We start from the raw sequence: 230,686 nt of genomic DNA on the forward strand, positions 1-230,686 counted from the left end.
GTCGATCCTACGCGGCGGCGCATTTTGGAACTGCTGCGCGAGGGCAATTGCACGGCGGGGGAGCTTGCCAAGCATTTCGATATCAGTAAGCCGTCGCTGAGCCATCACTTGGCGACGCTTAAAAACGCCGGGTTGGTGACCGACGAGCGCCATGGCCAAAACATCGTATACAGCTTAAACACCACCGTCATGCAGGATTTAATTGGCTGGTTTATGGGTTTTACAAACAATGAAGGTGATAAGGATGAATAACGAAAACAAGGGCATTCACCCCACAGGGGTATCGTCGCGCGTGTGGATTGCGCTGGTCGCTCTGTGCGTCGCCAATGTCGTAGCGCACCTCATGGTGATGCCGAGCTTGCCTGCGCAGATTCCCACGCACTGGGGCGCGAACGGCGCTGTCGACGGTTGGGGTCCTAGCTGGATGGCCTCCGCGCTCGGCGTGCTGCCTCTGGCGCTTCTCGCAATGTTCTGCGTGGTGCCGCGCGTCGATCCCAAAGGTGAGGCATATCGAACCTCGGGTAAGTTCTATCAGGGCTTCGTAATTGCCTTCACCTTGTTCATGTGCGCCATAAGCTGGCTGGGAGAGCTTACGGTCTGGGGCGTGGTGCCGGCGGTCGGTTCGGTCAACGTGCTGATTTCCGGTGCTGTCGGTTTGCTGTTCATCGGCGTAGGCAACTACTTGCCGCGTGTGAAGCAGAACTATACGCTCGGTATCAAGACGCCCTGGGCGCTTGCCGATCCCGAGAACTGGCGCCGTACGCAGCGCTTTGGCGGTGCCTGCTTTATGGTGCTGGGTGTTGGCCTGATTGTGATGGGCGTGGCGGGCAGCGTGCTTTCGAGTGAAGTCGTCGCCGCGGTGATTGCGGTGCTGACGTTTGGTTCAGCTGGCGCTGCCTACGTCTATTCGTATCTGCTGTGGCGCAAATCGCAGCGAGCCGTTCGCTAAGGTTGCGGAAAACTAGCGTACGCAGTTCATAGTGTGTTCCGGGGGACTTTTCCCAGGTAGTATTAGGGGTGTGGGCAACCATGCCCCTTTTTCGTTAAGTTTCAGAGCTGATTTCCTCATTTCGTTTCCACTAAAGCGAATCAAGAATAGGGAAACAGCAGGTAGAAAGGATAAAACAGGCAAATGGCGGAGTTTATCTACCAGATGTATCAGGCTCGTAAGGCCCATGGCGACAAGGTGATTCTTGACGACGTGACCCTGAGCTTCTACCCCGGTGCCAAGATCGGCGTTGTGGGTCCTAACGGCATGGGTAAGTCGACCCTGCTCAAGATCATGGCCGGCATCGAGGAGGTCTCCAACGGCGATGCCAGGCTCACTCCCGGCTACACCGTGGGCATCCTGCAGCAGGAGCCGCCGCTCGACGATGACAAGACCGTCATCGAGAACGTGCGCATGGCGTTTGGCGATATGATCGCCAAGGTCGATCGCTTCAATAAGATCGGCGAGGAGATGTGCGACCCGGATTGCGACATGGACGCCCTCATGGCCGAGATGGGAAAGCTCCAGGACGAGATTGACGCCGCCGACGGCTGGGATATCGATTCCAAGCTCGGCCAGGCCATGGACGCCCTGCAGCTGCCCGATTCTGACATGCCGGTTAACGTACTCTCTGGCGGCGAGCGACGCCGCGTGGCCCTGTGCAAGCTGCTGCTCGAGGCTCCCGACCTGCTGCTGCTCGACGAGCCTACCAACCACCTGGACGCCGAGTCGATCCTGTGGCTCGAGCACTTCCTGCACAATTACCAGGGCGCGGTGCTTGCCGTCACGCACGATCGCTACTTCCTGGATAACGTTGCCGAGTGGATCTGCGAGGTCGACCGCGGCCACCTCTATCCCTACAAGGGCAACTACTCCACGTATCTGGAGACCAAGGCCGCCCGTATCGAGGCTCAGGGTAACCGCGACGCCAAGCTCGCCAAGCGCATGGAGGCCGAGCTCGAGTGGGTGCGCAGCTCGCCCAAGGCCCGTCAGGCCAAGAACAAGGCCCGTCTGGCTCGCTACGAGGAGATGGAGGCCGAGGCCCGCGCAAGCCAGAAGCTCGACTGGACCGATATCCGCATCCCTGTGGGCCCGCGTTTGGGCAACAAGGTACTCGAGGCCCATCACCTGCACAAGGAGTTCGATGGCCGCGTGCTCATCGATGACCTTTCGTTCACCCTGCCGCGCAACGGCATCGTGGGCGTCATCGGCCCCAACGGCGTGGGCAAGACCACGCTCTTCAAGACCATCGTGGGCCTGGAGCCGCTGACTTCGGGCGAGCTCGAGGTGGGCGAGACCGTCAAGATTTCTTACGTCGACCAGAACCGTTCCGGCATCGACCCCGATAAGAACCTATGGGAGGTCGTCTCGGACGGCCTGGACCACATGATGGTCGGCGAGACCGAGGTTCCGAGCCGCGCGTACGTGGCGAGCTTTGGCTTTAAGGGCCAGGACCAGCAGAAGCGCGCCGGCGTACTCTCCGGTGGCGAGCGCAACCGTCTGAACTTGGCGCTCACGCTCAAGCAGGGCGGCAACCTGCTGCTCCTCGACGAGCCCACGAACGACCTCGACGTCGAGACGCTGTCCTCGCTCGAAGCGGCGCTACTCGAGTTCCCGGGCTGCTCGGTGGTCATTAGCCATGACCGTATGTTCCTAGACCGCGTCGCCACGCACATTCTGGCGTGGGAGGGCACCGACGAGAACCCGGGCAACTGGTATTGGTTCGAGGGCAACTTCGAGGCCTATCAGGCCAACCGCATCGAGCGCCTGGGCGAGGACGCAGCCCAGCCGCATCGTATTCACCGCAAGCTCACGCGTGACTAGTAGCAAGTAGAAAGGCCGCCAGCAAGGGCGGCCTTTCTTGTAGCAATTGCACTGCGGCTATGCCCTGACTGCCGGTTTGATTCATAATCAAAGTCATCTCTTTGGGATTAAAGCCCGTTTTTGCTATGAGTGATTTTCTAATTCCGTTTAAAACGTAAAGATGTATTGGGTTACAAGGACATAAGCAAATCGAATTGAAATATAACCAGTGCTGTAACGTTACAAAAAAGGTTATAGAATGGGAGTATCTTATAAGTCGCTCCTCTAGAAAGAAGAACATATGCTTTCGCGTCGTCGTTTTCTGCAACTTGTCGCGTCTTCAATTGTCGCCTTAGCCGCACGTCCGAAAGAGGTTTTTGCTTCGACGGGCAATATTGATGGTGAGCAGATACAATTTACTTCAGAAATTGCGCAAGAGCTTGCCGATAAATATATAAAGGGACTCCTCGGCTCTTCGTATACGCCTTCTGACCCTATTCCTTTTGTAGACGTTGATGGGTCCCCGCTTGGCTACATTGTTCCGGTTGTGACATTCAATAGAGCCGCGGGCTATTTGGTTTTAGATGCTTCAGATGATGAAATACTTACGGGATATCGTTTTGGAGACGGCTTAGTCAGCCCTATGGATCGGGGAGGAGATCTTGGTGTTGAGTCTTATTCTTTCAATAACCCAGTCGTAATGATCAATCCATTCGAATTCGGTGTGCAATCTTTGGACGGTTCAATAACAACAAATTGCGGAAGAACAATCCCGGCTGTTTCCATAGAAGGACGGCCTGTCGTTTTATCGAATAAACCTTCAAGCTGGAACGATGTCGTAATTTACGCAACTCAAATGCAGGATTACACAGTATCTGGATTTCGTTCCATTTCTCAGTTTATGTCATATGATGAAAGCGAGATTAAGAGGCTTACTGCCCACTATGCTTGTATGGTGACAGCTTTTTCGAACGTTGCGGAACTGTATGGCATTGCCAATTTATATAGCGACCCTTCGCAATATATGCAGATATGGAATTACACCAATACCCATGCTCTTTCCGATGAAGAACAGACTGTTCCCGGCGTTGTTTTGGGCGGAACGCCGATATCAACCTGTGCAACGGGGTTTACAAATTACTGCGCAAGCAGAGGAAGTACTCTTATCGCCCGCACTGTCTCCTCTCCGGCTATCGTGAGCATTCAAAATGAGATTAACTCTAATAGACCGAATGTTTTACATGCGAGTTTGTACAACGGATCAGCCCATTCTGTAACAGCGGAGGCTTACGCCACACTTACTGGTAAGAAAACTGGAGAGACAAGGCAGATGATTGGCATAGCGGACGGCTGGAATTCATCTTTATCCTTCCTGAAGTATGATCAGAGCTATTATGCGTGGACTTATGGAACGACTTTTTCGAAGTAGGGCGATTCGTCTAGCTCTGTCTTTGGTGCTGATGGCTTCATTGGTGGGCTGTTCAACAAAGGAAGAGATATCGCGCGGAGGTTCCGGAGAAGTGACTGCGACAGACTCAGGTTCATTAGAAATAGCTGGCGGGCATGCCGATGTGATGTTACAAGGAAAAGGCGTGCTTAGGTCGATTGATGCTGAAGACGCTGTCTGCTCAATAGAGGATTTGAAGACAGGTGAAACTGCATCGTACCGAGTTTCAGATAATGCTGCGAATATGATTGAGTCGATACCGACTGGAGCGCAGGTTTCTTTTAGATACTTTGCTCCGCAACTTGAGGATGAGCTTGCTTCTCTGGTGTCTATATGCGCCGATGACAACTAAAAGGCCTGAATTCAAACGGCCTCGGATGGTCAATTGGCTATCCGAGGCCGTTTTTTACTCGACCGGGGCTTCGACCTTGTCGATGGCCCAGGTGGCTCCGAGGCCGCCGGTGGTGTTGCGGCGAATGCGTACGGTGACTTCGTGGCGCTCGCCGGCCTGCGTGTAGCGCAGGGGGAAGCTTGCGCGGTTTCGCGCGGCCTCGATGGCGCCGCGTTCGCGGGCGATCCAGTAGTACTCGCCGACGATGCCGAGCGTGTCGGCGCCGTAGGGGAGATAGGTCGACAACTGGTGCAGAAGCGGGCCGGGGCAGAAGACCTCGGTTGCGAAATCGACGGGGAAGTCCTCGGGGATGGCGGGCGTTGCGGGTGCGGGGGCCGGTGCTGCAGCGGGGACCGGAGCCGGTGCGGGAATCTGGTCATAGACAGGTTCGGATGCGGACTCGATGACGGGTGCAGACTCAGGCACCGGTTCCGGCTTAACTGCGGAATCTGTCGGTTCCACGGAGACGGATGTGTCTTCAGTCTCGGTTTTGGCATCGGCTTGCGGGGCGTCCTCTGCCTCGACAGGCAGCTTTGCTTCGACCGGCGTGGATGCCATGGTGGTGATGCCGGCATTGGCGTTCTCGGGGTCATAGACAACCGTGAGCGAGATGGCGGGCTGCGGCGTCTCGGGCTCCGGCGCCGACTCGGTAGCGCCTTGATCGGCGGGCTCGTCGGACTGATCGTCCTCGGCCTCGTTGCCAAAGACATCGCCGTTTTGGAACGCAGACGTCTCGGGTTGGTTAGCGGCTTCTTCGGTTGTCGACTTGGGGGCCTCGTTGAGCTCCACAGCGGCTTCCTGCTCTGACATGACTTCGGGATCGGTCATGGCGGCGATTTCGGTTTCGGCTTCTGCTGCTACCTCAATAGCGACTTCGATCTCTGTCTCGGGCTCGGGCTCCGGAGCGACTTCGGCCACGGGCTCGGGACGCTTAACGTGCTTGGGGCGTACAGCCTTGAGGTCTTTCTCGCCGCGCTTTTTCTTTTTGTAGGACTGCTTGGTGCCCTTGGCTGCCTTGGGCTTGTCCTCGCCTTTGGCAAGGGCGGTATCCCAGGCCTCGTTGGCGATGACGGTGGCATACAGGCGGCCGCCCTTAAAGACGGTCAGTTTAATGCAGTCGTCGAGTTCCTCGAGCAACTCGCGCGTGGACTCGAAGCCCAGGTCATAAGCGGCCATGTCGCCGGTGGCGAGCGCCTCCTCGACCTGCGTCATAAACGTTTGCTTGCCGCATCCAATCGCATCGCGCAGCAGGCGATACAGATAGATGTGGTTGCCCAGCGATAGCGTGGGCTTAACTATTGTCTTGCTCATGGCAAATCTCCTCTTTACACACCAAAGCATCTTACCATCGCACGGGGCGTGCTACCTCGGCGCCCAAGGCAAACGGGCGCGACCGTTGCCGGTTCGCGCCCGTTATACAGATCGGTTCTCTATGAGAAGCAAACGTGCTTAGTTGCCCGATGTCGTGCCTTGGCTTGAACTGTCAGATGTCGTGCCCGATGTGGTGCCACTCGAATTGCTGTTGCTGCTGTTTGCTGTGCCCGTTCCCGACGTGGTGTCGCTCGTCTGGTCGCCCGTGCTCGGTTGAGAGCCGTCAGTCGTTTGGCTTGAGTCGGTCGTGCCGGATTGCGTACCGCTGTTGGCCGTAGAGGAATCGGTGCCCTGCGATTGGTTTTGGGTGTTCGAGGACGAATTGGCAGAGGCAGAACTGTCTTGCGTGTCGTCCGTCTGTGCCTGCTGATCCTGCGACTGGGTGTTGCCATTTGCATCGCTCTCGGTCGTGCGCGACGACAGGATTGGCTCGGGACGCTCGCCCAGACCCTCACCGGCGGTGGTGATGAGGATGGCGCCGGCGCAGGCGATAACTGCGACGATGGCGATGGCGATCGAGAAGATAATGACCTTCTTTTGCGTCTGGCTGCGCTCTGCTGCCGCCTTGGCGCGCAGACTGTTGGGGGCGACGCGCGCCGTGGTCGCGCGTCCCGCGACCTGGCGCATTTCCTGTGTAGTCGCGGCGCCGCCTAGGTGCTCCTCGGCATTAAGCTCAACGGGCTCATAGGCGCCGGCGGGGTAGTCGACGGCGGCGTGCGTACCTTTGAGGGCTTCGGCGCTGGCAGAGATAAAGTGGCGGTAGACCTGCGAGGACACAACGGTGATGACCGAGCTCACGGCGGCACCAATTACTGAACCAGCGATACCAATCTTGGAGGCAAGCGCGACGCTCGTGGCGGCAGCTGCGGCGCCGGCGATGATCTGGGGAATAGAGATGTCGTCGAACAGGCCCTTTTTGGGCGCGATGGCCATGGTTTGTCCGATGGAATGGTTCTCGTGCGCGCCGTTGTTGAGCGATGCCGGTGTCATGACGCGCGTGCGCGGCGCGTCGGTGTATTCAGTCGTCATACGGGGTCCTCCCGGTGTAAATCTGCTTCGTTTTGTGTAGCCATCAGGGTACCCACCAGATGTGAATCGTACGTGACATTTAACAGATACCATCAACTCATCAAGGGGGCTCGCTGTCTTTGGTGTAATAGCTTGATGCTAAACTGGATTTATGATTGCGAGGTGGTTTACGTGATGTACCCGTATATGACATTCGAAGATGGTACCGAGGTCATTCACTCTGACTTGATTATCGATGGCGATACCGAAAAGGTTATCGTGCATTTTGAACGACCGACGGCAGAGGGCTTCGACTCCGCTCGTTGTGAGTTGCCTTCCTGTTCGTGGACTGACTGGGAAGGGCATTTTACTCAGAGTGAAAAACGAGCTTTCGAAGAGTGTCTGAGCAAATAAATTAGTTCGAGTTTAGTTCGAATAAAGAAGCTGAATGCGATGACCTAAAGCGTATGCATTTTTAGTATTAGATGCGTATGAAATGGAGGATGTGAATGGATGAGCTAATAGACTTTAAAAAACGATTTCTCAAGAATGGCGAGCTGGTTTCAATTCCAAAAAAGGAAAGCTATAAAAGAATCATGCTGCTATGGGCCGTCTCTTTCTTTGAATTAAATACAAGTTATACGGAGCTTCAGGTTAATCGTGTGCTGTCACAGCTCTATCCTGATTATGCCGTGTTGAGGCGGTACTTGGTTGATTATGGATTCCTATTAAGGGATGAACGAGGCCTGAAATACGAGGTTAATCGTGATGTTCACGGTATTGAGAGCTAGCCGTCCGGTTCGGGTCCTATATATTGCTAGAGGGATAAGCGAAATAGGCAATTGGTGTGCGAATATTGCTTTGCCAATGCTGATTTACGAGGTAACTCACGATGTTTCTGCAACTGCTTTGATGGTCTGCTGCAGATTTGCCCCCTCTCTGTTTTCAGTTGCGCTCGCGCAGCTGCCTCAGAAGATGGGTATCGGGACACTGCAGGCCATGAGATTGGCAGACTTAATTCGCGCGGGATTATTCGTTTGCTATATTTTTGTTGATAGTAAATGGAGTATGTTTGCTATTACGTGCGCGGTATCGCTTTGCCGAACGGTAGAAATGCCCTGCTTTTACTCGTTGTTAAGAGCCAATACGAATAGTATCAATCGCGACGTAATTAATAATTCGTTTGGGTTCCTGCAGAATTTGATGATGGTTCTGGGGCCAGTTGCCGGCGGTTTTGTTGTCGCTCAATTTGGGGCGGAGGCTGTTCTTGCATTAGACGCGCTTTCTTTTGCCGCGTCGTTCTGGTTGCTGCGAGATGTTCCGTCGGTTATCGAGGTTAATGATAAAGAGGGAATAAGCAAAAATGAAAAAAACAGGACTGCATTTAGTGATCTTAGCGCGAAGCACTTGGCAATTGGTTTCCTATTAATCGATATTTCTAGTGGCGTGGCATTCGGCTCTCTGAATTCTCTTTTGCCAGCTATAGCGCAATTGCAATTTGACTCGTCATCGATACAATACGGATTCCTTCAGAGTAGTCTTACAATCGGACTGTTGTTCGGAAATACAATATATGGTCGTTTAATCAGTGGTTCCGATTGCGTTAAATCATATTGTTTTGTGACGTATCTTGCGCTCGGTGCATATCTGGCGTTTGGCTATCGCTATGCGTCTGGGATATCGTTTATTTTCCTTTTTATCGTCGGTGCCGGAAACGCCATTCAAGATGTGCTTCTCATAACATCGCTGCAGGATTTGGCGAGAGACGGATCTGAATCGATAAGCCTGTTTTCAATTAGGGAGTCTTTGCAATCGGTTGCTGTTGTTATTTCAACACTTCTTGTTTCGCTGTTCACGAGCATCGCGATGTTCTCAATTCTCGTTACAGGACTTGGTGTATTTTCAATTATGATGGTAGTTGTGTTTCAATTGAATTATTTGCGAAAGATGTGACGTTGATATGCCTAAAACGCTTTTAGTATTTCCCCCAGGATGGAGTCCAGTGGGGCCGTATCTTGCCTTGCCTGTTTTGAAGTCATATCTTCAAGAGGTTGAACAATACAAAGTTGACATTGTTGACTTAAACGTGGAATTTTACGATGACCTCCTATCTTTTAGACATGTCGAAGAGTGCTGTAAAAGGTATCGGGAATCAAAGGATTCGTTTAGTTCGAATGTTCAATTAACAATCGAGTTGATACAAAAGTCGGCACTTAATGTTGACGAGGCAAAAGATATTTTCAGATCGAAGAGATACTTTAATCTAAAAGAAAGACAATATGCTGAAAACATTTTTAGAAATGCACTCTATATCATAAATCACGTCTCATATGGAGTTAAATACACGTTCAACTCCATAGATCTGCCCTATGATTATTATTCGACACCAGAAATAATGAAATCGCTTGCGGATACCTTGCATAATCCGTTTATTTCCTTCTATGAAACTGCCTTTCTTAAGCGTATTCAGAGGGAAAAAATCGAGTTTATTGGGATTTCGGTGAGCGGCTGTTTCCAATTGATTTCTGCAGTTACGTTAGCGAAACTGATTAAAGAAGAATGTCCATCTGTTAAACACGTCTCATTGGGCGGCAATTACATTACTCGTTTAGCAGATGACTGCATGAAAGAATGGCATCCCTTTTTTGAATACATTGATTCGATAATGATGTATGACGGCGAAGAGCCGCTTGCACGTCTTCTTGAGGCTCTTGACTCTGGTGATGACAATCTCGACTGTGTTCCAAACCTTTGCCATGCTAAAGGTGGAAAGATATATAAAAACCATCGGATTGAGCAAACATTTATCAACGATACAGTTCCCGATTTCGATGGCTTCGCCCTTTCTAAATACTTCATGCCTGAGTTAATATTGCCGGTTTATTCCTCTAGGCAGTGTTTTAATCATTGCGCCTTCTGCACCATTCCCGGTGCTACCGGTGGTTGTTACCGAAAGATGCCTATATCGAGAGTATTTGAAATAATGTGTCGGTTAAATGAAAAATACGGCACGAGAGTTTTCTCTTTTGTGGATGAAACATTCGAAGGCAAAAGAATGGAGCAACTCGCGGATGAAATAAACGCATCGGGAAAAACGTTTTTCTGGCATGGAGAAACGAGGTTCTCTCCAACCCTAAGTACAGACGTTTTTAACAAGATATACCAAAGTGGATGTAGGCAGATTCAGTTTGGCCTCGAGTCATATAACCAAAGAGTTCTTGATCTAATGAAGAAGAACACGAGAGTTGATTGGATTGATCGCAATATCCATGATTGTCTCAATGCGGGTATTCCTGTTCATCTATTTTTTATGATTGGCTTTCCGACCGAAACTAAAGAAGAGGCTCTGAACACCTTAGCTTATACAGAGAATGTTTTGAATTATTCAAAACAGGTATGTGGTGTTCCATATTCCACGAGAGGATTTACGAATTTTGGTCTCGTTATGGGGTCGGATGTTTGGAATCATCCCGATAAGTATGGTGTCTCTGTAATGCCGAAGTCCCAATATGAGGATTTGCGCCTCGAAGTGGATTATGTTTCAGGCACTGGTTTAACTTTAAATGAAGCAAAATCCTTATCTGATGAGCATCATATTGATTTTTATATGCAAGAGGTCATAAACGGTAGCGACACAATTGACTTGCCCCAGCGGCTTCATATTTCAGAGGTGACCTGGATCCTAGATTCTATTCACGCTGTCAGGTATAAGGGACATTTGACCAAAGTAAAGCGACGGCTAACTAGTCTAAATCCAGCTGATCGAATCTGGCTGGATTCCAAGACCTCTGTCGTGCTCGTTGAGCCATTTGCCTACTTCTATAATTCTGAATACCATCATGTCTATGCTGTTTCCCAGTTGGTATATCTTAAGTTGGCCCGTTTATTGGAGGCCGATTGTAGCATTTCTCTTATTCTTGATCAGGGCGACCTCGAGCTGACAAGGGCGATAGAAGAACTGTTGCATTATGGATTGCTGAATACAAATATCGATGCCGATTATGTAATGCACGATAATGGTTTTCAATTGGTTAAAAGTTCGTTTGTTAAAGAAGTCGGACGCTCAAAAGAGGGGTTAAGAGTACTACTGAGTTGTGCCACCCATAGAATGTGTGCGGTTAATGATTTTTCGTTCGCTTTGCTTTCGTTGTTTGAAAAGCCGATTACTAAGAACGAGGTGCGCGACATTTTGAAAAAAGAGGGACTATCGGCAAACGAGGAGCAATTAAACAAGTTGGTTGATAATTGCATGAAAGCAGATATACTACAATTGATTAGATAGAGGAGGTTTCTGCATGGACGTTATTAACAAAGATCTCTTGGAGCAACTGAAAGAGTCTCAGGAAGAGGGCGTCGTGGTAGAAGTGTTCGACTTTGAGGACTACATGGATAAATTCTGCCATTAGTTTTGGAATTTACTTGCCTCGCTTAAAGGAGAAGTCGATTATCGATTTCTCCTTTTTTAATTAAAGATATTTTTGGAATACATGCTCTTAGCACAGGTTGGCGTCTCAGTAAACTGGGAGGTTGCTTTGGCTAGATAGAGATATGTGAACGTCCGTTAGACTGAATCTCAGGGTAGAAGGGGCCTCCAGTGTCCAGATCAACAAGGCAATGCTGCGTTTCGGTTAATAAGAACGATGGCTTTTTGCGTGTGGCGGCGGCGTCGCCGCAGATTCGCGTTGCCGATGTCGAGGGCAATGCCGAGGTTGTGCTGGCGGCTGTTCGCGATGCTGCCGAGTGTGGCGTTCGTGCGTTGGTGTTGCCCGAGCTTAATCTGACTGGCTATACCGCAGCCGATCTGTTCCATAACCGCACATTACTGCATGCCTGCGAGACCGCACTGGCACATATTCTCGATGAAACTCGCGAGCTGCCGATTGTCTTTACCATCGGCCTTCCCGTTGCAGTTGCCGAGAATATCTACAACTGTGCCGCCGTGTGCTGCGCGGGCGAGCTTTTGGGCCTCACGGCCAAGAAGTATCTGCCCAACTATGGCGAGTTCTATGAGCGCCGTTGGTTTGCTCCGGCGCCTGCGGATTCCGTGTGGGTTGAATTTGCCGGTCAGGGTCCGGTCCCGCTGGGTTCGGGGCTTGTCTACCGTTGCTGTGATGAGGGCGCCGAGGACCTGGTGCTGGGCGTTGAGGTCTGTGAGGACCTGTGGGTGCCGGCGCCCCCTTCGACCGAGATGGCGCTTGCCGGTGCGACGGTGATTCTCAACCCGTCGGCCTCGGACGAGATTATCGGTAAGGCAGATTACCGCCGCAGCCTTATCTCTAATCAAAGCGCGCGCCTGTACTGCGCCTATGCCTATGCAGATGCGAGCGAGGGCGAGTCCACGACCGACATGGTCTTTGCGGGCGAGAACCTCGTCTACGAAAACGGCTCCAAGCTCGCCGCGACTAAACTGCTTACCTGCGATATGGCCGTCGCCGATGTTGACCTTGACCGCCTGGTTGCCGAGCGCCGTCGCTCGACGACGTGGACCCGCGCAGACGATGCGCCGGAGGCCACGACCGTTGAGTTTTCGTTTGAGGGCGTGTTGGCCGAAGAGCCTGTCCTGCGCGATGCCTGCGATATCGACCGCGTCTTCCCTCGCGCGCCTTTTGTGCCGGCCGACCACGGTGATCTGGCCGAGCGTTGCGAGACTATTCTCAATCTGCAGACTGCGGGCCTCAAGACCCGCCTTGCCCATACGGGTACCAAGGCTGCAGTCATCGGTCTTTCGGGCGGCCTGGACTCCACGCTGGCACTGCTTGTAACCGTGCGTGCCTTCGATGCGCTAGGGCTGCCGCGCACGGGTATCACGGCGGTCTCCATGCCCGGCTTTGGCACGACGCATCGCACCAAGTCGAATGCCGAGTCGCTTGCCCGCGACCTGGGTGTGAGCTTCCGCGAGGTTTCGATCCACGCGGCCGTGGAGCAGCACTTCAAGGACATTGAGCACGATCCGGCCGTGCAGGACGTGACCTACGAGAACAGCCAGGCCCGCGAGCGTACGCAGATTCTGATGGATCTGGCCAATCAGGCCGGCGGTTTTGTCATCGGCACGGGCGACCTGTCGGAGCTGGCGCTCGGCTGGGCTACCTACAACGGCGACCACATGAGCATGTACGCCGTCAACGCGAGCGTGCCCAAGACGCTTGTGCGCCATCTGGTGCGCTATGCCGCTGATGTTTTTGGCGGGCGTATTGCCGAGGTCTTGCTCGATATCCTCGATACGCCGGTGTCCCCCGAGCTTCTGCCGCCCACGGGCGACGGGGAGATTGCGCAGAAGACTGAGGATTTGGTGGGCCCGTACGAGCTGCACGACTACTTCCTCTACTACCTGCTGCGTTTTGGCTTTGAGCCGGGCAAGATCTACCGCATGGCGCTCAAGAGCTTCGAGGGCGCCTACGACGTCAAGACCGTTCACACGTGGCTGCGTACGTTCTACCGTCGCTTCTTTGCCCAGCAGTTTAAGCGCAGCTGCCTGCCCGATGGCCCCAAGGTGGGTTCGGTCACGCTCAGCCCGCGCGGCGATTGGCGCATGCCGAGTGACGCCAGCTCGCGCCTGTGGCTTGCCCAGATTGACGCGCTCAATCCGATGGACTAAGGTTGCCAAATTGAACCAAAACAGCGGGTGCAAGCGTTACACTTTTGCAATCTGATGGCCCGTATCGCGCGGCGCTCTTGTCGGAGCGCCGCGTTTTTCATATCGAAAGGTGGCACCATGCAGGCATCGCAGCGTCTCGACCGCTTTGGCGCGGAGGTCTTCGCCTCTCTCAACAACAAACTGCTTGCGCTGAAGGCTCAGGGCAAGACCATTTACAACATGAGCGTGGGCACGCCCGACTTTAAGCCGTACGACCACGTGGTCGAGGCGCTCACGCAAGCGGCCCAGGACCCCGAGATGTGGAAGTATGCCCTGCGCGACCTGCCCGAACTCAAGCAAGCCGTGTGCGATTACTACGAGCGTCGCTTTGGCGTTTCGGGCATTACGCCGTCTATGGTGCAGTCGTGCAACGGCACGCAGGAGGGCGTTGGCCATTTAGGCCTTGCCCTGCTCGATCCGGGTGACACCATTCTGGTTCCCGATCCGTGCTACCCGGTCTTTGAGGCAGGTGCCAAGATCGCCGATGCCAAGCTCGAGTACTATCCGCTGGTGGCGGAGCACAATTACCTGCCCTATGTGGCGGGCATCGATCCCGAGGTGGCCGATCGTGCCAAGTACATGATTGTGTCGCTGCCCGCCAACCCGGTGGGCTCGGTGGGCACGCCCGAGGTCTACGAGGAGATCATCGCTTTCGCCCGCGAGCACGACCTGCTCATCGTTCACGACAACGCATACTCCGACATCGTGTTCGACGGCGAGCCGGGCGGCAGCTTCTTGCAGTATCCCGGCGCGCTCGAGGTGGGCGTTGAGTTCTTCTCGCTCTCCAAGTCGTTTAACGTCACCGGTGCGCGTATCGGCTTTTTGGTCGGTCGCAAGGATGTGGTCTCGGCCTTTGCCAAGCTGCGCGGCCAGATCGACTTTGGTATGTTCTTCCCGATCCAGAAGGCTGCTATCGCCTGCCTGAACGGTCCGCGCGATGAGGTCGAGGCGCAGCGTCTGAAGTACCAGGAGCGCCGCGATGCCCTGTGCGACGGTCTTGAGGGCCTGGGCTGGGAGCGTCCCAACGCGCATGGCTCTATGTTTGTGTGGGCCAAGCTTCCCGGTGGTCGCACCGATTCCATGGCGTTTTGCGAGGAGCTCATGGAGAAGTCCGGCGTTGTGGTGACGCCGGGCGCGAGCTTTGGTCCTTCGGGCGAGGGGCACGTGCGCATGGCGCTGGTCCTGCCGCCCGATCAGATTGCTTTGGCTGTCGAGGCCATCCGCGAGGCGGGTCTGTATTAGAAACCTGTTTCGACTCGTCAATAGCTCGAAACCGATTTCGTGCAGTTATTTTACGAATCCTGCAAACAATTTCGGTAAACGGTCGATTTTTGGCTGCGAATAGGAGCATAATCAAAGTCCCGATTGGATGTATTGGGATTACGACAAGCCGCTCGGGTCGTTCCCGGGTGGCTTGTTTGTGGAGAGAGATGGGAGTTTCTAATGGTTAACGAGAAGAAGGTCGCTATTGTCGGCTGCGGTTTCGTCGGTTCGTCTTCGGCGTTCGCGCTGATGCAGAGCGGTCTGTTCTCCGAGATGGTCCTCATCGACGTGGACAAGAACCGCGCCGAGGGTGAGGCCCTGGATATCGCGCACGGCATGACGTTTGCCGAGCCGATGAAGATCTACGCCGGCGATTATTCCGATGTCGCCGACGCCGCCATGATCGTCGTCACCGCTGGCGCTGCCCAGAAGCCCGGTGAGACCCGTCTGGACCTGGTCAACAAGAACGTCAACATCTTTAAGTCCATCATTCCCGAAATTAAGAAGTCTGGCTTCGACGGCATTCTGCTCATTGTCTCCAACCCGGTCGATGTTCTGACCTATGCCGCCATCAAGATGTCCGGCCTGCCCGAGGGCCATGTCATCGGCTCCGGCACCGTGCTCGACACTGGCCGTCTGCAGCAGATGCTTGGTGCCCACGTCGAGGTTGACCCGCGCGATGTCCAGGCCTATGTCATGGGTGAGCACGGCGACTCTGAGTTTGTCGCTTGGTCCAGCGCCCAGGTTGCCGGCGTGCCGCTGAACACTTTCTGCGAGCTTCACGGCCACCTGGAGCATGAGGCTGCCGAGAAGCGCATCGCCGAGGACGTCAAGAACTCCGCCTACACCATCATCGAGAAGAAGCACGCCACCTACTATGGCGTCGCCATGGCCGTCAAGCGCATCTGCACCGCCGTCATGCGCGATGAGCAGACCGTTCTGCCCGTCTCCTCGCTCATGGTGGGCGAGTATGGCCTGTCCGATCTTGCCATCTCCATGCCGACGGTCGTTGGCCGCGACGGCGTCGTCTGTCGCGTCCCCGTGCCGCTGAACGATGACGAGCAGCATGAGCTCACCGCCTCCGCCAAGGCCCTCAAGGACATCATCGACAGCGTCGACTTCTCCTGCTAAATCAAGCTCGCTAGAGCGAAAAGCTACAATGAAGGCGTCCGGGTCCACACGGCCCGGGCGCCTTTTTGGTGCAAAGTAACCTGACCCCAATGCACCATAGTTGATGGGAGCGTCATGTCGGATTCGCCTAATTTTTTGACATATGCCCAGACGGTGTTTGATCCGTTTGAGGAGCGGTCGTTCTGCGCGGTGGATAGCCTGGTCTTTGCGTGGTTGTCCTATTTGCGTTTGCCGGGTGATATGGCGGAGCTGACGAACTGGCAGGGCCTAGACGTACGCGAACTGCTGCGTGCCGAGTGCTACCGGGACATGATTGACGACTTGTGGGATCCAGAGGGGAGCAGGGCCTTGTTGGAGGCCGTGGCAGCAAACCCTCGTTACCGTGGCGTGCACGTTTGCGGCTATCGTGCCGTGAGCGATGTGGTAGCGACAGAGCAGTTTGCAGCCATGGCGTTCCGGTTTCCGGCGGGGTTTAGTTATCTTTCCTTCCGGGGGACCGACAGCACGATTGTGGGCTGGAAAGAGGACTTTAACATGGCGTTTCGGTGTCCTGTGCCGGCCCAGGAATCCGCGGTACGTTATGTGGACGAGGCGGCGGATGCGATTGACGGGCCGCTTTTGTGCGGAGGTCATTCCAAGGGTGGAAACCTTGCGGTGTACGGTGCGGCGATGTGCTCCGATGTCGCCCGCGAGCGAATCGAACGGGTGTATTCCCATGATGGTCCGGGCTTCGTCGAGGAGTTTCTGAACGGCAACGCCTTTGCCGATCTTTGCGGTCGAATCGACAAGACGCTACCTCGGTCGTCGATCTTTGGCATGATGTTCGAGACACAGGAGGACTATGCCATCGTTGAGAGCACCGAGTTCAGCCTGCTGCAGCACAATCCCTTTAGCTGGGTGGTTGATGGTCGCGACTTCGTGTACTGTGAGCGCCTGTCCGCCGGTGCTCGATACGTTGATGGCTCCATTCGCGAGATGCTGCTTGCAGTGTCGCCTAGCGAGCGCGAGCGTTTTGTAGATGCGTTGTTCTCCGTGTTTGAGGCTACGGGTGCTGAGCGGTTTGCGGATATCGCCGGGAATCTGCGCGAGAGCCTGCCCGTGATGCTCCAGGCTGCGCAAGGCTTTGACGAGGATACGCGACGCTTTGTCTCGCAGACTATCGTGGCAATCCTTAAATGCGCACTGCTGCCCAAACGACCCCAGATCGACATGCCCGCTGCCGGCAAGAGTTTGGCAGAACAGCTCGAGGCTTGGCAATCCGAGCTCCTGCGCTAACCATTGGTGCAAAGCAACCTGTCCCCGATGCACCAAGCTTCGATGCGCCTGGGGCGGGCTCGACCGCTATACTGGTTCGTGCCGAAATCGATCTAGAACGGAATGCCGTATATGAAAATCAATCACGCGATTCTGCATATCCTGGACTTTGACTCTGCCGTCAACGTTATGAGCCAGCGCGAGCTCGATATCGAGAGCCGTACCGTGCGCAACTTCGTGACCACGCATCTGCGCCGCGCACGTACCTCGGCCGACAATAAACGCGCCACGTTTGCCGAGAACTCTGCGTTTGGCGGCGAGCTCAAGGGCTATTTCTTTGGCGAGCGCGAGTTCGTGGACCTGTCGCAGCAGATTGCGGAGTTTATCTCCTCCGAGCTCACCAAAGCCGAGAAAGCCGAGTCAACCGACGTGCTCGTGGCCGATTTTGACGACGATGAGGATGCCCGCTGGTTTGCCGTGATGCTGCTGGGCTCCAAGCAGGCTTTTATGCACGAAGTGGGCCGCGAGGAGGGGGAGGTGCGCAACGACATCGCGCGCCACTACGCCATTCTGCCGAACCCCTCGCAAAAGGTGCCGAGCTATGCCATCGTGCGTGCGAGCACCATGGAGATCGGTTACGTGGACAAGAAGCGCAAGATTGCCGGTGAGGACCGTATGCTTATCCCCGATGGCCTGCTGCAGTGCGACACGGGCGTATCAGGCAAGGAGGTCATCGACACCGTGACGCGTGTGGTCGAGGAAGTCGCCGAGGAGCACGGTGCCAATACGGCCGTGGCGCTCGCCAAGGTTAAGGCTGCCGTCGCCGAGAAAGTCGAGGATGACGAGGAGCTGCCGCCCTGGGATATCGTCGATGAGGTCTTTGAGGACGAACCGGTCATCAAGGAGAGCGTACGTGCGGCGCTGACCGAAGAGAAGGTGCCCGAGCGTGTGCCCGTGGAGCGCAAGCAGGTCGAGCGTGCGGCCGTGCGCAACCACAAGATTCGTACCGACACGGGTATTGAGATCAGCTTCCCGGCCGAGATGGGCTCGAACTCCGAGTACATCGAGTTCGTCAACGAACCCAACGGCCTCATCTCCATCGAGCTCAAAAACATCGGCAGCATCGAGAATCGATAAACTGCGCCTGGACGCTGCAAAAAACAAAGGCCGAAGCTCCGATGGTGCTTCGGCCTTTTTGCATGGGATTGAATTGCGCCGCAGGCTGAGCATACGTCAGCGAAAACGCCCCTAGGCGAGCAAGGTGACGTGAAAGAGGAGGGCATTGACCTTCTGGTCATGCCCGACGATTGAACGTCAGATTGCCGCTCTGGGGCGTTTGCAGCGTCGAGCTGTTGCGCGGGTTGGTAAACCCGCGCAACCCTACAGCTGGCGCAGGCCTTCCTCGAGGCCGGTCTTGCTGTCGGTCTTCTCGTCGCGCATCTTGATGACGCGGGCGGGGACACCGGCCACGACGGCACCAGCGGGGACGTCCTCGACGCACACGGCGCCGGCGGCAACGACAGCGCCCTTGCCTACGTGCACGCCTTCCAGGACCACGGCGTTGGCGCCGATCATGACATCGTCCTCGATGATGACGGGCGTGGCGCTTGCGGGTTCAACGACGCCTGCCAACACGGTTCCAGCGCCGATGTGGCAGTTCTTGCCCACTGTGGCGCGGCCGCCCAGCACGGCGCCCATGTCGATCATGGAGCCCTCACCGATAACGGAGCCGATGTTGATGATGGCGCCCATCATGATGACGGCACGGTCGCCAATCTCGACGCGGTCGCGGATGATCGCGCCCGGCTCGATGCGGGCGTTGATACCCTTGAGGTCGAGCATGGGGACGGCGGAGTTGCGGCAGTCATTCTCGACGTCGTAATAGTCGATGGAGTCGGCATTGGCATCGAGGATGGCCTTGAGCTCTTCCCAGTCGCCAAAGACGGTTTTGCCACGACGGCCGCCGTAGACGTGCGCATCGCCCCAGGCAACCTTCATGCCCGGCTTTTCGCGCACGTACAGTTTGGCAGGCGTTTTCTTGGGCGCGGTGGCGATGTAGTTGATAATCTCCTGCGCATCCATCTCAGCTGCGTTACTCATATGCTGTTTCTCCTTTGCGTGGATACGGTTGATACCTGGTTAGGCAAACATGACCTTGTCGAAGGTGTAGAAGCCGGGGTCGCGGGTGACGAGCTTCTGGGCGGCTGCCAGGGCGCCGTTGACAAAGATCTGACGGCTCGTGGCGCGATGCGTGAGCGTGACTTCCTCGTCTTGGCCAAAGAAGCTCACCTCGTGCACGCCGGCGACGGTGCCACCGCGCAGCGAGTGCATGCCGATCTCCTTGGGGTCGCGCGCTCCGCACATGCCCTCGCGGCCATAGACGGGGTGGTAGCCTGCCTCGGGCTCGGCCTCAACGACGGCGTCGAGCAGCAGCTTCGCGGTGCCGCTGGGGGCGTCGACCTTTTGGTTGTGGTGCGTCTCGACAATCTCGCAGTCAAAGCCGGGTAGCTCGCGCGTGGCCTGGGCCACCAGATGACGCAGGGCCGCGATGCCGATGGAGTAATTGCCGGAGTGCATGACGCGGGTGTTCTGGCCCAGCTCGCGCAGGCGGTCCATCTGCTCGGGGGTGTAGCCTGTGGTGCCCGAGACCAACGCCGCGCCCGTGCGCTCGACATAGGAGACGACGGCGTCGAAGGTCACGACGTTCGAGAAGTCGATGATGACGTCGGCTGCCGGGGCACTCTCGAGCTCGGACAAGTCGAAGCCGATCTGGGCGACGATGTCAAAAACGGCCTCTCCAGCGGCGTTGACAATGCCCTCGGCGGTAGTGCGGATGAGCGAGCCCATGCGGCCCGTTCCCATAATGACGGTCTTAATCAAGCAGACCAGCTCCCTTCAAAGCATCGGTAAGTGCAGCGCGCGTGTCGTTGGCCATGGGGCACAGCGGCATACGGTAGTTTGCCTCGATCATACCCATCTGAGCGAGCGCCTCTTTGACGGGGATGGGGTTGACCTCACTAAAGAGGGCGTTGATGAGCGGCTGACCGGCAATCTGGATATCGCGGGCGCGCTCCACGTCGCCGTCCAGATAGGCACGGCACATGTCGTGCACGAGCTGCGGCTGAACGTCTGCCCACACGCTGATGGTACCCGAAGCGCCTAGGCTCATGAGCGGCACGGTGAGGGCATCCTCGCCCGAGTACATGCGGAAGTCGTCTGACAGCAGGTGGGCGATCTTGGCCGCGTAGGCGACGTTGCCCGAGGCCTCCTTGATGCCCATGATGTTGGGGTGCGCGGCCAAGCGCTCTACGTTGCGCTCGCTGATGCCGCAGCCACAGCGGCCGGGGATGTTGTACAGAATGCAGGGGATGTCCACGGCATCGGCCACGGTCTTAAAGTGCTGGTAGATGCCCTCTTCGTTAGACTTGTTGTAGTAGGGGGTAATGAGCAGCAGACCATCGGCGCCCAGGCCCTGGTAAGTGAGCGACTTAGTGAGCATGGTCTGCGTGGAGTTAGAGCCCGAGCCGGCAATAACGGGGACTCGGCCCGCAACCTGCTTGACCACTGCGGCGACAACGGAGTTGTCCTCGTCGTCGGTCATCGTGGCACTCTCTCCGGTGGTGCCCAGGGTGAGGATGGCGTCGGTGCCATTTTGCAGGTGGAAATCGATAAGGCGCTCGAGCGCGTCAAAGTCGACGCTGCCGTCCTTTTTAAACGGCGTAACAAGGGCGACGATTGAGCCCTCGAGGTTGCGGATATCCATGTTCTTCTCCTTCGCTTCCGCGATCTGGATGCGTTTGTTCCATTGAGCGGCGACGGCCAGGCGTTCGTCCTGGGCGCGGCGACGGGCGCTCTCGGCGCGCGACTTGGCCAGCAGCTCGCGGCCGCACGGCAGCACGTCGAGTGTGGCAAAGTAGTCGCCCGGGCGCTCGGCGCGACGAATGAGATCTGCCGATCCGTCGGGGCGCAGCAATACCTCGGCGGAGCGCAGGCGTCCGTTGTAGTTGTAGCCCATGGAGTAGCCGTGCGCGCCGGTATCGTGGACCACGAGCACGTCACCCATGTCGATCTGCGGTAGCTCGCGGTCGATGGCGAACTTATCGTTGTTCTCGCACAAGTTGCCCGTGATGTCATACGTGTTCGTGACCGGTGCTGCGGTCTTGTCGGCGCCACCCGGCTGTCCCATCACCGTAATGTGGTGGTAGGCACCATACATAGCGGGACGAATGAGGTCGACGGCGCTTGCGTCCACGCCGATATAGTCCTTGTAGATCTGCTTTTCGTGGATGGCCTTGGTCACCAGGCAGCCGTAGGGGCCCATCATAAAGCGACCCATCTCGGTGCAAATCGCCACATCGCCCATGCCGGCGGGAACCAGGATCTCGTCGTATGCCGCGTGCACCCCCTCGCCGATGGCGTGAATGTCGTTGGCCTGCTGCTCGGGCAGATAGGGGATGCCGATGCCGCCGGACAGATTGATGAAGGCGACGTGTGCGCCGGTCTCGCGCTCCAGGCGCACGGCAAGCTCAAAGAGGATGCGCGCAAGCTTGGGGTAGTAGTCGTTGGTGACGGTGTTGCTGGCAAGGAATGCGTGGATACCAAAGTCCTCGGCACCCTTGGCCTTGAGCGTGCGGAAGGCCTCGAAGAGCTGCTCGGTGGTCATGCCGTACTTGGAGTCGCCGGGGTTATCCATGATGCCATTGGAGAGCTGGAACAGGCCACCCGGATTAAAGCGGCAGCTGACCGTCTTGGGGATGGGCCCCGCAACGCGCTCAAAGAACTCAATGTGGCTGATGTCATCAAAGTTGACGATGGCGCCCAGCTTGTCGGCGAGCTCAAAGTCGGCCGCCGGCGTGTCGTTGGACGAGAACATGATGTCGTGTCCCGTGATGCCCAGCGAGCGGGCGATCATGAGCTCGGTATAGCTCGAGCAATCGCAGCCGCAGCCGTATTCGTTGAGAATGGAGATGAGCGCCGGGTTGGGGTTGGCCTTGACGGCAAAGTATTCCTTAAAGCCCGGGTTCCATGCAAAGGCGTCGCGCACTTCTTGCATGTTGCGGCGGATGCCCGCCTCGTCGTATAGATGAAACGGCGTGGGGAACTGCTCGACGATATGCTCGAGCGTCTCCTTGTCCACAAACGGCTGCTTGGCCGCATATGCCTCGTTGGGAGTCAATGACATGTCCCGTAAACCTCGCTATCCAGACGGCGCTACCTGCGCATCGAATCCGCATAGCGCGGACCCAATGTCCGGATAGCGCTCCCGCATTGCTGCAGACAGTCCTGCGGGTGTTTCCCGCAGGCCCACCAGGCTGTTCGTGCCCGAAAAACCCAGTTCGGCGGGTTTCGCCTCCCCGCGGGGTCAAAGCCTGCCGGCTCGCCCGCGGCTCTTCGTGCCCGCGCCTCTATCAAGTGGTAACGACCCTACCACGTTGCACTTTACCAAACAAGAGTATTCGTATATAACGTTTAAAAAATGCAGGGATATGCTGGAAACATGTGTGCCACAATCCTGTATCACAATAAGTTGCAACAGGTGTGCCTCACGAAGGGATTCTCTATGACCGAGCCCCAAGAACTCCGTCGCTATCGCCGCGATCTCCATCGCATTCCGGAGCTCGATTTCGATCTTCCGCAGACTATCGCCTATATCGAGGGCGTGTTGGCGCCGCTCGCTTGCGAGGTGACCCATCCGTGCCCCAGCTGCATCTGCGCTTTCTTCGACGCTGGCGTTGGTGCCGTGCATGCCACGGCGATTCGCGCCGATATGGATGCGCTGCCCATTGCCGAGGCAACGGGGGCAGCGTTCGCTTCGACCCATCCCGGCAAGATGCATGCTTGCGGCCACGATGGACACATGGCCATGGCGCTTGCGGCGGCAACCTTTGTCGACCGTACGATCTGTGAGCGGCCGGGCGCCATTAAGCGCAACGTGCTCTTTGTGTTTCAGCCGGCCGAGGAAACGATCGGTGGCGCCAAGACAGTTTGTGAGAGTGGGGTGTTTGAGCGCTACGGGGCGGACCGCATCTTCGGGTTCCACGTATGGCCCGACCTGCCTGCGAACACGTTGGCGAGCTGCTCCGGTCCGTTGCTGGCGCGTTCGAGTGAGACGCACATTCATATTCACGGAACGAGCATCCATATCGCTAAGACTTATGGCGTTCCGGTCGAGGAGTCGCACGATGCGGCGTTGGCGGCTGCCAAGTTCTTGGTTGCCGAGCGCGAGCTCATGGACGAGTTGGGTGCCGACGAGCCCTGCATTGGTAAGTTCGGCCTGCTGCAGGCTGGCACCGTCTGCAATGCGGTGGCGGGGGAGGCTCATGTTGCCGGCAGCCTGCGTGTGTTTACGGACTCCATGTTCGACCGTGCGCGCGAGGGCGTACGCCGTGTGCTCGATGAGGCGTGCACCGCAACGGGCTGCACGTACGATCTCAATTTTGCCGAGGGCTATCCACCGGTCGATAACGACCCCGAGCTGTTCGCCCACATTGCGCCTGCCTTGTCCGAGCTGCAACTTGCGGACGAGCCGCTGCTAATCGCCGAGGATTTCGCGTTCTATCAGCGCCATCTGCCGGGCGTGTTTTTCTTGCTGGGCACGGGCGTGCCAGAGGGACAAGAAAACCCGATCGACGCTGATGGCTGCCCAGCCTATGCCACAAGCGCTCTGCATACCGATAGCATGCTCTTCGACGAGGAAATCCTACTCAAAGGCCTCGATGTCTACAAACGATTGCTTTTGCTTGACTAAGGCGTGGAGGAGTATTTGTTCTAGAAAACACGAACAAACGTACGATATAATAGAGATGTAAGTCTATAGAAACGTTTGACGTTACTAACGTAAGGCGATACTATGATTGCATCGTATAAAGATGAGGATACCGAACGCTTTGCCATGGGTATGCGGGTCAGGAGGTTCGTGCCCTTTGAGCGTGTTGCGTTGAGGAAGATTCGCCAACTGCAGGTTTGTGCTTCGCTTGATGATCTTCGCGTTCCACCGGGCAACCGCCTGGAAGCTTTGAAGGGCGATCGTGCCGGGCAATATAGCATCCGTGTTAACGAGCGCTATCGGGTCTGTTTTGAGTGGAGACAGGAGATGGCTTGGAATGTCGAAATCGTCGATTATCACAAGTGATGAGACTTCGGCCGATTTGCTGTCGCCGGTGACTCCTGGTGAGCTTCTCAAAGAGGAGTTTCTTGTTCCCATGGGCATTTCTCAATATCGCCTTGCGAAAGAGACCGGGATTCCTGCTCAGCGTATCGGGCAGATTGTCTTGGGAAAACGTCGCGTGACGGCCGACACCGACCTCCGTCTTTGCCGTTATTTTGGCCTGACGGATGGTTATTGGCTGCGTGCTCAGGTGGCGTTTGACCTTGAGGCCGAGAAAAGGCGGATCGAACCGGAACTCGATAAGATCGTTCCTGTTCAGCGGGCCATCGCACTGTAGTGCTCAAAGATGATGGGGGCGACGATGAGGCGACGCCGACAGTCTGCCGTATATAGCCCGGGTGGATGCGGGTGTGGCTTGCTACTGCTCCCGGTTATTGCTGTGAGCATTGGCGTGATGTTTGCGCTTGCCGGGGTGGCAGCAGCGGCACTCGTGTTGCTGATTGTGGCCATTGGCGTGACGGTCTGGCTGTGCCGTTCTCGCGAGCAACGTCGTGCCGATGGTAAGACCAATGTTGGATGGACTATCTTTTTAGTCGTCGCCTACCTATTGAGCATCAGCTATTTAGTTTTCTTTATCCTGTTGCTTGTGAGCACCTTTACCGGGGAATCCGTCACGGTGGGTTGATGCGCTGCTAGCAGACGGTCACGCAAAGTGCGTTTGCTCGGCGTCTGGATAGCTGCATTGGCCGTTTACCGCAACCTTAGCTCTCAGCTAATGAATTCAAGTTCAATCCTTTCTACGATGTGCTGTGTGCCGGCGCGGTAGCCGGATCGTAGGAAGGATGAATAATGGCAAAAGAGGGAAAGAAGCCGATCGGCAAGATTGTCCTAGGCGTCATCGTGGTGCTGGTTATCGTCGGTGCCGTGGGCTCTATGGGTGGCAATTCAACCGATTCGTCTGCGAGCGATTCGGCAAAACCTGCCGAGGCGACACAGCAGGCTGAGGAGCAAAAAGAACCGCAAGAACCGTATACCATTGCTGACGAGGCTGAAGACACCTCCAGTCAGTTTGCCTATAAGATCACGGGCACGCTGACCAATAACACGGACAAGGAAAAGAGCTACATTCAGATTGAGTATGTTCTGTATGATGCCGATGGCAACCAGGTTGGAACGGCTCTTGCAAACACCAATCATCTGAAGGCGGGCGGCTCCTGGAAGTTCGAGGCGCTGGGTACGGTGTCTCCCGACCAGGTTGCTAGCTGGGAGCGTTCGGACGTAAGCGGTTTCTAGCATGTTGCATGCACTGGGGGAGGTGAAGTCGTATGCCCGATAAAAAGCTGACTGAGGAGTTGCTCAATGAGCTTCTCGATGCACCGAACATCGATGGCTATATCAGGGAGCACGACTTTGCCGCCCCGTCGCTTTCGGACTACCTGAAGCAGCTGATGCAGGAAAAGGGCTTGGAGCGCTCTCGCGTGGTTCGTATGGCCGATCTCAATGAGACCTTTGGCTATCAGATCTTTACTGGTGCGCGTCACCCGAGTCGCAATAAGGTGCTGCAGATTGCCTTTGCGATGGCGCTGACGCTCAAAGAGACCAACCGTGCGCTGACGGCTGCCGGGGTGAGCGTCCTCAACTGCAAGGATCGCCGTGACGCGATTATCATCTTTTGCATCGATCGCGGGTGCAGCCTCCAAAAGGTCAACGAGGAGCTGTATCGCTTTGGCGAGGAGACGGTGAGTTAGCGGCTGATATCTGAGCCGGCGGAGCTGCCGAACAACGATGCAAACGAACGGGGCGCGGATGCCATGGGGTGTCTGCGCCCTGCGCTATGATGGAGGCTATGGATGCTCAGACCCCAACATATCCCGATGACGAGCTGACCGCAGCGCTTGCCGAGCACCTGGCGTCGCTCGATCGCGACGACAGCTATCGCGTGGAGCGTGTACTTAAGCGCTCGTCCGTTGAAACAACTGAGCTCGTGTACTTTGAAGGAACCGGCGGTGGTTCGCTCGGCCCCTTTGTCCGTAAACGCATCGATGCTTCGGCTCAAATCGGCGGGGCATACGAGCGTCTGTTTGCCGCCCAGCGGGCGGGCGGGCGTTTTGAGCACCTGCCCAGAATCGTCGATTGCCGTCGTGTGGGCGACGAGCTTAACGTGGTTATGGAATATATCGAAGGAGAGACGCTCGGGGTGCTGGTGGACCGTCTGGGAGCCACCCCCGATTATGCACGTGAATTGTATCCTGCCCTTTGCGACGCCGTGGGCGAGCTCCACGCCGGTTTTGCAATGGCGGGGGAGACGTCGGCGCCGGTGATCCATCGCGACCTCAAGCCATCGAATATCATCGTGACAGGTGCGAGCCGTACGCTCGATGAGGGCCTGACGTTTTCATCGCTGGTGATTATCGACTTGGGGATCGCGCGCGTATGGCGCGATGGCGCCGATGCCGACACCGTCAAGTTTGGCACGCGACCCTATGCGCCGCCCGAGCAGTATGGGTTTGGGCAGACGAGTGTGCGCAGCGACGTCTACGCACTTGGCGCCCTGTTGTTCTTCTGCTTGACGGGAATCGACCCTAAACCAGGGCTCGACATGCGCGAGCAATGCGAGGCGCGTGGCATTCCCACTCCACTTGCCGATGTCATCTGCATGTCGATGGCGCTCGACCCGGCTAAGCGTTTTGCGAGTGCGGAAGCGTTGGGACGGGCTACGCGCGCGGCATACGATCTGAGTCGCCCCGTGCGGCCTCCTGCGCCTGCGCCCGTCCGTACTCCAGACTCGGAGACGGTGTTGACGCCCCAAGGGCTCCAGAACCCCGCAGGGCTTCCTAGGCCTGCCGCCTCTGTTGCATGCGGTCTGCTCTCTCGCGTTCCGGAGTCTCTGGGGCGCATTTGGAATACGCTTGTCTGCTTCTCGCTACTTGTGTTCTTTGCCGGAAGTCACTTTGCCGTCTTTCACCCCACGGGAGCAAACCAAAGCTACCCGACGTGACTTCTCATAATCGAGTATTTTTTCTTTGTCGATGGCCTTATGGTGCTTATGCATTTTGCGCTGCTCGATAAGCGCCGTCTTCGTCGGCGATTCGTACTGCTCGACAGCTATCGCGGCAAGAAACTCGCGAAACTCTGGCTCAAGGCATTGGGTGTGCTGCTCCTATGCATGATCGTCATAGTCGCGGTTGCCAATGCGACCGGCGTCGTCGATACCTCCGCTACCTAAAAGAAAAGGGCCCCATTGGGGCCCTTTGCAGTTGCGCTTAGATGCGGTTCATCTGAGCGGCGACTTTGTTATACCAGTCCTGCCACGTGGGCGGGCAGTACTTCTTGGCGGCTGCCGGGGTAAGCGTGGAGCCATAGTTGGCGCCCAGGTAGGCAACGTGGGCGGAGACACCCTCGCTCCAGCTGCCAAAGCTACGCCAACCACCGCCGCGGGCACTCCAGCCCCAGGCGTTATAGGAGCCGGCGCAATAGAGGCCCTTGCTGCTCTCGATGCAGGCGATGGCGGGGGACCAACGGGGATCGACGCCGGTATTCCAGGCGGCGACGGCAAAGTTATAGCCCTGGCCCGCCATGGGGGAGCCGGCGAGGTAGTTGTCGATGCGGCTCGTCCACTCGTTAATGAACGAGTCGTAATCGGAATTGCCGCTGTTGGAGTTGTTCACCGTGGTGTCGATGGTGGTGTTGGAGTTGGTGGCCTGACTGTTGGAGTTATTGCCACTCACGCCGGTGCCCGCGAGCTTCTCGGCAGCAGCGGCTTTGTCGGCCTCGAGCTTAGCCAGTTCGGCGGCATTTTCCTGTTCGGCCTTCGCTTGCGCCTCGTTGCGAAGCTGCTGTGCCTGGGCCAGCGCGTCCTCGGCATTCTTTTGCTCGCCCTCGAGCTGAGACTTGGCCTGATCGAGCTCGGTTTTGTTCTGCTCGAGCTCGGTCTGCATCTTGTTAAGCTCTTCGATCTCGTCGACGCTCGAGCTCGTAATCTGGTTGGTGTATTTGCAGGTGGTGATAAAGTCACCCAAGCTCTGCGTGTTCACCAGGAAGCTCACGATGGGGCTGGTGCCCTTCTGGTACTTATACAGATCGCGCATGGCGGAGCCTGCCTTGGCCTGCTGCTCGGGTAGCTCGGCCTCAATCTTATCGATGTTCGCCTCATTGGAGTCGATCTGCTTTTGCAGATCCTCGAGCTTGGTACGGGCGTCGTTGTAGGCGCTCGTAGCGTCCTCGATTTTTTTCTGGGCGGCGGAAAGCTGATCCTGCGTTGCCTGCGAGGCGGCATAGGCCGCGACGGGGGAGAGCATCGGCGTGGCCGTCAGCGCGACGGCGAGCGCGGCGTTCGTGATGATACGAGCCGGCTTAGACGCGATGAGCGCTGCGGTGCGATGGTTCGAATGCTGCATCCAGTCCCTCTGCAATCAATCGTAGGTTATTGGTCGAGGTGTATTCTACTACTGCTTTCGACCTCAACTTGAACCTTAAAGGTTCTAAAGGGTCAAGTTGAACTTGAGGCTTTGGCCTTGACCTGCGGGAATGGTGAATTGTTGAGAAACCATAGAGTTCAACTTTAACGTTACGGCACCCTGTTTGTGAGGGTTTTGGCTGTAAAAGTTGCCCTCACGTGGGGTTTTGCAACTACAAGGTCCCATCGCGGTGAGCTTGGCCTTCATGCTGGATAATTACGCCGATTGCCATAGATACGGTGGAGCTTTGGGTGCCGGCGGCTCGGCACGCTAGAATAAATCAGTTGCACAAAGACCGCCCGTCGTGTGGGCAGTTCATGATAGGAAGTTTCCATGGCATTGCAGTTTACAGAGCGCGAGTTTATTCCCGTGCTGCTCGGCGGCGACATCAACGCGTATTCGGTGGCGCGCGCCTTCTACGAGGAGTATCAGGTCAAGAGCCTGGTCTTTGGCAAGTATCAGACGGGCCCTGCGTATCGCAGCCAGATTATCGACTACACGCCTAACGTGGATATCGACACCATGCCCGTGATGCTTAAGACCGTCAACGGTATCGCTCGGGCGCATGCCGACAAGACGATTGTCCTGATGGGCTGCGGCGATAACTATGTTGCCCTGGTGGCCCAGGCCAAGGATGCCAACGAGCTGGCGGATAACATCGTTGCGCCTTACGCGCCCTATAGCATGCTTGAGCAGTGCCAGAAGAAGGAGATCTTCTACGAGCTGTGCGAGAAGCACGGTGTGCCCTATCCGCATACGTTTACCTTTACTGCGCAGATGCTCAACACGCAAGGAGAGGCACCTGCCGAAGTGCTCGACCAGATTGACTTCCCCTACCCGATGATTCTGAAGCCTTCCGACGGCATCATGTGGTGGCAGCATGAGTTCGAGGGTCAGAAGAAGGCTTATGAGATTGCCGACCGCGCCGAGTTGGAGCAGGTTATCCGCGATTCCTATGCCAGTGGCTACACCGATGACCTGATTTTGCAGGATCGCGTGCCCGGCAACGACGAGTACATGCGCGTGCTCACCAGCTATTCTGATCGCAACGGCAAGGTTCGCATGATGTGCCTGGGTCACGTGCTGCTCGAGGAGCATCAGCCCCATGGCGTCGGTAATCACGCCTGCATCATCACCGAGCCCAATGATGAGCTTATGAGTGGCGTGCGCAAGCTGCTCGAGGACCTTCACTTTGCGGGCTATTCCAACTTTGACGTCAAGTATGACGAGCGCGATGGCTCGTTTAAGTTCTTCGATTTCAACACGCGCCAAGGTCGCAGCAACTACTACGTTACCAACAGCGGCTTTAACGTCGCCAAGTATGTGGTGGACGAGTATGTGTTCAACCGCCCGTTTGAGCCGGAGTTTGTGACGGCGCAGGACGAGGCGCTGTGGATGGTCGTCCCCATGGGCGTCGTCGACAAGTACGTCAAGGATTCCGAGCTGCGCGCTAAAGTGCATCGCCTGGACAAGGAAGGCAAGGGCGCCGACCCTTCGTTTATGAAGGGCGACTTTGTCTTTAACCGCTGGCTGCGCATGTGGCACACCAAGCTGCGCCACTTTAAGCTGTTCAAGACGTATTACAAGTAGATGAGTGCGGCGCCCGTCCGGTTTACATCGGGCGGGTGCGGGTATGATACGCGCAATTGCGCAAGCGTCACCAAGGAGGCGGCGATGGAAAAGCTGGGAGTTATCGGCGGCATGGGCGCCGAGGCCACGTCGTATTACTACGACCAGGTGGTGCGCCATACGGCTGCTGCCTGCGATCAGGAACATATCGACATGGTGGTGCTCTCCAAGTCGACCATGCCCGACCGCACGCTTGCCATTAAGACCGGCGAGCATGCCAAGCTGCTGGCGACCATGAAAGAGTGTGCCCAGGCACTCGAGTCGCTGGGCTGTGTGCACATTGCCATTCCCTGCAACACGTCACACTACTTCTACGACCAGATCCAGTCGTTTACGAAGGTGCCGATTATCCACATGCCGCGTGAGTCGGTGCGCTATGCCCTTGCGGGTGCGGTGATGGGGGAGTGCGAGTTCGACCCCAACCTGAGTATGCCGGCCGAGCCGGTGCGCAAGATTGGCATCATGGGCACCGACGGAACCGTGGGCGCGGGCGTCTACGGCCGCGAATGCGAGGCCGCGGGTGTTGAGGTTGTCTATCCCAGCGAGAAACGTCAGAACGATGTGATGTCGCTTATCTACGATGATGTGAAGGCCGGACGTGAGCCCGATATGGATAAGTTCGACCGCGTGATGTGGGAGTTCGCCCGTAGCGGCTGCGACCGTGTCATTCTGGCCTGCACCGAGCTATCGGTGCTGCAGAAGTATCGAGAGATGCCCGAGATCACCCTCGATGCCATGGATGTCCTGGTGCGCGAATCCATCATCCGCAGCGGCGCCCTCTACCGCCTCTAGCTTCCGACCTGTCAAAAAGGGACAGGTTAATTTTGGTAGGTTTTATCTGGTGAAACAGTAAAGGCCTCGGCTCGTTTGGTGCGAGCCGAGGCCTTTTGCGTTGGGCGGTTGCTGCCGGTGACGAACTAGAACAGGAAGCCGATGGCGATGAGGGCGATGCTGACGATGAGCACGGCGATGTCCAGGACCTTGATGGGGTAGCGCTTGTACGAGCTGGCGCGTGTACGCAGATAGAAGCCGCGCTGTTCTGCCGCCAAGGCTGTGGCATCGGTCTTGCCCACGCTCGAGATGAGCAGTGGCACGCACAGTGGCAGCATGAGCTTAAGCTTCTTGATGGGGTTCTTGGTGTCGTACTCGACGCCGCGTGCGGTCTGCGCTTCCATGATGGCGTTCATCTCCTGACCAAACACCGGCACAAAGCGTAGCGCCGTGGTAAAGGTGAAGGCATAGTGATATGGCACGTGCAGCACCTCGACGCAGGCGTTGGCGAGGTCGTTGAGCTTGGTCACCATAAGCATGAGGATGAGTGGCAGCGCCACGCCCAACAGGCGTAGGCAGGCCTTCGATCCGGTAATGAAGCCCGTGTCGGTGATAAAGCCCCACACTATGTTGCCGTCGCGCATAAAGGCCAGCTGGAGCACCAGCATGATAAGCGCGAGCGGAATCAGCAGCTTGAGTAGCGAGAGCAGACGGTCGACGACACCGGCATAGGCGCCCAGTGCGAGGGTGAGTGCCAAAAAGCCCAACAGCGCCACGTAGGTGTCGGACAGGAAGATGCCGATGATGATGGCGGCGGCAAGGCCCAGTTTGACGACCGGGTTCAAGCGGTGCAGCAGTGTGTCGCCCGGCATATAGTCGATGACGTTAACCACGGTGGACCATCTCCTCGGTAATGCGAACGATATCGGTGACCTCGCTCACCTGTGCAAAGACGGGAGAGACGGAGGATGCCAGACGATGAGAAAGCTCTATGACCTGAGGTGGCTCAACGTAGGCTTGCTGCATGAGCTCGATGTTCGAGAACAGCTCGTGCGTGCGGCCGCGCTCGAGGATGCGGCCGTCGGCCATCACCACGATGCGCTCGGCAAAGTCGGATACGACTTCCATGTCGTGGCAGACCATGATGACGGCGCAGCCGCGCTCGGCCATGGTGCGCACGGTTTCCATGACGGTCATGCACTCGCGGTAATCAAGGCCGCTCGTGGGCTCGTCGAGCACGACGATCTTGGGCTCAACAACTACGACGGAGGCAAGCGCCACCATTTGTCGCTGGCCGCGCGAAAGCGAGAAAGGTGCCTCATCGGCAGGCAGGCCAAAGCGGTCGATAACGAGTCGAGCGCGACGCAGAGCCTCGGCACGGTCGATGCCGGCAAGCTCCAGGCCAAAAGCGACCTCGTCGAGTACGGTATCCTTGCAGATCTGGCGGTCGGGGTTTTGGAAGAGGGTTGCGACTTCGCGGGCGATGCGGCTCGTGGGAACGGCTGCGGTGTCCAGCCCCGTAACGCGCACGCTGCCCGAGGCGGGCTTAAGCAGGCCTGTGAGCAGCTTGGTGAGCGTGGTCTTGCCGGCACCGTTCTGGCCGACGATGCCCACGAGCTCGCCGGGATAGAGGGTCAGGTTGAGGTCGTGTACGGCGGCGCCGCCATTGGGATAGGCAAACTCAACGTGATCGAAGGTGAGCACGGGCTCGGCGTCCTTGGCGTGCGGGCGCAACGACGGTGCATGCGGGGAGCCGGCGGGCGCCTGGGCTTCGCTGGCCGCGTGTGCGGGGTCGACAATGCCCGAAATCAGGCGCTCGGCCTCATCGACATCCAAGCAAGGGGTACCGCTTACCAGGCCATCGGCCTCGAGGCTATTGAAGATACGCGTGACGCGAGGGCAGTCGACGCCGATGGCACGGAGCTCGTCGGTATGCCCGAAAACCTCGTGTGGCTCGCCCTGCAGCGCGATTTCGCCATGGTTGAGCACGAGCACGCGGTTGCAGTACTCCGAGAGCAGGGCGACCTTTTGCTCAACGACGACGATGGTAATTCCAAGTGCGCGGTTTGCCTCACGCAGCGTCTCGAAGACCAACGTGGAGCTGGCGGGGTCGAGTGCCGCGGTGGGCTCGTCGAGAACCAAAACGCGCGGACGCATGGCGAGGATGGCGGCGATGGCTACCTTTTGCTTCTGTCCGCCCGAGAGGGTGGCGATCTCGCGGTCGCGCAGGTCGCTGATGCCGACGGTCTCGAGCGTTTCGCTCACGCGCTGCTCGATCTGGTCGTGGGGAACGCCAAAGTTCTCGAGGCCAAAGAGTATCTCGTCCTCGACGACCGAGGCGACCATCTGCGTGTCGATATCCTGCAGCACGCTGCCGACGATTTGCGACACGTCGGTCAACGAGACCTCGCAGGTGTCGTGGCCGTCAACCATGACGGACCCAAAGAACGTGCCGGTGTAGTGGTGGGGCACGGCGCCCGACAGGCAGGCAGCAAGCGTGGACTTGCCGGCGCCCGAGGGCCCGATGATGCCGATGAAATCTCCCTTGTTCACGCTGAGTGAGATGTGGCTGAGCGCCTGCTCGGTCTGCGTGCCATAGGAGAACGAGACATCGTCGACGTTGATGATCGTTTCCATGGATACCTTTCAGAGTCATTGGGGACGTTCTTACATGACTAGTCGTTTAAGAACGTCCCCAAGAGCTAGTTGTCTGGGACAGTCTTTGTTGGTGGAGTGCGGAGACGGCTTTACGAGGGGCCCCAGGTTGGCGCGAAAGGGGAGCGAAGCGTACTTGGGTACGCGAGCGACGAATGAACGCCAAGATGGGGTGGCTCGTAAAGCCGAGCGGGTTAGTTGAGCCTAAGGGCCTTCTGGATGGGCAGGTAGAGGGCGCCGACCAGGATGGCGTTAAAGACGGCGGTCATGGCGACAACGGGCAGCATGGCTGCGGCGAGCTCGCCCACCACGCCGAGCATGGCCATCTTGATGACCATAAAGATGACGCCCGAGACAAAGGTGGTCACGAACGTTGCGATGATGGCGACGGCAGGCTTAACCTGGCCGCCCTTGGCGGCGGCGTTGACGATGACGGCCATAAGCATGGCGGCGATGCCCTCGGCGGCAAAATCGACAAACGGCGAGGTGGTGGTGATCTGGATCACGGCGGCCGAGATGAGGCCGATGACGAGCGCCTGACCAATGTTGGGGCGAATGACCAGAATGGTGAGGCAGAAGGCCGAGATGATGAACTCGGGGCTAATCATGCCGCCCGAGATGCTGGAGATAGCCTTGCCGACGGTGAAGTTGAGGATGAAGCCGGCGGCAAGCAGGATGGCGAGCAGGACAAGGGCACGGATATCGAGCTTACCGCGGTCGGCGGTCTGGACGGTACGGGGCTGGGCGGCGGTGGTGTTCTGAGACATGGTGAAAGTCCTTTCAAAAAGGGGAGTGCAAGAAAAACGGAGGCGCGTGATGCGAATGCGATCGGGCTCGAGATAGAAAAAGGCCCCCGGTCGAAACCGGAGGCCTTCCAATCACCTAGAGCGCAAAAACAGGCGTGAGGGACTCACCGTCGACCGATCGTATTCGCATCACGCCACCACCAGTTGTTGAGAGACGTCATCGAGTTCTTCATGTTGGTGGCTCCTTTCGTGATGCCGTGGCTCGGTAGCACCTGATTGCTGTTGCGCTGCACTATAGCACAGCGATATATGTGCAGGGAAATCTTTTTTGAAAAGATTTCAGCGGCGTTTCCCGCCGGTCAGATGACGGGCTAGGAGGGCAAGGCCGCTCACGCTGTCTCGCCCTCCTTTAGAACGTGAGGGTCTTAGGCCTTCTTGCGACGATAGATCACGTAGGCGCAGACACCGATGATGACGACGGCGCCAACGGCCATGGCGGCCATGTTGTTGCCCTCGGACTTCTCCTCGGTGACCTCTTCCTCTTCGGCCTCGGGCTCGGCCACGTCCTCATCGGAAAGGGCCTCGTCGGCGTAGGTGATGGACTCGGCCAGGCAGTCGTTGTCAGCATCGTAGTCACTCGGGACGAACTCCTCGGAGAAATCGCCCTCCTGGAGGTAGTCGCGCATCTCCTCGAGCATGGCCTTGCACTTAACATAGGTGTTCTTGGTTGCAGCCTTGCCGGCCTTGTTGGCCAGGGCGGTGCGGGCTTCGGTGCCTTCTTCGGCCTGCATGGCCTCGTCGACGGTCAGGTTCTGCTCGATGAGCTCCTTCTGCAGGGCGTCGAGATAGGCGCGGACGCCGGTGGCGCAGTGGTCGCGGTTCTCATAGGCGAGCGTGTTGATGTCCATGAGGACGTAGTTGATGGAGTTCTTGGGCTCCTCGTTGTTCACGACGTCTTCCTCTTCGCAGTGATCGAAGGAGACATCCTGATCGCTGAAGTAGGGGCTGACCTCGGTGAGCAGTGCGGAATAGAGGGGGATAGCGACGGAGAACTCGGCGTTGGAGAGCATCTCCCACTGGATGGTCGCGATCTCGGGGTCCATGCCGTGACGGATCTGGAAGGTGTGGATTTCGGTGTTGCGGTTGGAGCCGATGGCATACGCGCCGTCGGTGTTGGCGTTGAGGCCGGCGACATTCTCGCCGCGAGCGGCGAAGGAACGAATCATCTCAAAGGTGTTCCAGTCGGACTTGCCGGGCGTAAAGAACAGCGGCTGCATTTCGTGGACCAGGGCGCCGGTCGTCGCGCGAGCGTCTTCGCGCTCGTCCTTGACGATCTCGTAGTCGGTGCCCTCAGCAAGCGGAGCCATGAAGTAATCGCGGCCCTGGATATAGCGCGACCACTGGTGCATGCCGGCCTCGCCAATCTCCTCGCCGTAGGTCTTGGCGACGTCGAACTTGCCGTCGGTGTACTCGGCAAAGCCCTTCTCCTTAGGCATAGACTCGATGCCCTCGGAGTGGAGGCAGTTCTCGGTGTCGTCGAGGTCGACGTCATAGGTGAGGTTGCCGATGTTGGGGTTGAGCGAGGCGATATCGTCAGTGAGCCTCATGGCGATCCACTGATGGCCGGAAAGCGCTGCAAACAACCAGGTCTCGTTGTTGTCGGCAATGATGATCTGGTCGTTGGAGCAGACGCCCTGCTCGTCAATCAGGCTGCCGAGGAGCTCGACACCCTCGCGGGCCGTGGCACTCTCGCCCAGAATGACGCTGGCGTAGTTGTATTCGCCAATGCCAGTCTCCTCGGTGATGGGGTCGGCCTCTTCGGCCTTCTCGTTATAGGAGGTGCTCAACGTGGCAGAGCAGGAGACGCCCTTCTCGTTGATGCCTGCCTCGGAATATGCGTCGTAGCGATCTTCCCACTGCGAGGGGTTGTCGCGAACGAAGGTGTAGCGGTAGGTTGCGCCCTTGGACTTGTACTCAAAACCGGACTCGACCGAGGTGTACTCGTTGCCGTCCTTGTGTGCGGGCTCAATGCCAAAGTGCTTGATGTAGCGCGGACCGAAGTCCTCGGAACGGCCGTAGTACGTGTTGCCGTCTGCCGTCAGCTTGCTGCCCATGTAGATCTGGGTGCAGGCGAGTGCCGAAGTCGGCATGGCCATGATAGCCGCTGCTCCAAACGCAAGGCCGCAGCCGAGCTTCTTGAGCGTGTTGACAGGATGAGTAAACCTCATAATCCCTCCCAACTGTTGAGACCCCGCAAAGCTATGTGGAATCTCAGCTAATAAATACATCTATTAGCCTATAGGAAGTCTAAAGAGTATTCATCTATTTCGATGAAATACTCGATGAGCGTCCTAAAATATGCGATGAACGGATAAGAATACTCATTATGTAGCTTTACTTAAATAAAGGCACCCTGCAATTACTCTACCTGAATAAAGCACCTTGCACGGGGCGCAAAGAAAAATCCCCCGCTGTTTGGCAAATGCATAAACAACGGGGGAGACGATGATTGGATGAATATCATACCAATGTGGAATTACTTCTTCCGGCGGTGGATAACGTTAATCGCATAGCCGATGAGCATGGCCAAAACGATGACGATAAAGCCGAGCAGGGGATTGTCGTTCATGGGGTCCTCCTATTTTCCGAGTGGGGAGAATTCGTCGACGATGAGGTCGAGGCATTGCGGAAGTGCGCGGGCTCCAAAGACGCCCGAGTTGCTGGAGATGATTTCGCCATCGAACTGCATGCCCAGCGACGGGGTGCAGGTGATCTTGGCTTCTTTGGTCTGGATGATCTTAAACTGCGGACGGCCGAGCACCTTGCCGGCGGGGTCGAGCGCGGCGGTGATCACGGTCGGGAGCAGCTGCACGGTTTTTACGGGCTCGATGACCGCGATGTCGACCATGCCGTCGTTCATGCGACAGTCGGGGAACAGGTTGATGTCGTTTTGGATGACCGAGGTGTTGCCGGCCATGCAGCAGATGCCATCGAGCTCCTCGACAATGCCGTCATGTTCAATCGTAAAGTGCGCCACCGTGGGGTTGGGCGTAGCGAGCGCGGATAGGAAGTAGGCGATCTCGCCGATGTCGTTTTTGGTGGGGGCGGCCTTCATCATGATCTCGGCGTCGTAGCCCGATCCGGCGATGATGATGAAGCCGTGGCGCTTTTCGTTGCCGTTCTCGTCGAGCCAAAAGAGCTCGCCCATGTCCGCCTTGACGGTACGGCCGACGCGGCAGGCCTTGGCGAGCGCCGCGGCCTCGGGGGCATTGCCAATGTTGTTAAAGAACAGGCAAGCCGTGCCGGAGGGGAAGACGAGCGTGGGGACGCCGCATCCGCGCATTTGGTCGAGCACGTTGGAGACGGTGCCGTCGCCGCCCGAAATCACCACGCGATCAAACTCGCGCACGTCTGCCACGGCGTCCTCGGGTTCCATGCCATCGCCGATAAAACGCATCACGACCTCGTCGCCGCCCTGCGCGAGGGCGTGCGTGAACGCGTAGATTTCATCTGAGCTGGGGCCCGATGCCGGGTTGTGGATGATAAGGCAGCGCATACTTACGTTCCCGTTCTGTGACTAACCGAGTATAGTTGTAGGGCAATGCCGATATCCTACCCGTGTTTTTCGGGCCTAACCTTATTCGATGGGTTGATATGTACATTTCCACACATCAGGCTCTGCTCGACTTTTGTCAGCGCGCCCTCGAGTTCGACGCGATTGCCGTCGATACCGAGTTTTTGCGCGAGCGCACGTTCCACCCGCGCCTGTGCTTGGTTCAGATTGCCACCCCTGCCGAGAGCGTCGCGGTCGATCCTCTGGTGATCGACGACCTGTCTCCCTTGGCCGAACTCATGGCCGACGAGAGCGTGACCAAGGTATTTCACGCCTGCTCGCAGGATATGGAGGTTATGCTCCATACCGTGGGCGCGCTGCCGCGTCCCATTTTTGACACGCAGGTGGCCGCCGCCTTTTTGGGCGAGCGCCAGCAGATTTCCTACGGCGCGCTCGTGCAGACGTTTTGCGGTGTCTCATTGCCCAAGACCGAGTCGCTGACCGATTGGTCGCGCCGCCCGCTGACCGATAAGCAGATTGAGTACGCGATCGATGACGTCAAGTATTTGATCGTTGCCTATACCGAGATGATGAGTCGCCTGCGCGAGCTGGGCCGGGTGGACTGGGTGCTCGACGAGTTGCGTCCGCTGGCCGACGAGTCGCATTATCGCGCCGATCGTCACGAGGCATTCCGCAAGGTCAAGCGCATCAACTCGTGCAGCCGTCACCAGTTGGGCATCGCGCGCGAGCTCGCCGCCTGGCGCGAGGACCGCGCCGAGCGCCGCAACATCCCGCGCAAGTGGGTCATGTCCGACGATACGCTGCTGGCGCTCGTCAAGCGCAATCCCGTGCGCGTCGAGGAGTTCCGCAGCATCCGCGGCACCGACCAGCTGGGGGAGCGCGATGTGGACGGCGCGCTCATGGCCATCAAACGCGGCGCGAGCTGCCCGCACGACCGCCTGCCGCTCATGGTGCGCGGGCATCGCCAGATTTCGCCGGAGTTGGAGAGCGTGACCGACCTTATGTATGCGCTTATTCGCTTGGTCTCCGAGCGCTCGGGCGTGGCGACCTCGGTCATTGCCTCGCGCGATGACCTGGCCGACTACATTGAGCATCCCGAGCAGAGTCCCCTGCGCGAAGGCTGGCGCTTTGAGCTTGTGGGCTCGCGCCTGGACGATCTGCTTTCCGGCAACATGGGCCTCACCGTGAAGGACGGAAAGATTGAGTTGTTATAGGTATATAGTTACGCGGTTTTACCAAACCGCGTAACAGCTCGACGCTGCAAACGGCCGAGAGCGGCAATCTGACGTTCAATCGTCGCTCGCGTACCAAAGTACGCGTCGCTTCTCTTTCACGTCACCTTGCTCGCTCTCGGCCGTTTTCGCTGACAATGCCTAAACATCGATGCTGACTTGCCTGCTGGGCGAGTGGGTAGAATGCCTCCAACGTGTAACTCGATTCGGAGGAATTCGCATGCCCTATTACTATGGATATGGCTTTGGCATCGACCCGCTGTACCTGCTGGTTGTTCTTGTCTGCACGGTACTTGGCCTTGCCGCACAGAACTATATCAACTCGACGTACAAAACCTGGTCCAAGGTTCGCTCAGACGGTGACACGGGTGCCACGGTCGCTCGCCGCATGCTTGACGCCAGCGGTTGCAATGCCGTGGGTATCAAGGGTGTCGCCGGTGAGCTCACCGACCATTACAACCCGCAGGATAACAACCTGTATCTCTCGGACGCCAACCGTTCGGGCGGTTCGGTCGCAAGCGTTGCCGTCGCTTGTCACGAGGCGGGTCACGCCGCTCAGCGTCAAAGTGGTTATGCCATGATGAAGGTGCGCACCGCTTTGGTCCCCGTCGTCAACTTTACCCAGAACACCTGGACGATCGTGCTGCTCATGGGCCTGTTTATGAACATCGCGGGACTCACGACCCTCGCACTGATCTTCTTCTCGTTTAGCGTGCTGTTCCAGCTGGTTACGCTGCCGGTTGAGATTGATGCCAGTCGGCGCGCCGTGGCGTATATTGAGCAGTCGGGTATGAGCTCCAAGCAGGTCAACGGTGCCAAGAAGGTCCTGACGGCCGCTGCGCTTACCTATGTTGCTGCAGCGCTCACTTCGATCATTCAGCTGCTCTACCTTATGGCTCGTTACAACAGAAACTCCAACCGATAACAAATGGGACCGACGGGCGCCGTGGGGATTTGTGTCCCCGCGGCGCTGTACTATGTGTTGGACTTGAATTTGCGCAGGGCCGAAGCCCTTGTGCACGATGACGAAAGGGGGCTGCGTGGCAGGCTGGAATCTGACCGGCAATACCGTTTCCGCCGAGTTCGACGGATCGGAAGAGCAGGAGCGCAAAGAGCTCAGCGTGAGCCAAGCGGTAGAGATCGCCGCCGGCGCGCTCGATGCCATTCCGCAGCTGAGCGTTTTGGGTGAGGTCACGGGTTTCCGCGGTCCCAATGCCCGAAGCGGCCACTGCTACTTCCAAATCAAGGACGACTCGGCCGCCGTCGACTGCATCATCTGGAAGGGCGCCTACCTTAAGCGTACCTTCGACTTGCGCGACGGCATGCAGGTGAGCTTTAAGGGTAGCTTCAATCTTTACAAGCCTACGGGTCGCATGAGCTTCGTTGCCCGCTCGTTCTCGCTGGCGGGGGAGGGCCTGCTGCGTCAGCAGGTGGCTCAGTTGGCCGAAAAACTGCGTCGCGAGGGCCTGATGGACGAGGCGCGCAAACGTCGCATTCCGGTGTTTTGCTCGCGTGTGGCAGTCGTCACCTCGCTTTCGGGTGCCGTGATCGACGACGTCAAGCGCACACTGCGCCGTCGCAACCCGCTTGTCGAGCTTGTTTGCGTGGGTGCCAAGGTGCAAGGCGAGGGTGCGCCGGCAGAGCTTATTGAAGGCTTGCGCCGCGCCGCTGCCATTACGCCGGCACCCGATTGCATCTTGCTGGTGCGCGGCGGTGGCTCCTTCGAGGACCTCATGACCTTTAACGACGAGGAGCTTGCCCGTGCGGTGGCGGCCTGTCCCGTGCCTGTGGTGACGGGCATTGGGCATGAGCCCGATACCTCGATCTGCGACATGGTGAGCGACCGTCGCGCCTCCACGCCAACGGCAGCGGCAGAATCGGTGGCGCCGGCTATGACGGAGTTGGCCGACGTGCTCGAGACGCGCCATCAGCGTCTGGGCGCCGCGATGGCTTCGATGATCGGGTCGGATCAGGTCGATCTGGAAATGCTCGACCAACGCGGCCGTCGTGCCTGGGACACCTATACGGCTCGTCTGGGCGACGCACTCGATGCAGCCGCGTGCCGCCCGTGCCTCAACGACCCCACATTTATGGTCGAGCGTCGCGAGTCTGAGCTTGCCCTGACGGCCGATCGCCTGTCGGGCGCCATAGCGCGCTCGGTCGGGACATTCCGCTCCAACTTTGAGCACCTACCCGAGCGTCTGGTTGCAAGCACCTCGGGGCTCGATGGCAAGCGCCATGCGCTCGCGCTTGCGAGTTCTCGTCTGGAGCATCAGGGGCGCACGATGCTCAACAAGCCAGCGTCCGACCTGGGCCGTGCGGCAGCCTCGCTCGATGCCCTGTCGCCGCTCAAGGTGCTTGCTCGTGGTTATTCCATCGCGTACAGCGATGATGGGGTGGCCACGAGCGCCAAGACCTTTAAGCCCGGCGACGCCATCCGCGTGCGCATGGCAGACGGCAACGTGGCGGCAACGGTCGATACGGTCGAATAGACCGCGTTTCATAGCGATAAACCTTTAGGAAAGGAAACAGATATGGCAGAGAAGACCCCGGTCGAGCAGCTTACGTACAAGCAGGCCTCGCAGGAGCTGGAGCTCATCATTCGCAGCTTGGAGTCGGGCGATATGGAGCTCGAGGAGTCGCTCGAGAGCTATACCCGCGGCGTCGAGCTCCTCAAGAGCCTGCGCACCCGCCTGTCCGATGCCGAGCAGAAGGTCTCGGTGCTTCTCAAGGACGTCGACGGCAACGACGTGCTCGCCGACGGCGAGGCCGCCAACACCGACGACAACCTCTCGTTCTAACCATCCTGACCAAATATAATTACCTTGGTCTGTGAGAAAGGAACCAACCATGTGTGATTGCATCTTCTGCAAAATCGCCAACCACGAGATCCCCTCGACCGTTGTCTATGAGGACGATCAGGTCATCGCGTTCGACGACCTCAATCCCCAGGCGCCGGTCCACACGCTCGTGATCCCCAAGAAGCACTACAGCGACATCGCTGACAACGTACCGGCCGAGACCATGGGCGCCATGGCTCACGCCATCCAGGAGGTCGCTAAGGCCAAGGGCTTGGAGGACGGTTTCCGCGTCATCTCCAACAAGGGCGTTAACGCCGGTCAGACCGTCATGCACTTCCACATGCACGTCCTCGGCGGCAAGAACCTGGGCGAGAACCTCATCTGAGGGCGCGTAGGCCGTCGACTTGGCTGCCTTTGGAGTAACCTATGCAGCTTTCTCAACTCGAATACCTTCAAGCGGTAGCGAACTACGGCGGCGTGCGCAAAGCGGCTCGAGCCGTTCATGTGAGCCCACAGGCCGTTTCGTCGGCAATCAAAAAGTTGGAATCTGAGTATCAGATTGTTTTGCTCAACCGATCGGCGGGGGAGGCTGTTTTGTCTCCGGCGGGCAGAGAATTTGCGCGTCGTGCACGCGTGATCCTGGCACAAGTCGACGATCTCAAAAAGTACGCTCAATCGGGGAACGGCTGCGTTTCGCCCGACGGCCATTTCCGTCTTTACGCCCCCTGCCTTCATGGACGGGGGCGCCTTTTTGCCGAAAAATGGTATGACTCGTTTGAACGCTCGCACCCTCAGATTCATCTTGATGTGTGGCATCAGCCAACGGCAACATGCTTTGAATCACTTATACTTGGAATTTCGGACGCGGCTATCTCATTCGAGGAACCACGGGACAGCGTCCTTTCTTCAAAATATTTGGGTGAAAAAGAGCTCAAGGTTCTTTCATGCCCAGCGGGTCATCAATCTGTGGGCGCCATGACCATTCGCGAGTTACTGGGCGGCAGGCTCGCTGTTCCCATTAATTTGTCACCCTGTCTCAATGCAATCAATCAATGTCCCGAAGCCCAGCTCGTCAATTTTCGCTTCCGTGATGTTGAATACGGAAACAGGGCTCAGACTGAGTTTCTTCAAGCCGGGGGATTGATATTGAGTTTGTCTGGGTCCTCTCTCGCATCGGATGGGTCAGAAGTGAGTGAGTGCTCCATTGAAGGTTCGCGTGATGTAACCTTGCCTATCTACTTTTGCTATCGGCAAAATTCCTGGACTAATCGACACCAGACGGTTTTTCTGCACCTATTGCGTCATCTTGCTTCGTGAAATTAATTGGCTTCGAGACGTCAAGTGATTATTGACGCCTTGTAACACATAGCTGACAGCTTTGCCCTCATGCTTTTCCAAGATTCCGATTTAGATTGCTGACTCTTGGAGGGCGGAGCATGAAAAACCGTACGGTTTTGTTTTATATGACGTTCGTTTTTCTGCCGAACTTCAGCACCATCTTGTATTTTCTAACTGTCTACCTTGAGTTCGTCGGGCTTTCGATGGTAGCGATTTCTAGCATGATGATTGCATATCAAGTGAGCAAGTTCATCCTCGAAGTTCCCACTGGCTATATTGCTGATAGGTTTGGACGAAAGACTGGCGGTCTCGTTGGCGTTGTGGGAATGCTTGGATACTACGCCGCCCTGCTTCTCGTCCGTTCTCCTCTGCTTTTAATCGGCGCGTTTGCTCTCAAAGGTTTTGCCGTTGCATGTGTGAGCGGATCCATAGAAGCGATTTACATTGACAGCGTCTCTCAGGACCAGCTCGTAAGACTTAATGTCGTTGAGCGATTTGTTTTCTATGCCTCTTATGCCATCTCCGCTTGTGTGGGCGGTTTCATTTCGTCCGTCGGTGCATACCTCATTGGTCTTTCGGCAGATATCATCGCAATGGTGTTGACGTTGGTTGTCGTTGTCTGCATTCCTGAGATGCGAAGAGGGGGCACTGCGGCGACACCTGAGCGTGGGATTGGCCCGAAGATGATCGGTGCCGCTATTGCCTGTAGCGGCGTTCTTCGGTCAGCGTTTATCATGGACTGTTCTCAGGCATTTGCCTTCGTCGCCCTGGAAGACTTTTTCTCACTGTTGCTTGCAGGCCGCGGAATGAATGCCGTCGCTTCGGGCGTGACCATTGCGGTCCAGCTCCTTGCCTCCGCCTCCATAGGGTTTATTGTTCCCAGTGTGATTGCTCGTGTCGACAAGGGCCGTTTTGCGCGTATTTGCGGCATCATTCGCTTAGTATTGACAGCTTTGTTTTTGATTCCCCTTACTCCGGTTAATTTGCTGCCCGTGTTCTATGTGCTGCAGACGGTTGCGTACTCGTTGTTTGCCCCAATCAAATACTCAATTTTTCAAAATGCTGCCGATTCTTCGATGCGCTGTTCACTGATTTCGGTTCAAAGCCAGATGGTGGCGGCGGGTGCCGTTCTTTTCTATCTGCTCAACGCTGTGTTGAGTAGCGTTGCGGGCATTCGAGTCGTATTGCTTGTTGCGCTCGGGATTTCTTCCCTGGTGTATATCCCCGCGCTATTTCGTCTTACAAGTCAAAGGCCGTGAGTATTTGGGCATCGATAACTTATATATCAACGCAATAAACCCGAGCGCGAGGGCGTTTGGGTTTATTATTGAAGCGTATGTAACCTGGCGGCGCCACACCGCCTGTTAGTAGGGAGACACATGAACGTTCTGGTCGTCAACGCAGGATCTTCGACCCTTAAGTATCAGGTCATCGATACCAAGTCCCACAAGGTGTCCGCAAAGGGCTCCTGCGAGCGCGTCTGCTTTACCGGCGGCACCTTCACCCACGCTGCCAACGGCTCCAAGAAGGTGACCGAGAACATCGAGTTCCCCGACCACAAGGTCGCCATCGAGGTCGTCCTGAAGGACCTCGAGGCCAACGGCGTCAAGATCGAGGGCATTGGCCACCGTATCGTTCAGGGCGGCTGGTACTTTGGCGATTCCTCCCTCGTCGACGAGGACGTTCTCGCCAAGATCCGCGAGGTCGCCCCGCTCGCCCCGCTGCACAACAACCCCGAGGCCAACGTTATCGAGTACTGCCTGGAGCAGTATCCCGACCTGCCCAACGTCACGGTCTACGACACCGCTTTCCACTTCAACATGCCCGAGGTCGCCAAGACTTACGCCCTGCCCAAGGACGTCTGCGACAAGCTGCACATCCGTAAGTACGGCGCCCACGGCACCAGCTACCGCTACATCTCCAAGAAGGTCGCCGAGATGACCAACGGCGAGGCCCGCAAGGTCGTCGTGTGCCATATCGGCTCCGGCGCTTCCCTGTGCGCCATCGAGGACGGCAAGTGCATGGACACCACCATGGGCTTGACGCCGCTCGACGGCGTCATGATGGGCACCCGCTGCGGCTCCATCGACCCGGCTACCGTGTGCTACCTGCAGCGCGAGGGCGGCTACACCTTCGACGAGGTCGACGAGATGATGAACAAGAAGTCCGGCCTTTTGGCTGTGACCGGTGGCAAGACCAACGACTGCCGCAACGTCGAGGAGCTCGCCGCCGCTGGCGACCCCGAGGCTCAGCTCGCCTTCGACATGTTCGTCTACAAGATTGCCGCCAAGGCTGCCGAGATGGCCACTTCCATGTGCGGCATGGACACGCTGGTCTTCACCGCCGGCATCGGTGAGCACGCTCCGGCCGTTCGCGCCGGCGTTGCCGACCGTCTGGCCTTTATGGGCGTCAAGATGGACCATGCCCGTAACGCCCTGCGTGGTGACGGCGCTTGGTGCCTGTCCGCAAAGGATTCCAAGGTCAAGATTTTCGTCATCCCCACGGACGAGGAGTTCATGATCGCTTCCGACGTCGAGCGCATCGTCAACGGCAAGTAATTGATGCAAGGGGAGGGGACTGGATGGCCTTGTGCCGTTCAGCCCCCTTTTACGCTCTTTGGGCGAAGAGTTTAATAGATATTTATTGGATTCTGATAACTTCTTATTAAGTGTACGGCCACCTTATAGGTTTGCCGACCGTACTGTAATCACGAAGGAGTCTCATGAACGTACTTGTTGTCAACGCCGGCAGCTCGAGCCTTAAATTTCAGCTTTTGGATACCGATACCCGCGAGGTTTTCGCCAAGGGCAACTGCGAGCGTATCGGCTCGGATATGGGCACCTTTGGCCACTCCGAGAACGGTGGTGCCAAGCTGACCGAGGAGATTCCTTTTCCCGATCATCGCTGCGCCATTGCGCGCGTGCTCGAGGAGCTCGAGAAGACCGACTTTACGATCGATGGCATCGGCCACCGTATCGTTCAGGGTGGCTGGCACTTCGATGATTCCGCGGTCGTCGACGATGAGGTCATGGCTAAGATCCTTGAGGTGGCTCCGCTCGCCCCTCTGCACAATTACGGCGAGGCCGCGGCAATCGAATATTGCCGCGAGAAGTATCCGGAGTTGCCCAACGTGGCTGTCTTCGACACCTCGTTCCACATGACCATGCCCGAGGTCGCCTACACCTACGCCCTGCCCAAGGACGTGTGCGACAAGTACCACGTTCGCAAGTACGGTGCCCACGGCACGAGCCACCGCTATGAGTGGATGATGGCCAAGGAGATCCTGGGCTCGCGCTGCCACCGTCTGCTTTCGTGCCATCTGGGCAACGGTGCTTCGCTCGCCGCCATCGAGGACGGCGTGTGCCGCGACACCACGATGGGCCTCACGCCGCTCGACGGCCTGATGATGGGCACCCGTTGTGGTTCCATTGACCCGGCCACCGTGTGCTACCTGCAGCGCGAGGGCGGCTACAGCTACCAGGAAGTCGATGACATGATGAACAAGCAGTCCGGTCTGCTTGCCATCTCGGGCATCTCCAACGATGCCCGCGACATCCGTACGCGCGCTTCCGAGGGTGACGAGCGCTGCCTGCTCGCCTTCGATATGTTCGCATACAAGGCCATGCAGCAGGCCGGTTCCATGATTGCCTCCATGGCGGGCGTGGACACCATTACCTTTACCGCCGGCATCGGCGAGAATGACTGGTCGATCCGCAAGGCCTTCTGCGACTGCTTTGAGTGGCTGGGCGTGCGTATCGACAACAACAAGAACCGCGAGGCCGTGGGCAACGGCCCACAGGTCATCAGCGCCGCCGGTTCCGCCGTCACGGTCATGGTCATCCCCACCGACGAGGAATACATGATCGCCCACGACGTCGAGCGTCTGACCGCGAATAACTAGTGCGTTCGTTTGCGATTGAACGAAAGGCCTCCTGAGTAGCAGCTCAGGAGGCCTTTTTGCTAGCAGGCGGAAATTCCAGTCCCAAAGTGATCATCACCAGTAACGCCTGCGCTCCCGGCAACGACACCCATCCATTCAGATCCTCAGCCCCAGCTCGTAGCCAAGCCGCCGTCCACTCCAGATGCCCTGAATGCTTCGTAGCAGTAGAAGGCCGTACGGGCTAACCCCTGAAAACATTCCGCAGACCAGAAACGCCCCCGTTCGTAGCTCCGAAGGAGCAGAACGGGGGCGTTTCATTGGTCGAGGACGTTTTCAGGGGTTAGCCCGTACGGCCTTCGGGCGAGTGCGTCCGCTACTCAGCCATCTGAGCCTGGACGGCGGTGATGGCTACGACACCCACGATGTCGTCGGCAGAGCAGCCGCGCGACAGGTCGTTGACCGGCTTGGCGATGCCCTGCAGGATGGGGCCGTAGGCGTCAGCGCCAGCGAAGCGCTGGACCAGCTTGTAGCCGATGTTGCCTGCCTCGAGGTCGGGGAACACGAGCACGTTGGCCTTACCGGCGACGGAGGAGCCGGGAGCCTTGAGCTGGGCGACGGTGGGGACGATAGCGGCATCGAGCTGCAGGTCGCCGTCGATGGCGAGCTCGGGAGCCTTCTCCTTGCAGAACTTCACGGCCTCCTGGACCTTCTTGGCGACCTCGCCACCGGCGGAGCCCATGGTGGAGTAGGAGAGCATGGCCACGTGCGGCTCAACATTGCCCATGAAGGTGGACCAGGAGTGGGCCGAGGCGATGGCGATCTCGGAGAGCTCGTCGGAGGACGGGTTGATATTGAGGCCGCAGTCGGCGAAGATCAGCGTGCCGTCGGTACCGAACTGCGGGGTGTCGGTGCACATCACGAAGAAGGCCGAGACCAGCTTGGTGCCCGGAGCGGTCTTGAGGATCTGCAGCGCGGGGCGCAGGGTGTCGGCGGTGGAGTGGCAGGCGCCGGAGACCAGGCCGTCGGCGTCGCCCATCTTGACCATCATGGTGCCAAAGTAGGTGGCGTCCATCACCTGGGCGCGAGCCTGCTCGATGGTAACGCCCTTCTTGGCGCGGAGCTCGGCAAACTTCTGCGCGTACTCCTCGTGCTTCTCGGCGTTGCGCGGGTCGATGACGGTAGCGCCGGGAACATCGATCTCGTCGGGGTTGCCCAGGATGACGAGCTTTGCCAGGCCCTCCTCGATGATTTTGTTTGCCGCGACGATGGTGCGCGGATCCTCGCCCTCGGGCAGGACGATCGTCTTAAGGTCGGCCTTGGCGGCAGACTTCATACGGTTCAGGAAATCGCTCATGATACTCCTTACAAGCGTTTCGCTAAGCTCCAGGCCCTCGGCTGTACACGAATAAACCCGCTGCTAGCGGGTTTACCTTTCAATAATGTACGCCGCAGTGCTTGAGCTTTCCTAGTGTGGCAAGTTCATTATAGGACGCATTAGCGCTATAATCGCTCTGATAAATATGTCTCGACGTATGTTCGAGAAAAAGCCCAGTTAAAAAGCGTGTGGCTTTTGACAAGGAGTATCGATGCAGATTACCTCAGGCCTGCCTGAAGGCTTTAACGCCGGCGCGTACGACATGATTGTCGTCGGTGCTGGATATGCCGGTGCCGTTTGCGCCCGCCGTCTTGCCGAGACTATCGGCTATCGTGTTGCCGTTTTGGAGCGCCGTAGCCACATTGCGGGCAATGCCTATGACTGCACTGACGAGGCCGGAATCCTGATCCACGAGTACGGTCCGCATATCTATCACACCTTTAACGAGCGCGTGCACAATTTCCTGTCGCGCTTTACCAAGTGGACGGATTATCAGCACAAGGTGCTCGCCAACATCAACGGTACTCTTATGCCCGTGCCCTTCAACCATGCGAGTCTCAAGCTCGCCTTTGGTGACGAGCGCGGCGAGGAGCTGTATCAGAAGCTCGTGGAGACCTTTGGCAAGGATGTCAAGGTGCCCATTATGGAGCTGCGTAAGAAGAACGACCCGGATCTTGCCGAGGTCGCCGATTACGTCTACGAGAACGTCTTTTTGCATTACACCATGAAGCAGTGGGGCCAGACGCCCGATCAGATCGACCCCTCGATCACCGGCCGCGTTCCCGTCTTTGTGGGTGATGATGACCGCTACTTCCCGCAAGCTCCCTTCCAGGGTATGCCGCAGGACGGCTACACGGCGCTGTTCGAGCATATGCTCGACCACGACCTGATCGACGTGTTTTGCGACGTGGACGCCCGCGATCTCTTTGAGATCGACGAGACCACCGTCAAGATCGGTGGCAAGGTCTACGGCGGCGAGATCGTCTATACCGGTCCGCTCGATGAGCTGTTTGGCCTTGATCTGGGCGCTCTTCCGTACCGTACGCTCGATATGAAGTTCGAGACGCTCGATATGGATCAGTTCCAGCCCGTGGGTACCGTCAACTACACCACGAGCGAGGACTACACGCGCATTACCGAGTTCAAGAACATGACTGGTCAGGTCCTGCCCGGCAAGACCACCATCATGAAGGAGTACTCCAAGGCCTATACGCCCGGCTCGGGCGAGACGCCCTATTACGCCATTCTGGAGCCCGAGAACCGCGAGCTCTATGAGCGCTATCTTGAGCGCGTCCAGAACCTGACAAACTTCCACCCGGTGGGTCGTCTGGCCGAGTATCGTTACTACGATATGGATGCCGTGACCAATTCCGCCCTCGATCTTTCGGATGAGATTATCGCCTGCCATGCATAAAGTCATAACATTCGGTATTCCCTCGTATAACGCCGCTAAGGACATGGACCATTGCATCACCTCCATCTTGGAGGGGAGCAATTATGCCACCGATATCGAGATTATCATCGTCGATGACGGTTCCAAGGACGAGACGGCCGCTAAGGCCGACGAGTGGGAGGCGCGTTACCCCGGCATTATCCGCGCGGTGCATCAGGAGAACGGCGGCCACGGTATCGCCGTCCTTTCGGGCTTGCGCGAGGCGCAGGGCACCTACTACAAGGTTGTCGACTCGGACGACTGGCTTGACGGCGCTGCCCTTTCGACCATGCTGTCGATTCTGCGTGGCTTTGAGGAGCGCGACCAGCGCGTTGACCTGTTTATCTCGAACTACGTGTATGAGAAGGTTTACGAGGGCACGCATACCGCTATCGGTTACAAATTTGCCCTGCCGCGCAAAAAGATCTTTTCCTGGGATCAGATCGGTCATTTCCGCCTGGACCAGAACCTACTCATGCACAGCCTGTGCTATCGCACGGATGTGCTGCGCGAGTCCAACCTTCCCATGCCGCCGCACACGTTCTATGTGGACAACATCTACGCCTACGTGCCGCTGCCGCGTTGCAAGACCATGTACTACGCCGACATCGACCTCTACCGCTACTTTATCGGTCGCGAAGGCCAGAGCGTCAACGAGGCAACGATGGTCAAGCGTCTGGACCAGCAGTTCCGAGTTACGCGTATCATGATGGAGTCGTACCACCTGAACAGCGATGTTGAGTCGTCGCGTCTGCGCTCGTACATGATGGGTTATTTCACTATGATGATGGCGATCTGCTCGGTGCTCACCAAGCTTTCCGACGAGGATTGCGCCGACGAGCGCCTGAAGACGCTGTGGGCGGACCTGAAGGCCTATGACGAGCGTATGTATCGTCGTGCACGTTACGGTGTGGTCGGCTTCTTCACTAACCTCCGCGGTCGTGCCGGAGACAAAACCACACTCGGCCTATACCGTCTTGCCTCAAAGATCTTCAAATTCAACTAGTACAGAAACGCTCGGGTAACGGGGACCCCTGGTCCTTAACTTGCTACTTCGGACAGTCCTGCGCAAGACGGAGGCGCCACTGGCGCCTCCTTTGCGTGCGGAACTCGTATCAAGTTAAGGACCAGGGGTCCTCTGCTATGTCTCGCTTTATGTCAGACAGCTGAATTTGAAGATCTTGGACGCGCGGTACACAGGGGCCTGGGCTGAAAAAGATCTGGTTGAGCAGGTTGCCCGGTGGGGCTTGGTTGTGTTTGTCGCGAGTTCCGCATGCAAAGAAGGCCACTTAATGTGGCCTTCGTTTTGCATAGGACTGTAGAGCAGCAAACGTAATGCCCGCCCGCCTCCGACCGACGGACGAGTGAGATTACTTCGCGGCGCCGGGGATGCCGTGGGAGGTTTTGGCGGTTTTGGCTCCGTTTACGATGGCGGTTTGCAAAGCCCTTACGGCGAGCATGCCCAGCAGGTCTAGGGGAACGGCGGCGCTTGCCTGGGCGCCCAGTTTGCCGCTGGCGAGGGTGTAGATGGTGTCGCCGTCGTTGGTGGTGTGCGTGGGACGGATGGCGTGTGCGTAGGCGTCTGCGGCCATCTGGGAGACCTTGGTGGCTTGTGCCTTAGTGAGTTCCACGTTGGTGACGATGCAGCTGATGGTGGTGTTGGTGCGGTCGAGCGGCATCTGCATGGATCCGGCGGCAGCAAAGGCTGCGAGTTCCATGTCGACGATCTGGTCGCTATCGGCTGCGGCGCGCATGCCGGCGACCCACTCGCCGGTGAAGGGGTCGACAACGTTGCCGCAGGCGTTGACCGAGACCACGGCGCCCACCTTGACGGGGCCGAGTGCCACGGCGGCGGCGCCAAGGCCGGCCTTCATGCAGGTGGCGGGGCCCATGAGCTTGCCCACGGTGGCACCGGTGCCGGCACCTACATTGCCCTGCTCGAGCGTGGTGGGGGTGTTGTCGAGTGCCTCGCGCACGGCGGCGATGCCGGCCTCTATGTCGGGGCGAACGGTGGGGTTACCAAAGGCGAGGTCGAAGATACAGCTGGAGCACACGATAGGCACCTGCGTGGGGCCGACGGGAAGGCCGATGCCGCGGCTCTCGAGTTCGCGGGCCACGCCGCTTGCAGCCTCGAGGCCAAAGGCCGATCCGCCCGAAAGGCAGACGGCGTGGACCTTATCGACGGTGTTTTCGGGACGCAACAGGTCGGTCTCACGCGAAGCGGGGGCGCCACCACGTACGTCAACGCCACCGGTGGCACCCTCGGGCGCCACGATTACGGTGCAGCCGGTGCCAGCCTCCTCGTCCGTATAGTTGCCAAAGCAAAAGCCATCGACATTGCAAACATCGATGGCTTCGAGCAGTGTGTCCATGTGTTCTCCTATCGGTTTTCCGCCGGGCCTTATGCCCAGTCGGGATCCGTACGGTACGGCAAAATTGTAGGCGCTGGGGGATACCCAGCGCCAGATGCAATTACGAGAGTTTTTGAATCGCGCGTGCGACGCGAGCGATGGGCAAGCCCACCACGTTGTAGAAGTCACCCGAAATATCGTGCACAAGCATGCGGCCGCCTGTGCCTTGGATGCCGTAGGCCCCGGCCTTGTCCATGGGTTCGCCGGAGGCAACATAGCGCTCGATCTGCTCTTCGGTAAGCTCATAGAACGTCACGTCGGTCACATCGACAAACGACAGGCTCTCGGCGGCATGCGGAGCTGTAGCGTCGCCGGCTTTAACGATGCAGACGCCGGTTGCGACCTGGTGCGTGCGGCCCGAAAGCTCGCGGAGCATGGTGCGCGCCTCGTCCCCGTCTGCCGGCTTGCCCAAAATTTGGCCGTCAAAGGTGACAATAGTATCGGCCGCGACGGTCAGTTCGTTGGGCTCGGCATGCTCGGCGGCAACGGCGGCGGCTTTGGCACGCGCCAAGCGCTCGACGAGTGTAAGCGGAGCTTCGCCATCAAAAGGCGTTTCGTCGATATCTGCGGGAATCACGCGAATGTCATAGCCCGCCTCGCGCATCAACTCGATGCGGCGCGGTGATTGCGAAGCCAAAATCATAGCTGAATGCCCTCGGCGACCTTCTCGACGGCCTTGTCGCCGGCGAGCGTGCGCAGCAGCTCAAGCGCAAAGGGGAGCGACTGGGCCATGCCGCTGGCGGTGATGATGTTGCCGTCTTGCGTAACCTTCTCGCCGGTATAGGCGCCTTCGGGGAAGCTTTTCTCAAAGCCAGGGAAGCACGTGGCGTGGCGCCCCTCGAGCAGGTCGAGCTCACCCAGGATAAACGGGGCGGCGCAGATGGCGGCGACGTGTTTGGCGGCGGCGAACTCGCAGACCACGTCGCAGACGCGCTGGTCGGCACGCAGGTTGGTGGCGCCGGGCAGGCCGCCAGGTAGCACGACGCAGTCGTACTCGTCAAAGTTGATCTCGTCAAAGAGCGCATCGCAGGTCACGGGAATCTGCAGCGAGCTTACGACCTCGCGCGTGGGCATGATCGAGACAAGCGTGGCGCGCACGCCGCCGCGACGCATGACATCGACCATGGTCAGGCATTCAATAGTTTCAAAGCCATCGGCGGCGAGAACGGCAACGCTGGGCATGAGGGTTCCTTTCATAGACGGCATACAATTAGCCGTCTTATACCCCGAAGACCTCCGCTTGCCACGCTCGATTTCCCAATGATTTTTCTGAGCAATGATTAAGTGGCTAGTTGCGCTTGAGGTGGACGACGGTTTCGCAGTGGAAGGTTTGCGGGAACAGGTCAACTGGCGTGATCTTTACGGGGGAGAAGGTGCCTTCTTCGACAAAGCGTTTGAGATCGCGCGCCAGGGTGGCCGGGTCGCAGCTCACGTAGGCGATATCGCGGGCACTCGTGCTGGCGATAAGGTCGATCGCCTCGGGGGCGAGGCCTGCACGCGGCGGGTCGACCACCAGGACATCGGCGTCCTGATCGGGGAACTCGCGCACCGCGTCGCCGCCGATGACGTCGACGTTATCGAGTTTGTTGATCTCTAGGTTACGGCGCAGGTCGCGCACGGCCGGGCCGTAGGCCTCGACGGCGGCAACAAAGTCGCAGCGGCGGGCGAGCGGCAGGGTGAAGGTTCCAGCTCCGCAATACAGGTCCACGGCAAGTTCGTCTTCCTGCGGGTCGAGCGCCTCCATGACAAGCTCGATCAAAATCTCGGCACCCTTTGTGTTGACCTGGAAAAACGACGGGGCCGAAAGGCGCATCTGGCCGTCGGCGATGTTCTCGGTCCAGGAGCCCTCGCCGGCGAGCATCTCAACCTTGGAGACGCGGCGGGCCTTCTTTTCACCCTTGCTCATAACGCGCACTATGCTCGTGGGGTGTGCGGCGTCTGCCAGCACGCGCGAGACTTGCGAGCGCGGAAACGACCCCGTGGGCGTCCAGAGTGCGACCTCGTGTGCCTTGGTGCGGCGCGATGCGCGAATGCCCACGCGTTCGAGCCCCAAGTCATGGCTGCCGCTTAGATAGTTGAGTGCGCCGACGACTGATTTGAGCGCCTTCGGGAAGCGCTTATCGAACAGAGGACACGTATCAACAGTCACGATTTTGCTGGGGTCGACACCGTGCATGCCCAGGCGCACACGACCGTTGACGACGGTCGGTTCGAGCTCAATTTTATTGCGGTAGCCCCAATCGTCCTTGGTGTGGCGGATGGGCTGCACCAGCTCGTCGACTTGCTCAGGGGTGAACTTGCCGATGCGCTCGAGCGTGGAGCGCAGGTTTTGCTCCTTGGCGGCAAGCTGAGCGGTGCGTGAGAGGTTGCCCCACGAGCAGCCACCGCAGATGCCCACGAAGGGGCAGGGAGGCTGAATTCGATCGGGGCTCGGCTCCAGAATCTCGGTGGCGCGGGCGCGCATAAACGATTTGCCGTCCTGCACGATCTCGGCCTCGACGGTGTCGCCTGCCACGGCGCCCTGCACAAAGACGGCCTTGCCGTTGTCGGCGTGCGCCAGCCCGTCGGCGCCGTAGGTCATCGATTCTATATTGAGCTTCATATCCCTGCCTGTCATTCGCGTTGTTATTCGCACCATGGTAGCAGGGAAAAGCGCCCCGCATCCGAGGCTTTCCTCAAATGCGGGGCGCTTCTACAAACTGCTTCTACAAACGACTATTTCGTCTTACCGGTAATGAGCGTCTTAAGACCCAGGCCGATCAGGCCCAAGCCCATGCGCACGCGGCCGGGGCGATGGCGCTCGATGGCCTTGGTCTTGCCGGCGGGTTTCTCGCGGCGGGCGCTTGCATGGGGCGCGGACTTGACGGTCTGCGGCTGAGGCTGGGGCTGGGGCGCAGGCTCGGGTTCGGATTCCAGGTCGGGTTCAATGACGGTTGCCTGGACCGCCTGGACCTTGGGAACGTCCGCCTGGGGCTTGGGCTTGGGGCCCAGAACAGGTGCGGATTCCGGTTTTGCTTTGGCGACGGGCTCCGAAGCCACGGCTGCGGACTCGGCGTTGCGATAAGCGCGCTCCAACAGGAACTCCTGCGAGTTAAAGGGCTTCTCGCCCTCTTTTCGCTCTACGGGAACCCAGGTGCCGTCGCTCGTCAGGCTACGTGCCTTCACGTTGTCGCGCAGCTGCACGCCCATGTACTCGTGCACCAGCGCGCGGCAGGTGGGGTCGAGCACGGGGAAGGCGATCTCTACGCGATGCTCGGTGTTGCGCGTCATCATGTCGGCAGAACTCAGGTAGATCATGTCCGAGTCCACGCCGAAGGCATAGACACGCGCGTGCTCCAAGAAACGTCCGACGATAGAACGTACGTGCACGTTTTCGGTCTTGCCCGCAATGTTGGGCTTCAGGCACGAGATGCCGCGGATGATCATGTCCACGCGCACGCCGGCACACGATGCCTCGGCGATCTTGTCGATGACCTCGCGGTCGGTCAGCGAGTTGAGCTTAAAGAACACGCGGGCGGGCTCGCCGGCGAGCGCACGTTGGATCTCGCGGTCCAGACCGCGCATGATGAGCGGCTTGAGACCGACGGGCGCCACGCCCAAAAAGCGGTAGTCGCCGCGCAGGTTGCCCAGCGACAGGTTGCGGAAGAACAGGTTGGCGTCTTCGCCGATGCCGGGATGGGCGGTCATGAGCATAAAGTCGCTGTAGAGCTTGGCCGTCTTCTCGTTAAAGTTACCGGTGCCCAAAAGCGTGAGTCGAGTGAGCGCCATGCCCTCGCGATAGGTGAGCTGGCAGATCTTTGAGTGGCATTTAAAGCCCTCGGAGCCATAGATGACGGTGCAGCCCGCTTCTTCCAGACGCTCTGCCCACTCGATGTTATTTTGCTCGTCAAAGCGCGCGCGGAGCTCCATGAGCACCGTGACCTCTTTGCCGTTCTCGGCGGCGTCAATCAACGACTCGCACAGACGACTCTGCTTGGCCACGCGGTAGAGCGTGATACGCAGCGAGATGCACTCGGGGTCGTATGCGGCCTCGTGTACCAGGTCCAGGAACGGATTCATGGCCTCGTAGGGGTAAAAGAGCAACTTGTCGCCCTGCAGCACCTGCTCGCGAATGGAGCGGGACATGTCGATGGTGGGGTTGGGCTGAGGCTTAAACGGCGTAAAGAGGAGCTCGTTGCGTAGATGCTCGGGAATCTTGCCCTCAATGCCGAAGACGTAGCCCAGGTCGAGCGGGATATCGCAGGTAAAGACCGAGCGGCGAGAAAGCTCGAGCGCCTTGCGGATGGTCTTGAGCGTCGCCTTCTCGAGCGACCCCGAGACCGCGAGCACTACCGGCTGCAGACGCAGGCGCTTCTTGAGGATGCGCTTCATGTGCTGGCGGTAGTCCTCTTCCTCCTCGACGCCCTCGCCGTCCGGATCGATGTCGGCGTTGCGGGTGACGCGGATGAGCGCGCGGTCGAGCGGCTTATAGGAGCCAAAGCAGCTGTCCAGGCAGGCGAGGATGACGTCCTCGAGCAGAATGTAGGAGTAGGTGCCGGCGGGCGAGGGGATCTCGACCACGCGGTTCATCGAGGCGGGAATCTCGATTAGGCCCAGCAGACTTTCCTCGTCGGTGACGCCGTCCAGGCCGCAGGCCAGGTAGAGTGCGCCGTTGCGCAGGTTGGGGAAGGGGTGGCGCGGGTCAATCACCAGCGGTGAGATGACCGGCGACACGTAGGCCTGGAAGTAGCGGGTTACAAAGGTGCGCTCCTCGGGCGTAAGCGAATCGGCACGCGCGCGGTGAACGCCCAGGGCGTCGAGCTTGCCCTCGATGCTCTTAAAGATGGACTCCCATCGGGTAAGGAGCCCGGGCATTTCGGCCATGACGGCATCGACCTGTTCGGAGGCGGTCATATTGCTCTTGTTGTCGACAGGCTGTTTTTTGAGCTCTGCCAGATCGGACAGGCCGCCCACGCGCACCATGAGAAACTCGTCGAGGTTGGACTCGAAAATCGACACGAACTTTAGACGCTCGAACAGCGGAACGGTCTCGTCGAAGGCTTCGTCAAGCACACGGTTGTCAAAGCGCAGCCAGCTGAGCTCTCGGTTCTGCGTGTACGAGAAGTCGCGCGGCGGTTTGCGCAGCTTTGCGGCGGCTTGCTTTTTTTCGATTTTGCTCGGCATATGCATCTGTCCGTTCAGTCCCCGCAGGGGACGGTTGCCTAACACTATTCACTATTGTCTCAATTTAGTCGACCTATGGCACGGACGTATCGCGTGAACGGTATCTTTACCTACTTCTTACGCTGACAAGCCATAGAGCTGACGCCCGTCACGTTGTGAAAAAACGGTCTATATCCTCACTCAACTGGTGAGTATATGTGAATAAGAATGATAGGTAGCTGAATATCATCGAATACAGACAGAAACACGAACAAGCGTCATTTATATACATAAAACCGTTTTAGATATGCAATTCCTAATCGAAAGATTGGAGTTGTAATTGCGAATGATTTTTGAGAAAAAAGAGCGTTTACCTTAGAAAAGTTACTTTAGAACGCCGAAGTACATCATGGGGGAATCACATGCGATATACCGTTCATCGCACTTTGTTGACCGTTCGGGGGCGAGGTGGAATTGCGGCTGATTTTTGGATATAACTAGAGCTGTCAGCAAGCAGCACCCGTTACGGAAGGGTGCTGAGAGATTCGGCCGAAAGGCCCGAAAGAAAGGTAGGAGGCCATGACGAAAGGTCTGCACGTGCCTTCCGAGATCGGCAAGCTCAGGAAGGTCTGCCTGCACCGTCCCGGCGACGAGCTCCTCAACCTGCCGCCCGACGAGCTCGAGCGACTCCTGTTCGACGACGTCCCGTTCCTGGAGGTCGCGCAGCAGGAGCACGACACCTTCGCCCAGATCCTTAAGGACCAGGGCGTGGAGGTCCTCTACCTCGAGAACCTCGTCGCAGAGGTGTTCGACCAGGTCCCCGGCGCCCGCGCCGAGTTCACCGACCAGTACATCGCCGAGGCAGGCATCCGCGGCCAGCAGATGCCGCAGATCGTCCGCGAGAAGCTGGACTCCATCGAGGACAACCTCGAGTTCGTCAAGAAGACCATGGCCGGCATGACCAAGGCCGAGATCGACATGCCCCTCACGGCGTCCACGACCCTCGACTCCCTGGTCAACTCCGAGTCCGAGTCCGACCTGATCATCGACCCGATGCCCAACCTCTACTTCACCCGCGACCCGTTCGCGGTCGTCGGCGAGGGCGTCAACCTCAACCGCATGTACTCGGTCACCCGCAACCGCGAGACCCTGTACGGCAAGTACGTCTTCAAGTACCACCCCGACTACAAGGACGTCTCCCTGTACTTCCGCCGCGACTGCCAGTTCCACACCGAGGGCGGCGACGTGCTGAACATCAACGAGAAGACCCTCGCCGTCGGCATCTCCCAGCGCACCCAGGCCGCCGCTATCGACGTCATGGCCCAGAACATCTTCTGGAACTCCGACTCCAAGGTCGAGCGCATCCTGGCCTTCGACATCCCGGTCTCGCGCGCCTTCATGCACCTCGACACGGTCTTCACCCAGATCGACGTCGATAAGTTCACGATCCACCCCGCCATCATGGGCACCCTGCGCGTCTACGAGCTGACCGCCGGCAAGAACCCGGGCGACGTGAACATCCGCCTGATCGAGGACACCCTCGAGCACGTCCTGGAGGACGCCACCGGCGTCGACCAGGTCAAGCTGATCCCCTGCGGCGGCGGCGACCCGATCGCGGCCTCCCGCGAGCAGTGGAACGACGGCTCCAACACCCTGTGCGTCGAGCCCGGCAAGATCTGCGTCTACGCGCGCAACACCGTCACCAACGACGTGCTGTACAAGGAGGGCCTGGACCTTCTCGTCGTGCCCTCCGCCGAGCTCTCCCGCGGCCGCGGCGGCCCGCGCTGCATGAGCATGCCCTTCTGGCGCGAGGACCTCTAAGTCTTTCCGTTTCCGGTGCGGTCCCCCTACAACCGCACCGGTTTCGCCCGTCAAACGGGCACCGCTACTATTTACGTAATTCATTTTTTCGAAAGGATTTGAACCATGGGTGTTAACCTCTCCGGCCGTAGCTTCCTCAAGCTCCTCGACCTCACCACCGAGGAGATCGAGTACCTGCTCAAGCTCTCCAAGAACTTCAAGGACATGAAGCGCGCTGGCGTTCCGCACCGTTATCTCGAGGGCAAGAACATCGTTCTGCTCTTCCAGAAGACCTCCACTCGTACCCGCTGCGCCTTCGAGGTCGGCGGCATGGATCTTGGCATGGGCGTCACCTACCTCGATCCCGGTTCGTCCCAGATGGGCAAGAAGGAGTCCATCGAGGACACCGCCCGCGTTCTCGGCCGCATGTATGACGGCATCGAGTTCCGTGGCTTTGCCCAGGACGACGTCGAGGAGCTCGCTGCTAAGTCTGGCGTGCCCGTATGGAATGGCCTGACCACCGAGTGGCACCCCACCCAGATGCTCGCCGACATCCTGACCGTCCAGGAGAACTTCAACTACGACATCAAGGGCAAGACCCTCGTCTTCATGGGCGACTGCAAGAACAACGTCGCTCGCTCCCTCATGGTCGTCTGCTCCAAGCTCGGCATGAACTTCGTGGCCTGCGGCCCCGAGGAGTGCATGCCCGCTGACGACGTCATCGAGGCCTGCAAGCCCATCGCTGAGGCCAACGGCTGCACCATCAAGCTGACCACCGACGTCAAGGACGGCGTCACCGGTGCTGACGTTCTCTACACCGACGTGTGGGTCTCCATGGGCGAGCCCGACGAGGTCTGGGCCGAGCGCATCGCTCAGCTCACCCCGTATCGCGTTACCTCCGAGGTCATGGCTATGGCCAACCCGGGTGCCATCTTCCTGCACTGCCTGCCCAGCTTCCACGACACCAACACCACGATTGGCGCCGAGAAGTGCGAGCAGTTCGGCATCACCGAGCAGGAGGTCACCGACGAGGTCTTCGAGAGCCCCGCTTCCAAGGTCTTCGACGAGGCCGAGAACCGCATGCACACCATCAAGGCTGTCATGTACGCTACGCTCAAGTAAGAGCATCTAGCATCTCGCTCGGGGTGCATTGCTGCGCACCCCGAGCGCTTTTGTCTGGTAAAAATCTCGCACAGAGCGACATGCACGGCACGGAAGAGCCGCTTCGGGCGAGATCAGTAATTGATTTATGAAGGGGGGATGAGAACTATGACTGAGACCGCTAAGAAAAAGCGCGGTATGCCTTCATCGTTCACCATTCTTCTTGCTCTGCTGGCAATCGTCGCGGTTGTTACCGTTATCGTCTCCGGTACGTCCGGTGGCGCGGTTACCGCTGCCCGCTTGAGCGATTTCTGCACCGCCCCGGTCAAGGGCTTCGCTGACGCTCTGCCCGTCTGCCTCTTCGTTATGATCCTCGGCGGCTTCCTCGGCATGATGACCGAGACCGGCGCCCTGGACAACGGCATTGCCGTTCTGGTGCAGAAGCTTAAGGGCAATGAGATCATGCTCATTCCCGTGCTGATGCTCATCTTCTCCCTCGGTGGTACCACCTATGGTATGTGCGAGGAGACCGTTCCCTTCTACGCCCTGCTCGCCGCCACCATGATGGCTGCTGGCTTCGACCCCATGGTCGGCGCTGCTACCGTCCTGCTCGGCGCTGGCTGCGGCTGCCTGGGCTCCACGGTTAACCCGTTTGCCGTCGGTGCTGCCGTTGACGCTCTGACCGGCGTTGGCATCGAGGTCAACCAGTCCATCATCATCGGCCTCGGTGCCGTCCTGTGGATTGTTACCACTGTTATGTCCATCCTCTTCGTTATGAGCTATGCCAAGAAGGTCAAGGCTGACAAGGGTTCCACCATCCTTTCGATGCAGGAGCTCAAGGACGCCGAAGAGGCTCACGGCAAGGCTGCTTCCGAGGTTCACAAGGAGGTCAAGCTCACCGGTCGTCAGAAGGGTGTTCTGATCGCCTTTGCCTTCACCTTCGTCGTCATGATCGTCGGCTTCATCCCGCTGGCCGATCTCAACGAGGGCGTCGCCAACTTCTTCGATGCTGGCGCTGTCTATGACGCCGACGGTAACGCCATCGTTCAGGGCTGGTCTGCCCTGATCACCGGCCTGCCCATTGGCCAGTGGTACTTCGACGAGGCTTCCACCTGGTTCTTCCTCATGGCTGTCCTGATCGGTATCATCGGTGGCCTGTCCGAGAAGCAGATCGTCAACACCTTCATCACCGGCGCTGCCGACATGATGTCCGTTGTCCTCGTCATCGCTCTCGCCCGTGGTATCTCCGTCCTCATGGCTAGCACCGGCCTCGACGTCTACGTCCTCGACGCTGCCGCCAATGCTCTGGCTGGCCTGTCCGGCGTGATCTTCGCTCCCATGAGCTTCCTGGTCTACTTCGGCCTGTCCTTCCTGATCCCCTCGACCTCCGGTATGGCTACCGTGTCCATGCCCATCATGGGACCGCTGGCTGTTAAGCTCGGCTTCTCGCCCGAGGTCATGGTCATGATCTTCTCCGCCGCCATCGGTGTCGTGAACCTGTTCACCCCGACCTCCGGCGCCATCATGGGCGGTCTTGCCCTGGCCAAGATCGAGTGGACGACCTGGCTCAAGTTTGCTCTTAAGCTCATCGTCGCTCTCTCCGTCGTCTGCGCCATCATCCTGACCATCGCTTGCGTGATGATCTAAGTACCCAACGGGTACCCCACGGAAACCTTGACGATCCTGTAAAGGATCATCTGGTCATCGTCTGTCCGGTGGGGTCAACCCACCGGTAGACTCCTACCTTTAGCCCCCTCCCGTTCCGTGCGCGGGAGGGGGCGCTCTTGTGTTCCGGCGTTTTACCAAACGCCGGAACCACTCGACGCTGCAAGCCCGCCAGAGCGGCAATCTGACGTTCAATCGTCGGGCATGGCCAAAAGGCCTATGCCCTCCTCTTTCACGTCACCTTGCTCGCTCTGGTGGGCTTTCGCTGACTTATGCTCAACCTGCGGCGCTGCCATTGTTGGCGCAGGGGGCGGCTTGCTCGCTCTGGTGTCTGTTCGCTGTCCGTTCTCTGCCCGCGACGTTTCTGCTGTTGGTGCAAAGGGGTCAGGTTACTTTGCGCCAAAAGGGGAAGTTGCGGTGGAATAGTTCCCGTTTGGCCGTCTTGAGGGGTTAAACAGGAGCTATTTCACCGCAACTTATCGATGGCGTGTTTGGTTGGTGCCTGTTGATGGCCTGGGCGTCGGGGAGGGCAGGCTCCGTTATAATCGCGTAGGAACTTAATTTACGAAACGGGACGGGAGCCATACATGCGCCAGGGTTTCGACAACGCGAAATATATCGAGCTGCAGGCCGCTCATATTAAAGAGCGCATCTCGCAGTTTGGCGGCAAGCTCTATTTGGAGTTTGGCGGCAAGCTGTTCGATGACTATCATGCGAGTCGTGTACTGCCGGGTTTTGAGCCGGACAGCAAGTTCCGCATGCTCAAGAGCATCGCCGACGATGTCGAGGTTATCATCGCGATCAACGCGAACCACATCGAGAAAAACAAGGCTCGTGGTGACCTTGGCATTACCTATGACGAGGATGTGCTGCGCCTGGTTGACCTGTTCCGCGGCAACGGCTTTGCCGTCGCGGCTGTGGTTATCACCCAGTACGCCGGCCAGCCTGCTGCCGATGTGTTCCGCAACCGCTTGAACGCGCTCGGTATTCCCGCCAAGCTGCACTATCCCATCGAGGGGTATCCGCACGATGTCGATCTGATCGTGTCCGACGATGGCTACGGCAAGAACGAGTTTGTCGAGACCACGCGTCCGCTCGTTGTCGTGACGGCACCCGGCCCCGGCTCGGGCAAGCTCGCCACCTGCCTCTCGCAGCTGTATCACGAGCATAAGCACGGTACCGCCGCCGGCTATGCCAAGTTTGAGACCTTCCCGGTCTGGAATCTTCCTCTGACGCATCCGGTCAATATTGCCTACGAGGCCGCCACGGCCGACCTCGACGATGCCAATATCATCGACTCCTTCCACTTGGAAGCCTACAACAAGACCACGGTCAACTACAACCGTGACGTCGAGGCTTTCCCGGTGGTCCGTGCCCTGATGGAAAAGATTCTGGGGGAGAGCCCCTACCAGAGCCCCACCGACATGGGTGTCAATATGGTCGGCTTTGCCATCACCGATGACGATGCCTGTCGCGATGCCTCCAAGATGGAGATCGTCCGCCGCTACTTTTCTGCGGTCGAGGCCGTGCGCCGCACCGGCGTGGGCGATGAGCAGGTTGATCGTCTCAAGCTCATTATGAAAAAGGCCGGTATCGACAAGAATTACTCGCCAGCACGCTCGGCCGCCCTTACCAGGGAGCAGCTGACGGGTGGCCCCGTAGGCGCCATGGTCATGCCCGACGGCTCCGTGGTGACCGGTAAGACTTCCACGCGCCTGGGCGCCGCGAGCTCGCTCATCATGAACGCCCTCAAGCATGTCTCGGGCGTCGACCTTGAGCTCGAGGTCATTAGCGATGAGGCGATCGAGCCCATCAGTAAGCTCAAGACGCATTTCCTGGGAAGTAAAAACCCGCGCCTCCACACCGACGAGACGCTTATGGCGCTGTCGATCACCTCGGCCACGAGTGAGACGGCCGCTCGCGTCCTTTCGGGCCTGGAGCAGTTGCGCGGTTGCGATGCCTTCTTTAGCGTGATCATCTCGCCGACGGACGAGACGGTACTGCGCAAGTTGGGCATCAACGTGTGCTGCGAGCCCAAGTTTGAGCGCCGCGGTTTCTTCCATCGCTAAGTTTGAAGCACCGCGGTAATTGCATTGCATTTTGGCCGTATCGGGTTAGCGCCCGGTACGGCTTTTTGATCAATAAAGCGTCTATTTCGGCGAAAAATAGCTGTTTACCTGCCTAGAAACAATTTGAGCGGTATACAATAACCGTAACTGTTTCATCCTTAGCGGGATGCCGCATGATGGATATTACCTGCCATCGTGAGGTGTGTCGGTCGCGCACGGCGCGTTAGATGCTCGTGCTCGGTTTGAGGAGGCTGCTATGGCGGGCAAGGGTCGTGCGAGTGTCAACGATATGAAGCGTGTCGAGGTGCTGGTGTTGATGGAGATCGACCAGCAAACCGAAGACAATGGCGGGCCGTATGGTTTCTCGCGCAAAACGCTTGCCGAGCGCGTGGGGGTTTCGCCGTATCGTGCCCGCGCCGCAATCGATCGCTTGGATTCCGAAGGTATGATTGATGTCGTCTCGCGTTATAGCGACGACGGCGGTCAGCTTGCAAATGGCATTTGCCTCACCGAACGTGGTGAGTGGTATCTTGAGGGCGTCCGTACCGGCATGCTCGTTCAAGAAATGCTTGAGGACGAGGTTGCTGATCGATAGCAGCATGTAACCCTTGCCATAGCGACGCCGCCTGGGAAACCGGGCGGCATTTTGTTTCAAGATTGAGAAATGCAATCGCACGCGAGAAAAATTGCGGACGGTCCGCGGCGCGAGTATTACAATGAAGACCCGTAAGATGTGGATAAACAACTTCTACGGGAAGCGCAGGTAACTCAATATGACCAAGCATGTGTTCGTAACCGGTGGCGTGGTTTCGTCCCTGGGCAAGGGTATCACCGCGGCCTCGCTGGGCCGTCTGCTCAAGTCGCGTGGCTACAAAGTAACGATGCAGAAGGCCGACCCGTATCTGAACGTCGACCCCGGTACCATGAGCCCGTTCCAGCATGGTGAGGTCTTTGTGACCGAGGACGGCTACGAGTCCGACCTGGACTTGGGTCATTACGAGCGCTTTATTGATGAGAACCTGACCCGCGATTCCAACTTTACGACCGGTGCCATCTACAAAAGCCTAATCGCCCGTGAGCGTCGCGGCGACTTTTTGGGCGGTACCGTGCAGGTGATTCCCCACGTCACCAATGCCATTAAGGACAAGTTTCGCCGCATCGAGGAGCAGACCGGCTCCGATGTAGTCATCACCGAGCTGGGCGGCACGATCGGCGACATCGAGTCCCAACCGTTTGTCGAGGCCATCCGTCAGTACCGCAAGGAGGCCGGCCCCGAGAACGTCTGCTACATCCACGTGTCGCTCGTTCCCTATATCGCCGCCGCCCACGAGGTCAAGACCAAGCCCACGCAGCATTCCGTCAAGGAGCTCCGCAGCTTTGGCATCCAGCCCGATATTATCGTGCTGCGCTCCGACCACCATATCGATGACGCTATCCGCGGAAAGATCGCAAGCTTCTGCGACGTCGACACCGATTGCGTCTTTACCAACGAGGACTGCGCGAGCATTTACGATGTTCCGCAGCTGCTTGCCGAGCAGGACTTTGACCTGCGCATTTGCGAGCGCCTGGGTCTGGATCCGCGTGAGCGCGACATGAGCGAGTGGAACGAGTTCCTGCGCAAACAGAATCACGCCAACCATCACGCCGACAAGGTGAAGATCGCCGTCGTGGGTAAGTACACGCAGCTGCCCGATGCGTACCTGTCGGTTATCGAGGCCCTGCACCATGCGGGCGTCTTCTACGATCGCCATGTGGACGTCCAGCTAGTCGACGGCGAGAGCCTCGATGAGCAGAATGTCTCCGAGGTTCTAGGCGACGCCTCGGGCATCCTGGTCCCCGGCGGCTTTGGCAAGCGCGCCCTGGAGGGCAAGATCCTCGCGGCCGAGTTTGCCCGTGAGCACAAGATTCCGTATCTGGGCATTTGCCTGGGTATGCAAGTGGCCGTGTGTGAGTTCGCCCGCAATGTCGTCGGCCTTGCCGGCGCCAGCTCCTCTGAGTTCGATCCGGATGGCCCGTATAGCGTCATCGACCTGATGAGCTCGCAGGAGGACGTGACTGAGAAGGGCGGCACCATGCGTCTGGGTGCCTATCCGTGCAAGCTTGCTGCCGATACCCTTGCTCGCGAGGCATATGGCGAGGAACTCGTCTACGAGCGTCACCGTCACCGCTTTGAGTTCAACAACGCCTTCCGCGACCAGCTCGAGGACGCCGGTTTGGTTATCTCGGGTCTGTCGCCTGACGAGCGCCTGGTCGAGATGGTCGAGCTGCCGCGCGACGTGCATCCGTGGTATGTGGCAACTCAGGCTCATCCCGAGTTCAAGAGCCGCCCGACCAACCCGCAGCCGCTGTTCCGCGAGTTCGTGCGTGCTTCGATTGGCCAGCACGAGGGTGTCGACCGTCTGCAGGTGACGCCCATGAACCTCGCTACGGACTAAGGGTGCCGGCGAATAAGGAACATACCGAAGCTACTCCCTCGTCGCTCGCCGTGGCGGCGGGGGAGTATCTCGATTACCTCGCGGTCGAGCGGGGCTTGGCGCGCAACACGATTGTGGCCTATCGTCGTGACCTGACGACGTACTGCGCCTATCTGGAGCGGGCGGGTATTGTGTCTTTTGAAGAGGTGACCCGTCAGGTCGTGGAGGGCTTTGTCGCCGATCGCCGCGGCGGAGGCTATTCCGACGCCTCGGTGGAGCGCGCGCTTGCTGCCGTGAAGGGCCTGCATGCCTTTTTGGTGCGCGATGGGGCCGTGGCCCAAAACCCGACGGCGGCGTTGCGCCTGCCTAAAAAGGCTGAGCGTTTGCCGGAGTATCTATCGGTGGAGGATGTCTCGGCGCTGCTCGATCAAGACTTTCCCGAGGGCGAGATGGGACTGCGCGACCATGCCATCTTGGAAGTGCTCTACGGATGCGGTTTGCGTGTGAGTGAGCTGGTTGGGCTCGATGTGGGCGATATCCATATTGACGATGGCTTTGTACTCGTTCGCGGTAAGGGCTCAAAGGAACGCCTGTCCCCACTGGTGGGAAGCGCGGCGCGAGCTCTGACGCTCTATGTAACTGAGGGACGTTCTCGCTTGGCGGCCCATGCCCGCGGAACCGAGACCTCGGCGGTCTTTTTAAATAAGAACGGACGTCGCCTGTCGCGCCAGGCCGTGCATGCGATATGCGAGCGGTATGGGCGTCAGGTGGGGCTGGTGGGGCTCCATCCCCATACTTTGCGCCACTCCTTTGCCACCCACATGCTCGCGGGCGGTGCCGACCTGCGTGTGCTGCAGGAGATTTTGGGCCATGCCGATATTTCGACCACGCAGGTCTACACGCATGTCGACCGAACGCAACTGACCGAGGTCTATCTGGCGGCGCATCCGCTAGCACATCGCTAGCACCTCGCTGACCTGCATATTTATAAATACTAAAGGGGCCGGGCCCCAGATTGCCGAGACGCACTTTTGCGCGCATGGGCAATCTGGGGCTCGTCCCATTTTTCGCTAGACACCGACGCGGCGGTGGGCCGCATGTGCCTTGGGTGGGGGAGTTTGGGGGCGATGTGAACGGCATGTAAAGGGACGCAAAAATCGCCTCAAGGTCAACTTGAAGGTTGAGGTTGAACGGCGGGGTGCCACAGGTGGCATCCCGCCGTTGCTGTAAACACAACATATTGTGTTTTCGAACATATGATTGGGGGTGTTTTGCAATATATGGTGGGTGGAGTGGTGGGGCGGGGTAGGGGAAGGGGTGGGGAAAGGTGTTGAAAAATGGGGCGGTTCCCCATATTATTAATGACGTCGACAGGCGGGGTGGTTCCCCGCGTACGTGCCATCTGAGTAACCGAGGGGAGGGCGCACATGGGAATGACTGGTGCATACGAGCGCAATCTCGATGCAAAAGGTCGTCTGTCCCTGCCTGCACCCCTTCGCGAGGAGCTTGGAGAGCACGTTCGCGTGTTCAAAGCCCTGGATGTCGATGCTCTGTACGTGTTCTCTGCCGAGGCCTTCGATAAGTGGGTCGAAGGACTCTTCGCGGGTCGTGAGGGCCACGAGGGTTTTAACCCGCGTGACATCAACGACCAGAAGCTCATGAGGGCGATCAACAAGCGCACCACGTCGATGGATGTGGACAGCGCGGGTCGTATCGGTCTTTCTGAGTCTCTCCGCAAGCAGGCGAACCTCGACCGCGAGGTCACGGTTGTGGGCAACTACGACCACCTTGAGGTTTGGGACCGCGCTACGGCCGATGAGGACGATGACGATGAGGCCCTGCTGGACCTCTTCTTCTCGTAAGGGCAAGGCACGGGTAACGGATGGAGCGTGGGATCTTGACACAAGAATATCGGCATGAACCTGTCATGCTCGGCGAAGTGCTTGAGTCGCTGCGGCTAAAGAGCGGCTCCGTTGTCTGCGATTGCACCCTTGGCGGTGCCGGCCATTCGGTAAAGATGGCTGCGCAGGTGGGGGAGACGGGTCTTTTGCTCGGCGTCGATCAGGACGACATGGCCCTCGAGGCCGCTGGCGCCCGTCTGGACCGCGAGGTTCCCGGCGTTCCGCACCAGCTGCTGAAGGGCAACTTCGGCGACTTGGACGAGCTGCTTTGCTCGGCCGAGGTGCCCGGGGTCGATGGCTTCCTGTTCGATTTGGGCGTTTCGTCACCGCAACTCGATATCCCTGGAAGGGGCTTTTCGTATAACGAGGACGCCCCATTGGACATGCGGATGGATCCGGGTAATAACACCTTAAACGCAGCTGAGGTCATCAACACCTATAACGAACACGACCTCGCTCGGATTCTACGCGTCTACGGCGAAGAGAAGTTCGCCTCGCAGATCGCGCGCGAGATCGTGCGCCGCCGCGAGCAAGAACCGATCGAAACCACCGGCCAATTTGTCGAGATCATCAAGGCGGGTATCCCGGCTGCCGCTCGTCGGCATGGCGGACACCCGGCCAAGAAAAGTTTCCAGGCCATTCGCATCGAGGTCAATCACGAGCTCGATGTGCTCGAACGAGGGCTTGATGCCGCCACCAGGTGGCTCAACCCGGGCGGACGTATCTGCGTCATCTCATATCACTCGCTCGAGGACCGTATCGTAAAGAACCACTTTAAGGAGATGAGCCAGGGGTGCACGTGTCCGCCGGAGATTCCGGTGTGCGTGTGCGGCAACGTGCCGATACTCAAGGTCATCACCCGCAAACCCTTGGTTGCACAGCCTGATGAGGTTGAGCGCAACCCTCGGGCGAGATCAGCCAAAATCCGCGTGGCGCAGCGTCTGTAGGCGCGACCGCGTGATATTGGACCTCCCGCTCGCACCATAAACGAAGCTTAAACACACTACCAACGTACTCGGGATGGGAGGCGGCATATCATGGGCTACAACACTTCAAGCGCAGCACTCGCCTATGATATGAACGCCATGCCCGCCTATCGTGAGACGCCGCAGGCCCCCGTTGCTCCCCGTGAGCAGCGCACGCCGCGCTTTGATGTCTACACGGGCGCGGGCCGTCAGGCAAACCAGGCGGTAAGCCCGGTTTTCATGAGCGTTCTTAAAACGTTTTGCATCATTGCGGCTATCTTCATGACGATCGGCGTCGCCCGCGTGGCGCTCGCCGGTGTTACGGCCCAGGTGCTCAACAGCAACGCCGAGCTTACCAATACGCTCGAAAAGGCGACCGATGAGAGCTCCGACCTGGAGGTCATGCATTCGGTCTATGGCGCCGACACGCGCATTCGCGACCTTGCGGGCGCTTATGGCATGGTGGAGCCCAGCGAGAGCGTTACACTTGACTTTTCGCAGGATGCAGCCGCGGGCGCCAACGCGACCGCGACCGCTCAGTAGCAAGACGGTAGCTGAGTATGACAAATGACTATCGCCGCGGTTCCGATGGGGGCCGCGGTTCTGGACGTCCCTCGTCGCGGGGACGTTCTGGTTATCAAGGAACGGGTCGGCAATCTTACAACGCCGGGCAGTCCCGTGGCAACGACCCGGCGTCGCGACTTCGCGGCTCGGGCGGCCCTCAAGTGCATAACACCAGGTCGCGCAAGAGTTCGTCGACCGAATGGCTCACGGGCACGCCTCTGCCTCGCCGCAAAGCCGTCATGGGCTTCATTGGGCTTGGCTTGGGCTTGGGCGTCTTTCGCCTTGGCGACTATCAAATTGTCGAAGCCGATAAACTGCGCGAGCGTGCCGATGCGCGCCGCCTGCTTGCGCAGACCCTCTATGCCAAACGTGGCACCATCTACGACCGCAACGGTAACGTGCTGGCGTCGTCGGCCGAAAGTCGCAACATCGCCGTGAACCCCCAGCTTGTCGAGGATGTTGACAAGACGGTGTCGGCGCTGGTCAAGGCAACTGGAATCGATAAAAAGACCTGCCGCAAGCTCGTTGAGTCCGATGGAACCTGGGTGTATATCAAGCGCCAGGTGGACGAAGACGACGCTGCGGCGCTGGAGAAGAAGAACCTGCCCGGCGTGCTTTTTGAGCAGGCCATGAAGCGCGTATATCCATACGGCAATCTGGCATCGCAGGTGCTGGGTGTAGTGAATGTAGACAACGACGGCTTGACGGGTCTCGAAAAGCAATACAACAAGCTTCTGACCGGCACGAACGGTTCTCTCGTACGCGAGCGCGCGAGGGACGGCAGCTATATCGCGGGCGGTGCCTATAAAAAGGTGGCTGCGGTCGACGGCGTTGATCTCGTGACGACGCTCGACGTCAATATCCAGCGTGCGGCCGAGGATGCCCTGGCAGAGGCTGTCGAGAAGACAAAGGCCAAGAACGGCTCGGCGCTGGTCACCGATCCTACGACAGGCGAGATCTTGGCAGCCTGCTCGTATCCGACCTACGACCAGACCAATTTGGAAAACGCCAAGACCGAGGATATGAACCTGCGCCTGGTCACCGACGCCTACGAGCCCGGCTCGGTCTTTAAGACGCTCGTGGCGGGCGCCGGCTTCGACTTGGGTGTCGTGCGGTCGAGTACGTCGTTTGAGGTGCCGGCGAGCATCAAGGTGGGCGACGATACCGTCACCGATGCCGACAAGCGCGACTACGCCATGACCATGGATGTGCGCGAGATGATGCGCCGTTCGTCCAACGTGGGATTTGTCCTGGTGGGGCGCAAGATCGGTGCCGACGACTTTGCTGCCTATGTGGACAAGTGGGGCATCGGTCACAGCTCTGGTGTCGATTTTCCGGGCGAGAGCCTGGGCATCGTCAAGGAGCGTGACCAGTATGACGGCGCCACGCTGGGTTCGATGAGCTTTGGACAGGCGCTGTCTGTCTCACCGATTGAGATCGCACGTGCCGTGGGCGGCATCGCCAACGGCGGCGTGATGATGACCCCGCACTTCTATAAGTCCAGCAAAGGCGACGAGAAGGACTGGGGCGAAGGCGAGCGCGCGATTTCGGAGGACGCCGCATCCCAGGTGACATCGTGCATGCAGACGGTCGTGTCGGAGGGAACGGGCGTTGGCGGCGCGGTTGACGGCTATGACGTGGCGGGTAAGACCGGTACGGCCGAACGTGCCGACGAGAACGGCGGCTACCTCAAGGAGAACTACATGTCGTCCTTTATGGGCTTTGCACCGGCACAATCGCCCAAGGTGCTGTGCTATATCACGCTCGACGGAACGCCGAGCGGCTCAGATGCCGCTGCGGTGCCGTTCCAGTCCATTATGGCCAACGCGCTCGACGTGCTGGGTATCCCACACACGAAGTAGGGGGTTACAATCTTTGGGGCGTGGTTTGTTGTCCCATATGAGGGGTGTTCACATGCCCTGCACCACGCATGCGCGGCGCTGGGATACAATACGCCGATAGCATTATTTAGGTTTACAGGGGAGCTGCAATGATAGAGATCGCCGTCAACAACCTCGCGGCCGCAACAGGGGCCCGAACCGTGACGGGAGAAGTCGATCGGGTATGCCGCGGGTGCGTTATCGACTCGCGCCAGGTCGAGGAAGGGACGATTTTCGTCGCCTTTCCCGGTGAAAACGTCGACGGCAATGATTTTGCTTCCCGTGCCGTCCAGTCGGGTGCCGGCGCCGTCGTGATGACGCGTGAGCCCGAGGCCGAGCTGGTCTCGCTGGCGCAGGACAAGGGCTGTGCCATCTTGCTGACCGATGATCCCGAGGAGTTTCTGCTGCGTTTGGCGCACGCGTATCGCCTGGAGCTTGGCTGCCTGGTCGTTGGCATTACCGGTTCCATCGGCAAGACGACGACCAAGGACGTTCTCGCCGCTGTGCTCGCCAAGCGCTATCGTGTCTGGGCCACCAAGGGCAATTTCAATAACCTGATCGGCATGCCGCTCACGGTGCTTTCCGCTCCGGCCGATACCGAGGTCCTGGTGCTCGAGATGGGCATGAACCATTTCCACGAGATCGAGCGCCTGTCCCAGTCCGCCAATCCCAACCTTGCCATCGTGAGCAAGATCGGCACCTCTCATATCGGCATTTTGGGCAGTCGCGAGAACATCGCCCGCGCTAAGGCCGAGATTGTCCAGGGCATGTGCGCCGCCGGCGACTATTTGCCGCTGCTGGTTTTGGGCGGCGAGGACGATTTTACGCCGTTCATTCGCGATACGTTCGCCCAGCCTGCTGGTATCGACGTGATGCTGGCCGGTGTCTCTGACGATGATGAGGTCCGCGCCCGCGACGTTCGCGTTGATGACGAGGGCCGTCCGGTCTTTACGCTCGATTTTGGTCAGGGCGAGACAATCGATACCATGCTTGCCATCCCCGGCGTGCAGTCCGTTCCTAATGCCGTTAAGGCCGCCGCGGTTGCCTATCGCCTGGGCGTGACGCCCGAGCAGATCGATGCTGCCTTTAGGGGTCTTACGATCACCGGGCACCGCCAGGAGATCAAGCGCGCCAAGAGCGGTGCACGCATCATCGACGATTCCTATAACGCCAGCGCCGAATCGATGGCAGCCGGCCTCGATCTGCTGTGCTCGCTTTCATGCACGGGGTCTCGCATGGCGATCCTGGGCGAGATGGGCGAGATGGGCGATGAGGCTCCTCGCATGCATGAGCTCGTGGGCGCCTATGCCGCCGCCAAGAAGCTCGACATGCTGGCGTGCGTGGGTGGTGAGCTGGCCCAGCTTATGGCCGATGCCGCGCGCATGATGGGCATGGACGAGGACCGCATCCAGGTGTTCTCCGATTATCAGCAGGTGCTCGACCGCATGGGCGGCGCGCTTGAAAAACATGATGTTGTACTGGTCAAGGGTTCCCGCTTTGTTGAGCTCGACCGCTTTGTGGAAGGTGTGTGCTAGCCCATGTTCGGCAATCCCTCGTATCCAACGTATCAGGCTTTTTTGGGGCTTGGCATCGCCGCAGCCATTGCGCTGCTGCTCATGCCGTGGTGGATTAAGCTGCTCAAGGTCGAGGGTATCGGCCAGCAGGTTCGTGCCGACGGCCCCAAGCGTCATTTGGTTAAGCAGGGAACGCCCACCATGGGTGGCGTTGTCATCCTCGTCGCGATCTCGCTGACCTGCCTGCTGATGGGCAAGCTCACCACCGAGCTCGTACTCGTGCTGCTCGCCACGCTGGCGACCGGCGTGCTGGGCCTGATCGACGACCTGACCTCCGTTACGCATGGGCGCTCGCTCGGTCTGACGCCCCATGCCAAGATGATCGGCCTAACCATTATCTGTGTCACCTTCACGGTACTTGCCGTCAACTGGTGCGGTGTCGCCCCCGAGATTCGTTTTCCCGGTGGGTTGACGATCGACCTTGGCGTGCTTTCGACCACCATCTGCGGCTATTCGTTCCCGTGGCTCTATATTGTCTTTTGCTGGCTGATGATTGCCGGTCTTTCTAATGCCGTGAACCTGACCGATGGCCTTGACGGTCTTGCTGGCGGCACCTCCATGATCGCCATGCTCGCCATGGCTGCCATGGCGTTTTTGCACGGAGACGTGAACCTGTCCATCTTCTGCACCGCGTGTGCCGGTGCCTGCTTGGGCTTTCTGTGGTTCAACTGCTATCCGGCGAGCATCTTTATGGGTGATACCGGCTCGCTTGCTCTGGGCGCCGCGTTTGCCTGTACGTCCATCATGACTAACACCGAGGTCGTCTCCCTCATCATCGGCGGCCTGTTTATCGTTGAGACCCTGTCGGTCATGATTCAGGTTGTCTACTTCCACTTTACGCACAAGCGCGTCTTCCTTATGGCGCCCATCCATCATCATTTCGAAAAGAAGGGTTGGGCCGAGACCAAGGTTGTCATCCGTTTTTGGATTATCGCTGCGGCATTTGGTGCCGTTGGCCTTGCTCTGTTCTTCCAGTTGGGATAGTGGTCTTTCATGCCTCTTGCTGATGTCTTTAGCCTGCTCGTTTTGGGTCAGGGCAAATCCGGCCTCGATGTCGCCCGCTGGGCGCTGGCACATCCAGAGCGCGTAAGCGCCGTTACCGTGTATGGCGGCGGCGCCTCTGAGCCCAATGACGCCACGCGTGCGCTCGAGGCTGCTGGTGCGTCGTTTGTCTATGGGATCGAACAGGTCGAGGGCGCCTATGACGTATGCGTGACGTGCCCGGGCATCTCGGAGTTCTCGGGCTTCTTTAAGGCCGGGCGCGAACATGCCGCTCAGATTATGGGTGAGCCAGAGTTTGCCTATCGCCTGTCGCCCGATAACTGGATTGCCATCACGGGCACCAACGGTAAGACGACCACCACGTCGCTGACTGATTATCTGCTCAAGGCTGCCGGCGAGGCCAGCGTAGCTGTCGGCAACATCGGCGAGCCGCCGGTCAACGAGATTGACGGCCGAGCCCACAACGAGTGGTTTGTGGCTGAGCTCTCGAGCTATCAGATTGCTACGACCACCGAGCTCCACCCTCGTGTGGCGGTGCTGCTCAACATCACTCCCGACCACTTGGGCTGGCATAAGAGCCATAAGAACTATGCGCTTGCCAAGATCAAGCTGTTTGACAATATGGTCGATGACGATCTGGTGGTTGTCGACGTCGAAGACGCCGGCATTCACGAGTTCGATGAGTACATCTATACGCCGGGTCGCCGCATCTGCAAGGTCGCTTTTGACGAGCCCGAGGGTGCAGACGCCGCCTTTGTGCGCGACGGCAAAATGGTCGTGCGCCTGAAGGGCGTCGAGACTCAGCTTGTCGCCACGTCCGAACTCAAGATCTCGGGCCATCACAATGTTATCAATGCCCTGTGCGCTGCCACGGCTGCCCTGGCAGTCGGTGCCGATGTCAATGGTGTCTGCCGCGGTCTGGCCTCGTTCCAGCCGCTCGAGCACCGCGTGGAGCCGTGTGGCGAGATTGACGGCGTGCGCTACGTCAACGATTCCAAGGCGACCAACACCGATGCGGTCGAGAAGGCGCTGACGGCATTTCCCGATGACGACGTGATCTTGCTGCTCGGCGGCCACGATAAGGGCACGCCGCTCACGGACTTCGCGCGCGTTGTTATGGATAACGTACGCTCGGTCGTCTGCTTTGGCGATGCGCGCGAGCGCTTTACCGCCGCTATGGACGAGGCCGATGTCGATGGCGATGTGGATATTGCCCAGGCGGATGACCTGCGCGATGCCGTGGACGTCGCCCGTTCGCTGTCGAGCCGTGGCGACGTGATCTTACTTTCTCCTGCCTGCTCTTCGTTCGATGAGTTCTCGGGCTATGAGGAGCGCGGCCGCGTGTTTAAGGACTATGTGGCGCAGCTTGCCGCTGCGGCGAAATCGCAAATGGAATAGGGGTTGCCGGTGAGAGAGGAGAGCCCCCGACAAGGTATGAGGAGGCCCGACTCGGACCGTGCTTCCTCGCGGCGTAGCACACCGCGTTCCGGTCGCGGCGGGCAGTCGTTTAGCGAACGCTATATTGCCGGCGTTCCCGCCCGCATCATGCGCCCCCGTCTGATATTTATGGCCTGCCTGTTTACTTTGGTGTGCTTTGGTCTGCTGATGGTGTACTCGGCGTCTTCGGTCGAGGCGCTGCACGAGAATGGCTCGGCGACGTTTTTCCTGGGTCGACAGGCCGCGTTTGCCGTGGTTGGTGTTCTGGCGCTGATTGCCATCGTGCGCGTTTTGCCGGACAGCTGGTTTGGGGAGGATGTGCTTAGGATCTTCCTTATCGGCATGATAGGGCTACTGTTTCTGGTGTTCTTGGTGGGCAGCGGCAGCCGTGGCGCCACGCGCTGGCTCAACATCGCCGGTATTCAGTTCCAGCCTTCCGAGTTTTTAAAGCCATTTGCCATTGCGTATTCGGCCATCATGCTTGATCGCTTCTTTTCGCCCGGTGGCAACATAAACGAATTCCTTCGCAAGATGGGCATCTACCTGGGTATTTCGCTCTTTCTGATCTTTATCCAGCCCGATTTCGGTACTGTCCTGATCATCCTGTTGACCCTCATGTGCATGGCGTTGTTTGCGGGTCTCGACCCGAGATTTATCATCGGCGTGCTAATCTTCGGCATTCTCGTGATCGTGATTGCACTTGTCGCAGAGCCGTACCGTATGGTGCGTATTCAGGTTGCCTTGAACCCTTGGGCTGACGAGTATGGTGACGGCTATCAGGCCACGCTTGCCATCATGGCCTTTGCCTCGGGCGGTCTGTTCGGCCGTGGCATCGGCAACTCAACCATGAAGTACTCGTATCTGCCCGAGGCGCACAATGACTACATCCTGGCCATCATTGGCGAGGAAGTCGGCTTTGTCGGAACCGTGCTGTTCTTCTTGGTGTTTGCGATGCTGATCTACTCGGCGTTTCGCATTGCCGAGCAGGCGACCGATCGTCGGGGCGCGCTTATGGCGTCTGGCTCCGCGGTCATTCTCGCGGTGCAGTTTTTGATTAACGCGCTGGGCATCCTCAACGTGTTTCCCATGACGGGCAAACCGTTGCCGTTTATTAGCTACGGCGGTTCGTCGATTATTGTGTCGCTTATGCTTGCCGGGTTGATCCTGCGCGTTTCGTACGAGAGCGCCCGCCGCGATGAGTATGACCGCCGCCGTGAGAGCTTTGCCGTTATGGACGAGAGCACCGCCGGCGTGGCCCATGTGCGCGGTGAACGACCTTCGCGTAGCGGCTTTACCGTTCTGGATGGTTCTGCATCCGAGCCGGCAGCTCGTCCACGCTCGCGAACGGCTCCGCAAGGTCGTCCGCAGCGCCCCAGCCCTCGCAACGCGGGCGGCGGATATAATCGAATCGATTTGAACTCGGACCCGTCGGCGCGTCTGCGCACCGACGACCAGGGACCGCGTGTACGAAGGGACTACCATGACCGATAAAATGACCGTTGCTATTGCAGCCGGCGGCACGGCAGGACACATCAACCCCGCGCTCGCCTTGGCCGAAGAACTGCGTGACCGTGGCCACCACGTTGTGTTCGTGGGCCAGTCGCGCAAGCTCGAGGGTCGTTTGGTCCCCGAGGCTGGGTTTGATTTTGTGCCCATTACGGTCACGGGCTTCGACCGCTCCCGTCCTTGGACGGCGCTGACCTCGCTGTGGCGTGTCAATAAGGCCAAGCGTGCGCTCGCCAATCATTTCTCAAAGGTCGGCAAGCCCGATGCCGCCATCGGTTTTGGTGCCTATGTCGAGGTTCCGCTGTTGGGGTGGTGCAAGGGCGCAGGCGTTCCGTATCTGCTGCATGAGCAGAACTCTGTTCCGGGCCTGGCCAACAAGATGATGAACTCCCACGCCGCCCGCGTGTGCATCTCGGTGCCGGCAGCGCGTTCGGTCTTTGAGCGCGAAGGTGACCCTGACCACGTGCTCATGACCGGCAACCCCGTACGTCGCTCGGTGATCGAGGGCGATCGCGATCGTGGCCGCAAGGCACTTGGCGTTCCCGAGGACGCTACGCTGCTGCTCGTCTTTGGCGGTTCACTTGGCGCCCAGCACCTCAACGAGCGCGTGACTTCGCTCAAAAACGAGCTGCTTTCGCGCAAGAACCTCTATGTGTTGCATTCGACGGGTGCCGACGGCTTTGAGGAGACCGAGCGCGCTTTGGCGCTGACGCCCGAGGAGGCGAAGCGTTACCGCGTCCAGCCTTACATCGACAACATGGGCGATATGCTGGCTGCTGCCGATTTGGTGCTCTCGCGTTCGGGTGCATCGAGCGTGGCCGAGATCGCTGCGCTCGCCGTGCCCTCGGTGCTCGTGCCGTATCCGCATGCGACGGCCGACCACCAAACCACCAATGCTCGTTATCTGGTCGACGCCGGGGCCGGCGTGCTCTGCGCCGATGCCGATATCGACGGTTCTGCCTTTGCCGATGAGCTGCTGCACCTGGTCGATGACGCGGCGGCGCGCGACGCCATGCGTCAGGCGGCGCGTGGTCTTGCTCAGGATAGAGCCGCCGCTCTTCTGGCGGATGCGGTAGAGGGTTTGCGTTAGTTAGACGGGATATCTTCGGTCGCCCTCGCGCTGATGCGGTAGGTGCGGTACAGTTAACGGGTTACAGGCAGTGTTTACGCAAGGAGTACACGAGCACATGGCTGATTCCCAGACTGCAACCTCCGCGCCCGAGTTTAAGAGCGCCCACTTTATCGGTATCGGCGGCGCCGGCATGAGCGGCATCGCCCTCGTTCTGCACGAGCGCGGTTATGCCGTTACCGGCTCCGACCTTAAGACGTCACGTTATATCCGCCAGCTTACCCGCGCTGGTGTGAAGGTGCATGTGGGCCATGAGGCCGCCACGATCGACGAGGTCAAGCCCGACGTGGTTGTTGTCTCCACCGCTATTCCGGAGTCCAACCCTGAACTCGTGCGTGCTCGCGAGCTTGGTATTCCCGTGTGGCCCCGTGCCAAGATGCTCTCTGCTTTGGGCCACGGCTACACCACCGTCGCTGTTGCCGGCACGCATGGCAAGACCACCACGTCTTCGATGTGTGCCACCATGCTCGACCGCATGGGTCTGGATCCGAGCTTCCTGATCGGTGGCATCGTTGAGGGCTATGACACGAACGGCAAGAACGGCTCGGGCGACTACTTTGTCGCCGAGGCCGACGAGTCCGACAGCTCCTTCCTGTTCCTGAACCCCAACGTAGTCATTGTGACCAACGTCGAGGCCGACCACCTCGATCACTACTCGGGTATCGAGGAGATCGAGGCAACTTTCGCCAAATTCATGAGCCTGGTGGGCGAGGACGGCACCGTCATCGTCTGCGGTGAGGACCCGCATCTGGTCGAGCTCGCCAAGTCGACGGGCCGTCACGTGCTTTCCTACGGCTTTGCCGAGAGCAACGACATCGTCTGCATGCACCCGGATGTCAAGGGCATCCAGAGTGACTTTATCGTTCGCTTTGAGGACGGCACTGAGCGCGCTGTGGAGATCAAGAGCAATCCCGGTCGCCACAACATGCTCAACGCCACGGCGGTGCTCACCGTCGCCCATGTCCTGGGCCTTGACATCGACGCCGCCGCCAAGGCGCTCTCGAGCTTTGAGGGCGTCCGCCGTCGCTTTACCCACGTGGGCGATATCGATGGCATCACCGTGGTCGATGATTACGGCCATCACCCCACCGAGATCAAGGCGACGCTTGCTGCCGCTTCGTCGCTGGGTTACAAGCACGTCGACGTCGTGTTCCAGCCGCACCGCTATTCGCGCCTGCAGGCCCTGTGCGACGACTTTGCCGATGCATTTGCCAATGCCGATAAACTGCTGCTGATTGATGTGTTCTCGGCTGGCGAGATGCCCATTCCGGGTGTCACCTCTAAGATGCTCGCCGATACCGTGCGCGCCAAGCATCCTGGCAAGGAGGTCGTGTACTGCTCCAGCCGTCTTGAGCTCAATCAGGAGCTCGAGCAGATGGTGGGCGAGGGCGACCTGCTGCTCACCATGGGTGCCGGCGACGTTACGACCGTCGGTCCCGAGTTCATTGAGTATCTGACTGCCAAGAAAGACGCTTAAGTCTAATGGGTCTGTTTAACGCCGTCATGGCGCTCTCGGGCATGATCGACACGGATGTGATCGAGGACGAGCGCCTTGCGCGTCATACGAGCTATCGTATCGGCGGCAAGGCCGACCTCTTTGTGACGTGCCATAGCTATCATGCCCTCCGCCGCGCCGTGGCGGTGCTCGATCGCGAGCAGGTGCCGTGGGTCATCATCGGCAAGGGCTCCAATCTGCTGGTTGCCGATGGCGGTTATCGCGGTGCCGTCATTTCGCTCGGACGTGAGTTCCAGCGCACGGTTGTTGCCGATGACGGTTGTACGCTGACGGTCGGTGCGGGCGTGATGTTTGCGCGCCTGGTCAACGATGCCCTGTCGCGTAGCCTCTCGGGCCTTGAGTTTGCCGTTGGCATTCCCGGTTCGGTCGGCGGTGCGATATCTATGAATGCCGGCACGCGGACCGAGTGGATTGGCTCGCTGGTTGAGGATGTCGTAACGTTTGACCCGGCATCCGGTATCAAGCATTATGCGGGGTCCGAGATCTCTTGGGGCTACCGCGAATGTAGCCTTCCCCGCAATGAGATCATCCTCGAGTGCGTGCTCAAGCTTAAACCGGCGCCCAAGGCCGACATTCGCGAGCGCATGGAGCGGTACCTTACAAGGCGCAAGCGTACGCAGCCCATGGGTCGCGCATCCTGCGGGTCTGTCTTTCGCAACCCGCCCGATGCGAGTGTGGGCAAGCTTATCGAGGATTGTGGATTAAAGGGTTTTTCGATTGGCGGCGCGGAAGTTTCGCCCGTTCACGCTAATTTTATCGTTAATAACGGAACTGCCTCGGCCGATGACGTTGCCGCGGTTATCAGACATGTGCACGGAAAGGTGAGGGAGGCGTATGGCATCGAGCTCAGACCGGAAGTTAAATTCCTCGGCTTCTAGAGCATCGAAACCCACCTTCCGCCGCGCCGGAGGGCGTTCCGGCGCGCCTGCCAAACCTCAACGCAATACCGTCGCGCACTCTAAGTCTGTCGGGCATGCTCGACAGACCAGTCGTCCGGTCGTCGGCTCGCAGCTCGGTAATCGTCCGGCCGCAAAAAAGTCCTCGCGTCCCTCGGTGACGTCAAAGCCTGTTATGGGCGCCAAGCCTGCCCGTCCCATGGCAGCTCCCAAGCCCTCGACGGGAACTAAAGCGGCGCGTCCAGGTCTCACGCTGGGCGCATTGAAACCGCGCTCGCTGACATCGGTGCCGGCTACCGCCAAGAAGCCTTCGAGTAAAAAAGGTTTCAACCCGTTATCTTCACTTGGAGCGATGGCAAATAAAACATCAGACGCCGCTTCTGTCGTTACAGGCAAAGGCAAAATCGTGGGCGGCGTTCTGGCCGTCTTGGCCGTGCTCGTCGTCGTTGCCATCGTGGTGATCAACTCTGGACTGTTTACTGCCACTGATATTCAGATTCAAGGCAGCGAGCATGTGACGAAGCACGATGCTATCCAGCTGATCGACTTGCCCGAGGGAACGTCGCTTTTTAACGTCGATCCCGACCAGATTACCGAGGATCTCAAGCAGAACCCGTGGGTTTCGGGCGTGGATGTCCAGCGCCAGTTTCCCCATACGCTTATCATCACGCCGACGGAGCGTAAAGTTATCGCCATTGCGTATATCAGCTCCGACGACCTTGCCTGGGCTATCGGAGACGATGACACCTGGATCGCCCCGCTGTCGACGTCGGTCGAAGTGGACGACCAGGGCAACGTCATCACGACAGGGCAGGGCTCAAATACCTTGACCGGAATCGATGCCGCGCTGGCGCTCGCCAAGCATTATGGCGCGGTGTTGTTGACTGATGTCTCGGCGGATGTCGCTCCGGTTTCCGGCCAGGCGGTGAACTCCAAAGCCGTTAAGGCCGGCCTGGATTATGTGCGTGGTTTTTCGAGCGAGTTCTTGGGACAAGTCAAGGATATTTCCACGCCTTCGGTCGAAGCCATCTCGGCAAACCTCAATAACGGCATTGAGGTGTCGCTGGGCGATTCGGACGATATCGCCAAGAAGGAACGCGTAGTCACCAAGTTGCTTTCGCAGGTAGAGGGCGTAACGTATATCAATGTGCGCTCTCCGGGCAACTACACATTTAGGAATGCTCCGACCTCGTAGCGCTGGTTGATGCTTTGTTGAGGGGCCATACCACGCCGTTTATCTGGTTTGTTTGGTTTTCACGGTCAATTATTTGACTGATACGTTCATAATGTGCAAACATAATACGGTTTACCTTTGCATTTACTTTCAACCTGAAGGTTAATGTGCGCAGGGGTCGACCCATGCTATGGCTATAACCTTTGTTCGGAGGACCGACATGCACGAGACAGAGATCAACAACTACCTTGCCGTCATTAAGGTGGTCGGCGTCGGCGGCGGCGGTACCAACGCGGTCAATCGAATGATCGAAGAGGGCATCCGCGGCGTCGAGTTTGTTGCCATCAACACCGATGCTCAGGCACTCGCGATCTCTGATGCCGATATCAAGGTGCACATCGGCACCGACCTTACCCGCGGTCTGGGCGCCGGCGCCAATCCCGAGGTTGGCCGCAAGGCTGCCGATGAGTCCCGCGACGACATCGCCGAGGCGCTCGCTGGCGCCGACATGGTGTTTATCACCTGCGGCGAGGGCGGCGGCACCGGTACCGGCGCTGCTCCCATCGTTGCCGATATCGCGATGAACGAGGTCGGCGCACTGACCGTCGCCGTCGTGACCAAGCCCTTCACCTTCGAGGGCCGCAAGCGTAAGAAGAGCGCCGAGGAGGGCATCAAGACCCTCTCCGATTGCGTCGACACCATGATCGTCATTCCTAACGATAAGCTGCTCGACATCGCCGAGAAGAAGACCACCATGCTCGAGGCCTTCGCGATTGCCGATGGCGTCCTTTCCCAGGGCACCCAGGGCATCACCGACCTCATCACCGTCCCCGGTATCATCAACCTGGACTTCGCCGATGTTAAGACCATCATGAAGCAGGCCGGTACCGCCATGATGGGTATCGGTACCTCTTCTGGGGATACTCGTGCCGTCGACGCTGCCCAGCAGGCCATCTCCAGCCCGCTGCTCGAGAGCTCCATCGATGGTGCCACGCGCGTGCTGCTCTCCATCGCCGGTTCCAAGGACCTGGGCATCCAGGAGATCAGCGACGCCGCCGACGTTGTCGCCAACGCCGTCGACCCCGAGGCCAACATCATCTTCGGTACCGTTGTCGACGAGTCCCTGGGCGATCAGGTGCGTATCACCGTCATCGCTACGGGCTTCTCCGACTCCAACGTCAACCGTCAGGATGAGCTCTTTGCTGCTCAGCAGTCTCAGAGCAAGGCCGCTGCCTCCGCTGAGCCGCAGCGCACCGCTCCGGCTGCCAGCCCGGCTCAGGCCGCTCCGACCCGCAACGTCGGTGGTACCGAGCTGCCCAACTTTGGCAACGACCAGTTCGAGCTTCCCGACTTCCTGAAGCGCGGTAGCTTCTAGTTCGTTTTTCTCAACGACCTGCACGGGGTGTGTCCATTTGGATGCACCCCGTTTTGTTTCTCGTTTGTAAACGAAAGCCTCCAATCTCCTTACGTTCCCTTTACGTTTGGTCCCTACCGCTGCGGGTATCCTTTTAAGGAAGTATGACAGCCGTATAAACGCGGACTGCGCGGCGACGCCGCGGTACTTGTGTTATTAGGAGGCTTTAGTATGGCAGCACGTGCGGACAACGTTTCGCGTGTCGACCATGATGGAGTTACGTTGGTGGAGGGCGCGACATCCGATGTCCGCTTTGCCTTTACCGAGCGCACCGGTGGCGTTTCTGAAGATGCGTACTCCTCGCTCAACCTGGGCTCGCATGTAGGCGATGACCCCTTTGCTGTTCAAGAAAATCGTCGTCGAGCGCTCGAAGCTATGGGCGCCACTGAGTGCGAGCATAATCTGCTCGTGCCCAATCAGGTACATGGTGACCATATCGTTACGGTGACTTCGAACGGCGCCGACGATCTTGAGGCTGTTCGCGAGCAGATTGCCGAGGGCTGCGATGCCATCGTCTGTACGGCCCATGACGTGCCCGTGCTGCTCTGCTTTGCCGACTGCGTTCCCGTGGTGCTGGTGGCCCCTGGCGGATTTGCCGTGGTGCACTCCGGTTGGAAGGGCACGATTGCACGTATTTCTGCCAAGGCGTGCCAGGCGCTTTGCGATGCTGCCGGCTGCGATGCGAGCGACGTTTCCGCCTATATCGGCCCCCATATCTTGGCTGACGAATATGAGGTATCCCAGGAACTCATGGATCGCTTTGCCGTCGAGTTCTCTTGCATCGATGCGAGTGCCTCTCGCATGCTCGATCTTTCCGCTGCCATTTGTGAGGCGCTGGTAGATGCCGGTGTGGACGCGGATAATATCGTGGATACCCAGCTTTCGACTGTGCGTCAGAACGACCGCTTTTATTCCTACCGTAACGAGGACGGCACCTGTGGGCGCCATGCTGCGATCGGCGTGATGCTATGAGAAAGATCGTATCGGTCCTGAGCGCCGCTGTGCTTACGCTTACGCTGTGCGCCTGTTCTTCGGGATCTTCTACCTCTTCCATTACCGTGGCCGGCTCCACGACCTGCCTTCCTATCGCCGAAATTGCGGCAGAGGGCTTTAAGGAGGAGACCGGCATCGACGTGCTCGTTTCCGGTTTGGGCTCTTCCGCTGGCATCGAAGCCGTCAGCGCTGGCACGGCCGATATCGCCAGCTCCTCCCGTGGACTCAATGCCGACGAGCAGGATCTGGGCCTGACTCCCATCGTCATTGCCCACGACGGTATCGCGGTCATCGTGAACGAAGACAACCCCGTCGATAACCTCTCGACCGAGCAGCTCCGCGATATCTATGCCGGCAAGATCACCAACTGGAAAGAAGTCGGTGGCGAGGACCTGAGGATTCAGGTTATCAACCGAGATGAGGCGTCTGGCACGCGTGAAGCCTTCCGCACCATCGTGATGGACGGCACCCCGTTCGATCGCCGCTCCGCCGTTCTTTCGGGCACGGGCCAGGTGCGCGACGTGGTATCTCGTTCGCGCGGGGCTATCGGCTACATTTCGCTGGGCTTCGTCGATAGCCTCAACGCCAAGACCTCGGTCAAGGCCGTCTCGGTCAATCATGTTGAGGCGTCCGAGAAGACGGTTGCGAGTGGCGGCTATCCCATCTCGCGCGACCTTTACTTCTTTGTGAAGGGTGCGCCTTCGCAGCAGGCGCAGGATTACATCGACTACGTGACGTCCGAAAAGATGGACAAGCAGATTCGCGAGGCGGGCTTTATCCCCGTCACCAACGACGAGAAGGGGAGTGAGTAGCATGGAAGCACAGGAAAACTCCCAGACTGAGCGGAATGTTCAGACGCCCAAGAAGCGCGAGCTGGCGCTCGTATCGCGCAGTACCTATATCAAGGAGAAGGCGCTGCAGTGGATTTTCTTTGCCTGCGCGTTCTTGGCGGTCGTTACCGTCATCCTGATTTTTGTCTTTACCACGTACTCGGCGCTGCCCGTCTTTACCGACATCGGTCTGGCGGACTTCTTTAGCTTTACGTGGGCGCCCTCTGAGGGTCACTACGGCATCGTGTCGCTGCTTGCCGGCTCGGGTCTGGTGACCGTCGGTGCACTCGCCATGGGTGTGCCCCTAGGCGTGGGCACGGCCGTGTATCTGGTCGAGATCGCCAGCAAGCGCGTGCGCAAGCTCATCAGCCCTGCCGTTGACCTGTTGGCCGGCATCCCTTCTATCATCTATGGCTTCTTTGGCATGATCATCATCCGCCCGTTTATCGCACAACTGACCGGCGGTCTTGGTTTTGGCGCGCTGACGGCGTGGTTCGTGCTCGCCATTATGATCGTGCCCACCATCACGACGCTTACCATCGATGCTCTCAATTCCATTCCCATGGGCATTCGCGAGGCATCGTATGCCATGGGCGCCACCAAGTGGCAGACTATCTATAAGGTCGTGTTACCTGCCGCCAAGCTGGGTATCGTGGATGCCATCGTGCTGGGTATGGGCCGTGCCATCGGCGAGACCATGGCCGTGCTCATGGTCGTGGGTAACGCCCCGGTTATTCCCGACAGCATTGCGAGCCCCATCTCGACGCTCACGAGCCAGATTGCGCTCGACATGAGCTATTCCTCGGGTCTGCATCGCTCGGCGCTGTTCGGCATGGGCGTGGTCCTGTTTATCATTTCCGCCACGCTGGTGGGCATCGTCCGCCTGGTTTCCAAGAAGAAGAGGGGGTAGGCTATGTCCGATTCCGTTGACACGACGGTCGATACGACCTCGTCGCGCGAGCGCATCAAGCGTGCCCTTTCCCACGGCAAGAAGGGCCGCATCAACAAGGACCTGTCCAACAAGATCATGCTTGGCGTGTTCCGTGCCGCGGCATACATCACCACGCTGGTGCTGGTCGCTATCATCGCCTACGTGGTCATCAACGGCCTGCCACACATCTCGCTCGACTTTATCTTCGGTTGGCCCCAGGGCGTCAACGCCGAGGGCGGTATTTGGCCCACGATCGTCTCGACCGTCTATGTGACGGCGCTCGCCATGCTTATCTGCACGCCGATCGCTGTGCTGGCAGCCGTCTATCTGGCCGAGTACGCCAAGCAGGGCAAGGTCGTCGAGCTCATTCGCTACGCTGCTGACGCTTTGGCCTCGGTGCCCTCCATCGTTATGGGCCTGTTTGGCTACGCCTTGTTTGTCGAGGCCATGGGCCTGGGCCTTTCGATGGTCTCGGCCGCTCTGGCGCTCGCGCTCTTGATGCTTCCCATCGTCATGCGCACCACCGAAGAGGCCATTCGCGCCGTCCCGCGCTATATCCGTTGGGGCGCGTACGGCCTGGGCGCCACCAAGTGGCAGGTTGTCTCCAAGATTGTGCTTCCTTCTGCCTTTGGCCGTATTGCCACGGGCATCGTCCTCGCCATCGGCCGCGCCATTGGCGAGACCGCGGTGGTGCTCTACACCATGGGCCAGGCCATCAATCTACCTATTTCGCCGCTCGATTCCGGCCGCCCCATGACGGTTCACCTGTACCTGCTTGCCAACGACGGCATCAACATGAACGCAGCCTACGGCACCGCGCTCTTGCTGATGGTGATCATTCTGGCCTTCAACCTGTTTGCGCGCTTCCTGTCGCGCAAGCGTCGCTAGTTAAGGAGTCCCATGTCCGTTTATCAGTCCGCTCCCACGCTGGAGCAAGCGGCCATTACGGCCAAGGATTTCAACTTTTGGTACGGTGACTTTCATGCGCTGACGGGGCTTGACCTCAACATCGCCAAAAACGCCATCACCGCCTTCATTGGCCCTTCGGGCTGCGGCAAGTCGACGTTTTTGCGCTGCATCAACCGCATGAATGATCTGATCGAGGGTACGCGCGTCGAGGGCACTATGACGCTCGACGGCAATGATATCTATGCCGAGGGCGTCGACCCGGTCGACCTCCGTCGTCGCGTGGGCATGATCTTTCAGCAGCCCAACCCGTTTCCCAAATCCATCTACGAGAATGTCGCCTTTGGCCCTCGTCTACAGGGCGTGACTAGCAAAAGCGACCTCGATGACATCGTGGAAGAATCGCTCAAGCGCGCCAACCTCTGGAAAGAGGTATCCAATCAGCTCAACAAGGATGGTTTGGCGCTCTCGGGCGGTCAGCAGCAGCGTCTGTGCATCGCGCGCGTGCTTGCGGTGCAACCCGATGTTCTCCTGATGGACGAGCCCTGCTCCGCCATCGACCCCACGTCCGTCTCTAAGGTCGAGGATCTGATGGCCGAGCTGGCGCCCGAGATGACGATCATCATCGTCACGCATTCAATGCAGCAGGCAGCTCGTATCAGCGACTACACCGCATTCTTCTTGCAGGAAGTTGCCGGCGAGCCCGCCACGCTCATCGAGTATGGTCAAACCGACGCGATCTTCACCAGCCCGGTGGACTCGCGGACGGAAGACTATATCACCGGCCGCTTTGGCTGATCGGTGCGACTAGTCCCAAGCCGATCGGACCTAGTCCGGTGCGTATTCACTGTGCGGGCGGCATGACCGCACCCAACTGATTGGAGTGAACCATGCGCAAACTGTTTTCCCGTCAGCTCGTCGAGGCCCGTCACGAGATGCTGAGCATCTATGAGGCCGTCGATCTGGCCCTCCACGATGCCGTGAAGGCCTATGTGACCGACGACCGCAAGCTCGCCACCAAGACCAAGAAGCGCACGCTTTCGATTGACGCGCGCTGCGCCAACCTGGAGGCCGTCTGCTACAACCTGATCGCCACGCAGTCACCGGTCGCCTCCGACTTCCGCCTGCTTCAGACGATCATCTACGTCGACTTTAACCTGCAGCGCATGACCGATAAGGTCCGTCAGATCTGCCGTGCCACGCGTCATATGATCAAGGCCGACATCTCGCTGCCCAAGGAGCTTGTCGGCACGGTTGAGGCCGAGGCTGAGGCCGTCTACCAGGTGCTAGGCTCGTCGCTTTCTGCGCTCGTCACCAACGACATGTCCATCATTTGCAACCTGGCCGTCGAGGACGAGCCGGTGCACGCCGCCTACGAGAAGTTCTTCCGCACCTTTAACCGTATGGATACGGGCGACTATATGGACGACGACAGCAACTATGACGACCTGCGCCGCGCCATCATGGTTTCGCGCTACCTCGATCGCATCGCTTCCATTTCCATCGATGCCGCTTGCCGTCTGACCTTCCTGTTGACTGGTCAGCGTATGAACGCCGGCGATATCGCCCGTGTGGACGAGGATGAGCTCGAGAGCATGCGCGTGCCTTCGGGCGAGGGTGTTATCATGAGGCCCGCCGTCGACGCGCGTTACGTTGCCAAGGTGCCCGCCAACGAGGTCAGCGAGGGTCTTCGCTACCTGCTCGATCATCTTGAGGACGAGGACGATGGCGAGGACGACGAGGAGTAAGTAGCCCCGTTCGTCGAAAGATTGTAAATACCTAAGTGAGCGCGGCCTTGCACATGCGGGGCCGCGCTCTTGCGTTAGCATGGGACTACTTGTTTGGCTGTCAGCGGAGGCGATTGGCAATGGATAACTATTTGGATTTGATGCGCGCTCGCCGCGAGCAGATTCTGGAACGTTTTTATGCGGCGCTCGATCGCGCGGGCCGCCCCCACGACGCCGCGCGCCTCATTGCCGTGTCCAAGACCGTTGGTGTCGATGAGACTGTTGCTGCCATCCAGGCGGGGTATCGCCATTTTGCCGAGAACCGCCCGCAGGAGCTGGTTCGCAAGCTCACGGGTCTGGCGGAGCATCAGGAGCTGCCCGAGGTGCGCTTCGATATGATCGGCAACCTGCAGACCAATAAGATCAATGCGGTGCTGGGCTCAGCCGAGCTGATTCACTCGGTGGGTTCGCTGCATCTGGCACAGGCGATCTCGAGCCGTGCTGTCCGCAAGATTGAGGCAGGCGAGCTCGCCGGCCCCCAGCGTGTGCTCATCGAGGTCAATGTGAGTGGTGAGGAGTCGAAGGGAGGCTTTTCGCCCGATGAGATTCGCGCCGCCGCGGGTGAGCTTGCGGAACTTGAGGGAATTTGCGTACAGGGGCTTATGACTATGGCGCCCCGGGGGAATAAGGATGTGGCACGCCGCACCTTTGCGGGGCTTCGTGAGCTGAGGGATGAGCTGGAGGCGGCGCATCCCGATTTGAACCTGCCTGAGCTTTCCTGCGGCATGAGCGAGGACTTTGAGCCTGCCCTTGAGGAGGGCTCTACGCTCGTTCGCCTGGGCAGGGTAGTATTTAGCCCGGAGTTTGCAGTAAAATAAGGCTCTGAAGTGCGCACTGATTATCGGGGCGCCTGCACTAAACCGCGAGAGGACACAACCATGGGCTTCCTTGACGAGATTAAAAATAAGATGCACCTGGGCGGCCAGCAGGGTTACGACCAGGGTTATGGCCAGGACGACGACTACGGCTACGATGACGGCTATGACGATAGTTATCAGGGCAACGGCTACAGCGGTGCTTCGGGCGAGGGCTTCTACACCCAAGACGAGCCGAGCAACGGCCTGCTTGGTCAGACGCGCCGCGGTGAAGCTGAGTCGGTTGCCGTGTATACGCGCTCCGGTCAGCTGGTCGGCGATGACTCCCGCCATGCCACGACGTATAACCCGCCTTCGCGCTCGCAGGACAGCGTTGCGAGCGGTTATCGTCCTGGTGCCTATGACACGCCGTCGAGCTACGCCGAGAACACCCGCGCCCGTGCCGCCGCTGCACCCGCGCCTGCACCGAGCGATGCCTCGGCCTATGCGAGCAATATCATCAACGCCACGCCGCAGCTGCCGGCCTATGTCCTGCGCCCCGAGAGCTATGACGACGTGGAGACCGTGGTGCGCCGCGTTCGCACCAAGCAGCCTGTCGCACTGATTTTTGTTGGCGTTCGCACCGAGGTCGCCAAGCGCGTCCTGGACTTTAGCTATGGCTTTGCCTGTGGCCTGGGCGCCACGGTCAAAGAAGTGGGCGATCGCGTATTCATGGTGCTGCCCGCCGGCTGCGAGGTTAAGGATTCGGACCTCAAGAAGCTTCGTGCCGACGGCTACCTTAAGTAAACCCAAGACGAGGAGATTCTCATCAACATCTACACCATTGTCCAGCTGGTCAACACGCTGTTCAACTTCTACTCCACGCTCATCGTGGTCTATTGCTTTATGACGTGGATTCCCATGAAGCAGGGCGGCCTGCTGCAGGATATCGCTGCAGTGCTCGATAGCGTCTGCGGCCCGTGGCTCAACCTCTTTCGTCGGTTTATCCCGCCGATGGGCGGCGTTGATTTTTCGCCGGTCGTTGCGATTATTGCGTTGCAGTTGGTGCAGAGGCTGATTCTGCAGCTTCTTATAGGTATACTCGTATAGAACTGACTTAGTAACTTACGTCGGGCGTGTAGCGCCGAGGCGATGAAAAAGGAGACTTGTTATGGCTATTACCCCTGCAGACATCCAGGCTCAGACTTTCTCTGAGGCCAAGCGTGGCTACGATCCCGCCGAGGTCGACGTCTTCTTGGAGACGCTGTCATCCGAGGTTGACGCTATGCTCGCTAAGATCGTCGACCTTAAGGGTCGCCTGACTGCTACCGAGCAGCAGCTTGCCGATGCGCAGGCTCAGCTTGCCCAGGCTCAGGATGCCACCGCCCAAGCCGTTCCTGCCGCCCCCGTGGCTGCTCCCGCCCCTGACTTCTCCGCTCAGGAGCGCCAGATTTCCGCTGCCCTGATTGCTGCCCAGCAGACCGCTGAGACCATCGTCAACGATGCCAACGAGAACGCTGAGCGTATCCGCAACGAGGCTGACGCTAAGGCACGCGAGGTTATCCGCCAGGCTCTGACCGAGAAGCAGGCCGAGCTCGAGGAAATCGATCGTCTCAAGGCTTCCCGCGAGGAGTTCAAGGCCGAGTACCTCAAGCTCATCCAGCACTTCATGGACGATGCCCAGAACTCCTTCCCGGCCGACCTCATGGCCTCCACGCCGGTCGGTTCTGCCGCTTCTCCTGCGGTGACTGTTCCCGCCGAGCCGCTGCCCGTCGCTGACCCGGTTGTCCCCGTGGCCGATCCCTTCGCCCCGATCGACAACTTTGCCGCCGACGACCTGGACTAACATTCGGCCTACAATTTAGTGCCTAGAAAGGACCCGCAGCTTGCGGGTCCTTTTTTATGACTGTGCCGGGGCGCGCATCATAAAAAACCGAGCCCTGAACATAGTGGCGCAGAGCTCGGCGAACGGGTGAGCGGTCAAGGGTAGGTTTTAAGGCATGTCCTAAAAATCTACTTGAGGAGGAAGTCGGGGAGGGGAATGGTGCGGGCCTCGCGATGCTCGGGATCGGCGATGTGGTCGGCAGGATAGCCACAGACGAGCATGTGATAGGGATAGACGCCCTCGGGCAGGTTGAACTGCTCCTGTGCCACCTCAGGCTTAAAATGGCATACCCAGCACGTTCCCAGGCCCTGCTCGGTGGCCTCCATCATCATCTGATCGCACACTATGGACGTATCGATTTCACTGGAATTCATCTGGTCATACGGGCGCACCCAAGCGTCTTCGGTAACGCTACAAATAAGGAAGACAAGCGGAGCGCCAAAGATAGATCCATCACGAGCAAACCGAGGCTGACAAGCAGCAGCCTTCTCCAGAAGCTCAGGCGTATCCAGCACCATCACACGAGAAGGATGATTATTACAAGCAGAAGGAGCAATCCGCCCAGCCTCAACAATGGCATCCACCACAGCCTGCTCCACAGCCCGATCTTCAAACTCACGACAAGAATACCGACCCCGAGCCAGATCCAAATAAGACATACAAGCCCTCCTATAATTAAAAATCAAACAAACCAAAAGTAACCCAAAGAGTACCCAAAGCAGCAATCAGCCAAACGCTCATCAAGGGCCAAAGTGTCCGAACGGATACCAAAGGTCCCTTCAGCCAAACCCCCATCGCGCTAAATCTATCAGCCAAAGTTCCCAATGGTGGTGCATAAGGGAGCGGGCCCGGCCACTAATAACCTTTTGAACGACTCTGCTTGCAGCCGGAGTGAAAAAGGTTATTAGTGGCCGGGCCCGCGACCGGTGGGACATGTACCCCCAATTAACTGTTCTTCATGACGATCGAATCCACAACATCGGCCACATTCTCGCAGCAGTCGGCGCAGTACTCCAGGAAGGCGTAGACGTCACGCCAAGCGATGACCTCGAGCGGATCCTTGCCGTTAACGTGCAGGTTGCGCATGGCGTTGATGTAGAGCTCGTCGGCCTCGGACTCGATGGTGTTGATCTGGATGACGAGCTCGCGCAGCGTTTTGGACTTGCGGTAGTTGGGAAGCTCGACCATCAGGTCTTTCATGGCGCGGCAGGCGTCAGTCACCTTGTGGGCGATGACGATGGCGTCGGGATGGATGCTCTGAATGTTGGTGAAGTAGACGCGCTGCACGACGCCCTCAATACGGTCGAGCACGGTGTCGAGCGCGCAGCTCATCAGATCCAGATCCTCGCGCTCGAGCGGGGTGATAAAGGCGGTGAGCAGGGCGTCTTCGAGCTCGTGGTGCTTCTTGTCTGCCGCATGCTCAATCGCATGCATCTCCTCGAGCATGTCGTGGATCTGCGCGGGATCAAAGTTCTCAAAAATCTTGATGAGCAACTCTGCGGCCTGGACAGCAAGGTCGGCGCAGGCGACGTAGTTGTCAAAGTAGAACGAATCGGGTTTCTTTGCCATGGGTGGGTCCTTTCGAGGTGAAGACGGGTGGGCGAAGTGTTGCGGTCCAGATGGACGTTCGGTTTGACTAGAGGAACATCATGAACAGCTTGGCCATGACAAAGCTGATGAGTCCGCAGGCGGGGAAGGTGAAGAACCAGGTGAACATCATGTCCTTGACGACGCCGAAGTTGATGGCCGAGAGGCGCTTGACGGCACCGACGCCCATGATGGCGCAGGTCTTGATGTGTGTGGAGGACACGGGGATGCCGGTAAGGGTGGCAAGCAGCAGGTTCGCGGCGCCCGCCAGGTCGGCGGAGAAGCCCTGGTACTTTTCGAGCTTGACCATGCTCTGGCCAACGGACTTGATGATGCGCTCGCCGCCCACGCTGGTGCCGATGCCCATGGTGGCCGAGCATAGCAGCATAATCCAGATGGGGATGCCGGCATCGCCGACGCTCGTCTGGCCGCTGGCAAAGGCCACGCCTAAAAAGAGCACGCCGATGAACTTCTGTCCATCCTGCGCGCCGTGCATAAAGCTCATGGCCGCAGCGCTCGCGATCTGAGCGTATTTAAAGAAGACATTGGCACGTCGCCTGTTGGCGGCGGCGAAAAGAATCGAGACGAGCTTGCACAGGACCCAGCCCATGACAAAGCCCAGACCGATGGAGAGCGCCAGGCCGTAGATGACCTTCATCCACTCGTGGACGTTGACGCTGCTCGCACCGCCGAGGGCGATGGCGGCACCGGTCAGGCCGGCGATAAGGCTGTGGCTTTGCGAGGTGGGGATGCCAAAACGCGACGCTGTGGCGCCGTAGACGACGATGGAGAACAGCGCCGCGCACAGACAGGCGAGCGCCATGGTGCTGTTTCCTCCAAAGTCGACAATATGGGAGATGGTGTTGGCGACGCTCGCGTTAAAGTGCGTCATGATGAGCACGCCAAGGAAGTTGAATGCGGCACTCATGAGAATAGCGGCGCGGGCGGGCATGCAACGCGTAGTGACGCAGGTCGCGATGGCGTTGGGTGCGTCGGTCCATCCATTGACGAAGATGGCGCCGAGCGCGAGGATCACGGTGACGGCAAGGACTGGGTTCGACACAAGTTGGCCGAGGAAGGTTGAGAACGTTACGTCCATATATGGGCTTTCTCGAAGTTTGCAGGCACGTTACAGAAACATGATAAATCGTATCACCTCCTGCGGGTTTCTTTACCGAGTTCTGATGGGAGCAGTGAATTTTTTGGCACTAAAAATGAATATTAGCCCTGTTGACCGTGGGTGTTCTTTTTGCTAACACACCATGAGGACACGTGCGCGCGCCCCAACACCCCAAAACCACAGCCTGTTCGCTTTACAACATGCAAACATGCGTTCGATAATAGGAGGCATGGAATATCGACAGACAGATGGCAAAACTCGGCGCGTGCACAAGCAGTATGTGGACGTCGTGGCTCGCATCCTCGCGGGCGGACAGGTCGTGCCGGTCACCGTCTGCTGGGTCGACGGTCGTTGCTTTACGATTGACGAGATTGTCTCGACCACTGGGTTTGGCCTGACGGTTCACGGCATTCGTACGGCAACCTATAAGGTGCGTTTTGGCGGGCACGCGACCGAGTTGTATCTGGAGGACCAGACGCGCGAGCGGGCGGACGGCTCGCAGGCACACGTGATGCGTTGGTGGGTGTGGGCGTTCGACCGAACACTCGAGAGCGGGCGCCGCAGGTAAGAACGCGTGGCGTTCGGGTACAATGGCAGGAAACTTGTCAGCTACGGCGCCGTCGCGGTGCTTTTTGAAAGGACGAAATTATGAACGATATCCAGGGCTATCAGAATGGCCCCATCGAGACCGGCGCAAGCCGTGCCAAGGAGATGTCGCCGCGCGCGTGCAACCTTGTCATGTCTGCTCTGATCTTTTTGGGCTTTTGCGCCATGGGCGCCGGTGTTTACTTTACGAGCACCATGTCGTTTGCGCGCATGATGATGAGCGGCGCCGCTTTGCCGCTGGTCTTTGGCTCATTTATTTTGACCATCGTCGGCATGGTCATGATGTCGGCTGCTGCCAGCAAACAGTCCGTGGGCCTGTCACTCGTGGGCTACGTGGTCTTTGCGAGCACCTTTGGCCTGACGGCGTCGTTTGGTCTTGCCAACTACGACCTGCCTACCATTAACACCGCCTTTATCGCCACGGCCGCCATCACCTTTGTCTTTGGTGCGCTGGGCGTGACCTTCCCCAAGTTCTTCCAGCGTGTGTATGGCATTGGTTTTGGCATCCTGCTTGCCACGATTCTGGTCGAGATCGTGCTGATGTTCATGGGCGTTTCGCAGTCCATCACCGACCTGATCGTGATCGTGGTGTTCGCCGGCTTCATCGGCTACGACACCTATGTGGCAACGACGGTGCCGCCCACGCTGCCCAACGCCGTGCTCATGGCATCCAACCTGTTCGTGGACATTATCAACGTGTTCCTGCGCATTCTGAACATCCTCGGCCGTCGCGATTAAAGCGCGGCATTGCGATGCTTCCTGCCGGACACGGTAAAACGATGCGAAAGGCGGTCCTTCGGGGCCGTCTTTTTTGTGCGCGGCGGGGTATCATGGATGGGAAAAGCCGATAGCGGCAGCGACAGGAAAGGTGGCCACGTATGGCAGACGTCGACAACAGGAACCGTAACCGCAGGTCCAACCGAGCGGGTCAGCCCAATCCCAAGCGCGAGGCCCGTGCCAAGGCCGCCGAGCGTCACGTGGCAACTGTGTCCGAAGCGTGCGCCAAGGATATCGAGCGTTCGCTTGCCGGTGTTCGCGAGTTTGACGGTATGCCTGCCGGCTTTGTCGCGGCGATGAAGGCCAAGGTTCAGAGTGCTGTGGCCCCCGAAGAGCAGGTCGCCGAGGACGTCGAGAACGCGGAGACTGCCGAGGTCGAGGCAGCGCCCGAGACCGAGGCGGCGCCCGAGCCCGTCGAGGAGCCTGCCGAGGAAATCGCCGAAGCTGAGTCCGCGCCTGCTGAGGAGCCCGCTCCGGTCCTGCCCGAGGTCACTGTGCTTGATGCCTCCGCCACGCAGGCAATCCTCGATAACGGTCGCGGCTATGCGCAGTTCTGCGACATGGCCGTGCTCGCCTTTGCTTCGTTTACCAATCCGGGCGGTGGATATATTCAGGGTTATCTGGGCCAGGAGGCCACGCTGTGCGCCGATTCGTATCTGTACAACGTTCTCGATAGGCAGCGTAAGTGGTACGGCGAGAACCGTCGCCGCAACATCAACTGCGAGCTCTATCGTAACCGTGCCCTAGTGGTGCCTGCGGTGCGCTTCGACCGCAACCACGTGCATGCATACGCCGACGTGATCGTGGCCGCCGCGCCCAACGTTAAGCGCGCCCGCCAGGAGTATCGCGTGAGCGACGATGCTCTGCTGGATGCCCTGCGCGACCGCATTCGCTTTGTGCTCGCCATCTGCGACGAGTTGGGTCGCGAGAAGCTCGTGCTGGGCGCATGGGGCTGCGACAACAACGGCTTTGATGCCGAGGCCGTGGCCGAGCTCTTCCGCAAGGAGCTCGCATCGGGCGACTTCAAGGTCAAGCAGGTCTTCTTTGCCGTGCCCTCTACGCGCTGGGACGAGGACTTCGCCAAATTCGAGCACGTGCTGGCAAACTTCCCCGAGCGAAACGAGGAGTCCTATGCCCAGGTTGCCGCCCGCGCCGCAGCCGCCCGTGCCGCCGAGCAGGCTCAGGCCGCTGCCGAGGATGACGAGGATGACGACGACTGGCGCAAGTACCTGTAAACGGTGCTCGTGATGCGATATACCGAGCCGACGGGAGAGGCTGCTCCTGTCGGCTTTTTATTGAGTGGGGAGCTTACGATGAAAAACGTTCTGTGCTTTGGTGACAGCAACACCTATGGTTACGATCCGGCGGGCATGCGCGACGGTACCGCGGTGCGCTATGCGCAGGATGTGCGCTGGTGTGGCGTGGTCCAACGTGACTTAGGCGAGGGCTGGCATGTAATTGAAGAAGGCCTCAACGGCCGCACGACGGTACGCGACGACATGTGCCATCTGGACACTAACCTCAACGGCATTCGCGCGCTTCCGATGCTGCTCGAGGCCCATAAGCCGCTGGACGCCATTGTGATCATGCTGGGCACCAACGACTGTAAGACGGTCTTTAACGTGACAGCTTCCGATATCGCCCGTGGCGCCATGGCGCTGATTCGCGCCGTCCGCGCGTTTCCGTGGACCGACGCTGCGCCTTGCCCGCGCATCCTGTTGATGGCTCCTATCAAGATCAAGCCGCAGATCGCCGATGTATATATGACCGATTTTGACGAGCGTTCCGTCGAGGCATCTGAACATTTTGGCGAGTACTATGCGCACGTGGCCGAGCAGTTTGGCTGCGACTTTTTGAATGCCGCCGAGTTTGCCGAGCCGGGCGATATCGACTATCTGCATATGATGCCCGAAAGCCACGAGAGCTTGGGACATGCCGTGGCAGCCAAGCTCCAAGAGATGCTCGGTGAGTAGCACGGCCCCAAACCACCACAGAGTTCCCCTTGCGGGGGCTTGTTTCGTTTGTTTGTCTTGATCTGTAACAGTTCCAAGGCCGAAAACGGGCTAGATGTTACAGATTAAGATTATTTAGGTCGATATCGATTGTTTGTCTTGATCTGTAACATCTAGGGTCGATTTTGCCGAGTTACTGTTACAGATCGAGATGTTTGTGGGAGCCACCGCAAAGGTGCCTGTCCCCTTTGCGGCGGTTTTGGGCTGCGAATCTTAATATTGCCACATGTGGTTGACGGGGCCGGAGCCTTTGCCCATGTTCAGGCCGGCGGCCAGAGCGCCTGTCAGGTATGCCTTGCCGGCGTTGACGGCATCGGCAAGATCCATGCCCTGGGCCAGCGCGCAGGCGATGGCGGACGAAAGCGTGCAGCCGGTGCCGTGTGTGTTGTCGGTCTCGATGCGCTTGTGGCGGAACCACGTGGTGAGCGGATCGCCCAGATGGTTGCCCTCGTCATCGAGTGGCGCGGGTTCGGCCAATACATCGTTGGCCTCGTTGACAAGATGCCCACCCTTAACGAGGGATGCGCAACCAAAGCGGCGGGTGAGGAGCATGGCAGCATTTTGCTGTGTGCGCTCGGAGTCGACCTCGTAGTCAAGCAGGGCCATGGCCTCGGGAATATTGGGCGTGATGACGGTTGCTAGTGGGAACAGGCGGCGGGTGAGCGCCTCGGCGGTATCATCGGCAATCAGCCGTGCGCCCGAGGTGGCTACCATGACGGGGTCGACGACCACGTTTGTCGCGTTCCAGGCGCTCAGGCGGTCGGCGATAACCTCGATAATCTCGGCAGAGGAAACCATGCCGATCTTGACGGCGCTGGGGCGGATATCGTCAAATACGGCGTCGATCTGCGCAGCGACGATATCAGGGGAGATATTCTGCACGGCGGTGACACCGAGCGTGTTTTGTGCGGTGATGGCGGTGATGGCCGTCTCGGCATACAGGCGGTGTGCCGTGATGGTCTTGATGTCGGCCTGAATGCCGGCGCCGCCGCTGGAATCGGATCCTGCGATGGATAGAACGGCAGGTACCTTACTGCGATCCATGTTCGCTCCCTTGTTCGGTCGGAATCAAATGGGTCTTTAAGCCAGCATTATAAAGATGCCCGGGCCGGCTCTATGACGAACCCGGGCGAGCGATGCAATCTTTACGCAAATGTAAGCAAATGTTCACACGTCAACAATTGACGAACACCATGTTACCGATTGTGGCTCCGGTGACGAGTTAGTCCTCCATGCCGAGGTCGATCGTCGTGCCTTCGAACACCTTGTTAACGGTGCGGACGGCGCACATCTTGCCGCACATGGTGCAGGTGCCCTCGGTGGCGGCGGGGGATTCTTCGTAGCGTTTCTTGCCGGTGACCGGGTCGAGAGCACACTTCCACATGGCATCCCAGTCGAGCTTGCGGCGTGCCTGGCCCATCTTGTCGTCCATGTCGCGGGCGTGCGGCACCTTCTTGGCGATATCGGCGGCGTGCGCGGCGATCTTGGTGGCCATGAGGCCGTCGAGCACGTCCTTGGCGTCGGGCAGGCACAGGTGCTCGGCGGGCGTCACGTAGCACAGGAAGTCGGCACCGGAGCTGGCGGAGATGGCGCCGCCGATGGCGGCGGTGATGTGGTCGTAACCCACGCCGATATCGGTCACCAGCGGCCCGAGCACATAGAACGGGGCATTGTGGCACAGGCGCTTCTGCAGTTTCATGTTGGCGGCGATCTCGTCGAGCGCCATGTGACCCGGGCCCTCGACCATGACCTGGACGCCGGCGGCCCAAGCGCGCTTGCACAGCTTGCCCAGCTCGATCATCTCGGCGGTCTCGGTGGCATCGTTGGAGTCGTAGAGGCAGCCCGGGCGGCAGGAGTCGCCGAGCGAAATCGTCACGTCGTACTCGTGGCAAATCTCGAGCAGCTCGTCAAAGTACTCGTAGAAGGGGTTTTCGTTGCCGGTGACCTCCATCCAGCCAAACAGCAGCGAGCCGCCGCGGCTCACGATGTTCATCAAGCGGCCGGTCTCCTTAAAGGTCTTGGTGACCGACTTGTTGATGCCGCAGTGGATGGTCATAAAGTCCACGCCGTCCTCGGCGTGCGCGCGCACGACCTCGAACAGGTCATCCTTGGTCAGCTTGACCAGCGGCTTTTCCATATAGCCGATGGCGTCGTACATGGGGACGGTGCCCACCATGAGCGGTGTCTCGTCGATGAGCTGCTGGCGGAACTGGCGCGTCTTGCCCGAGTTGGAAAGGTCCATGATGGCGTCGGCGCCAAAGTCCTCGGCGATCTTGACCTTCTTCCATTCCTCGGCGGCATCGGCTTTATCGCCCGAGATGCCCAGGTTGACGTTGACCTTAGTAGACAGGCCCTCGCCGACACCAAAGGCGCGCATGCCTTTTTTGATGTGCACGATGTTGGCGGGAATGGCGATGCGGCCGTCGGCCACGCGCTCGCGGATGTACTCGGGGTCGCGATGCTCGCGCTCGGCGACTTCCTTCATCTGCGGCGTGATCTGCCCGGCGCGGGCGAAGTCGATTTGCGTGACGAGCTTGGGCTCGGTCTGTGTGCTCATTGGCACAGCTCCCTTCGTTGGCATTACCCATATCAGGTTTGCGGGTCAGGGCGGGCGCGCCCAGTCTCAGCCTGCCGTCTTGTCCTGCAAGCTCCCCGTTTATGTAATGGGCTCAAGTATAGCTCGAATGGGTACGATTGGCCTAACGAGCGTGCCTGTGGGGAGGCGAACATGGAAGACAAGCATCTATATCGAGAGACGCAATGGGATGTATCGGCCGAGGAAAGCCGTGCGCACCATGGCCTTGTCGCGATTGGTTTTGCGGTGCTTGCCGTGCTGGTGATTGCCTTTTGTATCTGGACGTTTGGCGGTCACGGCGGCGCTGCATGGGAGTTCGAGGCCGACGATGCCCTGCCGATCATGACAGTGAAGGTTACGGGCGGCAATACCGTTGCCGCGCCGGGCGACTATTGGTATCCGCGCGACGAGTTTGTGCAGCTGCAGTTGAGCGGCGGGTCTATTCCGGGCGAAGAAATCGAACGCGTGACGTATGATGCGGCGCTCAAAACGCTGGCGGTGAAGCTCAAGAATCAGGGCGACGTGCCTACGACTATGGATATCGCGCTGACGGAATGGCGCTTGGAGCCCCCATCGGGTGTTGCGGTGTCCGAGGTAGAGCACGTTAAGATTACCTACCAAAATGGCTCGACAAACGAAGTTGCCAAAGCCGACGGCTTGGCGGAGTAACGGGGGGGGGTTGGAAACGGCGGGCCTATTGTGCCTGCGCGTTCATGAAAACCAGAGTGTTTTCGTCTGAAAGCTCGGGGATGTGACGATAGCCGATGTTGAATGCGGTAAGCCCGCTTGCATCCTCGAGCTTGCTTTCAGCCATCCACCGCACCATGGAGCCGCGCGCCTTTTTGCTGGCGGTCGACCGTTGGATGGGCTTCCCGTTGCGGATACCCTCGCCAAAGAGGCATGTGACGGCCGTAGCGTCGCCCGCGAGATGGGGCAGAGCGGCTTTGGCATACTCTACGCTGGCGAGGTTGACGATCGTAGTGTTTGAGCCCGCCGGGGCGATAGCCCGCGCGAGCTTGTCGCTCCAAAACGCGTAGAGATCTCGGGCATCGTCAACGGCGAGCTTCGCGCCCATCTCCAGCCGATACGGTTCAACGGCATGAAAGGGGCGTACGCATCCGTAAAGGCCCGAGAGAATCCACAGATGGTCTTGCAGCCATGCGAGCTGCGCGGAATCCATCACCTCTGGTGCCATGCTCTGGTACTGAATGCCGTGATAGGACATGATGGCAGGGGAGATGCGGTACGCGATACCGGAATCGGCAAGATCGTCGTTTCCCAAGATGGGCTCGAACTCATGCAAAATGTCGAGACAAGGGGCCAGCAGCTTGTCGCTGACGTTCCATAGAGCTTGTAGGCCGCTGTCGCCTTCGGTTCGTTCGATGTCCAAGAGCGCATGGTGCAGCTGGGCGGTCTCGCGCGCAAAGGGCGGAATCCCCTGAACTTCAAAAGCATCTTGTGCCGCGCGCATTTGCTTGGCGGGTGAAACGATGACCTGGAGCATGAACTCTCCTCTGCCAAAAAAGAAGTTGCGGTGGAATACAGTCTGTTTTGGCCGTTTATGGGCCAGTTTAGTCCGTATTTCACCGCAACTGATGAAGGGTTGGTTAGGCGCGCTCGAGGAAGGCCTTGTAGCCGCGGTAGGCCTCGTAGATGTCGGCCTTGTTGGCGACCTCCCACAGGGCGTGCATGGATAGGACGGCAACACCGGAGTCTATGACGTTCATGCCGTACTTGGCCATGATGTAGGCGATGGTGCCGCCGCCGCCCGCGTTGACGCGGCCGAGCTCGCAGGTCTGGAAGTCCACGCCGGCCTCGTCCATGATGTCGCGGACGAGGGCCACGTACTCGGCGTCGGCGTCGTTGGAGCCGCCCTTGCCGCGGCTGCCCGTGTACTTGTTAAAGCACAGGCCGCGACCCATGAAGGCTGCGTTCTTGGTCTCGAACTTGCCGGCGTAGCCCGGGTCGAAGCCGGCGGACACGTCGGAGGAGAGCATGCGGCTGCGGGCGAGTGCGCGGCGCAGGGCCAGCGGGCTGTCCTCGCCGGCGAGCGTCATGATCTCGGCGACGGTGTTCTCGAAGAAGCGGCTCGTCATGCCGGTGGCGCCCACGGAGCCGATCTCCTCCTTGTCGACGATGAGCGTGATGCTCGTGCGCTCCACGTTGGCGACGTTGATCTGGGCGAGCATGGAGGGGTAGGCGCAGACGCGGTCGTCGTGGCCGTAGCCCAAGATCATGGAGCGGTCGAGGCCCATGTCACGGGCGGGGCCGGCGGGCACGACCTCGATCTCGGCGGAGAGGAAGTCCTCCTCCTCGACGTCGTACTGCTCCTTGAGGATATCCAGGAACATCTGCTTGACGGGCTCCTTGGGAGCGTCCTTGTCGTCCTCGTCAAACTTGACGGGGCGGCCGCCCACAATCACGTCGAGGATCTCGGCGTCGACGGCGTCCTTGGCGGGCTTGGCCATCTGCTCGCTCGAGAGGTGGATCAGCAAGTCGGAGATGGTAAAGACCGGGTCGTCAGCCTTGTCACCGATGTTGATGTCGACGGTGGTGCCGTCCTTTTTGCAGATGACGCCTACGAGTGCGAGCGGGGAAGCGACCCAGTGGTAGCTCTTGACGCCGCCATAGTAGTGCGTGTCGAGGTAGGCCATGTCGCCGGCCTCGAAGGCGGGGTTCTGCTTGAGGTCCAGGCGCGGCGAGTCCACGTGAGCACCCAGGATGTTAAAGCCCTGCTCGAACGGGGCGGTGCCCAGGTTGACGAGCATAAGGTCCTTGCCGTGATTGGCGGCGTACACCTTGTCGCCGGCCTTGAGCGCGCGGCCCTCGGAGATCACGGTCTCCAGATTGACGTAGCCCGCCTCCTCGGCCATCTTGATACCGGTCTTGACGCACAGGCGCTCGGTCTTGTTCTCACTCAAAAACTGCTTGTAGCCGCGGCAAAGCTCCTCGAGCTCCTCGATCTGCTGTGGCGTGTACTTTTTCCATGCGCAGGGACGCTCCATGACGCAGGCTCCTTTCGGATCGATCGTGCTGGTTGATGTACCGTGAGCCATCGTATCACGCGCGGGCCCGCGGCGGCAGGGAAGCCTGATGTGCGGTGGCCGTGGGGCGGGGAGCGTGTAAACTGGTGTGAGCAAACCGTGCCCAGCCCAAAGCGAGGTATTCAATATGTCTGACAAGCGCCGTACCTTTGCCGTTATCGACGGCAACTCGCTCATGCACCGCGCCTTTCACGCCGTGCCGCCCACCATGAACGCGCCGGACGGTCGCCCCACCAACGCGATCTTTGGCTTTTTGAATATGTTTCTCAAGATGATCGACGCCTTTAACCCCGATGGAGTCGTTGTGGCGTTTGACAAGGGCAAGCCGCGCGTGCGTATGGAGATGCTGCCGCAGTACAAGGCGCAGCGCCCACCCATGGACCCCGATCTGCACGCGCAGTTTCCGATGATCAAGGAGCTGCTCGGTGCGCTCAATGTGCCGATTCTGCAGTCCGAGGGCTGGGAAGGCGACGATATCCTGGGAACCATGGCGCGCTTGGGTGAGGAGGCCGGCTGCGACATGCTGCTGGTGACCGGTGATCGCGATATGTATCAGCTCGTGACCGAGCACGTCAACGTAGTCTCGACCCGCAAGGGCCTGTCCGACGTGGCGATCATGACGCCCGAGAGCGTGGACGATCTGTATCACGGCATCACGCCGGCGCTCGTGCCCGACTTTTACGGCCTGAAGGGCGATACGTCGGATAACATTCCCGGCGTGCCGGGCATCGGCCCCAAAAAGGCGAGCGCGCTCATTGCGCAGTACGGTAGCCTGGACGAGGTCATCGCACACGCCGATGAGGTCAAGGGCAAGATGGGCGAAAACCTGCGCGCACACATCGACGACGCGCTGCTGAGCCGTAAGGTGGCGACCATCCGCACCGATGCGCCCGTTGAGCTCGATTTTGAGGCGACGACTTTCCCGGCGTTTTCTGCCGACGAGGTGTCTGCGGCGCTGGGTACGCTTGGTATCACCGCCATGCAGAACCGTTTCTTGGCGCTGATCGGCGGCGAGGGTGGCGCTGCTGCCACTGCCAGCACGTTTGAGATGCCCGCCGTTTTGCGCGCAGCCGCCGGCGATACTGACGCGCTTGGTGCCGTTGCAGATGAGGTCTCCCGCGCGATTGATGCCGGCGAGTGGGTCGCCGCCGTGGTGGACGACGACAAGGAAGAGGGCGCGCTCTTTGGCCTGACGCGCACGCTGTGGTTGGCGACGTCCAAGGGCCTGTTCTCGCTCGAGGAGGGCGACGGCGGTGCGGCGGCTGAGGTTGAGGGCTTCAACCTCGTCCACGGCGTTATTGCCGGCGTGCTCGCACATCTGTTTATGGAGGGCCGCGTGGCGAGCCCGGATATGAAGGCACTCCTGCATGAGCTTTCGCCCATCGATTCTTCTGAGCTCGAGCTCATGGATCCGCTCGCTGTCGATTCCACGCGTATCTTCGATACCGTGGTCGCTGCCTATCTGCTGGATTCCGACCGCTCCGAGTTTGACGAGGTGTATCTGGCCGATACGTATCTGCAGATGGCGCTGCCTGCGGCGCGCGGCGCAGAGGGTGCTGGCGAGGACGCTCCTGCGCCCGCCGCTCGCACGGCGGCCTTGACGCTGGCGCTGGTTGCACCGCTGCGTGACCGCATGGCCCGCGAGAACGCCGCCAACGTGTTCGATGGGATCGAGATGCCGCTCGTGCCGGTGCTTGCCAAGATGGAGCGCGCGGGCATGCTCGTGGACCCCGACCGCCTGCACAGTCTGTCCGAGGGCCTGGCGACCCAGATTGCCGATGTCGAGCGCAGCATTCGCGACCTGGCCGGCGACGAGACCTTTAACATCGGCAGCCCCATGCAACTCTCGCACGTGCTGTTTGATGTTATGGGACTTCCGACCAAGGGCCTCAAAAAGACCAAGCGCGGCTACTATTCGACCAACGCCAAGGTGCTGAGCGACCTTGCCCGCGACCACGAGATCGTGCGCCTGATTTTGGACTGGCGTGAGAAGTCCAAGATTAAGTCGACCTATCTGGACACGCTGGGCCCGCTGCGCCGTGGTGACGGGCGTGTGCACACCACGTACAACCAGACCATCACCGCGACGGGGCGTTTGTCTTCGAGCGACCCCAATCTGCAAAACATTCCGACGCGCTCGGAGCTGGGGCGTACCGTCAAGACGGCGTTCTCGGCGGGCGAGGGCAGCGTCTTTTTGGCGGTGGACTACTCGCAGATCGAGCTGCGCCTGCTCGCGCATCTTTCGGGTGACGAGCACCTGGTGCGCGCCTTCAACGAGGGCGAGGACTTCCATGCCGAGACGGCCGCGCGCGTATTTGGCGTGCCGGTGTCCGAGGTGACACCCGACCTGCGTAGCCGCGCCAAGGCCGTGAACTTTGGCATCGTGTACGGTCAGCAGGCCTATGGTCTGTCGCAGTCGCTGCACATCTCGATGGCCGAGGCGCGCGATATGATCGATCGCTACTACGAGGCCTACCCGGGCGTGCGCACGTTCCTCGACAATGTGGTGGCGCGAGCCAAGCAGACGGGCTATGCCGAGACCATGTATGGCCGCAGACGCCATATTCCCGAGCTCAAGGCCAAAAACCCACAGCTCCGCGGCTTTGGTGAGCGCACGGCCATGAACCACCCCATGCAGGGCACCGCCGCCGACATCATCAAGATCGCCATGGCCCGCGTAAGCCGCCGCCTGGAAGAAGAGGGTTTTGCCGCCCACATGATCTTGCAGGTACACGACGAACTGGACTTTGAGTGCCCCGTCAACGAAGTCGAGCGCCTCACCGCCATGGTCCGCGACGTCATGGAGCACGTCGTAGACCTACGCGTACCCCTCATCGCCGAAGCCAGTACCGGCATAACCTGGGCCGACGCGAAATAGGGAAGCACTCCGTAAGGCAAGCTCGTCCAAGACGCAAGCCCCCACATACTTAAGATTTGGGACAAACACTACTGATTAATTTGTCCCACAGTAACCAAAGCAGAGGGGAGCCCCTCCCAACAAGGAGCTCCCCTCTGCTCAAATCATTTCAGCTAAGTATCTAGACACTCAAGACGCCATCTTGGCGGCAGGAAAGTAAACCTAGGGCCTGGCCGGGCGGCACGGGTTAACTTTTCGTAGATTCCGCACGCAAAGAAAGCCACTTAATGTGGCTTTCGTCTTGCGCAGGACCTGACCGAGCGAAAAGTTATCCCGTGCCGCCCGGTCAGGCCCGATGGGACGGCTACCGAGCCGCCAGGATGGCGTCGATGAGCGTCAGTACGCCCCCGTCGTTGTTGCTCGGAATGCGCCATTTGGCATGCGCGTTCATGTGCTCCTCGGCATTGTCCACGATAAAGCTATGCCCGACGCGCTCCAGCATGGGGATGTCGTTGTACGTATCGCCCACGGCAGCGGCGTCGGCGATATCGATGCCCAGGCGCTCGCAGAGATGTGCTACGCCCGACCCCTTGTCGACGCCCAGGTTCATAAAGTCGATCCACTCGCGGCCAGCATTGGTGACATAGAGTCGGTCCGAGAATGCCGGGCTGTAGTCCTCGCGAAACGCTGGCTCGGCATCGTAGGCGGGGAAGAAGATCGAAATCTTGTTAGACTCGATGTCAATGCCCTCAAAGCTATCGACGTAGTTGATCGTGTTGTAGTAGACGCTGATCTCGTCGTGGTATTGATGATCGCGGGCAAGTACATAGAACTCGTCGAAGCAGCACAGGACGGGGACAGCGCGCGAATCCTCCGAGGCGCGGCTCAAGACCTGCTGATACAGCGCCACGTCGATAGTGCTCTTATAGATATAGTTGCCGCGGTAGATAACGCACGCGCCGTTATCGGGGCAAAAAGCGATGCGGCTCTTGATGTCCTCAAACATCTCCTCGAGTTTGGGGGCGGGGCGTCCGCTGGCGGGGCAGAACACGATGCCAGCCTCGGCGAGCTTGTCCAGGCGCTCGTCGAGGCCCTGAGGCAGCACGCGCTCGTCGGTCAGTAACGTCTTGTCCATATCGACAGCGAGAATCTTAATGTTGCCGATGTTGGCGTCTGATTCGTAAGTCTGCATAAAACGCGCCTTTCGGTTTCCAGAATGTTTCGGGTGATTGACCCTCTACTTGATAGTCGGGCGTATTTTCGCAGGATTGGCGCATATTTGCATCATCATTCACAAAGTAATGAAAAAACTTTTCAGAAATTTGAATTTGTCGCTTGTACAGCAGGCACTTTAGCGTAATATAGCGACCATCGAAAACGGAGACGGCAAAAGCACCGCTTACCGAGGAAAAGGTACCGTTTGCGATATTAGAATTGCGCCCGGCGATAGGTGAAAGGAGAGGCAGATGCAGTTCGTAAAGATCATCACCACTGCAGACAATGCCATCCGACGCCAGCGCGCAATTTCCCGACGACGATAACAATCGTCTCTGTCCGCATGGGGCGAATTGCCTCAACAGAGTCATTTTGAGGTCGTTGGGTTTTAGCACGACATTGCTGCATGTTTCTAGGGCATGTATGTGCTGATTTTTGCTATTTAACCTGATATTGCACGGTATATGACCTTGAAATGACTTGCAACTGACCGATGTTCTAATTAGCTACCAAGGGCGAAAGGAAACAGCCATGAGCAAGGAAAAAGTCGTTCTCGCATATTCCGGTGGTCTTGATACATCCGTATGTGTCAAGTGGCTCCAGGACGAGAAGAATCTCGATGTCGTTTGTGTCTGCGGCAACGTGGGCCAGGAGGAGACCGGCCTGGACGCCAAGAAGCAGAAGGCGCTCGACCTGGGCGTTCTTGATTGCCAGGTGCTCGACCTGCGCGATGAGTTCTCCGATGAGTTCCTGACTAAGGCCATCGCCGCAAACTCCATGTACGAGAATAAGTACCCGCTGCTCTCCGCCCTGTCTCGCCCGCTGCTCGCCAAGAAGCTCGTCGAGGTCGCTCACGAGTTTGGCGCTACCTACGTCGCCCACGGCTGCACCGGCAAGGGTAACGACCAGGTTCGTTTTGAGGCTGCCGTCAAGGCCCTCGACCCCGAGCTTAAGGTTATCGCCCCGGTTCGCGAGTGGGATCTGAAGTGCCGTCCCGACGAGGTCGCCTATGCTCACGCCCACAACGTGCCGGTTCCCGAGGGTGCCAACGACAACCCCTATTCCATCGACGACAACCTGTGGGGTCGTGCCATTGAGTGCGGCCACCTGGAGGATCCCTGGAACGAGCCGCTCGATGACGCCTGGGTTATGACCAAGAATCCCGAGGACACGCCGGACACCCCGACCTACACCGAGATTGAGTTTGAGGCGGGCAAGCCCGTCGCCGTCGATGGCAAGAAGATGAAACTCTCCGAGATCGTCATCGCCCTCAACAAGATTTCGGGTGACAACGGCTTTGGCCGTCTCGACCTGGTCGAGGATCGTCTGGTGGGCCTCAAGAGTCGCGAGTGCTACGAGGTTCCTGGCGCCCTGACGCTCATCACCGCCCACAAGGCGCTCGAGGACATCTGCGTCGAGGGCGACCTGCTCAAGACCAAGATTAAGCTCGAGCAGGATTGGGCCACCGCCGTGTACAACGGCCAGTGGTACAGCCCGCTCAAAAACGCGCTCGATGCCTTTATGGCCGACACCCAGAAGTTCGTGACCGGCACCGTCCGTCTGAAGTTCTTTAAGGGCAACTGCCATGTCGTCGGCCGCAAGAGCCCGTTTAGCCTGTATGACTACGGTCTGGCTACCTACGACCGCGACACTACGTTTGACGAGAAGGCCAGCGCCGGCTTTATCGAGATCGATACGCTGTCGCTCAAGACGTGGGCTAAGGTCCAGGGCCCCAGCTCTGCTGCCGCCCAGGCCTAGCGCCTCCTTCCTTTGGTATCCGCGCGGCCCATCCGCGTGATACATAACGGGCGCATGGGGTCCCTACCTTTCGTTATGCTTGCTGACACTTCTTAACATCGGTGGCCCCTACGTTCCGCCCGCATATATGATGCCGCGTCTGCGGCTGAGTCCGAGCCCCGCCGGGGTTGTCCGGCGGGGCTCCTCCTATCAATTTGACGGCCCTGCGCCTATATATATGGGGAGTATCCATTATGTTCAATGCTATCGCGCATGCTTTACTTGCCCTCGCGCCCGAGTTCGATGCTGCAAAGGTCGAGGACGTTCCTATGAGCCTAAAGGCCTGGATCGATGGTTCGCAGGGCAACATTCGGAGGGAGACGTTGGGCGCCAAGTGCATGGCGCGTCACTTCTTTGCAAATTAGCTATATGGCCTCGCACATGGTGGGGAATATGCAAAACTAGCGGTTGAGAAATCGCTTTAGCGACAGGGCGCATTGCTTTGGGCGCTTGTTTTGGGATTTGATGAAAGGGGACGGTTCCATGGCTCTTTGGGGCGGTCGTTTTGAGGCGGGCGTGGCCGAGGTCACGCAGGAGTTTGGCGCGTCGTTGCCGGTTGACAAACATCTCTATAAGCAGGATATCGCCGGATCTAAGGCACATGCCAAGATGCTGGCGGCCCAGGGCATTATCAGCGCCGAGGACGAGCAGGCGATTGCCGAGGGCCTGACCGGAATCGAACAGGATATCGATGCCGGCAACTTCACCTTTGATATCAACGACGAGGACATTCATATGTCCATCGAAAGCGAGCTGACGCGTCGTATCGGCGAGGCTGGCAAGCGCTTGCATACTGGGCGTTCGCGCAACGACCAGGTGGCGACCGATACGCGCCTGGGCGTCAAGGCGCTGGCCAAGGAGCTCATGGAGGCCAATCTTGAGCTGCGCCATGTGCTGGTGGATGCGGCCAAGAAGTACGACAAGGTGATTCTGCCGGGCTACACGCATATGCAGCACGCTCAGCCCGTGCTGCTCTCGCATCATCTGCTGGCGTATTCCTGGATGTTCGCGCGTGACTTTACGCGCCTGAAGGCCGCCTTTGATGCCGCTGACAACTGCCCGCTGGGTGCTGCCGCGCTTGCCGGTACGAGCTATCCGCTCGATCGCCAGATGACGGCTGCCGAACTTGGCTTTGCGGGCGTGATTCCCAACTCGCTCGATGCGGTTTCCGACCGTGATTTCCTGCTCGATCTGCATTACGCCGGATCCGTCATGGCGATGCACCTGTCGCGTCTTTCCGAGGAGATCGTGCTGTGGTCGAGCTCCGAATTTGGCTTTATCACGCTTTCAGACTCCTACTCCACCGGCTCGTCTATCATGCCGCAGAAGAAGAATCCCGACTTTGCCGAGCTTATCCGCGGTAAGAGCGGTCGCGTGTACGGCAACCTGGTGCAGCTGCTGGTAACCATGAAGGGCCTGCCGCTCGCTTATAACAAGGACTTGCAGGAGGACAAGGAGGGCGCGCTCGATACCGCTCACACGCTCATGCAGTGCCTGTCCGTTATGGCCGGAATGATTTCGACCTGGACCGTCAACGAGGATGCCATGGCGCGCGAGTGCGGCGTGGGGCACCTTGCCGCCACCGATGTTGCCGATTACCTGGCAAAGCGCGGTCTACCGTTCCGCGAGGCACATGCCGTGGTGGGGCACCTGGTCCTGATGTGTGAGAAGCGCGGCTGCAATCTTGAGGACCTGCCGTTTGAGGTGTTCCAGGAGGCAAGCCCGCTCTTTGAGCGCGATATTACCGAGGCGCTCGATATCCCGTCGATTGTCGCCGCGCGCACGACCGAGGGCGGTACCGCCTCTGCCGCCGTTGCCGTGCAGCTGCAGCGTGCCGAGGCGCAGCTCGTGGCCGACGAAGGCGTGTTTGGATCGCTAACCAAGGTTGTCGAGATGGGTCACGGGGCAAAGTAGAGGTTTGGCTGAAGACGTATTGTCCATTTATTGATAAATCGTTTTAGCTTTACGGGCGTCTGCTGATGCGGGCGCCCCTATTTTGCTGCTATGGGGGAGGGGCTTGTCGAGAACTTCTGTAGGACCTTTGGGCAGGTTGTGAAGGGGGTACGTTCGCGGGTGGCAACCGACCGCCCGCTCTGTTCCATGTGGTTGATGAGCGGTCGGATGGTACTCTAATCGGGCTTCGAAACAGAAGTGACACATATGGAGCGCTTTAATAAATTGCAGCGTTTCAATAAACAGCTTTTTGTTTAACTGCAGCTAAAACTCTGTTACGATGCAGTCCAGGCGGGTGCCGGAATGGGACTTGGGCACGCGCGAACCTACTTGAAAGGCTACCTTATGGCTATCGAGAAGACCTTCATCATGATTAAGCCCGACGCGGTGCGCGATCGCAAGATCGGCGAGATCGTTGCTCGTATTGAGCGTAGCGGCCTTGTCATCGAGCGCATGGAGATGACCACGCTCGAGCGCGCTACCGTCGAGGAGCACTACGCCCATCTGGCCGACAAGCCCTTCTTTGGCGGTCTCTGCGACTTTATGACGAGCGGTCCGGTCGTCAAGATGGTCGTTTCCGGTCTCTCCGCTGTTTCCAAGATGCGCACCCTTATGGGCGCTACCAACCCGCTTGATGCTGCGCCCGGCACCATTCGCGGCGACTTCGCTGTCGATGTCAACGCCAACGTGATCCACGGCTCCGACTGCCTGGAGAACGCCGAGATCGAGATCAAGCGCTTCTTTGGCTAAACCAGCTTTGACTCCTTAAAGCTGTTAGCGTGTGGCTTGGGCGCCGCGGAATTCCAACCGCTGCGCCCTTTTATTCCGGTAGATTTTTGGTAAACGCATAGAAAACTACTAAAGAGCCCCCGTCCGGATGTTTCTTCCGGGCGGGGGCTGACGCTAGCGTATGGCTTTGTAAGTCTTTAGGCCTCGTCGACGATCTTAAGGCCGCGCGTGTGGTCGATCTCGTTGAGGAGGTTAACGCGACGCTCGTGACGGCCGCCCTCAAACTCGGCGTCGAGCCACTCGTCGACGATCATCTTGGCGAGCTCGGAGCCAACGACGCGGGCGCCAAAGGCGAGCACGTTGGTGTTGTTGTGCATGCGCGAGAGCTTGGCGCTGAAGGGCTCGGAGCACACGACGGCGCGTACGCCCTCGACCTTGTTGGCGGCCAGGCTGATCCCGACGCCGGTGCCGCAGATCAGGATACCCAGGTCAACGTCGCCGTTGGCAACGGCCTTGCCCACTTTGTAACCGGCGATGGGGTAGTCGAAGCTCTCGGAGGTGTCGGTGCCAAAATTCACGACCTCGCAGCCGCGCTCCTTCAGGTGCTCGGAAATGATGTTCTTGAGCTCGACGGCGGCGTGGTCGTTACCGATACCGATCTTCATGGATGGTTCCTCTCTGGTCTGTGCGGCGCAAATGCTAAAGGTGTTTACCGCGTTCGACTGCATGATAGCGCGACTTTTGCGTAAACGCTCGGACGTTTTTTGGTCAAACGCTTTAGCAGGCAACAAGACTAGCTTTTCATGAATGAATGCCGTCAGATTGCGCTTGAACGCCGTCCGCCGGAACCGTGGTTGCGGTTTTTGATGCATTGTTATCAAATAAAGGAGCCAACTTTTTTGAGAGTCCAGCCCGTTATGCAAGCAGGAGATACCTATGCCTACCGATTCCATCCGTGATGCCGCGTTTTGCGATGTTTTGAACCGCGAGCTTGTCTGTGCACTCGGCTGCACCGAGCCCATTGCCGTTGCCTATGCAGCGGCGCTGGCGAGCCAGACGCTCGGTTGCGAACCCGATCATATGGATGTTGCCTGCTCGGGCAACATTATCAAGAACGTTAAGAGCGTGACCGTGCCCAACTCGGGCGGTATGCACGGTATTGAAGCCGCGGCCGTGCTGGGTGCCGTGGGCGGCGATGCTAAGAGCGCGCTCGAGGTGCTCGAGAGCGCTAACGATGAAGACCGCGCTCGCGTGGCCGAGCTCCTCGCCGACGCTGGCTACTGCGATGTGTCGCTTGTCGAGGGTGTGCCCAACCTCTACATCAAGGTGACTGCGACGGCCGGGGGCCATACCGCGGTCGTCGAGATTACCGATCACCACACTAATGTCACGTGCCATACGCTCGATGGTATTCCGGTATGCGGCAAGTCGGCGGGGGAGTGCGCCGCCTGCGCCGAGCGCGTGGTGGCCGAGCGTGCGGCAGATAACGCCGATACGCCCATGTCCATTGATTCCATCATCGACTTTATCGAGGACGGTGACATTGAGGGCGCCCGCGCTGCCGTTGAGCGTCAGATTGAGCTGAATGGCGCAATCAGTGCCGAGGGCCTTGCGCACGCTTGGGGCGCCGAGGTGGGTCGTACGCTGCTGGGTGCTCGTGCCGATGACGTCGCCTGCCGTGCCCGTGCCCGTGCGGCCGCCGGGTCCGACGCCCGCATGAACGGTTGCGCGCTGCCGGTCGCCATTGTGTGCGGCTCGGGCAATCAGGGCATTACCTGCGCACTGCCCGTCATGGAGTATGCCGAGTACCTGCGCTGCGACCACGAGCGTCTGGTGCGCGCCGTGATGCTGTCCGATCTTATCGCCGTGCATATCAAGAGCTATATTGGTGCGCTTTCGGCGTTTTGCGGTGCTATTTGCGCCGCGTGCGGCGCCGGCGCTGCGATTACCTGGCTGTGCGGTGGCACGCGCGAGCAGATTGGCGCGACGGTCTCGAATACGCTCGGTAACGTGGGCGGCATCGTGTGCGACGGCGCCAAGGCGAGCTGTGCCGCCAAGATCTCGGCTGCCGTCGATGCAGCGATTCTGGGCCATGATATGGCCATGCAGGGTCGCGGCTTCCGCGCCGGCGAGGGCCTGATCCAAGATACCGTTGAGCAGACAATCGCCAGTATGGGCTACGTAGGCCGTGTGGGCATGAAAGATACCGACGTCGAGATCCTCAACATCATGATCGGCAAAACCCAAGTGTGCTAAGACAGTTCGTCGGCTACTTGGTGTTCGTAGAAGGCTTCTACTACGGCGTTAAAGTCGCGGGCGAAGCCTTCCATGGTTCCGCGCCAGGTGACTCGGTTGGGCTTGCCCTGGCCTACATAGGCAGTCTGAATGCCGCAGGCGGGACTAGGGAAGTCGCGTTTGGGATCGTTGCCCACCATAAGGACCTCGTGCGGTTCGAGTCCCATCACCTGAAGCTGCTCTAGATAGTAGGTGGCATCAGGCTTGCAGCGGGTGGCGTTTCCCATGTGCGTGACGAGCTCAAAGGGGGCGTCGGCCAGGTCGCCCCAACCCATGCGGCACTCGATGGCCCCCTGCGGAAAGCTGGGGTTGGTAAAGAGCGCGCAGCGCAGCCCTGCGTCCTGTACGGTCTGAAGCGCGGCGTGTGCGCCCGGCATGGCATGGGCGTTGATGAGTTCGTCATTCTTGTACGGAAGAACTTCGCGGTCGTAGTAGGTAAACGCCTCGTAGATAAGTGGGTCCGAGAGGCAAATGCCGCATCGGCGCTCGACCTCTTCTTGGTAAAACTCAAGATTGGTGCGATTGTCCGTGCTGCTGCGGCGATTGGCGTTGAGGTCGACCAGGATGGTGCCGAGGCGTGCCATCGTGCCACCGCGGCTGCGGCGACCGATATCCGCGAGCATCGAAGAGACATCCTTAAAATATCGAAGGATGAACGCGTTGAGGTTGATGCTAAGAAGCGTTTCGTCCATATCGAAAACGACTGCTTTGAGCACGCGGGCACCTTTCTCGAAAAATCGATCTAGAATCGTTGGCTCCGGATACTTTACCCCAAAGCCGAATGCCTGGCTGGTTATCGTCAAGTTGCGGAGACGTGTGTTCATAAGATTACGAAAAAGTCTCCACACGAGTAAAAAATCGCAGTTCACGCTTGAAATCGAACTCATTTCCCCGTAACCTATACGAACGTGATTGCATAAGCGTCACATTAGTATCTGTCGGCTCCCGAGTGTTCCTAAACGTTGTGTGCTTGTCGCACCCTTCTGTAGGTCCTAGCAATCGGGGCCCCGTAGTTCGAAAGGGGTCCACCTTTGAGTGAGATTCAGAACTCGTCCATTTTCTCTCTTGACGATGTCAACGAGGAGGAGATGAACAACCTCATCGACGGTACGATTACCGACTTTGATGAGGGCGATCTCGTTAACGGCACTGTCGTTAAGATCGAGCATGACGAGGTGCTCGTTGACATCGGATTCAAGTCCGAGGGCGTTATCCCGGTCCGCGAGCTGTCCATCCGCAAGGACGCTAACCCTGCAGACATCGTTGCACTCGGTGATCCCATCGAGGCTCTGGTTCTCCAGAAGGAGGACAAGGACGGTCGTCTGGTCCTGTCCAAGAAGCGTGCCGAGTACGAGCGTGCTTGGAACCGCATCGAGGAGAAGTTCAACTCCGGCGAGAACGTCGAGGGCGAGGTTATCGAGGTTGTCAAGGGCGGCCTGATCCTCGACATCGGCCTGCGTGGCTTCCTGCCCGCTTCCCTCGTCGACCTCCGTCGCGTCAAGGACCTCACCTCTTACATGGGCACCCGCATCGAGGCCCGCGTCATCGAGATGGACCGCAACCGCAACAACGTCGTCCTCTCCCGTCGCGTCGTGCTTGAGGAGTCCCGTAAGGCCGAGCGCTCCGAGATCCTGTCCAAGCTCAAGTCTGGCATGCGTCTCCAGGGCACCGTTTCCTCCATCGTCGACTTCGGCGCCTTCGTCGACCTCGGCGGTATCGACGGCCTCATCCACATCTCCGAGCTCTCTTGGAACCACGTCAACCATCCTTCCGAGGTTGTCAAGGTCGGCCAGGAGGTCGAGGTCGAGGTTCTCGACGTCGACCTCAACCGCGAGCGCATCTCCCTGGGTCTCAAGCAGACCACCGAGGACCCGTGGCGCGCACTGGTCAAGAAGTACCCCGTCGGCGCTATCGTCGAGGGCACTGTGACCAAGCTTGTCCCGTTCGGCGCTTTCGTCGACCTGGGCGAGGGCATCGAGGGCCTGGTGCACATCTCCGAGATGGCCAACAAGCACGTCGATCAGCCTTCTCAGGTCACCCACGTGGGCGACAAGGTTCAGGTCAAGGTCATGGAGATCGATCTCGACCGTCGTCGTATCTCCCTGTCCATGAAGTCTGCTGCTGAGACTCTGGGCGTCGAGATCGAGGTTACCCCGCTGCCTTCCGAGAAGAAGGACGAGGAGACCGACGCCGAGTAATTCGGTTTGACGATCACTTGTTTTAAGGGATCCGTCCGTAATGGACGGGTCCCTTTTTCATTTGGCGCCGAGATGCGCAATGCTGCCGGGCTGTCCACAGGCTATTGGATTGTCGGTGCATGAAAAAAGCCGACATCCCGCCTCGGGGAGGAGGCGGGAACACACCTAGTAGACGGAGGGGTGCGGAGCGCGGTCGCGTCTCGACTGACGACGTTGCCCATCGACAGGACCATTGTAGTGCATGGCGGTTCTTGGTTTATCGTGTCGAGCGTTTGCGTTGTGCCATTGCCTACGGTAACGGTGTGCTACACTCTTGCACTGCTGAGTGGGCCAGACGGTCGCGCGATGTGCTGCTTGCAGTACGCGTGAGGAAAGTCCGGGCTCCAGAGGGCGGGATGCCGGCTAACGGCCGGGCGGAGTGATCCGACGGAAAGCGCCGCAGAAAAGAAGACTCCCACCTGCGCCGCAAGGCGTAAAGGGAAAAGCTGAAACGGTGGTGTAAGAGACCACCAGCGTCGTGGCAACACGGCGGCTTGGCAAGCCCCATCCGGAGCAAGCGCGAATAGGAACGCTATGGGCCGGCCCGGTCCGCGTTCGGGTAGCGTGCGTGGAGCTGCATGGCAACGTGCAGACAAGATAAATGACCGTTCACGACAGAACCCGGCTTACAAGCCCACTCAGCAACTATGTTGACGCTGCGACGGCGTCAGCTGGCCGATTTGGCGCTCATTCGTCGGTCGCCGCCATAAGGCGTGCTCCCTCCTCTTTCGGGCCAAATCGACTCAGCTGACGCCGTCTCGCTGTTTTTGCCTGGTCATCGGCGGCCCCATTTTTGTCGCAAACTTGTCTTTCAAGGCACCTTGCTCGTGCTGACGGGTTCTCGCTGTTGGTGACGGATTCATCGGCGTTGCCATTCTTTTCGCCGGGGTTATCGGTGCGGGCTTTGCCGTATTATTGAGACTGTTTGTTGCTTTGCTTGTTGTTGAGGGGCTTTGTTGGACAGCTATTTTACTCTGCAATCGAATATTGAGGCTACGGGTGAGTTCGTCGATCGTAAGAGTCGGTTTATTGCCCAGCTGGTCCATATTGAGTCCGAAGATGAGGCAAATGCCTTTATCGAGACGGTTAGAAAGCGCCATTACGACGCTCGACACAATGTTCCCGCGTGGATTTTGGTCGATGGACGCGAGCGCCAGAGCGATGACGGTGAGCCGAGCCGTACGAGCGGCATGCCGACGCTCGAGGTGCTGCGCGGCGCAGGACTCAAAAATGTTTGCTGCGTGGTGACGCGCTATTTTGGTGGCACGCTGTTGGGGCCTGGTGGTTTGGTGCGTGCCTATACCGCGGCGACGCAGGCGGCGTTGGCCGCGGCTCAGGAGGCCGGGCAGATCGTCGAGATGACGAGCGTCGTGCCGGTTGATGTGCATGTGGCCTATCCACAGTATGAGCAGGTGCTTCGCTTGGCGCAGGATTCGGGTGCCAAGGTTTCGGATACCGATTACGCGGATGCTGTGACACTTCACTTGGTGTTTAAAGCGGGGGAGCAAGAGCCGTTTTGCGCTAAGATGCGCGAGCTTATGGCGGGGCGCGAGGAGATTGAGGTCAGCACTCCCGAATTTGCCGAGTTCTAACGACGACGGCCGGCGTGCTTTTGGATGAATCCCAAGCGCGCCGGCCGTCGTTTTATGTTGTCGCCGTTTACTCGGCGAGCTGCTTTAGCACATCGCAGGCGATGTCGACGGCGTCGTCGATGCAGCCGGGGCAGCTGCGGAGCGGACCCTTGTCCGATCCGATGCCCTTGAGCGTGCCGCAGACGGTCGTCGTGTTCTTCTCGCCAAAACGCTTGGCGATTTCGCGCGACAGCTTGTAGGTCTGACCCTTGGTCTTGGGGTTCTCCATGCCGTCACTCATTACAAAGCCCATGATGGCCACGGCACCCGAGATGGCGCCGCAGGTTTCGGTCATGCCGCCCATGCCGGCGCCAAAGCCCTCGGTGAGGGTAAAGGCGACCTGGGGGTCGAGCCCGACGGCGGGCGCGAGCGTGCAGGCGACGGCCTGCGCGCAGTTAAAGCCGCGGGCGTGGTACTCGGCAGCCTGAGCCTGACAAGCGGTGGTGTCGAGCTGGGTCGTATCGATGTGCTTCATCGTTGTCTCCTTGGTTGCGGTGTACCCGCCTATGGTACCCTTGCCGACGCATTCGTTCATCGAGAGCTTTGTGCATATCTCGCCGTTATTGTCGTACCAATACCTAAGTGTGGGGCAAATGAGCCCGATGCATCTGTCCAATAACCTACCTTGAGGATGGGTTGAGAGGGGTGCGGGGTAGCGGTATCGTGAACCGAATAAAAATGTAACCCAGGCAAGGGAGCTAAATATGAGCGAGCAGACCATCGGTACCACGTGTGTTCAGGGCGGCTATCGCCCGGGCGATGCGGAGCCGCGCCAGGTGCCCATCTACCAGTCCACCACGTGGAAGTACGACACGTCCGAGCACATGGGCAAGCTGTTTGACTTGGAGGAGTCGGGCTACTTCTACAGCCGCCTGCAGAATCCCACGTGCGACCTGGTTGCCGCCAAGATCTGCGAGATGGAGGGCGGTACCGCGGCGATGCTCACGAGCTCGGGCATGGCTGCGAACTTCCTGGTGATCTTTAATGTGGCCGGTGCCGGCGATCACGTGGTCGCAAGCTCCGCTATCTACGGCGGTACCTACAACCTGCTCGCCCACACCATGGGCCGCATGGGCGTTACCTGCACGTTCGTTGCCCCCGACTGCACCGATGAGGAGCTCGAGGCAGCCTTTGAGCCCAACACCAAGCTCGTCTTTGGTGAGACCATCGCCAACCCCGCTCTTGCCGTGCTCGATATCGAGCGCTTTGCCAAGGCCGCGCATGACCACGGTGTGCCGCTGATGGTCGATAACACCTTCCCGACGCCCGTGATGTGCCGTCCCTTTGAGTGGGGCGCCGACATCGTTACGCACTCCACCACCAAGTACATGGATGGCCACGCGGCCTACCTGGGCGGCGTGATCGTCGACCACGGCCAGTTTGACTGGATGGCCCATGCGGACAAGTTCCCGGGTCTCACCACGCCCGACGAGAGCTATCACGGCGTGACCTATGCCGAGAAGTTTGGCCGCGAGGGCGCCTTCATTACCAAGGCCACCGCACAGCTCATGCGCGATCTTGGCCCCATGCAGAACCCGCAGGCGGCGTTTTTCCTGAACAGCTCGCTCGAGAGCCTGCATGTGCGCATGCCGCGTCATTGCGAGAACGGCCTGGCGGTCGCCAAGTTCCTGCAGAGCCATCCCAAGGTGCGCTTTGTGAGCTATCCGGGCCTGGAGGGCGACAAGTACTATGACATGGCTCAAAAGTACATGCCCAACGGTACGTGCGGCGTCGTGAGCTTTGGCTTTAACGGTGGTCGCGCGGCGGCCGAGACCTTTATGAAGAGCCTCAAGCTCGCCCAGATCGCCACGCATGTCGCAGATGCCCGCACCTGCTGCCTGCATCCTGCTAACGCCACGCACCGCCAGATGAACGACGAAGAGCTCATCGCCTGCGGCATCTCGGCCGACATGGTGCGCTTGTCGTGCGGCCTCGAGGACACGGCCGATCTGATTGCCGACCTTGAGCAGGCGCTCGAGCAGTGCTAGGCTAGCTTTCGCACAAGGCGCCGATACGGGCAGATTGCCTCGGCGACCTTTAGTTCCGATTCCGTAGGCGGGACCCCGATCGCGACTGTTTGTAGGCGATTGGGGCCCCGTTTTTGCGTTATGCCACTCGAAAGGATGGATATGGAGAAAACTGCAGAGCAGCTGCGCCGCGAGCACATTGCCCTTGAGGGCGATACCCATGGCAAGAACAAATGGGCGATTCTGTTTACCGTGCTCATCATGACGTTTATGGTGTGTCTGGATTCGACCGTCGTGACCGTGGCGCTGCCCGTGATGCAAAAAGAGCTGGGTGTGGGCCTCGATCGCATTCAGCTGGTAAGCTCTGTGTATCTGCTTGCGACGTGCGTGGCTATGTTGCCGTTTGGCCGTCTGGGCGACGTGCGCGGCAAGGTGAATGTGTTTCAGCTGGGCGTCATCGTCTTTTCGGTCGGTTCGCTGCTGTGCGGCCTTTCGGCCTCGCTCGAGGTTCTTATCCTGGCACGTATTGTTCAGGGCGTCGGTTGCGCGGCGGCCATGGCTAACAACATGGGTATCATCACCGAGTCGTTTCCGGCGCGCGAACGAGGCCGTGCCATGGGCATTCTCGCGACCTTTGTGGCCCTCGGCATGATGTGTGGCCCCGTGCTCGGCGGCATGCTGGTGGCAAGCTTTCCTTGGGAGAGTATCTTCCTCATCAACCTGCCCATTGGCGTCATCTCGTTTATCGTGGGGCTCTACACGCTGCCGCATGTTAAGCCGGAGGCCGGCGAGCGCTCCATGTCGCTGGCGGAGGCCGCGCGTCGCTGCTTTGCAAATTCGGCCTTCACCATCAATCTTGCCTGCATGCTCATCGTGTTTGTTGGCATTGGCGCATCTGAGTTTATCCTGCCGTTTTATTTTCAGGACGCCCACGGCTTTGGTTCCGACATTTCCGGACTGCTCTTTTTGGCGCTTCCGATGGTGAATGCTTTTATCGGCCCGCTTTCGGGCACGATTTCCGATCGTATTGGTTGCGAGGGCCCCACGGCCGTTGGCCTGGGCGTGTACGTGTGCGGGCTCTTTGCAGTGAGCACGCTCGACGAGCATTCATCGATCCCTGTGATCGTGTGCTGCGTCGCATTTATGTCGTGCGGTACGTCGATTTTCCAGAGCCCCAACAACTCGCTGTACATGGGCTCGGCTCCGCGCGAGGCACTTGGCTTTGCAGGTAGCTTGGGCAGCTTGGCGCGCTATGCGGGCATGGCGCTGGGTATTACGGCAGGTTCGCATATCCTCTATGGGCAGATGAGCGTGGCGATGGGCGAGGCCGTGACCAGTTTTGTTGCAGGCCGTCCGGATGTATTCCTATTCGGCTTTCGCTCGGTGTTCTATGTGTTGATGGCCGTGGCCGCTGTGGGCTTTGCGCTTGCCATGGTGCGTTTGGTGAAGATGCGCGCCCGTCATTAGCGTGTTGGGAGGCTGTCTGCCACGAATCGCGCCGTCCCAAAAAGACTGGTTTGTGGTGCGATGCGGCTTGTGGGGCGGGCGGGGGTCGGTCCGTGGTAGACTATCGAACAACGTTTATTAATCGCGCGGTATCGTTGCCGCGAGAAGGGGTTGCGCCATGCAGGAGCTTGAGGATCGTATTCGCCATGACGGCATCGTAAAGGCCGGTAACGTCCTTAAGGTTGATGCCTTCCTCAACCACCAGTGCGACGTTGAGCTGTTCGACCACATGGGCGCCGAGTGGGCCCGTCTGTTCAAGGATGTCGAGATCAACAAGATCCTGACGATTGAGGCTTCGGGCATTGGTATGGCTTGCATTGCAGCCCAGCACTTTGGCGGCGTGCCAGTGGTCTTTGCCAAGAAGGCACAGTCCATCAACCTCGACGGCGAGCAGTATGCCACGACCATCTACTCCTTTACCAAGCAGAAGGAGTACCCGGTCATCGTTGGCAAGCGCTTCCTGTCCGAGGGCGACAAGGTCCTGATTATCGACGACTTCCTGGCCAACGGCTGCGCACTCGAGGGTCTTATCAAGATCTGCGAGGCTGCGGGTGCCGAGGTTGCCGGCATTGGCATCGCGGTGGAGAAGGGCTTCCAAGGCGGTGGCGATAAGCTCCGCGAGCGCGGCTTCCGCGTTGAGAGCCTGGCCCGTATCGCCGATATGGACTGCGAGAACGGCGAGATCACCTTCGCCTAAGCGCGCAACACAAGCGATTGGTATGCGATGTGACAAAGGGACTGTCCCTTTGTCACATTTTTTTGTATGAGGGGAGGTGCTGATATGGACGAGAACAAGATGGAATGGCGCGAGTATGCGCGCTATGCCGAGATGTTGGCCGAGGAGTTGGCGCGCGATTGCGAGGTGCAGGTGTTTCGTGCGACGGGTCCGGGCGGGCAGGGCGTGAACACGACGGACTCGGCGGTGCGTATGAAGCATGGGCCCACGGGGATTGTTGTGACGGCGCGCGAGAGTCGTAGTCAGTTTCAGAATCGCGCGAGCTGCCTGCGTAAGCTGCGCGCAGAGCTTGAGCGTCGTGGCCGTCCGCCGCGCCGTCGCGTCAAGACCAAAGTGCCCCAGCGATCGCGCCAGCGCAGGCTCAACGACAAGCACTTCAATGCGATTAAAAAGGCTAACCGTCGCAAGCCGGGGAGCGACGAGTAGCCGATTGTTTCGCTGGTCTTGCTAGCGGGTGGGGTGCCAGACTTGGAGGGCGCCGGGTAGGATGTCGACTTCGATGCGCGAGGCGACGATGGGCTCGCCGTCGGCCTGGATGGGGTAGTCGGGCTCCTCAAAAGTTAGCTCGGCATGGCGGCAGCGGCGCATGCGAACCGGTGGCAACTTGGTATGGTGGCCGTCCTTGGCCGAAAGGAACATAGGCAGGGCTACCGCGCGAGGGACGGGGCCGCAGGCGTAGCAGACGTCGAGCATGCCGTCGCAGGGGTCGGCATCGGGGCAGATGCGATAGCCCGAGCCATACGTGGGGCCCAGCTGTATCGCCATAATGATCGCCCTCACGCGCTCTGTGGGCGCGCCGTCAAAGCTGACTGTCATAGGATAGTTGCGATAGCGTAGGCCAAACTGCTCAAGTCCCGAGAGGGTGTAGAGCGGCGCGCCCGTCAAGCCGGTCTTTTTGCGCAGCTCGGTGGTGCTAAGGCCGATGGCAGCATCGATGCCGACCGAGAGCGTCTGGTCGTAGTACTCAACGGTAGCCTCGCCGCTGCCGCTCGCAGGGCTCCACGAGCGAATGCGCCCGATATCCTGACGCTGCAGCTCGCAGGTGAGCAGCGCGCCAAAATCCTTGCCGGAGAAATCGTCGATGCCGAGCGTCTGGGCAAAATCGTTGCCGGAGCCCACGGGCAGGACGGCAAGAGCGGGGCGGGCGTTCTCCTTTTGCGTCATAAGCCCGTTGACGACCTCGTGAATCACGCCGTCGCCGCCGAGTGCGATAACGGTGCGATAGCCCTGAGCCTGTGCGGCCAGCTCCTTGGCGTGTCCCATACGCTCGGTCAACACCAGGTCAAACTGGGATGCGCGTGCAGTCATGTCCAAAAAGCGTTGCAGGCGTTCGGCAACTTCGCGTGCCGCACCCGACTGGGCGGCTGGGTTGGCGATGATGAGCGTGCGACCAAAATCAGTTGCGTGCATGGGGCGACTCCCGGCGTGTGACATGACGGTGCGGTCGCGCTCAGGTCGAATTGCCCCCGATTGTGGCTGCACGGCGATTATTACATCTACTCTATCAGGTCGTTGTGGCGCTCGATAGCATCCGCTACCGTACCGCCCTCATCCACAATAAGCGAACGGCGCTTGGGTGAGATGATGCGCTGGGCGGGGTACACGCCGCGGTGTCCGCCGGTTAGGTAGCTGATAAAGGCCACGATGACAAAGAACCCGGCGGCCGTGCCGTGGAACAGGTCGATGGCCATCATGCAGGTGGTGATGGGCACGTTGAGGCCGGCGCAGAACACGCCGAGCATGCCGAGAGCCGCCAGAAAACTGGGGTCAAGCCCGGTAAGGCAGCCGATCCAGCCGCCGAGCGCCGCACCGATGCCAAACAGAGGCGTGACCTCGCCGCCTTGGAAGCCGGCGCCCAGGGTAAGCGCTGTGACGACCAACTTGATGGCTGCGTCCGCCAGGGTGGTGTTGCCTGCAAACCCGGCGCCGGAAAGCCACGTGGAAAGGCCGGCGTAGTCCCAGGCGTCGAGGAGGGCGTAGGCGGCCAAAACCACGAGTGCGCCTATGAGTGCGCGAACGAGGTAATTGGTGATAAAGCGGCCGTACAGGCTCTTGACGGTACGAACCGACCAGGCAAAGAGACGTGCGGTGAGACCAAAGATGATGGCGCTGATGACTACGATGACAACCGTCCGTGGTGTCATGTTGGGAACGCTGGCGATGACATTCGCCTCGTACTCGGTTCCCAAGGCAAGCGACGTAAAGTAGCCGGTAAACGAGGCGACCAGGCAGTAGATGCCCGCGGTGTAGTCGATCTTGCCGATAAAGCACATCTCCATGCCAAAGAAAGCTCCAGCAAGGGGTGAACCGAATACGGCGCCAAAGGCCGACGAGATGCCGGCGAGCATGAGGTCATGGTGGTCATGCTTTTTGAGGTGGGCGAGGCTCGAGATGTTGCTGGCGATGGTGCCGCCAATCTGCACCGCAGCTCCCTCGCGACCGGCCGACCCGCCCGTTAGGTGCGTGAGCGTGGAGCAGACGAAGGTGAGAACGGCCATGCGCATATGGATGAGGCGTGTGCCCAGAGCGGAGTCGATGACCAGGTTGTTACCGCGTTTGGCGGCAAGGCCGTGGTTTTTGTACACCCATGCGGTGGCAACGCCCACAACGGGAAGCAAGGCGTAGACCCATGCATGGTGCTCGCGATAGTCGGTCGCGATATTCAGCGAGGTCAAAAACGCCCAGGCGGCAACGCCCATGGCGAGCGAGACGATGACGACGAGTGTGAGCAACTTGGCGCTCGCGAGTAGGTTGCGGGCGTTGCGGCGCGTGTCGGCGGCCAAGAGATGCTCGGAGCGGGTGAGCTGATGCCTGCCGGCCATGATGACGTCGTTCAGGGAGAAAAAGCCGCCGTCGTCGAGCGACTGAGAATGATCCTGCGCTTCGTTTGCGCTTTCGGGTTTGTCGGTAAAAGTCATACGTTCCTCTTTTGGGTTGCAACACGAGCATTATAAAACGCGGTAAACGCGACGAGCCGGTGGGTTGGTTTTGGTTTTGTTTCGCGGCTTGCGGCCGACAGATGTATTCGCGGCCGCGGGCCAGGTCTTGAGCAGGCGGCGAGGGATTATACTGAGAGAAACATAAAGAATCGGCGCTTTTGTTGCGCGCCGCAGCATGCTAGAGGTGTATATGGCTGAGAAACTCATTCCGTTGGAGGACGCGCAGGCGATCGTCTTGTCGCACGTGAATCGCACCGAAGTCGTCGAGATTCCCGTGTGGCAGGCCGCCGGTCTTCCCTTGGCAGAGGATGCGGTGGCCGATATCGACATCTCACCGTTTGCCAACAGCGCTATGGACGGATATGCCGTGCGCTCGGCGGACTTGGCGCAGGCATCTGGCGAGGCGCCGGTGACGCTCGACGTTATCGGACACGAGGCTGCGGGCCATGTGTTTGAGGGCACAATCGGCGCGGGCGAGACGGTCCGCATCATGACGGGCGCGCCGGTACCCGAAGGTGCCGATGCCGTGGTGAAGTATGAGATCGTCGATGTGCTCGTCGGTGACGGCAACGAGGGTTCGCGTGTGAGGTTCTCGGCGCCTGCCAAGGTAGGGGAGAACGTTCGCTCTGCCGCCGAGGAGGCCCATGCCGGCGATGTTGTGATGCACGCCGGCGAGGTCGTGGCTCCGGCGGGCGCCGGCTTGTTGGCGAGCGCCGGGTATGCGAGCGTGAAGGTGCATGCCGCGCCGCGTGTGGGCATTATCTCGCTGGGCACGGAGCTGGTCGCGCCGGGTGAGCTGCCGGCGCGCGGGCAGATTCGCGACTCCAACTCGTCGGCGTTGATGGCCGAAGCGCTCGATGCAGGAGCCGAGCCCGTGTTCTACGGCATTGCGCCCGATGATGAGCAGGCGATTGCCGAGCTGGTGCATCGCGCCGTGCTGGAGTGCGATTTTGTCATTACGAGCGGTGGCGCCTCGGCAGGCGACTACGACTACGTGACGGCGCTCGTCCGGCGCGAGGGCGAGGTGCTGTTCGATCGCATCTCGATGCGTCCGGGCAAGGCCATCACGTTTGGCTTGCTTGGGGGTAAGCCCTACCTGGGACTTTCAGGCAATCCGGCCGCGGCGTATGTAGGCTTTGAGATGCTTGCGCGTCCGGCGATCCGCAAGATGCGCGGCTTTGCCGAGGGTACGCGTCCCGTGCAGCAGGCGACGCTCACGCACGGCGTGAAAAAGCGACAGCATCGCCGCTTCTTCGATCGCGCCACGGTTTTGCGCGACCCCGAGACCGGTGAGCTGTTGGTGACCGAGGCCAAGACGCAGAATTCGGCGCTGCTCGGCACGATGCAGCGGGCTAACTGCCTGTTGCGTGTTGACGAAGGACCGTGCGATCTCAAGGTGGGCGATGTCGTGGACGTTGTTCGCGTCGACCTGCCCGAGGGCGCCGTGTTGTAAGAGGAATGCTATGGAGCTGAAGATATCGATCGTGACGTGCTCGGATACGCGCGATCTTGCCCAGGACGAGGCTGGAGCCGCACTCGAGGAACTTATCGAGGCGCAGGGCTGGACGGTCGCCTCGCATGTGGTCGTGCGCGACGACGTCAGCGAGATCGGTGATGCCATTGTGGAAGCCGCCGATGAGTGCCACGCCAATGTCGTGCTCACCTGCGGCGGCACGGGGCTTTCGATGCGCGATGTGACGCCCGAGGCGACGCGTACCGTCTGCGATCGCGATGTGCCGGGTATTGCCGAGGCGATCCGTGCGTACTCCATGACCAAGACGCGCCGCGCCATGCTCTCGCGCGCCGTGTGCATGCAGCGTGGGTATACGCTTGTCATCAACTTTCCGGGATCCACGAAAGCGGCCCGCGAAAGCTGGGAGGCCGTGAGCGACCAGCTGGAGCATGCGGCCCAGATGACGGCGGGCGGCGGGCACACCAAATAAGCGCACTACCTGCGGCGGAGCGACCTTGCGAGTCGCTCCGCCTTTTTATGCATCGACAGCGCGGGCCGTCTCGTGGTTATTGGTAAAAGAAAATTATCAGGCGAGAAATCTTTATCACTGATATTATTCGCACGAAAGTATAATCTAATTACAGAATAAAGCTCGCGGTGGGGTACCCGGGCACAAGGTCCGAAAGGGTTGAACATGTTCGATATGGTTTCTCGCCGCGGATTCGTCTCGCTTTCTGCTGTCGCCGCTGCCGGCCTTGGTCTTGCCGGCTGCTCGGGCAACAATACGTCCGAGCCGGCCGGATCCGATGCCGGTTCTGCTAAGGCATCTTCCAAGAAAGCTGTCGAGCTGCAGGTCTTTGCCGCCAACTCGCTCGAGAAGGCTCTGCCCGAGGTTCAGGAGCTTTACACCGAGCAGACCGGTACCACGTTTACCGACACGCAGTTTAAGGCGTCTGGCGACCTCGTTGAGCAGATGCGCGCCGGTGCCACGGTCGACGTGCTCATCACCGCTTCCAAGGGCACCATGGACGACGCCGAGACCGCCGGGCTCGTCGACACCGACACCCGTGAGGATATGTTCGTCAACGACCTTGTAATCATTCGCGCCGAGGGCTCCGACACCAAGGTCGAGGCCATCGCCGGCGTCGCGAATCTGGACGGCAAGATCGCCATCGGCGACGCCAAGACCGTCCCCGCCGGCAAGTACGCCAACCAGGCGCTGGCCTCCGTGGGCCTCTATACTGGCACCGAGGGCGACGACGGCGAATATGCACCCGAGCTCGCCGACAAGGTGGCCCTGGCCGACAAGGTCGGCACTGCTGCGTCTTACGTCTCTACGGGCGACTGCGTGGCTGGCTTTGTCTATAGCTCCGACATCTTCCGCTACGACGGCATCGAGGAGGCCTTTGTGTGTCCCGAGGACTCGCATAAGCCCATCGTGTATCCGGGCGCTGTCGCCGATGGCTCCGAACATGCCGACGAGGCCAAGGCGTTTATCGACTTTTGCCTGTCCAGCAAGAAGGCTCAGAAGATTTGGGCTAAGTACGGCTTTGAGCTTTCCGCGTAGTGCGGCTTGGCGCGATAATTCCATCGTTTTGTGTTTCACTCCGTCCTTGTATTCGCTTGGAGCTTTTCGTGCTTAATAGATTCCGCATGCTTGTCGCCTGTGCTTTGACCCTCGCGCTTTGCTGGGTGCCGGGATTTGCGTTTGCTGGGGACGCTGAGGACGGGGGCCAGGTTGCTGCGACCGCTCATGGGCTTTCCTATGGGATCGAGGGTTTTGAGCGGCTGTCCAAGGGGACCGCTCGTGCCATGGAGGGCCAGCCTGAGGGCTACCGGTTTCCCGTTGACGAGGACGTGGACCTTGTAGTGGCGCCCGCTGCCGATCGCGTTGTGGCGTGGATATCGCCCAAGGCAGTCGAGAAGTATGGATTGGATCCGCAGGACAACGAGTGCGTATCGGGTCTCAAGGCCCTCGTCTGCGAGCTCGACAGCGCAAACTCCATGGGAGGTGCGCAGTTAGGGGACGTTGATCTTCCTTGGTATGTCACGGCGGAAACAACGTTTGATGCCGGCGGTTATACCTATGGCTTTGACGAGCGCGGTGCGGATGGGGACCGCTATGTGGTGATTGCGTCAGCCTCGGGTGATGCCAAGGGCGGCGCGCGTTGGCTTGATAGCGCTCAAATGGTAGAGGCGTCGTCTGTCGCGTTGCGGGATGAGCAGGGGCCCTTGACCTCTCTGGCTTCCTTTTTGGGCGACATCGACTATCGCCCGTTTTGGGTGTCCGTTAAAACGAGCGGCCTTGCCCTGCTGATCTCCTTTGCGCTGGGCCTGTTCGCCGCGTGGAAGACTATGGGTACCTCGAGTCGCATCAAGGGCCTGCTCGATTCGGTCTTTACGATTCCTATGGTGCTGCCGCCCACGGTTTGTGGCTTTCTGCTCCTCATGCTGTTTGGCCGCTCGACCGGGGTGGGCCAGTGGCTCATCGCGCATGGCATCTCGATCGTCTTTACCTGGCCCGCGGCGGTCATTTCGGCTGTCGTTGTGTCGTTTCCGCTGGTCTACCGCACGGCGCTCGGAGCCTTCGAGAGCCTCGACACGCAGATGCTCGACGCCGCGCGAACCTTGGGATGGTCCGAGTGTCGCATCTTTACCAAGCTCATGATGCCGCTCGGCTGGCCCTCGATTGCCGCCGGCACGGTGCTCGCCTTTGCCCGCGCGATGGGCGAGTTTGGCTGCACCCTGTTCTTTGCGGGCAACTACGCCGGTATTACGCAGACCATTCCCATCGCCATCTACTTTGAGTGGATGGGCGGCAACACGTCGGTGGCCCTCTTTTGGGTCGTCGTCGTGATCGTGTTTAGTTTCCTGGTCATTTTGTTCATCAATATGTACACGGCGCATTCGCAAAAGTATCGCGAGCGGGGCCTTTCCCGTGCGGAGCGCAAGCAGGCCAAAGATCTCGCCGGACAGGGCGATTCGCTCGACCCGGTGGGCGGTGATGCCTTGCGTATCGATCGCGAGGCGCTGGCCGAGCTTATGCGCGATGGCGCGGTCGCAAAGGGAGGTCGATAAGCCATGTCGCTCGTTCTGGATATCAAAAAGCGCTATCCGGGCTTTACCCTCGACATTCAGCTCGATGCCGGCGAGGAGCGTGTGGCGCTGCTGGGCGCCTCGGGTTGCGGCAAGAGCTGTACGTTGCGCTGCATTGCCGGCGTGGAGACACCCGACGAGGGCAAGATCGTCGTCAACGGCGTGACCTTTTTTGACTCGGCGGCGGGTATCAACCTGTCGCCCCAGGAGCGAAAATGCGCCCTGCTGTTCCAAAACTATCAGCTGTTTCCCAACATGACGGTGGCCGATAACGTATGCGCCGGTGTTAAGGATGCGGGTGACGCCGCCGCGCGCAAAAAGCTCGCCGAGCGTTATCTGGGCATTTTCGGTCTGGCCGATTTTGTCGACCGCTACCCCGTGCGCCTCTCGGGCGGTCAGCAGCAACGCGTGGCGCTTGCGCGCATGGTGGCGGCGCATCCGGGCATCTTTATGTTCGATGAGCCCATGAGCGCGCTCGACGCGTATCTCAAGAGCGCGCTTGAGCAAAACATGCTCGATCTGTTCGATGTATGCAACCGAACCGTGCTCTACGTGAGCCACGACATCGACGAAGCGTGCCGTCTGTGCGAGCGCATCTGCGTGATGCACAACGGGCATGTTGAGGAGATCGGCTCCGTCGAGGACGTGGTCCGTCATCCGCAGACGTTGGCCGCGCTGCGCTTGACGGGCTGCAAGAATACGAGCCGCGCGCGCAAGATCGGCGACGAAGAAGTTGAGGCCCTCGACTGGGGCATGACCTTCAACGTGGGCCGTGAGGTTCCCGATAACGTGGCGTACCTGGGTATTCGTGCGAGCTACTTCCATGTGGACAACCGTGCTGAGCGGGGTCGCAACAGCTACGACCTGCATGTGGCCCGCGTGAGCGATTCACGTTTTGAGCGCCTGGTGCTGCTGGACGTGCCGCGCGCCGACGCGCCGACGCGCCTGCAGTGGAAGGTCAACAAAGTGCGCATGCCTGTCGACGAGCTGCCGCAAGCAGGCGAGACGCTGCGCATGCATTTTGATGCCAGCAGGATCCATTTGGTTTGTCGATAGCGCCGGGTAATGCCGTCGGGGAATATAAGCCTCGGCGGCTTTGTTTTTGCCGTTCGCCGAATGAGGAATGACAAACTCTTATCAATCAAGATAATTATTTATTAAACGACGGCACACGACGCTGTCGTACGAATGTCAACGGTGTTCGCATGGTCGATGACCGTTGGTATAGTTGACCTCAACTTGTAAAGGAAGGTGCGCACATGCCGCAGACGACATACATTCGCCGCGTTACCGCGCGTGCCCTATATATGGCTCGGAGCCGCATATGAGCAGGTATGTTCACGGCTCCGGGAGAGACGACGCACAACTAAATAATCGACCGCAAAGCAGGTTCCCTAAAATTCCGGGTTTGAGCACGGTCGGGCAATCGCCGTCCGTCGTGCATCGATACCGCTGTTATCCGTTTTTGGTTCGAGAGGGGAACCGTTATGGCTGAAGAAATTGATTTCCATCCGATGTGGGAGAGCCTCGGCATGAATCTTGCCGACCACGACATGCTGCTGGGCACCGTGGGCCAGATGTACGGCGATATGTTCCTGACGCAGAACAATCGCCCCAAGTCCACGTCCTACCTGGATTTTGTCGCCACCAACATCCACAGCGGCCGTATTAAGGAGATGCTCGACAAGAAGGAGGCCGGCGAGGCCACCAAGATCGTGGGCAGCTTCTGCGTCTACGTGCCCGAGGAGATTGTGCTCGCCTGCGACGGCATTCCCGTTGGTCTGTGCTCGGGTGCCGATTGGGCGACCGACAAGGTCGAGGAGCACTTGCCGCGCAACACTTGTCCGCTTATCAAGAGCTTTGCCGGCTTTAAGCTGGGTGAGGTCTGCCCCTACATTGAGTCGAGCGACTTGGTGGTAGGCGAGAACACCTGCGATGGCAAGAAGAAGGCCTACGAGTTTTTTGCCACGCAAAAGAACATGTACGTCATGGATATTCCCAACGTGCACGACGAGTCGACGCTCGTGACCTGGAAGGCCAAGGTTAAAAAGCTCGCCGCCAAGATTGAGGAAGTGTGCGGCGTTACGATTACGCCTGAGCGTCTGAAGGCCGCCATCCGCGCCGTCAATGAGAAGCGTCGCGCCCTGCAGCGCCTCGCTGCCACGCGCGCTGCCGACCCAGTGCCCATCAGCGGTCTCGACAGCCTGCTGACCGTTCAGGCCGCCTTTATGGACGACACGCCGCGTCTGACCGGAGCCATCAACGATATGGCGGCCGAGTGTGAGCAGCGCGTCGAGGTCGGAGAGGGCGTGGCGCCCAAGGGGACCAAGCGCATCCTGTACACCGGCACGCCCATGGCCGTGCCCAACTGGAAGCTGTTCAACCTCATCGAGAAGGCCGGCGGCGTTGTGGTAGGCGAGGAGTCCTGCACGGGTTCGCGCTATTACAAGGACCTGGTCGACGAGTCCGGTGAGACGGTTGACGAGATGCTCGATGCCATCGCCGAGCGCTACTTTAAGATCAACTGTGCCGTCTTTACGCCCAACGACCAGCGTATGAAGGACATTGTCCAGATGGCCAAGGACCTGCATGCCGACGGCATTGTCGACGTGGCCCTGCAGTTTTGCACGCTCTACGAGATGGAGTCGTTTGCCGTGGAGAAGGCCGCCGAGGAGGCCGGCATTCCGTTTATGCACATCACGACCGACTACGCCGGCGAGGACGCAGGCCAACTGCAAACCAGGATCGAGGCTTTCTTGGAAACCATTTAGGACTATCCGTCCCGGTGGCTTCCCCAGGCACCCGATCTTGCCGTTCAAACCGTCGCTTGCGTACCAGAAGTACGCGGCGCTCCTCTTTCACGGCAACCTCGGGCACCTGGGAAAGCCGTTTCCTTGGTTGGTTAAAAGGTCTGTTAAGGAGTTATATGTCGGAAAATATTGAACAGCCGTTGCCGCGCACGTTTGAGGAGTTCAACGAGCAACGCAAGGCGGCGTTTATTCGCGTCAAGGATTATAAGCAGGCGGGTAATCGCCTGGTCGGCTTTTTGTGCGGCTATACGCCGCTCGAGATTATCGATGCCGCGGGGGCTGCGAGCGTGGCTCTGTGCGGTACGTCCGATGAGGTGATTCCCGAGGCCGAGAAGGTGCTACCGGCAAACCTGTGCCCGCTCATCAAGTCGACCTACGGTTTTGCCTACTCGCAAAAGTGCCCGTTTACGTACTTTAGCGACATGATCATCGGCGAGACCACCTGCGACGGCAAGAAGAAGATGTACGAGCTACTCAACGAGCTCAAGCGCACGCACATTCTGCATCTTCCGCAGGGTCGCGATCGTGCCTACGAGCGCGAAGGCTGGTACGAGGAGTGCCGCCTGCTCAAGGAGGAGCTCGAGAACTTCTACGGTATTACGATCACCGATGACGACCTGCGCGCCGCTGTCCGTCGTCGCAATCGCCTGCGTGCCGCCCAGCTCGAGATGTTCGCCCTGCAGGCCAACCAGCCGGCGGCTATGAGCGGCGTCGACCTGATGAGCACCATGTTTGCCGGTACGTTCAGCTTTGATATCGAGGCCTATACGCAGCAGCTGGAGCAAAAGGTCGCCAAGCTGCGCGAGGCCTACGACGCGGGCGAGCGCCCGGTTGCGGCGGGTGCCAAGCGTATTCTGATCACCGGCTGCCCGGTGGGCGGCGTGATCAACAAGATCGGCCGCACCATCGAGTCCAACGGCGGTGTGGTCGTGTGCATGGACGACTGCTCGGGCGAGCGCACGGCGGCCATGATGATCGACCCGGAGGCTCCCGATATCCTGCGCGCAATCGCCGACCGCTACTTGGACATCAACTGCTCGGTCATGACGCCCAACGACGGTCGTATGGAAAACACGCTGGCCATGTGCGAGAAGTATCACGTCGATGGCGTGGTGGAGAGCGTGCTGCAGGCGTGCCACACCTTTAACGTGGAGAGTGCGCGCATGCAGGAGGCTGTCGAGGGTGCGGGTATTCCGTATATGAAGATCGAGACCGACTACAGCAACGGTGACATGGGCCAGATCGAGACCCGCATCGCCGCCTTCATCGAAACCCTCTAGCTTCCTCAGGCACCGGATCTTGCCCCTCAAACCGTCGCTTGCGTACCAAAGTATGCTGCGCTCCTCTTTCAGGGCAACCTCCGGCACCTGAGAAACCTAGAGCCAAGGCGCCTGAACGCGCCGCTACCTTTGATGTTTAGATTGGGAGAGAGCCATGATAGGGATCGGGATCGATATCGGGTCTACGGCGGCTAAGGCTGCTGTGGTCGACAGGGAGGGTTCGGTGGCGTGGACGTGCGTGCAGCCAACCGGGTTCTCCTCGGTCGATGCTTCCGAGCGGCTGCGCGAGGCACTGGCAGCGGCCGGCTATGGCGTGACAGCCGACGACGTGCGCGTGATCGCGACTGGCTACGGCCGTGTCGCCGTGCCCTATGCGCACAAGGTCGTGACCGAGATCACCTGCCACGGCACCGGTGCTGTGCGCCTGTTTGGCGATCACGGCACGGTGATTGACGTGGGCGGCCAGGACACCAAGGTCATTCAGCTTAAGGGCGGCCGCGTGGCCAAGTTTGCCATGAACGACAAGTGCGCCGCCGGCACGGGGCGCTTTTTGGAGATCATGGCCGACCGCCTGGTCATTACCCAGCAGCAGATGGCAGACCTCGCCCGCACCGGCGAGCCTACCAAGATCAGCAGCATGTGCACCGTGTTTGCCGAAAGCGAGGTTATCAGCCTGATCGGTCGCGGTGAGCCGCGCGAGAACATTGCGCGTGGCGTGATCGACAGCGTGGTCTCGCGCGTGGCGACCATGGCCGGGCAGGCCGCGGGCGCCCCGTACTACCTGACCGGTGGCCTGTGCGAGAACGCCTACGTTGCGGAGCGGTTGGGCGCGCTGTTGGGCTCGCCGGTGATCACCTCGCCCCAAGCCCGCTTTGCCGGTGCCATCGGCGCGGCGATTCGCGCACAGGCGCTCAATTAATGCATCCGCCTTGGGCTCGTATTCATGCGTATACTGAGAGAAAATGATTGACCGATGAGAGGGGGTATCGATGCCTGACGATCAGATTAAGCTCACGTCTATGACTGCCGCGAGCGGTTGAGCCGCTAAGTTGGCTCCTGGAGCCCTCGCCCAGGTCCTGGGCGACTTACCCAATGTGCATAACGACAACCTGCTCGTGGGGTTCGATACCTCCGACGATGCGAGTGTCTTCCGTGTTGGCGATAACCTGGGCCTCGTGCAGTCCGTCGACTTCTTCCCGCCGATGGTCGACGACCCGTTCATGTTTGGCCAGATCGCTGCGGCCAACTCGCTGTCGGACATCTACGCCATGGGCGGGCGGCCGAGCCATGCCATGAACCTGCTCTGCATACCCAGTTGCCTGGGTGTTGAGGTTGCCGGTCAGATTCTGGCGGGCGGCGCCGACAAGTGCGTCGAGGCGGGCTGCTCCATCGCGGGCGGCCACACCATCAACGACGACGAGCCCAAGTACGGCCTGTCCGTGAGCGGCTTTGTCGCGCTCGACCGCATGCTCGCCAACAGCGGCGCGCGCGTGGACGATGTCCTGCTGCTGACCAAGGCTATCGGCTCGGGCATCATCACTACGGCCATCAAGGGCGAGCTCATCGAACAGGATGGCGCCAGCCCGATGTTCGACTCGATGCGTACCCTCAACGAGGCCCCGATTCGTCTGGCCGAGGGACTTGAGCTTCACGGCTGCACTGACGTCACGGGCTTTGGCCTGATCGGGCACGCGTGCGAGATGGCCGAGGGCTCGGGCGTACAGATTGAGCTTGTGTCGGGGGCGGTTCCGCTCTTTGACCAGGTGCTCGACATGGCGCGCCTGGGCATTATCCCTGCCGGCGCCTACCGCAACCAGGACTTCTTTGGTCCGCGCGTGGTGGCCGACGATGGCCTGGAGCCGGGCATGTTGGATGCGCTGTACGATCCACAGACCTCTGGTGGCTTGCTCATCGCGGCGCCTGCTTCCGATGTGGATGAGCTCGCGCGTCGTCTGCATGCCGAGGGTCGCATCGCCGCCGTTATCGGTCGCGTGTGCGAGGCGGTGCCGGGCGGTCCTGCTGTTCGCGTTGTGCGCTAACTACACGTTTATGTAACTGTTTGCCGTTCTATAGCGGTTCTTTCGAAAGGAATTTACTATGTCTACCAAGATTGAAGTCAATGCCATGGGCGATGCCTGCCCGCTGCCCGTCGTCAAGACGCTTAAGGCACTCAAACAGCTTGACGGCGAGGGTGCCGTGGTGACCTCGGTCGATAACGAGACCGCCGTCAAGAACATCTCCAAGATGGCGCAGGAGAAGGGCTGCACTGCCTCGGTCGAGAAGGTTTCTGACGCTGAGTGGCGCGTGACCGTGACGACCTCTGGCGCCATTGCCGTGGCTGATCCCGAGCAGGATGGCGCTGCCTTCTGTGGTGCCAGCACCGGCAAGGGCGAGCTCGTCATTTCCGTCTACACCGACTGCATGGGCCGCGGCGACGACGAGCTGGGCCACAAGCTCATGAAGGCCTTCATCTTTGCCGTGACGCAGCAGGAGGAGCTGCCCGCGACCATGCTGTTCTACAACGGCGGCGCCAAGCTTACCGTCGAGGGCTCACCGGTGCTCGACGACCTGAAGGGTCTGGCGGAGCAGGGTGTCGAGATCCTTACCTGCGGTACCTGCCTCGATCACTTTGGCATTAAGAACCAGCTCGCGGTGGGCGAGGTCACGAACATGTATGTTATCGTCGAAAAGATGGAGCAGGCCGTGCGCGTCGTGCGCCCGTAGCGTTTGGGCGGGATTGCCATGAGAGAAAAGCGCCCGGCGCTTGTCATCACGTTTCCTACCACGGCGGCCGCCATGGGCTGCGAGTCCCTATGCGTCGAGCGCAGGCTTCCCGGGCGCACGATTCCCGTGCCCGGGGAGGTCGCTGCCGGCTGCGGCCTGGCATGGAAGGCGCTGCCTTCGGATGAGGACCTGCTGCGCGGCGAGCTTGCCGCGTCGGGCGTTCCCACTGAGGGCTTTACCGTGATCGATATGTGGGAGGTCGTGCGATGATCTACCTGGATAACGCGGCGACGACCATGCACAAGCCGCAGACGGTCATCGATGCCGTGACGCAGGCGATGTGCTCGCTCGGCAATGCCGGCCGCGGTGCCACGTTGGGTGCGCTCGATGCGGCGCGTGCCATCCACGGCTGCCGCGCCAAGCTTGCGCGCTTGCTGGGCTGCCCGCGTGCTGACCATGTTTGTTTTACGCCCAACTCAACCGCGGCACTCAACACCGTCATCAATGGCGTGGTGCGCCGCGGCGACCGTGTGGTCACGACGGTACTCGAGCACAACTCCGTGCTGCGTCCGCTTAACCGCCTGGCGGCAGAGCGGGGCGTGACCGTTGAGCATGCGGGTTGCGACGCGAGCGGCGTGCTCGACTACGACGAGCTCGAGCAGCTGGTCACGCCGAGCACGCGTGTCGTGGTGGTGACGCACGCCTCCAACGTGACCGGCAACGCCGTTGACGTTGCACGCGTGGCGGCTGTGGCCCATGCGGCTGGTGCGCTCGTGATTGTCGATGCCTCGCAGTCTGCCGGCACGGCGCATATCGATATGCAGGCCATGGGGCTCGATGTTGTGTGTTTTACCGGCCACAAGGGGCTCATGGGCCCGCAGGGCACCGGCGGCCTAGCCGTGGCAGAGGGCATTGACGTGGCCCCTTGGGCCATGGGCGGCACGGGTGTGCACAGCTTCGATACGCTGCAGCCGCTTGGGTGGCCCACGCGCCTTGAGGCGGGCACGCTCAACGGTCACGGCATCGCCGGCCTTTCCGCTGGTCTCGACTTTATCGAGGCCCAGGGTGGGGTCGAGGCGATTGCTGCCCACGAGCGTGCGCTCGCTGATCGTTTCCTTGCCGGTGTGCGCGAGATTCCGGGGATTAAGCTCTATGGTGTCTTTGACCAGCCGACGCGTTCGGCGATCGTGTCGCTTAACTTGGGCGATATCGATTCAGCTGAGATCTCGGACGCGCTCATGCAGGGGTGGGGGATTGCGACCCGTCCCGGTGCCCATTGTGCCCCGCTCATGCACCGCGCGTTAGGTACCGAGCGCCAGGGTGTCGTTCGCTTCTCGTTTGGGTATTTCAACACGACCGAAGAAGTCGAGACGGCTATCGATGCTCTGCGCAATTTAGCCTGCTAAAGCTGCTGGACCGTTTATACTTGCGGGACGGGTATTTTGCCCGTCCCGTTTTTGTTTCGACCCGAAAGGTGTGCCTATGGCTTCATCCGCCCCGCGCGGTCTGCGCTCCGACCATGTCCTCACCGTCGGCATCGCCCTGTTCTCGATGCTCTTTGGCGCCGGCAACCTCATTATTCCGCCGCTGCTGGCGCTGCAGGCTGGTTCTGCCACCCCGGTCGCCATGCTCGGCTTTCTGATTGCTGCCATCGGCCTGCCCGTCATGGGCTTTATCGCCGTGGCGCTTGCCGGAACGGCGCGCGAGCTTGCTGGCCGCGTGCACCCCAAGTTCGGCGAGTTCTTTGTCGCGGCGGTGTATCTGGCCATCGGCCCGTGCCTGGCTATTCCCCGCACGAGCTCTACGGCGTTCGAAATGCTGGTGCCGCTGCTACCCGAGGGTGTTTCGCTCGGCACGGCACGTCTGGTGTTTGCCATCGGGTTCTTCGTCGTCGCGTTTGCGCTCACGCTGCGTCCCGGCGTCATCACGCGCGTGCTCGGCCGCATTACGGGCCCCGCGCTCATCGCCCTTATCGTATTGGTCGTGGGCGCTGCCGTGGTCTCGCCGCTGGGTCCCGCTGCCGCGCCTCAGGCTCCCTACGATGCAGGCGCCGCCGTGCAGGGCTTTCTGACTGGCTATCAGACCATGGACCTGCTCGCGTCGCTCGCCTTTGGCATTATCATCGCCGAGACCATTCACGAGCTGGGTGTTACCGATGACAAGCGCGTGGCCTTCGAGATCTCGCGCTCCGGTGTGATCGCTGGCGTGCTCATGGCCATCATCTACTGCGGCCTGGCGCTTGCCGGCATGCAGCTCGGCACGGTTATGCCCGATGCCACCAACGGTGCCGCCATCCTTGCCCGTTCCGCGTCCATGCACTTTGGCCTTGCCGGCACGGTCGTGGTCTTTGCGATCTTTTTCCTCGCCTGCATGAACGTGTGCATCGGCCTCATCAGCTGTTGCTCGCGCTATTTCTGCGAGACGTATGCGGTCGAAGGGGGAGCGGAGGCTTCCGAGGAGGCCATGCGCCGTCCCTTTGCGGTTCTCGCCTTTGTGTTCGCGGCGTTCTCGTGCGTGCTTTCCAACGTGGGTCTCGACGTGATCCTCATGTTCTCGGTGCCCATGCTCAACGCCCTGTACCCTGTTGCCATTGTTCTGGTGCTTATGGGCCTGGTGCACGGTTTTTGCGACGCGCATCCGCAGATATGGGTCTGGGTCGGCGGCGTTGTCGCGGTGCAGAGCGTGATCACCTCGGTCCGCGACGCGTTCTTTGCGGGTGCGTGGCTGCCGTTTGATGTGCTGCCGCTGGCGGATATCGGTGCCGCGTGGGCGCCGGTTGCCGTGGTGGCATTTGTGATCGGTCTGCTCCATAGTCGTTTTGTTGCACATTCGAGGAGCTAAGGCATCAATGCTTGCACAGGCGGGGAGTCTCCCCTATAATTTCCTTCGCTTTGGGACACGCAAGGTTTAGACCTTAGCTGCTCAACACCTTCGGGACGTGGCGCAGTTTGGTAGCGCGCCTGCTTTGGGAGCAGGATGTCGCAGGTTCAAATCCTGTCGTCCCGACCATATCTTGCGGGCGTAGTTCAATGGTAGAACCCCAGCCTTCCAAGCTGATGACGCGGGTTCGATTCCCGTCGCCCGCTCCATAAGAATTGTTTTAACGGCTTTGGTTTCCTTTGGGAATCAGAGCTGTTTTCGTTTACGCGCCGGGCGACGGGAATCGAACCCGTCAGGGTGCGGAGCTGAGAAAATGCGTGAGCATTTTCCAGCGCAGCACGCAAGGGCCGAAGGCCCGCAGCGAAACAAGGATTTGCGAAGCAAATCCTTGGACTTCCCGTCGCCCGCTCCAAGCTATATAATCGCAGGCCAATATGCTAATTTGGCTCGCGTTTTTTTTTATACCGTCCGACCTCGCGGGGCAAATGAACCAAGAGCGTTTGTCCCACATCGTAAGAAAGTAGTGATTGCCATGGCACAGAGTAAGGCAGAATATTCCACCCCCGATTGCCTGGCGCCCGCCGCGATCGAGGCCAAGACCGAGGCTGCCGGTGTTACCAAGGCCAACCTACCGCCCTCGAAGGCCTTTATGCTTGCCATGTTCGCCGGCGCGTTCATCGCCTTTGGCGGCCTGTTCTTCACGGTCTTTTTGAGCGATCCCACGCTTGGCTGGGGCGCCCAGCGCTTTGTGGGTGGCCTTGCTTTTTGCCTGGGTCTGGTGCTCGTGCTCATTTGCGGCGCGGAGCTGTTTACCGGCAACTCGCTTATGGTCTGCGCGCTCAAGAGCAAAAAGATCACGCTCGCCCAGATGCTCAAGGCTTGGGTCGTTGTGTGGATCGGCAACTTTGCCGGCGCGCTGCTCGTCGTCTTTTTGGTTTACATGGCAGCTATTTACAAGCTCAACGGCGAGGCCGTCGCCAACACCATGGTGAGCGTCGCCGCCGGAAAGGTTTCGATTGACGCCGTCACCATCTTCTTCCGCGGCATTCTGTGCAACATCTTTGTGTGCCTGGCTGTATGGATCGGTACCGCTGGCAGGACCGTGGTCGACAAGGTCGTGGGCATTCTGCTGCCCATTGCCGCGTTTGTGGCCTGCGGTTTTGAGCACTGCGTTGCCAACATGTACTTTTTGCCCATGGGTATTTTGATGCACTCCTGCGGCTATGGAGTTGATGTCGCCGGCGCCGACGCCCTCAACGCGGCGGGCCTGGCGCTCAATCTTTCCGTCGCCACGCTCGGCAATATCGTGGGCGGCGCCCTGATCGTTGCGCTGGGCTACTGGTTTATCTACGCCAACAGGGAGGCCTAAAGGCCCCACGGCATAACCGACCAAAGAGGGACAGGTTTATTTTGGCAGGTTTTAGACGAGGCGCTTCGACGTCTTGTCACGAGCTGCCATAATGGACCTGTCCCTTTTGCGTGCGCGCCGGTATTTATTTGCCCGATGACGATCGCGGGGGACCAGCTTTTTATTGAACATGTCGAAAGGCTTTTCATGAGCGACTGCGAATCCATGTCTGCCGAGGTGCGCGGCCGCCTGCGTTCCATTCCCGCCGTTCACGAGCTGCTTGCCGAGTGGCCGGTCATGAAGGCTGCTGGCGATGCAGGCGACACGATGGTACGCGAGGCGATTGACGCCGAGCTCGATGCCGAGCGCGCGGCGATTCGCTCCGGCGCCCCTGCAAGGAACAAGCGCGAGCTCGCCTTGGCAATTGAGCAGCGGACCCATCGCCTGTCGCTGCCGACCCTGCGCCCTGCCGTCAACGCGACGGGCGTTGTGATTCACACCAATCTGGGCCGTGCTCCGCTTGCTCCCGCAGCGGTGCAGGCGGTGGCCGATGTCGCCCGCGGCTACAGCACGCTTGAGTATGACGTCGCGACCTGTGCCCGTGGGGGCCGCAAAGAGCATGCCGCGCGTCTGCTGCGCACGCTCACGGGGGCGCAGGACGCCCTGGTTGTCAACAACAACGCCGCGGCGGTGCTGCTGGTGCTTGCCGCGCATGCAAGCGGCAAAGAGGTCATCGTGAGCCGTGGCGAGCTTGTCGAGGTGGGCGGCAGCTTCCGCATTCCCGATATCATGGCGGCTTCGGGTGCCAAGCTTGTCGAGGTGGGCTCCACCAACCGCACGCATCTGGATGATTACCGAAGCGCCATTACGCCCAATACGGCGATGATCTTGAAAGTTCATCCTTCTAACTACCGTATCGAGGGTTTCCACGAGGAGGTTTCCGCGGCGGAGCTTTCTGCGCTGGCGCATGAGCACGGGCTGTTACTGTACGAGGACCAGGGCTCGGGCGCTTTGCTTACAGATGAGGTGCTCGTCGATGCTGGGGAGAAGCCCACGTCCGCCTCGCTTTGCGCCGGCGTTGACGTCGTCTCGTGCTCGGGCGACAAGCTGCTCGGCGCCTCGCAAGCTGGCATTATTCTCGGTAGCGCCCAGGTTATCGCTGCCTGCGCCTCTCATCCGCTTATGCGCGCGCTTCGCCCCGGCAAGCTCACGCTCGCGGCGCTCGAGGCTACCCTGCGTCTGTATGTGACCGGTCCCGATACAGCGCATCGGGAGATCCCGGTGCTCAACATGCTTTCCGGCGCGTCGGCTCCGCTCGAGCGTCAGGCCAAGCGCCTGCATGACCGCATGCTGCGCAAGCTTCGTGACTCTCAGTGCGAGGAGGCGGTGGAGCTGCAGGTTGTCGAAGGCGCTTCTGCCCCGGGCGGTGGCTCGCTGCCGACCGTCGAGCTCCCAACCTTTTGCGTTGCCGTCTGCCCCGTCGATGGGCGCCTGTCCGTCGATGGCCTGAAGCGCGCTATGGTTCAGGAGCCCGATACGCCGATTGTGACGCGCGTGCAGCACGACCAGGTGCTGTTTGACGTTCGCACGCTTGTGCACGATACCGACCTTGATTTGTGTGCGTCTGCGTTGGCCGACGCCGTGCGGGCGGGTTTGCGCCGATGACTGCGCGCGAGCTTGTCGAATGTCCCGTTGTCATTGGAACGGCGGGGCACGTCGACCACGGAAAGTCAGCCCTTATCGAGGCGCTGACCGGAAAAAATCCCGACCGTCTGGAGGTCGAGCGGCGCCGCGGTATGACCACGGAGCTCGGTTTTGGCGAGCTGGTGCTGCCGAGCGGCAATCTTGTCGGCCTGGTCGATGTACCCGGTCATGCCCACTACCTACGCGCCATGGTGCAGGGTGCTACCGGCGTGGATGTTGCGTTGCTGGTGGTTTCTGCCGTTGAGGGCGTGATGCCGCAGACCCGCGAGCATGTTCGCGTACTGGAGCTGTTGGGTGTGACGCACATGGTCGTTGCGCTTACGATGCGCGATCTGGCCGATGACGAGACGGCGGAGCTCGCCGAGCTCGACGTGATGGATTTCCTCGGCGATACCGTCTTTGCCAATGCGCCCGTGGTGCCCGTTTCCTCTCGCACGGGTGCGGGTATCGAGGACGTTCGCCTTGCCCTCGATACCGCTATCGACTCTTTCCTGGCCGATGCCGCATCCCGCCCGGTGCGCCCCTGTCTGGCCCCGCGCCTGCCCATCGACCGCTGCTTCACCATCAAGGGATCCGGGACGGTCGTCACGGGCACGCTTCACGATGCCCCCGTGGCGGTGGGCGATGAGCTCGTTTCGAGTCCCGCGGGCGTGCGCTGCCGCGTTCGCGCGATTCAGGTGCATGGCGATACTCCTCGGGCGTTGCCCGGACAGCGCGTGGCGCTCAACATCGTGGGCGACGGCGCGGGCGACCTTCCGCGCGGCGAGGTCCTCTGCGGGTCTGGTGCCGAGGGCTCGACGCTCAGGCTTATCGCGCGCTTCACCTATCTGGGGCGCGAGGGCGCCAAGCCCGTGCCCTTCGAGTCCGGCACGCGCGTCCACGTGATGGTGGGCACGGCAGAGGTCCTCGGCCGTATCATGCTCATGGAGGGCGCGGGGCCGATTGCCCCGGGCGAGACGCGTACCGTGCAAATCCGCCTGGAGGAGCGCCTTCCCGTGCGCTCGGGCGACGGTCTCATCGTGCTTGCGTTCTCCCCGGTGGTACTTATCGGCGGCGGTTGCGTTCTTCTTTCGCGGTGCCGCCGCTCGCGCGACCTCTCCGCGGAAGAGGTCTCGCTGCTCAGGGCTCTGGATGCCGGCGACCGCGCCGCCGCCATTGCCGCATGGCTGGGGCTGCAGCGCCTGCCCGTGCCGGCGGCCGTTGCCGCCCGTGCGCTCGACCTTTCCGGTGCCGAAGTCGCGAGGCTCCTGCACGCCGCGGTGGCGTCGGGCGATGCGGTCGCCCTCCATCCGGAGCGCTCGACCGAGGAGCTCTATGCCGCCCCCGCTGTGCTCGATGCCGCCCTTGCCGCCCTCGCCGACACGCTTGTCGTCATGCATAAGGCCGCGCCCAAGCAAACGGGCTTCACCCCGGGCGAGGTTGCGCATGTCGCCTGGCCGAAAGCGGGCGAAGACGTCGCGTCTGCGCTCATCTTCGAGGGCTGTGCGCGCGGCATCTGCGCCCAGGAGGGGTCCGAGGTCTACGACCCACATTCCGCCGCTGCGGCGATACGTGTGGTGCGCGAGGCCGGCCGGCGCATCGCGGCCCTGCTGGACGAGGCGGGCCTCGATGCACCGACGCTTCCCGAGGTGGGGCAGCAGTTGCAACTCGATCGCGACACCATGACGCGTGCCCTGCGCGAGCTTTCGCTCAACCGCTCGATCGTTAAGGTCGAGCGCGACGTTGCCTTGTCCGCCGCCGCCGAGGCTCAGGCGCGCGAGGTCGTTGCGGCGGCTATCGAGGCTGCCGGCGGCGCTGTCACCACGAGTGTGCTGCGCGAGGCCCTGGGCGTGTCGCGCAAGCGAGCCATTAGCATCTTGGAGCACCTGGATGCGGTGCGTTTTACGACGCTCGACAAAGGAGCCGGCGGCCTAAGATCGCTTTGTTAGGGGCTGCCGTATCGCTGTTCGCCACGACGCCCTGCTAGTTTGGTAAAATACCGCCACGTTTGGGAACGGATGGGCTCCGGTGGGCCCCGCGGTCCTCAAAACCGTTGTGAGGCGTGCAAAACGTCTTGGATGTGTTCGATTCACATACGTTCCCGCCAACGCATCCTGCCAACCACCACAAAGGTGCCTGTCCTCTTTGTGGTGGTATGGACCATGTGGACGAAACAGCTTCGAAACACGCGATTTGTACGTTGGGTGCTCAAAAACGCTTCTACCTGCATCGTAATCAAAACGAAACATCTGCTCGTCGGCTTATGCGAAACTTTGCTGCAACAGTGCGATATTATCCATACTCGATAACGTTCGCGGCGCATAGGGTGCCGCGACCAACATTTTTCGTTTCCCATCATTGGAGGAAGCATGAGCTACACGCAGAAAGTTCTCGACGAGCTCAAGGCCCGCTATCCCGAGCAGCCTGAGTTCATCCAGGCCGCGACCGAGATCCTCGGCACCATCCAGCCGGCGCTCGACGCCCACCCCGAGTACGAGGAGGCCGCCCTGCTTGAGCGCCTCGTCGAGCCCGAGCGCATCGTTATGTTCCGTGTCCCTTGGGTCGACGACCAGGGTAAGGTCCAGGTCAACCGCGGCTACCGCGTCGAGTTCAACTCTGCCATTGGACCCTACAAGGGCGGCCTGCGCTTTAACCCGACGGTCACCCTGGGTATGCTCAAGTTCCTGGGCCTGGAGCAGATCCTCAAGAACAGCCTGACCACCCTTCCCATGGGCGGCGGCAAGGGCGGCTCCGACTTTGACCCCAAGGGCAAGTCCAACAACGAGATCATGCACTTCTGCCAGTCCTTCATGACCGAGCTCTATCGCCACATTGGCCCCAACACCGACGTTCCCGCCGGTGACCTGGGCGTTGGCGGCCGCGAGGTTGCCTACATGTTCGGTCAGTACAAGCGCCTGACCAACGAGTGGACCGGCGTCCTCACCGGCAAGGGCCTCTCCTTTGGCGGCTCGCTCGCCCGTACCGAGGCCACCGGCTACGGTTTGGTCTACTTTGTGGACGAGTACCTCAAGAGCCGCGGCGACTCCTTCGAGGGCAAGAACGTCGTCGTTCACGGCTCCGGTAACGTCGCTATCTACGCCGTCCAGAAGGTCGCGCAGCTCGGCGGCAAGGTGCTGGCCTGCTCCGATACCCACGGCTGGGTCGAGGATCCCGACGGCATCGACTACACCGTGCTCGAGCACGTCTACAACAAGAAGCGCTCCGGCCACGACAAGGGCGTTACGCTCGCTATGTACGTCGACGAGAAGCCCAATGCCGTGTGGCACGAGGGCGACGGCCGCGGCGTGTGGCAGCTTCCCTGCGACATCGCGCTGCCCTGCGCTCGTGAGAACACGCTGCTGCTCGAGGACGCCCAGGCGCTCGTCGCCAACGGCTGCAAGGTGGTCGGCGAGGGCGCGAACATGCCCACGACCATCGAGGCCACGACCTACTTCCAGGAGAACGGCGTCGCCTTTATGCCCGGTAAGGCTGCCAACGCCGGCGGCGTGCTCGTGTCCGGCCTGGAGATGAGCCAGAACGCCGAGCACCTGTCCTGGACCTTCGAGGAGGTCGACGGCAAGCTCGAGCAGCTCATGCGCGGCATGTTCCACAACGTGGACGACACCGCCAAGGAGTACGGCGAGGAGGGCAACTTCGTCATGGGCGCCAACATCGCCGGCTTCCTGAAGGTCGCCGACGCCATGCTCGCCCAGGGCGTCTGCTAAATCCAGCTCGACATAGCAACTGATGAGGCTCCCAGCATTTGTGCCGGGAGCCTTTTTCTATGGTGGTGAGGGCCGTGCGCCCTCGTTTGGTACACTAGAGGACACTGGACAAGTGAAGAGATGGGGGAGAACGTGCTCAAGTTCGGTACCTACGTCCGTGTTGGAAACGCGGCCGAAGCCTATGAGCTCTTACAGAAGAACCGCAACAACAAGATTGTGGGCGGCGGCATCTGGATGCGTCTGGGTTCGCGTCGCGTGGCGACGGCGATTGACCTTTCGGCCTGCGGACTCGATCAGATCGAGGAGACCGAGACCGAGTTTCGCATCGGTGCCATGTGCACCCTGCGCCAGCTCGAGCGTCATGCCGGGCTCAACGCGCTTGTCAACAATGTCTTTGAGTTCGCCGTCCACGACATCGTGGGCGTGCAGCTGCGCAATACCGCCACGGTGGGCGGCAGCATCTACGGCCGCTTTGGCTTCTCGGACGTTCTCTCGGCGTTCCTGGCGCTCGATTCGTATGTTGAGCTGGCGGGCGCCGGCCGCGTGCCTCTCGCCGAGTTCGTCGACATGGGTTACGTGCGCGACGTGATCGAGCACATCGTGGTCGTTAAACACGATTACCGTGCGAGCTACGAGGCCGTGCGCAAGGCCGCGACCGACTTCCCCTCGTTGAACGTCACCGCCGCCTGGTGGAACAACACTTGGCACGTCACCGTGGGCGCCCGCCCGCTGCGCGCGACCCTGCTGCAGAGCGTGGCGTGCGGCCTTACCAACGAGCAGCCTTCCGAGGACGAGCTTCGCGCCCTTGCTGCATCCGTGCGTGCCCTGAGCTACGGAACCAACCTGTGGGGCTCGGCCGACTACCGCCGTCGCATCTCGGCCCCGCTCGCCGTCCAGGCCGTGCGCCGTGCCGCCGGCATCGAGCTTTCGGCCGCGCTTGCCCGCGAGCTCGAGACCGTGCAGGTCCCTAAGTTTGCCACGGACGAGTATTCCTGCCGCCGCGTGCCCGGCGTCGATTCTAGCGAGGTGCGCTAATGGCTGCCAAACTCATCGATCTTTCCTTTACGCTCAACGGCCGCAAGGTCAAGGTTCAGATTGCCCCCGACACTATGCTCTTTGCCCTGCTGCGCGAGCAGGGCTGTGCGTCGGTGCGCTGCGCCTGCGAGACCACCAACTGCGGCCTGTGCACGGTGTGGCTCGACGGCGACCCGGTGCTGAGCTGCTCGGTTCCCGCCGCGCGCGTCGAGGGCCATACCATCACCACGCTCGAGGGTCTCAAAGCCGAGTCCGAGGCGCTTGCCCGCGCGATGGCTGCCGAAGGCGCCGAGCAGTGCGGTTTTTGCGCCCCCGGCCTTATCATGAACGTGCTGGCACTCGCCCGCGCCGCCAAGGAGGACCCGAGCCTCGTCGCCACGCGCGAGGAGCTCTCGCGCCAGCTCGCCGGCAACCTCTGCCGCTGCAGCGGCTATGAAAGCCAGCTGCGTGCCATCGTCCGCTTTCTCAACGAGTCCGGCGTACAGGTGGGCTTTGAGTTGCCCGAGCTGCCGGTCAACGACACCAGCTCTGACGGCGTCACCTACAAGCAGATTACTCACAAGCAGCCCAAGAAGGACTCGAAGGCCCTGCTCGAGGGCCGTCCGGTCTACACCGGCGATATGGTGCCCGCCGGCGCGCTAATCGTCAAACTCAAGCGCAGCCCGTATGCGCGCGCCAAGATCCGCTCCATCGATACGTCTCGCGCGTTGAGGGTTCCCGGTGTCGTGGGCGTCTACACCTACGAGGACGTGCCCAAGCGCCGCTTTACCATTGCCGGTCAGAGCTATCCGCAGCCGAGTCCCTACGACCGCCTGATTCTCGAGAACCTGGTGCGCTACCAAAACGAGGAGGTGGCGATCGTCGCTGCCGAGACCGAGGAGGCTGCCGACAAGGCGCTCAAGCTCATCAAGATCGACTATGAGGTGCTCGAGCCCCTGCTCGACTTTACCCAGGCACTCGATAATGACATCGTGGTCCACCCCGAGGGCGACGTGACCTTTATGTTCCCGCAGGGCGGCGACGTGCCCCGCAACCTGGTGTGCAGCGGTACCAGCGACTTTGGCGACCTGGACGAGGCCTTTGCCCAGAGCGACATCGTCTTTGAGCGCACCTATACCAGCCAGGCCACGCAGACCGCGCCCATGGAGACCTTCCGCGCCTTCGCGACGACCGACGCGTTCGGCCGCATCTCGGTGACCACTTCCACGCAGGTGCCCTTCCACGTGCGCCGCATGGTCGCGCAGTCGCTCGACATTCCGCAGTCGCAGGTGCAGGTTATTAAGCCGCGCATTGGTGGCGGCTTTGGCTCCAAGCAGACGGGCTGCTGCGAGATCTTCGTGGCGTTTGTGACCCAGCAGACCGGCCGTCCGAGCTATTGCTGCTACACCCGCGAGGAGACCATCACCGCGGGCAACTCGCGCCACCAGATGCAGATGACCGTCAAGCTGGGCGCCATGAACGACGGCACCATCACGGCCATCGATCTGCACACGTTGTCCAACGCCGGCGCTTACGGCGAGCACGCCACCACGACGATCGGCCTTTCGGGCCACAAGAGCCTGCCTATCTACAACCATGTGAAGGCGAGCCGCTTTAGCTGGGACGCCGTCTACACCAACACCAACCGCGGCGGCGCGTATCGCGGCTACGGTGCCACCCAGGGCCAGTTTGCCGTGGAGAGCGCCGTCAACGAGCTCGCCGACATGCTGCACATGGACCCCGCCGACCTGCGCCTTAAGAACATCGTGCGCGAGGGCGAGATCATGCCGCAGTACTACAACGAGAAGCTCAACGCCTGCGCGCTCGACCGCTGCCTGCTGCGCGCGATGGACATGATCGGTTGGCGCGACAAGCCGCTGGCCGTCGACCTGGGCGACCGCGTGCGTGCTCTGGGCTGCGCGCTCACCATGCAGGGCTCGGGCATTTCCAACGTGGATATCGCCGGTATCGACATGCGCCTGGAAGAGGACGGCTTCATTACCATCGGCACCGGCGCTACCGATAACGGCATGGGCGTCGACACGATCTTGGCGCAGATTGCCGCCGAGGAGCTGGGCGTGGAGAGCTCGCAGATCGTGGTGCGCGGCGTAGACACCGACGTGTCGCCGTTCGACGCCGGCTCGTATGCGAGCTCGGGCACGTATGTGACGGGCCTTGCTGCCAAGAACGCCGCGACCGAGCTGCGCGAGAAGATTTGCGCCAAGGCCGCCCAGATGTGGGACGTGGACGCCACCGACGTGGTCTTCGATGGGCAGTACGTGCGTCTGTCCGACGAGCGCGCCGCCCGCGAGCGCGGCCGCTACCTCACGCTGCGCGACTTTGCCAACCTGTGCGTCAAGAACATCGCGGGCGGCGACGCGCTGACCTCGCACGCCTCTGCCTGCCTGCCCGTTTCGCCTCCGCCGTTTATGGCCGGCATTGCCGAGGTCGAGGTCGACAAGGCCACCGGCAAGGTGACTGTGGTGGATTACGCGGCGGCCGTGGACTGCGGCACCGTGATCAACGAGGCGCTCGCGCGCGTCCAGGCCGAGGGCGGTATTGCCCAGGGTATCGGCCACGCGCTCTACGAGATTGTCGAGCACGATGACCGCGGCCGTCTGCGCACCGGCAACTTTATGAGCTACAAGCTGCCCACGCGCTTGGATATCGGCAGCATTCGCGTGGCCTTTGAGCCGAGCTACGAGCCGACGGGCCCGTTTGGCGCCAAGTCGATCGGCGAGGTCGTCATCAACACGCCGCTCGCCGCCGTGGCATCGGCCGTCGCACACGCCACCGGCCACCAGGTCCGCTCGCTGCCCATCACGCCCGAGAAGGCCCTGCTGGGGGAGTAGCGGGTCAGCGAACAAGTCGTAGTTGGCGGGACGGGACAACTCGCCCCGCCTTTTGCACTCGTGGTGAGGTCGTGAGCCTGTAAAACGTGTGCGTGCGCTTGTCGTTCGTATCTGCTATCATTCCTAGTCTGTGCGCTCATGCGGGCGTGGCGGAATTGGTAGACGCGCCAGATTTAGGTTCTGGTGGGATTCCCGTGAAGGTTCGAGTCCTTTCGCCCGCACCAACGCATCTGCGTCGGCTTCGGCCGTCGCGACTCTTTGTTGCATAAAGGTACCAGCACCTCAGATAAGCTGGGCAGTATGAGGAGGAACGTGTTGAACATCACCGCTTCTGACGTCAAGGACGCCAAGCTCACCGCTACGGTCACCATCCCGGCCGCCGACGTCGACGCCGCGATCAAGAAGGCCTACAAGGACACCGCCAAGAAGTACCGCTTCCCGGGCTTCCGCGCCGGTAAGGCCCCCCGTCCGGTCATCGACTCTGCTCTTGGCGCCGAGGCTACCCTCGCTCAGGCCACCAACGACCTGATCGCCGCCAACGAGCCCGCCGTCCTCAACGAGCTGGACATCGTCCCCACCAAGAACGGTGACTACAAGGAGCTTGACCTCGCCAAGGATCACGAGGACTACACCTACACCGTCGAGTTCTCCCTGCGTCCTGCTGCCGAGCTCTCCTCCTTCGACGCTGTCGAGATCGAGATGCCCCCTGCGGAGGTCACCGAGTCCGAGATCAACAACCAGGTCGAGATGCTCCTCAACTACCGTGCCACCTTCGAGGACATCGAGGGACGCGCCGTCGAGGCTGACGACTATGTGACCGTCGACCTCAAGGCCGTCGAGAACGCCGACAACTTTGCCGCCGAGGGCCGTATGCTCATCGCCGGTAGCGACAGCAACCCCAAGGAGTTCAACGAGGCTCTGATCGGCGCCAACGTTGACGACGTCAAGTCCGTCACCTGGACCGACGAGGCCGAGGAGGGCGAGGAGGCCGAGACCCACACCGTCGAGGTCACCGTCAAGGGCATCAAGGTCCGCAACACCCCCGAGCTCACCGACGAGCTCGTCAAGTCCGACTTTGGCTTTGACAGCATCGACGCTATGCGCGACGCCATCAAGATCGAGATCGAGCAGGACAAGGCTTCCCGCCTCCCGGCCGAGAAGGAGAACCGTTGCGTCTCCGCTCTCGCCGAGCGCCTGCAGCTCGACGAGATGGATGCCGACTACGAGCAGTCCGTCTTTGAGGAGCTTGGCCAGAACTTCCTGTCCAACCTCGCTGCCCGCGGCATGACGCTGGACACCTGGCTGCCCGCTTCCGGCCTGACCATGGAGCAGTTCATCGGCGACCTGCACAAGCAGGCCAACGACGTTGCCCGTGAGTCCCTGGCGCTCGACGCCCTCGCCCGCGAGCTCAAGATTGAGGTCACCGAGGACGACATCAACGCCGAGTTCGAGAAGGCCGGCGTCAAGGACGTCGAGGCTTCCAAGGCCGAGTTCATCGCCGATGGCCGCATGCCTGCCGTCCGTGAGTCTATCCGTCGCTCCAAGGCCGTCGACCACCTGGTCGAGAACGCCAAGGTGACCGAGGTCGACGAGACCGCCAAGGACGCCGAGTAATTCTCGCCACCTTGCCCGCGAGCGCATGCGTGCGCCTGTGATGGGGTAAAGTTATACACCGGTTATCCGGTTGCTTCGTACGGTGCCAGCCAATGCATAGCATGCGGGCACCGTACGTTTATCTAGAACCAATTTGGTCCGCAAGAGAGAAATGGAGATGCGTATGATCGCTAAGTTCGATTCCGCCCTCGTGCCATACGTTATCGAGCAGACGCCGCGCGGCGAGCGCAGCTACGATATCTATTCGCGCCTGCTCAACGACCGCATCATCTTTTTGGGCGAGGAGATCAACTCCGTCAGCGCCAACCTGGTCGTTGCCCAGTTGCTGCATCTTGAGAGCCAGGATGCCGAGAAGGATATCTCGCTCTACATCAATTCGCCCGGTGGCGAGGTTTACTCCGGCCTGGCGATTCTTGACACCATGAACTTCATCAAGCCGCAGGTCTCCACCATCTGCGTCGGTATGGCCGCGTCCATGGCCGCCGTGCTGCTTTCGGCCGGCGCTAAGGGCAAGCGCTTCTGCCTGCCGCACTCCAAAGTCATGATTCACCAGCCCAGCGGCGGTGCCCAGGGCCAGCAGACCGAGATCGAGATCGTTGCCGAGGAGATCAAGAAGACCCGCCGCGAGCTCAACCAGATCCTGTCCGACGCGTCGGGCCAGCCCATCGAGAAGGTCCAGGCCGATACCGAGCGCGACAACTACCTGACCGCTGCCGAGGCCCTCGACTACGGCCTGATCGACCGTATCGTTACCTCGCGCGACCTCGCCGCGAAGGACGCCTAGGATGGCAGGAAACATGCAGGACAACTTTGACGAGAACGGCAACCCCATCCGCTGCTCCTTCTGCGGAAAAGAGCAGGGCCAGGTTCGTCGCCTTGTAAAGGGTCCGACCAACATCTTTATCTGTGACGAGTGCGTCGCCGCTTGCTCTGAGATCTTGGAGGAGTCGCTGGCTTCGGACTTTATGGACGCTGCCCGCAACGGCAAGCTGCCGGGCTTCCTCAACGATCACGGCCAGGCTGCCGGGCAGCCCGCCGTGGACCCCGAGGCCGAGGGCTTTGAGCTCGAGGACGACCGCCAGGTCATCACGCACGTGCCGACGCCGCACGAGATCTATGACGAGCTTTCGGCTTATGTCATGGGCCAAGAGGACGCCAAACGCGCCATGTCGGTTGCCGTGTACAACCATTACCGCCGCGTCATCGAGGGCGGTGCTGCGCTTTCGGCCTTTGACGACGGTTTGGACTCGCAGCTTGACGATGACATGGACGAGGTGGAGCTCGCCAAGTCCAACATCCTGCTGCTCGGTCCCACCGGTACCGGCAAGACGCTGCTGGCCCAGACGCTCGCGCGCATCCTCGAGGTGCCGTTTGCCATCGCCGATGCCACCGCGCTCACCGAGGCTGGTTACGTGGGCGAGGACGTGGAGAACATTCTGCTCAAGCTTATCAATGCTGCCGATGGCGACATTGAGCGCGCACAGGTGGGCATCATCTATGTCGATGAGATTGACAAGATTGCTCGCAAGGCCGAGAACCTTTCCATCACCCGCGATGTCTCGGGCGAGGGCGTTCAGCAGGCACTGCTTAAGATTCTTGAGGGCACGGTGGCCAGCGTTCCGCCTACCGGTGGCCGCAAGCATCCCCAGCAGGAGCTGCTGCAGATCGACACGACTAACATCCTGTTTATCTGCGGCGGTGCCTTTGTGGGTCTGGACAAGATCATCGCCGACCGCGTGGGCAACAAGGGCGTGGGCTTTAACTCCGAGATCGCCGGCCCCACCTCGGTCGACGAGAACGACCTGCTGCGTCAGGTGCTCCCGCAGGACCTCAACGCCTTTGGCATGATCCCCGAGTTCGTGGGCCGTACGCCCGTTGTCACCCAGACGCAGGCGCTCGACGAGGACGACCTGGTGTCGATTCTGACCGAGCCCAAGAACGCCGTGGTGCGTCAGTACCGCAAGATGTTCCAGCTCGAGGACGTTGAGCTTGAGTTTGAGGCCGCGGCCCTTCACGAGATCGCCCGTATGGCGCTCGCCCGCAAGACCGGCGCCCGCGGCCTGCGTTCCATCTGCGAGGACGTGCTGCAGCAGACAATGTTCGATCTGCCCAGTGAGGAGGGCGTTTCCAAGGTCGTCGTAACCGAAGCCTCCGTAAAGGGCGAAGAGCAGCCCCAGCGCATCTACGGGTAAACCTGCCAAAAACGTGCTTGCAAATAGCCTCCGACCATCCGCGGTCGGAGGCTATTTTATATATACGCAATAACCCCAACTACCTGTGTTATTCTGTGTGTTTGTTTAAGCCAAAGCGAAGTCAATTCAGACTGAAGTAATCGATACCTAAGGCGCGTCCGCCTGCTTGGTTTTCGTAGATTCCGCACGAGCCGAAGAGCACTTAATGTGCTCTTCGTGCGAGCCAGGACCTGACCGAGCGAAAACCAAGCAGGCGGACACGCCGGCGGGACAGGGAGAGATATATGGAAGAGATGCCCAAGAACTACGATCCGTCGACCAATGAGCCGGCGATCCTGCAGAAGTGGCTCGACGGCGGCTACTACAAGCGCCGTGAGGGCGTGGGCGACTGCACCGTCACCATTCCGCCTCCCAACGTGACTGGCAAGCTCCACATGGGCCATGCCACCGATGACTCCATCCAGGACGCCATCGTCCGTATGGCCCGCATGCGCGGCAAGTCCACGCGCTGGGTGCTGGGCACCGATCACGCCGGTATCGCCACGCAGACTAAGGTCGACAAGAAGCTCAAGAGCGAGGGTATCAGCCGCCTGGAGATCGGCCGCGACAAGTTTGTTGACGCTTGCTGGGACTGGACCCACGAGTACGGCGGCATCATCGTCGAGCAAATCAAGCGCATGGGCTGCTCCGTCGACTTTGACAACGAGCGCTTCACCATGGACGAGGATTACGCCCAGGCCGTGCGTAAGGTCTTCTGCGACTGGTACCACGACGGCCTGATCTACCGTGGCAAGCGTATCGTCAACTGGTGCCCCAACTGCACCACCGCCATCTCGGACGACGAGGCCGAGTATAAGGACGAGAAGGGCCACCTGTGGCACCTGCGCTACCCGCTGACCGAGCCGGTCAACGGCCAGGACTACATCGTCGTCGCCACCACGCGCCCCGAGACCATGCTCGGCGACACGGGCGTCGCTGTCTCCCCGAAGGATCCCGAGAAGGCTGCCTTCGTGGGCAAGACCGTCAAGCTCCCCATCGTCGACCGCGAGATCCCCATCTTTGAGGATTGGCACGTCGACGCCAACTTCGGTTCCGGCTTCGTTAAGGTCACCCCTGCTCACGATCCCAACGACTACGCCATGGGTCAGGCCCACGACCTGCCGCAGATCAATATCTTCGACGAGCACGCGGTGGTCGTCGAGGGCTATGGCGAGTTCACCGGCATGAACCGCGACGAGTGCCGTGAGGCCGTCATCAAGTGGTTCGAGGAGCACGACCTGCTCGATCACGTCGAGGACCTCGATCACTCCGTCATGCACTGCTACCGTTGCGACTCCGCACTGGAGCCGTGGCTGTCCGAGCAGTGGTTTGTGGCCGTCGATAAACTCAAGGGGCCGGCGCTCGACGCCGTCAACTCCGGCAAGGTCACCTTCCACCCCGCGCGCTGGACGCAGACCTACACCACCTGGATGGAGAACCTCAAGGACTGGTGCATCAGCCGCCAGCTGTGGTGGGGCCACCGCATCCCCGTGTTCTACTGCGAGGACTGCGGCTGGGAGGACGCCCTCACCGAGGACACCGACGTGTGCCCCAAGTGCGGCGGTCATCACGTGCATCAGGACGAGAACGTGCTGGACACCTGGTTCAGCTCGCAGCTGTGGACCTTCGCCACGCAGGGCTGGCCGCAAAAGCCGGAGCTGCTCGAGGGGCATCACCCCACGACGGCGCTGGTCACCGCGCGCGACATCATCGCGCTGTGGGTCGCCCGCATGGTCATGAGCTCGCTGTACTTCCTGGACGAGGTGCCGTTTAAGGACGTCGTCATCTACCCGACGATCCTTGCCAAGGACGGCAGCCGCATGTCCAAGTCCAAGGGTAACGGCGTTGACCCCATGGACCTCATCGGTATGTACGGTGCTGACGCCATGCGTTACAACCTGCTCACGCTGTGCACTAACAACCAGGACGTCAAGTTCGACGCGAACATCGATAAGAAGACCAAGAAGCTCATCGACAGCCCGCGTACCGACCAGGCCAAGTCGTTTGTGACCAAGATCTGGAACGCCAGCCGCTTCCTGCTTATGAACATGGAGGGCTACACGCCCGGCGTGCCCGTCGTGGAGACGCCGGCCGACGCCTGGATGTTCAGCCGCCTGGCCAAGGCCGTCCAGATGGTCACCGAGGGCATCGAGAACTACACCTTTGGCGACATGGCCCGCGGCGTGCAGCAGTTCTTCTGGAACGAGGTCTGCGACTGGTATGTCGAGGTTACCAAGGCTCGCCTGAAGGGCGAGGGCCGTCTGCAGGCCCAGCGCAACCTGATCTTTGTGCTTGACACGTCCATTCGCCTGATGCACCCGCTCATGCCGTTTGTCACCGAGGAAATATGGGACAACATGCCGGCGAGCGTGCTCGATCTGGACGCCGAGGGCAACGTGGACCGCGCCGAGGCGCTCATGATCGCCAAGTGGCCCGAGCCCGCCGACTACGCCAAGTATGTTGACGAGGACGCCGAGCGCGCATTTGAGCTGTGCCGTACCGTCGTGTCTGCCGCCCGCGCCACGCGTTCGCGTTATCGCTTGAGCCCCAAGGCTGAGCTCGACGTGGTCGTGCGCGCCGGTGCCGAGGACATCGAGAAGCTCGAGAGCCTGCGCTCGACCATCGAGCCGCTGGCCAACACCGCCTCGCTGGTCATGGGTACCGACGTCGAGAAGCCGGCCGCGAGCATTGCCGTGGTCGACAGCGGCGTCGAGGTCTTTGTGGTGCTCGAGGGCAAGGTTGACCTTTCGGCCGAGAAGGCGCGTCTGGAGAAGGAAATCGCCGCGGCTCAGAAGGAGCTTGCCGGCTGCGAGAAGACCCTTGCTAACGAGGGCTTTGTTGCCAAGGCCGCGCCCGCGGTGGTGCAGAAGAAGAGGGACCGTGCAGCTGAGCTCAAGGAGATCCTGGCGGCTTTGACTGCTCAGGTTGCTGACTTCTCGTAGGCGTTACTGGGGGACGCGGTTTGGGGCATTGCTCGCTACTGCGGACACCTATTCCGCCGTTCTAACGAACGGCGGCTGACTCGACGCTGCAAACGCCTCTGATGGCCAATCTGCCGTTCAACTTCGGGCGCATTGGCATAAGCCCTATGCGCCCTTGTTTCACGGCACCTTGGCTCATCAGAGGCGTTTTCGCTGACTATCCTCAACCTATACTGTTTTCTTTTTCTATGAATGGCGGTTCTAAAAATGCCTAAGCGTTCCGGCTTGTATACCGTTCCTTTTGAGTTTGATTTGCTTTCGTTTGGTGAGGCTGTTGCTTTGGCTGCTGATACGGGGCGGATTTCTGGGGATGCTGGGCCTCTGCTTGAGACGGTTGTCGATATGCTCGATGAGTTGGGGCGTCCGGATGAGTATTTCGATTGCATCCAGGTTGCCGGTACCAATGGCAAGACTTCGACTACGCGTTTTTCGGCTGCCATTCTTCGTGGCGAGGGGCTCAAGGCTGCGTTGTATACGTCGCCGCAGCTGGTGCGCTATCCCGAGCGTATGGAAGTTGACGGGCGCGTTGTGAGCGACGAGGCCTTTGCCCGTGGCGTTTCGGCGGCTGTCGAGGCGGGACATCGCGTGAATGCACGCCGTGTGGCGGCGGGGGAGCGTGCCTATACTATCACGCCGTTTGACCTGCTGACGGCTGCTGCACTTGTGGTGTTTGCCGAGGCTTGCGTGGACGTGGCCGTGCTCGAGGTTGGCATGGGCGGGCGTTGGGACGCCACGAGTGCAACCGATCCCGTCGCCGTTGCCATTACGGGTATCGGGCTCGACCACACGCGCATCCTGGGCGATACGCTCGAGGCCATTGCGGGGGAGAAGGCTGCGGTTATTAAGTCTGGACGCCTGGTTGTTTTGGGCGAGGGTACGCACGAGGCGAGCGTTCAGCGCGTGATGGATGTCCGTTGCCGTGAGTGCGGTGTGGTGCCGCTGGTGGTGAGCCATGCCACGACCAAGGTGCCGGCGCATGTGGGCGATACGGTGGAGTTTAGCTGCACCACGCCGCGTGCGATCTATACGTCGAGCATGGTCAAGCCGGCGTATCAGCCGCAGAATGCCGCGTGCGCGATTATGCTGTGCGAGGGGTATCTGGGCCGCGAGCTTGACCACGATGCGCTGGATGCATCGCTTATGGGTTGCCCCACACCGGGTCGTTTTGATGTGCTGGGAACTGATCCGCTCAAGTTGATCGACGCCTGCCATAACCCTCAGAGCTGCGAGAACTTTGTGAGCGCGCTGGACGAGATCGATCCGTGCGTGGAGAATCGCCCCACGCTGTTGTGTGCCGCGCTGGCCGATAAGGACGTGGCGGGTATCGTTGACGTTCTGGTTCCGGCGTTCCCCCGCGTGGTCGTGACGCAGACCGATTCCGACCGCGCCCTGCCGGCAGAGGAGCTCGCCGCCCTGGTGGACGTCGATAAGCTCGCGGGTTTATACCCGAGCGTGCCCGAGGCCCTTGCCGCCTTCGATACCGCGGGCGAGTCTTTCGTAGCAGCCGGTACCATCACCCTAGCCGGCGAAGTAGCGGGGCTGCTCCGTTAACCCATCCCCTCATCAGTTGCGGTGAAATACGGACTGTTTTACAAGCCAGAAGCCTCAAACGGTCCGTATATCACCGCAACTCAAAAGTAGTCAATTTGGGACGGGGCTTTTTTGGCTGCCCTGCGCCTCGAGTTGACTTGCTCGCCACGAAATGGGCCTATTTACTACGTTTGACCGGTAACCCTCGACCATACCGAGAATTGCGAAATCAAAACCGCAGGTAAAGGGCTTGCCATTTTTAAAAAAAGACCCGCATGGTCGACCCATGCGGGTTAAACGTAGTAGATAGGCCGTTTTTGTGGCGGCATTCATGTGATGCGGCAAAGGGACAGCCCCTTTGCCGCATTGCCTAGTCTAGGCGGACCGGATCGTGGGGGTAGGCATTGAGGATCTCGACGCCGGACTCGGTCACCAGGGCCAAGTCCTCGATGCGGACGCCGGTGCGGCCGGGGAGGTAGATGCCCGGTTCGATGGAGAACGTCATGCCTGGCTCTACGACTTGCTCGTTGACCAGCGAGACGTCGCCCGGCTCGTGGTCCTGCAGGCCGATCGAGTGTCCCAAGCGGTGCGTAAAGTACTGCCCATAGCCTGCGTCCTCGATCACATCGCGTGCGGCGCGGTCCAGGTCGCACATGCGAACGCCCGGTGCGATGAGCCCCTCGGCGGCTTCGTTGGCGCGGCGCACGATGTCGTAGATGCGTACGGTTTCCTCGTCCGGCTCACCCCAAAAGAACGTGCGCGTCATGTCCGAGCAGTAGTTGCGATGGCGTCCGCCAATGTCGAACAGCACCACGTCGCCGCGCTTGAGCACGGTATCGTCGGGTTCATGATGCGGGTCGCCGGCGTTGGCGCCAAAGCTCACGATGGGCGGAAAGCTAAAGCCCTCGCAGCCGTGCTTGCGGTACAGACCGAGCATCTGATCGGCAATTTCGCGCTCCGTCACGCCTTCATGGACGAGCTTGATGGCGTCGGCCATCACGGCGTCGTTGGCGGCCGAGGACGCGCGCATAAGCTCCTGCTCGGTAGCGTCTTTGTAGGTGCGTGCGGCGGTGACGGCAAAGTCACTCAGGAAAAACTCGCTTGCGGCCTGGCGTTCCATGAGGGGCATTAAGAAGCCAGAACGCATGACAGTGTCGATGCCAAGCGGCTTGGTCGGATCGATCTCGCGAGCGATGGCATCGGTCACGATATCGGTATCGGTGTGGTAGGCAACGCGGGCATTGTCATACTCTGGCAGCTGGTGCAGGGCGTTGACTAGGATCACCGGCTCGGCACCGCGCGCGAGCAGCACGCCGCAAAAACGCTCGAACATATCGGCATAAAAGCCGGTTAGGTAATAGATCGACCACGGGTCATTCACGAGCAGCTGCGCACCGGGGTGCTGAGCCTCGAGCGCATCGAGCACGCGCGCCACACGCTGGTCATCGACATGTGCCATGAAACATCCTTTCGCTAGTGTGCCACCATGGTATCCCAAGCCCGGCAGTTAGGGACGTTCCTTTTATGCCGGCACCTGGGGACACTCCTTGCAAAAGCAGCTAAAAGAGCCCGTCCCAAATTTGCTGCTTAGGCTGGGCTGATGTCCATGCTGGCGATGAGGTTAATGCCCGTGTTGAGGAGGTTCTCCAGCACGATGTCGCCCATGCGGATGGGGGCGTTGACGACTAGGCCTCGGATGAGGGCCATGGCTTGGGCGTGGAGTTCTAGCGGGATGGCTTCGGCCGTGCGGACGGGGAGTAGGGCTTCGTCGCCGCCGGAGACGGTCACGGTCGTTGTGAGCACGCGCATGGGGCAGGTGAGCTCCTGGTGTGCGAACTTGTCGCCGCGTGGGCAGTTGTTGCCGGTTACGGAGCGCACCTCTGCCACGGCGCCGTCTGCTCCGCGTTCTACCTCCACGGTCAGGAGGCACTCGGACGGGCAGGTGGTGCAGTTGAACTGCAGCGTTTCGATCACGTTATCGCTCATAGTTTATGCCTCCTCGATGGGGTCGACGGATAGGACAATCTCGCTGGCACCCAGGTCGAACGCCTGCTTGATGACCTTTGCCGGCAGCGGGAAGCTTTCCATGACGCTCGGTTTAAACGGGCGGACTTTGCCCGCAAACAGTTCTTCGCCGTTGGCTAAGATGCGCACGCGGGCAGCATCGACCGGTCGGCGCACGCGGAAGTTGAGCTTGGTAAGCGCCACGGCCGTAATGCGTCCCGGCAGCGCGTAGCCCGCAATGCCGGCAGGGGAGACCGTTAACTCGCGGCCCGTGCCCGAAGCGCTCGCCCCGGCGTCGCCGCCCAACGCCCACGCCGCCGCGGCTGCACCGGCGCGCTCGGACTCGGTCGTCACGTTGTCGGCCAGGTCGTGCACGTGCAGCACGTTGCCGCAGGCAAAGATGCCCGGCACGCCCGTCTGCAAGCTCTGGTCCACCACGGCGCCGCGCGTGCGCGGGTCAAGCTCCACGCCTGCGGCAACCGAAAGCTCGTTCTCGGGAATCAATCCCACCGAAAGTAGCAGTGTGTCGCACGGAACAATGCGCTCGGTCCCCGGAATGGGCGCCAGGTGCTCGTCGACCTGGCTCACCTCGACGGCCTCCACACGGTCGTGCCCGATCACGCGCGTGACGGTGGTAGACAGGTGCAGCGGAATGCCAAAGTCGTCCAGACAGTTCTTAACATTGCGGCGCAGTCCATTGGCGTACGGCATGAGCTCGTACACGCCCTCGACGGAAATCCCCTCGAGCGTGCAGCGGCGCGCCATGATAAGCCCGATGTCGCCCGAGCCCAAAATGACGGCGCGCGAGCCGGGCTTGAGGTTTTCGATATTGATGTATCTCTGCGCCAAGCCGGCCGTAAACACGCCGGCGGGACGGCTACCGGGGATCTTGATTTCGCTGCGGGTGCGCTCACGGCAACCCATGGCAAGAACGATCGCGCGACCGGTGAACTGCAGCATGCCGGCAGGGCTCATGAGCGTGACGGTGTGGACCGCGGTGTCTTCCGCAGACTCGCCTGAATCAATCCCAAGCACCATGCTGTTTAGGAACACCGCAATGTCGGTTGCGTGCACCTGGTCGATAAAGCGCTGCGCGTACTCGGGACCGGTGAGCTCCTGTTTAAAGTGCGACAGACCAAACCCGGGGTGGATGCACTGGCGGAGGATGCCGCCCAGGTGCTGCTCGCGCTCCACGATGGCCACGCGTGCGCCCGCCTTATGCGCGGCCATCGCGGCCGCCATGCCGGCAGGTCCGCCGCCGATAACGACCACGTCGAAGGCCTGCGTTTGCACGGGCGCTGCAGCTCCGACCTCTGCGCGTCCGTCGCGCATATCAAACGTCGCCATCCTAGCGCACCCCCTTCAGCGGACCCTCGACCAGCCAAGATCCGGCATCCTCCAACAGCACCTCGCTGGGGTCGCAGCTCAACTCGCGCGCTAGGATTGCCACCACACGGCTCTGGCAAAAGCCACTTTGGCACCGACCCATGCCGGCGCGGCAGCGGCGCTTGACGCCCTCCACCGAAACCGCGCCCGGCTGGCGTCGGATCGCGGCCACGATCTCGGCTTCGGGCACCGTCTCGCAGCGGCAGACAATCTGTCCCCACGCAGGATCGGACCCGATCAGCTCCTCCTTGCGCGCCAGCGGTGCGCGGTCAAAGTCGTCCGGGGCGCGGCGAATTGGGTTCCAGTCGTCCCGTTCGCGCAGGGCCACGCCGGCATCGCGCATCACGTGCTCCATGCGCTCGGCAATGGCCGGCGCGCTCGCCACGCCCGGCGACTGAATGCCCGCCGCCTGGAAAAGCCCTGGCACCACGGCCGACTGTCCAATAAAGAAGTCGTTCGTACCCTGAATAACCGGACGCCCGCCGGCAAATGCGCGCACCACGCGGCGCGTGTCCAGATCGGGCACCAGCTTGCGCGCGCCGGTCAACAGCGCGTTCACATCGCTCGCATAGGTCTGCGTGTCGCCCGGTTCGCGCACGGCAGCCGTGGCGGTTATCACAGTGTTGCCATGCACAGTGCCTGTCACGATAACGCCCTTGGACACCGGCGTGGGTACGGGGTAGAGCGGCATGAGCGTGCGCGGCTCCTTATCCAGCACCACGATGTTGCCCTGGCGCCAGACCATCTGAAACTCTTCGGCCCCCGCCATATACGAGATGTCGGCGGCGCCGTTGCCCGCGGCGTTGATCAGGTAGCGGCAGCGCACATTGCCAGCGGGGGTCGCCAGCGTAAAGCGCGCGTCGTCGCCCGAGTCCGCGACTTCAATCGCTTCCACCGGCGCTGACCGCATAAACGTCACCGCGTTGGCCACGGCGTTCTCCAGCGCGGCGATGGCAACCTCAAACGGGTCGACAAAGCCCGTCGAGGGGCACCACAGCGCGCACGTGGCCTGGGCACTCGCGCGCGGCTCCAGCTCGTGGATGCGCTCGGGGCCTATAATCGCCAGCTCGGGCACGCCGTTCGCCAGGCCATTCTGGCGCAGCTTCTCCAGGTGCGCGCGGTCCTCGTCGCTAAACCCCAGCACCATCGAACCGGTGCGGCAAAACAAAAAGCCTAGCTCCTGGGCCCACGTGCCATATAACTCGCAGCCACGGGCGTTGACCTGCGCCTTAACCGTGCCCGGTGCCGGATCGTAGCCGGCGTGCACCAGGCCGCCGTTGGCCTTCGACGCGCCCAGCGCGATATCGTTGGCCGCCTCGACCACGCAAATGGACAGGTCAAATCGCGCGAGCTGCCGCGCGATGGCACACCCGGTAATGCCCGCGCCCACAATTGCGATATCAAACGTTTCTGCCACGGTGCCTCCAAGATAAGTTGACAGGATGTCAATAGGACTATCCTACGGTCTGCGCATCCCCAGCGCGGCGGCAATGCGGCGAACAGCCCCGCAACACCCGCCAACGGCAGACGAGGGCCGCCCAGCACGGATGCCGGCTACGTTGGACCGCGAGTTCCTTCCACCCAACCTCACGGTCCGCGCCGTTACCAGTTTCAGATTGAGATGTTGAGACCACGGGCGCACGTTCGTCTCGATCTGTAACAGTAGGAGGGGAATTGCGGTCCTACGTGTGGTACAGATCGAGACGTTAGCCCGTCGGGTTATTCGTATGTCTCGATCTGTAACAGTAAGAGGGGTTTTGGGGCCCCAGTTGTTACAGATCGAGATTGAACTCGGGGAGGGACCCCTGTGTCTCGTTCTGTAACATCTAGACCCGGATTCCGCCTCTACCTGTTACAGATTGAGATGTTTGTGTCCGCGCCAGCCCCGCCCCTAGCCGTGGTCCCATATAAACAAACCCCGTGGTAAACTTGACCGGACTATAAATATTCCGAAAGGTACACCTCAATGTCCAAGTACATCTCTGAGCTCATGTCGCCGCAGCTTATGGGCGTCGTCTATGCCTTCGTTGGCTTTATCATCGCCCTGTATGTGCTGTCGGTCGTCTATGTGTTCATCGACGCTCGCCGCCGCGGCGCCAGCGCCTACGTGGCATGGGGCATCATCGCCCTCATCCCGTTTGTGGGTCTCATCGCCTACCTGGTCCTGCGCCCGCACTCCTACGCGTCCGACCGCGAGGAGCAGGAGTTGGACATGGCCCTGCGCGAGCGCCAGCTTGCGCAGTACGGCACCTGCCCGCAGTGCGGCGCGCCCATCGAGAAGGACTTCGTCGTCTGCCCGGTGTGCGACACCCAGGTTCGAAACGTCTGCCCCAACTGCCATCGCCCGCTCGATGCGCACTGGAAGGTCTGCCCCTACTGCCGAACTCGCATCCAGTAGCGCATCCATCGCCGGGCCGGCCGCAAGCCACGGGCACCGCACGCGCCACAAGCCGCACGCACCCCGCCCCCACACGATGAAGCATGCGTAGAAAATCGCCCGCCGTGCCATTAAGGTGCGGCGGGCGCTTGTATACCAAGGCAACCTGCCTATAATGATGCAAGTCAAAAACGCCGAGCGCATCGCACGCACTTGCACCAGGCATCCGAGAGGAGAAAACATACCCATGAAGGCACTCTACAATGACGGCTCGGTGGCCGAGCTCCCGCAGGACGAGGTCACGCACGTCATCCGCCACTCCGCCGCGCACATCATGGCGCAGGCCATCAAGCGCCTGTACCCCGAGGCCGATTTTGCCTACGGCCCCGCGACCGACAACGGCTTCTACTACGACGTCGACCTGCCCGAGGGCGTCAAGATCAGCGAGGATGACTTCCCCGCGATCGAGGCCGAGATGAAGAAGATCGTCAAGGAAAACCTCAAGTTCACCGTGTACGAGAAGCCCCGCGCCGAGGCCATCGCCCTTATGGAGGAGCGTGGCGAGAAGTACAAGGTCGAGCACATCGGCGACCTGGACGACGACGCCCGCATCACCTTCTACCAGCAGGGCGACTACATCGACATGTGCGTCGGCCCCCATATCTGCTACACCAAGGCTCTGAAGGCCTTTAAGCTCACCGGCGTCTCGGGCGCCTACTGGAAGGGCGACAAGGAAAACAAGATGCTCACCCGCATCAACGGTGTCGCCTTTGCCACCAAGGAAGAGCTCGACGAGCACATGCACATGCTGGAGGAGGCCAAGAAGCGCGACCACCGCAAGATCGGCCGCGAGATGGACCTCTTTATGATGCGCGACGAAGCCCCCGGCTTCCCGTTCTTCCTGCCCAACGGCATGGTCCTTAAGAACACGCTGCTGGACTACTGGCGCGAGATCCACCACAAGGCCGGCTACGTGGAGATCTCCACGCCGCTCATCATGAACAAGCAGCTGTGGAAGACCTCGGGCCACTGGGACCACTACAAGGACAACATGTACTCCACCGTCATTGATGACGAAGAGTACTGCATTAAGCCCATGAACTGCCCGGGCGGCGTGCTGGTGTACGCCTCCAAGCCGCACTCCTACCGCGAGCTGCCCATCCGCGCCGGCGAGATTGGCCTGGTGCACCGCCACGAGCTGCGCGGCGCCCTGCACGGCCTGTTCCGCGTGCGCTGCTTTAACCAGGACGATGCCCACCTGTTTGTGCGTCCCGACCAGCTGACCGACGAGATCGTGGGCGTGGTCAACCTCATCGACTCCGTGTACCAGAAGTTTGGGTTTAAGTACCACGTTGAGCTTTCCACCCGCCCCGAGGACTCCATGGGTTCGGACGAGGACTGGGCTCGTGCTGAGGAGGGCCTACGCACCGCTCTGGAGCAGCTGGGCATGGACTACGAGGTCAACGAGGGCGACGGCGCCTTCTACGGCCCCAAGATCGACTTCCACCTGGAGGATTCGCTCGGCCGTACCTGGCAGTGCGGTACCGTACAGCTCGACTTCCAGATGCCGCTCAACTTTGATCTGGAGTACGTGGACGCCGACGGCACCAAGAAGCGCCCCATCATGCTGCACCGCGTGTGCTTTGGCTCCATCGAGCGCTTCATCGGTATTCTGATTGAGCACTTTGCGGGCAAGTTCCCCACTTGGCTGGCTCCCGTGCAGGTCAAGGCACTTCCCGTCTCCGAGAAGAGCCGCGACTACGCCCACGAGGTGTGCGCCAAGCTGGAGGAGGCCGGCATTCGCGTGGTCTGCGACGACCGCGACGAGAAGATCGGGTACAAGATTCGCGAGGCCCGCAGCATCGACCGCGTGCCCTACATGCTCATCCTGGGCGAGAAGGAGGTCGAGGCCGGCAACATCTCCGTCCGCGATCGCTCCAACGAGACCGTTCAGATGAGCGTTGACGAGTTTGTGGCCAAGGTGCTCGAGGAGATCAAGACCCGCGCCTAAGGCAAGCAACACAACAATTAAAAAAGGCGACCGTCCACACAGGGCGGTCGCCTTTTTTCATACCGAAATACGAAAAGCCGCTGGTTGAGCGGCTTTTTTTGTTGCACAAAAAGGTACAGGTTTTTGTATCTTTCGACAGACGACATTATACGAGCAATTAATCAGCGTTTGCCCAGATTACGCAAAATGTACTGCTAGTAGGTACATCTCCATACCCCTCTATAAAAACCTGTACTTTTGCGACTGCGCCTAGCTGCGAGCGAGAAGCCTGTTCTAAACGCCCCTGCATTTGCGTGCATCGCAAAGCAAGAGAAGGGGGCGAGAACATGGAACAGACGGCACGGCGCCAAGAGCAGCTGCCGGGCGCATTTAACGGCGTCACCACCAGTAGCCAGCACGGCCGCGTTCGCTGGTATCTGGTCCACACCCCCCATGGAAAAGAGCGCGAGACCTGCGAAAAGGTCCGTTGCATTATCCCGCACAACCTGTTGCAGGACGCTTTTGTGATGCAAAAGGAGTTCTGGTTTAAGCGGGACGGCGCATGGTCGCTCCAAACCAAACCCATGTACAAGGAATATTTTTTCGTCGCCACGCACGATGCCGCCGCGCTCGATAGGGCTTTGGCCCAGTTGAGTTTTGGCTGTCGCATCGCCGGCAGTAGGGAGCGGGCGTACATGCCCATGCCGGACAATGCGCAGGATTGGTACCGCAGCGTGCTCGATGACGACGGCGTGGTGCGTAACAGCATTGCACGTATAGAAGACGGCGTGCTGCATATAGAGCAGGGGCCCTTGGTGGGGCAAGAGGCCCGTGTAAAGAAGATCGACCGTCATAAACGCTGGTGCCTGGTGGACGTGGGCGAAGGCGACTCCGCATTTAGGGAGTTACTTCCGCTCGACGTGCCCAGCAAAACGTAAGGGAGACGTTGCACCGGCAAATCATTCGTTTTTTGAATTCATGGACGGGGGGGGGTTCCTGGGGACAGGGACGTAAGTTTTATCGTGACTGCTAATAAAGAAGTGACAGAGAGCAATGCGCCCGTAGGGGCGGCGCTGATTGCTCAGGCCATGGACCGGCGTGAGGGCACCGGTCGCTACAAGGCCATGCAATCCATTATGGACTGGGATTGCTCGCGCCTGGCCTACCGGGCCATAAAGCGCACGTTCGACATCGTGTTCAGCGGTGCTGTGCTCGTCGTAATTGCGATTCCCAGCTTGGTGCTGGCGGCGCTCATCCGCCTGGAGAGCGAGGGCAACCCGTTCTACAGTCAAATTCGCGTGGGCCAGACCCACCGCGACGGCAGCCTGTCCACCTTCCGCATGTGGAAGTTCCGCAGCATGTACAGGGACGCCGACGAGCGCCTCGCCGAGCTCAAGGGGCAGAACGAGATCGCCGGCGCCATGTTCAAGATGAGGGAGGACCCCCGCGTCACCAAGATCGGCAGGTTCATCCGCAAGCATTCCATCGACGAGTTTCCGCAGTTCGTCAACGTGTTCCTGGGGCAGATGTCCGTCGTGGGCCCGCGCCCGCCGCTGCCTAACGAGGTGGCCGAGTACACAGAATTCGATCTGCAGCGTCTGGCCGTCAAGCCCGGCATCACCGGCTGGTGGCAGGTGACCGACCGCAATTCAACGGGTTTCGACGGAATGGTCCAGCGCGACCTTGAGTACATAGCCAAGCGCGGCGTCATCACGGATCTCAAGATCGTTCTACTCACTGTCGTCGAGGTAATTACGGGAAGCGGGGCGTGCTAGTGTCAGCCGGCAATCGTTATCCAATTCTGAACACGTATGTAAACGCCATCTCGCTTGACGAGACGGTGGATGAAATCGAGAAGATCATCGCGAGGGGCGTACCGACCCAGCATGTCGTAATCAACGCCTCCAAGGTCAACCTGATGGAGGCGGATCCCGAGCTCGCGTCAATCGTCAACGAATGCCCCCTGATCAACGCCGACGGCGCCTCGATCGTCTGGGCGGCGAAAAAGCTGGGGGTTCCTCTCGGGGAACGCGTCACGGGCATCGACCTGTTCCAGAGGCTTGTCGGGCTGGCGTCCGAGAAGGGCTACCGCATCTACCTCTTCGGGGCGAAGGAAGAAGTGGTCACCAAGGTCAAAGCGATTTTCGAGGACAGGTACCCGGGCATCCAGATCGCAGGGTATCGCAACGGCTACTTCACCGAGGCGGACGAGCCCCAGATCGTATCCGATATGGCCGCCTCGGGAGCCGACATGATGTTCGTCGCTTTCTCCTCTCCCAAGAAAGAGTACTGGGTCCACAAGTACATCGACCAGATCGGAATCCCCTTCGTCATGGGCGTCGGCGGCAGCTTCGATGTTGTTGCCGGCGTAACCGACCGAGCTCCGACGTGGATGCAGAAGCACGGCCTGGAGTGGTTCTACCGCTTCATCCAGGAGCCCGGAAGGCTGTGGAAACGCTACATCATCGGCAACCTAAAATTCGTCGCCCTCACGTATAAATACAAGTTCGCTAAGAAAGGTGAATAGCAATGGTTAACGTTATCGGTCTCGGCTACATCGGCCTGCCCACCGCCCTCATGATGGCATCCCACGGCGTGGAGGTCGTGGGCACGGATTACAACGAGGAGCTCGTCGCCACGCTCAACGCCGGCAAGACTACCTTCAAGGAGGAGGGCCTGGACGAGCTGTTCGCCGACGCCCTGAAGTCCGGAATCAAGTTCTCCACCGACTACCAGGTCTGCGACACCTACATCGTCTCGGTCCCCACTCCCTACGACAAGCTAGACAAGAAGATCGACCCCTGCTACGTCGTGGCGGCCTGCAAGACCGTCCTCGAGGTCGCGCCCGAGGGCGCCGTGCTCGTAGTCGAGTCCACCGTCTCGCCCAACACCATCGACCGCTTCGTTCGCCCGCTACTCATAGAGGCCGGCCGCGAGGACGTCAGGCTCGTCCACGCCCCCGAGCGCATCATCCCGGGCAACATGGTCTACGAGCTGCTGCACAACAACCGCACCATCGGCGCCGACGACCCCGAGGTGGGCGAGGCCGTGGCGAAGGTCTACGCCAGCTTCTGCCGGGGCGAGATCTCCGTCACCGACATCCGCACCGCCGAGATGACCAAGGTCGTCGAGAACACCTTCCGCGCGGTGAACATCGCCTTCTCCAACGAGCTCGCCAAGATCTGCCGCATCGGCGGCATGGACGTCGCCGAGGTCATCCGCATCGCCAACAAGCACCCGCGCGTGAACATCCTCAACCCCGGCCCGGGCGTCGGCGGCCACTGCATCCCGGTCGACCCGTGGTTCCTGGTCGGCGACTACCCCGAGACGGCCAACTTCATCCGCCTCGCCCTGCAGACAAACGCCTCCATGCCCGAGTACGTCATGCACCGGGCCCACGAGGTCATGGTCGAGCGCGGCATCACGGACGCCTCGAAGGTCGGCATCTACGGCCTCACCTACAAGGAGAACGTCGACGACGTCCGCGAGTCCCCGACGCTGCAGATGCTCGAGTCCATGTCCGAGCACCTCTGCGCCGGCTCCGTCAAGGTCTACGACCCGTGGGTCGAGCGCGACGAGGTTCCCGGCCAGGTCCACTCTATGGATGAGTTCCTGGACGGACTGGAGATGGTGATCGTGATGGTCGGCCACTCCCAGGTCACGGACAACCCCGGCATCTTCGGCGAGCGCGTCCTCATCGACCCGCGCAACGTCTGCGGCGACGGAGAGAACGTCTACAAGCTGTAAGACCATGTGACTCTTCAGGAGAAATCGTTTTGAAGAAGGTAATGCTCGTCTTCGGCACCCGCCCGGAGGCAATCAAGATGTGCCCGCTCGTCAACGAGCTCAAGGCGCGTACGGATGAGTTCGAGACCGTTGTGACTGTGACCGGCCAGCACCGCGAGATGCTGGACCAGGTTCTGCGCGTCTTCGATGTGACTCCCGACCACGACCTGGCGATCATGAAGCCGGGCCAGACGCTGTTCGACGTGACGTGCGACGTGCTGCTTAAGCTCAAGGCCGTCCTCGAGGACGAGACGCCCGACGTGGTCCTGGTCCACGGCGACACCACGACCAGCTTCGCCGCGGCGCTCGCGTGCTTCTACCTGCAGATCCCCGTGGGGCATGTGGAGGCCGGCCTGCGCACGCACGACATCTACAGCCCCTGGCCGGAGGAGTTCAACCGCCAGGCGGTCGACATCGTGAGCGAGTACTACTTCGCGCCCACGGAGGCGAGCAAGCAGAACCTGCTCGGCGAGGGCAAGCTCGAGTCCGGGATCTGGGTCACCGGCAACACCGGCATCGACGCACTGCGCACTACCGTGCGCGAGGGCTACTCCCACCCCGAGCTCGATTGGGCCGAGGGCTCCCGCCTCATCCTCATCACGGCGCATCGCCGCGAGAACTTGGGTGAGCCCATGCACCGCATGTTCCGCGCCATCCGCCGCGTGATGGAGGAGCATCCGGACACAAAGGCAATCTACCCCATCCACATGAACCCGCTCGTCCGCAAGGCCGCCCACGAGGAGCTCGACGGCTTCGACCGCCTGCACATCATCGACCCGCTCGAGGTGCTCGATTTCCACAACTTCATGGCCGCGAGCCACCTCATCCTCACCGATTCCGGCGGTATCCAGGAGGAGGCCCCGAGTCTGGGCAAGCCGGTGCTCGTCATGCGCGACACCACGGAGCGCCCCGAGGGCGTGGCGGCCGGCACGCTGAAGCTCGTCGGCACCGAGGAGGACGTGATCTACCGCGAGTTCAGCCGCCTGCTCAGCGATCAGGCCGAGTACGAGGTCATGAGTCATGCGTCGAATCCTTACGGTGACGGACATGCGAGTGAGCGAATTGCGGACGTTATTGGAGGTAAATAGTGAAGCTAAAAAAGAGGTTTACTCTTTCTCTTAAAAACAACCTGCGCTTCATTCCTGATGAGGCATATATGCGTCTCTACTTCAAAGCCAAACTTCATTACGAGCCTGATTTCGAGTGTCCTAAGACATTCAATGAGAAGCTGCAGTGGTACAAGCTTAACTACCATAATCCAGTTTTGACTCAGCTCGCAGATAAATATGGCGTGCGCTCTTTCGTCGAACAACGTATCGGGTCCGAGTATCTTGTGCCACTTTTCGGTGTTTTCAATGCAGCTGAAGAGATCGATCTCGATAAATTGCCGGAGAAGTTTGTGCTTAAATGTACTCACGACTCGCAGAGCACATTTGTTTGCACGGATAAGTCGAATTTTGATTTTGTTGAGGCCAAGAAACGTCTGAATGTTGCCTTGCATAGAAACTGGTATTGGCAGGGCAGGGAGTGGGCTTATCTCGGTATCACGCCTCGCATTGTGGCGGAAGCATTTCTTGATGAACCTGGAAGAGCGACTCCGACTGATTACAAATTCTATTGTTTTGACGGTAAGGCAGCTCTTGTTCAGACGGACGCCGATCGTTTCACTAATCATGAAATGCAGTACTTTTCTACTGAATGGGAGCAGCGTGGCGATATCGACCATGAGGTATCTGAGCATGAGCCTACTGTAAAGCCCGAGAACTACGAACTTATGCTTGAGCTTTCCGAGAAACTCTCTGATGGTTTCCCTCACGTGCGGGTTGACTGGTACAACATTAGCGGTAAACCTTACTTTGGCGAGATGACTTTCTATACCGGAGGCGGATACGATCCCTTCTATGCACTAGAGGAGCAACCCGATAGACTTGACCGAGAGCTTGGCGATTTGTTTGTTTTGCCAACTGTTTCCCATTTAGAAAAGTACTGCGATTGGTCTTGCCCTTCTTCTAAAAGATCTTTAGGTGCTGATAATGCCTAAAGTGTTGATGATTGGCCCGAGTCTTGATGCTATGGGTGGCATCTCCACGGTTGAAAACAACATTATGAAGTGGTCGAATCGTAACGAAGGTTCAATAGAATTCATTTCGACAACTGCTGAGGGCGGGAAGTTCAAGAAGCTCTCCATTGCCCTTGTGGCTTATATGAAATATCTCAGTAGGCTCAACGCGTGCGATCTCGTACATGTGCATATGGCGTCTCGTGGCAGCTATCGCCGAAAAAAGATCTTCATGAGGGCGGCCTTCTTTCGAAACAAACCCGTTCTTCTCCATCTGCATGGTAGCGAGTTCGGTGTTTGGTTTGACGAAGAATGTAGCGAGGCTGAGAGACGCGATATCTCGCATTCCTTTGAATGTTGCTCAAAGGTGGTCGTTCTGTCGGAGGAGTGGAAGGAATTCCTTCTAAAAAGGCACATCTGTTCCTTGGATCGTATCGTGGTGGTGCATAACGCCGTTGACGTTCCTGAGGTTAACGCTATTGATTATTCGTGCAATACGGTTTTGTTCATGGGGCGTCTTGATGCGCGCAAGAGTCCGGATTTACTTTTGCGCGCTGCTAAGCGCGTTCTTAAGACTCATCCCGATGCGCGTTTTGTCTTTGGCGGAGACGGGGATGTGCCAGCATATGAACAACTGGCGGATGAACTTGGAATTGGTGACAGGTGCAGCTTTATAGGCTGGGCTAAAGGTGAAAAAAAAGACGAAGCCTTTCGCAACAGTAGCATGTTCTGCCTTCCTTCGAAGAATGAGGGCATGCCTATGAGTGTGCTTGAGGCAATGTCGTACGGACTTGCTACCATTGCGACTCCTGTCGGGGGTATTCCACAAGTCATTACCGACGGCGTAGACGGAATTATGTTTCCAGTTGATGATGTTGATGCGTTGGCCACTAAGCTCGAGAATCTCATGAGCGATATCTCTTACAAGGAAATGATTGGAATTCAGGGACGAGCTCGCATAAAAGATGCCTTTTCCCTTACGGCGTTTATGAACCGGCTTGGCATGGTTTACGAAGATATTTGCCGGTGAGACTCGCTTTCTTGGGCGATATTGGAGACCCGTCAGACTCCGTTTCTTATTTCCAAGTTGCACATTTAGGAGCGTGACGATGGATAAGACTATTCATTACTGCTGGTTCGGAGGCAATCCGCTCTCTGAGACTGCTGTGAGGTCCTTGGCTTCGTGGGAGAAGTTTGCGCCTGGGTTTGAGGTCAAGCAGTGGAATGAGGATAACTTCGACTTCGCATCATGCTCTTGGTCAAGGGGCGCGTATGCGGCGGGCCTCTGGGCATTTGTGTCGGACTACGCTCGCTTTAAGGTCTTGTATGAGTACGGCGGCATCTATATGGATATCGGCAGCGAGCTCATACGAGACATATCGCCTCTCATGGAAAGCATTCCTTTCACTGCAATCGAAGAATCCTCGTTGACTGCCACCACCGGCTTGATTGTTGCTGTTGAGCCTCATGACCCTGTAATTCGCGCATGCGTGGAACGATATGAGTCGATGGAGTTCTCCTGTGATCCTGATTTTCTCGACAAGATCACGGTGAATGAGGTATTCACTGCTGAGCTTCAAAAAATCGGCTTTGAACGCGTGAATAAAGAGCAGCATTTCGGTGGCTGGCTTGCCTTGGACTCCAAAGCGTTCAACCCCGTTTACGGTTTCGGCGGTTATCACATCAAGCGTGAAACCTACAGCATCCATCGCTCTTCGGGAAGCTGGGTTGAGCCCAAATATCGCATCAAGCGGAAGGTTGTGCGTAAGTGTTCCCCTTTCATTGGGCGAAGGCTTTCGCAGATTTTGGGTCGAATTCTCATGGAGCTTAGTGACGGTGGCTTGGTTGTAGGAACTAAGAGAATCTTTGGCGTTGTTCGCGAAAAGATTGCTAGAGGAGAGAGAAGTTAGAGTGGACGTATTCGCTAAAGATACTTATCACTATTTCGGTACGCAAGGCGTAAAGCTCGGCCGGTTATTAGGTGATTTTGGCTACCGCTATGTTTTCTATCTAAGGATGTGTCAGGCAGGGGGTTTGCGAAAACTCCTCTTCACGCTTCCGAGGAAACATCTTTCCAGGAAGTGTGGACTTGAGATTTCGCCATCAACTCAAATTGGTGAAGGCTTCTACATTGGTCACCCTTACGGCATTACTGTAAACGCCGGCGCGAAGTTCGGCCGTAACGTGAACATCCATAAGGGATGCACCATCGGCCAAGAAAACCGTGGCCATAGAAAGGGCGTCCCTACGATTGGTGACCGCGTATATCTCGGAATTAACTCGACGGTTGCAGGTAATGTGACCATTGGAAACGATGTCTTTATTGCCTCCAATACCTTTGTTAACCAGGATATTCCCGATCATTCGATAGTCATTGGCAACCCGTGCAAGATTATCGAAACCGATAACGCTACTGAAGGTTACATCATCAATTTGGTTTAACGAGCTTGCGAATAGTTAGGCGGTAAGATATTGAAACGCATAGGCATCCTCACATTTTCGAATACCGTAAATTATGGTGCTTCGCTACAAGCATGTGCTCTGCGCAGGACCGTGATGTCGTTGGGCTGCGACTGCGAAGTGCTCAATTACAGCAATAAGGAACTCGATGATCGAGAGTTGGGTACGTGCTTCTCGTTCAATCCTTCGGATGCCGTTCGCTATTTCCTTCGCAGGGGTTTTGAGCGCCAGAGGCTTAATTCGTTCAGTCGATTTGCTAAGCGCAATCTAAGCCCTACGGGAAAGCTGGATAAGCAAGCTCTTATTGATAGAGCCAAGAGCCTCGACTGCGTCCTCATTGGCAGCGATCAGGTTTTCAATCCTCGGGTTAATGGGCATGACCCAGTCTTCTTGGGTGAAGGCATCGCTGAAGTTACAAAGGTCGCGTCTTATGCTGCCAGTCTGGGAGATGCGACGGCGGAATCCATTTTGGCATGCGATGAAGGCGCGGCCGACAGGCTGGCAAAGTTCACTGGTCTTTCCGTTAGGGAACCGAGCTCTATGGAGGTCCTTAGCGAGATGGGGCTCGAATCTGTATTTATGCCTGATCCGACCCTGCTTCTTACGGGCGATGACTGGTCGGCGTTAGCCTCAGATGACGGCTTGGATACGATACCTCAATCCTATGTTCTGCTTTATACGCTTAACTCTGAGCAAAAACTCGTGGATCGAGCTAGGAAGATCGCCAGCGAGCTCGGCGTTCCTGTCGTCTGCATTCATTACAACACGAAGAAATTCCCCGGCATGATTAACGTGAGGGGTATCGGTCCGGCTGCTTTCTTGAAGCTTGTTAGTGAGGCGTCGTTTGTTTGCACGGACTCCTTCCACGGCGCCTGCTTCTCCATGAATTTCAATAAGTCGTTTGTCGTTAAAACGTCGGACTCCGCCGTTCAGAGTAACGTCAGGATTACAGACCTGCTCGCACGTTATGGAATTGAGGGTTGTCTGTATCGAGACGAGGTCGTTACTTCGGCTGTTGACTATGGTCATGCAAACCAGACCCTCTCACATGACCGTGATACAGCGCGTGCCTTTATCGCTCGCTGCATTGGATTGTAGGTGTCGTTTCTGGCTTATGTTTGCAAAGAATACTTTTTGGAACTTGGTCTACCAGTTGACCGCTATCGTTGCTGGCTTCCTCGTCCCAAGGGCGATTATTGGCGTATATGGATCCGAGGTTAACGGTCTGGTGACCTCTCTAACTCAGTTTATTGGTTATTTCGCACTTGTCGAAGCTGGTATTTCTGGTGCGGCGACCTTCGCTCTATATAAGCCTATTGCTAAGGGCGACTGGGATGGGATTAACGTCGTGGCTTCGGCCTCGAAGGTCTTTTATCAGAAGTCGGGCATGTTGTTTCTTGTCTTGCTGGTTGGCCTTTCGGTCGTTTATCCCATATTTGTCTCGGTAGGTTCGCTTGCGCCTTGGGAGATCATGGTGCTTACCTTCCTGTTGGGTGCCAAGATCGTCGTGGATTTCTTTTCCCTCGCCAAGTACCAAGTTTTCCTTACCGCCGATCAAAAGAACTGGCTCATTCAACTCGCATCGACGGTCTTCACGCTGGTTAACACGGCCGTCATTTTCTTGTTTGCCTATCTCCATGCTCCTGTTGTCGCTGTCTATGCGTTGGCTCTCTCTGCGGTTTTTGCGCGCAGCCTGATTCTCGCTCTGTATACACGCCGCCATTATCCGAAGCTCAATTGCAAGGTTGATTACGGTGACTATCAGCTACCCCAGAGATGGGATGCGTTGTTTCTCCAAATCTTGGGAGCCGTTCAGTCGGGCGCGCCCGTTATTTTGGCGACCTTCCTCTGTGGGAGCATGAGTGAAGTTAGCGTTCTTGCTGTTTATATGCTCGTATCTACGGGGCTACAGATGATTCCGAATGTCCTTGGTACAGGGCTTCAGGCGCTCTTTGGTCGACAGATTGCTGAGGGAGACTACGAGGGTCTTCGGTCTTCCTATAAGCCATATCGAGCGCTTGTGTACGCAGTCTCCGCTGTGGCATGCGGATGTGCTTTTTCATTGATTATGCCGTTTGTTGATTTGTATGCAGGCGGGTTTCACGATGCAAATTACCACAATGTCCTGCTCGGTTTCCTCGTCGTCCTAAATGTTTTTCTCTATCATGGCAAGTCGTCCCAGGGCCTACTTGTAATTGCTGCTGGCATGTACCGTGAGACTAGGGCGCAGACCTGCTTGCAGGCTGCAATCATTATCGTCTTGGGTATCCCACTCACAATGCGTTTTGGGGTCGTCGGCACAATTGCTGCGTCCTGCGTATCCAATCTATACCGCGTGATTGACCTTTTGCTCTACGAGCCTCGTAAAATCTCGAAGGACTCTCTTTCGAGTTCGTTTTGGTCGTTTGGCGTGTATGTATTACAGACCGTTCTCGTGGCCATGCCTGGCTATCTACTGTCTTGCTTCGCTGGAAGTTGGACAGGATGGATTGCGGTCGCCATCGGTCTTGTCATTTGGGGCGCAGTCGCCGCATGCGCGACGCTCTATTTCTTCGACAGGCCTAGCTATAGTTCGATTATTGGTCGTTTTATGAGGATTATATAGGATGAATTATTTCAGCGCGTCTAGGGCCGGTGTTGAGTCTTGCTCTGAGTTAGAGCGACGCTTTTCCCTAAATGATGGGTCCATGGTGTTCATTCCACTGCTCTTTTACGCCTTTTTCTGCCAATCGCTCGCTGCTTCTGCGCTTGCACTCGATGTCTGCCTCCTGCTATCTGCTACGGCGTTTCTCCTGCATTTTGTGACTAACAGAAGATTTGCTTGCAAAAGATTTGGCCTTGAGCTGGCTTGGGCACCTTTCTTTGTGCTGTTCTCTATTCATAGTTTGATATACGGTGTGGCTAATTTAACCCTGCTCGTAGTTTATACGCTTCTATTTCTGTGCATGTATGTTGCGGCAGGCGAGCGATCCTGGGTCACTTCATGCCTTAGGGTTCTTGTCGCCTTTGCAGCATTTCATGCGTTCTGCACCATCGTCTTCTGGCTAGTCCCCGCACTTTATCTGCCAGTTAAATCTGCCTTCTTTTCAGGTAGCTATATGGCTAGGGACTATCGCTCTGGCTTCACGGCGCACTACAGCACTAATTCGATTTATTTGAGTTTGGGTCTCGTCTCTTGGGCCTGTGGTCTTGCTGGTAGCAGGGAAAAGGTTCGGATTAAAGATTTGATGCTGAGCCTGATGCTCTTGCTTGCGCTTTTTCTGACTACTAAGCGGGGTCCTTTGGTTGCATCCGTTGCTGCTATCGTCATCTCGTATCTGTTCGTAAATAGAAAGAAGCTTACCGGGACGATGCTCAAGACCTTGGTTGTTGCTGCAATCGCTGTAATAGCTGTCGGCGTTCTTGCTACGTTTGTTCCCGCTGTTCAGGCGACTCTTGAGAGGTTTATTGAGCTTTCAGATGATGAAACGGGCAATGGCAGAAGCTATTTGTACGATTGCGCTTGGAGTATGTTTTATGCAAAACCCTTACTTGGTTGCGGTTGGGGGACTTATTCCAAGTATGTTGCCACTACCTCCCTTGGTGCAATGTACAGCAATCTTGGCTTTTCGTCGATGAGTGCTCACAACGTATACCTTCAGTTGCTTGCCGAGACGGGTGTGATTGGCCTTGCGGCTTTTGTTGTGCCTGCGTTTCTCTCCATCCTTGCAGCCATGCATCGATCTGAATCTCTTTTAGAGGAAGGTCCTTATGGGGACTCCTTTTGCTTGTGGGCCTGTTTGGGTGTTCAGATTTTCTTTCTAATTTATTGCTTTTCAGGCAACCCTTTATACGATCCGCAGTGCTACATACCGTATTTCATTTCATGTGTGGCGGCGTTTGCTATTTGCGGCTCAGACAAGATGATTCTTAACGATAGGGAGGGATTCCATGGATATCTGCAAAGATAGTCAACGCTGTACCGGGTGCTCTGCGTGTCTGTCTGTGTGTCCTCGATCGGCGATTCAGATTGTAGAAGACTCTCATGGGTTTTACCGTCCGAAGATTGACGAATCAAAATGTGTTGAGTGCGGTTTGTGCCAGAGGGTATGTCCGGCTAATGGTTTGACGAGCGACGATCTGAAGATGAACTCTCGTCGGGTATTGGCTTATCAGGCTGACGACGCCGAACGCGCAAAAAGTTCCTCGGGTGCCGCGTTTTGGACCTTGGCTACTTACGTCCTAAATAATGGCGGCGTCGTTTACGGCGCTTGCTTCGATGAAGATTTCCGCGTTGTTCAGCGGCGTTGTGCCTCTGTTGACGACGCGCAATCTTGTCGAGGCTCAAAATACTCACAGGGCTTCGTTGGCTCTTCATATGTCGAAGCATATAACGACTTGAAACAAGGTCTTGACGTGCTCTACAGCGGAACCCCATGCCAAATTGCGGGTCTTAGGAGTTTTCTGTCTAAGAAAAACTATTCCGGACAGTTGGTTACCTGCGATTTAATCTGCCATGGCACACCTAGTAATCGTATGTTCCGCGAATACATTTCCTTTTTGGAAAAAAAGTCCGGAAAGAAGGTCATCAAATATTTTCATCGCCCCAAGGACAGAGGTTGGGGAGTCCATGTCGAGAAGGCTCTCTTGGACGACGGCACTGCTCTCTACGACACGATTGAATCTAATACTTGGCGAGATGTGTTCTATAGCAATAACGCTTTAAATTCCAGCTGTTATAACTGCGCCTATACCGACGTCAACAGGGTTTCCGACTTTACTCTTGCTGATTTTCTTGGCGTCGATCGAGTTCGCAAAGGTTTTAATGATCATAAGGGACTTTCTGTTGTTATGGTTAATAGTGAGCTAGCCGAGCGTATTGTCGCATCTGGTGTATTTGAGCCCGGCGTAACAGATATATCTCTTGAAGAGGTGCTGCCCGGTAATCCGATGCTGGAGAGGTCGTCCTCTCCGCAGGGTAACGTTGATGGTTTCTGGAAGGCTTATGAGCATAAGGGGTTCGAGGGCACTGCTCGGTTTGTTGGCGCCTACGGCTTCGTGAAATCTCTCAAGACTCTTGTGAAACAGCTTATTAAAAGGAAATAGTTACTAGGGGCGTTTCTCTTGAATTTAATGGACTTTGTTGAGCATGTGGCGACCTGGATTTATGTCCGGGGTAAGTTGGCGTTTCTTGCAGGGAGATTCCCTGGCCAGATAACCATGACGAAGGCTTTCAGGCGACCGTTTTATTGTCGCGTATCGGATAAAGGCGTTATTAGCGTCGGTGAACGAACGTCTTTCAATTACGGTTGCGTCCTGATTGCTCATGAACGAATTGAGATTGGTAGAGGCTGCCTATTTGGTCCAAACGTCCATGTGTATGACTTCGACCACGGTATGTCGCAGGATGGGATCATGTATCGGGACCAGCCGACTACGACAGCGCCCGTGCATATTGGCGACAACGTCTGGCTTGGCGCGAATGTCGTGGTGCTTAAAGGTGTAGCCATTGGCGATAATGCGGTCATCGCTGCGAATAGCGTTGTTTCTAAAGATGTACCCGCGAATATGCTATTTCACGAAAAACGGGATCAAGTTTACAGAGAGCTTCGATAGCTTGCTGGATTGGCTTTCAATTCACGATGCACGCTGATCCGATAAAGCAGTATTGATAATGGCTTAATTGGATTAAAGCGTGCTTGCATTAGGGGTATCGGCTTGGGTCGATACCCCTTTTTAACCGGTTTGAAACCGCATCACTGGTAACGTCAAGTTTTTTGGAAATTGACAACCACATGACGGAGCACGGTCCGCGCTCTGTCATGTGGTCTCTGGCGGCTAAGCAGCGAATCACAGACGAATGGGATACGTGCCGAATTTGCGAACATCGTAACGGTCGACGAGGAACTGCTGTGCAAGGAAATGAAGACTCCTCCGAGGAAGACCATCGAGGAGGCGCCCAGCGCGCTGCTCGATGAGGAAGCTAATGGGGGATGGTGCTGTCGGTTGCGCTGGCCGCGCTGACGGGGGCGGCGTTGTTGTCTCTTTTGACATCTACTGCGGAATCACTTGAGTCGGTGGTGTTTGAGCTTGTGGTCCCTTCGGCCTTGTCAGTATCGCTTATTGCTGTCTTAGTTTGTGCCTGTTGCGCGGCTGTTGCTTGAGGCCGCATGGCTTCTGCGATGACCGCCATGGGTATTGGTGCGCTTGCCATGGACATGCGCGCGATTGCACATGGTGGGCGATGGGGGGGCGTAGCGGAGCCTCTCTGGGAGCAGGCGATAGGGTCCAAAAGAAGCACCGGGCTAGCATGCCGCGCATATTTTGTTGGGGTTTTCGGAAACACCAGTAAACATCAGCGAGCTTTCTGTGTTAGCGATGGAATAATTTAGCCAAATATAGTCGGCCGAGATTGACCAATCCCGGCCGACCCATTTTAGCCAGCACGCCCGCATCTATGACTTTCCTATCGCATTCCTACATCCCCTCGGGCTGGATCCCCCTCACCTTCACCGCCTGGGGGACGGCATCCACCGAGCAGGTGTCGAGCCCCTGCCGCGGTTCAGCTGCTGCTCGACATCATCTCGACCTTCGACTCGGCAGATAGATAGTCTTTGTTTCCAGCGGTCTTCCGGTCTATTTGATTCATCGCATACGCAACAATCCCATTCTGAATTCCCGAGATGCTCGGCGGGAAAGACTGATTATCGGCATCAATGGAAAATCTTTCTTCCCTGGTATCCAGTTGCTGCTGAATGCGGTCGGCATACTTCTCGGCCCATTTATCGGCCTTGCCATTTCGCACAAAGTAATTGTTGGATAGGTCGGTCGAGCGGTAGGCGTAGTCATCCCTTTGGTAGTTTGCCGTGTGGTCGGAGTGGGCGATTGCCATGAGTTCGTCGGTCAGGCCAAAGTACAGATGACGCTGGTCCAGGTCCCCGTACCAGTTGTCGCTGGTGTCGTCCCAGGTTAGGTCCATCTGGCACCATTTGCCGTCGATCTTTACGGCGTTCCAGGTGTGGCCGTTGCCGGTGATGCGGCCGTTGGCGATGCCCGCGGCGTCAAGGAGCTTGGAATAGATGCGCTGGTAGCTCTCGCAGGTGCCCTGGTGGCGGGTGAGGCCGCTTTCGGCCGAGCACCAGTTGAGGCTGTGGTCGTACTCCAGCTGCTCGAGCGTCCAGTCGTGGAGCCACAGCGCCATGTCGTATTCTGAGCCGTTTGTCTCTTGCCTGCACAGGTTCACGGCGTTGTTGACGATTTGCGTGACGCTTGGGCGGGCGGCGTCGTTTACGGTCACCTCCGCCGTGGTGCGCAGGTAGTAGATTCCCTTGTCGTTTTGAGGGTCGTTTCTGTCGTTGTCCATAAAGTAGAAGTAGATGCGGTACGTGCCCGACGCCGTGAAGTCGAAGGTGAAGTCGTGGCCCGCGGTGCCCAGGCTGTGGTAGCTGGCCCATGTCTGGCGCGACGGGTCGCAGACGCTCTCATGGCTGCCGCCGTCCCAGTAGGTGGGCACGTCCATGCGCGCCTTGGCCTGGGACGAGCCGTTGGCCTGGGTTACGTGGAAGGTCGTCGCGGTGCCCGCGGGGGCGTCGTTCCACGAGACGGTGAAGGTGACGCCGTTTTGGGTTGCCGTGGCGGAGTGGGCGTAGCCGGTTTCTGTTGCGACGGAGATCGCCTCGGGCGTGCCGTTGGTTTGGGCGCGGAGGGATGGGGCGGGGGTGCCGGGCGTGGCGGTGTCTGTGGCGTTGGCGTCCGCGGGGTCGGTCTGACTGGTGCCGGTGGATGTTGCGGTGCTGTCCTCTGCGGTATCTGCTGCCGCGATTGTGTTGGTGTTGTCTTCGGCCTTGCCTGTGTCGCTGTTCGTGGCGGCGTCGGCTTGCGTCTGCTGCTCGGCGGTTTCTTGAGGCTGAATCGCCTCCGCAATGGCCGCCATAGGCATCGTCGCGCCGACCATGGACGTGCACGCGATCGCGCAGAGCAGGTAGTAAAGGGGTCGTTTCATAGCGGAGCCTCTCGGTGAGCAGCCAATAGGGTCCGAAGGCAGCTCCAGGCCGGCACTCCGCACATATTTAGTTGGGGTTTTATTTTACGGGAACCCCAGTCAACATCAGCGATCTTTCTGGGGAATGTTGGGGAGGGGTTGGAGCGCCATAGAGGACGGAGCCGTGTAGGGAAATGTCGTCTCCAGAATCGATATCCCAATTTAGCAGCCGCTCAAAGCGGTCGTACCGCACGATGCCGATCCAGCCGTCGGAACACCTGAACTCCTCGACCATTCGCTTGGTAATCACGACAGCGTTGTCAACGATGTCGCTCTCCCGCACCGTGAACATGCAGTAGATCGGTAAGGGCCAATGGGCGTAGACGCCCACGCCGTACGCCAGAGACGCTTCTAGCGGATCGCCCTGCTCTCCAGGCAAACCGTGGTAGTAGTCGGCGGCGTTCATATAGAGGCGCCCATCAGGTCGTCGATGTACTCCTCTTGGGGAGCGAACTTCAGTAGGTAGATGATGTCGTCTATTGGCATGGCGAGTCCTCTCGTTGCTTGACGTGCGCCAGGCCGCGTCGTATGCTCCGGGGTGTTGGCTGTCAAGATAAGGGCGGCTTCTCAAACCTGCGTGCCGGATTGGGTGATGTCGTGATAGTTGCCGTAGTGCCCAATCCGAAGTGGATCGTCTTGACGTTGAAGAACCTGGAATGCGGCTGATTCGACTATCCTCTCGCTTGTGGGCGAGGATGCGTGCGACCACCCTGTCATAAGCGAGTCGATATTTCGTGAACGCGGTTCGTAAAGTAAAATAACTCAGAAGTGGTCTAGTGGTCGATGACGTTTGGGGCATTATGAAACCCACGTTTCAAGACATGCGTTCTGCTTTACAAGCGCAGCGCATGAAAGTTAGTTTTGATACTTACGATCTTACATGCGATGAGCTAACAAGAAGGATTTTGAAAAAGAGAATCGATATTGCTCCTGAGTACCAGAGGCAGTTTCGGTGGGACGATGAGAGACAGTCTGGCCTTATAGAGTCGGTTCTGCTGGGAATTCCGGTTCCAAATTTATTTATGGCAACTTCTTCTACTCCAGATGAGGCTGTTGTTTGGGAAGTTGTGGACGGACTTCAGCGTAGCCTCTCGATTGTCAATTTTATTCTTGAAGGGGAACAGCGCGAGGAGTTGGGCTTGAAGGCTCCTCTATGTCTTAAGGGATTAAGCAAGCTGCCCGAGCTTAATGGATGCTGCTTTTCGGATTTGCCAGAAGACATGCGCTCGATTTTTCTCGATCGCCCAATAAAGGTAACGGTTCTGAATGACAAAAGCGATCGTCAGGTCCGTTTCGACCTCTTTGAGCGCCTGAATACGGGAGGCATATCATTGACATCTCAAGAGGTGCGATCCTGTATCTATCGCGGAGTTTTTCTCGATTTAATTAATGAACTGTCATCCAATGCTGATTTTCGAACTGTTGTTGTTGTCCCCAAAAACCGCCAGTCGGATGGTAGTCTTCAGGAATATGTCCTCAGGTTTTTTGCTTATTTAAACGGTGTAGAGGGTTTTAAACACTCGGTTAAAGAGTTCCTTAACTCCTTTATCGAGAAGGGCAATCAATACGATGAGGAGCTGCTTGATGAATATAGAGATGAATTCAATCGGGTTATGAATTATCTTGCTCGGTGTTTTCCGAATGGGTTGAAGCGGGGCGGAAAGGGATCAACTCCTGCTAACGTGTTTGAGGGAGTCTCTGTTGGGGCTGCGCAGGCTCTCAGAGTATGTCCCCAGCTTGAGGTGTGCAGTAAAAACAACTGGATCGATTCTAAGGCTTTTCGTGGGTATACGACGTCTGCAACTAATTCGCTTCCTAAGGTAAAGGGGCGGATTGCTTATGCAAAAGAGGCTTTTTTGAATCATGGATACATTGAGCCTTAAACCTCAGATCGATCTATTTGAACAGTCCATGTCGGAACTTGAGCTGCTTTTGAGGTCCGCTAATATTTTCGAACAGATCGGCGATAGAGAATCGAATCCCTCTCCTGATGATATTCTGGTAAAGACGGCTAAAGGTATTTCCTTTGTATTTCTTTTTTCGGCCTATGAGCAGCTACTCAAAGGGACTGTTCGAGCTGTTCTTGAGACGGCCAATTCTTATAGGGGAAAATTGAAAAACATGCAGGATGGGTTTATAGCAGCAGCCTTAAATTCATCCTTTCGGTCATATGCTGATGCGTCTAATGTAAAAACCAAAATTGGTAACGCCAGGGACGTTCGGTCTTTACTCGACTCTTGTGTTCGCGATTTGAAGTTCACTGATTATTTTCCAGATGACGGGAGCTATATGAAGTCGACCCAGGTTAGGACTATCTGTTATTTATTTGATTTGGGGGACCCCGCGCCAATTTTGGGAAGAGCTTGGAGTCATATCGATGACTTCCAATACAAAAGAAATGAAATCGCCCATGGCTCAGTCTTGCCTTCGAAAATTGGCGAAAACTATTCTGCTTTAGAGATTGAGTCGTTTTACTCGGAATGGAGATGCAGCTGGGTCGCCTTTGCCGAGCATATTGAAAAGGAGAGTTTAAATCCGAGATTCTGGACCAGGCGATAGCCGGTGTCGTATGGGTAAGCGGATTTGGCGGAGCCTGCGATGGGTGTTTCGGGCTTAGATATAGTAAACGGGGTATTCATAAACAATGCTAGATATCCACCTTGACTCCAGAGATTTGTTTAGCTGGCGGCTTATCATCGACGAGGGCCTATTCATTGGTCGTATGGTGAGACATGCAGAACAATTTCCCAATGAGGCAATCGCTCTTGATATCACGGCGCTTCCGTTCGTAGCGGTTGCTGTGCACGATGCGATTCCTTTCATTAATAAGAAGCTCGGTTTTCATATTCCCGTAGAAGATCTACGCGTAACTCGTATTCGGCATATGACAAAGTCTCTCAGCTCGAACAAAATGAGCTTCTATGATTATCTTTCGGAAACCCGAGCCGTAATAGATCAACTCAATAAGCAATTCTCTGGTGGTCCCTTTCCAAAGCTTCTCAATAGGTTTCGAAACAATATCGGAATCACCTATTACGGTGAACTTCCCTGTTATGCAACCTTTTCTTCCATTCATCTCTTTACCAAGGACTCATCGGAGCTTCTCGGTTCAAGCGCCACTAGCTTTCCGTATGAAATCGGATACCATTCGGCGTTTTCTGGTAGCTTTTTATATCGTTTTTCTCAATCGTATTATGCAGATCGGTCTGTTTTTGATGTTTCAGCCTTTGAAACTCGTTCGAATGATCGCCGATTCGAAGATTTGGTCAAAAAGGTAAAAATCATTGGATGCAAGGACGACGTGATTTTCTTTTTTCTTTCTGAGCTCCTTATGCTGCTTGTATCAGTTGATGTTTTGTTTGAAGCAGGATTCTTTACTGACGCGGTTTTTATTAAGTATTCCTGTTTGAGTTTGGACCATGTCGCAAGGGCTCTTCAGATATTTACTACCTTTGCAAGGACCCATGCGGAGCTTGATCTTTGTACGAACAGGTTTCTGTCTGAAGTCGAGAGGCTTATTTCGAGAGAAGATAAGAGATGGATTAAGCGCGCTCATCCTTTGCGAAACGCATTCATGCACTACGACTTTTCGGAGAAGCTTGTGTCTGATCCTTCCGGTTGCTCCTCCTCGTGGTCAATACTCGATATAGCCTGTAATAACCAGATGGGATTGGATTTGCAAGGGTTTAAAACCGAACTTATGGCTGTTCGCTCCAAGCTGGAACGCTCGCTTTGTGAGTTAATCGCCTTTCCAAGATTTGATCCGTTAAAGGTGCCTTGGGGTATGTAAGGCGCGGATGCCATTGCTAACAGCGTTGTCTGTATCGATGGTTTTCCCGTCGACGCCGTGTGCGCCGTCTCGCAATAAACAGCGGTGTTCAAGCGGACAAATATTCTTTTTAGTGTTGTTGCTATCTCGCCTTGAGCAATTCTACTCGTGTGATGGCGTTAAAGAAGGGCTTGAAATATGTACGATCTCGATAACCGTATCGATTTAATGCGATTGCATTCTGACTATCGAAAGCTGTGCGGTTCTGATGGAAGGGGTCGAGCCGCACTCATAGAGCTTTTCAATAGGGAAAAAATTACGGGGTGGCACGCGACTAGGGTGCTCTCGGAAGAAGAAATAAGGCACGGGGGACTCAAAGCATATTCAAAAACTGAGACGATTGATCGGTTTCGCAGTTTATACGATATCGTTGGGCTAGATTCAAACAGGATTGATGCGGTTCTTCGGATAGCGAAGCATTATTTAGACGAACATCCTCGTCGGAGCAACCATGTATGTTTCTATCTGCTTGAGTCTATGAGCAACCGTTATTCGAAATATTCAGCGACTTTGGGTGGGGAAACGTTTAGGTGGTCGGTGGAGGGCGGTTTAGGGCCTGGTGCGGGTGAGAGGCTGACGGAAATGGGAATTCCGATCAGGGTGAAATTTGCCTTTAATTTTAATCGTATCCAGCCTTATGCTCAGGATCCAATTATGTCAAAGTTTGTAAAGGCGCTTGACGGTTTTTCCGATGCTGATCAGCTCTCGCTTGAGGTTGATGGGGCTATTGAAGGTTCGATTGCTCCGCAGGACATCTTAGTGATCGAGCCGCAGTCGGAACAGGTTCATGAAGGATTTCTGCTCTCCTAATTTGAATTGACCCCTTGGAGTCCAGGGGATAAAGTAAATATAGCGGTATTGACGTAGTCAACCTACGGGCCTACGTCCTGCGGAGAGACGGCTGTTCTTATGGATGGCCGTCTCTCTTCATTTAAGGAGTTGGTATGTCTGATAAGCCCTTTTTGACTATCGATGAGCAAGTTCGACTTCTTGAATCTCGCGGTTTGGATGTCGATGAGGATACTGGTCCCACTCTGATGCGTGAGGGCTACTACTCAATTGTCAATGGCTATAAGGATCCATTTCTCGATACTGGCAAGAGTAGAGAGTCTGGCGAAGATCGGTATCTTGAGGGCATATCGTTTTCGGATTTATATACTCTGTTCACTTTTGATAGAGAGCTAAGGTCTCTTACGTTTCGATATTTGATTTTGGCTGAGGCTAAAATCAAGACTGCGGTCGCCTATGCTTTTTCGAATGCCCACCGAGCTCCCGAAGCGTATCTTCTCCAGTCAAATTATTGCGATGAAAATGAATTTGCTAGCGCCGGGAAAAATGGGGCCAATTTCGCGCAAGAGATTGCTGGCCTTACGTCGGTTTTGGGTCGTAGGGTATCTAATAGCAAATCAGATTTCATCGCTCATTACCGAAATTCATATGGTGCGGTGCCCATTTGGGTGCTGGTGAACGACCTGACTTTTGGGAACATCGAACATTTCTATAACTTAATGAAGCCCAAGGATAAGTCTGCGGTTTGCAAAATGATTGTGGACTCGACGGGTAGGACCGGATCACACAAGCTCGGGTTTTTCAGTGTGGATGACGCGAGGGTTTCGATTGAGGTCCTCGTTAAATTCCGCAATGTTTGCGCCCATGATGAGAGGCTTTATTGCGCCAAGGTCGGTGGGCGCAAAAACGTCAACTACATTCGAATGGTTTGGATGCTTGAGCGCTATCTGACCGAGAATGAGTTCAAACGGTTCATTAAGGAACTCACTGAGCTTCTTATGAGATATGTTGAGACGTATGCGATTAAGCACGTGTTAAACCAGATCGGTTTTGTCGAACTGCTGCAAAAGACGTCAGGCGGAAGCTTATTTGAATAGCTGGTTCGCTGCTGATGTTTGGTGCTGGTCCAGGTCTCCGTACCAGTTGAGGCTGTGGTCGTACTCCAGCTGCTCGAGCGTCCAGTCGTGGAGCCACAGCGCCATGTCGTATTCCGAGCCGTTTGTCTCTTGCCTGCACAGGTCCACGGCGCTGTTGACGATCTGCGCGACGCTCGGGCGGGCGGCGTCGTTTACGGTTACCTCCGCCGTGGTGCGCAGGTAGTAGATCCCCTTGTCGTTTTGGGGGTCGTTTCTGTCGTTGTCCATAAAGTAGAAGTGGATGCGGTACGTGCCCGACGCCGTGAAGTCGAAGGTGAAGTCGTGGCCCGCGGTGCCCAGGCTGTGGTAGCTGGACCATGCCTGGCGCGACGGGTCGCAGACGCTTTCCTGGCCGCCGCCGTCCCAGTAGGTGGGCACGTCCATGCGCGCCTTGGCCTGGGACGAGCCGTCGGCCTGGGTTACGTGGAAGGTCGTCGCGGTGCCCGCGGGGGCGTCGTTCCACCAGACGGTGAAGGTGACGCCGTTTTGGGTTGCGGTAGTGGAGTGGGCGTAGCCGGTTTGTGACGTGGCGGAGATCGCGGCGGGCGCGGGGGTGGCTTGGGCTCGGAGGGATGGGGTGGGGGTGCCGGTTGCGGCGGTGGTGCCGGGCATGGCGGTGTCTGTGGCGTTGGCGTCCGCGGTGTCGGTCTGGCTGGTGCCGGTGGATGTTGCGGTGCTGTCCTCTACTGTATCCGCTGTCGCATTTGTGTTGGTGCCGTCTTCGGCCTTGCCTGTGCCGCTGCTCGTGGCGTCGGCTTGTGCCTGCTGCTCGGCTGTTGCTTGAGGCTGAATCGCCTCCGCAATGGCCGCCATAGGCATCGTCGCGCCGACCATGGACGTGCACGCGATCGCGCAGAGCAGGTAGTAAAGGGGTCGTTTCATAGCGGAGCCTCTCGGTGAGCAGACAATAGGGTCCGAAGGCAGCTCCAGGCCGGCACTCCGCACATATTTAGTTGGGGTTTTATTTTACGGGAACCCCAGTCAACATCAGCGATCTTTCTGGGTAATGTTGTGGGAGAGGGAGTGGCTGACTGTTGGGGCGTTGGCCGTTAGCGGCGTCCCGCCCGCGCATAGTTGACTATGCTCGATGTGGCAACTCCAGCATGAGGCCGCCTTGCGACTCTTCGAGACTCGGCACCGAGACCTTCCAGGAAAAGTCCGCGAGGCTGCTGCATAGGTCAAGCTCTGCGTGGCAATGCTCTTCATGTGCCCTCCTTTGGTTCTTGTCGCCGCTTTTTAATCGACGATCGACTGGCTGCGATTCGATGATTAAGTGTAGGTCGAACGCGTCTCAGTTTTTAAGGAGCTTTCGCATCGCTTGCCGCCCAGGTGTAACGGTGCTTCCGTTAAAGACCTCTGGGTCAAGCATGATGGATGTAGTAAAATCACGCCCTTCTGACACAGGCGTCAATTATGAGCGTGCGGGCGAGACGAGTATGCTTACTCCGGTGAACCACTTCTACGGCGGAACCGCATCTCTTTAATTATGTATGTGCCGAGCGGCTTTTGCCGTGTGCAGTCTCGTTTTTTGACGTATATATCCTTTTGTTCGAACGATGAAGAACACCGCGAAATGGCGTAGGATATCGGAGTCGATGTGGGGTCGCTGCCCTTTTGTTTCTGGCGGTGTTTTTGCCGATGCCGCGTAGCCGTTTTATATGAATTACCTTAATAAGAGCACTTATGTTCGCATGGGTGTTCGGCGGTAAAATTGATTCAATGGATTAGTGCCGCTGCTATTCATGTGGCATGACCTAGGCTGTCGTTTTGTCGGTGAGCAGATTGTGAGGTTGTTGAGCTTATGGACCGAGTTAAGAAGAATATCGTTGGCGTTGAATCTGCAAAGAGAGAATTGATCTCCAAAAGGTACAAACGGATTACCAAGGCTGTGAACTCGGAGTTTTGGAGTTCCAACAGCGAGACGGCACATTCACTGTATGTTGGTTCTTATGGGCGTGGTACCGCAACAACAGATAGCGATCTTGACGTATTGCTGTCCCTTCCTAGGAGCGAGTACGAGCGTTATGACATGTATAGGGGGAATGGACAATCAAGATTACTTCAGGCTGTTAAATCCGCAGTTTCCGAAACCTACTCTACGACTGATGTTAAGGGTGATGGTCAGGTTGTCGTTGTCAGTTTCTCGGATGGAATGAAGTTTGAACTTCTCCCGGCATTTGAGCGTGTGGACAGCTGGGGATCATTTGTGAGTTACGACTACCCCGATACTCATATGGGCGGTCGATGGCTTGCGACTGATCCCAAGGCGGAGCAGGAGGCGATGAAAGAGAAAAACGCAAGCTCGAGGGGACTCCTGTTCGACACTTGCAAGCATATTCGAAATGTCCACGCCGCGAGCTTCTCAAGCTATAGGCTGTCCGGCATCGTTATCGATAGCTTCGTGTTCTCCGCGATTGCTGGTTGGCGTTGGGCGAATGGGGAGAGCTCTGCACCAGCGGGGGCATATGAGATGCAACTTTTGGATGAGTTTAATCGCCTTTCCCTGCAAGGCGCGGTGCCGTTCGCGCTTTTTAGCCCAGGTAGCCAGCAGGCTATCGATACAGCCAAAAGTTATGAGTGCCTCGGAAAGGTGCTTCGCCAAATGGCGCGCTAGGAGGTTGTTTTGGATAGATTGGATTATAGGGAGCGGCTGCGCGGACAGATTGAGGAATCTTACGGCAAGCTGTCGTATACATATCAGACGCAGCAGGAAGCGGCAACTCTAAAGCGTAAGACGGTCAATCGTATTTCCATCAGCCAGATAATTCTAACTGCGGTTTCAACTTGTGGAGTAATTAGCGTCATTATAGGTCAAACCGGGACCGGAGTTGGGGCTGTTGTCGCTTCCATTACCTCGGCCTTATCGCTTGGGTTAAATCTGTATACCCGTGGCTCTAAGCTGCCCGAGGAAGCTGAGGAACACGTGCGTTGCGCTAATCGACTCTGGGTTGTTCTTCAGGACTATGAGTCGTTGCTTACGGATTTTGACGACCTTGAAGTTGGAGAGATCCGCAGATGCCGCGACTTGCTCATTGAGAAGCAAGCCGAAATATACGATGAAGCGCCAAGGACGAGCGACAAGGCGTACGAGAAGGCTCGCGACAGGCTTAAGAACGGGCACCAGTCATTTGAGCCGGGGGAGATTGACAAATTGCTGCCGTCGCGCTTGCGTAGCCATGCCTGTGAGGAATAGTGTGTTTCCTGCTGGGTTGTTAGGGCTGGGGTGTTTCCCAGCCCGTTTGATAGACGATCTTGTTGGTGCGTTAGTGTGAGATGACTTTACTGGCTTACCGACGGTGGGGTGCAAGGAGTTTGATATGGATCTCGATAAGGTTAATGAAATTGCCACTATACCGGTGCTTGAAAAGGCATATGACGACCTTGTTCATCCCTCTGCGGAGTCGATAGGAAAAACGGTTAGCCTGGTTCCACGGACTGTTGCCATTTGGCTTTCCTCGTGGAATCGCTGGGTTGTTAATAGAGAGGAAAGCATCAAGCTGGCTATCGATGCTATAGAGTCTCGTGTTGATAAGATTCCCGAGGAGCATCTTACCGAACCTCCGGCGCATATCGCAGTTCCAGCAATTCAACAACTCGCATATTGCTATGACAGCGAGGAATTACGAGGGATGTATGCGAATCTGTTACTTTCCTCGATGGATGATCGGACGGCAGAGTACGTCCACCCCAGTTTTGTTCAGCTACTTAAGGAGATTAGTCCCGACGAGACTAAGTTACTGAGTACGTTGACTGGCTCTGATGATGCTGAACACGCGTCTATTCCGCTCGTTGACTTAAGAATTGTCAGCGCAGACGAGCTAGTTCCAATTAAATGGACGCTAATCGTAGAAGGCTATAACGAGTGCTGTAAGGGTGTTTGCGAGTACCCTGATCAATCGCTGGTGTATCTGGGAAACCTGGATCGACTTGGCATCCTCAAGCGTTGTGATTACTATGCTGATGATGTTAAAGCTACGCTTGAAAGGTTCGAATCAAGCGAGGCTATCCAAAATGCGAAGGCGAAGGTTGAGCTTGAAGATGACAAGAAATTCGTTTTCCATCGCTGGAGCTACCAGGTAACCGATTTTGGGGCCAACTTTATTAAAGCGTGTGTTTCGTGAAATGAGTTTGGTTGGAATGTGTTCGGGCAAGAGGAAGCCTTCGGTATTCGATTTAATTAAGGCGTTTATTGCTTGCGTTGTGGTGCTCTCTGTATTTTTGCTAATAGTCATTCAGATTGCGTTTTCAATTGATACACCAGTTCCATGGCTGCATCCCGTATGGGACGCTAACGGCCTGCTTGGGTATCTTGGCGCGTTAGTGGGCTCAATTTCGGCGGTCGCGGTGCTGTATTTCTCGCTGCTAGCTGGTAGAGAAGACCGGAATCATTCTGATGTGATGAACGTTCTCCCTTGTATTGCCTTAACCCGTTTGTCGGAAAAGCAACTATGTATGTCGAAGAACGGTTTCGCTCACGGTGTGTTTACCGAGGCTGATCCCAGGGACGATGAATACAAATCGGGTGCTTTGGACTGCGTTGATCGTCTGCTGATTGATGGCGGAGCCCCAGCTATTCCTTGCGACGAGAGTCCTGTGGACGAGCATGCCGCTAATCGTTATGCAATATCCAGTATGGGAGCTGGGCCTGCGGTTAATGTGAGGGTTGGAATTGCGAATAGAAATGAGTGGGCCCATTTTGGAACTCCGCGGGTCGCCTGGTGCCAGACTCGACAGCTTCCAGTGGGAGGGGAGAGTGAGCTGGTTATCTATTTTGGTGGTGAAGCAAAGCCGGTGATGGAGGCCGGCTATCGCATCCTCGTCACGTACTCGGACATACTTGGCAACCGCTACCTGCAGTATTTTCCAATGACTTTTGATGGGCAGGATGATGTTCTCAAATGCACGGTGAATAATTCCATTAATCGGATTGGCATTCCTTAGTTTCAGAGTATTCGGGTTGTTGCGCTAAAGGGTATTTGACGTAACAGCCAAATCTTAGTGATTCGCTCAGTTAAACGCCTTAATATAAAATCTTGAGTTAATCATCGCGAACGGAGATCTGATGACCGACGCCAATAGAAAGCCGTGGCTTACGGCGTCAGAGCAGATTGATCATCTCAAATCTAGGGGTGTCCATTTCTCGCTGATGAGTGAAGAAGATGCTAGAGCTTATCTGGAAAAGAACAGCAACTATTTTCGCCTGCGTGCCTATCGGCTTGGGTTTCCTAAAGTTGAGGAAGGAGCACGCAAGGGGAGTATGCAAATCTAGATTTTAAGATGCTGGTCGACTTGTCGATTGTCGACATGCTCCTTCGTTATGAAATGTTGCCGCTTACGCTTGATGCAAGATTTTCTAAAAGAACTGCAAGCTTCGTTTGACGAAGGTTTTGCGAGGCAATTTTCTATAAAGAAGGGCGTTCTGTCAAATTGCTGCAACTGTTCGTCCAGATTGGATGAGGGTCGATAGATGTACGACTTGGATAGTCGAAAAGACATAATGCGCCTATTTTCAGATTATCACCAACGCTTGACTGGGTCTTACGGGTCGGAAAGGGCCATTCTCGCTGAACTGCTAGAAGAAGAAACGATAACTGGATGGCATGCTACCAGAGTGCTCTCTGCGGATGATATTGCGGAAATGGGTTTGAAGGCTTTCTCTAGGGAAGAGGCATTTGACCAATTTCGCTATCTTTCCGGGGTTGTTGGGTTGAACTTGGGCCAAACTGAGACTGTTCTTCAGAAGGCAAATCATTATTTTGCTGAACATCCACGCAGGACTGGCTGTGTCTGCTTCTACCTGCTTAAATCCATGGCCGGGCAATATTCAAAATATTCAGCAACGTTGGGTGGGGAAACATTTGCGTGGTCTTTAGAGGATGTTGCGGGAGCCGAAGCAGTTGAGGCATTGAAAAGCCTGGGGGTTTCAATCAGGGTCAAATTTGCCTTCTCTTTTGATCGCATTCAGCCTTATGCCCATGATTCAATATTGTCGAGCTTCATTGATGTACTCAGCGGTAATATGTCGACGGATTACTGCCTGCCCAAGATTGATGGAGCGATTGTTGGCTCGATTCCCCCTCATGATATTTTGAGAATTGAGACAATATCGTAAAGGGTGGCGCATTGACAAGGCTTTCGTTTCTCTATCTGAGGGATCCGGTCGCGGTTTTCAAAAGAGCCGTTTTGGCTGAGTCATCGATTCGAAACCATGACCGAGTGGCCTGGCGGCACGTACGCTGTTCTTCGAGCCCATTTTTCTGTTTCAGTTCGCTCATCGATTGTGCTCACTGCATGTCCCCGCAGTTTGTAATAATCGACTAAAGCAGCGGTCGAGGAGTATGAATATGGCTGGATATTCTTTTAAAGTCAATGAGCTGGTCACGGTGGACGGTACGACAGTAAAGCCTAAGAAGATTACTGTATTCATTGGACCAAATAATTCTGGTAAAAGTAAATCACTTAAAGAAATTCGTTCTGAGATTTTGGGTAATCCAGGGGTGGGCTATTCCGGAGGGGAGTTGACCAAGCGCGTTGTCTTTAATGAAATCCACCTCAATTTCCCAGCAAACAGCAATGAAATAATCGATACATAGGGTCTCGATGATAAAGTTGTTCGTTGTAATGGGGGATGGCGTCTCCGCGATTACTGCAACACCGGCATAAATTGGACTCCGGGTGGAATAGCATTTTCTCCGAATTATCGTACCCCTTGCTTTTCCCCGACCGATGATTGGCGCAAGAGTTTTTCTCGGTGTTTTGATGACGACAACTATGAAGGGCCAGAACAAGCTCGCCGCGAGGCGCTGCGCTTTTTTGGACCTGCGATGGTTGACTATGTGGGTACCGAGGATCGCCTGTTGATGTCGATTGGCGATCAAGCTTATGGCATAAACGACGATAACTACAACAGCCTTAGCTCGGCATACGACACCGATCCGGACTGCAAGACGATAGCGTCCGAAATTACTCCACTATTTAACAGGGACGTTGTTCTAGATGCGAGCACGAGTCGCCAAAGGATTGTCCCCGTCGTTAGCGATTCATTTGAGGAATATCGTGGTGCAACACATGATATGCCACGTCGTCTGACTATCTTGTCTAAGGCTACGCCGCTGCGCGAAGAGGGCGATGGCTTGCGTAGTTTTGTTTCCGTTCTTTTGAGTTTGATGGGAAGGCGCAAGCCGGTGTTTCTTTTGGATGAGCCTGAAGCTTTTCTTCATCCTCCATATGCGCGCAGGATGGGGGAAATCCTGGGCAAAAACTTTATTGAGAACGAAAGTCTCAACAATGTGTTTATTTCCATGCATAGCTCCTTCTTACTCCAGGGGCTCATCTCGTCTTGTTCTGAGGAGCTTACCATCGTGCGTCTTAACCGAGATGGCGACATGCGCTGCGCAAAAGTGCTCTCCAATAAGGAAATCCTGAGCTTAATTGACCGCTCGGATTTTTCAGCCGAGTATCTGGATGCATTATTTTCGAGTGAGGCCGTCCTTGTCGAAGGCCCTAGAGATGCCGCCGTATATCGTAAACTAATTTCTAAATTTGATACCAATTACAGCGGCCTATTTGTTTCTGTTAACGGTAAGCCGGGTTTTGAGAGCATTAAGAAGTTTTATGATTCGGCTGGAATTAGATGCAAAGTAATTACGGATTTTGATTTATTGGATAATAACGATATTTTTAAGCGCGTATCCAATCTATTTATCACTACCAATGATAAACGGAATGAAATTCGAGAAGTGAGGAATTCCCTTGAGCGATTTTATCGAGAGCTTGAAGGCTGTCCGGGCGGGCAGCGGGACAAAATGCCAGAAATAGTGAAAAGTCATTATAAGCACCAAGTTTATGAAAACCTTCCAGATGATCTGGGCGTGAGCGTTGAAGAGATGCTTCGGCTTCTTGCGCGCGAGGGATTGGTAGTTTTGAGTTCTGGAGAACTCGAATCTTTGTTTGAAGCCTATGGGGTGGAATACGTTCACGGTTCGAATAAATGGCTAACTAGTGCGTTCAGTTACATGGCGAACCATAGCTGTGACGAGCTGCGACATATTCCTGCCGTCGCTATAATATTGCAAGCATTTATTCCGGAGGAGCAGCGGGAATAATAGTCAGGTTCTGATGCGGGACTTCGGCTCTTCTATGTCGCGTTGAGGTTGGTCCATTATGGCGCTGAATAAATAATGGGATGTATTGCCAATCAAGGGTTAAAGAATGATTTGGAAGATTCATGGCATTAGATTGCCGGCCGCCGAGTCCGCTCTTCGTGATCATGCTTATCGATTTTTCGGCCAGGGTTCTTCTCGTCGGGCTTAAGGCGCCGCTCGACCGGTTGCGACCCGATGATTCGATACTCGCGGCGATACGCATATTTGAGCGTTTTGATAACGAGGCTTCACGGGATACCTTGGATTGCCTTGTTAGCCACGCTTGAATCCGGGGCACCGTAAAAGACGAGTTCGTGCGAGGAAATGTCGCTTCCGGAATCAGTCTTCCTATTTACGGCTGTCCAAAGCAGTCATTTCGCATGATAGAAGACGAGCCGTTATTTCGGTTGAATAAGCTGCAGCGATCCGTTCGCGATGCCATCAAATGATCCGGTGGCGTAGTCGTGTTATATGCTGCAGCTTTAGGGGAATGAGGACGGTACCGATTGGGATAATGCTCTAGTGGTGTCCGGTAGCGGATATAATTAATTCAATTTCGGCTCCGCGCTTAAGGACCCATAATGAAAACTCTCAATGGCCTCATGAAACATCTTAGGGATAAAGGGATAGAGACGCACGGCTCTGTCCATAAAAGAAAGATGAAGAATTACGGCTATTATCATGGCTACAAGGGTCATCGTTTTGTGGGCAATTCTTCCAACTGCTTGGATTTAACGAGCTTTGACGAGGTAATTGCCTTAAATGAGTTTGATATGGCGGTCAAGGCGCTCTTATATCCAAGCGTAATGTTTATTGAAACTGCGCTAAAGAACTATACGCTAGAAGCCGTGCTTGAAGATTCTCACTCGTTCGTGCTGGAAGATATTTTCTCTCGAACGCTCGTGGCGTACCGTGATTACCCTAGAAAAAGTAAAGACTATAGCGCTGCTATGAAAAAGCGCCTGGGTCTGCGCGCGGAAATCAATAGATTGATTCAGTACAATTATTCCAAGAACCCTGTTGTTAGGCATTTTTACGACAGCGATAAACCCTTGCCTATTTGGGCGCTATTCGAGGTCATGACTCTAGGAAACTTCGGTGTTTTCTATTCGTGCTTAAAGGGCTCGGTTAGACAGAGCATATCTGATGACCTAAAGCTTCCGAACAATTACGACGGTCCCGGGCTTCTTGAGCGTACTATCTTTGCGCTCAAGGACCTCCGTAACGCGATTGCTCATAATAGTGCCGTTTATGACGTTAGGTTTAAGAGGGCAAAAGTGGGCAATCAGCTTGGCCAGATGCTGTCATCCGAGATTGGCGTTCCTTCGATAGACTTTTCAACTATTACTGATTATGTCGTCCTAATTGTCTATCTACTCAGAAAGATGATGGTTTCCAAAACTGAGTGCTATCAGGTTATTCGAAATTATTCGAACGTGCTAGAAGATCTGCACGGATCTCTGTCCTCCTCGGATTTTCACAAGATAGTTAATACCGGAGCTAGGAGCAAGATGGATTCACTCCGTAGTTATATAGCTGCAACTTAAAAGTCAGCGTCTGAAGATGAAGATAGTTTTCACTTGTGTTGGGGCCCGTAGACAAACACAGGATATCGAGTAGAATATAGCCAATTGCGGTGGAAGCTCTCGGGCGACACCTGAAGAGGGTTGATGCGTCGGCCCTCTTTTTTTGACGATATTTTACAGCATGCTTGACATGGCTGCGCGAGGCCGTGCGGGGGCATCCGTGTAGGGAATGTCACCTCCAGAATCGATCTTGCGATTCAACTGCCGCTCGACGTGGCCATATCGCAAGATACCGATCTGGCGTCGGCGCACCGGAACCCATCGATCATTCGCCCGGTAATCACGACGGTATTGTTTGCGATCTTGCTCTCTTGCTCCGTGAACATGCAGTAGATCGGCAAGAGCCAGTTGGCGTAGATGCCCATCCCGTACGCTAAAGACGCTACCAATGAAACGCTCTGCTCGCCGGGTAGACCATGGTAGTAGCCGGCTGCGTTCATATGGAGGCGCCTGTCCATCAGGTCGTCGATATGAGCTTCTTTGGATGTGAACTTCAGCACCCTTTCTGCTCTTTCGCTTTGGTTTGCAGGGTTGCCAGAAGACAAAAAGATCAACGTGCTCGTTGCGTGCGCTTCATTTTATGTCCGCGCCAGTGGCTACACTTTTGAAAATCGGCACGAAGGTACCTGTCACATATCTCATGCTATAGACATATCGGCGAGTTCAGAATTGAAGGTGAAGTGAGTATGAAAGGCAGAAATCAGCACGTTACGAAGCGTTCTGATGGCAATTGGCAGGTTAAGGGCGAGGGAACAAGTCGCGCTTCTTTCGTTACGACGACCCAGAGCGAGGCGATAAAGCTCGGTCGACGCATTTGCTCCAATCAAGAATCGGAGTTGATTGTCCATCGTCGCGACGGAAGGATTCGCGCAAGGGATTCCCATGGCCACGACCCCTTCCCACCGAGGGGATAAGGGTTCGGCTCCATAGCGACAGCGGCCCGTAATGGTGTGCCCACTGTCGTTAAATGACTTCATCATTGCGGTGAAGGTTGTAAACGATGCTGTCGATTCGATGTTCGCATTGGAGCGCATATTTGGGCGTTTTGAAAACGAGGTGGTGCGGTATGATGGTTCACTTCATTGAGGTGTAGAGTACATATCTCAATACAAAAGCTCTTTGGGAGCTTTAAGGGTGACGCTTTCTGATAGAGGGTTGCCCTTTTTCCATGCATGTAATGCGTAACGTGCTAGCTAAACGCCATTCCGGCAATGGGATGGTCGAGTATGGGCGGTTTGGCACCTTGCGCCTGCTGTCATTGGTGTAGCAAGCACTTGATTTAGCCTGCTTAAACTCTATAATCAAATAAAAACTCTGAAATATCTTTTTAAAACAATGAAAGGAATGTTGAGGACGATGCTTTGCCAGTTCACCTTCAGGAACTATAGATCCTATCGCGATGAGGTGGAGCTTTCCATGCAGGCGACGCCGATGAAGGAGTTTGAGCGTTCCCTCATAGAGTGTTCCGACGGGCAGAGTTTCCTTCCGGTGGCTGCGGTGTACGGGCCCAACGCTGGCGGCAAGTCTAATCTGCTCGAGTCTCTTGATTACGTTCGCTCGGCGGTGGCCAGACCGATAAGACTGCTGTCTGCCAGTGCTGATGCAGCAGAGGGCGATCGCCCTTTGATACCCCGTTGTTCGGCGTTTAAGTTCGATGATGTGTCTGCTGCCGAGCCCACCGAGTTCGAGCTCTACTATCGCGCGGGTGAGCACGAGTACCGCTATGCCCTGTCCGTGCATGCGGACGAGATCGTGTCCGAAGGCCTGTGGCGGCGAAAATTGGGAGCGTCACGCACGGCGATGCTGTTCGAGCGCGAGGATACAAAGGTTGAACTCGGCCCCACACTGCGTAAGCTTGTGACGGCCGCGAGGTTCAACCCAAGTCTGCCGTACCTATCGTTCCTTTGCATCAACTTCGATGCACCGGTGGTCCAGGAGGCGGCCAGCTGGTTTCTCGACGCTGTGTTTCTCAACTACAACAGTTCCTACCTGGAGCGGATGCTCGAGCAAATGCTCGACGAGGGCGACTCGCGCGAGGTCACGCGTTTTTTGCGCGCCGTTGATGTGCGTATTGACGGCTTCAGAGTGGAGAGGGCGCCGGAATGGCGCGGCCGGCGCGTCTTCGTGAGACACGAGGTGGGCGGCAAAGCGTACGAGCTGCGTTTATCCGAGGAATCTGCCGGCACCCAGAAGCTCATGGGGTTGGCTGCGTATCTGATGGCAGCGCTTGAGTGTGGTGGCACCGTTGTGGTAGACGAGCTCGACGCCAAACTGCACCCGAAGCTTCTTCGCTATGTGATCCTGCTGTTTAAGGATCCTGAGGTCAACAAGAGTGGCGCACAGCTCATCTTCTCGTCCCAGGACGTGTCTACCATGCGAAACGATGTGTTCCGCCGTGACGAGATATGGTTCGCTGCGCGCGGCGAGGGGGAGGCGAGCCAACTGTGGTCTCTCGCCGACATCCACGAGGCAAACGGTAATCTGGTAAGCAAGAACGCGGCTTTCGACAAGCAATACCTGTCCGGTCGCTACGGCGCCGATCCGTATCTCACCCGCATCGAGGAGTGGGATTAGCATGGTCCTTTTCATGAACAGAAGCCGCAGGTAGAAGCGTTGCTACTATCCAGTGTTGTCGGCATGTCTTGAATTTGCCGCATACTTCCGGATTGGGCGCTCATTTTGGACTCTCGAAGTCCCCACATTCCCTAAAAAAGTTCTTAAAACAGCCTTAAAGGCGTTCCAGCTCGCGTTGACAGCGTATAATACGCATGTTTGACTATGACAGAAGTGGATTTTAGGGGAGGGGTGCGCCATGGAGGTGCTGGTTGTTGGCAACACCGCATATGTTGACGATGACTTTTGCGCCAAGGCATTCCCTGGGGACCACGTTAAGGTTGTAGCCGCGCAGGAAGCGCGCCGCGATAAGTCGTCGCCCCATGCCTCGTGGAAAGAGCTGCTCCAGCACTTGGAGCAGGCCTACGAGTTCGACCGCGTGGTCTACTTATCCAATTACCTTACCCCGCATACCGATACCGTGGGCGATATCGAGCTGCTGCGCTCGGTCTTTCGTACGTGCGCGGGTCGCCGGGTCCAACTGCTGTATGTAGCGGGGCCCGCGGGTGCCGAGGGTGCCGCCGATGCCACGGGGCGAACGGGCAAGGGCATTATCGCGCACGCAGCCAACGACCTGTGCCGCTACTACGCTGCTCGCGAGGGCGTTCAGACCAAGATCCTGCGCGTGCCGTTCCTGTATACCGCGTCTGCCGCGCTGGAAGATCCGTTTTTGGTGCCGCTGTTCGACGCGTGCTCAACCTCATCGGTTGCTCTGCAGGGCGCGCAGGATGCGGCGTTTCCCCTGCTGTGTGCCGAGGAGCTTTCGGTGCTGGTACGCCGTATCTTCGACAGCTGGAATGCTAACTTTGAGACGCTCGACGTAGTCGATACCTTCCATCACACGGTGGGTGAGGTGGGCGACGCCCTCAAGGCGCTGTTCCCAGGGCTCTCAGTTGCCTATGGCGATTCTGCCGGCTACGCCCTGCCCGCCAGCGACGTCGCTCGCGTGCGCTATGGCTGGTTTCAGCGCTACGACTTGCTGCGCGACCTCTCGACCATTCAGGCTCGCTGGGATGCTGGCCGTGAAAAGAAGGTCAACCCCTTGCGCGCGGCCATCGACCGCATTCAAATGCGCACGCTGCCTGTCAAATGCTTGGAGACGGGCGTTGCCTGGGTTCTGTTCGAGGTGCTGGAGCGCTTGTTCTCCCAATCGACCCAGCTCAACGTGCTCGATTATCGCCTGCTCTACGTGGTGCTGATCGGCACGCTGTATGGCTTGGACTTTGGCCTGGTTGCGGCGCTGCTGGCGTCGGTGGGTTTGGCTGCGAGTTACTTTACTCTGTACGGCTATACCTTCCAGGGCCTGTTCTACGAGCCGTCCAACTGGCTGCCGTTTATTGCATACTTTGTTGTGGGTGCCGTGTGCGGCTATGTGCAGCTGCGCAACAGCGAAGCCATTAGGGCGGAGCGCGATCATAACGAGTTAGTGCGCAACCGCAATACGTTCCTTACGCAGCTCTACCACGACGCGATCGAGGACAAGCGCGCGTACAGGCGCCAGATCGTGGGTCGCCACGACAGCTTTGGCAAGATCTTTGCCGTGACGCAGGAGCTCGACGTGTTCAACCCACGCGACATCTATCGCAAGTGCTGCGAGCTTCTGGGCGAGATCCTCGAGAACGATTCGGTGACGATCTACCATGTTTCTGGCGGAGCATTTGCACGCCTGGTGGCAGCAAGTCCCGCGATTGCCGAAGATGCCGCACGCTCGCTTACGCTTGAGCAGCTTGCGCCCCTTTTGGGCGACGGGGGTCGTTCGAACCTGTGGGTGAACCGCGAGCTGACGCCGGGGCTTCCCATGTTTGGATACACAATCGAGCGCGATGGGGCACCCGCCGTGTTGATCTTTGTGCGTAGTGCGGCCGAAAACCAAATGACGCTCTATTACCAAAACCTGTTCCGCATCTTGTGCGGCCTGGTCGAAAGCGCGCTGGGCCGTGCCTTTGACTATGAGGCGGTGGCACAGGATAAACGCTGCGTTGACGGCACTTGCGTGCTCAAGCAGGCTGCCTTTGGCCAAGAGCTCGCGGCCGTGCAGGCGCTGGCAGATGGCAAGATGGGCAGCTTTTTGCTCCTGCGCGTGGTACCGGGCATGGAGCCTGTCGGCGAGCTGGTGGGCGCAATTGGGTCGGCAATCCGCGAGAGCGATGCGGCGGGCCTGGTCGATGGTGACATGCTCTACCTGCTTATGCGCCAGGCAAAGGCGTGCGATCTGCCCATTATCCGCGAGCGCCTGAGCGCAAAGCAGATTGCGGTGGAGCCCGTCGACGGCGAGGACATCGTGGCGCTGCTGCAGCACATCGCTTACACCGGCGACGGTGAGGGAGGTGTCGCTTGATCTCGCTTGTCGTTGCTGCCGTCTTGCTGCTGATTCATGCGCTGGTTTGCCTGATACTGTGGACGCTCATGAAGTTGGGCCTGCTGCCGGTGCGCGGGCACATGCTGGCTGTAATAGTGTTGGTGCCGCTGTGGGGCCCGTTGCTGGTGGTTCTGCTATCGGTCCGCAGCGCGGTGTTTGGCGAGGGGCTGAAAGAGTCTGCGCTGGAGTCGCTGCGCTTCAACGACGACCTTCATCGCAGCATCCTAGTGCACGACCGTGAAGCCGATGCGGGCGTGATCCCGCTCGAGGAGGCGCTCATCGTCAACGATCCGGCAGACCGGCGTCGCCTAATGCTCTCCATGCTCACCGAGGAGCCCGAAGCGTACCTGGCGCAGCTGCAGGCGGCTAAGCTTAACGACGACGTTGAGGTGGCTCACTATGCCGCGACGGCGGTGGCGCAGATCTCCAAGGAGTCCGACCTTAAACTGCAGCAGCTGGAGCGTGCCTTTAAGACGGACCCGAGCGCGCAAAACCTCAACGAATACTGCGATTTTCTTGGTGAATACTTGGGCTCGGGTCTGGCCGAGGGGCGCGTGGCTCAGATTCAGCGCCAACAGTACGCGCGTTTGCTTGCGCGTCGCTGCGAGCGCGAGGACACCCTTGAGCTTCGCATTCGATACGCGACGGCGCTGGCCGATGTCGGACAGATCGACGAGGCGCAGGACGTGACCGACCAGCTGGTGCTCGATGTGCCCGAGGAGCAGGAGGTTTGGATGCTTTGTCTGCGCCTTGCGGTGATGCGCCGCGACGGTGACGAGGTCCACCGTGTGATTGATGCGATTGACAAACAGCATGTATACTTGAGCGCCGCCAACCGCGAGGAACTGGCGTTTTGGCGCAACGGAGAGGAGGCCCGATGAGCGTGGTACAGCATATCCGCGACCGTGCGGGCCATTTTCGCTGGATGGGGCTGCTTGTGGTGTGGGCGGTCTTTATTGCCATGGCGGCCGTGCTGCTGGTGGAGCGCGCCGGCGTGCAGTACAGTGCGGGCCAGCATAAGCTGGGGATGCTTGCCGCCAACGATGCGGTTCCGGCCTCCTCGGCAATATTTGGCCAAAAGCCCACGTGCCTGGTCATTACCGATTCCGATCAAGCTGGCGTCGAGGACGTAAAGGAGCAGTTCGACCAGATTCTGCTCGATATGAAGATCGCGCACCGCGACGTGGACCTTGCGCTGGACGGCGCGGATGCCATTCCCTCGCTGACCTCCTACGATCGCGTGATTTTGCTCATGCCGTCGCTCGATGGGCTCGGTACGCACCTGAGCGACATTATGAGTTGGGTGAGTGCCGGCGGTTCGCTTATGCTCGCCATGCCTCCGGATAACTCGGGCTATCTGCAAGTGATTGCTCCCAAGCTTGGCATTGAATCTGCCGGATATGACTATGTAAAAGCCGAAAGCATTGTGCCGAGCGAGGACTTTATGCTGGGCGGGGGAGAGCGCTACGAGCTCTCGGACCCCTTTGATTCGTCGCTTTCGGTTTCGCTGCGCGAGACGGCTCGTGTGTGGGCTAAGACCGGCGATGCGGGCGCCCCGCTCATTTGGTCGAATGACTGCGGTAGCGGTCGCACCGTGGTGTGCAATATCGGTATCTATGACAAGGTCATGCGCGGTTTTTACGCCGCGGCGATCAGTCTGCTGGGCGATGCCACGGCCTACCCCGTCATCAACAGCGCCGTCTTCTATCTGGACGACTTTCCCAGCCCCGTGCCCTCGGGCGACGGCACCTATATCAAGCGCGACTACGGGCTTTCTATCGCCGACTTTTATACCAAGGTCTGGTGGCCCGATCTGCAAAAGCTCGCGCAAAAATATGGCGTTCGCTTTACCGGCGTGATGATCGAAAACTACGAGGACGCGGTCAACCAGACCGAGCCCGCGCGCCAGGCCGATACCACGCAGTTCCGCTACTTTGGCGGCATGCTGCTGCAGATGGGCGGAGAGCTGGGTTTCCACGGCTACAACCATCAGCCGCTGGCGCTCTGGGATACCGACTATGGCACACTGTACGACTACAAGACGTGGAAGAACAAGGAGGCGCTCGTCGCATCGCTCAACGAGCTTATAGCCTTCCAGGACGAGGTACTGCCCAACGCGCATGGCTCGGTCTATGTGCCACCGTCGAATATCCTTTCGGCCCGTGCGCGCAAGCTTATCGGCACTGACGTTCCGCGCATTAAGACCATCGCCAGTACGTATTTTGAGGATGGCACCGACTTGCCCTATGTGCAGGAGTTTGGCGTGGCGAGCGATGGCATTGTGGAGCAGCCACGTATTGTCTCGGGCGGCATGGTCAACGATTCCTATATGCGTCTGGCAGCCGTGTCCGAGCTCAACATGCACTACGTGAGTACGCACTTTATGCATCCGGACGACCTACTGGATCCCGGTCGCGGAGCCAAGGAGGGCTGGGAGGTCTACAAGGGCGGTCTGACCAACTACCTGGAGTGGCTTACCAAGTCTGCGCCCGACCTGCGGCGCCAGACCGGTTCGGAATGCTCGGGCGCCATCCAGCGCTTTTCGTCCGTGACGGTGAGCGTGGATACAAGTGCGGATGCCTGGACGCTCAGCCTGGGCAATTTCCACGACGAGGCGTGGCTCATGTTCCGCGCCAACAACGGTGAGCCAGGTGCAGTCACGGGTGGCGAGATTACGCATCTGATGGGCGACCTGTACCTGGTCAAAGCCACGGACAAGACGGTGACCATTGCACGCAAGGAGGGTGGCGACAAATGAGAATCTGCTTGGTACTCGAGGGTTGCTACCCCTATGTGCACGGCGGCGTGTCCACCTGGATGCACGGCTACATACAGGCCATGCCCGAGTACGAGTTTGTGCTGTGGGTGATTGGCGCGCATGCTGTCGACCGCGGCAAGTTTGTCTACGAGCTGCCCGGCAACGTGGTCGAGGTGCACGAGGTGTTTCTAGACGATGCCCTGCGCCTATCGGGCGAGCAAGAAGAGGCCGACTTTAACGCCCGCGAGCGCGAGGCGCTGCGCCGCCTGGTGTCGCTCTCCAATCCGGACTGGGACGTGCTATTCGATATCTTCCAGCGCCGTCGCGTGCATCCGCTCTCGTTTTTGCAGAGTCGCGCCTTTATGGATATCTTTCGCGACGTGTGCCTGGCCGAGTACCCATACACGCCCTTTGCCGATGCATTCCACACCATGCGCTCCATGCTGCTGCCCGTGCTCTACCTTCTGGGCAGCGAGGTGCCGGTGGCCGATGTGTACCACGCCATCTCGACCGGCTACGGTGGCCTGCTCGCCTGCCTGGGCTCAAGCGTTCATCATGCGCCGGTGCTGCTGACCGAGCATGGCATCTATACTCGCGAACGCGAGGAAGAGATCATTCGCGCTGACTGGGTGGTGCCGTCGTTTAAGGACCGCTGGATCCGCTTTTTCTACCTGCTTTCGGAGGAGATCTACCGTCGCGCCTTCCGCGTGACCAGTTTGTTCCATAACGCTCGCAAGACGCAGATCGATATGGGCTGCGATGCGGACAAATGCATGGTTATTCCCAACGGCATCCAGTTTGACCGCTTTAAGGACATTCCCTTAAAGCCCGATGACGGCTGGGTGGACATTGGCGCGGTGGTGCGCCTGGCGCCCATCAAGGACGTCAAGACCATGATCTACGCCTTCTTTGAGCTGCACGAGCGCCTGCCCAAGGTGCGTCTGCACATCATGGGTGGCGTGGACGACGAAGAGTACGGCGCCGAGTGCCATGCGCTCGTCGACACCCTGGGCGTGCGCGACCTGATCTTTACCGGCCGCGTCAACGTGGTCGAGTACATGGAAAAGCTCGACTTTACCATTCTGACGAGCATCTCCGAGGGCCAGCCGCTCAGCGTGCTGGAGTCGCTTGCAGCGCGCCGTCCCTGCGTGACGACCGAGGTGGGCTGCTGCCGCGAGCTGCTCGAAGGCGCCCCGGGCGATGACTTTGGCGTGGCAGGTTTTGTGGCGCCGCCCATGTATCGCAAGGGCTTGGCCGATGCCATGGAGCGCATGTGCACAAGCCGCGCCCGCCGCATTGAGATGGGGGAGCGCGGCCAGCGTCGCGTCGCCACGTACTTTTTGCACGAGCAGATGCTCGCCAACTATCGCGCGCTGTACGACGAGACGGCGCGCGCGTTTGACCTGCCCAGAGAGGGGGAGTAGCCGGTGGCCGGAATCGGTTTTGAGCTCAAGCGCCTATTTAGGCGCAAGGGTCTGTTTGCCACGATGCGCGCCTATGGCTACGCCGGCATTGTGTGCACGGGCCCCATGCTGCTGGGCGTGCTACTCCAGGTGGGTATCTTGGTGCTGTGCGGTCTGTGGGGCGTGGGGCGCGCCAACCAGGATCTGCTGGTGTGCATGGTGACCTATACACTGCTGGCCTCGCTTACGCTCACAAGCTTTTTCTCCATGCCGGTCACGCGCTTTTTGGCCGACATGCTCTTTGCCGTGCGCGAGGATGAGATCCTGCCTTCGTTTTGGGGATCTAATGCCATCATGCTCGTTGCGGGCACGGTGCTCTACGGCGTCTTTTTGCTGTTCTCGGGGGCCACGCTGCTGCAGGGGCTACTGTGCCTGTGGCTCTTCAACATCATGATCGTCAACTGGAACGGCATGAGCTATCTCACGGCCATCAAAGACTATCGTGGCATTCTGTGCAGCTTTGCGGCCGCCATTGGCGTGGCGTGCCTGTGCGCCCTGGCAGCGCTGGCGTTGGGACTGCCGCCGGTCGAGGGCCTGTTGGCGTCAATCGCCCTAGGCTACGGCGTCATGCTTGCCTGGGATGTGGTACTGCTGTACCGGTATTTTCCACAGAGTGATCGGAGTCCCTGGCGTTTTTTGCGCTGGCTCGACCAATTTATGCCGCTTGCGCTTACGGGGCTGTTTACCAACTTGGGGCTTTTCGTACACCTGGTTATTATCTGGGCGGGCCCTATTGGCGTGCAGATCAAAGGCCTGTTTTACGGGGCTCCTTACCATGACGTGCCGGCACTCATTGCGTTTTTGACCACACTCGTCACGACCGTCAACTTTGTGGTGTCGGTCGAGGTCAATTTCTATCCGCGCTACCGTGACTACTACAGCCTGTTTAACGACGGCGGCGTGGTGGGCGATATTGTGGTGGCCGAGGAGGAGATGCTCTCCACGCTCAACAGCGAACTGCGCTTTTGCGCGCTCAAGCAGCTGTTTGTGACGGCGGCGGTCATTTCGCTCGAGACCACGGTGCTCTCGGCCCTGCCGCTGGGCTTTAACAATCTTATGCACGGGTATTTTCGCACGTTATGCGTAGGCTACGGCCTGTATGCCGTGGGCAACACGATCCTGCTTATCTTGCTGTACTTTACCGACTACAAGGGAGCCGTTCTGGCCTCGGGCCTGTTTGCCGGTGTGGCAGGGCTGGCGACCGCCGTGTCGTTGCTTTTGCCGCAGCAGTTTTACGGCTTTGGCTTTTTGTTGGGTGCGGTGGTGTTTTTTATCGTGGCGCTGCTGCGGCTCGATACCTATTCCGCCAACTTACCGTATCGTATCCTGAGTCAGCAGCCCATTGTGGCGACCGACAAAACGGGTCGTTTTACACAGCTGGGCCGCTTGCTCGACCGTGCCGAGCAGCGCTATGAGGAAGGCCGCCGCAAGGGCGTGCCGCACGGCGCGTTTCAGCGCGCAGTAGTTCGCGTGTATCGCAACCATTGGGGAGGTTCTGATGATCGATAAGTTGATGTCTCGCCGCTGTCTGATCGAGGCAGCTGCCGGCGCGCTGCTGCTTTCGGGCTGCTCATCTCAGGACGAATCCTCGACCAAAAAAGTCAAAAAGCAGGGCAAGATTAAAAAGGCCGAGGCCTCCGACCAGTCCAAGCATCTGCGCGATAAGGACGAGCTGTACGAGGTCTATGATGACTCGGGCATTGTGACCATGTATCTGACGGTCTCTCGCGGCAACAGCTCCGAGAACACGGACCATAGCTGGGCCGAGATCAACACGTACTCGGTGTATGACTATGCCGACATGGGCGTGACGCGCTATCAGGTTATGGGCCTGCTGCAGGCGGGCGACGAAGACGGCCCGGTGGCCGGCGAGGTTGGCTATGGCGAGGAAGCGCCCAATGCCACCGTGCAGGTGCGCGGCCAGACATCGAGCTCCTACACGCAAAAGAATTACAAGGTGGAGCTCAAAAAGGGCAAGGGCACCTGGCGCCAACAGCGCGCGATTGCGCTCAACAAGCACATGGGCGAGGGTATGCGTTTTCGCAACAAGATGGCCTACGACCTTATCCGCGGGATTCCCCAGATGATGGGCCTGCGTACGCAGTTTGTGCATCTGTGGGTGTGCGACCAGACCGAAAAGTCCAACGATACCTTTGAGGACTACGGCCTGTTTACGCAGGTGGAGCAGCTCAACAAGACGGCGCTTAAGGCACATGGCCTGGATAAGAGCGGGTACCTGTACAAGGTGAACAGCTTTGATTTCCATCGCTACGAGGACACCATTAAGCTTGCCGACGATCCCGACTACAACCAGGCAAACTTCGAGGGCATGCTCGAGATTAAGGGCGATTCGGACCACACCAAGCTCATCGAGATGCTCGATGCGCTCAACGACGAATCGCAAAAGATCGATAACGTGCTCGACACCTACTTTGATACCGAGAATCTGGTCTATTGGCTGGCGTTTCAGATCCTGACGGGCAACTGCGATACGCAGAACCGTAACTGCTATCTGTACAGCCCGCTTAACTCCAAGGTCTGGTATATCCTGGATTGGGATAACGACGGCATGCTGCGTAAGCTGGAGCTTTCTCTTACCGGGTTCTCGGACTATGCGAGCTGGGAGCGCGGCGTAAGCAACTACTGGGGCAACGTGCTATTCAATCGTGCGCTGCGCAGTAAGGCGTTTCGCAGTGAGCTCGACCGCGCCGTAAAGGACCTACGCTCGTATATGACCGAGGCGCGCCTGGCCAAGATGATCAAACATTATCGCGAGGTTACCGAATCGCTGGTCTTTGCTTCGCCCGATACCGACAATCTGCCTGTCACCAAGGACCAATACGAGCAGATCGCCGCGGCGATTCCCTCCGAGATCGAGGAGAACTATAAGAGCTACTGCGAGAGCTATAAAAAGCCCATGCCGTTCTACATTGGCGTGCCGCAGATCGATAACGGTAAGCTGCGTATGAACTGGGATGCGTCCTACGACTTTAAAGCGCGTGACATTCGCTATACCGTGGAGCTGGCGCGCGACTATGCCATAAGCGACGTGCTTTTTAAGGCCGAGGACGTGCTACTTCCCGAGGTGACCTGTGATGCGCCCGATGCCGGCCAGTATTTTGTGCGCGTGCGCGCCACCAACTCCGACGGCTATACGCAAGATGCGTTTGACTACTATGTGACCGACGACGGCAAGCACTACGGCATGAAGTGTTTTTACGTGCAGGACGGCGGTAAGGTCGTGGAGGATACGTATGAGGAGGGCTAGCGCGCTGCTTGAGCGCTTGGCAGCTCCGCCTGTGCGTGCCACGCAGGAGCGTTACCGCCACGAGCTCAAATATCTCATTAACGAGGGCGAGCACGCCGCGCTTGCCTGTCGCATGGCGCCTGTGTTTAAGCTGGACAAGCATGCGCAGGCGGGCGGTTATACCATTCGCAGCCTGTACTTTGACGACTACTGCAACTCGGCCTACGAGGAAAAAGACGCCGGTATTCTCATGCGCAAAAAGTATCGCGTGCGCATCTATAACGGCAGCGACAAGGTGATTAAGCTCGAGCGCAAAAAGAAGTACGGCAGCTGGATCTACAAGGAGGACGCGCCGCTCACGCGTGACGAGTTCGAGCAGATTCTGGCTGGCGACTACGACTTTTTGCTGAGGAGCCCCTATCCGCTCTGTCGCGAGTTCTACATCGAGTGCATCTGTAATATGATGCGCCCACGGACCATCGTGGACTACGAGCGCGAGCCGTGGGTGATGGACGAGGGCACCGTGCGCATTACCTTTGATAGCAACGTGCGTGCGGCGGTGGGGAGCTTTGACATCTTTGACGCGACGTTGCCCGCGTTGCCCGTGCTGGAGCCCGGCAAGCTGGTGATGGAGGTCAAGTTTACCGAGTTTTGCCCGCAGCTGGTGCGCGATATGGTGCCGCCGGGTGCGGCCGAACTCACGGCGGTCTCTAAGTACTGCCTGTGTTATGACAAGACCGCCTACCTGCGCGGTTTTAACTACTGGGAATCGGATTTTGGGAACCGAGGGGATATTTAGACCATGAGCACCAGGGACTTTTTTAAGAACTCCGTCTTGGAGGCGTTTGGCCAGGTCGACCCTGCCAAGATCGGCCTTTCGCTGCTCGTGGCGCTCGCCATGGGCATCCTGATCTACTACGTGTACAAGCGCTTTTTTACTGGCGTGGTCTATTCGCGCAGTTTTGCCGTGACGCTCGTGGGCATGTGCGTGCTCACCTGCATGGTCACGCTCGCGATCTCGACAAACGTGGTCATCTCGCTTGGTATGGTCGGTGCTCTGTCTATCGTCCGCTACCGTACGGCGGTCAAGGACCCGCTCGACCTGCTGTATCTGTTTTGGTCCATTACCACGGGCATTACGGCGGGAGCCGGTATGTATGCGCTCGTGGGACTCACGGCGGTGGTGATCGTGGTGATGATTGCCGGCTTTGCGAGCCATCAGGACAAGGCGCGCGTGTACATGATGGTCATTCACTACACGGGGCAGACCACCGGCGATGATATCGTGCGTGCATTTGGGCGCACCAAGTTCACCGTCAAATCCAAGACGATGCGCGGTGACAAGGTCGAAATGGCCGTCGAGGTGTTCTCGGACGGTGTGGATATGCCCTATGCCGACGCCATCCGCGCACTCGATGGCGTGGAAGATCTAACGCTCATCCAATACAACGGCGAATATCACGGGTGATTTTGTTCCGGCGTTCTAACGAACGCCGGACCGCTCGACGCTGCTTGCGCTGACGTTTTCTCGACCTGGGTGAGCTGGTCTTGGTTTGGTTTTATGTAAGGGATGGTGCCGCGTGGACGTGCAACAGCTAGAAGAGTCCTGGGCTGCAAGGGCCGGCGCGCGTGAGGCGTGTCTTGTTGCGGCCTCGCATGTGCCGGCGGCGCTGTCGATGCTGGGGATTGTGCAGCCCGGCGATCGCTTGGTGGCCTTTGCGGATGACTTTGCCGATGCGTTTGCGCGCGGCTTTGATGCCTGCGACGTTGTGCTCGTGGGGGAGCCGTCGGTTGCGGCGTTTACCGCCGCGTCTGAGGGCTTTGATGCTTCGTTTGATGCTGGCGGGTCGCATCTGTGGTGGTTCGTCAATTCCATCGGCGGGTTTGGCCTACGTGTGCCCGATCTGCGTGCGCTGGGTCGGGCGGCGCGTGAGGCCCGTGCGTTGCTCGTGGTGGATAACACCGTGGCAAGCGTCTTTGGGTGCGATCCGCTGCGTTTGGGTGCCGTCCTGTCGCTCGAGGCACTCGACCGTGTGTGTACCGGCGTTGCGCCGCGCAAGCTCGTCGCCGCTTCGGTGGCGCGCTCGCAGCTTAAGCGCCATCGCGTGGATGCCGCCGCCGAGTGTGCGCATGCGCTTCTTGCGGATTGCGGCGCGTCTGCACTCGACCTTTCTGCTAATGAGGCTTGCATGCTGGAGCGGGGGCTGTCTTCGCTCGACGCTCGCATGCAGGCCCACTTCGATCGCGCCCGTGCGCTGGCCGAGTATCTGGCCGCCAACGAGATGGTACGCAACGTGCGCTATCCCGGGCTGACCTCGCATCCCGACCATGCGGTTGCAACGGGAATCCTCGAGCACGGCTTTGGCCCGGCAGTTGAGTTTGACCTTATCGAGCGAAGTGCGGGTGAGCTGTTCGACACATTGCCGGGGGAGTTCCGCACGTCGCCCGCCGGCGGCTCAACAACGCGCCTTTCGGCCCCGCGTGGTAAGCAGGGGGGCGCCATCCGCCTCTTCGCCGGCACCGACGACCCTCTGCAGGTGGCTGCCACTCTCGATAACGCCCTTCGCAAGTAGCTAATCGGGGTCTGTGTCACGAAAACGGCCTATTTACTACGTTTAAGCAATAGGGGTCGACCGCACCCGCCTATTTTGAAAATTACCAAGCTGTTTACCAGCGGTTTTATTTTCATAATGTCCGGTATGGTCGTGGGTATTCAACTAAACGTAGTAGATGGGCCCGTTTTGTGGCGCGAGCCTCGACCCGAGGGCGCTGTGGGCTAAAAACGGCCTAAAAGGACTACTCTGCATTGATGCTGGCGATGAGGTCGTTGGCCTTTGCGGCAATTACTTGGTTGATGTCGGCCTGCAGCTCCTCGTAGACCGCTATGGCTCGCTCGCCGGCGGGGGTGAGCGATGATCCGCGGGCGCCGTCGCGCTCGATGAGCTTGCAGCCCAGCTGTCCTTCCGCCTCGTTCACAATGCGCCAGGCTTTGGAATACGCCATGCCCATGCTCTTGGCGGCGCGGTTGAGCGAGTGCTCGCGGGCGATGCCCTGCAGCAGCAAGACACAGCCGTGGCCGAACACGCCCGGCAGGTCTTTGTCGCACGCTTGAATGACCAGCTTTGCCGTCGTCTTGTACTCCATGTGCTCCACGTCTCCCCACTAAAGTGTTTGCTGGGTAAACGCAAAGCCTGCGTCAAACCCTCGTGTGCTCTTCTTAAATCATGCATTGTAGCAGTCAAAGTGCGTTAAGATACTTCCCCAGTATTGGGCGCCCAAGGTTGGGCTGGGTCCTACGAGGCCTGCAGCCGACCGGTCGCATGGAAAAAGGAGAAACATGGCTACGTTCTTTCCCGGTGAGTCCCACACGTTTTCGGAGTATCTGCTGGTCCCTGGCTACTCGTCCTCGCAGTGCATCCCCAACAACGTCTCTCTTAAGACGCCGCTAACCCGCTTTAAGCGCGGTGAGAAGCCGGCAATCACCCTGAACATCCCCATGGTTTCCGCCATCATGCAGTCCGTCTCGGGCGTCGACATGGGTGTCGCGCTCGCTACCGAGGGTGGCCTGTCCTTCATTTACGGTTCTCAGACCCCTGAGTCCGAGGCTGCTATGGTTAAGGCCGTTAAGGATCACAAGGCTGGTTTCGTTCAGTCCGATTCCACGCTGACCCCCGACATGACCATGGAGCAGGTCATCGAGCTCAAGGAGAAGACCGGCCACTCCACCATGCCGGTCACCGACGATGGCACTCCCAAGGGCAAGCTCCTGGGCATCGTCACCAGCCGTGACTATCGCCCCAGCCGCGATGACCACCAGAAGAAGGTCTCCGAGTTCATGACCCCGCGTGAGCAGCTTATCGTGGGCGACAAGAACATCAGCCTCAAGGTTGCCAACGACGTCATCTGGGACAACAAGCTCAACGCTCTGCCTATCGTCGACGACAACGATCACCTTATGGGCATCGTCTTCCGCAAGGACTACGACAGCCACAAGACCAACCCCAACGAGCTGCTCGATAACGACAAGCGCTATATGGTCGGCGCCGGTATCAACACCCGCGACTATGCCGAGCGCGTGCCGCTGCTCATCGAGGCTGGCGCCGATGTCCTGTGCATCGACTCCTCCGAGGGCTTCAGTGAGTGGCAGAAGCGCACCATCGAGTGGATTCGCGCCAACTACGGCGAGGACGTCAAGGTCGGTGCCGGTAACGTCGTCGACGCCGAGGGCTTCCGCTTCTTGGCCGACTGCGGTGCCGACTTCATCAAGGTCGGTATCGGCGGCGGTTCCATCTGCATCACTCGCGAGACCAAGGGTATCGGTCGTGGCCAGGCCACCGCGCTGATCGACGTCTGCCGCGCCCGTGACGAGTACTACGAGGAGACCGGTGTTTACGTGCCCGTGTGCTCCGACGGCGGTATCGTATACGACTACCACATGACGCTCGCCCTTGCTATGGGTGCCGACTTTATGATGCTGGGTCGCTACTTCGCCCGCTTCGATGAGAGCCCGACCGAGCGCGTCAACGTCAACGGCCAGTACATGAAGGAGTACTGGGGCGAGGGTTCTGCGCGTGCTCGCAACTGGCAGCGCTACGACCTGGGCGGCGCGGCGAAGCTCAGCTTCGTCGAGGGCGTTGACTCCTACGTTCCCTATGCCGGTTCCCTCAAGGACGGCGTGGGCGGCACGCTCTACAAGGTCAAGTCCACGATGTGCAACTGCGGCGCCCTCTCGATCCCCGAGCTCCAGGAAAAGGCACGCCTGACCCTGGTCTCCTCGACCTCGATCGTCGAAGGCGGAGCCCACGACGTCGTAGTCAAGGACTCCCAACAGAGCGTAACGTATCGATAAGATAAGACCTGCACATAAAGGTTGAGCCTCAACCACGTTATTTAGATAAAGCGAGATGCCTGCAAGTCGCAGGCATCTCGCTTGTTGTATTTGCTATCATCAGTCGAGTTAACGATGTGGCGGGGCGTTCTTACCTTTGCTCGCTGCAAGTTCCGCACGAGCCGAAGAGCACTTAATGTGCTCTTCGTGCGAGCAGGACTGTCCGCAGCAGCGAGTAAAGGTAAGAACGCCCCGCCCCAACCCAGCTAACAAAGGAGCTGATATGTGCGATTGCACAGATCATAAGGATGAGATCCCTGCCTACGACGCACAGGCCATTGAGTCCAAGTGGATGAAGGCCTGGGAGGACTCCAACCTCTTTGCCGTCGACACCGACGCCAGCAAGCCCAAGAAGTACGTGCTCGAGATGTTCCCGTATCCGTCGGGCGATCTGCACATGGGCCACGCGCGCAACTATACCATCGGCGATGCCATGGCCCGTCAGGCCCGCATGCGCGGCTACGATGTTCTGCACCCCATCGGCTTTGACGCCTTTGGCCTGCCTGCCGAGAACGCCGCCATCAAGCACAACACGCAGGCTGCCGCCTGGACGTATAAGAACATGGACCAGGCGCTCGCCACGATGAAGCGCATGGGCTTCTCCTACGATCTGGATCGCATGGTCAAGACCTGCAGCCCCGATTATTACCGTTGGGGTCAGTGGATCTTTGAGAAGTTGTGGGAAAAGGGCCTGGTCTACCGTAAGAAGAACCCGGTCAACTGGTGCCCCACCTGCAAGACCGTTCTGGCCAACGAGCAGGTCACCGAGGGCAAGTGCTGGCGCTGCGGCACCGAGCCCGAGAAGCGCGACCTTGAGCAGTGGTACTTCAAGATCACTGAGTACTCCCAGGAGCTGCTCGATGATCTGGAGAAGCTCCCCGGCTGGCCCGAGCGCGTCAAGCAGATGCAGGCCAACTGGATCGGTCGCTCCGAGGGCGCCGAGGTCGACTTTACCCTGTGCGACAAGGATGGCGAGCCCATCGAGGGCGACGAGGGCAAGATCACCGTCTTCACCACGCGTGCCGATACGCTCTTCGGTGTCTCCTTCTTTGTCCTGGCCCCCGAGTACGCTCGTCTGCACGAGCTCGTCGAGGGTACGGAGTACGAGGAGGCCGTGACCAAGATCGTCGAGGACTCCAAGCATATCTCCGCCGTCGAGCGTGCCCAGGGCACCCTCGAGAAGCACGGTGCCTTTACCGGCCGCTACGTGGTGAACCCGGTCAACGGCGAGAAGGTCCCCGTGTGGGTTGCCGACTACGTCGTTGCCGACTACGGCACCGGCGCCGTCATGGCCGTTCCCTGCGGCGACCAGCGCGACTTTGAGTTCGCCCGCAAGTACGACCTGCCTATTGTGCCGATTATCCTGGACGATGACGACCGCGCTGCCGTCGAGGCCAGCGGCGAGACCATTGATACCTTCCATGCCGAGACCGTCGACTGGGATTGCGCCCATGCTGCCGAGGGCACGCTCGTTCAGTCCGGCAAGTACACCGGCATGCGTGGCGGCAAGCACTCCGAGGGCGAGGCTGCGATTGTGGCCGACCTTGAGGCCATGGGCTGCGGCCGTCGCAAGGTCGAGTTCCGTCTGCGCGACTGGCTCATCAGCCGCCAGCGCTATTGGGGCAACCCCATCCCGGCTATCCACTGCGAGCACTGCGGCATCGTGCCCGTGCCCGAGGATCAGCTGCCGGTAACGCTGCCCGAGAACCTGGACCTGGGCGCCGGCGAGACCCTCGCCGAGTGCAAGGAGTTCTACGAGACCACCTGCCCGGTCTGCGGCCGCCCGGCCAAGCGCGAGACCGATACCATGGACACCTTCACTTGCTCCAGCTGGTATTACCTGCGCTATACGGACCCGCACAACACCGAGCTGCCCTTCTCCCGCGAGGCTGCCGATCGTTGGATGCCTGTCGATAACTACATCGGCGGCATCGAGCACGCCATTCTGCACCTGCTCTACAGCCGCTTCTTTACCAAGGCACTGCGCGACCTGGGCCTGCTGAGTGTGGACGAGCCCTTCACCAACCTGCTGTGCCAGGGCATGGTCAAGGACGAGAACGGCGACACCATGTCCAAGTCCAAGGGCAACGTCGTGCCCCCGAGCTCGGTCATCGAGCCCTACGGCGCCGACACCATGCGTCTGGCGATCCTGTTTATCGCCCCGCCCGAGAAGGACTTCGACTGGGACCCCAAGGCCGTTGAGGGCGCCAACCGCTTCATCAAGCGCGCCTGGCGTATCGTTTGGCAGCTCGTCCAGTCCGGCGACGCCAACGTGGCCTTCGACAAGTCCGCGCTCGACGAGGTCGCGATGAAGCTCTATCGCGAGCGTCACCGCACCATCGCCAAGTGCACCGAGGACTTCGATCGCGGCCAGTTCAACACCGCCATCTCGGCCGTCATGGAGCTCGTCAACGCGGCGAGCGCCTACCTCAACGCCACCGAGGGTGCCGCCCGCGACAAGGCGCTGTGCTACGGCGTGGCTAAGGATATCGTGAGCGTCCTTGCCCCCATCTGCCCGTTCTGGGCCGATGAACTGTGGCACGAGGCCCTCGGCTGCGAGGGCAACGCCTACACCGCCGCCTGGCCCGAGTTCGACTTGGCCGAGTCCATCGAGGACACGGTGCAGATCGTCGTCCAGGTGCTCGGCAAGGTCCGTGGCCGCATCGACGTCGCCCGCGACGCCTCCAACGAGGAGATGCAGGCTGCCGCCGAGGCCGCCGTATCCAAGTGGACCGAGGGCAAGACGGTAGTCAAGGCCATCTGCGTGCCCGGCAAGCTGGTCAACCTGGTGGTCAAATAAGCTCTGCGCGTAAAGCTGACATGCAATAAACGAGGGACGGTCCGGTTGGGTCGTCCCTCGTTTTGTGTTGTCTGCCCTGCTTAGTCAGTGCGTCGCACCGTCTTCTACGGGATGTGTACCAGGTCCCTAAAGTAAACGTTGCCTGTTGCCTCTTCGAACATCCAGATGTTGAGGTAGATGTCGTTGAGGTCGTTGTTCACATCAAAGTCCGGGTCGTCGAAGGTGCCCACAAAGGTGAGCATGGCGCGCGTTTCCTCGCCCGCTGTGACCGGCTGGCGCATGCGCACGTCGCGGACCACGCCGTCGACGTAAGCGTAGGAGTCCACGTCGCCAAACATCATGTCGACACCCGTGTTATTGGTAACCGTAAAAACCAGAACGGCGTCGCCGTAGCCGTCGGTATCTTTACCCACACAGGTGACATGTACATTCTCGTCCGCCTCAAGGTCGATGGGGAACTGTTCTTGGGGGTCGGCACCCAAGCCCTGGGGATCGATTAGGTCTTCGTCTATTTTGTCAAAACTTTCCGATGGCGTCTTTTTCTCGATGGCTTTGGTGCTGCCAGGGTTCGGTTCGCATGTTCCGGTTTTGCCATTCGTGTTGCCGCAGCCTAAGAGGGCCAACGAGCACGTTGCGATGGCGAGCGCAGTTATGCAGGGGGTGCCTAGACGTTTCATGTGTGCCTCCTTGCCGTAGAGGATTTGGAATGGTTCGTCGTTGCGCGACTTGCTGGCTGGCTTGTTGCAGAATGCCCCTTAGCGTAAGTCTGATCGATAGGGGCTCGGGGAGGAATGCCCTTGGGGTCCGAACGGGCCTGTGGAATGGGACGCATGGCCCGTTTTGGGGCTGTTGAGGGTGCGCCGCATGGGGCTCCTCGACCAATTGTCCTATTCTTGTGGAGAAGCTGTGCGCACGCTGACCTGCAGATTCGTACGGTTCTTGCACGTTTCCGCAGCTATTGGTATAGTTTGCTTGCAAATGAAGTTGTAATTGAAAGAAGTGGGGTTTCGGCCCCGCTTCTTTTTTGTATGGATGGAGGTGCCGCAATGGTCAAGACTAAGACCGAGCAGGCGATCATCGACGCGCTCGAGGCCGTTGCTCCCCAGCACGATGTCGACATCGTTGACGTCGAGCTCGTGGGTGCCACCAAGGCCCCCTGCGTGCGCGTGCGTATCGAGGGTGCCGAGGGCCAGAGCCTGTCGCTCAACGACGTCACGGCCAACACCAAGTGGGTCGGAGATGTGATTGAGGAGCTCGACCCCATCTCTTCGAGCTATACGCTCGAGGTGTCGAGCCCGGGTATGGCGCGCCCGCTGCGCCGCCCGAGTGACTTTGCCCGCTTTGTGGGCGAGAACTGCGAGCTCACCTCTACCGCCACCGAGGGCCGTCGCAAGTACGCCGGCAAGATTGCCACCGCCACCGAGACGAACGTGACCCTCGAGCTCGAGGACGGCGAGTCCGTTACCCTCGATTTCTCTGATGTTAAAAAGTGCAAGTTGAAGCCCACCTATGACTTCAAGCCCGCGAAGGAAGGAAAGTAAGATGGCAGCATCCGACATGATGTCCGCCCTGATGGAGCTTTGCCAGGAGAAGCACATCGACCAGCTCTACCTGATCGACCGCCTGGAGCAGTCGCTCGCCAAGAGCTATGCCGAGATTCTGCATCTTGAGTGGGGCGCCAAGGTGACCATCGACCGCACCACCGGCAAGATCTACGTCTACCGCCTGGAGCCGATTGACGATTCCATGGACGAGGAGGGCAACTTCACCGAGTTCGAGGAGATCGACGTCACCCCCAAGAACACGAGCCGCATCGCCGCCCAGCACGCCAAGGCCGAGATCAACGCCATCGTGCGCAACTCCGCCCGCGAGCAGATCTACGAGGAGTTCTCCGGCCGCATCGGTGACCTCATCAGCGGCACCGTGCTGCAGTCCACGCCCGACTTCACGATCGTCAAGATCCGCGAGGGCGTCGAGGCCGAGCTGCCGCACTTCGACCAGCGCCGTTACGAGAACGAGCGCAACGAGCGCCCGATGGGCGAGCGCTACCTGCACAACCAGCACATCAAGGCCGTGATCATCGACGTACGCGACCCCAACTCCAACCTGCAACCGGTTCGCGGCGAGCACAGCCGTCCGCCGATTGTCATCTCCCGCACCCACCCCGAGCTCATGCGTCGTCTGTTTGAGCAGGAGGTGCCCGAGATCTATGAGGGCACCGTCCAGATCAAGTCAATCGCCCGCGAGCCCGGCCAGCGTTCCAAGGTCGCCGTCCACTCGCTTGACGACCGTCTGGATCCCGTGGGTGCCTGCGTCGGCCCCAAGGGCAGCCGTGTTCGCGCTGTCGTGGGCGAGCTCCGTGGCGAGCGCGTCGACGTCATCCTGTGGGATGCCGATCCTGCCGTCTACGTCGCCAACGCCCTTTCGCCCGCTAAGGTCACCCGCGTCCTCATCGACGAGGAGAAGGCCTACGCCGGCGTCATCGTGCCCGACGACCAGCTGTCCCTCGCCATCGGCAAGGAGGGCCAGAACGCCCGCCTCGCCGCGCGCCTGACCGGCTGGCACATCGATATCAAGTCCGAGACGCTTGCCGCCGACATCCTCAAGAACGTTCCCGTTCACGAGGAGCCCGCCGCCGACCTGATCGGTGACGAGGAGGACGAGGATGTCCGCCGCTGCGAGTATGTGTCCGAGGACGGCATCCAGTGCCGCAACCAGGCTCGTCCCGGCTCCCGTTTCTGCGGTGTCCACGACACCGACGCCTTCGATGATGCGGAGGACCTGATCTAGCGCGCGGTCGCGCCGGGCGGGCCCCGGCGCGTCTCCCACGCTCGTTCAGTCTCTAGGCACCCAAGGTGCCAGAAAGGGTAGGTGAAGTCATATGGCAAAAGTCCGTGTGTCCACCCTGGCCAAAGAGTTCGGCATGACCTCCAAGGAACTGATGGGTCATCTCGCCGATATGAAGATTCCCGCTAAGTCCGCTTCCTCCACCTTGGAGGACGCCTATGTCGCCATGGTCCGCAAGCAGCTCGCCTCGGTGATCGAGGCCCGCGCTCAGGAAGTCGAGGCCGCCAAGCAGGCCGAGGAGCAGGCAGCTGCCGCCGAGGAGGCCGCCCGCGCCGCCGAGGCCGAGCGCGAGCGCATCGCCGCCGAGAAGGCACGCGAGGAGGAGCGCCGCCAGTTTGCCGCAGCCCAGGCTGCCGAGGAGGCCGCCCGCGCCGAGGCCGAGGCCAAGAAGAAGGCCGAGCAGGAGCGCCTTGCTCGCGAGAAGGAGGAGGCTGCCCGCGAGGCCCAGCGCCGCGCCGTTCCCGCTTCCGATTCCGGCTCACGCTTCCGTTCGCTGCTCGACCAGATCGCCGCACAGGAGACCGTGCTCAAGGAGAAGAAGGACGCCGAGGACAAGGCCAAGGCCGAGCGCGCCGCTGAGCGCGGTAACCGTCGTGGCGGCAACAACGACCGCCGCGGTGGCCGTCGTAACGATCGTAACGCCTCCGACAACAACTCCGAGCGCAATGCCTCCGAGAGCCGTCCGCACAGCCATCGTACCAACGCCAGCAACAACGTCGCTGCCGGCATGGACTTCCCCAACCCCGATAAGCAGGGCAAGGGCAAGAAGCGCAAGGGCGGTCACAACAACGAAGAGGACCACTATAGCCGCATGGCTCGTGAGGCTGAGGAGTACAGCCGCGAGAAGGTGCTCGAGGAGGCTCGTGCCGCCGTCGAGGAGGCCTCTCGCGAGTCCACCGGTCGCCGCAAGAAGCGCAAGGAGAAGCGCGAGCGCGAGGCTGCCAAGGCTCAGGAGGAGCGCAAGATAGAGGAGGCGCTGGCCCAGGGCGTGAACCCCGAGGAGCTCGACGCCATCAAGGTCTCCCAGGGCGTTACCGTCCAGGAACTCGCCGAGGCCCTCGACGTTCCGGCCAACGACATCATCAAGCGCCTGTTCCTGCTGGGCACGCCGCTCACCATGACGCAGTCCATGTCCGACGACCTCGTCGAGCTCGTTGCCGACGACCTGGGCCGACAGATCAAGATCATCACCCCTGAGGAGGAGAACACCTTCTCGTTCTACGACGATCCCGCCGACCTTAAGCCGCGCGCCCCGGTCGTCACCGTCATGGGCCACGTCGACCACGGTAAGACGTCGCTGCTCGACGCTATCCGTCACACCGGCGTCGCTGCCGGCGAGGCGGGCGGCATCACGCAGGCCATCGGCGCTTCGCAGGTCATGATCAATGACCGCAAGATCACCTTCATCGATACCCCGGGTCACGCCACCTTTACGGCTATGCGTGCCCGTGGCGCCAAGGTGACCGACATCGTCATTCTGATCGTGGCTGCCGACGACGGTGTCATGCCCCAGACCGTCGAGTCGATCAACCACGCCAAGGCCGCCGGCGTACCTATCGTCGTCGCCGTCAACAAGATCGATAAGCCGGGTGCCAACCCCGACCGCGTGCGCCAGGAGCTCACCGAGTACGGTGTCATCCCCGAGGAGTGGGGCGGACAGAACATGTTCGTCAACATTTCGGCCAAGCAGAAGATCGGTATCGATGACCTTCTGGAGACCGTGCTGCTCCAGGCCGACGTGCTCGAGCTCAAGGCCAACCCGGACACCTTTGCCTCCGGCAACGTCCTCGAGGCCAAGCTCGACAAGGGCCGCGGCTCGGTCGCTACCGTGCTCGTGACCCGCGGTACCCTGCACGTGGGCGATACGCTGGTCGCCGGCCTTACCTACGGCCGCGTCCGCGCCATGCTCGACCCCAAGGGCCGCGCCGTCACCGAGGCCGGTCCCTCCGACGCCGTCGAGATTTTGGGTCTGCAGTCCGTGCCCAACGCCGGTGACGAGTTCCGCGTGTTCGAGGACGAGCGCGAGGCACGTGCGCTGGCCGACGAGCGTTCGCTCAAGGCCCGTATCGAGGAGCAGAGCCGCGTCAAGCACGTCACGCTCGAGAACCTCTTCGAGACCATCGCCGACGCCGAGGTCAAGGAGCTCAACCTGATCATCAAGGCCGACGTCCAGGGTTCCATTGAGGCCCTTCAGGACTCCCTCGACAAGATGGATCAGTCCGAGGTCCGCATCAACACGATCCACTCCGCCGTTGGTGCCATCAACGAGACCGATGTCGTCCTTGCCGACGCCTCCAACGCCATCATCATCGGCTTTGGCGTCCGTCCCGACGGTAAGGCCCGCTCCGCCGCCGAGCGCGAGGGCGTCGAGATCCGTTGCTACGACGTCATCTACAAGTGCCTCGAGGAGCTCGACGCTGCCCGTATCGGCATGCTCAAGCCCACCGAGGTCGAGGTCTCCACGGGCACCGCGACCGTCCTGGACACCTTCAAGGTGCCCAAAGTCGGTATCGCCGCCGGTGTCCGCGTCGAAGAGGGCGAGATCGCCGCGACCGATTCCGTGCGTCTGGTGCGCGACGGCATCGTGGTCTTCAACGGCAAGATCGCCTCGATGCGTCACTACAAGGACGAGGCCAAGAGCCTCAAGAGCGGTTCCGAGGGCGGCATTGGCCTGGAGAACTTCCAGGACATCAAGCCCGGCGACCAGATCGAGGGTTACCGCATCGACCAGGTTGCCCGTACCGAGTAGGGGGTAGCGCTATGAAGCAAACGCAGGCAACCCGCCGTCTGGGCGAGCAGCTTCGCGAGAAGCTCGGTTATATCCTGCTCTTTGAGGTTTCCGATCCGCGTCTCGACCTGGTTACTTTGACCGCGGTCGAGGTCGCGGTGGACCGTTCGTTCGCGCGTGTGTTCGTGTCGTGCGATGCGAGCCGCTACGACGAGGTCATGGAGGCGCTCGCAAGCGCTAAGGGCCGTATTCGCAGCCTGTTGGCTCGCTCGCTCGATTGGCGTGTTACGCCCGAGCTCGATTTTCGCATCGATCGCTCGACCGATGAGGCCGAGCGCATCACGCGTGCGCTGGAAAACGTTCCCGCCACGCTTGCGATCGAAAAGGACGAGGACGGCTATCCGATAGCGGATGCCGCCCAGGAGGCAGCTTTAGATGACTAATTCCGCCGACCTCGCCTCGTGCGAGTCTGCAGATATTCAGCGACGCATCCTCGAGCTCATCGAGGGTGCGTCCTCCATTGCGATTTCGGGACATACTTCTCCCGATGGCGATGCCTTGGGCTCCGTTTTGGGTCTGGGCCTTTCGCTCATGAAGTTTTTCCCCAACAAGGACATTGCGCTGCTGCTGGCAGATGATGACCCAGTTCCGCGCATTTACCGCTTTATGGAAGGCTCCGATCGCCTGGCGCCGGCATCTGCGTACACCGGCAATCCGGACCTGTTCATCTCGGTGGACGTGCCGGTCGTCGAGCGTCTCAATAATTCCGCCGAGGTGCTTCGTCGCTCCAAGCATGTGGTGTGCTTCGATCACCATCCGGCGCGTGAGGAGTTTGCCGAGCTCAGCCTGAGGCGCGTCGAAGCTGCAGCCTGCGCCATGATCATCGACCGCTTCTTGGACAATTGCGGCATTGTCGCACGTGATGGCGTTGCGACCTGCCTGCTGTGTGGCTTGGTTACCGATACCGGCCGTTTTCAGTACCAAAACGCCGATGCCGCCGCGTTCCATGCAGCCTCGCGTCTGGTTGCCCACGGTGCCGATCCGGCGCGTGTGGCACTCGAGGTCTACCAGAGCATGCGCGTTGAGTTTTTGCACCTCAAGTCCATCGTTATGGGCCGCATCAAGACGGTGGCCCACGGGCGCGTCGCGTATAGTTACGCGTACCAGAGTGACCTTGAGGCGTGCGGTGTCACCTCGGATGAGTGCGACGGCCTGGTCGATGTGGTTCGCTCGGTGATGGGCGTCGAAGTCTGCCTGTTCCTGAAGGGCATTGAGGGCGATACCAAGGTGCGCGGCAACCTGCGCTCCAAGGGCGACCTCAACGTGTCCGAGATCGCTGCTGCCTTTGGCGGAGGCGGACATCCCGCTGCCGCCGGTTTCTCCAACAACGGAACGATTCTCGAGACGCTCACCGTGGCACTTCCCATGCTGGCCGAACTGGTAGGGGAGGATCCCGCTTCGGTGACCGTCGAGCTTTAACTTTTTGGATGGTACATGGCTCGTCGTACGCCTTCTCAACTGAATATGCTGCTCGCCGTCGATAAGCCGGTGGGCTGCACGTCCCACGATGTGGTCTCGCAATGTCGGCGCGCCCTCCATGAGCGTCGCGTCGGCCATGCCGGCACGCTCGACCCCATGGCATCGGGTGTCATGGTGGTGGGTGTTGGCCAGGCTACTCGTTTGCTGGGCATGCTAACCCTCGATACCAAAAGCTATGTCGCCGACATCTCGTTTGGCGCCGAGACCAATACCGATGATGCGGAGGGCGAGGCGGTCCGCACGGTGGCTATTGCCAACGAGCTGCGCGATCCTGCCTATGCCCGTGAGCGCTTGGCGGCCATGCTGGGTCCGCAGATGCAGGTGCCGCCGGCGTTTTCGGCTATCTCGGTCAATGGCGTTCGCGCCTACAAGTCTGCTCGCGAGGGCAATGCGGTGGACCTACCTCCGCGCCCTGTCGAGGTCTATGCCGCCGACCTGATCGCCGTGGGCGGCGAAGGTGATACGTGTGTGTGGACCGTGGCGTTCTCGGTGAGCAAGGGCACCTATATCCGTGCGCTCGCTCGAGACTTGGGCCGCGCCTGTGAGAGCGCCGCGCACATTTCCGCGTTGCGCCGCACGGCCTCCGGTGTTGTTTCCATTGGCGCTTGTCATGCGGTCGAGGAACTTTCCCCCGAGTCCGCGGCTGGCTTTGCCCTGGATCCCATTGCGGCCCTGGGCGCCACGCGTGTTGACTTGCCTGGCAATCTTGCCGATGACCTGCTCTGCGGCCGACGCATTCCCGTTGAGCGTGCGCTTGCGGATTTCGATGCCTCGAAGGCGCCGTTTGCGTTGGTGCTCGATGGGGGACTCAAGGCGCTCGCCCGCATTGAGAGTGGCCGCTTTGTCATGGAGCACGTGTTTCCGCAGGCAATCGGCGGTGTTCGATGATGTTGTCCGCTCGCGAGCTCGCGCGTATCTTTTTCGCGGGCGAGTCGGACGAGGCTCGCATTGTTGCTGCCGATGCATTTGATGAGTGCGAGCACCTGGGTGCTGCCTCGATCGCCATTGGCGTGTTCGATGGCGTGCACCGTGGACACCAGGAGCTCATTGCGGCGCTTGTCCGTGACGCCCGTGCCCATGGCTGTAAGGCGGTCGTAGTTACCTTCGATCCCGACCCGGACGTCGTGGTGAGCCCTTCGCCCGCTCAAAAATTGATGACGACGGCCGACCGTCTGCATGCCCTGGCTCAAACCGGGGTCGATGCGGTGGTGGCCGTTCCCTTTACGCCTGAGGTTGCGGCGCTTGACCATGTTGATTTTCTCTCGCTGGTGTCGCGTCTGGTCGACATTCGATCGATTCGCGTTGGCAGCGACTTTAGGCTGGGTCGTGGCGGTGCTTTTGGTGTTGCCGAGATGCGCGCCTGGGGCGCCGAGCGCGGCGTTGACGTATACGGGCACGACCTGCTTTGCGAGGGCGGTGAGGCCATTTGCGCCACCCGCATTCGTCATGAGCTGGGACAGGGCCATGTGGAGCTTGCTGCTGAGTTACTCGGCCGCCCGTATATGGTGCGCGGCGGTGTTATTCGCGGCCGTCACGAGGGTTCTGGCATGGGCTTTCCCACGGCAAACCTACATGTTCCCGACGGCATTCAGGTGCCTGCCGATGGCGTCTATGAGGGCCTGGTGCTGGTTAACGACATCGTGTGGCCCGCTGCCGTTAACGTCGGACTGCCGCCGACGTATGCCGACGATGCGGCATCTGCGCATCTTGAGGCTAATTTAATTGGTTATACGGGCGACCTGTACGGCGCTTCCGTTTCGCTGGCGTTTACGCGCTGGCTGCGTCCGTCGCGCGTGTTCGATTCGCCGGATGAGTTGATCGCGACCGTCGAGGGTAATATCGAAGATATTCGTCACAACTTGGGCGAGCAGGGGGTGAGTGTCCGTGATTAGTGATGAGGAAAAAGACCAGGTACGCGCTGCGTCCGACCTAGTTGCCATCGTGCAGGAAACGGTTGAGCTCAAGCCCCGCGGCCATGAGTTTTGGGGTTGCTGCCCCTTCCATGGCGAAAAGACTCCGTCCTTCCACATTATTCCCGCCACGCAGGTGTGGCATTGCTTTGGCTGCGGCGAGGGTGGCGACGTCTTCACCTATATCATGAAGCGCGAGAACCTGAGCTTTCCCGAGTCAATCCGTTATTTGGCCGATCGCGCGGGTATTGAGCTGCACGACACCGGAGACCGCCGCGAGCGCGGTACCAAGCGTGCCCGCATCTACGACCTGTGCGCCGAGACCGCCCAGTTCTATCACACCATGCTTATGCGCGGTAAGGACGGCCGTCCGCGCGAGTACTTTGCCAGCCGCGGCATGGGTGGCGACGTCTGCCGCCGCTACTGCCTGGGCTTTGCGCCTGGCCGCAACGCGCTGGTGTCGCACCTGTCCCAGGCGGGTTTTACCCCGCAGGAGATGATCGACGCCAACGTTGCCGTGAGCCGCGGGCGCGGGCAGCTTGCCGACCGCTTCTACGACCGCGTGATGTTTCCCATCTTTGACGAGCAGGGTCACAACATTGCCTTTGGCGGGCGCATCATGGGTGACGGCCAACCCAAGTACCTCAACACCGCCGAGACGAGCGTGTTCCATAAAAAGCGAAACCTCTATGGCTTTAACTGGGCCAAGGAGTTTATCGTCGCGCAGGATACGGCCATCGTGGTGGAGGGCTATACCGATTGTATCGCCTGCTGGGAGGCGGGGATCAAAAACGTTGTCGCCACGCTGGGCACCGCGCTCACGGAGCATCACGTCAAGACGCTCACCCGCTTTGCCAAGCGTATCGTGTATATGTTCGATGGCGATGCCGCGGGCCAGAAGGCCGCCCGTCGCGCGATTCAATTTATCGAGCAGGATTCGATGGACCTGCGCTGCGTGGTGCTGCCCGACGGCAACGACCCCATGGAGTTCATCACGGCGCATGGTGGACAGGAGCTTCAGGCGCGCATCGACGCTGCCGAGCCGCTCATGGACTTTGTCTACCGTTCGCTGCAGGAGTCGAGTGACATCACCACGCCGGGCGGTCGTGCCAAGGCGCTGGAAGATGCGCTGACGCTTATCTATCCGCTGCGCGATAGCTATATGATCGACACATACTTTATCCAGATTGCCGATCTGCTGGGTTTGGATCTGGAGACGGTTCGCACGAGTTCGGGTCGCGTGTTTCGCGATGTCGCCAAGCGCGAAGATGCGGAACGACGTCGTGAGCAGAACTATGAACGCCAGCGGGCGCAAGCCGAGCGCTCTGGTAGCGCGGGCGGTCGGACGTCTGGTTCGCAGGGGGCATCTCGCGGTGCTTGGGCATCGGGCGCGACGCCGCCGGTGTCCGCGCCGGTCGAAGAAGAGCCGTATGACTACGTCCCGCTCGATGCCTACGGTGCCGCGCCCGTGGAGGTCGTCGACGACCTGCCGCCGATCGATGTGCCTGATGGTATGGGTGCTGTGCCTGTGACTGATGGTTCGGGCGCTCCGGCTGCGGCGGCGCCGATGGTTCTTACTGATCTTGAGCGCAAGTCCTTGGCAGGGGAGCGCGAGCTGTTGACGATGCTCACGAGCTACCCCGACCTGTTCCGCACGTATGCCGACCGCATCTGCTCTATCGAGTGGGTTGACCCACGTCACGAGTCCATCGCATGGGCCGTTCTGGCAACGCCGCCGGGAACCGATCCTGCAGCCTGCATGGATGCGGCGCGCTCGGTCTGTCCCGAGGCGGCAACGCTTGTGAGTGCCGGGCGCATCTCCGCGACGAGCAAGCACCCCACCGAGACGAACATCGTGTTCATGCTCGATACGCTCGAGCTCTACACCATCAAGCGCCGCATGCGTGCCGCACAGGCCAAGCTGCGCCAGGACCGTTCGCTCGATGATGAGGCCCGTCGCGCGTTGACCGTGCAGGCCGCGCAGGATTCGCAGCGTCAACGCGAGCTGCAAAAGTCTATCGGCGGCGTGGCGGACCCGTTCCGTTTGATCGGTCTGGAGGCCGCGGGCACCGAACAAACCTAGATGTTGTGGTCAACCAGCGTATTCTCGCCTATATCCAGTCCTCTTTTTGGGTATAGATGTCAATGTGTGTGCTAAAGTATTGAGTCCTGTGGACTATGAAGGGAGAATCTGTGCCAAAAAAGACTGAGAGCACGGGTACTGGGCTGGAATCCTACGTTGCAAAGCTCATGGGCAACGGCTCAAACAGGACTTCGGTAACCGAGGACGAGATTCAGGTCGCCCTGAAGGATATCGATGTTTCTGACGAGCAGCTCACCGCGGTGTATTCCGCGCTGCGCAACAGCGGCATCCAGATTATCTCCGCGAGCGGTAACGACGACGCCCCCATGGACGTCGACGATGACGATAACGATACCGATACCGACGATTTCGATGACGACGACGAGCACGATTCCGGCTCGCTCGACGATCACGAGCTCAAGATGGCCCGTCAGGCCGATGCCGAGATGGGTTCTTCCAAGAGCAAGAAGAAGCGCACCGTGCGCACGTCCCGTTCACGCTCCCGCGTGCGTGGCATCGATGCCTCCACGGTGATGCTGACCGGCGATCCGGTTCGTATGTACCTCAAGGAGATCGGCAAGGTCGACCTGCTGACCGCCTCCGAAGAGGTCGATTTGGCCATGAAGATCGAGGCCGGTCTCGAGGCCACCGAGAAGCTCGAGGCTGCCGATGCCGGCGAGCTCGAGCTCACGCGTGCCGAGATGCGTCGTCTTACGCGCATTGAGAACGTGGGCCTCGAAGCCAAGCAGGCACTCATCAGCGCAAACCTGCGTCTGGTCGTCTCCATCGCCAAACGCTATGTCGGCCGCGGCATGCTGTTCCTTGACCTGATCCAGGAGGGCAACCTCGGTCTGATCCGCGCCGTCGAGAAGTTCGACTACCAGAAGGGCTTTAAGTTCTCCACGTACGCCACGTGGTGGATCCGTCAGGCCATTACGCGCGCCATTGCCGATCAGGCCCGTACCATCCGTATTCCCGTGCATATGGTTGAGACTATCAACAAGCTCGTCCGCGTGCAGCGCCAGCTCCTTCAGGACCTGGGTCGCGACCCGACCCCCGAGGAGATCGGTGCCGAGATGGACATGAGCGCCGACCGCGTCCGCGAGA

The 230,686-nt window shown here is 58.7% G+C and carries 196 protein-coding genes, 4 tRNA genes, 1 other RNA gene, 1 pseudogene and 2 riboswitches (2 of these 204 cut by a window edge); of the genes and pseudogenes, 162 read left to right on the forward strand and 40 right to left on the reverse strand.

The window, feature by feature from the left end:
• From AAAT03_RS00305 to AAAT03_RS00325, 5 genes are all read left to right on the forward strand, one after another.
• Positions 1–252, forward strand: the 3' portion of a protein-coding gene (locus AAAT03_RS00305) for an autorepressor SdpR family transcription factor (protein ID WP_349102320.1). It extends 27 nt beyond the left edge of the window; 252 of the gene's 279 nt are visible here — the last part of the coding sequence; its start codon lies off the left edge, out of view; it ends in the stop codon at positions 250–252.
• Positions 245–949, forward strand: coding sequence for an SdpI family protein (locus AAAT03_RS00310; protein WP_161194574.1), 705 nt, complete (start codon positions 245–247; stop codon positions 947–949). The genes AAAT03_RS00305 and AAAT03_RS00310 overlap by 8 nt, the downstream gene beginning before the upstream one ends.
• 183 nt (positions 950–1,132) lie before the next feature.
• The gene (ettA, locus tag AAAT03_RS00315; protein WP_055251458.1) at positions 1,133–2,812 is read left to right on the forward strand and encodes an energy-dependent translational throttle protein EttA; all 1,680 of its coding nucleotides are present in this window, start codon (positions 1,133–1,135) and stop codon (positions 2,810–2,812) included.
• Positions 2,813–3,092: 280 nt separating this feature from the next.
• Entirely contained in the window at positions 3,093–4,220 is a 1,128-nt protein-coding gene (locus tag AAAT03_RS00320) for a hypothetical protein (protein ID WP_273376837.1), read from the forward strand.
• Between the two features lie 31 nt (positions 4,221–4,251).
• Positions 4,252–4,590 (forward strand): hypothetical protein, encoded by a 339-nt coding sequence (locus AAAT03_RS00325; protein ID WP_147346212.1) that lies wholly within the window; start codon positions 4,252–4,254, stop codon positions 4,588–4,590.
• A gap of 54 nt (positions 4,591–4,644) precedes the next feature.
• Here AAAT03_RS00325 and AAAT03_RS00330 read toward each other — a convergent pair whose 3' ends face one another.
• Positions 4,645–5,940, reverse strand: a complete 1,296-nt coding sequence (locus tag AAAT03_RS00330; protein WP_349102321.1) for a hypothetical protein — start codon at positions 5,938–5,940, stop codon at positions 4,645–4,647.
• 138 nt (positions 5,941–6,078) lie between these two features.
• Positions 6,079–7,029, reverse strand: coding sequence for a hypothetical protein (locus tag AAAT03_RS00335; RefSeq protein ID WP_349102322.1), 951 nt, complete (start codon positions 7,027–7,029; stop codon positions 6,079–6,081).
• Between the two features lie 488 nt (positions 7,030–7,517).
• Here AAAT03_RS00335 and AAAT03_RS00340 point away from each other — a divergent pair, with 488 nt between their 5' ends.
• From AAAT03_RS00340 to AAAT03_RS00375, 8 genes are all read left to right on the forward strand, one after another.
• Complete coding sequence (locus AAAT03_RS00340; RefSeq protein WP_055251466.1) at positions 7,518–7,799, forward strand: DUF2087 domain-containing protein; 282 nt, start codon at positions 7,518–7,520, stop codon at positions 7,797–7,799.
• Positions 7,777–8,961 carry an MFS transporter gene (locus tag AAAT03_RS00345; RefSeq protein ID WP_082435530.1) on the forward strand — a complete coding sequence of 395 codons (1,185 nt, stop codon included), beginning with the start codon at positions 7,777–7,779 and terminating at the stop codon, positions 8,959–8,961. The genes AAAT03_RS00340 and AAAT03_RS00345 overlap by 23 nt, the downstream gene beginning before the upstream one ends.
• Before the next feature lie 7 nt (positions 8,962–8,968).
• Complete coding sequence (locus tag AAAT03_RS00350; RefSeq protein WP_195245733.1) at positions 8,969–11,290, forward strand: radical SAM protein; 2,322 nt, start codon at positions 8,969–8,971, stop codon at positions 11,288–11,290.
• Between the two features lie 312 nt (positions 11,291–11,602).
• The gene (locus AAAT03_RS00355; RefSeq protein WP_349102323.1) at positions 11,603–13,603 is read left to right on the forward strand and encodes an NAD(+) synthase; all 2,001 of its coding nucleotides are present in this window, start codon (positions 11,603–11,605) and stop codon (positions 13,601–13,603) included.
• A gap of 117 nt (positions 13,604–13,720) precedes the next feature.
• The gene (locus AAAT03_RS00360; RefSeq protein ID WP_349102324.1) at positions 13,721–14,884 is read left to right on the forward strand and encodes an aminotransferase class I/II-fold pyridoxal phosphate-dependent enzyme; all 1,164 of its coding nucleotides are present in this window, start codon (positions 13,721–13,723) and stop codon (positions 14,882–14,884) included.
• 201 nt (positions 14,885–15,085) lie between these two features.
• Positions 15,086–16,036 (forward strand): L-lactate dehydrogenase, encoded by a 951-nt coding sequence (locus tag AAAT03_RS00365; protein ID WP_006234343.1) that lies wholly within the window; start codon positions 15,086–15,088, stop codon positions 16,034–16,036.
• 114 nt (positions 16,037–16,150) lie between these two features.
• Positions 16,151–17,311, forward strand: coding sequence for an Mbeg1-like protein (locus AAAT03_RS00370; RefSeq protein ID WP_349102325.1), 1,161 nt, complete (start codon positions 16,151–16,153; stop codon positions 17,309–17,311).
• A gap of 111 nt (positions 17,312–17,422) precedes the next feature.
• Positions 17,423–18,427 carry a nucleoid-associated protein gene (locus AAAT03_RS00375; RefSeq protein ID WP_022094136.1) on the forward strand — a complete coding sequence of 335 codons (1,005 nt, stop codon included), beginning with the start codon at positions 17,423–17,425 and terminating at the stop codon, positions 18,425–18,427.
• A gap of 243 nt (positions 18,428–18,670) precedes the next feature.
• Here the strand turns inward: AAAT03_RS00375 and dapD are convergent, their stop codons facing one another.
• Genes dapD through dapA form a run of 3 tightly spaced genes read right to left on the reverse strand, consistent with a single transcriptional unit; the run spans position 18,671 to position 22,472 of the window.
• Entirely contained in the window at positions 18,671–19,390 is a 720-nt protein-coding gene (gene dapD, locus AAAT03_RS00380) for a 2,3,4,5-tetrahydropyridine-2,6-dicarboxylate N-acetyltransferase (protein ID WP_349102326.1), read from the reverse strand.
• 39 nt (positions 19,391–19,429) lie between these two features.
• Positions 19,430–20,170 (reverse strand): 4-hydroxy-tetrahydrodipicolinate reductase, encoded by a 741-nt coding sequence (dapB, locus tag AAAT03_RS00385; protein WP_349102327.1) that lies wholly within the window; start codon positions 20,168–20,170, stop codon positions 19,430–19,432.
• Positions 20,163–22,472 carry a 4-hydroxy-tetrahydrodipicolinate synthase gene (gene dapA, locus AAAT03_RS00390; protein WP_349102328.1) on the reverse strand — a complete coding sequence of 770 codons (2,310 nt, stop codon included), beginning with the start codon at positions 22,470–22,472 and terminating at the stop codon, positions 20,163–20,165. Before dapA ends, dapB begins: the two co-directional genes overlap by 8 nt.
• A 65-nt stretch (positions 22,473–22,537) precedes the next feature.
• A riboswitch (Lysine riboswitch) is annotated at positions 22,538–22,706 on the reverse strand.
• 144 nt (positions 22,707–22,850) lie between these two features.
• Between dapA and AAAT03_RS00395 the strand changes: the two genes are divergently transcribed.
• The 8 genes from AAAT03_RS00395 to AAAT03_RS00430 all read left to right on the forward strand — a co-directional run bounded on the left by AAAT03_RS00395 (position 22,851) and on the right by AAAT03_RS00430 (position 27,624).
• On the forward strand, positions 22,851–24,038 hold the full coding sequence (locus AAAT03_RS00395) for an N-acetyldiaminopimelate deacetylase (protein WP_349102329.1): 1,188 nt from the start codon (positions 22,851–22,853) through the stop codon (positions 24,036–24,038).
• A 102-nt stretch (positions 24,039–24,140) separates the two neighbouring features.
• The gene (locus AAAT03_RS00400) at positions 24,141–24,422 is read left to right on the forward strand and encodes a type II toxin-antitoxin system RelE/ParE family toxin (protein WP_195232091.1); all 282 of its coding nucleotides are present in this window, start codon (positions 24,141–24,143) and stop codon (positions 24,420–24,422) included.
• Positions 24,394–24,735 (forward strand): HigA family addiction module antitoxin, encoded by a 342-nt coding sequence (locus AAAT03_RS00405; RefSeq protein ID WP_117770129.1) that lies wholly within the window; start codon positions 24,394–24,396, stop codon positions 24,733–24,735. Before AAAT03_RS00400 ends, AAAT03_RS00405 begins: the two co-directional genes overlap by 29 nt.
• A 114-nt stretch (positions 24,736–24,849) precedes the next feature.
• On the forward strand, positions 24,850–25,083 hold the full coding sequence (locus tag AAAT03_RS00410) for a hypothetical protein (protein ID WP_349102330.1): 234 nt from the start codon (positions 24,850–24,852) through the stop codon (positions 25,081–25,083).
• Positions 25,084–25,247: 164 nt separating this feature from the next.
• Positions 25,248–25,691, forward strand: a complete 444-nt coding sequence (locus AAAT03_RS00415; protein WP_117773919.1) for an FxLYD domain-containing protein — start codon at positions 25,248–25,250, stop codon at positions 25,689–25,691.
• 32 nt (positions 25,692–25,723) lie between these two features.
• Entirely contained in the window at positions 25,724–26,146 is a 423-nt protein-coding gene (locus AAAT03_RS00420; protein ID WP_117773920.1) for a helix-turn-helix domain-containing protein, read from the forward strand.
• 98 nt (positions 26,147–26,244) lie between these two features.
• Positions 26,245–27,396: a protein kinase gene (locus tag AAAT03_RS00425; protein ID WP_349102331.1), complete on the forward strand. Its 1,152-nt coding sequence runs from the start codon at positions 26,245–26,247 to the stop codon at positions 27,394–27,396.
• 39 nt (positions 27,397–27,435) lie between these two features.
• Complete coding sequence (locus AAAT03_RS00430) at positions 27,436–27,624, forward strand: hypothetical protein (RefSeq protein ID WP_349102332.1); 189 nt, start codon at positions 27,436–27,438, stop codon at positions 27,622–27,624.
• A 37-nt stretch (positions 27,625–27,661) separates the two neighbouring features.
• On the opposite strand, the gene AAAT03_RS00435 is transcribed toward AAAT03_RS00430, so the two are convergent.
• Positions 27,662–28,795, reverse strand: coding sequence for a hypothetical protein (locus AAAT03_RS00435; RefSeq protein WP_349102333.1), 1,134 nt, complete (start codon positions 28,793–28,795; stop codon positions 27,662–27,664).
• Positions 28,796–29,188: 393 nt separating this feature from the next.
• Between AAAT03_RS00435 and AAAT03_RS00440 the strand changes: the two genes are divergently transcribed.
• Complete coding sequence (locus AAAT03_RS00440) at positions 29,189–30,445, forward strand: ATP-grasp domain-containing protein (RefSeq protein WP_349102334.1); 1,257 nt, start codon at positions 29,189–29,191, stop codon at positions 30,443–30,445.
• Positions 30,446–30,529: 84 nt separating this feature from the next.
• On the forward strand, positions 30,530–31,276 hold the full coding sequence (locus tag AAAT03_RS00445) for an aspartate/glutamate racemase family protein (protein ID WP_349102335.1): 747 nt from the start codon (positions 30,530–30,532) through the stop codon (positions 31,274–31,276).
• Positions 31,277–31,401: 125 nt separating this feature from the next.
• Here the strand turns inward: AAAT03_RS00445 and AAAT03_RS00450 are convergent, their stop codons facing one another.
• The 5 genes from AAAT03_RS00450 to AAAT03_RS00470 form a co-directional block, all read right to left on the reverse strand.
• On the reverse strand, positions 31,402–32,148 hold the full coding sequence (locus tag AAAT03_RS00450) for an energy-coupling factor transporter transmembrane component T (RefSeq protein WP_349102336.1): 747 nt from the start codon (positions 32,146–32,148) through the stop codon (positions 31,402–31,404).
• Complete coding sequence (locus AAAT03_RS00455) at positions 32,141–33,892, reverse strand: energy-coupling factor transporter ATPase (protein WP_349102337.1); 1,752 nt, start codon at positions 33,890–33,892, stop codon at positions 32,141–32,143. Before AAAT03_RS00455 ends, AAAT03_RS00450 begins: the two co-directional genes overlap by 8 nt.
• A gap of 212 nt (positions 33,893–34,104) precedes the next feature.
• A complete protein-coding gene (locus tag AAAT03_RS00460) occupies positions 34,105–34,677 on the reverse strand; it encodes a hypothetical protein (RefSeq protein WP_349102338.1) in 573 nt (190 codons plus the stop codon).
• A 404-nt stretch (positions 34,678–35,081) separates the two neighbouring features.
• The gene (locus AAAT03_RS00465; protein ID WP_349102339.1) at positions 35,082–36,884 is read right to left on the reverse strand and encodes a C69 family dipeptidase; all 1,803 of its coding nucleotides are present in this window, start codon (positions 36,882–36,884) and stop codon (positions 35,082–35,084) included.
• A gap of 410 nt (positions 36,885–37,294) precedes the next feature.
• Positions 37,295–38,212 (reverse strand): diacylglycerol kinase family protein, encoded by a 918-nt coding sequence (locus AAAT03_RS00470; RefSeq protein ID WP_117817808.1) that lies wholly within the window; start codon positions 38,210–38,212, stop codon positions 37,295–37,297.
• A gap of 98 nt (positions 38,213–38,310) precedes the next feature.
• On the opposite strand from AAAT03_RS00470, the gene rnd reads away from it, so the two are divergent.
• The 9 genes from rnd to AAAT03_RS00515 all read left to right on the forward strand — a co-directional run bounded on the left by rnd (position 38,311) and on the right by AAAT03_RS00515 (position 47,502).
• Positions 38,311–39,444: a ribonuclease D gene (rnd, locus tag AAAT03_RS00475; RefSeq protein ID WP_118270125.1), complete on the forward strand. Its 1,134-nt coding sequence runs from the start codon at positions 38,311–38,313 to the stop codon at positions 39,442–39,444.
• Positions 39,445–39,682: 238 nt separating this feature from the next.
• Positions 39,683–40,387 (forward strand): zinc metallopeptidase, encoded by a 705-nt coding sequence (locus AAAT03_RS00480; protein WP_117800356.1) that lies wholly within the window; start codon positions 39,683–39,685, stop codon positions 40,385–40,387.
• Positions 40,388–40,517: 130 nt separating this feature from the next.
• Positions 40,518–41,954: an exodeoxyribonuclease VII large subunit gene (xseA, locus tag AAAT03_RS00485; RefSeq protein ID WP_117800404.1), complete on the forward strand. Its 1,437-nt coding sequence runs from the start codon at positions 40,518–40,520 to the stop codon at positions 41,952–41,954.
• Positions 41,955–41,996: 42 nt separating this feature from the next.
• A complete protein-coding gene (gene xseB / locus AAAT03_RS00490; RefSeq protein ID WP_006234311.1) occupies positions 41,997–42,263 on the forward strand; it encodes an exodeoxyribonuclease VII small subunit in 267 nt (88 codons plus the stop codon).
• 49 nt (positions 42,264–42,312) lie between these two features.
• The gene (locus AAAT03_RS00495) at positions 42,313–42,648 is read left to right on the forward strand and encodes a histidine triad nucleotide-binding protein (protein WP_035137921.1); all 336 of its coding nucleotides are present in this window, start codon (positions 42,313–42,315) and stop codon (positions 42,646–42,648) included.
• Between the two features lie 41 nt (positions 42,649–42,689).
• Positions 42,690–43,580 (forward strand): LysR family transcriptional regulator, encoded by an 891-nt coding sequence (locus AAAT03_RS00500; RefSeq protein ID WP_349102340.1) that lies wholly within the window; start codon positions 42,690–42,692, stop codon positions 43,578–43,580.
• Between the two features lie 119 nt (positions 43,581–43,699).
• Positions 43,700–44,860 (forward strand): MFS transporter, encoded by a 1,161-nt coding sequence (locus tag AAAT03_RS00505; RefSeq protein WP_349102341.1) that lies wholly within the window; start codon positions 43,700–43,702, stop codon positions 44,858–44,860.
• Between the two features lie 120 nt (positions 44,861–44,980).
• Positions 44,981–46,159 (forward strand): acetate kinase, encoded by a 1,179-nt coding sequence (locus AAAT03_RS00510; protein ID WP_006234305.1) that lies wholly within the window; start codon positions 44,981–44,983, stop codon positions 46,157–46,159.
• 164 nt (positions 46,160–46,323) lie between these two features.
• Positions 46,324–47,502 carry an acetate kinase gene (locus AAAT03_RS00515; RefSeq protein ID WP_349102342.1) on the forward strand — a complete coding sequence of 393 codons (1,179 nt, stop codon included), beginning with the start codon at positions 46,324–46,326 and terminating at the stop codon, positions 47,500–47,502.
• Positions 47,503–47,854: 352 nt separating this feature from the next.
• On the opposite strand, the gene pta is transcribed toward AAAT03_RS00515, so the two are convergent.
• Positions 47,855–48,835, reverse strand: a complete 981-nt coding sequence (gene pta / locus AAAT03_RS00520; protein WP_117640338.1) for a phosphate acetyltransferase — start codon at positions 48,833–48,835, stop codon at positions 47,855–47,857.
• Positions 48,836–49,067: 232 nt separating this feature from the next.
• Here pta and glf point away from each other — a divergent pair, with 232 nt between their 5' ends.
• Positions 49,068–50,270 carry a UDP-galactopyranose mutase gene (gene glf, locus AAAT03_RS00525; protein ID WP_117564384.1) on the forward strand — a complete coding sequence of 401 codons (1,203 nt, stop codon included), beginning with the start codon at positions 49,068–49,070 and terminating at the stop codon, positions 50,268–50,270.
• Positions 50,263–51,294: a glycosyltransferase family 2 protein gene (locus tag AAAT03_RS00530; RefSeq protein ID WP_118270119.1), complete on the forward strand. Its 1,032-nt coding sequence runs from the start codon at positions 50,263–50,265 to the stop codon at positions 51,292–51,294. The genes glf and AAAT03_RS00530 overlap by 8 nt, the downstream gene beginning before the upstream one ends.
• A gap of 364 nt (positions 51,295–51,658) precedes the next feature.
• Here the strand turns inward: AAAT03_RS00530 and AAAT03_RS00535 are convergent, their stop codons facing one another.
• From AAAT03_RS00535 to ppk1, 5 genes are all read right to left on the reverse strand, one after another.
• The gene (locus tag AAAT03_RS00535) at positions 51,659–52,660 is read right to left on the reverse strand and encodes a P1 family peptidase (RefSeq protein WP_118270118.1); all 1,002 of its coding nucleotides are present in this window, start codon (positions 52,658–52,660) and stop codon (positions 51,659–51,661) included.
• Between the two features lie 100 nt (positions 52,661–52,760).
• The gene (locus AAAT03_RS00540; protein WP_117564381.1) at positions 52,761–53,342 is read right to left on the reverse strand and encodes a Maf family protein; all 582 of its coding nucleotides are present in this window, start codon (positions 53,340–53,342) and stop codon (positions 52,761–52,763) included.
• Positions 53,339–53,881 carry a DJ-1 family glyoxalase III gene (locus AAAT03_RS00545; RefSeq protein ID WP_117735750.1) on the reverse strand — a complete coding sequence of 181 codons (543 nt, stop codon included), beginning with the start codon at positions 53,879–53,881 and terminating at the stop codon, positions 53,339–53,341. The genes AAAT03_RS00540 and AAAT03_RS00545 overlap by 4 nt, the downstream gene beginning before the upstream one ends.
• A gap of 106 nt (positions 53,882–53,987) precedes the next feature.
• Positions 53,988–55,316, reverse strand: a complete 1,329-nt coding sequence (gene rlmD, locus AAAT03_RS00550; protein ID WP_349102343.1) for a 23S rRNA (uracil(1939)-C(5))-methyltransferase RlmD — start codon at positions 55,314–55,316, stop codon at positions 53,988–53,990.
• Positions 55,317–55,414: 98 nt separating this feature from the next.
• Positions 55,415–57,862: a polyphosphate kinase 1 gene (gene ppk1 / locus AAAT03_RS00555; RefSeq protein ID WP_349102344.1), complete on the reverse strand. Its 2,448-nt coding sequence runs from the start codon at positions 57,860–57,862 to the stop codon at positions 55,415–55,417.
• Between the two features lie 558 nt (positions 57,863–58,420).
• Here ppk1 and arcA point away from each other — a divergent pair.
• The 30 genes from arcA (at position 58,421) to AAAT03_RS00705 (ending at position 91,935) form a co-directional block, all read left to right on the forward strand.
• Positions 58,421–59,662, forward strand: coding sequence for an arginine deiminase (gene arcA / locus AAAT03_RS00560; protein ID WP_117584235.1), 1,242 nt, complete (start codon positions 58,421–58,423; stop codon positions 59,660–59,662).
• 105 nt (positions 59,663–59,767) lie between these two features.
• Complete coding sequence (gene argF, locus AAAT03_RS00565) at positions 59,768–60,763, forward strand: ornithine carbamoyltransferase (RefSeq protein WP_117584234.1); 996 nt, start codon at positions 59,768–59,770, stop codon at positions 60,761–60,763.
• 147 nt (positions 60,764–60,910) lie between these two features.
• Entirely contained in the window at positions 60,911–62,389 is a 1,479-nt protein-coding gene (locus tag AAAT03_RS00570; protein ID WP_349102345.1) for a YfcC family protein, read from the forward strand.
• Between the two features lie 605 nt (positions 62,390–62,994).
• On the forward strand, positions 62,995–64,476 hold the full coding sequence (locus AAAT03_RS00575) for a DUF1846 domain-containing protein (RefSeq protein WP_117638233.1): 1,482 nt from the start codon (positions 62,995–62,997) through the stop codon (positions 64,474–64,476).
• 256 nt (positions 64,477–64,732) lie between these two features.
• Complete coding sequence (locus AAAT03_RS00580; RefSeq protein WP_040358312.1) at positions 64,733–65,071, forward strand: hypothetical protein; 339 nt, start codon at positions 64,733–64,735, stop codon at positions 65,069–65,071.
• A gap of 178 nt (positions 65,072–65,249) precedes the next feature.
• Positions 65,250–66,911 (forward strand): CTP synthase, encoded by a 1,662-nt coding sequence (locus AAAT03_RS00585; RefSeq protein ID WP_006234274.1) that lies wholly within the window; start codon positions 65,250–65,252, stop codon positions 66,909–66,911.
• Between the two features lie 2 nt (positions 66,912–66,913).
• Positions 66,914–67,855 carry a site-specific tyrosine recombinase XerD gene (gene xerD, locus AAAT03_RS00590; RefSeq protein ID WP_199407928.1) on the forward strand — a complete coding sequence of 314 codons (942 nt, stop codon included), beginning with the start codon at positions 66,914–66,916 and terminating at the stop codon, positions 67,853–67,855.
• A 462-nt stretch (positions 67,856–68,317) separates the two neighbouring features.
• Complete coding sequence (locus AAAT03_RS00595; RefSeq protein WP_035137949.1) at positions 68,318–68,752, forward strand: division/cell wall cluster transcriptional repressor MraZ; 435 nt, start codon at positions 68,318–68,320, stop codon at positions 68,750–68,752.
• A 20-nt stretch (positions 68,753–68,772) separates the two neighbouring features.
• Complete coding sequence (gene rsmH, locus AAAT03_RS00600; RefSeq protein WP_006234266.1) at positions 68,773–69,738, forward strand: 16S rRNA (cytosine(1402)-N(4))-methyltransferase RsmH; 966 nt, start codon at positions 68,773–68,775, stop codon at positions 69,736–69,738.
• Between the two features lie 90 nt (positions 69,739–69,828).
• Positions 69,829–70,299 (forward strand): hypothetical protein, encoded by a 471-nt coding sequence (locus AAAT03_RS00605; RefSeq protein WP_022094483.1) that lies wholly within the window; start codon positions 69,829–69,831, stop codon positions 70,297–70,299.
• Between the two features lie 182 nt (positions 70,300–70,481).
• Positions 70,482–72,182: a penicillin-binding protein 2 gene (locus AAAT03_RS00610; protein ID WP_349102346.1), complete on the forward strand. Its 1,701-nt coding sequence runs from the start codon at positions 70,482–70,484 to the stop codon at positions 72,180–72,182.
• A 128-nt stretch (positions 72,183–72,310) separates the two neighbouring features.
• Entirely contained in the window at positions 72,311–73,735 is a 1,425-nt protein-coding gene (gene murF, locus AAAT03_RS00615) for a UDP-N-acetylmuramoyl-tripeptide--D-alanyl-D-alanine ligase (RefSeq protein ID WP_117584228.1), read from the forward strand.
• 3 nt (positions 73,736–73,738) lie between these two features.
• Complete coding sequence (gene mraY, locus AAAT03_RS00620; RefSeq protein ID WP_089571579.1) at positions 73,739–74,758, forward strand: phospho-N-acetylmuramoyl-pentapeptide-transferase; 1,020 nt, start codon at positions 73,739–73,741, stop codon at positions 74,756–74,758.
• A 9-nt stretch (positions 74,759–74,767) separates the two neighbouring features.
• Positions 74,768–76,174, forward strand: coding sequence for a UDP-N-acetylmuramoyl-L-alanine--D-glutamate ligase (murD, locus tag AAAT03_RS00625; RefSeq protein WP_349102347.1), 1,407 nt, complete (start codon positions 74,768–74,770; stop codon positions 76,172–76,174).
• A gap of 36 nt (positions 76,175–76,210) precedes the next feature.
• Positions 76,211–77,704: a putative lipid II flippase FtsW gene (gene ftsW / locus AAAT03_RS00630; RefSeq protein WP_117647216.1), complete on the forward strand. Its 1,494-nt coding sequence runs from the start codon at positions 76,211–76,213 to the stop codon at positions 77,702–77,704.
• Positions 77,694–78,809, forward strand: a complete 1,116-nt coding sequence (murG, locus tag AAAT03_RS00635; RefSeq protein ID WP_117647217.1) for an undecaprenyldiphospho-muramoylpentapeptide beta-N-acetylglucosaminyltransferase — start codon at positions 77,694–77,696, stop codon at positions 78,807–78,809. The genes ftsW and murG overlap by 11 nt, the downstream gene beginning before the upstream one ends.
• A gap of 97 nt (positions 78,810–78,906) precedes the next feature.
• On the forward strand, positions 78,907–80,325 hold the full coding sequence (murC, locus tag AAAT03_RS00640; protein WP_117636008.1) for a UDP-N-acetylmuramate--L-alanine ligase: 1,419 nt from the start codon (positions 78,907–78,909) through the stop codon (positions 80,323–80,325).
• Between the two features lie 5 nt (positions 80,326–80,330).
• A complete protein-coding gene (gene murB, locus AAAT03_RS00645; protein WP_117636007.1) occupies positions 80,331–81,242 on the forward strand; it encodes a UDP-N-acetylmuramate dehydrogenase in 912 nt (303 codons plus the stop codon).
• 424 nt (positions 81,243–81,666) lie between these two features.
• Positions 81,667–82,455: an FtsQ-type POTRA domain-containing protein gene (locus tag AAAT03_RS00650; protein WP_231501570.1), complete on the forward strand. Its 789-nt coding sequence runs from the start codon at positions 81,667–81,669 to the stop codon at positions 82,453–82,455.
• A gap of 199 nt (positions 82,456–82,654) precedes the next feature.
• Positions 82,655–83,809, forward strand: a complete 1,155-nt coding sequence (gene ftsZ / locus AAAT03_RS00655; protein ID WP_055251674.1) for a cell division protein FtsZ — start codon at positions 82,655–82,657, stop codon at positions 83,807–83,809.
• Between the two features lie 210 nt (positions 83,810–84,019).
• Positions 84,020–84,820: a polyphenol oxidase family protein gene (locus AAAT03_RS00660; protein WP_089571585.1), complete on the forward strand. Its 801-nt coding sequence runs from the start codon at positions 84,020–84,022 to the stop codon at positions 84,818–84,820.
• Positions 84,817–85,653 carry a phosphate ABC transporter substrate-binding protein gene (locus tag AAAT03_RS00665; protein ID WP_117803367.1) on the forward strand — a complete coding sequence of 279 codons (837 nt, stop codon included), beginning with the start codon at positions 84,817–84,819 and terminating at the stop codon, positions 85,651–85,653. Before AAAT03_RS00660 ends, AAAT03_RS00665 begins: the two co-directional genes overlap by 4 nt.
• 1 nt (position 85,654) lies before the next feature.
• Positions 85,655–86,581 carry a phosphate ABC transporter permease subunit PstC gene (pstC, locus tag AAAT03_RS00670; RefSeq protein WP_117584223.1) on the forward strand — a complete coding sequence of 309 codons (927 nt, stop codon included), beginning with the start codon at positions 85,655–85,657 and terminating at the stop codon, positions 86,579–86,581.
• 3 nt (positions 86,582–86,584) lie between these two features.
• Positions 86,585–87,490, forward strand: a complete 906-nt coding sequence (gene pstA, locus AAAT03_RS00675) for a phosphate ABC transporter permease PstA (protein WP_006234250.1) — start codon at positions 86,585–86,587, stop codon at positions 87,488–87,490.
• A gap of 12 nt (positions 87,491–87,502) precedes the next feature.
• A complete protein-coding gene (pstB, locus tag AAAT03_RS00680) occupies positions 87,503–88,306 on the forward strand; it encodes a phosphate ABC transporter ATP-binding protein PstB (protein ID WP_117776691.1) in 804 nt (267 codons plus the stop codon).
• Positions 88,307–88,398: 92 nt separating this feature from the next.
• Positions 88,399–89,256, forward strand: coding sequence for a PhoU domain-containing protein (locus AAAT03_RS00685; protein WP_349102348.1), 858 nt, complete (start codon positions 88,399–88,401; stop codon positions 89,254–89,256).
• Between the two features lie 119 nt (positions 89,257–89,375).
• Complete coding sequence (locus AAAT03_RS00690; RefSeq protein WP_124786324.1) at positions 89,376–90,113, forward strand: YggS family pyridoxal phosphate-dependent enzyme; 738 nt, start codon at positions 89,376–89,378, stop codon at positions 90,111–90,113.
• A 60-nt stretch (positions 90,114–90,173) separates the two neighbouring features.
• Positions 90,174–90,896, forward strand: a complete 723-nt coding sequence (locus tag AAAT03_RS00695) for a cell division protein SepF (RefSeq protein ID WP_055251691.1) — start codon at positions 90,174–90,176, stop codon at positions 90,894–90,896.
• Positions 90,897–90,953: 57 nt separating this feature from the next.
• On the forward strand, positions 90,954–91,199 hold the full coding sequence (locus tag AAAT03_RS00700; protein ID WP_255360343.1) for a YggT family protein: 246 nt from the start codon (positions 90,954–90,956) through the stop codon (positions 91,197–91,199).
• 61 nt (positions 91,200–91,260) lie between these two features.
• Positions 91,261–91,935, forward strand: a complete 675-nt coding sequence (locus AAAT03_RS00705; RefSeq protein WP_006234242.1) for a DivIVA domain-containing protein — start codon at positions 91,261–91,263, stop codon at positions 91,933–91,935.
• 167 nt (positions 91,936–92,102) lie between these two features.
• Here the strand turns inward: AAAT03_RS00705 and AAAT03_RS00710 are convergent, their stop codons facing one another.
• From AAAT03_RS00710 to AAAT03_RS00720, 3 genes are all read right to left on the reverse strand, one after another.
• Positions 92,103–92,633, reverse strand: coding sequence for a nitroreductase family protein (locus AAAT03_RS00710; RefSeq protein ID WP_349102349.1), 531 nt, complete (start codon positions 92,631–92,633; stop codon positions 92,103–92,105).
• 286 nt (positions 92,634–92,919) lie between these two features.
• A complete protein-coding gene (locus AAAT03_RS00715; protein ID WP_117655140.1) occupies positions 92,920–93,543 on the reverse strand; it encodes a DUF47 family protein in 624 nt (207 codons plus the stop codon).
• Positions 93,544–93,610: 67 nt separating this feature from the next.
• The gene (locus tag AAAT03_RS00720; RefSeq protein ID WP_117584218.1) at positions 93,611–94,660 is read right to left on the reverse strand and encodes an inorganic phosphate transporter; all 1,050 of its coding nucleotides are present in this window, start codon (positions 94,658–94,660) and stop codon (positions 93,611–93,613) included.
• Positions 94,661–94,910: 250 nt separating this feature from the next.
• Between AAAT03_RS00720 and AAAT03_RS00725 the strand changes: the two genes are divergently transcribed.
• From AAAT03_RS00725 to AAAT03_RS00740, 4 genes are all read left to right on the forward strand, one after another.
• Entirely contained in the window at positions 94,911–95,249 is a 339-nt protein-coding gene (locus tag AAAT03_RS00725) for a hypothetical protein (protein ID WP_147325404.1), read from the forward strand.
• Positions 95,250–95,329: 80 nt separating this feature from the next.
• Positions 95,330–96,025: a Bax inhibitor-1 family protein gene (locus AAAT03_RS00730; protein WP_349102350.1), complete on the forward strand. Its 696-nt coding sequence runs from the start codon at positions 95,330–95,332 to the stop codon at positions 96,023–96,025.
• 140 nt (positions 96,026–96,165) lie between these two features.
• The gene (locus AAAT03_RS00735) at positions 96,166–97,299 is read left to right on the forward strand and encodes a TIGR02452 family protein (RefSeq protein ID WP_124786319.1); all 1,134 of its coding nucleotides are present in this window, start codon (positions 96,166–96,168) and stop codon (positions 97,297–97,299) included.
• Between the two features lie 78 nt (positions 97,300–97,377).
• A complete protein-coding gene (locus tag AAAT03_RS00740) occupies positions 97,378–98,037 on the forward strand; it encodes an SGNH/GDSL hydrolase family protein (RefSeq protein WP_117584214.1) in 660 nt (219 codons plus the stop codon).
• Between the two features lie 252 nt (positions 98,038–98,289).
• Here AAAT03_RS00740 and thiD read toward each other — a convergent pair whose 3' ends face one another.
• Both thiD and thiC read right to left on the reverse strand, forming a co-directional pair.
• Positions 98,290–99,120 carry a bifunctional hydroxymethylpyrimidine kinase/phosphomethylpyrimidine kinase gene (thiD, locus tag AAAT03_RS00745; protein WP_349102351.1) on the reverse strand — a complete coding sequence of 277 codons (831 nt, stop codon included), beginning with the start codon at positions 99,118–99,120 and terminating at the stop codon, positions 98,290–98,292.
• A gap of 178 nt (positions 99,121–99,298) precedes the next feature.
• Positions 99,299–100,633 carry a phosphomethylpyrimidine synthase ThiC gene (thiC, locus tag AAAT03_RS00750; protein WP_117798206.1) on the reverse strand — a complete coding sequence of 445 codons (1,335 nt, stop codon included), beginning with the start codon at positions 100,631–100,633 and terminating at the stop codon, positions 99,299–99,301.
• Positions 100,626–100,741, reverse strand: a riboswitch (TPP riboswitch). (Overlaps the previous gene by 8 nt.)
• Before the next feature lie 63 nt (positions 100,742–100,804).
• On the opposite strand from thiC, the gene AAAT03_RS00755 reads away from it, so the two are divergent.
• Entirely contained in the window at positions 100,805–101,320 is a 516-nt protein-coding gene (locus AAAT03_RS00755) for a hypothetical protein (RefSeq protein ID WP_349102352.1), read from the forward strand.
• Positions 101,321–101,345: 25 nt separating this feature from the next.
• Here the strand turns inward: AAAT03_RS00755 and AAAT03_RS00760 are convergent, their stop codons facing one another.
• Together AAAT03_RS00760 and AAAT03_RS00765 are read right to left on the reverse strand one after the other, a co-directional pair.
• Positions 101,346–102,155: a YaaA family protein gene (locus AAAT03_RS00760; protein WP_349102353.1), complete on the reverse strand. Its 810-nt coding sequence runs from the start codon at positions 102,153–102,155 to the stop codon at positions 101,346–101,348.
• Positions 102,156–102,258: 103 nt separating this feature from the next.
• Positions 102,259–103,656 carry an aminopeptidase gene (locus tag AAAT03_RS00765; RefSeq protein ID WP_349102354.1) on the reverse strand — a complete coding sequence of 466 codons (1,398 nt, stop codon included), beginning with the start codon at positions 103,654–103,656 and terminating at the stop codon, positions 102,259–102,261.
• A gap of 166 nt (positions 103,657–103,822) precedes the next feature.
• Between AAAT03_RS00765 and polA the strand changes: the two genes are divergently transcribed.
• The gene (gene polA / locus AAAT03_RS00770; RefSeq protein ID WP_349102355.1) at positions 103,823–106,573 is read left to right on the forward strand and encodes a DNA polymerase I; all 2,751 of its coding nucleotides are present in this window, start codon (positions 103,823–103,825) and stop codon (positions 106,571–106,573) included.
• Between the two features lie 343 nt (positions 106,574–106,916).
• On the opposite strand, the gene AAAT03_RS00775 is transcribed toward polA, so the two are convergent.
• Positions 106,917–107,744 carry an HAD family hydrolase gene (locus AAAT03_RS00775; protein ID WP_117629407.1) on the reverse strand — a complete coding sequence of 276 codons (828 nt, stop codon included), beginning with the start codon at positions 107,742–107,744 and terminating at the stop codon, positions 106,917–106,919.
• A 554-nt stretch (positions 107,745–108,298) separates the two neighbouring features.
• On the opposite strand from AAAT03_RS00775, the gene AAAT03_RS00780 reads away from it, so the two are divergent.
• The 4 genes from AAAT03_RS00780 (at position 108,299) to ndk (ending at position 112,267) form a co-directional block, all read left to right on the forward strand.
• Positions 108,299–109,525 carry an argininosuccinate synthase gene (locus AAAT03_RS00780; protein WP_035138001.1) on the forward strand — a complete coding sequence of 409 codons (1,227 nt, stop codon included), beginning with the start codon at positions 108,299–108,301 and terminating at the stop codon, positions 109,523–109,525.
• Between the two features lie 233 nt (positions 109,526–109,758).
• On the forward strand, positions 109,759–109,929 hold the full coding sequence (locus AAAT03_RS00785) for a hypothetical protein (RefSeq protein ID WP_156058436.1): 171 nt from the start codon (positions 109,759–109,761) through the stop codon (positions 109,927–109,929).
• A 118-nt stretch (positions 109,930–110,047) separates the two neighbouring features.
• Positions 110,048–111,478, forward strand: a complete 1,431-nt coding sequence (argH, locus tag AAAT03_RS00790) for an argininosuccinate lyase (protein WP_349102356.1) — start codon at positions 110,048–110,050, stop codon at positions 111,476–111,478.
• A 384-nt stretch (positions 111,479–111,862) separates the two neighbouring features.
• Entirely contained in the window at positions 111,863–112,267 is a 405-nt protein-coding gene (gene ndk, locus AAAT03_RS00795) for a nucleoside-diphosphate kinase (protein ID WP_055251725.1), read from the forward strand.
• Positions 112,268–112,443: 176 nt separating this feature from the next.
• Here ndk and rpiB read toward each other — a convergent pair whose 3' ends face one another.
• Positions 112,444–112,911, reverse strand: a complete 468-nt coding sequence (rpiB, locus tag AAAT03_RS00800; RefSeq protein ID WP_035138007.1) for a ribose 5-phosphate isomerase B — start codon at positions 112,909–112,911, stop codon at positions 112,444–112,446.
• A 271-nt stretch (positions 112,912–113,182) separates the two neighbouring features.
• On the opposite strand from rpiB, the gene AAAT03_RS00805 reads away from it, so the two are divergent.
• Complete coding sequence (locus AAAT03_RS00805; RefSeq protein WP_349102357.1) at positions 113,183–114,502, forward strand: L-serine ammonia-lyase, iron-sulfur-dependent, subunit alpha; 1,320 nt, start codon at positions 113,183–113,185, stop codon at positions 114,500–114,502.
• Here AAAT03_RS00805 and AAAT03_RS00810 read toward each other — a convergent pair.
• Entirely contained in the window at positions 114,499–115,257 is a 759-nt protein-coding gene (locus tag AAAT03_RS00810) for an HAD family hydrolase (RefSeq protein WP_117629411.1), read from the reverse strand. The genes AAAT03_RS00805 and AAAT03_RS00810 overlap by 4 nt on opposite strands.
• A gap of 315 nt (positions 115,258–115,572) precedes the next feature.
• Between AAAT03_RS00810 and rpsA the strand changes: the two genes are divergently transcribed.
• From rpsA to AAAT03_RS00825, 3 genes are all read left to right on the forward strand, one after another.
• Positions 115,573–116,739 (forward strand): 30S ribosomal protein S1, encoded by a 1,167-nt coding sequence (gene rpsA / locus AAAT03_RS00815; protein WP_022095232.1) that lies wholly within the window; start codon positions 115,573–115,575, stop codon positions 116,737–116,739.
• A gap of 322 nt (positions 116,740–117,061) precedes the next feature.
• An RNA gene (gene rnpB / locus AAAT03_RS00820) (RNase P RNA component class A) lies at positions 117,062–117,423 on the forward strand.
• 311 nt (positions 117,424–117,734) lie between these two features.
• Positions 117,735–118,370, forward strand: coding sequence for a YigZ family protein (locus AAAT03_RS00825; protein ID WP_349102358.1), 636 nt, complete (start codon positions 117,735–117,737; stop codon positions 118,368–118,370).
• A 67-nt stretch (positions 118,371–118,437) separates the two neighbouring features.
• Here the strand turns inward: AAAT03_RS00825 and AAAT03_RS00830 are convergent, their stop codons facing one another.
• Complete coding sequence (locus tag AAAT03_RS00830; RefSeq protein ID WP_349102359.1) at positions 118,438–118,884, reverse strand: C-GCAxxG-C-C family protein; 447 nt, start codon at positions 118,882–118,884, stop codon at positions 118,438–118,440.
• Positions 118,885–119,113: 229 nt separating this feature from the next.
• Here AAAT03_RS00830 and AAAT03_RS00835 point away from each other — a divergent pair, with 229 nt between their 5' ends.
• The 4 genes and pseudogenes from AAAT03_RS00835 to AAAT03_RS00850 form a co-directional block, all read left to right on the forward strand.
• The gene (locus tag AAAT03_RS00835; RefSeq protein WP_349102360.1) at positions 119,114–120,397 is read left to right on the forward strand and encodes an O-acetylhomoserine aminocarboxypropyltransferase/cysteine synthase family protein; all 1,284 of its coding nucleotides are present in this window, start codon (positions 119,114–119,116) and stop codon (positions 120,395–120,397) included.
• 141 nt (positions 120,398–120,538) lie between these two features.
• On the forward strand, positions 120,539–121,843 hold the full coding sequence (locus AAAT03_RS00840; protein ID WP_118267487.1) for an MFS transporter: 1,305 nt from the start codon (positions 120,539–120,541) through the stop codon (positions 121,841–121,843).
• Between the two features lie 157 nt (positions 121,844–122,000).
• A complete protein-coding gene (locus tag AAAT03_RS00845) occupies positions 122,001–122,579 on the forward strand; it encodes a xanthine phosphoribosyltransferase (protein WP_117854990.1) in 579 nt (192 codons plus the stop codon).
• 165 nt (positions 122,580–122,744) lie between these two features.
• Positions 122,745–123,044, forward strand: a pseudogene (locus AAAT03_RS00850) (peptide chain release factor-like protein); the annotation flags it as partial.
• A 21-nt stretch (positions 123,045–123,065) separates the two neighbouring features.
• Here the strand turns inward: AAAT03_RS00850 and AAAT03_RS00855 are convergent.
• Together AAAT03_RS00855 and AAAT03_RS00860 are read right to left on the reverse strand one after the other, a co-directional pair.
• A complete protein-coding gene (locus AAAT03_RS00855; protein WP_118065238.1) occupies positions 123,066–124,028 on the reverse strand; it encodes a diacylglycerol kinase family protein in 963 nt (320 codons plus the stop codon).
• 86 nt (positions 124,029–124,114) lie between these two features.
• Positions 124,115–125,536 (reverse strand): chloride channel protein, encoded by a 1,422-nt coding sequence (locus tag AAAT03_RS00860; RefSeq protein WP_192934557.1) that lies wholly within the window; start codon positions 125,534–125,536, stop codon positions 124,115–124,117.
• Positions 125,537–125,747: 211 nt separating this feature from the next.
• Between AAAT03_RS00860 and glp the strand changes: the two genes are divergently transcribed.
• The 28 genes from glp to AAAT03_RS01000 all read left to right on the forward strand — a co-directional run bounded on the left by glp (position 125,748) and on the right by AAAT03_RS01000 (position 158,799).
• Positions 125,748–127,010 (forward strand): gephyrin-like molybdotransferase Glp, encoded by a 1,263-nt coding sequence (gene glp, locus AAAT03_RS00865; RefSeq protein WP_118065486.1) that lies wholly within the window; start codon positions 125,748–125,750, stop codon positions 127,008–127,010.
• A 10-nt stretch (positions 127,011–127,020) separates the two neighbouring features.
• Positions 127,021–127,500 (forward strand): MogA/MoaB family molybdenum cofactor biosynthesis protein, encoded by a 480-nt coding sequence (locus AAAT03_RS00870; RefSeq protein ID WP_117786467.1) that lies wholly within the window; start codon positions 127,021–127,023, stop codon positions 127,498–127,500.
• A gap of 204 nt (positions 127,501–127,704) precedes the next feature.
• A complete protein-coding gene (gene modA / locus AAAT03_RS00875) occupies positions 127,705–128,577 on the forward strand; it encodes a molybdate ABC transporter substrate-binding protein (protein ID WP_349102361.1) in 873 nt (290 codons plus the stop codon).
• A 68-nt stretch (positions 128,578–128,645) separates the two neighbouring features.
• Positions 128,646–130,088 carry a molybdate ABC transporter permease subunit gene (modB, locus tag AAAT03_RS00880; protein ID WP_349102362.1) on the forward strand — a complete coding sequence of 481 codons (1,443 nt, stop codon included), beginning with the start codon at positions 128,646–128,648 and terminating at the stop codon, positions 130,086–130,088.
• A gap of 3 nt (positions 130,089–130,091) precedes the next feature.
• A complete protein-coding gene (locus tag AAAT03_RS00885) occupies positions 130,092–131,162 on the forward strand; it encodes an ATP-binding cassette domain-containing protein (protein ID WP_349102363.1) in 1,071 nt (356 codons plus the stop codon).
• Positions 131,163–131,593: 431 nt separating this feature from the next.
• Positions 131,594–132,877 carry a double-cubane-cluster-containing anaerobic reductase gene (locus AAAT03_RS00890; protein ID WP_349102364.1) on the forward strand — a complete coding sequence of 428 codons (1,284 nt, stop codon included), beginning with the start codon at positions 131,594–131,596 and terminating at the stop codon, positions 132,875–132,877.
• Positions 132,878–133,032: 155 nt separating this feature from the next.
• Positions 133,033–134,196 carry a double-cubane-cluster-containing anaerobic reductase gene (locus tag AAAT03_RS00895; RefSeq protein ID WP_349102365.1) on the forward strand — a complete coding sequence of 388 codons (1,164 nt, stop codon included), beginning with the start codon at positions 133,033–133,035 and terminating at the stop codon, positions 134,194–134,196.
• 154 nt (positions 134,197–134,350) lie between these two features.
• Positions 134,351–135,115, forward strand: a complete 765-nt coding sequence (locus tag AAAT03_RS00900) for an acyl-CoA dehydratase activase (RefSeq protein ID WP_349102366.1) — start codon at positions 134,351–134,353, stop codon at positions 135,113–135,115.
• A 70-nt stretch (positions 135,116–135,185) separates the two neighbouring features.
• The gene (selD, locus tag AAAT03_RS00905; protein WP_349102367.1) at positions 135,186–136,235 is read left to right on the forward strand and encodes a selenide, water dikinase SelD; all 1,050 of its coding nucleotides are present in this window, start codon (positions 135,186–135,188) and stop codon (positions 136,233–136,235) included.
• A gap of 58 nt (positions 136,236–136,293) precedes the next feature.
• Complete coding sequence (gene yedF / locus AAAT03_RS00910) at positions 136,294–136,920, forward strand: sulfurtransferase-like selenium metabolism protein YedF (RefSeq protein WP_349102368.1); 627 nt, start codon at positions 136,294–136,296, stop codon at positions 136,918–136,920.
• A gap of 18 nt (positions 136,921–136,938) precedes the next feature.
• Positions 136,939–137,190 (forward strand): DUF3343 domain-containing protein, encoded by a 252-nt coding sequence (locus tag AAAT03_RS00915; RefSeq protein WP_349102369.1) that lies wholly within the window; start codon positions 136,939–136,941, stop codon positions 137,188–137,190.
• Complete coding sequence (locus AAAT03_RS00920; RefSeq protein WP_349102370.1) at positions 137,187–138,326, forward strand: aminotransferase class V-fold PLP-dependent enzyme; 1,140 nt, start codon at positions 137,187–137,189, stop codon at positions 138,324–138,326. Before AAAT03_RS00915 ends, AAAT03_RS00920 begins: the two co-directional genes overlap by 4 nt.
• 76 nt (positions 138,327–138,402) lie before the next feature.
• Entirely contained in the window at positions 138,403–139,761 is a 1,359-nt protein-coding gene (brnQ, locus tag AAAT03_RS00925; RefSeq protein ID WP_349102371.1) for a branched-chain amino acid transport system II carrier protein, read from the forward strand.
• A gap of 91 nt (positions 139,762–139,852) precedes the next feature.
• Positions 139,853–139,929 (forward strand) — tRNA-Pro (locus tag AAAT03_RS00930).
• 6 nt (positions 139,930–139,935) lie between these two features.
• Positions 139,936–140,009 (forward strand) — tRNA-Gly (locus AAAT03_RS00935).
• 323 nt (positions 140,010–140,332) lie between these two features.
• Positions 140,333–141,169 carry a formate/nitrite transporter family protein gene (locus tag AAAT03_RS00940; RefSeq protein ID WP_349102372.1) on the forward strand — a complete coding sequence of 279 codons (837 nt, stop codon included), beginning with the start codon at positions 140,333–140,335 and terminating at the stop codon, positions 141,167–141,169.
• 186 nt (positions 141,170–141,355) lie between these two features.
• A complete protein-coding gene (gene selA, locus AAAT03_RS00945) occupies positions 141,356–142,813 on the forward strand; it encodes an L-seryl-tRNA(Sec) selenium transferase (RefSeq protein WP_349102373.1) in 1,458 nt (485 codons plus the stop codon).
• Positions 142,810–144,780 (forward strand): selenocysteine-specific translation elongation factor, encoded by a 1,971-nt coding sequence (gene selB, locus AAAT03_RS00950; protein WP_349102374.1) that lies wholly within the window; start codon positions 142,810–142,812, stop codon positions 144,778–144,780. Before selA ends, selB begins: the two co-directional genes overlap by 4 nt.
• A gap of 61 nt (positions 144,781–144,841) precedes the next feature.
• Positions 144,842–144,938 (forward strand) — tRNA-Sec (locus AAAT03_RS00955).
• Between the two features lie 262 nt (positions 144,939–145,200).
• Entirely contained in the window at positions 145,201–146,556 is a 1,356-nt protein-coding gene (gene gdhA / locus AAAT03_RS00960) for an NADP-specific glutamate dehydrogenase (RefSeq protein WP_195361367.1), read from the forward strand.
• 132 nt (positions 146,557–146,688) lie between these two features.
• The gene (locus tag AAAT03_RS00965; RefSeq protein ID WP_349102375.1) at positions 146,689–147,591 is read left to right on the forward strand and encodes an FAD binding domain-containing protein; all 903 of its coding nucleotides are present in this window, start codon (positions 146,689–146,691) and stop codon (positions 147,589–147,591) included.
• Positions 147,591–150,422 carry a molybdopterin cofactor-binding domain-containing protein gene (locus tag AAAT03_RS00970; protein WP_349102376.1) on the forward strand — a complete coding sequence of 944 codons (2,832 nt, stop codon included), beginning with the start codon at positions 147,591–147,593 and terminating at the stop codon, positions 150,420–150,422. The genes AAAT03_RS00965 and AAAT03_RS00970 overlap by 1 nt, the downstream gene beginning before the upstream one ends.
• A 140-nt stretch (positions 150,423–150,562) precedes the next feature.
• Positions 150,563–150,646, forward strand: a tRNA-Leu gene (locus AAAT03_RS00975).
• Positions 150,647–150,734: 88 nt separating this feature from the next.
• The gene (gene tig / locus AAAT03_RS00980) at positions 150,735–152,036 is read left to right on the forward strand and encodes a trigger factor (protein WP_349102377.1); all 1,302 of its coding nucleotides are present in this window, start codon (positions 150,735–150,737) and stop codon (positions 152,034–152,036) included.
• 163 nt (positions 152,037–152,199) lie between these two features.
• Entirely contained in the window at positions 152,200–152,820 is a 621-nt protein-coding gene (locus tag AAAT03_RS00985) for an ATP-dependent Clp protease proteolytic subunit (protein WP_022095182.1), read from the forward strand.
• A 1-nt stretch (position 152,821) separates the two neighbouring features.
• On the forward strand, positions 152,822–154,228 hold the full coding sequence (gene clpX, locus AAAT03_RS00990) for an ATP-dependent Clp protease ATP-binding subunit ClpX (protein WP_349102378.1): 1,407 nt from the start codon (positions 152,822–152,824) through the stop codon (positions 154,226–154,228).
• Between the two features lie 284 nt (positions 154,229–154,512).
• Positions 154,513–157,209: a valine--tRNA ligase gene (locus AAAT03_RS00995; RefSeq protein WP_349102379.1), complete on the forward strand. Its 2,697-nt coding sequence runs from the start codon at positions 154,513–154,515 to the stop codon at positions 157,207–157,209.
• Positions 157,210–157,455: 246 nt separating this feature from the next.
• Positions 157,456–158,799 (forward strand): Mur ligase family protein, encoded by a 1,344-nt coding sequence (locus AAAT03_RS01000; protein ID WP_349102380.1) that lies wholly within the window; start codon positions 157,456–157,458, stop codon positions 158,797–158,799.
• 349 nt (positions 158,800–159,148) lie between these two features.
• Here AAAT03_RS01000 and AAAT03_RS01005 read toward each other — a convergent pair whose 3' ends face one another.
• The 4 genes from AAAT03_RS01005 to AAAT03_RS01020 form a co-directional block, all read right to left on the reverse strand.
• Positions 159,149–160,237, reverse strand: coding sequence for an aminopeptidase P family protein (locus AAAT03_RS01005; protein WP_349102381.1), 1,089 nt, complete (start codon positions 160,235–160,237; stop codon positions 159,149–159,151).
• Positions 160,238–160,365: 128 nt separating this feature from the next.
• Complete coding sequence (locus tag AAAT03_RS01010) at positions 160,366–160,764, reverse strand: DUF1667 domain-containing protein (protein WP_349102382.1); 399 nt, start codon at positions 160,762–160,764, stop codon at positions 160,366–160,368.
• A gap of 3 nt (positions 160,765–160,767) precedes the next feature.
• On the reverse strand, positions 160,768–162,114 hold the full coding sequence (locus tag AAAT03_RS01015) for an FAD-dependent oxidoreductase (RefSeq protein WP_349102491.1): 1,347 nt from the start codon (positions 162,112–162,114) through the stop codon (positions 160,768–160,770).
• A 16-nt stretch (positions 162,115–162,130) separates the two neighbouring features.
• Positions 162,131–163,585, reverse strand: coding sequence for an NAD(P)/FAD-dependent oxidoreductase (locus tag AAAT03_RS01020; protein ID WP_349102383.1), 1,455 nt, complete (start codon positions 163,583–163,585; stop codon positions 162,131–162,133).
• A 549-nt stretch (positions 163,586–164,134) separates the two neighbouring features.
• On the opposite strand from AAAT03_RS01020, the gene AAAT03_RS01025 reads away from it, so the two are divergent.
• The 16 genes from AAAT03_RS01025 to AAAT03_RS01100 all read left to right on the forward strand — a co-directional run bounded on the left by AAAT03_RS01025 (position 164,135) and on the right by AAAT03_RS01100 (position 180,435).
• On the forward strand, positions 164,135–164,566 hold the full coding sequence (locus AAAT03_RS01025; protein ID WP_349102384.1) for a zinc ribbon domain-containing protein: 432 nt from the start codon (positions 164,135–164,137) through the stop codon (positions 164,564–164,566).
• A 226-nt stretch (positions 164,567–164,792) separates the two neighbouring features.
• The gene (gene thrS, locus AAAT03_RS01030) at positions 164,793–166,556 is read left to right on the forward strand and encodes a threonine--tRNA ligase (protein ID WP_349102385.1); all 1,764 of its coding nucleotides are present in this window, start codon (positions 164,793–164,795) and stop codon (positions 166,554–166,556) included.
• A 326-nt stretch (positions 166,557–166,882) separates the two neighbouring features.
• The gene (locus AAAT03_RS01035; protein ID WP_349102386.1) at positions 166,883–167,473 is read left to right on the forward strand and encodes a hypothetical protein; all 591 of its coding nucleotides are present in this window, start codon (positions 166,883–166,885) and stop codon (positions 167,471–167,473) included.
• An 84-nt stretch (positions 167,474–167,557) separates the two neighbouring features.
• Positions 167,558–168,310 (forward strand): sugar transferase, encoded by a 753-nt coding sequence (locus AAAT03_RS01040; protein WP_349102387.1) that lies wholly within the window; start codon positions 167,558–167,560, stop codon positions 168,308–168,310.
• Entirely contained in the window at positions 168,310–169,062 is a 753-nt protein-coding gene (locus AAAT03_RS01045; protein WP_199411514.1) for a WecB/TagA/CpsF family glycosyltransferase, read from the forward strand. The genes AAAT03_RS01040 and AAAT03_RS01045 overlap by 1 nt, the downstream gene beginning before the upstream one ends.
• 2 nt (positions 169,063–169,064) lie before the next feature.
• Positions 169,065–170,282: a nucleotide sugar dehydrogenase gene (locus tag AAAT03_RS01050; RefSeq protein ID WP_349102388.1), complete on the forward strand. Its 1,218-nt coding sequence runs from the start codon at positions 169,065–169,067 to the stop codon at positions 170,280–170,282.
• Between the two features lie 29 nt (positions 170,283–170,311).
• Complete coding sequence (gene wecB, locus AAAT03_RS01055; RefSeq protein WP_117773586.1) at positions 170,312–171,409, forward strand: UDP-N-acetylglucosamine 2-epimerase (non-hydrolyzing); 1,098 nt, start codon at positions 170,312–170,314, stop codon at positions 171,407–171,409.
• Positions 171,409–172,362 (forward strand): ATP-grasp fold amidoligase family protein, encoded by a 954-nt coding sequence (locus tag AAAT03_RS01060; protein ID WP_117773585.1) that lies wholly within the window; start codon positions 171,409–171,411, stop codon positions 172,360–172,362. Before wecB ends, AAAT03_RS01060 begins: the two co-directional genes overlap by 1 nt.
• Complete coding sequence (locus tag AAAT03_RS01065; protein ID WP_117776314.1) at positions 172,355–173,410, forward strand: glycosyltransferase family 4 protein; 1,056 nt, start codon at positions 172,355–172,357, stop codon at positions 173,408–173,410. The genes AAAT03_RS01060 and AAAT03_RS01065 overlap by 8 nt, the downstream gene beginning before the upstream one ends.
• 79 nt (positions 173,411–173,489) lie before the next feature.
• Entirely contained in the window at positions 173,490–174,290 is an 801-nt protein-coding gene (locus tag AAAT03_RS01070; protein ID WP_117773583.1) for a glycosyltransferase, read from the forward strand.
• A 1-nt stretch (position 174,291) separates the two neighbouring features.
• Positions 174,292–174,822, forward strand: a complete 531-nt coding sequence (locus AAAT03_RS01075) for a serine acetyltransferase (RefSeq protein WP_197032159.1) — start codon at positions 174,292–174,294, stop codon at positions 174,820–174,822.
• Positions 174,823–174,852: 30 nt separating this feature from the next.
• Positions 174,853–175,938, forward strand: coding sequence for a polysaccharide pyruvyl transferase family protein (locus AAAT03_RS01080; protein ID WP_158549245.1), 1,086 nt, complete (start codon positions 174,853–174,855; stop codon positions 175,936–175,938).
• A 16-nt stretch (positions 175,939–175,954) separates the two neighbouring features.
• Positions 175,955–177,445 carry a hypothetical protein gene (locus AAAT03_RS01085; RefSeq protein WP_349102389.1) on the forward strand — a complete coding sequence of 497 codons (1,491 nt, stop codon included), beginning with the start codon at positions 175,955–175,957 and terminating at the stop codon, positions 177,443–177,445.
• Between the two features lies 1 nt (position 177,446).
• Positions 177,447–178,790 carry an O-antigen ligase family protein gene (locus tag AAAT03_RS01090; RefSeq protein WP_117773581.1) on the forward strand — a complete coding sequence of 448 codons (1,344 nt, stop codon included), beginning with the start codon at positions 177,447–177,449 and terminating at the stop codon, positions 178,788–178,790.
• Positions 178,771–179,925: a Coenzyme F420 hydrogenase/dehydrogenase, beta subunit C-terminal domain gene (locus AAAT03_RS01095; protein WP_117639272.1), complete on the forward strand. Its 1,155-nt coding sequence runs from the start codon at positions 178,771–178,773 to the stop codon at positions 179,923–179,925. Before AAAT03_RS01090 ends, AAAT03_RS01095 begins: the two co-directional genes overlap by 20 nt.
• Before the next feature lie 27 nt (positions 179,926–179,952).
• Positions 179,953–180,435 (forward strand): acyltransferase, encoded by a 483-nt coding sequence (locus AAAT03_RS01100; RefSeq protein ID WP_349102492.1) that lies wholly within the window; start codon positions 179,953–179,955, stop codon positions 180,433–180,435.
• Positions 180,436–181,381: 946 nt separating this feature from the next.
• Here the strand turns inward: AAAT03_RS01100 and AAAT03_RS01105 are convergent.
• Together AAAT03_RS01105 and AAAT03_RS01110 are read right to left on the reverse strand one after the other, a co-directional pair.
• Positions 181,382–182,821: a transglutaminase domain-containing protein gene (locus tag AAAT03_RS01105; RefSeq protein WP_349102390.1), complete on the reverse strand. Its 1,440-nt coding sequence runs from the start codon at positions 182,819–182,821 to the stop codon at positions 181,382–181,384.
• Between the two features lie 79 nt (positions 182,822–182,900).
• Positions 182,901–183,266, reverse strand: a complete 366-nt coding sequence (locus AAAT03_RS01110) for a hypothetical protein (protein ID WP_118256122.1) — start codon at positions 183,264–183,266, stop codon at positions 182,901–182,903.
• A 370-nt stretch (positions 183,267–183,636) separates the two neighbouring features.
• Between AAAT03_RS01110 and AAAT03_RS01115 the strand changes: the two genes are divergently transcribed.
• From AAAT03_RS01115 to AAAT03_RS01135, 5 genes are all read left to right on the forward strand, one after another.
• A complete protein-coding gene (locus AAAT03_RS01115) occupies positions 183,637–184,743 on the forward strand; it encodes a DUF262 domain-containing protein (RefSeq protein WP_118256121.1) in 1,107 nt (368 codons plus the stop codon).
• Complete coding sequence (locus tag AAAT03_RS01120) at positions 184,724–185,419, forward strand: HEPN domain-containing protein (RefSeq protein ID WP_118256120.1); 696 nt, start codon at positions 184,724–184,726, stop codon at positions 185,417–185,419. Before AAAT03_RS01115 ends, AAAT03_RS01120 begins: the two co-directional genes overlap by 20 nt.
• Before the next feature lie 85 nt (positions 185,420–185,504).
• A complete protein-coding gene (locus AAAT03_RS01125; RefSeq protein ID WP_118256119.1) occupies positions 185,505–186,650 on the forward strand; it encodes a hypothetical protein in 1,146 nt (381 codons plus the stop codon).
• A gap of 177 nt (positions 186,651–186,827) precedes the next feature.
• On the forward strand, positions 186,828–187,499 hold the full coding sequence (locus AAAT03_RS01130; protein ID WP_118256118.1) for a hypothetical protein: 672 nt from the start codon (positions 186,828–186,830) through the stop codon (positions 187,497–187,499).
• 134 nt (positions 187,500–187,633) lie between these two features.
• Positions 187,634–188,575 (forward strand): Abi family protein, encoded by a 942-nt coding sequence (locus AAAT03_RS01135; RefSeq protein WP_118256117.1) that lies wholly within the window; start codon positions 187,634–187,636, stop codon positions 188,573–188,575.
• On the opposite strand, the gene AAAT03_RS01140 is transcribed toward AAAT03_RS01135, so the two are convergent.
• A complete protein-coding gene (locus AAAT03_RS01140; protein ID WP_118270655.1) occupies positions 188,564–189,496 on the reverse strand; it encodes a hypothetical protein in 933 nt (310 codons plus the stop codon). The two genes, AAAT03_RS01135 and AAAT03_RS01140, sit on opposite strands and share 12 nt — an antisense overlap.
• A 919-nt stretch (positions 189,497–190,415) precedes the next feature.
• Between AAAT03_RS01140 and AAAT03_RS01145 the strand changes: the two genes are divergently transcribed.
• The 9 genes from AAAT03_RS01145 (at position 190,416) to AAAT03_RS01185 (ending at position 198,305) form a co-directional block, all read left to right on the forward strand.
• Positions 190,416–191,228 (forward strand): nucleotidyltransferase domain-containing protein, encoded by an 813-nt coding sequence (locus AAAT03_RS01145; protein ID WP_118270654.1) that lies wholly within the window; start codon positions 190,416–190,418, stop codon positions 191,226–191,228.
• A 9-nt stretch (positions 191,229–191,237) separates the two neighbouring features.
• Positions 191,238–191,807, forward strand: coding sequence for an SLATT domain-containing protein (locus AAAT03_RS01150; RefSeq protein ID WP_271729243.1), 570 nt, complete (start codon positions 191,238–191,240; stop codon positions 191,805–191,807).
• Positions 191,808–191,931: 124 nt separating this feature from the next.
• Positions 191,932–192,735, forward strand: a complete 804-nt coding sequence (locus AAAT03_RS01155) for a DUF4393 domain-containing protein (RefSeq protein WP_349102391.1) — start codon at positions 191,932–191,934, stop codon at positions 192,733–192,735.
• A 16-nt stretch (positions 192,736–192,751) separates the two neighbouring features.
• Positions 192,752–193,555, forward strand: coding sequence for a hypothetical protein (locus AAAT03_RS01160; protein ID WP_147357341.1), 804 nt, complete (start codon positions 192,752–192,754; stop codon positions 193,553–193,555).
• 121 nt (positions 193,556–193,676) lie between these two features.
• Positions 193,677–193,883: a hypothetical protein gene (locus AAAT03_RS01165; RefSeq protein ID WP_118270650.1), complete on the forward strand. Its 207-nt coding sequence runs from the start codon at positions 193,677–193,679 to the stop codon at positions 193,881–193,883.
• A gap of 198 nt (positions 193,884–194,081) precedes the next feature.
• Positions 194,082–194,726: a hypothetical protein gene (locus AAAT03_RS01170; protein WP_349102392.1), complete on the forward strand. Its 645-nt coding sequence runs from the start codon at positions 194,082–194,084 to the stop codon at positions 194,724–194,726.
• 232 nt (positions 194,727–194,958) lie between these two features.
• Complete coding sequence (locus AAAT03_RS01175; protein ID WP_349102393.1) at positions 194,959–195,207, forward strand: hypothetical protein; 249 nt, start codon at positions 194,959–194,961, stop codon at positions 195,205–195,207.
• 243 nt (positions 195,208–195,450) lie between these two features.
• Entirely contained in the window at positions 195,451–196,719 is a 1,269-nt protein-coding gene (locus AAAT03_RS01180) for an AAA family ATPase (protein ID WP_349102394.1), read from the forward strand.
• 620 nt (positions 196,720–197,339) lie between these two features.
• Positions 197,340–198,305, forward strand: a complete 966-nt coding sequence (locus tag AAAT03_RS01185) for an Abi family protein (RefSeq protein ID WP_273377009.1) — start codon at positions 197,340–197,342, stop codon at positions 198,303–198,305.
• Between the two features lie 236 nt (positions 198,306–198,541).
• On the opposite strand, the gene AAAT03_RS01190 is transcribed toward AAAT03_RS01185, so the two are convergent.
• Entirely contained in the window at positions 198,542–198,898 is a 357-nt protein-coding gene (locus tag AAAT03_RS01190) for a hypothetical protein (protein WP_271729240.1), read from the reverse strand.
• Between the two features lie 132 nt (positions 198,899–199,030).
• On the opposite strand from AAAT03_RS01190, the gene AAAT03_RS01195 reads away from it, so the two are divergent.
• From AAAT03_RS01195 to AAAT03_RS01245, 11 genes are all read left to right on the forward strand, one after another.
• Positions 199,031–199,258 carry a DUF2188 domain-containing protein gene (locus tag AAAT03_RS01195; RefSeq protein ID WP_118270644.1) on the forward strand — a complete coding sequence of 76 codons (228 nt, stop codon included), beginning with the start codon at positions 199,031–199,033 and terminating at the stop codon, positions 199,256–199,258.
• 442 nt (positions 199,259–199,700) lie between these two features.
• On the forward strand, positions 199,701–200,918 hold the full coding sequence (locus AAAT03_RS01200) for an ATP-binding protein (protein WP_158571020.1): 1,218 nt from the start codon (positions 199,701–199,703) through the stop codon (positions 200,916–200,918).
• Between the two features lie 238 nt (positions 200,919–201,156).
• Positions 201,157–203,295 (forward strand): DUF4118 domain-containing protein, encoded by a 2,139-nt coding sequence (locus AAAT03_RS01205; RefSeq protein ID WP_349102395.1) that lies wholly within the window; start codon positions 201,157–201,159, stop codon positions 203,293–203,295.
• Positions 203,292–204,197: a hypothetical protein gene (locus tag AAAT03_RS01210; RefSeq protein ID WP_349102396.1), complete on the forward strand. Its 906-nt coding sequence runs from the start codon at positions 203,292–203,294 to the stop codon at positions 204,195–204,197. Before AAAT03_RS01205 ends, AAAT03_RS01210 begins: the two co-directional genes overlap by 4 nt.
• Complete coding sequence (locus AAAT03_RS01215; RefSeq protein WP_271738756.1) at positions 204,194–206,074, forward strand: DUF2194 domain-containing protein; 1,881 nt, start codon at positions 204,194–204,196, stop codon at positions 206,072–206,074. Before AAAT03_RS01210 ends, AAAT03_RS01215 begins: the two co-directional genes overlap by 4 nt.
• Positions 206,071–207,498: a GT4 family glycosyltransferase PelF gene (gene pelF / locus AAAT03_RS01220; protein WP_273377012.1), complete on the forward strand. Its 1,428-nt coding sequence runs from the start codon at positions 206,071–206,073 to the stop codon at positions 207,496–207,498. The genes AAAT03_RS01215 and pelF overlap by 4 nt, the downstream gene beginning before the upstream one ends.
• Positions 207,499–207,501: 3 nt before the next feature.
• Positions 207,502–209,046 (forward strand): exopolysaccharide Pel transporter PelG, encoded by a 1,545-nt coding sequence (gene pelG, locus AAAT03_RS01225; protein WP_349102397.1) that lies wholly within the window; start codon positions 207,502–207,504, stop codon positions 209,044–209,046.
• Positions 209,036–210,805 carry a CotH kinase family protein gene (locus AAAT03_RS01230; RefSeq protein ID WP_271807266.1) on the forward strand — a complete coding sequence of 590 codons (1,770 nt, stop codon included), beginning with the start codon at positions 209,036–209,038 and terminating at the stop codon, positions 210,803–210,805. Before pelG ends, AAAT03_RS01230 begins: the two co-directional genes overlap by 11 nt.
• Positions 210,792–211,583: a polyphosphate polymerase domain-containing protein gene (locus AAAT03_RS01235; protein ID WP_117847637.1), complete on the forward strand. Its 792-nt coding sequence runs from the start codon at positions 210,792–210,794 to the stop codon at positions 211,581–211,583. Before AAAT03_RS01230 ends, AAAT03_RS01235 begins: the two co-directional genes overlap by 14 nt.
• 3 nt (positions 211,584–211,586) lie before the next feature.
• Positions 211,587–212,252: a DUF4956 domain-containing protein gene (locus AAAT03_RS01240; RefSeq protein WP_117716032.1), complete on the forward strand. Its 666-nt coding sequence runs from the start codon at positions 211,587–211,589 to the stop codon at positions 212,250–212,252.
• 112 nt (positions 212,253–212,364) lie between these two features.
• Entirely contained in the window at positions 212,365–213,357 is a 993-nt protein-coding gene (locus tag AAAT03_RS01245) for a PLP-dependent transferase (protein WP_271807268.1), read from the forward strand.
• A gap of 223 nt (positions 213,358–213,580) precedes the next feature.
• Here the strand turns inward: AAAT03_RS01245 and AAAT03_RS01250 are convergent, their stop codons facing one another.
• A complete protein-coding gene (locus AAAT03_RS01250) occupies positions 213,581–213,928 on the reverse strand; it encodes a LysR family transcriptional regulator (protein ID WP_117646599.1) in 348 nt (115 codons plus the stop codon).
• Positions 213,929–214,121: 193 nt separating this feature from the next.
• Between AAAT03_RS01250 and AAAT03_RS01255 the strand changes: the two genes are divergently transcribed.
• Positions 214,122–215,633 (forward strand): IMP dehydrogenase, encoded by a 1,512-nt coding sequence (locus AAAT03_RS01255; RefSeq protein ID WP_117803302.1) that lies wholly within the window; start codon positions 214,122–214,124, stop codon positions 215,631–215,633.
• Positions 215,634–215,895: 262 nt separating this feature from the next.
• Positions 215,896–218,472 carry a leucine--tRNA ligase gene (leuS, locus tag AAAT03_RS01260; protein ID WP_349102398.1) on the forward strand — a complete coding sequence of 859 codons (2,577 nt, stop codon included), beginning with the start codon at positions 215,896–215,898 and terminating at the stop codon, positions 218,470–218,472.
• Between the two features lie 104 nt (positions 218,473–218,576).
• Here leuS and AAAT03_RS01265 read toward each other — a convergent pair whose 3' ends face one another.
• Entirely contained in the window at positions 218,577–219,149 is a 573-nt protein-coding gene (locus AAAT03_RS01265; protein WP_349102399.1) for a hypothetical protein, read from the reverse strand.
• Positions 219,150–219,518: 369 nt separating this feature from the next.
• Between AAAT03_RS01265 and rimP the strand changes: the two genes are divergently transcribed.
• The 9 genes from rimP to rpoD form a co-directional block, all read left to right on the forward strand.
• Complete coding sequence (gene rimP / locus AAAT03_RS01270; RefSeq protein WP_349102400.1) at positions 219,519–220,013, forward strand: ribosome maturation factor RimP; 495 nt, start codon at positions 219,519–219,521, stop codon at positions 220,011–220,013.
• A gap of 1 nt (position 220,014) precedes the next feature.
• Complete coding sequence (nusA, locus tag AAAT03_RS01275; RefSeq protein ID WP_006234042.1) at positions 220,015–221,262, forward strand: transcription termination factor NusA; 1,248 nt, start codon at positions 220,015–220,017, stop codon at positions 221,260–221,262.
• Between the two features lie 91 nt (positions 221,263–221,353).
• Positions 221,354–224,068 carry a translation initiation factor IF-2 gene (infB, locus tag AAAT03_RS01280; protein WP_089571695.1) on the forward strand — a complete coding sequence of 905 codons (2,715 nt, stop codon included), beginning with the start codon at positions 221,354–221,356 and terminating at the stop codon, positions 224,066–224,068.
• A gap of 11 nt (positions 224,069–224,079) precedes the next feature.
• Complete coding sequence (rbfA, locus tag AAAT03_RS01285; protein WP_117629486.1) at positions 224,080–224,490, forward strand: 30S ribosome-binding factor RbfA; 411 nt, start codon at positions 224,080–224,082, stop codon at positions 224,488–224,490.
• On the forward strand, positions 224,483–225,526 hold the full coding sequence (locus tag AAAT03_RS01290; RefSeq protein WP_349102401.1) for a DHH family phosphoesterase: 1,044 nt from the start codon (positions 224,483–224,485) through the stop codon (positions 225,524–225,526). Before rbfA ends, AAAT03_RS01290 begins: the two co-directional genes overlap by 8 nt.
• Positions 225,527–225,541: 15 nt before the next feature.
• Positions 225,542–226,474 carry a tRNA pseudouridine(55) synthase TruB gene (gene truB / locus AAAT03_RS01295; protein ID WP_117637766.1) on the forward strand — a complete coding sequence of 311 codons (933 nt, stop codon included), beginning with the start codon at positions 225,542–225,544 and terminating at the stop codon, positions 226,472–226,474.
• Positions 226,471–227,478, forward strand: a complete 1,008-nt coding sequence (gene ribF / locus AAAT03_RS01300; RefSeq protein ID WP_349102402.1) for a riboflavin biosynthesis protein RibF — start codon at positions 226,471–226,473, stop codon at positions 227,476–227,478. The genes truB and ribF overlap by 4 nt, the downstream gene beginning before the upstream one ends.
• Complete coding sequence (gene dnaG, locus AAAT03_RS01305) at positions 227,471–229,579, forward strand: DNA primase (protein ID WP_349102403.1); 2,109 nt, start codon at positions 227,471–227,473, stop codon at positions 229,577–229,579. The genes ribF and dnaG overlap by 8 nt, the downstream gene beginning before the upstream one ends.
• A gap of 110 nt (positions 229,580–229,689) precedes the next feature.
• A protein-coding gene (gene rpoD / locus AAAT03_RS01310) for an RNA polymerase sigma factor RpoD (protein WP_055286388.1) crosses the window boundary here: on the forward strand, positions 229,690–230,686 show its 5' portion. The gene runs 353 nt beyond the window's last position; the window shows 997 of its 1,350 coding nt (coding positions 1–997); it begins with the start codon at positions 229,690–229,692; its stop codon lies off the right edge, out of view.

The sequence above is a fragment of the Collinsella sp. CLA-AA-H167 genome (genome assembly GCF_040095305.1).
GTDB lineage: Bacteria > Actinomycetota > Coriobacteriia > Coriobacteriales > Coriobacteriaceae > Collinsella.

Excerpts from the sequence above, each read along its gene's own strand:
- AAAT03_RS00310 (WP_161194574.1), top strand. The coding sequence starts at position 245 with ATGAATAACGAAAACAAGGGCATTCACCCCACAGGGGTATCGTCGCGC.
- ettA (WP_055251458.1), top strand. The coding sequence starts at position 1,133 with ATGGCGGAGTTTATCTACCAGATGTATCAGGCTCGTAAGGCCCATGGC.
- AAAT03_RS00320 (WP_273376837.1), top strand. The coding sequence starts at position 3,093 with ATGCTTTCGCGTCGTCGTTTTCTGCAACTTGTCGCGTCTTCAATTGTC.
- AAAT03_RS00325 (WP_147346212.1), top strand. The coding sequence starts at position 4,252 with ATGGCTTCATTGGTGGGCTGTTCAACAAAGGAAGAGATATCGCGCGGA.
- AAAT03_RS00330 (WP_349102321.1), bottom strand. The coding sequence starts at position 5,940 with ATGAGCAAGACAATAGTTAAGCCCACGCTATCGCTGGGCAACCACATC.
- AAAT03_RS00335 (WP_349102322.1), bottom strand. The coding sequence starts at position 7,029 with ATGACGACTGAATACACCGACGCGCCGCGCACGCGCGTCATGACACCG.
- AAAT03_RS00340 (WP_055251466.1), top strand. The coding sequence starts at position 7,518 with ATGGATGAGCTAATAGACTTTAAAAAACGATTTCTCAAGAATGGCGAG.
- AAAT03_RS00345 (WP_082435530.1), top strand. The coding sequence starts at position 7,777 with ATGTTCACGGTATTGAGAGCTAGCCGTCCGGTTCGGGTCCTATATATT.
- AAAT03_RS00350 (WP_195245733.1), top strand. The coding sequence starts at position 8,969 with ATGCCTAAAACGCTTTTAGTATTTCCCCCAGGATGGAGTCCAGTGGGG.
- AAAT03_RS00360 (WP_349102324.1), top strand. The coding sequence starts at position 13,721 with ATGCAGGCATCGCAGCGTCTCGACCGCTTTGGCGCGGAGGTCTTCGCC.
- AAAT03_RS00365 (WP_006234343.1), top strand. The coding sequence starts at position 15,086 with ATGGTTAACGAGAAGAAGGTCGCTATTGTCGGCTGCGGTTTCGTCGGT.
- AAAT03_RS00370 (WP_349102325.1), top strand. The coding sequence starts at position 16,151 with ATGTCGGATTCGCCTAATTTTTTGACATATGCCCAGACGGTGTTTGAT.
- AAAT03_RS00375 (WP_022094136.1), top strand. The coding sequence starts at position 17,423 with ATGAAAATCAATCACGCGATTCTGCATATCCTGGACTTTGACTCTGCC.
- dapD (WP_349102326.1), bottom strand. The coding sequence starts at position 19,390 with ATGAGTAACGCAGCTGAGATGGATGCGCAGGAGATTATCAACTACATC.
- dapA (WP_349102328.1), bottom strand. The coding sequence starts at position 22,472 with ATGTCATTGACTCCCAACGAGGCATATGCGGCCAAGCAGCCGTTTGTG.
- AAAT03_RS00395 (WP_349102329.1), top strand. The coding sequence starts at position 22,851 with ATGACCGAGCCCCAAGAACTCCGTCGCTATCGCCGCGATCTCCATCGC.
- AAAT03_RS00400 (WP_195232091.1), top strand. The coding sequence starts at position 24,141 with ATGATTGCATCGTATAAAGATGAGGATACCGAACGCTTTGCCATGGGT.
- AAAT03_RS00405 (WP_117770129.1), top strand. The coding sequence starts at position 24,394 with ATGTCGAAATCGTCGATTATCACAAGTGATGAGACTTCGGCCGATTTG.
- AAAT03_RS00415 (WP_117773919.1), top strand. The coding sequence starts at position 25,248 with ATGGCAAAAGAGGGAAAGAAGCCGATCGGCAAGATTGTCCTAGGCGTC.
- AAAT03_RS00420 (WP_117773920.1), top strand. The coding sequence starts at position 25,724 with ATGCCCGATAAAAAGCTGACTGAGGAGTTGCTCAATGAGCTTCTCGAT.
- AAAT03_RS00425 (WP_349102331.1), top strand. The coding sequence starts at position 26,245 with ATGGATGCTCAGACCCCAACATATCCCGATGACGAGCTGACCGCAGCG.
- AAAT03_RS00430 (WP_349102332.1), top strand. The coding sequence starts at position 27,436 with ATGGTGCTTATGCATTTTGCGCTGCTCGATAAGCGCCGTCTTCGTCGG.
- AAAT03_RS00435 (WP_349102333.1), bottom strand. The coding sequence starts at position 28,795 with ATGCAGCATTCGAACCATCGCACCGCAGCGCTCATCGCGTCTAAGCCG.
- AAAT03_RS00440 (WP_349102334.1), top strand. The coding sequence starts at position 29,189 with ATGGCATTGCAGTTTACAGAGCGCGAGTTTATTCCCGTGCTGCTCGGC.
- AAAT03_RS00445 (WP_349102335.1), top strand. The coding sequence starts at position 30,530 with ATGGAAAAGCTGGGAGTTATCGGCGGCATGGGCGCCGAGGCCACGTCG.
- AAAT03_RS00455 (WP_349102337.1), bottom strand. The coding sequence starts at position 33,892 with ATGGAAACGATCATCAACGTCGACGATGTCTCGTTCTCCTATGGCACG.
- AAAT03_RS00460 (WP_349102338.1), bottom strand. The coding sequence starts at position 34,677 with ATGTCTCAGAACACCACCGCCGCCCAGCCCCGTACCGTCCAGACCGCC.
- AAAT03_RS00465 (WP_349102339.1), bottom strand. The coding sequence starts at position 36,884 with ATGAGGTTTACTCATCCTGTCAACACGCTCAAGAAGCTCGGCTGCGGC.
- AAAT03_RS00470 (WP_117817808.1), bottom strand. The coding sequence starts at position 38,212 with ATGCGCTGCCTTATCATCCACAACCCGGCATCGGGCCCCAGCTCAGAT.
- rnd (WP_118270125.1), top strand. The coding sequence starts at position 38,311 with ATGTACATTTCCACACATCAGGCTCTGCTCGACTTTTGTCAGCGCGCC.
- AAAT03_RS00480 (WP_117800356.1), top strand. The coding sequence starts at position 39,683 with ATGCCCTATTACTATGGATATGGCTTTGGCATCGACCCGCTGTACCTG.
- xseB (WP_006234311.1), top strand. The coding sequence starts at position 41,997 with ATGGCAGAGAAGACCCCGGTCGAGCAGCTTACGTACAAGCAGGCCTCG.
- AAAT03_RS00495 (WP_035137921.1), top strand. The coding sequence starts at position 42,313 with ATGTGTGATTGCATCTTCTGCAAAATCGCCAACCACGAGATCCCCTCG.
- AAAT03_RS00500 (WP_349102340.1), top strand. The coding sequence starts at position 42,690 with ATGCAGCTTTCTCAACTCGAATACCTTCAAGCGGTAGCGAACTACGGC.
- AAAT03_RS00505 (WP_349102341.1), top strand. The coding sequence starts at position 43,700 with ATGAAAAACCGTACGGTTTTGTTTTATATGACGTTCGTTTTTCTGCCG.
- AAAT03_RS00510 (WP_006234305.1), top strand. The coding sequence starts at position 44,981 with ATGAACGTTCTGGTCGTCAACGCAGGATCTTCGACCCTTAAGTATCAG.
- AAAT03_RS00515 (WP_349102342.1), top strand. The coding sequence starts at position 46,324 with ATGAACGTACTTGTTGTCAACGCCGGCAGCTCGAGCCTTAAATTTCAG.
- pta (WP_117640338.1), bottom strand. The coding sequence starts at position 48,835 with ATGAGCGATTTCCTGAACCGTATGAAGTCTGCCGCCAAGGCCGACCTT.
- glf (WP_117564384.1), top strand. The coding sequence starts at position 49,068 with ATGCAGATTACCTCAGGCCTGCCTGAAGGCTTTAACGCCGGCGCGTAC.
- AAAT03_RS00530 (WP_118270119.1), top strand. The coding sequence starts at position 50,263 with ATGCATAAAGTCATAACATTCGGTATTCCCTCGTATAACGCCGCTAAG.
- AAAT03_RS00535 (WP_118270118.1), bottom strand. The coding sequence starts at position 52,660 with ATGGACACACTGCTCGAAGCCATCGATGTTTGCAATGTCGATGGCTTT.
- AAAT03_RS00540 (WP_117564381.1), bottom strand. The coding sequence starts at position 53,342 with ATGATTTTGGCTTCGCAATCACCGCGCCGCATCGAGTTGATGCGCGAG.
- AAAT03_RS00545 (WP_117735750.1), bottom strand. The coding sequence starts at position 53,881 with ATGCCCAGCGTTGCCGTTCTCGCCGCCGATGGCTTTGAAACTATTGAA.
- rlmD (WP_349102343.1), bottom strand. The coding sequence starts at position 55,316 with ATGACAGGCAGGGATATGAAGCTCAATATAGAATCGATGACCTACGGC.
- ppk1 (WP_349102344.1), bottom strand. The coding sequence starts at position 57,862 with ATGCCGAGCAAAATCGAAAAAAAGCAAGCCGCCGCAAAGCTGCGCAAA.
- arcA (WP_117584235.1), top strand. The coding sequence starts at position 58,421 with ATGACGAAAGGTCTGCACGTGCCTTCCGAGATCGGCAAGCTCAGGAAG.
- argF (WP_117584234.1), top strand. The coding sequence starts at position 59,768 with ATGGGTGTTAACCTCTCCGGCCGTAGCTTCCTCAAGCTCCTCGACCTC.
- AAAT03_RS00570 (WP_349102345.1), top strand. The coding sequence starts at position 60,911 with ATGACTGAGACCGCTAAGAAAAAGCGCGGTATGCCTTCATCGTTCACC.
- AAAT03_RS00575 (WP_117638233.1), top strand. The coding sequence starts at position 62,995 with ATGCGCCAGGGTTTCGACAACGCGAAATATATCGAGCTGCAGGCCGCT.
- AAAT03_RS00580 (WP_040358312.1), top strand. The coding sequence starts at position 64,733 with ATGGCGGGCAAGGGTCGTGCGAGTGTCAACGATATGAAGCGTGTCGAG.
- AAAT03_RS00585 (WP_006234274.1), top strand. The coding sequence starts at position 65,250 with ATGACCAAGCATGTGTTCGTAACCGGTGGCGTGGTTTCGTCCCTGGGC.
- AAAT03_RS00595 (WP_035137949.1), top strand. The coding sequence starts at position 68,318 with ATGGGAATGACTGGTGCATACGAGCGCAATCTCGATGCAAAAGGTCGT.
- rsmH (WP_006234266.1), top strand. The coding sequence starts at position 68,773 with ATGGAGCGTGGGATCTTGACACAAGAATATCGGCATGAACCTGTCATG.
- AAAT03_RS00605 (WP_022094483.1), top strand. The coding sequence starts at position 69,829 with ATGGGCTACAACACTTCAAGCGCAGCACTCGCCTATGATATGAACGCC.
- murF (WP_117584228.1), top strand. The coding sequence starts at position 72,311 with ATGATAGAGATCGCCGTCAACAACCTCGCGGCCGCAACAGGGGCCCGA.
- mraY (WP_089571579.1), top strand. The coding sequence starts at position 73,739 with ATGTTCGGCAATCCCTCGTATCCAACGTATCAGGCTTTTTTGGGGCTT.
- murD (WP_349102347.1), top strand. The coding sequence starts at position 74,768 with ATGCCTCTTGCTGATGTCTTTAGCCTGCTCGTTTTGGGTCAGGGCAAA.
- ftsW (WP_117647216.1), top strand. The coding sequence starts at position 76,211 with ATGAGGAGGCCCGACTCGGACCGTGCTTCCTCGCGGCGTAGCACACCG.
- murG (WP_117647217.1), top strand. The coding sequence starts at position 77,694 with ATGACCGATAAAATGACCGTTGCTATTGCAGCCGGCGGCACGGCAGGA.
- murC (WP_117636008.1), top strand. The coding sequence starts at position 78,907 with ATGGCTGATTCCCAGACTGCAACCTCCGCGCCCGAGTTTAAGAGCGCC.
- murB (WP_117636007.1), top strand. The coding sequence starts at position 80,331 with ATGGGTCTGTTTAACGCCGTCATGGCGCTCTCGGGCATGATCGACACG.
- ftsZ (WP_055251674.1), top strand. The coding sequence starts at position 82,655 with ATGCACGAGACAGAGATCAACAACTACCTTGCCGTCATTAAGGTGGTC.
- AAAT03_RS00660 (WP_089571585.1), top strand. The coding sequence starts at position 84,020 with ATGGCAGCACGTGCGGACAACGTTTCGCGTGTCGACCATGATGGAGTT.
- AAAT03_RS00665 (WP_117803367.1), top strand. The coding sequence starts at position 84,817 with ATGAGAAAGATCGTATCGGTCCTGAGCGCCGCTGTGCTTACGCTTACG.
- pstC (WP_117584223.1), top strand. The coding sequence starts at position 85,655 with ATGGAAGCACAGGAAAACTCCCAGACTGAGCGGAATGTTCAGACGCCC.
- pstA (WP_006234250.1), top strand. The coding sequence starts at position 86,585 with ATGTCCGATTCCGTTGACACGACGGTCGATACGACCTCGTCGCGCGAG.
- pstB (WP_117776691.1), top strand. The coding sequence starts at position 87,503 with ATGTCCGTTTATCAGTCCGCTCCCACGCTGGAGCAAGCGGCCATTACG.
- AAAT03_RS00685 (WP_349102348.1), top strand. The coding sequence starts at position 88,399 with ATGCGCAAACTGTTTTCCCGTCAGCTCGTCGAGGCCCGTCACGAGATG.
- AAAT03_RS00690 (WP_124786324.1), top strand. The coding sequence starts at position 89,376 with ATGGATAACTATTTGGATTTGATGCGCGCTCGCCGCGAGCAGATTCTG.
- AAAT03_RS00695 (WP_055251691.1), top strand. The coding sequence starts at position 90,174 with ATGGGCTTCCTTGACGAGATTAAAAATAAGATGCACCTGGGCGGCCAG.
- AAAT03_RS00705 (WP_006234242.1), top strand. The coding sequence starts at position 91,261 with ATGGCTATTACCCCTGCAGACATCCAGGCTCAGACTTTCTCTGAGGCC.
- AAAT03_RS00710 (WP_349102349.1), bottom strand. The coding sequence starts at position 92,633 with ATGTCTTATTTGGATCTGGCTCGGGGTCGGTATTCTTGTCGTGAGTTT.
- AAAT03_RS00715 (WP_117655140.1), bottom strand. The coding sequence starts at position 93,543 with ATGGCAAAGAAACCCGATTCGTTCTACTTTGACAACTACGTCGCCTGC.
- AAAT03_RS00720 (WP_117584218.1), bottom strand. The coding sequence starts at position 94,660 with ATGGACGTAACGTTCTCAACCTTCCTCGGCCAACTTGTGTCGAACCCA.
- AAAT03_RS00725 (WP_147325404.1), top strand. The coding sequence starts at position 94,911 with ATGGAATATCGACAGACAGATGGCAAAACTCGGCGCGTGCACAAGCAG.
- AAAT03_RS00730 (WP_349102350.1), top strand. The coding sequence starts at position 95,330 with ATGAACGATATCCAGGGCTATCAGAATGGCCCCATCGAGACCGGCGCA.
- AAAT03_RS00735 (WP_124786319.1), top strand. The coding sequence starts at position 96,166 with ATGGCAGACGTCGACAACAGGAACCGTAACCGCAGGTCCAACCGAGCG.
- AAAT03_RS00740 (WP_117584214.1), top strand. The coding sequence starts at position 97,378 with ATGAAAAACGTTCTGTGCTTTGGTGACAGCAACACCTATGGTTACGAT.
- thiD (WP_349102351.1), bottom strand. The coding sequence starts at position 99,120 with ATGGATCGCAGTAAGGTACCTGCCGTTCTATCCATCGCAGGATCCGAT.
- thiC (WP_117798206.1), bottom strand. The coding sequence starts at position 100,633 with ATGAGCACACAGACCGAGCCCAAGCTCGTCACGCAAATCGACTTCGCC.
- AAAT03_RS00755 (WP_349102352.1), top strand. The coding sequence starts at position 100,805 with ATGGAAGACAAGCATCTATATCGAGAGACGCAATGGGATGTATCGGCC.
- AAAT03_RS00760 (WP_349102353.1), bottom strand. The coding sequence starts at position 102,155 with ATGCTCCAGGTCATCGTTTCACCCGCCAAGCAAATGCGCGCGGCACAA.
- AAAT03_RS00765 (WP_349102354.1), bottom strand. The coding sequence starts at position 103,656 with ATGGAGCGTCCCTGCGCATGGAAAAAGTACACGCCACAGCAGATCGAG.
- polA (WP_349102355.1), top strand. The coding sequence starts at position 103,823 with ATGTCTGACAAGCGCCGTACCTTTGCCGTTATCGACGGCAACTCGCTC.
- AAAT03_RS00775 (WP_117629407.1), bottom strand. The coding sequence starts at position 107,744 with ATGCAGACTTACGAATCAGACGCCAACATCGGCAACATTAAGATTCTC.
- AAAT03_RS00780 (WP_035138001.1), top strand. The coding sequence starts at position 108,299 with ATGAGCAAGGAAAAAGTCGTTCTCGCATATTCCGGTGGTCTTGATACA.
- AAAT03_RS00785 (WP_156058436.1), top strand. The coding sequence starts at position 109,759 with ATGTTCAATGCTATCGCGCATGCTTTACTTGCCCTCGCGCCCGAGTTC.
- argH (WP_349102356.1), top strand. The coding sequence starts at position 110,048 with ATGGCTCTTTGGGGCGGTCGTTTTGAGGCGGGCGTGGCCGAGGTCACG.
- ndk (WP_055251725.1), top strand. The coding sequence starts at position 111,863 with ATGGCTATCGAGAAGACCTTCATCATGATTAAGCCCGACGCGGTGCGC.
- rpiB (WP_035138007.1), bottom strand. The coding sequence starts at position 112,911 with ATGAAGATCGGTATCGGTAACGACCACGCCGCCGTCGAGCTCAAGAAC.
- AAAT03_RS00805 (WP_349102357.1), top strand. The coding sequence starts at position 113,183 with ATGCCTACCGATTCCATCCGTGATGCCGCGTTTTGCGATGTTTTGAAC.
- AAAT03_RS00830 (WP_349102359.1), bottom strand. The coding sequence starts at position 118,884 with ATGAAGCACATCGATACGACCCAGCTCGACACCACCGCTTGTCAGGCT.
- AAAT03_RS00835 (WP_349102360.1), top strand. The coding sequence starts at position 119,114 with ATGAGCGAGCAGACCATCGGTACCACGTGTGTTCAGGGCGGCTATCGC.
- AAAT03_RS00840 (WP_118267487.1), top strand. The coding sequence starts at position 120,539 with ATGGAGAAAACTGCAGAGCAGCTGCGCCGCGAGCACATTGCCCTTGAG.
- AAAT03_RS00845 (WP_117854990.1), top strand. The coding sequence starts at position 122,001 with ATGCAGGAGCTTGAGGATCGTATTCGCCATGACGGCATCGTAAAGGCC.
- AAAT03_RS00855 (WP_118065238.1), bottom strand. The coding sequence starts at position 124,028 with ATGCACGCAACTGATTTTGGTCGCACGCTCATCATCGCCAACCCAGCC.
- AAAT03_RS00860 (WP_192934557.1), bottom strand. The coding sequence starts at position 125,536 with ATGACTTTTACCGACAAACCCGAAAGCGCAAACGAAGCGCAGGATCAT.
- glp (WP_118065486.1), top strand. The coding sequence starts at position 125,748 with ATGGCTGAGAAACTCATTCCGTTGGAGGACGCGCAGGCGATCGTCTTG.
- AAAT03_RS00870 (WP_117786467.1), top strand. The coding sequence starts at position 127,021 with ATGGAGCTGAAGATATCGATCGTGACGTGCTCGGATACGCGCGATCTT.
- modA (WP_349102361.1), top strand. The coding sequence starts at position 127,705 with ATGTTCGATATGGTTTCTCGCCGCGGATTCGTCTCGCTTTCTGCTGTC.
- AAAT03_RS00885 (WP_349102363.1), top strand. The coding sequence starts at position 130,092 with ATGTCGCTCGTTCTGGATATCAAAAAGCGCTATCCGGGCTTTACCCTC.
- AAAT03_RS00890 (WP_349102364.1), top strand. The coding sequence starts at position 131,594 with ATGGCTGAAGAAATTGATTTCCATCCGATGTGGGAGAGCCTCGGCATG.
- AAAT03_RS00895 (WP_349102365.1), top strand. The coding sequence starts at position 133,033 with ATGTCGGAAAATATTGAACAGCCGTTGCCGCGCACGTTTGAGGAGTTC.
- AAAT03_RS00900 (WP_349102366.1), top strand. The coding sequence starts at position 134,351 with ATGATAGGGATCGGGATCGATATCGGGTCTACGGCGGCTAAGGCTGCT.
- yedF (WP_349102368.1), top strand. The coding sequence starts at position 136,294 with ATGTCTACCAAGATTGAAGTCAATGCCATGGGCGATGCCTGCCCGCTG.
- AAAT03_RS00915 (WP_349102369.1), top strand. The coding sequence starts at position 136,939 with ATGAGAGAAAAGCGCCCGGCGCTTGTCATCACGTTTCCTACCACGGCG.
- AAAT03_RS00920 (WP_349102370.1), top strand. The coding sequence starts at position 137,187 with ATGATCTACCTGGATAACGCGGCGACGACCATGCACAAGCCGCAGACG.
- brnQ (WP_349102371.1), top strand. The coding sequence starts at position 138,403 with ATGGCTTCATCCGCCCCGCGCGGTCTGCGCTCCGACCATGTCCTCACC.
- AAAT03_RS00940 (WP_349102372.1), top strand. The coding sequence starts at position 140,333 with ATGGCACAGAGTAAGGCAGAATATTCCACCCCCGATTGCCTGGCGCCC.
- selA (WP_349102373.1), top strand. The coding sequence starts at position 141,356 with ATGAGCGACTGCGAATCCATGTCTGCCGAGGTGCGCGGCCGCCTGCGT.
- selB (WP_349102374.1), top strand. The coding sequence starts at position 142,810 with ATGACTGCGCGCGAGCTTGTCGAATGTCCCGTTGTCATTGGAACGGCG.
- gdhA (WP_195361367.1), top strand. The coding sequence starts at position 145,201 with ATGAGCTACACGCAGAAAGTTCTCGACGAGCTCAAGGCCCGCTATCCC.
- AAAT03_RS00970 (WP_349102376.1), top strand. The coding sequence starts at position 147,591 with ATGGCTGCCAAACTCATCGATCTTTCCTTTACGCTCAACGGCCGCAAG.
- AAAT03_RS00985 (WP_022095182.1), top strand. The coding sequence starts at position 152,200 with ATGATCGCTAAGTTCGATTCCGCCCTCGTGCCATACGTTATCGAGCAG.
- clpX (WP_349102378.1), top strand. The coding sequence starts at position 152,822 with ATGGCAGGAAACATGCAGGACAACTTTGACGAGAACGGCAACCCCATC.
- AAAT03_RS00995 (WP_349102379.1), top strand. The coding sequence starts at position 154,513 with ATGGAAGAGATGCCCAAGAACTACGATCCGTCGACCAATGAGCCGGCG.
- AAAT03_RS01000 (WP_349102380.1), top strand. The coding sequence starts at position 157,456 with ATGCCTAAGCGTTCCGGCTTGTATACCGTTCCTTTTGAGTTTGATTTG.
- AAAT03_RS01005 (WP_349102381.1), bottom strand. The coding sequence starts at position 160,237 with ATGGCACATGTCGATGACCAGCGTGTGGCGCGCGTGCTCGATGCGCTC.
- AAAT03_RS01010 (WP_349102382.1), bottom strand. The coding sequence starts at position 160,764 with ATGAGCGATAACGTGATCGAAACGCTGCAGTTCAACTGCACCACCTGC.
- AAAT03_RS01015 (WP_349102491.1), bottom strand. The coding sequence starts at position 162,114 with ATGCGCGACGGACGCGCAGAGGTCGGAGCTGCAGCGCCCGTGCAAACG.
- AAAT03_RS01025 (WP_349102384.1), top strand. The coding sequence starts at position 164,135 with ATGTCCAAGTACATCTCTGAGCTCATGTCGCCGCAGCTTATGGGCGTC.
- thrS (WP_349102385.1), top strand. The coding sequence starts at position 164,793 with ATGAAGGCACTCTACAATGACGGCTCGGTGGCCGAGCTCCCGCAGGAC.
- AAAT03_RS01035 (WP_349102386.1), top strand. The coding sequence starts at position 166,883 with ATGGAACAGACGGCACGGCGCCAAGAGCAGCTGCCGGGCGCATTTAAC.
- AAAT03_RS01050 (WP_349102388.1), top strand. The coding sequence starts at position 169,065 with ATGGTTAACGTTATCGGTCTCGGCTACATCGGCCTGCCCACCGCCCTC.
- AAAT03_RS01065 (WP_117776314.1), top strand. The coding sequence starts at position 172,355 with ATGCCTAAAGTGTTGATGATTGGCCCGAGTCTTGATGCTATGGGTGGC.
- AAAT03_RS01070 (WP_117773583.1), top strand. The coding sequence starts at position 173,490 with ATGGATAAGACTATTCATTACTGCTGGTTCGGAGGCAATCCGCTCTCT.
- AAAT03_RS01085 (WP_349102389.1), top strand. The coding sequence starts at position 175,955 with ATGTTTGCAAAGAATACTTTTTGGAACTTGGTCTACCAGTTGACCGCT.
- AAAT03_RS01090 (WP_117773581.1), top strand. The coding sequence starts at position 177,447 with ATGAATTATTTCAGCGCGTCTAGGGCCGGTGTTGAGTCTTGCTCTGAG.
- AAAT03_RS01095 (WP_117639272.1), top strand. The coding sequence starts at position 178,771 with ATGGATATCTGCAAAGATAGTCAACGCTGTACCGGGTGCTCTGCGTGT.
- AAAT03_RS01100 (WP_349102492.1), top strand. The coding sequence starts at position 179,953 with ATGGACTTTGTTGAGCATGTGGCGACCTGGATTTATGTCCGGGGTAAG.
- AAAT03_RS01105 (WP_349102390.1), bottom strand. The coding sequence starts at position 182,821 with ATGAAACGACCCCTTTACTACCTGCTCTGCGCGATCGCGTGCACGTCC.
- AAAT03_RS01110 (WP_118256122.1), bottom strand. The coding sequence starts at position 183,266 with ATGAACGCCGCCGACTACTACCACGGTTTGCCTGGAGAGCAGGGCGAT.
- AAAT03_RS01120 (WP_118256120.1), top strand. The coding sequence starts at position 184,724 with ATGGATACATTGAGCCTTAAACCTCAGATCGATCTATTTGAACAGTCC.
- AAAT03_RS01125 (WP_118256119.1), top strand. The coding sequence starts at position 185,505 with ATGCTAGATATCCACCTTGACTCCAGAGATTTGTTTAGCTGGCGGCTT.
- AAAT03_RS01130 (WP_118256118.1), top strand. The coding sequence starts at position 186,828 with ATGTACGATCTCGATAACCGTATCGATTTAATGCGATTGCATTCTGAC.
- AAAT03_RS01135 (WP_118256117.1), top strand. The coding sequence starts at position 187,634 with ATGTCTGATAAGCCCTTTTTGACTATCGATGAGCAAGTTCGACTTCTT.
- AAAT03_RS01140 (WP_118270655.1), bottom strand. The coding sequence starts at position 189,496 with ATGAAACGACCCCTTTACTACCTGCTCTGCGCGATCGCGTGCACGTCC.
- AAAT03_RS01145 (WP_118270654.1), top strand. The coding sequence starts at position 190,416 with ATGGACCGAGTTAAGAAGAATATCGTTGGCGTTGAATCTGCAAAGAGA.
- AAAT03_RS01155 (WP_349102391.1), top strand. The coding sequence starts at position 191,932 with ATGGATCTCGATAAGGTTAATGAAATTGCCACTATACCGGTGCTTGAA.
- AAAT03_RS01160 (WP_147357341.1), top strand. The coding sequence starts at position 192,752 with ATGTGTTCGGGCAAGAGGAAGCCTTCGGTATTCGATTTAATTAAGGCG.
- AAAT03_RS01165 (WP_118270650.1), top strand. The coding sequence starts at position 193,677 with ATGACCGACGCCAATAGAAAGCCGTGGCTTACGGCGTCAGAGCAGATT.
- AAAT03_RS01170 (WP_349102392.1), top strand. The coding sequence starts at position 194,082 with ATGTACGACTTGGATAGTCGAAAAGACATAATGCGCCTATTTTCAGAT.
- AAAT03_RS01175 (WP_349102393.1), top strand. The coding sequence starts at position 194,959 with ATGGCTGGATATTCTTTTAAAGTCAATGAGCTGGTCACGGTGGACGGT.
- AAAT03_RS01185 (WP_273377009.1), top strand. The coding sequence starts at position 197,340 with ATGAAAACTCTCAATGGCCTCATGAAACATCTTAGGGATAAAGGGATA.
- AAAT03_RS01195 (WP_118270644.1), top strand. The coding sequence starts at position 199,031 with ATGAAAGGCAGAAATCAGCACGTTACGAAGCGTTCTGATGGCAATTGG.
- AAAT03_RS01200 (WP_158571020.1), top strand. The coding sequence starts at position 199,701 with ATGCTTTGCCAGTTCACCTTCAGGAACTATAGATCCTATCGCGATGAG.
- AAAT03_RS01205 (WP_349102395.1), top strand. The coding sequence starts at position 201,157 with ATGGAGGTGCTGGTTGTTGGCAACACCGCATATGTTGACGATGACTTT.
- AAAT03_RS01215 (WP_271738756.1), top strand. The coding sequence starts at position 204,194 with ATGAGCGTGGTACAGCATATCCGCGACCGTGCGGGCCATTTTCGCTGG.
- pelF (WP_273377012.1), top strand. The coding sequence starts at position 206,071 with ATGAGAATCTGCTTGGTACTCGAGGGTTGCTACCCCTATGTGCACGGC.
- AAAT03_RS01230 (WP_271807266.1), top strand. The coding sequence starts at position 209,036 with ATGATCGATAAGTTGATGTCTCGCCGCTGTCTGATCGAGGCAGCTGCC.
- AAAT03_RS01235 (WP_117847637.1), top strand. The coding sequence starts at position 210,792 with ATGAGGAGGGCTAGCGCGCTGCTTGAGCGCTTGGCAGCTCCGCCTGTG.
- AAAT03_RS01240 (WP_117716032.1), top strand. The coding sequence starts at position 211,587 with ATGAGCACCAGGGACTTTTTTAAGAACTCCGTCTTGGAGGCGTTTGGC.
- AAAT03_RS01250 (WP_117646599.1), bottom strand. The coding sequence starts at position 213,928 with ATGGAGTACAAGACGACGGCAAAGCTGGTCATTCAAGCGTGCGACAAA.
- AAAT03_RS01255 (WP_117803302.1), top strand. The coding sequence starts at position 214,122 with ATGGCTACGTTCTTTCCCGGTGAGTCCCACACGTTTTCGGAGTATCTG.
- leuS (WP_349102398.1), top strand. The coding sequence starts at position 215,896 with ATGTGCGATTGCACAGATCATAAGGATGAGATCCCTGCCTACGACGCA.
- AAAT03_RS01265 (WP_349102399.1), bottom strand. The coding sequence starts at position 219,149 with ATGAAACGTCTAGGCACCCCCTGCATAACTGCGCTCGCCATCGCAACG.
- rimP (WP_349102400.1), top strand. The coding sequence starts at position 219,519 with ATGGTCAAGACTAAGACCGAGCAGGCGATCATCGACGCGCTCGAGGCC.
- nusA (WP_006234042.1), top strand. The coding sequence starts at position 220,015 with ATGGCAGCATCCGACATGATGTCCGCCCTGATGGAGCTTTGCCAGGAG.
- infB (WP_089571695.1), top strand. The coding sequence starts at position 221,354 with ATGGCAAAAGTCCGTGTGTCCACCCTGGCCAAAGAGTTCGGCATGACC.
- rbfA (WP_117629486.1), top strand. The coding sequence starts at position 224,080 with ATGAAGCAAACGCAGGCAACCCGCCGTCTGGGCGAGCAGCTTCGCGAG.
- AAAT03_RS01290 (WP_349102401.1), top strand. The coding sequence starts at position 224,483 with ATGACTAATTCCGCCGACCTCGCCTCGTGCGAGTCTGCAGATATTCAG.
- truB (WP_117637766.1), top strand. The coding sequence starts at position 225,542 with ATGGCTCGTCGTACGCCTTCTCAACTGAATATGCTGCTCGCCGTCGAT.
- ribF (WP_349102402.1), top strand. The coding sequence starts at position 226,471 with ATGATGTTGTCCGCTCGCGAGCTCGCGCGTATCTTTTTCGCGGGCGAG.